The 230,686-nt window shown below is 42.4% G+C and carries 173 protein-coding genes, 1 tRNA gene, 1 other RNA gene and 1 riboswitch (2 of these 176 running past the window's edge); of the genes, 81 read left to right on the top strand and 94 right to left on the bottom strand.

The annotated features are described in order from the left end of the window. Positions 1–118, top strand: the final stretch of a protein-coding gene (locus AC570H_RS10285; RefSeq protein ID WP_497354367.1) for a pyridoxal-phosphate dependent enzyme. Its footprint begins 1,244 nt before the window's first position; the window shows 118 of its 1,362 coding nt (coding positions 1,245–1,362); the start codon falls outside the window, past its left edge; its stop codon occupies positions 116–118. A gap of 577 nt (positions 119–695) precedes the next feature. Here the strand turns inward: AC570H_RS10285 and murA are convergent. From murA to AC570H_RS10235, 10 genes are all read right to left on the bottom strand, one after another. Continuing rightward, a complete protein-coding gene (gene murA, locus AC570H_RS10280) occupies positions 696–2,021 on the bottom strand; it encodes a UDP-N-acetylglucosamine 1-carboxyvinyltransferase (protein WP_497354365.1) in 1,326 nt (441 codons plus the stop codon). Between the two features lie 78 nt (positions 2,022–2,099). Continuing rightward, positions 2,100–2,759, bottom strand: a complete 660-nt coding sequence (locus AC570H_RS10275) for a DUF4290 domain-containing protein (RefSeq protein WP_497354363.1) — start codon at positions 2,757–2,759, stop codon at positions 2,100–2,102. Between the two features lie 77 nt (positions 2,760–2,836). Then, a complete protein-coding gene (locus AC570H_RS10270; protein ID WP_497354361.1) occupies positions 2,837–5,122 on the bottom strand; it encodes an ATP-dependent helicase in 2,286 nt (761 codons plus the stop codon). A 375-nt stretch (positions 5,123–5,497) separates the two neighbouring features. Beyond that, positions 5,498–6,154: an outer membrane beta-barrel protein gene (locus AC570H_RS10265; protein ID WP_497354359.1), complete on the bottom strand. Its 657-nt coding sequence runs from the start codon at positions 6,152–6,154 to the stop codon at positions 5,498–5,500. 95 nt (positions 6,155–6,249) lie between these two features. Continuing rightward, positions 6,250–7,929: a RagB/SusD family nutrient uptake outer membrane protein gene (locus tag AC570H_RS10260; RefSeq protein WP_497354357.1), complete on the bottom strand. Its 1,680-nt coding sequence runs from the start codon at positions 7,927–7,929 to the stop codon at positions 6,250–6,252. 6 nt (positions 7,930–7,935) lie between these two features. After that, positions 7,936–10,989 (bottom strand): SusC/RagA family TonB-linked outer membrane protein, encoded by a 3,054-nt coding sequence (locus AC570H_RS10255; protein ID WP_497354355.1) that lies wholly within the window; start codon positions 10,987–10,989, stop codon positions 7,936–7,938. A 401-nt stretch (positions 10,990–11,390) separates the two neighbouring features. Next, positions 11,391–11,774, bottom strand: a complete 384-nt coding sequence (locus tag AC570H_RS10250) for a nuclear transport factor 2 family protein (RefSeq protein ID WP_497354353.1) — start codon at positions 11,772–11,774, stop codon at positions 11,391–11,393. Positions 11,775–11,824: 50 nt separating this feature from the next. Continuing rightward, complete coding sequence (locus AC570H_RS10245) at positions 11,825–13,330, bottom strand: PH domain-containing protein (RefSeq protein WP_497354351.1); 1,506 nt, start codon at positions 13,328–13,330, stop codon at positions 11,825–11,827. After that, positions 13,330–13,863 (bottom strand): PH domain-containing protein, encoded by a 534-nt coding sequence (locus AC570H_RS10240; protein WP_497354349.1) that lies wholly within the window; start codon positions 13,861–13,863, stop codon positions 13,330–13,332. Before AC570H_RS10240 ends, AC570H_RS10245 begins: the two co-directional genes overlap by 1 nt. An 80-nt stretch (positions 13,864–13,943) precedes the next feature. Beyond that, positions 13,944–14,906 carry an SGNH/GDSL hydrolase family protein gene (locus AC570H_RS10235; RefSeq protein ID WP_497354347.1) on the bottom strand — a complete coding sequence of 321 codons (963 nt, stop codon included), beginning with the start codon at positions 14,904–14,906 and terminating at the stop codon, positions 13,944–13,946. Positions 14,907–15,084: 178 nt separating this feature from the next. Between AC570H_RS10235 and AC570H_RS10230 the strand changes: the two genes are divergently transcribed. Then, positions 15,085–16,455 (top strand): dipeptidase, encoded by a 1,371-nt coding sequence (locus AC570H_RS10230; RefSeq protein ID WP_497354345.1) that lies wholly within the window; start codon positions 15,085–15,087, stop codon positions 16,453–16,455. Positions 16,456–16,521: 66 nt separating this feature from the next. On the opposite strand, the gene AC570H_RS10225 is transcribed toward AC570H_RS10230, so the two are convergent. Beyond that, a complete protein-coding gene (locus tag AC570H_RS10225; RefSeq protein ID WP_497354343.1) occupies positions 16,522–17,109 on the bottom strand; it encodes a GIN domain-containing protein in 588 nt (195 codons plus the stop codon). A 211-nt stretch (positions 17,110–17,320) separates the two neighbouring features. On the opposite strand from AC570H_RS10225, the gene AC570H_RS10220 reads away from it, so the two are divergent. After that, positions 17,321–18,163 (top strand): glycoside hydrolase family 25 protein, encoded by an 843-nt coding sequence (locus tag AC570H_RS10220; RefSeq protein WP_497354341.1) that lies wholly within the window; start codon positions 17,321–17,323, stop codon positions 18,161–18,163. A 212-nt stretch (positions 18,164–18,375) separates the two neighbouring features. Here the strand turns inward: AC570H_RS10220 and AC570H_RS10215 are convergent, their stop codons facing one another. After that, a complete protein-coding gene (locus AC570H_RS10215) occupies positions 18,376–19,473 on the bottom strand; it encodes a mandelate racemase/muconate lactonizing enzyme family protein (protein WP_497354339.1) in 1,098 nt (365 codons plus the stop codon). A gap of 126 nt (positions 19,474–19,599) precedes the next feature. On the opposite strand from AC570H_RS10215, the gene AC570H_RS10210 reads away from it, so the two are divergent. Together AC570H_RS10210 and AC570H_RS10205 are read left to right on the top strand one after the other, a co-directional pair. Then, positions 19,600–21,612 carry a thioredoxin domain-containing protein gene (locus AC570H_RS10210; RefSeq protein ID WP_497354337.1) on the top strand — a complete coding sequence of 671 codons (2,013 nt, stop codon included), beginning with the start codon at positions 19,600–19,602 and terminating at the stop codon, positions 21,610–21,612. 10 nt (positions 21,613–21,622) lie between these two features. After that, positions 21,623–22,129: an FKBP-type peptidyl-prolyl cis-trans isomerase gene (locus tag AC570H_RS10205; protein WP_497354335.1), complete on the top strand. Its 507-nt coding sequence runs from the start codon at positions 21,623–21,625 to the stop codon at positions 22,127–22,129. A 62-nt stretch (positions 22,130–22,191) separates the two neighbouring features. Here the strand turns inward: AC570H_RS10205 and AC570H_RS10200 are convergent, their stop codons facing one another. The 6 genes from AC570H_RS10200 to AC570H_RS10175 form a co-directional block, all read right to left on the bottom strand. Further along, entirely contained in the window at positions 22,192–22,623 is a 432-nt protein-coding gene (locus AC570H_RS10200; RefSeq protein WP_497354333.1) for a Fur family transcriptional regulator, read from the bottom strand. Positions 22,624–22,627: 4 nt separating this feature from the next. Next, positions 22,628–23,071: a hypothetical protein gene (locus tag AC570H_RS10195; RefSeq protein WP_497354331.1), complete on the bottom strand. Its 444-nt coding sequence runs from the start codon at positions 23,069–23,071 to the stop codon at positions 22,628–22,630. Between the two features lie 107 nt (positions 23,072–23,178). Continuing rightward, entirely contained in the window at positions 23,179–24,402 is a 1,224-nt protein-coding gene (locus tag AC570H_RS10190; protein ID WP_497354329.1) for an ABC transporter permease, read from the bottom strand. After that, positions 24,399–25,028 carry an ABC transporter ATP-binding protein gene (locus AC570H_RS10185; RefSeq protein WP_497354327.1) on the bottom strand — a complete coding sequence of 210 codons (630 nt, stop codon included), beginning with the start codon at positions 25,026–25,028 and terminating at the stop codon, positions 24,399–24,401. The genes AC570H_RS10190 and AC570H_RS10185 overlap by 4 nt, the downstream gene beginning before the upstream one ends. A 151-nt stretch (positions 25,029–25,179) precedes the next feature. Next, positions 25,180–26,802: an ABC-F family ATP-binding cassette domain-containing protein gene (locus AC570H_RS10180; RefSeq protein ID WP_497354325.1), complete on the bottom strand. Its 1,623-nt coding sequence runs from the start codon at positions 26,800–26,802 to the stop codon at positions 25,180–25,182. Between the two features lie 132 nt (positions 26,803–26,934). Beyond that, positions 26,935–27,630, bottom strand: a complete 696-nt coding sequence (locus AC570H_RS10175; RefSeq protein WP_497354323.1) for a hypothetical protein — start codon at positions 27,628–27,630, stop codon at positions 26,935–26,937. Positions 27,631–27,699: 69 nt separating this feature from the next. Here AC570H_RS10175 and AC570H_RS10170 point away from each other — a divergent pair, with 69 nt between their 5' ends. The 3 genes from AC570H_RS10170 (at position 27,700) to AC570H_RS10160 (ending at position 29,514) form a co-directional block, all read left to right on the top strand. Further along, positions 27,700–28,275, top strand: a complete 576-nt coding sequence (locus tag AC570H_RS10170; RefSeq protein ID WP_497354321.1) for a HEAT-like fold family protein — start codon at positions 27,700–27,702, stop codon at positions 28,273–28,275. Between the two features lie 138 nt (positions 28,276–28,413). Next, positions 28,414–28,992: a nitroreductase family protein gene (locus AC570H_RS10165; RefSeq protein ID WP_497354319.1), complete on the top strand. Its 579-nt coding sequence runs from the start codon at positions 28,414–28,416 to the stop codon at positions 28,990–28,992. 114 nt (positions 28,993–29,106) lie between these two features. After that, positions 29,107–29,514 carry a 3-oxoacyl-ACP synthase gene (locus AC570H_RS10160; RefSeq protein ID WP_497354317.1) on the top strand — a complete coding sequence of 136 codons (408 nt, stop codon included), beginning with the start codon at positions 29,107–29,109 and terminating at the stop codon, positions 29,512–29,514. Between the two features lie 16 nt (positions 29,515–29,530). Here AC570H_RS10160 and AC570H_RS10155 read toward each other — a convergent pair whose 3' ends face one another. Together AC570H_RS10155 and AC570H_RS10150 are read right to left on the bottom strand one after the other, a co-directional pair. Then, entirely contained in the window at positions 29,531–30,241 is a 711-nt protein-coding gene (locus tag AC570H_RS10155; protein ID WP_497354315.1) for a polysaccharide deacetylase family protein, read from the bottom strand. Between the two features lie 151 nt (positions 30,242–30,392). Beyond that, complete coding sequence (locus AC570H_RS10150; protein ID WP_497354313.1) at positions 30,393–31,277, bottom strand: polysaccharide deacetylase family protein; 885 nt, start codon at positions 31,275–31,277, stop codon at positions 30,393–30,395. Between the two features lie 281 nt (positions 31,278–31,558). On the opposite strand from AC570H_RS10150, the gene AC570H_RS10145 reads away from it, so the two are divergent. Continuing rightward, positions 31,559–34,063, top strand: coding sequence for a S9 family peptidase (locus tag AC570H_RS10145; protein WP_497354311.1), 2,505 nt, complete (start codon positions 31,559–31,561; stop codon positions 34,061–34,063). Positions 34,064–34,143: 80 nt separating this feature from the next. Further along, positions 34,144–35,805: a M28 family metallopeptidase gene (locus AC570H_RS10140; RefSeq protein WP_497354309.1), complete on the top strand. Its 1,662-nt coding sequence runs from the start codon at positions 34,144–34,146 to the stop codon at positions 35,803–35,805. 68 nt (positions 35,806–35,873) lie between these two features. On the opposite strand, the gene AC570H_RS10135 is transcribed toward AC570H_RS10140, so the two are convergent. The 5 genes from AC570H_RS10135 to AC570H_RS10115 all read right to left on the bottom strand — a co-directional run bounded on the left by AC570H_RS10135 (position 35,874) and on the right by AC570H_RS10115 (position 45,516). Further along, entirely contained in the window at positions 35,874–36,560 is a 687-nt protein-coding gene (locus AC570H_RS10135; protein WP_497354307.1) for an outer membrane beta-barrel protein, read from the bottom strand. A 159-nt stretch (positions 36,561–36,719) separates the two neighbouring features. Continuing rightward, complete coding sequence (locus tag AC570H_RS10130; protein WP_497354305.1) at positions 36,720–39,236, bottom strand: carboxypeptidase-like regulatory domain-containing protein; 2,517 nt, start codon at positions 39,234–39,236, stop codon at positions 36,720–36,722. Positions 39,237–39,343: 107 nt separating this feature from the next. Further along, on the bottom strand, positions 39,344–41,944 hold the full coding sequence (clpB, locus tag AC570H_RS10125) for an ATP-dependent chaperone ClpB (RefSeq protein ID WP_497354303.1): 2,601 nt from the start codon (positions 41,942–41,944) through the stop codon (positions 39,344–39,346). Between the two features lie 106 nt (positions 41,945–42,050). After that, positions 42,051–42,728 carry a hypothetical protein gene (locus AC570H_RS10120; protein ID WP_497354301.1) on the bottom strand — a complete coding sequence of 226 codons (678 nt, stop codon included), beginning with the start codon at positions 42,726–42,728 and terminating at the stop codon, positions 42,051–42,053. A gap of 115 nt (positions 42,729–42,843) precedes the next feature. Beyond that, entirely contained in the window at positions 42,844–45,516 is a 2,673-nt protein-coding gene (locus AC570H_RS10115; protein ID WP_497354299.1) for a glycoside hydrolase family 78 protein, read from the bottom strand. A gap of 130 nt (positions 45,517–45,646) precedes the next feature. Between AC570H_RS10115 and AC570H_RS10110 the strand changes: the two genes are divergently transcribed. Continuing rightward, positions 45,647–48,376 (top strand): carboxypeptidase-like regulatory domain-containing protein, encoded by a 2,730-nt coding sequence (locus tag AC570H_RS10110; protein WP_497354297.1) that lies wholly within the window; start codon positions 45,647–45,649, stop codon positions 48,374–48,376. A gap of 53 nt (positions 48,377–48,429) precedes the next feature. On the opposite strand, the gene AC570H_RS10105 is transcribed toward AC570H_RS10110, so the two are convergent. Both AC570H_RS10105 and pyrE read right to left on the bottom strand, forming a co-directional pair. Then, positions 48,430–48,828, bottom strand: a complete 399-nt coding sequence (locus AC570H_RS10105) for an SRPBCC family protein (RefSeq protein ID WP_497354295.1) — start codon at positions 48,826–48,828, stop codon at positions 48,430–48,432. A gap of 42 nt (positions 48,829–48,870) precedes the next feature. Next, positions 48,871–49,533: an orotate phosphoribosyltransferase gene (gene pyrE, locus AC570H_RS10100; protein ID WP_497354293.1), complete on the bottom strand. Its 663-nt coding sequence runs from the start codon at positions 49,531–49,533 to the stop codon at positions 48,871–48,873. Here pyrE and AC570H_RS10095 point away from each other — a divergent pair. Next, complete coding sequence (locus AC570H_RS10095; RefSeq protein WP_497354291.1) at positions 49,532–50,143, top strand: NUDIX hydrolase; 612 nt, start codon at positions 49,532–49,534, stop codon at positions 50,141–50,143. The two genes, pyrE and AC570H_RS10095, sit on opposite strands and share 2 nt — an antisense overlap. Positions 50,144–50,146: 3 nt before the next feature. Here AC570H_RS10095 and coaD read toward each other — a convergent pair whose 3' ends face one another. Next, complete coding sequence (gene coaD / locus AC570H_RS10090) at positions 50,147–50,608, bottom strand: pantetheine-phosphate adenylyltransferase (protein ID WP_497354289.1); 462 nt, start codon at positions 50,606–50,608, stop codon at positions 50,147–50,149. Between the two features lie 230 nt (positions 50,609–50,838). Here coaD and AC570H_RS10085 point away from each other — a divergent pair, with 230 nt between their 5' ends. After that, positions 50,839–52,254 carry a sialate O-acetylesterase gene (locus tag AC570H_RS10085; protein WP_497354287.1) on the top strand — a complete coding sequence of 472 codons (1,416 nt, stop codon included), beginning with the start codon at positions 50,839–50,841 and terminating at the stop codon, positions 52,252–52,254. Here the strand turns inward: AC570H_RS10085 and AC570H_RS10080 are convergent. After that, the gene (locus AC570H_RS10080) at positions 52,247–52,786 is read right to left on the bottom strand and encodes an RsmD family RNA methyltransferase (RefSeq protein WP_497354285.1); all 540 of its coding nucleotides are present in this window, start codon (positions 52,784–52,786) and stop codon (positions 52,247–52,249) included. The two genes, AC570H_RS10085 and AC570H_RS10080, sit on opposite strands and share 8 nt — an antisense overlap. Further along, positions 52,777–53,601 (bottom strand): DUF3822 family protein, encoded by an 825-nt coding sequence (locus AC570H_RS10075; protein WP_497354283.1) that lies wholly within the window; start codon positions 53,599–53,601, stop codon positions 52,777–52,779. Before AC570H_RS10075 ends, AC570H_RS10080 begins: the two co-directional genes overlap by 10 nt. A 54-nt stretch (positions 53,602–53,655) precedes the next feature. On the opposite strand from AC570H_RS10075, the gene AC570H_RS10070 reads away from it, so the two are divergent. After that, positions 53,656–55,104, top strand: coding sequence for an ATP-dependent DNA helicase (locus AC570H_RS10070; RefSeq protein ID WP_497354281.1), 1,449 nt, complete (start codon positions 53,656–53,658; stop codon positions 55,102–55,104). Here the strand turns inward: AC570H_RS10070 and AC570H_RS10065 are convergent. The 3 genes from AC570H_RS10065 to AC570H_RS10055 all read right to left on the bottom strand — a co-directional run bounded on the left by AC570H_RS10065 (position 55,101) and on the right by AC570H_RS10055 (position 57,843). Next, entirely contained in the window at positions 55,101–56,405 is a 1,305-nt protein-coding gene (locus AC570H_RS10065; protein ID WP_497354279.1) for a sensor histidine kinase, read from the bottom strand. The two genes, AC570H_RS10070 and AC570H_RS10065, sit on opposite strands and share 4 nt — an antisense overlap. 162 nt (positions 56,406–56,567) lie before the next feature. After that, the gene (locus AC570H_RS10060) at positions 56,568–56,771 is read right to left on the bottom strand and encodes a cold-shock protein (protein ID WP_497354277.1); all 204 of its coding nucleotides are present in this window, start codon (positions 56,769–56,771) and stop codon (positions 56,568–56,570) included. A 241-nt stretch (positions 56,772–57,012) separates the two neighbouring features. After that, the gene (locus tag AC570H_RS10055) at positions 57,013–57,843 is read right to left on the bottom strand and encodes a CvfB family protein (protein ID WP_497354275.1); all 831 of its coding nucleotides are present in this window, start codon (positions 57,841–57,843) and stop codon (positions 57,013–57,015) included. Between the two features lie 178 nt (positions 57,844–58,021). On the opposite strand from AC570H_RS10055, the gene AC570H_RS10050 reads away from it, so the two are divergent. After that, a complete protein-coding gene (locus tag AC570H_RS10050) occupies positions 58,022–58,624 on the top strand; it encodes an LURP-one-related/scramblase family protein (RefSeq protein WP_497354273.1) in 603 nt (200 codons plus the stop codon). A 264-nt stretch (positions 58,625–58,888) separates the two neighbouring features. Further along, complete coding sequence (locus AC570H_RS10045; RefSeq protein ID WP_497354271.1) at positions 58,889–59,119, top strand: hypothetical protein; 231 nt, start codon at positions 58,889–58,891, stop codon at positions 59,117–59,119. Positions 59,120–59,169: 50 nt separating this feature from the next. Here AC570H_RS10045 and AC570H_RS10040 read toward each other — a convergent pair whose 3' ends face one another. The 3 genes from AC570H_RS10040 to AC570H_RS10030 all read right to left on the bottom strand — a co-directional run bounded on the left by AC570H_RS10040 (position 59,170) and on the right by AC570H_RS10030 (position 62,080). Continuing rightward, positions 59,170–59,592 (bottom strand): DUF983 domain-containing protein, encoded by a 423-nt coding sequence (locus AC570H_RS10040; RefSeq protein ID WP_497354269.1) that lies wholly within the window; start codon positions 59,590–59,592, stop codon positions 59,170–59,172. Next, complete coding sequence (locus AC570H_RS10035; RefSeq protein ID WP_497354267.1) at positions 59,579–60,466, bottom strand: AraC family transcriptional regulator; 888 nt, start codon at positions 60,464–60,466, stop codon at positions 59,579–59,581. The genes AC570H_RS10040 and AC570H_RS10035 overlap by 14 nt, the downstream gene beginning before the upstream one ends. A 198-nt stretch (positions 60,467–60,664) precedes the next feature. Continuing rightward, a complete protein-coding gene (locus AC570H_RS10030) occupies positions 60,665–62,080 on the bottom strand; it encodes an exonuclease domain-containing protein (RefSeq protein ID WP_497354265.1) in 1,416 nt (471 codons plus the stop codon). A gap of 367 nt (positions 62,081–62,447) precedes the next feature. On the opposite strand from AC570H_RS10030, the gene AC570H_RS10025 reads away from it, so the two are divergent. Both AC570H_RS10025 and AC570H_RS10020 read left to right on the top strand, forming a co-directional pair. Continuing rightward, a complete protein-coding gene (locus tag AC570H_RS10025; protein WP_497354263.1) occupies positions 62,448–64,223 on the top strand; it encodes a glycoside hydrolase family 9 protein in 1,776 nt (591 codons plus the stop codon). 324 nt (positions 64,224–64,547) lie between these two features. Then, entirely contained in the window at positions 64,548–65,060 is a 513-nt protein-coding gene (locus AC570H_RS10020; RefSeq protein WP_497354261.1) for a hypothetical protein, read from the top strand. A gap of 90 nt (positions 65,061–65,150) precedes the next feature. Here the strand turns inward: AC570H_RS10020 and AC570H_RS10015 are convergent, their stop codons facing one another. From AC570H_RS10015 to AC570H_RS09970, 10 genes are all read right to left on the bottom strand, one after another. Then, the gene (locus AC570H_RS10015) at positions 65,151–65,783 is read right to left on the bottom strand and encodes a phosphatase PAP2 family protein (protein ID WP_497354260.1); all 633 of its coding nucleotides are present in this window, start codon (positions 65,781–65,783) and stop codon (positions 65,151–65,153) included. Positions 65,784–65,866: 83 nt separating this feature from the next. Beyond that, positions 65,867–68,056, bottom strand: a complete 2,190-nt coding sequence (locus tag AC570H_RS10010) for an alpha-galactosidase (RefSeq protein ID WP_497354258.1) — start codon at positions 68,054–68,056, stop codon at positions 65,867–65,869. Between the two features lie 12 nt (positions 68,057–68,068). Continuing rightward, positions 68,069–69,085, bottom strand: coding sequence for a zinc-binding alcohol dehydrogenase family protein (locus AC570H_RS10005; protein ID WP_497354256.1), 1,017 nt, complete (start codon positions 69,083–69,085; stop codon positions 68,069–68,071). Between the two features lie 14 nt (positions 69,086–69,099). Continuing rightward, entirely contained in the window at positions 69,100–69,549 is a 450-nt protein-coding gene (locus tag AC570H_RS10000) for an L-rhamnose mutarotase (protein WP_497354254.1), read from the bottom strand. Positions 69,550–69,575: 26 nt separating this feature from the next. Next, the gene (locus AC570H_RS09995; RefSeq protein ID WP_497354252.1) at positions 69,576–71,021 is read right to left on the bottom strand and encodes an alpha-L-fucosidase; all 1,446 of its coding nucleotides are present in this window, start codon (positions 71,019–71,021) and stop codon (positions 69,576–69,578) included. Positions 71,022–71,036: 15 nt separating this feature from the next. Next, positions 71,037–72,335 carry an alpha-L-fucosidase gene (locus tag AC570H_RS09990; RefSeq protein ID WP_497354250.1) on the bottom strand — a complete coding sequence of 433 codons (1,299 nt, stop codon included), beginning with the start codon at positions 72,333–72,335 and terminating at the stop codon, positions 71,037–71,039. 19 nt (positions 72,336–72,354) lie between these two features. Then, positions 72,355–73,845 (bottom strand): alpha-L-fucosidase, encoded by a 1,491-nt coding sequence (locus AC570H_RS09985; RefSeq protein ID WP_497354248.1) that lies wholly within the window; start codon positions 73,843–73,845, stop codon positions 72,355–72,357. A 35-nt stretch (positions 73,846–73,880) separates the two neighbouring features. Next, on the bottom strand, positions 73,881–75,530 hold the full coding sequence (locus AC570H_RS09980; RefSeq protein WP_497354246.1) for a sodium:solute symporter: 1,650 nt from the start codon (positions 75,528–75,530) through the stop codon (positions 73,881–73,883). Beyond that, positions 75,527–76,756 carry an enolase C-terminal domain-like protein gene (locus tag AC570H_RS09975; protein WP_497354244.1) on the bottom strand — a complete coding sequence of 410 codons (1,230 nt, stop codon included), beginning with the start codon at positions 76,754–76,756 and terminating at the stop codon, positions 75,527–75,529. The genes AC570H_RS09980 and AC570H_RS09975 overlap by 4 nt, the downstream gene beginning before the upstream one ends. Before the next feature lie 14 nt (positions 76,757–76,770). Continuing rightward, positions 76,771–77,553 carry an SDR family NAD(P)-dependent oxidoreductase gene (locus AC570H_RS09970; protein ID WP_497354242.1) on the bottom strand — a complete coding sequence of 261 codons (783 nt, stop codon included), beginning with the start codon at positions 77,551–77,553 and terminating at the stop codon, positions 76,771–76,773. 304 nt (positions 77,554–77,857) lie between these two features. Here AC570H_RS09970 and AC570H_RS09965 point away from each other — a divergent pair, with 304 nt between their 5' ends. Then, on the top strand, positions 77,858–78,736 hold the full coding sequence (locus tag AC570H_RS09965) for an AraC family transcriptional regulator (protein ID WP_497354240.1): 879 nt from the start codon (positions 77,858–77,860) through the stop codon (positions 78,734–78,736). A 112-nt stretch (positions 78,737–78,848) separates the two neighbouring features. Then, complete coding sequence (locus AC570H_RS09960) at positions 78,849–80,816, top strand: SGNH/GDSL hydrolase family protein (RefSeq protein ID WP_497354238.1); 1,968 nt, start codon at positions 78,849–78,851, stop codon at positions 80,814–80,816. 39 nt (positions 80,817–80,855) lie between these two features. Here AC570H_RS09960 and AC570H_RS09955 read toward each other — a convergent pair whose 3' ends face one another. The 3 genes from AC570H_RS09955 to AC570H_RS09945 form a co-directional block, all read right to left on the bottom strand. Further along, positions 80,856–81,431 (bottom strand): hypothetical protein, encoded by a 576-nt coding sequence (locus AC570H_RS09955; protein ID WP_497354236.1) that lies wholly within the window; start codon positions 81,429–81,431, stop codon positions 80,856–80,858. Then, positions 81,428–81,715, bottom strand: coding sequence for a hypothetical protein (locus tag AC570H_RS09950; RefSeq protein ID WP_497354234.1), 288 nt, complete (start codon positions 81,713–81,715; stop codon positions 81,428–81,430). Before AC570H_RS09950 ends, AC570H_RS09955 begins: the two co-directional genes overlap by 4 nt. A 175-nt stretch (positions 81,716–81,890) precedes the next feature. Further along, complete coding sequence (locus AC570H_RS09945) at positions 81,891–88,202, bottom strand: alpha-2-macroglobulin family protein (protein ID WP_497354232.1); 6,312 nt, start codon at positions 88,200–88,202, stop codon at positions 81,891–81,893. A 160-nt stretch (positions 88,203–88,362) separates the two neighbouring features. On the opposite strand from AC570H_RS09945, the gene AC570H_RS09940 reads away from it, so the two are divergent. The 5 genes from AC570H_RS09940 (at position 88,363) to AC570H_RS09920 (ending at position 95,529) form a co-directional block, all read left to right on the top strand. Continuing rightward, positions 88,363–88,947 carry an RNA polymerase sigma-70 factor gene (locus AC570H_RS09940; protein WP_497354230.1) on the top strand — a complete coding sequence of 195 codons (585 nt, stop codon included), beginning with the start codon at positions 88,363–88,365 and terminating at the stop codon, positions 88,945–88,947. 154 nt (positions 88,948–89,101) lie between these two features. Next, complete coding sequence (locus AC570H_RS09935) at positions 89,102–90,082, top strand: FecR domain-containing protein (protein ID WP_497354228.1); 981 nt, start codon at positions 89,102–89,104, stop codon at positions 90,080–90,082. 146 nt (positions 90,083–90,228) lie between these two features. Beyond that, on the top strand, positions 90,229–93,021 hold the full coding sequence (locus AC570H_RS09930) for a TonB-dependent receptor domain-containing protein (protein WP_497354226.1): 2,793 nt from the start codon (positions 90,229–90,231) through the stop codon (positions 93,019–93,021). A 568-nt stretch (positions 93,022–93,589) separates the two neighbouring features. Continuing rightward, positions 93,590–94,363: a DUF6090 family protein gene (locus tag AC570H_RS09925; protein ID WP_497354224.1), complete on the top strand. Its 774-nt coding sequence runs from the start codon at positions 93,590–93,592 to the stop codon at positions 94,361–94,363. Positions 94,364–94,473: 110 nt separating this feature from the next. Then, positions 94,474–95,529, top strand: a complete 1,056-nt coding sequence (locus AC570H_RS09920) for a patatin-like phospholipase family protein (protein WP_497354222.1) — start codon at positions 94,474–94,476, stop codon at positions 95,527–95,529. Between the two features lie 186 nt (positions 95,530–95,715). Here AC570H_RS09920 and AC570H_RS09915 read toward each other — a convergent pair whose 3' ends face one another. Together AC570H_RS09915 and AC570H_RS09910 are read right to left on the bottom strand one after the other, a co-directional pair. Continuing rightward, positions 95,716–96,048, bottom strand: a complete 333-nt coding sequence (locus tag AC570H_RS09915) for a YegP family protein (RefSeq protein WP_497354220.1) — start codon at positions 96,046–96,048, stop codon at positions 95,716–95,718. 68 nt (positions 96,049–96,116) lie between these two features. Further along, positions 96,117–97,433, bottom strand: a complete 1,317-nt coding sequence (locus tag AC570H_RS09910; RefSeq protein WP_497354218.1) for an MFS transporter — start codon at positions 97,431–97,433, stop codon at positions 96,117–96,119. Between the two features lie 122 nt (positions 97,434–97,555). Between AC570H_RS09910 and AC570H_RS09905 the strand changes: the two genes are divergently transcribed. From AC570H_RS09905 to AC570H_RS09885, 5 genes are all read left to right on the top strand, one after another. Then, positions 97,556–98,134, top strand: a complete 579-nt coding sequence (locus tag AC570H_RS09905) for a GNAT family N-acetyltransferase (protein ID WP_497354216.1) — start codon at positions 97,556–97,558, stop codon at positions 98,132–98,134. A 92-nt stretch (positions 98,135–98,226) separates the two neighbouring features. Further along, positions 98,227–100,785 (top strand): TlpA family protein disulfide reductase, encoded by a 2,559-nt coding sequence (locus AC570H_RS09900; protein WP_497354214.1) that lies wholly within the window; start codon positions 98,227–98,229, stop codon positions 100,783–100,785. Between the two features lie 23 nt (positions 100,786–100,808). After that, positions 100,809–101,159 carry a glyoxalase superfamily protein gene (locus AC570H_RS09895; protein ID WP_497354212.1) on the top strand — a complete coding sequence of 117 codons (351 nt, stop codon included), beginning with the start codon at positions 100,809–100,811 and terminating at the stop codon, positions 101,157–101,159. Between the two features lie 3 nt (positions 101,160–101,162). Further along, complete coding sequence (locus AC570H_RS09890; protein ID WP_497354210.1) at positions 101,163–101,786, top strand: hypothetical protein; 624 nt, start codon at positions 101,163–101,165, stop codon at positions 101,784–101,786. 489 nt (positions 101,787–102,275) lie between these two features. Continuing rightward, the gene (locus AC570H_RS09885) at positions 102,276–103,247 is read left to right on the top strand and encodes a ligand-gated ion channel (RefSeq protein ID WP_497354208.1); all 972 of its coding nucleotides are present in this window, start codon (positions 102,276–102,278) and stop codon (positions 103,245–103,247) included. Between the two features lie 13 nt (positions 103,248–103,260). On the opposite strand, the gene AC570H_RS09880 is transcribed toward AC570H_RS09885, so the two are convergent. Next, positions 103,261–104,121 (bottom strand): AraC family transcriptional regulator, encoded by an 861-nt coding sequence (locus AC570H_RS09880; protein ID WP_497354206.1) that lies wholly within the window; start codon positions 104,119–104,121, stop codon positions 103,261–103,263. A gap of 137 nt (positions 104,122–104,258) precedes the next feature. Here AC570H_RS09880 and AC570H_RS09875 point away from each other — a divergent pair, with 137 nt between their 5' ends. After that, the gene (locus AC570H_RS09875; RefSeq protein WP_497354204.1) at positions 104,259–105,329 is read left to right on the top strand and encodes an alkene reductase; all 1,071 of its coding nucleotides are present in this window, start codon (positions 104,259–104,261) and stop codon (positions 105,327–105,329) included. Between the two features lie 84 nt (positions 105,330–105,413). Here AC570H_RS09875 and AC570H_RS09870 read toward each other — a convergent pair whose 3' ends face one another. Next, the gene (locus AC570H_RS09870) at positions 105,414–105,965 is read right to left on the bottom strand and encodes a dihydrofolate reductase family protein (RefSeq protein ID WP_497354202.1); all 552 of its coding nucleotides are present in this window, start codon (positions 105,963–105,965) and stop codon (positions 105,414–105,416) included. A 349-nt stretch (positions 105,966–106,314) separates the two neighbouring features. Further along, positions 106,315–108,162: a glycoside hydrolase family 2 protein gene (locus AC570H_RS09865; protein WP_497354200.1), complete on the bottom strand. Its 1,848-nt coding sequence runs from the start codon at positions 108,160–108,162 to the stop codon at positions 106,315–106,317. A 393-nt stretch (positions 108,163–108,555) separates the two neighbouring features. Between AC570H_RS09865 and AC570H_RS09860 the strand changes: the two genes are divergently transcribed. The 3 genes from AC570H_RS09860 (at position 108,556) to AC570H_RS09850 (ending at position 110,633) form a co-directional block, all read left to right on the top strand. Then, positions 108,556–109,014 (top strand): hypothetical protein, encoded by a 459-nt coding sequence (locus AC570H_RS09860; protein ID WP_497354198.1) that lies wholly within the window; start codon positions 108,556–108,558, stop codon positions 109,012–109,014. Positions 109,015–109,148: 134 nt separating this feature from the next. After that, positions 109,149–109,516, top strand: a transfer-messenger RNA (tmRNA) gene (ssrA, locus tag AC570H_RS09855). Between the two features lie 250 nt (positions 109,517–109,766). Next, on the top strand, positions 109,767–110,633 hold the full coding sequence (locus AC570H_RS09850) for a hypothetical protein (RefSeq protein WP_497354196.1): 867 nt from the start codon (positions 109,767–109,769) through the stop codon (positions 110,631–110,633). A 284-nt stretch (positions 110,634–110,917) separates the two neighbouring features. On the opposite strand, the gene AC570H_RS09845 is transcribed toward AC570H_RS09850, so the two are convergent. Continuing rightward, positions 110,918–112,117: a pyridoxal phosphate-dependent aminotransferase gene (locus AC570H_RS09845; RefSeq protein WP_497354194.1), complete on the bottom strand. Its 1,200-nt coding sequence runs from the start codon at positions 112,115–112,117 to the stop codon at positions 110,918–110,920. Positions 112,118–112,179: 62 nt separating this feature from the next. Further along, a complete protein-coding gene (locus tag AC570H_RS09840; protein WP_497354192.1) occupies positions 112,180–112,572 on the bottom strand; it encodes a DUF1573 domain-containing protein in 393 nt (130 codons plus the stop codon). Positions 112,573–112,713: 141 nt separating this feature from the next. Here AC570H_RS09840 and AC570H_RS09835 point away from each other — a divergent pair, with 141 nt between their 5' ends. Then, positions 112,714–115,137 (top strand): alpha-ketoacid dehydrogenase subunit alpha/beta, encoded by a 2,424-nt coding sequence (locus AC570H_RS09835; RefSeq protein WP_497354190.1) that lies wholly within the window; start codon positions 112,714–112,716, stop codon positions 115,135–115,137. A 350-nt stretch (positions 115,138–115,487) separates the two neighbouring features. Here AC570H_RS09835 and AC570H_RS09830 read toward each other — a convergent pair whose 3' ends face one another. The 9 genes from AC570H_RS09830 to AC570H_RS09790 form a co-directional block, all read right to left on the bottom strand. Beyond that, the gene (locus AC570H_RS09830) at positions 115,488–116,090 is read right to left on the bottom strand and encodes a DUF1684 domain-containing protein (RefSeq protein WP_497354188.1); all 603 of its coding nucleotides are present in this window, start codon (positions 116,088–116,090) and stop codon (positions 115,488–115,490) included. Between the two features lie 670 nt (positions 116,091–116,760). Continuing rightward, positions 116,761–117,846, bottom strand: a complete 1,086-nt coding sequence (gene aroC, locus AC570H_RS09825) for a chorismate synthase (protein WP_497354186.1) — start codon at positions 117,844–117,846, stop codon at positions 116,761–116,763. Positions 117,847–117,938: 92 nt separating this feature from the next. Next, on the bottom strand, positions 117,939–119,231 hold the full coding sequence (aroA, locus tag AC570H_RS09820) for a 3-phosphoshikimate 1-carboxyvinyltransferase (RefSeq protein WP_497354184.1): 1,293 nt from the start codon (positions 119,229–119,231) through the stop codon (positions 117,939–117,941). A 110-nt stretch (positions 119,232–119,341) separates the two neighbouring features. After that, positions 119,342–120,481 carry a chorismate mutase gene (locus AC570H_RS09815; RefSeq protein ID WP_497354182.1) on the bottom strand — a complete coding sequence of 380 codons (1,140 nt, stop codon included), beginning with the start codon at positions 120,479–120,481 and terminating at the stop codon, positions 119,342–119,344. Between the two features lie 66 nt (positions 120,482–120,547). Further along, complete coding sequence (locus AC570H_RS09810; protein WP_497354180.1) at positions 120,548–121,384, bottom strand: prephenate dehydratase; 837 nt, start codon at positions 121,382–121,384, stop codon at positions 120,548–120,550. A 274-nt stretch (positions 121,385–121,658) separates the two neighbouring features. Continuing rightward, positions 121,659–121,901 (bottom strand): hypothetical protein, encoded by a 243-nt coding sequence (locus AC570H_RS09805; RefSeq protein ID WP_497354178.1) that lies wholly within the window; start codon positions 121,899–121,901, stop codon positions 121,659–121,661. Between the two features lie 722 nt (positions 121,902–122,623). Then, complete coding sequence (locus tag AC570H_RS09800; protein ID WP_497354176.1) at positions 122,624–123,562, bottom strand: sterol desaturase family protein; 939 nt, start codon at positions 123,560–123,562, stop codon at positions 122,624–122,626. A gap of 12 nt (positions 123,563–123,574) precedes the next feature. Next, positions 123,575–124,633 carry a 3-dehydroquinate synthase gene (gene aroB, locus AC570H_RS09795; protein ID WP_497354174.1) on the bottom strand — a complete coding sequence of 353 codons (1,059 nt, stop codon included), beginning with the start codon at positions 124,631–124,633 and terminating at the stop codon, positions 123,575–123,577. Continuing rightward, a complete protein-coding gene (locus AC570H_RS09790) occupies positions 124,633–124,839 on the bottom strand; it encodes an RNA-binding S4 domain-containing protein (RefSeq protein WP_497354172.1) in 207 nt (68 codons plus the stop codon). Before AC570H_RS09790 ends, aroB begins: the two co-directional genes overlap by 1 nt. A gap of 97 nt (positions 124,840–124,936) precedes the next feature. On the opposite strand from AC570H_RS09790, the gene AC570H_RS09785 reads away from it, so the two are divergent. After that, positions 124,937–126,121, top strand: a complete 1,185-nt coding sequence (locus AC570H_RS09785; protein WP_497354170.1) for a proline dehydrogenase family protein — start codon at positions 124,937–124,939, stop codon at positions 126,119–126,121. 110 nt (positions 126,122–126,231) lie between these two features. On the opposite strand, the gene AC570H_RS09780 is transcribed toward AC570H_RS09785, so the two are convergent. From AC570H_RS09780 to AC570H_RS09770, 3 genes are all read right to left on the bottom strand, one after another. After that, entirely contained in the window at positions 126,232–126,360 is a 129-nt protein-coding gene (locus tag AC570H_RS09780; RefSeq protein WP_497354168.1) for a hypothetical protein, read from the bottom strand. Between the two features lie 94 nt (positions 126,361–126,454). Next, entirely contained in the window at positions 126,455–128,650 is a 2,196-nt protein-coding gene (gene katG, locus AC570H_RS09775) for a catalase/peroxidase HPI (RefSeq protein ID WP_497354166.1), read from the bottom strand. 176 nt (positions 128,651–128,826) lie between these two features. Then, a complete protein-coding gene (locus AC570H_RS09770) occupies positions 128,827–129,144 on the bottom strand; it encodes an Mpo1-like protein (RefSeq protein ID WP_497354164.1) in 318 nt (105 codons plus the stop codon). 67 nt (positions 129,145–129,211) lie between these two features. On the opposite strand from AC570H_RS09770, the gene AC570H_RS09765 reads away from it, so the two are divergent. After that, the gene (locus AC570H_RS09765) at positions 129,212–130,474 is read left to right on the top strand and encodes a carboxypeptidase-like regulatory domain-containing protein (RefSeq protein WP_497354162.1); all 1,263 of its coding nucleotides are present in this window, start codon (positions 129,212–129,214) and stop codon (positions 130,472–130,474) included. Between the two features lie 110 nt (positions 130,475–130,584). Here AC570H_RS09765 and AC570H_RS09760 read toward each other — a convergent pair whose 3' ends face one another. Next, positions 130,585–131,220 (bottom strand): HAD family hydrolase, encoded by a 636-nt coding sequence (locus AC570H_RS09760; protein WP_497354160.1) that lies wholly within the window; start codon positions 131,218–131,220, stop codon positions 130,585–130,587. Between the two features lie 188 nt (positions 131,221–131,408). On the opposite strand from AC570H_RS09760, the gene AC570H_RS09755 reads away from it, so the two are divergent. Together AC570H_RS09755 and AC570H_RS09750 are read left to right on the top strand one after the other, a co-directional pair. Next, positions 131,409–131,482: transfer RNA gene (locus tag AC570H_RS09755), tRNA-Ile, on the top strand. A gap of 650 nt (positions 131,483–132,132) precedes the next feature. Next, on the top strand, positions 132,133–135,951 hold the full coding sequence (locus AC570H_RS09750) for a tetratricopeptide repeat protein (protein WP_497354158.1): 3,819 nt from the start codon (positions 132,133–132,135) through the stop codon (positions 135,949–135,951). A gap of 147 nt (positions 135,952–136,098) precedes the next feature. On the opposite strand, the gene AC570H_RS09745 is transcribed toward AC570H_RS09750, so the two are convergent. Continuing rightward, entirely contained in the window at positions 136,099–137,181 is a 1,083-nt protein-coding gene (locus AC570H_RS09745; protein WP_497354156.1) for a nucleotide-binding protein, read from the bottom strand. Positions 137,182–137,929: 748 nt separating this feature from the next. On the opposite strand from AC570H_RS09745, the gene AC570H_RS09740 reads away from it, so the two are divergent. The 5 genes from AC570H_RS09740 to AC570H_RS09720 all read left to right on the top strand — a co-directional run bounded on the left by AC570H_RS09740 (position 137,930) and on the right by AC570H_RS09720 (position 140,757). Further along, the gene (locus AC570H_RS09740) at positions 137,930–138,724 is read left to right on the top strand and encodes a helix-turn-helix domain-containing protein (RefSeq protein ID WP_497354154.1); all 795 of its coding nucleotides are present in this window, start codon (positions 137,930–137,932) and stop codon (positions 138,722–138,724) included. Positions 138,725–138,829: 105 nt separating this feature from the next. Beyond that, positions 138,830–139,375 carry an SRPBCC family protein gene (locus AC570H_RS09735; RefSeq protein WP_497354152.1) on the top strand — a complete coding sequence of 182 codons (546 nt, stop codon included), beginning with the start codon at positions 138,830–138,832 and terminating at the stop codon, positions 139,373–139,375. Positions 139,376–139,377: 2 nt separating this feature from the next. Beyond that, positions 139,378–139,590, top strand: coding sequence for a DUF4287 domain-containing protein (locus AC570H_RS09730; protein ID WP_497354150.1), 213 nt, complete (start codon positions 139,378–139,380; stop codon positions 139,588–139,590). Positions 139,591–139,617: 27 nt separating this feature from the next. Then, positions 139,618–140,304 (top strand): DUF998 domain-containing protein, encoded by a 687-nt coding sequence (locus tag AC570H_RS09725; protein ID WP_497354148.1) that lies wholly within the window; start codon positions 139,618–139,620, stop codon positions 140,302–140,304. A 42-nt stretch (positions 140,305–140,346) separates the two neighbouring features. After that, positions 140,347–140,757, top strand: coding sequence for a DUF6157 family protein (locus tag AC570H_RS09720; RefSeq protein ID WP_497354146.1), 411 nt, complete (start codon positions 140,347–140,349; stop codon positions 140,755–140,757). A 179-nt stretch (positions 140,758–140,936) separates the two neighbouring features. Here AC570H_RS09720 and AC570H_RS09715 read toward each other — a convergent pair whose 3' ends face one another. The 3 genes from AC570H_RS09715 to AC570H_RS09705 all read right to left on the bottom strand — a co-directional run bounded on the left by AC570H_RS09715 (position 140,937) and on the right by AC570H_RS09705 (position 145,940). Beyond that, entirely contained in the window at positions 140,937–143,018 is a 2,082-nt protein-coding gene (locus AC570H_RS09715) for a pectate lyase-like domain-containing protein (RefSeq protein WP_497354144.1), read from the bottom strand. A gap of 310 nt (positions 143,019–143,328) precedes the next feature. Next, positions 143,329–145,275 carry a sensor histidine kinase gene (locus tag AC570H_RS09710; RefSeq protein ID WP_497354142.1) on the bottom strand — a complete coding sequence of 649 codons (1,947 nt, stop codon included), beginning with the start codon at positions 145,273–145,275 and terminating at the stop codon, positions 143,329–143,331. Positions 145,276–145,307: 32 nt separating this feature from the next. Beyond that, a complete protein-coding gene (locus AC570H_RS09705; protein WP_497354140.1) occupies positions 145,308–145,940 on the bottom strand; it encodes a LuxR C-terminal-related transcriptional regulator in 633 nt (210 codons plus the stop codon). A gap of 438 nt (positions 145,941–146,378) precedes the next feature. On the opposite strand from AC570H_RS09705, the gene AC570H_RS09700 reads away from it, so the two are divergent. From AC570H_RS09700 to AC570H_RS09665, 8 genes are all read left to right on the top strand, one after another. Further along, positions 146,379–151,301, top strand: a complete 4,923-nt coding sequence (locus AC570H_RS09700; protein WP_497354138.1) for a phage tail-like protein — start codon at positions 146,379–146,381, stop codon at positions 151,299–151,301. A gap of 55 nt (positions 151,302–151,356) precedes the next feature. Then, a complete protein-coding gene (locus tag AC570H_RS09695) occupies positions 151,357–152,643 on the top strand; it encodes a T9SS type B sorting domain-containing protein (RefSeq protein ID WP_497354136.1) in 1,287 nt (428 codons plus the stop codon). A 152-nt stretch (positions 152,644–152,795) separates the two neighbouring features. Next, complete coding sequence (locus AC570H_RS09690) at positions 152,796–153,776, top strand: PorP/SprF family type IX secretion system membrane protein (protein ID WP_497354133.1); 981 nt, start codon at positions 152,796–152,798, stop codon at positions 153,774–153,776. 20 nt (positions 153,777–153,796) lie between these two features. Next, positions 153,797–155,761 carry an OmpA family protein gene (locus tag AC570H_RS09685; RefSeq protein ID WP_497354131.1) on the top strand — a complete coding sequence of 655 codons (1,965 nt, stop codon included), beginning with the start codon at positions 153,797–153,799 and terminating at the stop codon, positions 155,759–155,761. A gap of 115 nt (positions 155,762–155,876) precedes the next feature. Next, on the top strand, positions 155,877–156,092 hold the full coding sequence (locus AC570H_RS09680) for a hypothetical protein (protein ID WP_497354129.1): 216 nt from the start codon (positions 155,877–155,879) through the stop codon (positions 156,090–156,092). A gap of 73 nt (positions 156,093–156,165) precedes the next feature. Continuing rightward, positions 156,166–156,555 carry a gamma-glutamylcyclotransferase family protein gene (locus tag AC570H_RS09675; protein ID WP_497354127.1) on the top strand — a complete coding sequence of 130 codons (390 nt, stop codon included), beginning with the start codon at positions 156,166–156,168 and terminating at the stop codon, positions 156,553–156,555. A 93-nt stretch (positions 156,556–156,648) separates the two neighbouring features. Next, the gene (locus tag AC570H_RS09670) at positions 156,649–157,566 is read left to right on the top strand and encodes a GlxA family transcriptional regulator (RefSeq protein ID WP_497354125.1); all 918 of its coding nucleotides are present in this window, start codon (positions 156,649–156,651) and stop codon (positions 157,564–157,566) included. 89 nt (positions 157,567–157,655) lie between these two features. After that, on the top strand, positions 157,656–158,447 hold the full coding sequence (locus tag AC570H_RS09665) for a DJ-1/PfpI family protein (protein WP_497354123.1): 792 nt from the start codon (positions 157,656–157,658) through the stop codon (positions 158,445–158,447). Between the two features lie 9 nt (positions 158,448–158,456). On the opposite strand, the gene AC570H_RS09660 is transcribed toward AC570H_RS09665, so the two are convergent. Then, entirely contained in the window at positions 158,457–159,239 is a 783-nt protein-coding gene (locus tag AC570H_RS09660) for an NIPSNAP family protein (RefSeq protein WP_497354121.1), read from the bottom strand. A gap of 247 nt (positions 159,240–159,486) precedes the next feature. Between AC570H_RS09660 and AC570H_RS09655 the strand changes: the two genes are divergently transcribed. The 4 genes from AC570H_RS09655 to AC570H_RS09640 all read left to right on the top strand — a co-directional run bounded on the left by AC570H_RS09655 (position 159,487) and on the right by AC570H_RS09640 (position 162,932). Next, positions 159,487–160,548, top strand: coding sequence for a sensor histidine kinase (locus AC570H_RS09655; RefSeq protein WP_497354119.1), 1,062 nt, complete (start codon positions 159,487–159,489; stop codon positions 160,546–160,548). Next, positions 160,545–161,306, top strand: a complete 762-nt coding sequence (locus tag AC570H_RS09650; protein ID WP_497354117.1) for a LytR/AlgR family response regulator transcription factor — start codon at positions 160,545–160,547, stop codon at positions 161,304–161,306. The genes AC570H_RS09655 and AC570H_RS09650 overlap by 4 nt, the downstream gene beginning before the upstream one ends. A gap of 134 nt (positions 161,307–161,440) precedes the next feature. Beyond that, positions 161,441–162,262, top strand: a complete 822-nt coding sequence (locus AC570H_RS09645) for a hypothetical protein (RefSeq protein WP_497354115.1) — start codon at positions 161,441–161,443, stop codon at positions 162,260–162,262. Between the two features lie 100 nt (positions 162,263–162,362). Beyond that, the gene (locus tag AC570H_RS09640) at positions 162,363–162,932 is read left to right on the top strand and encodes a porin family protein (RefSeq protein ID WP_497354113.1); all 570 of its coding nucleotides are present in this window, start codon (positions 162,363–162,365) and stop codon (positions 162,930–162,932) included. An 84-nt stretch (positions 162,933–163,016) separates the two neighbouring features. Here AC570H_RS09640 and AC570H_RS09635 read toward each other — a convergent pair whose 3' ends face one another. After that, complete coding sequence (locus tag AC570H_RS09635) at positions 163,017–163,694, bottom strand: 3-keto-alpha-glucoside-1,2-lyase-like domain-containing protein (protein ID WP_497354111.1); 678 nt, start codon at positions 163,692–163,694, stop codon at positions 163,017–163,019. A gap of 120 nt (positions 163,695–163,814) precedes the next feature. Between AC570H_RS09635 and AC570H_RS09630 the strand changes: the two genes are divergently transcribed. The 7 genes from AC570H_RS09630 (at position 163,815) to AC570H_RS09600 (ending at position 170,374) form a co-directional block, all read left to right on the top strand. Further along, positions 163,815–165,083 carry a hypothetical protein gene (locus AC570H_RS09630; protein WP_497354109.1) on the top strand — a complete coding sequence of 423 codons (1,269 nt, stop codon included), beginning with the start codon at positions 163,815–163,817 and terminating at the stop codon, positions 165,081–165,083. Between the two features lie 349 nt (positions 165,084–165,432). Beyond that, positions 165,433–166,164 (top strand): hypothetical protein, encoded by a 732-nt coding sequence (locus AC570H_RS09625; RefSeq protein ID WP_497354107.1) that lies wholly within the window; start codon positions 165,433–165,435, stop codon positions 166,162–166,164. A 5-nt stretch (positions 166,165–166,169) separates the two neighbouring features. Further along, positions 166,170–167,570, top strand: a complete 1,401-nt coding sequence (locus tag AC570H_RS09620; RefSeq protein WP_497354105.1) for an RtcB family protein — start codon at positions 166,170–166,172, stop codon at positions 167,568–167,570. 2 nt (positions 167,571–167,572) lie between these two features. Continuing rightward, positions 167,573–168,190 (top strand): peptide chain release factor H, encoded by a 618-nt coding sequence (gene prfH / locus AC570H_RS09615; RefSeq protein ID WP_497354103.1) that lies wholly within the window; start codon positions 167,573–167,575, stop codon positions 168,188–168,190. Between the two features lie 93 nt (positions 168,191–168,283). Beyond that, entirely contained in the window at positions 168,284–168,697 is a 414-nt protein-coding gene (locus AC570H_RS09610; protein ID WP_497354101.1) for a hypothetical protein, read from the top strand. Between the two features lie 59 nt (positions 168,698–168,756). Further along, positions 168,757–169,167: a hypothetical protein gene (locus tag AC570H_RS09605; protein ID WP_497354099.1), complete on the top strand. Its 411-nt coding sequence runs from the start codon at positions 168,757–168,759 to the stop codon at positions 169,165–169,167. A gap of 166 nt (positions 169,168–169,333) precedes the next feature. Next, positions 169,334–170,374: an NAD(P)-dependent alcohol dehydrogenase gene (locus tag AC570H_RS09600; protein WP_497354097.1), complete on the top strand. Its 1,041-nt coding sequence runs from the start codon at positions 169,334–169,336 to the stop codon at positions 170,372–170,374. A 196-nt stretch (positions 170,375–170,570) separates the two neighbouring features. Here the strand turns inward: AC570H_RS09600 and AC570H_RS09595 are convergent, their stop codons facing one another. From AC570H_RS09595 to AC570H_RS09575, 5 genes are all read right to left on the bottom strand, one after another. Beyond that, positions 170,571–171,374 carry an AraC family transcriptional regulator gene (locus tag AC570H_RS09595; protein ID WP_497354095.1) on the bottom strand — a complete coding sequence of 268 codons (804 nt, stop codon included), beginning with the start codon at positions 171,372–171,374 and terminating at the stop codon, positions 170,571–170,573. Continuing rightward, positions 171,361–172,320: a hypothetical protein gene (locus AC570H_RS09590; protein ID WP_497354093.1), complete on the bottom strand. Its 960-nt coding sequence runs from the start codon at positions 172,318–172,320 to the stop codon at positions 171,361–171,363. The genes AC570H_RS09595 and AC570H_RS09590 overlap by 14 nt, the downstream gene beginning before the upstream one ends. After that, positions 172,302–172,817 carry a GNAT family N-acetyltransferase gene (locus AC570H_RS09585; protein WP_497354091.1) on the bottom strand — a complete coding sequence of 172 codons (516 nt, stop codon included), beginning with the start codon at positions 172,815–172,817 and terminating at the stop codon, positions 172,302–172,304. Before AC570H_RS09585 ends, AC570H_RS09590 begins: the two co-directional genes overlap by 19 nt. 88 nt (positions 172,818–172,905) lie before the next feature. Beyond that, entirely contained in the window at positions 172,906–173,412 is a 507-nt protein-coding gene (locus tag AC570H_RS09580) for a 2'-5' RNA ligase family protein (protein ID WP_497354089.1), read from the bottom strand. A gap of 493 nt (positions 173,413–173,905) precedes the next feature. Next, on the bottom strand, positions 173,906–174,421 hold the full coding sequence (locus tag AC570H_RS09575; protein WP_497354087.1) for a DinB family protein: 516 nt from the start codon (positions 174,419–174,421) through the stop codon (positions 173,906–173,908). Between the two features lie 315 nt (positions 174,422–174,736). Here AC570H_RS09575 and AC570H_RS09570 point away from each other — a divergent pair, with 315 nt between their 5' ends. The 6 genes from AC570H_RS09570 to AC570H_RS09545 all read left to right on the top strand — a co-directional run bounded on the left by AC570H_RS09570 (position 174,737) and on the right by AC570H_RS09545 (position 188,774). Beyond that, entirely contained in the window at positions 174,737–175,660 is a 924-nt protein-coding gene (locus AC570H_RS09570) for a helix-turn-helix domain-containing protein (protein ID WP_497354085.1), read from the top strand. 347 nt (positions 175,661–176,007) lie between these two features. Continuing rightward, a complete protein-coding gene (locus AC570H_RS09565) occupies positions 176,008–177,078 on the top strand; it encodes a phage tail protein (protein WP_497354083.1) in 1,071 nt (356 codons plus the stop codon). A 34-nt stretch (positions 177,079–177,112) separates the two neighbouring features. After that, positions 177,113–177,616 (top strand): phage tail protein, encoded by a 504-nt coding sequence (locus AC570H_RS09560; RefSeq protein WP_497354081.1) that lies wholly within the window; start codon positions 177,113–177,115, stop codon positions 177,614–177,616. A gap of 95 nt (positions 177,617–177,711) precedes the next feature. Beyond that, complete coding sequence (locus tag AC570H_RS09555) at positions 177,712–187,320, top strand: MBG domain-containing protein (protein WP_497354079.1); 9,609 nt, start codon at positions 177,712–177,714, stop codon at positions 187,318–187,320. A gap of 86 nt (positions 187,321–187,406) precedes the next feature. Next, positions 187,407–188,222, top strand: a complete 816-nt coding sequence (locus tag AC570H_RS09550; protein ID WP_497354077.1) for a DUF6597 domain-containing transcriptional factor — start codon at positions 187,407–187,409, stop codon at positions 188,220–188,222. Positions 188,223–188,297: 75 nt separating this feature from the next. Next, positions 188,298–188,774, top strand: coding sequence for a DUF6265 family protein (locus AC570H_RS09545; protein ID WP_497354075.1), 477 nt, complete (start codon positions 188,298–188,300; stop codon positions 188,772–188,774). A gap of 50 nt (positions 188,775–188,824) precedes the next feature. On the opposite strand, the gene AC570H_RS09540 is transcribed toward AC570H_RS09545, so the two are convergent. Next, the gene (locus AC570H_RS09540) at positions 188,825–189,202 is read right to left on the bottom strand and encodes a winged helix-turn-helix transcriptional regulator (protein ID WP_497354073.1); all 378 of its coding nucleotides are present in this window, start codon (positions 189,200–189,202) and stop codon (positions 188,825–188,827) included. Positions 189,203–189,293: 91 nt separating this feature from the next. On the opposite strand from AC570H_RS09540, the gene AC570H_RS09535 reads away from it, so the two are divergent. The 3 genes from AC570H_RS09535 (at position 189,294) to AC570H_RS09525 (ending at position 193,429) form a co-directional block, all read left to right on the top strand. Beyond that, positions 189,294–190,034, top strand: coding sequence for a 3-oxoacyl-ACP reductase family protein (locus AC570H_RS09535; protein ID WP_497354071.1), 741 nt, complete (start codon positions 189,294–189,296; stop codon positions 190,032–190,034). 287 nt (positions 190,035–190,321) lie between these two features. Further along, positions 190,322–190,522: riboswitch (cobalamin riboswitch) on the top strand. 159 nt (positions 190,523–190,681) lie between these two features. Next, positions 190,682–192,985 (top strand): 5-methyltetrahydropteroyltriglutamate--homocysteine S-methyltransferase, encoded by a 2,304-nt coding sequence (metE, locus tag AC570H_RS09530; protein ID WP_497354069.1) that lies wholly within the window; start codon positions 190,682–190,684, stop codon positions 192,983–192,985. 57 nt (positions 192,986–193,042) lie between these two features. Then, entirely contained in the window at positions 193,043–193,429 is a 387-nt protein-coding gene (locus tag AC570H_RS09525; protein WP_497354067.1) for an acyl-CoA thioesterase, read from the top strand. On the opposite strand, the gene AC570H_RS09520 is transcribed toward AC570H_RS09525, so the two are convergent. The 5 genes from AC570H_RS09520 to AC570H_RS09500 all read right to left on the bottom strand — a co-directional run bounded on the left by AC570H_RS09520 (position 193,430) and on the right by AC570H_RS09500 (position 197,653). Beyond that, entirely contained in the window at positions 193,430–193,579 is a 150-nt protein-coding gene (locus AC570H_RS09520) for a hypothetical protein (RefSeq protein ID WP_497354065.1), read from the bottom strand. It abuts the gene before it with no gap. A 4-nt stretch (positions 193,580–193,583) separates the two neighbouring features. Continuing rightward, the gene (locus AC570H_RS09515) at positions 193,584–193,973 is read right to left on the bottom strand and encodes a MerC domain-containing protein (protein ID WP_497354063.1); all 390 of its coding nucleotides are present in this window, start codon (positions 193,971–193,973) and stop codon (positions 193,584–193,586) included. A 131-nt stretch (positions 193,974–194,104) separates the two neighbouring features. Beyond that, positions 194,105–195,841: a serine hydrolase domain-containing protein gene (locus AC570H_RS09510; protein WP_497354061.1), complete on the bottom strand. Its 1,737-nt coding sequence runs from the start codon at positions 195,839–195,841 to the stop codon at positions 194,105–194,107. Between the two features lie 57 nt (positions 195,842–195,898). Further along, positions 195,899–196,705 (bottom strand): helix-turn-helix domain-containing protein, encoded by an 807-nt coding sequence (locus AC570H_RS09505; RefSeq protein WP_497354059.1) that lies wholly within the window; start codon positions 196,703–196,705, stop codon positions 195,899–195,901. A 60-nt stretch (positions 196,706–196,765) separates the two neighbouring features. After that, positions 196,766–197,653: an NmrA family NAD(P)-binding protein gene (locus AC570H_RS09500; RefSeq protein ID WP_497354057.1), complete on the bottom strand. Its 888-nt coding sequence runs from the start codon at positions 197,651–197,653 to the stop codon at positions 196,766–196,768. 79 nt (positions 197,654–197,732) lie between these two features. Between AC570H_RS09500 and AC570H_RS09495 the strand changes: the two genes are divergently transcribed. Then, entirely contained in the window at positions 197,733–198,092 is a 360-nt protein-coding gene (locus tag AC570H_RS09495) for a winged helix-turn-helix transcriptional regulator (RefSeq protein ID WP_497354055.1), read from the top strand. 468 nt (positions 198,093–198,560) lie between these two features. Then, positions 198,561–199,427, top strand: a complete 867-nt coding sequence (locus AC570H_RS09490) for an OmpA/MotB family protein (RefSeq protein ID WP_497354053.1) — start codon at positions 198,561–198,563, stop codon at positions 199,425–199,427. Positions 199,428–199,503: 76 nt separating this feature from the next. On the opposite strand, the gene AC570H_RS09485 is transcribed toward AC570H_RS09490, so the two are convergent. The 3 genes from AC570H_RS09485 to AC570H_RS09475 form a co-directional block, all read right to left on the bottom strand. Continuing rightward, entirely contained in the window at positions 199,504–199,827 is a 324-nt protein-coding gene (locus AC570H_RS09485; protein ID WP_497354051.1) for a hypothetical protein, read from the bottom strand. Positions 199,828–199,931: 104 nt separating this feature from the next. Further along, positions 199,932–200,300, bottom strand: a complete 369-nt coding sequence (locus tag AC570H_RS09480; protein WP_497354049.1) for a hypothetical protein — start codon at positions 200,298–200,300, stop codon at positions 199,932–199,934. 178 nt (positions 200,301–200,478) lie between these two features. Then, complete coding sequence (locus AC570H_RS09475; protein WP_497354047.1) at positions 200,479–203,031, bottom strand: hypothetical protein; 2,553 nt, start codon at positions 203,029–203,031, stop codon at positions 200,479–200,481. A gap of 305 nt (positions 203,032–203,336) precedes the next feature. On the opposite strand from AC570H_RS09475, the gene AC570H_RS09470 reads away from it, so the two are divergent. The 3 genes from AC570H_RS09470 to AC570H_RS09460 are packed head-to-tail and all read left to right on the top strand — an operon-like array spanning position 203,337 to position 216,537. Further along, entirely contained in the window at positions 203,337–213,482 is a 10,146-nt protein-coding gene (locus AC570H_RS09470) for an Ig-like domain-containing protein (protein ID WP_497354045.1), read from the top strand. A gap of 45 nt (positions 213,483–213,527) precedes the next feature. Next, the gene (locus tag AC570H_RS09465; protein ID WP_497354043.1) at positions 213,528–214,523 is read left to right on the top strand and encodes a PorP/SprF family type IX secretion system membrane protein; all 996 of its coding nucleotides are present in this window, start codon (positions 213,528–213,530) and stop codon (positions 214,521–214,523) included. A 10-nt stretch (positions 214,524–214,533) separates the two neighbouring features. Further along, positions 214,534–216,537, top strand: coding sequence for an OmpA family protein (locus AC570H_RS09460; RefSeq protein WP_497354041.1), 2,004 nt, complete (start codon positions 214,534–214,536; stop codon positions 216,535–216,537). A gap of 52 nt (positions 216,538–216,589) precedes the next feature. On the opposite strand, the gene AC570H_RS09455 is transcribed toward AC570H_RS09460, so the two are convergent. Then, positions 216,590–219,136 carry a hypothetical protein gene (locus AC570H_RS09455; protein WP_497354039.1) on the bottom strand — a complete coding sequence of 849 codons (2,547 nt, stop codon included), beginning with the start codon at positions 219,134–219,136 and terminating at the stop codon, positions 216,590–216,592. Positions 219,137–219,514: 378 nt separating this feature from the next. On the opposite strand from AC570H_RS09455, the gene AC570H_RS09450 reads away from it, so the two are divergent. Both AC570H_RS09450 and AC570H_RS09445 read left to right on the top strand, forming a co-directional pair. Continuing rightward, positions 219,515–219,793 carry a helix-turn-helix domain-containing protein gene (locus AC570H_RS09450; protein WP_497354037.1) on the top strand — a complete coding sequence of 93 codons (279 nt, stop codon included), beginning with the start codon at positions 219,515–219,517 and terminating at the stop codon, positions 219,791–219,793. 132 nt (positions 219,794–219,925) lie between these two features. Further along, entirely contained in the window at positions 219,926–220,660 is a 735-nt protein-coding gene (locus tag AC570H_RS09445) for a LytR/AlgR family response regulator transcription factor (RefSeq protein ID WP_497354035.1), read from the top strand. Positions 220,661–220,676: 16 nt separating this feature from the next. On the opposite strand, the gene AC570H_RS09440 is transcribed toward AC570H_RS09445, so the two are convergent. Next, positions 220,677–220,826, bottom strand: a complete 150-nt coding sequence (locus AC570H_RS09440) for a hypothetical protein (protein ID WP_497354033.1) — start codon at positions 220,824–220,826, stop codon at positions 220,677–220,679. A gap of 190 nt (positions 220,827–221,016) precedes the next feature. Here AC570H_RS09440 and AC570H_RS09435 point away from each other — a divergent pair, with 190 nt between their 5' ends. After that, positions 221,017–222,042 (top strand): sensor histidine kinase, encoded by a 1,026-nt coding sequence (locus AC570H_RS09435; protein WP_497354031.1) that lies wholly within the window; start codon positions 221,017–221,019, stop codon positions 222,040–222,042. On the opposite strand, the gene AC570H_RS09430 is transcribed toward AC570H_RS09435, so the two are convergent. After that, complete coding sequence (locus tag AC570H_RS09430) at positions 221,975–224,800, bottom strand: lantibiotic dehydratase (RefSeq protein WP_497354029.1); 2,826 nt, start codon at positions 224,798–224,800, stop codon at positions 221,975–221,977. The two genes, AC570H_RS09435 and AC570H_RS09430, sit on opposite strands and share 68 nt — an antisense overlap. Positions 224,801–224,981: 181 nt before the next feature. Between AC570H_RS09430 and AC570H_RS09425 the strand changes: the two genes are divergently transcribed. Further along, positions 224,982–226,181 carry a GAF domain-containing sensor histidine kinase gene (locus tag AC570H_RS09425; RefSeq protein WP_497354027.1) on the top strand — a complete coding sequence of 400 codons (1,200 nt, stop codon included), beginning with the start codon at positions 224,982–224,984 and terminating at the stop codon, positions 226,179–226,181. A 37-nt stretch (positions 226,182–226,218) separates the two neighbouring features. Here AC570H_RS09425 and AC570H_RS09420 read toward each other — a convergent pair whose 3' ends face one another. Further along, a complete protein-coding gene (locus AC570H_RS09420; protein ID WP_497354026.1) occupies positions 226,219–227,550 on the bottom strand; it encodes a RagB/SusD family nutrient uptake outer membrane protein in 1,332 nt (443 codons plus the stop codon). Positions 227,551–227,566: 16 nt separating this feature from the next. Further along, positions 227,567–230,686, bottom strand: the 3' portion of a protein-coding gene (locus tag AC570H_RS09415; RefSeq protein ID WP_497354024.1) for a SusC/RagA family TonB-linked outer membrane protein. 54 nt of this gene lie beyond the right edge of the window; 3,120 of the gene's 3,174 nt are visible here — the last part of the coding sequence; its start codon lies beyond the right edge, outside the window — the gene reads right to left on this strand; the stop codon is at positions 227,567–227,569.

Genomic DNA, 230,686 nt, shown 5'->3' with positions numbered 1-230,686 from the left:
TATCGACAAAATTTCGGCTATGATCAATAAAGACAATAGCGCTGTTTTGGTAGAAGATGAACAAGGCAAATTCGAAATCATCACGCAATACGATATAATAGAAGCTATTTCAGGTTAATTATCCCGTAATGGTTTACTTATGAAATGATAAATCCCCAAGCTTAGGTTTGGGGATTTTGTTTTTAGGAATATTTATAGACTGCGGTTATACAATTCCCCTCTGGAGGGGTGCCTGTAAGGTGGGGTGGTATTTTTTTTCTGCTGGTTTTGGCAATAAATTGTTTGTTTTAAAGCGCAAGTTTCTGCAAAAGCTAAAGGCAGTCCCGCTTTCCGCTGTATCTTTTTGCCTTAAGGACAAAAAGGATGCCGCTACAATCTGGGCTATTTTACCTGGGCTTGTGCAATAGTTCGAAAATTTAGTTCCCCTCCCGAGGGGGTGCCTGTAAGGCGGGGTGGTTTAATATTTAAAATTGATGGTGGTAGTAAAATAGCAGCAGAGGCAGTTATTTCATAAACCCGATTGACAGCGGTAATTGCGAACAGAGTGAGAAATTTTAGCAAAAAGCGGGACTGACAATGAATTGGAACGCTGTCCTTGCTTTTCTATAAACGATTAATATTTAGGCGGTTCGCCAATAGGCAATAAAAAAGCCCCAAAATCAATTTTGAGGCTTTTCTTTGAATATATTTCTTGATTAATGGCTCGGGCCTGAACCTTCAACACGTTTAATTTGTGCACCTAAGGCACGTAAACGAATGTCGATGTCTTGGTAGCCACGTTCAATTTGCTCAATGTTATAAATGGTTGAAGTTCCTTCGGCAGATAAGGCTGCGATTAAAAGGGAAACTCCGGCACGAATATCAGGAGACGTCATGCTGATGCCTCTTAGCTGGTATTTTTTATCGATCCCGTTAACGGTAGCGCGGTGCGGGTCGCAAAGAATGATTTGTGCGCCCATATCTATCAGTTTATCAACGAAGAACAAACGGCTTTCGAACATTTTCTGGTGGATAAGCACATTTCCTTTGGCCTGTGTAGCAACCACCAAAACTATACTCAGTAAATCTGGTGTAAAACCTGGCCATGGCGCGTCGGCTACTGTTAAGATCGAACCGTCAATGAAAGTATCAATTTCATAATGTTTTTGCGAAGGAATAAAGATATCGTCGCCTCTGCGTTCTAATTTGATGCCCAGCTTTTTGAAAACCTCAGGAATAACTCCCAGTTCATCATAACAAACGTTTTTGATGGTAATTTCTGACTCGGTCATGGCGGCCAAGCCGATAAAAGAACCGATTTCGATCATGTCTGGCAACATTCTGTGCTCTGTACCACCCAATTTGGTTACACCTTCGATGGTCAATAAATTAGAACCAATGCCAGAAATTTTGGCGCCCATGCGGTTCAGCATTTTGCACAATTGCTGCAAATAAGGTTCGCAGGCCGCATTATAAATGGTAGTGGTGCCTTTGGCCAATACGGCTGCCATTACAATATTGGCTGTTCCGGTTACCGAAGCTTCGTCCAATAGGATATAAGCGCCCCGCAGATTGGTGGCATCAACATTAAAAAATGCTTTTTTCTGGTCGTAAACGAATTTGGCACCTAATTTTTCGAAACCCAAAAAGTGGGTATCCAAACGGCGGCGGCCAATTTTATCGCCTCCCGGCTTAGGAATAGCAGCTTTGCCAAAACGGGCCAAAAGTGGACCTACAATCATGATAGAGCCACGCAAGCCTCCGCCTTTTGCCTTGAAAACATCCGACTGGAAGAAATCCAAGTTGATATTTTTCGCTTCGAAGGTATAAGTGTCTTTGTTTAAACGTTCTACAATTACGCCCAAATCGCCCAAAAGTTCGATCAGTTTATTTACATCCTTGATATCGGGAATGTTGCTGATGGTGATCTTTTGGTCGGTGAGCAAAACAGCAGATAAAATCTGAAGCGCCTCGTTTTTTGCTCCCTGCGGAGTGATTTCGCCCTTTAATTTTTTGCCACCTATAATTTCGAATGCATTCATTTTTCTTGTTTTAGCTTATCTGGAATTTACAAAACAGGCCAAAATACAATCAATGCTTTTAGCCTGTGCTGTAGTACGTTAGTGTCTTTGTTTGGAATTATTGTTGTTGCGACCTTTGTTATTGCGGTTTTTATTGTTGCGGTTGCGGTTATTGTTGTTGTTATTGTTCGACCTGTTGATTTGTGGCTTGAACTCAACTTTATTCAGGTTTACATTTTCTTCTAAGGCCAGCGCACCTCCAGAAAGGTCTTTCAGGTTTTTCAAGATGGTTTCGTCTGCCACATTATCCTTGTTCCATTGTACGTAGGCCATTTTCATGAAATTGGCAATGCCTTGTACCATAGCCGATTTACGTTCTGGATTTTCTTCTTCCATTGCTTTGGCAATCAGTATCTCTACGGTTTTGCCATAGTGCTTGTAGGCAATTTTTTGTTGAGGATAGCCGATATGTTCTGGCTTAAACTGCGAATCTTCTGGCGTTGGCTTAGGGTAAGGGCTGTCTACGTCGATTTTATAATCGGAAATGATATGCAGGTGGTCCCATAATTTATGCTTAAAATCGGCTACATCGCGCAGGTGCGGATTTAAAAAGCCCATGAGGTCTATTACGGCCTGTGCATATTTATTGCGTTCCTCTTTGGTAGGCAAATCGATAATGTACTTAACCATGTTTTGTACATTACGGCCATATTCAGCTAAGATGAGGTCGCTACGGGTGGTGTTATAATCGAAATTCATTGTTATTTTTTTAGCGCTAGCTCTTTAGTATGAGCGATTTGGCGCTTTAATGTGTAAATTTTGGATAAAGATAATTCTTATTTCACAATTCGCAATTTAGCAAATTTTAGCAATAGTTGCTTATTGCCCAAACCTTGGAAAAATACAGTTGCTTTTACATCGGGCAAAGTACCTTCTAAGTTAACAATTTTGCCGAAACCAAACTTTTCGTGTTCTACATCCATGCCGTTTTGAAATTCGTTGGCGGCATTTGGGGTAAACCCGGCGGTTGGAACGTGTGCCTTTGGCAACATTGAAGTGGTTTTTGGCCTGATTACCGTTGCACTTGGACTAGGTTTAGGTGTAAATTCGCGTTGTTGGCTCCAGCTTTTGCGCTCGGTATCAAAGCTGTTATCTCCAAAACTGCTTTTTGCAGGTTTTATTACCTCAAGCTCTAAATAAGATGGATTGATCTCATTGATAAAACGACTAGGTTCGCAAGAAGTGAGGGTGCCCCAACGGTAGCGCGAGGTTGCATAAGTAATGGTCAGTTTCTTTTCCGCACGCGTAATGGCCACATAAAACAGCCTGCGCTCTTCTTCCAGGTCGGTTCTAGAGGTGAGCGACATCTGAGAAGGGAAGAGGTTTTCTTCCAAGCCCACAATAAATACGTTTTTAAACTCCAGACCTTTGGCCGAGTGGATGGTCATTAAGGAAACGGTGTCTTTATCTTTATCGTCTTGGCGGTCGTCGTTGGTTAAAAGGGCAATATCCTGCATGAAAAAAGCCAAACTTCTGTCTTCGATGTCTTCACGCTCGGCAAATTCCTTTATACCGTTTAACAATTCCTGGATGTTTTCGTAACGGCTCCGGCCTTCAACGCTGTCGTCGCTATGCAGTTCTTTTAAAATGCCCGAATGCTGTGCAATGTACAAGGCGGTTTCGTAGGCATCCAATTTCTTCGATTCGGCCGCAAAACTTTGGATCATTATCGCAAAATCGTTCAGCTGGTTTGGCACACGGCCATCTAAATACTGATGCGGATTGCAAATAACCTGCCACATGCTGATGTCGTGCTGATCGGCCGCCACAGAGATTTTCTCTAAAGTGGTATCGCCAAGCCCACGACGCGGGTAATTGATTACGCGTTTAATCGCTTCTTCGTCTGCCGGATTAAAAGTGAGACGGAAATAAGCAATCAGATCCTTGATCTCCTTGCGTTGATAGAAGGAGAGGCCACCATATATTTTATAAGGTACATTGAGTTTACGCAAGGCCTCCTCCATGGCCCTGCTTTGGGCATTGGTACGGTATAAAATGGCAAAATCTTTATATTCAAGACCTTTCGAAGTACGATCCTGTACAATGGCTTCGGCCACTAATTTGCCTTCTTCGTTGTCGGTAAAAGCCCTCGAAACTTTAATTCTATCGCCTTTTTCATTATCGGAGAATACATTTTTCTCTAACTGGTTTTTGTTGTTGGCGATAATGCTGTTGGCAACTTCTACAATATTTTGGGTAGAACGATAATTCTGCTCTAATTTATAAACCTTTAAGTCAGGATAATCACGCTCAAAATTGAGGATGTTCTGGATGTTGGCGCCACGGAAAGCATAGATACTTTGGGCATCATCGCCTACTACGCAAATGTTCTGATGGGCAGCCGCCAGTTTTCTTACAATGGTATACTGCGAAAAGTTGGTATCCTGATACTCATCTACCATCAGGTACTTGAACTTGTGCTGGTATTTGTTTAAAACCTCTGGATGGTCCTTCAGCAGGATATTGGTTTTGAACAACAAATCGTCAAAATCCATTGCACCCGCTTTGTAGCAACGCTTGGCATAGGTTTCGTAAATCCTGCCTAGCTCTGGGCGTTTATTGCCAATGTCTTCGGCTTGGATCTGAGGGTTTTCTTGGTATTCGGTAAAAGAGACCAAGTTATTTTTAGCCGATGAGATGCGGTTATATACGATATTTGCGGCGTAAAGCTTATCATCCAGCTGCATTTCTTTCAAAATGGTACGGATCAGGCTTTTGCTGTCGTCGGTATCGTAAATGGTGAAATTAGAAGGATAACCGATTTTTTCGGCTTCTACGCGCAAAATCTTGGCAAATACCGAGTGGAAAGTACCCATCCAAATGTTTTTGGCTTCGCCACCCACCACCTTGCTGATACGCTCGCGCATATCCTTGCTGGCTTTGTTGGTAAAGGTAAGTACCAAAATATTGAAGGCATCGGTACCATTTTGTATCAGATGTGCTACTCTATAGGTAATTACACGGGTTTTTCCTGATCCCGCGCCGGCCACAATCATCACTGGTCCTTCGGTATTTTCAACTGCTGCTCTTTGCTGTGGGTTTAATCCTGCTAAGTAATCCAAATCGGCTCCTGTTTTTTAAGGCCCAAAAATAACAAATTATGCGCGCTTATAAAAAGGTGTTGGTAAGTTAAGTTCCTTTATTTTATTGGTGTCATTAGATCATTGGCTGATTGGTCAATTGCCAACAGCTAACTGTGAACTGTTTTGGAGCGCAGGGCCCATGCAATGGTTAAAGCGAGTCCGGCTTTCCGCTGTATCTTTTTTGCCTCAGCCGGCAAAAAAGGATGCCGCTTCCATCCGGACTATTCAGTGGGGCTGGTGCAATAATGGATTGGTGTAGCTTGCTGTTTCCTTAACCTGATTGTAGCGAAAAGCAGGACAGCCAATAAAATGCGGTCTCTGCTTTTCTGATGGCTCAACTGTAATGCCCTAGAATTAAAAATAGGCGTTAATGCCAAAGGTTGGCGTAAAATTTTCTAAAACCAGGCGCACATTATTGGTTTTGGGATAATTATAGCTCGAATTGGGATCGTAATGGCTTTGGTGAAAAAACGATACAACCGGAAAAGAAAACTCTATGCCCAATCGATCTGAAGAAAAGAAATAGGCAACACCCGGACTTAAGCTGGCTCCAATTCCCTTAAGCTGGATCGTGTTTCTAACCAGGTAGCCATCGTCGTTGATAAGCTTAGTACTGATGAGCTGAAATGTTAAATTAGCCTGGCCGAATACCTTCCAATGGTTTTTAATGTCGAAATACTTGCGGGCAAAGGCTGAAATGCCAAAATTGAACTCCCTTGGTCTGGAGATAGTCTCATAATAACCTTCCTCTTCATTCCACCTGGTGAAACTTACATTGCTGAGCTTGGATAGGGTTAAGGGCGATTCGAGCCCCAAAGCAAAATTATTGCTCAGGAAGTAGCCAAGTCGCGGGGTAACTGTAAAATTGTTGAGGGCGCTGCTTTCGCCTTTTGCCTTCGAGGTGCCAAAGCTTAAGCTGAGCCCGGCAAGGCCCCCTCCTTTTTCGGTTTGAGCCTGTAGGCCCAATGACATGGCGCATAATATGGCCATGATGATAAATTTAGGTTTCATTTGGTTGTGTTTTGTGTGTAACCAATTATAGCAAAAATTGCGCCTAAAAACAAAAAGGCCAAGCATTGCTTGGCCTTTAAAATCTATTAAAAATACTAGTAGCCTTTGGCGCTTTGAGCGGCTTTAAGGTTAGGGTTTTTATCTAATGCACTTTGCGGATAAGGCATGAGCACAAATTTAGACTGCCAAACACGGGCTTGTACTGGGCTATTGGTAATGTCGTAAGGGGTTTTCATTACGTTTTGGCCAATATTCCAGCGTCTGATATCCCAAAAACGTTGTCCTTCTGCAGCCAATTCAATCCTGCGTTCGTTACGGATCAGCTCTCTTAGCTTGGCCTTATCACTGTAAATGATCTGGTTAACCGCAGGCATGCCGGCACGGTCACGGATATCATCTAATGCCGCGTAGATGGTAGCATCAGGGCCACTCAGCTCATTCTTCGCCTCTGCATAAGAAAGCAGGATTTCTGCATACCTGATAATGGCAAAATCTTGCGCACCATCCCAATCGTTTGCAATAAAGGCAGGGTCTATCAATTTCTTGAAGTTATAACCGGTAACACTATTGTTGCCACCACCTTTGCCCCAAGAGAATTTATAGCCATTGTTAAAACGGCCCCATGGCGCACCTGGAAACAATACGCTGGCGTATAAACGGGTATCTCTGTTTTTAAATTCATCTACATAAGCTGCATTAGGCGTACCATTGTTGTAATTAGTAGCCCTGGTAGCCGCGTCTGGAGGCGTAAAAGTATTGCCTGTTTTATCCCAGTAAGCATTAATCAGTTCTTGGGTAGGGGTAATCGAGCTCCAGCCACCCAAATCGCCCGGAGGGAACAGGGTTCTTAAACCATTGCCATAGTCGTAAGAAGAATTGGTAATGTTTTGTGAAACTAAAATAATCTCTTTGCTGGTTAATTCGTTGGCTGTCCAAAACTGTTGTTCATAACTGGCCAAACCTTTATAGAACTTGTCTTTTTCGGCATCGTTGGCAAAAGTTATATATGGACTAAAATCATCCTTGAGGTCATCGGCGGTAAGCGTAGCTTTTCTATACAATTGATAGCCGGCACCCATCACTTTTTGTGCACTAGTTACGGCATCGCTCCATTTTTGATAGTGTAATTGGATTCTGGTTAAAAGCGCCCATGCAGCTCCACTGGTAATCCTGCCTGTTTCGGTAGTTGCTCCGCCGGCATAGCTTGGCGGAAGATCCGTTACTGCACTTTGGATTTCAGAAATGGCATAATTGATCACTTCAGCTTCTGGCGTTGGTGCAATAGCCGTAGATTGTGGATCGGTATAAGAAGTTTTAAGCAAAGGAACCGGTCCAAATGTTCTGGCCAATTCAAAATACGTAAAAGCCCTTAATACTCTTGCTTCGGCGATAAAGCGTTTTCTCAAGGCATCGCCCATTGGTGCTTTGCCAATATTGTCTAAAAAGTAATTGTACCTACGAATGTAAGTATAGCGGCTATTGTAGCCCTGATCTAAAGTAGCGTCGATATTTCCGGCCGCTATTGGCGTGGCATTGCTTTCCCAAGGGTATTGCGAATAGGCATTATCAGAACCGCCATCATCGTAGGCATAGTTGTAGGCGTTGTTTAGGTAGCCATAACATCCGTTTAAGGCTAATTGTGCATCTTTTTGCGATTTCCAAAAAGAATTGCTAGACAGCTGATCTTGTGGTACAAAATCTATCGCTGATTTCTTGCAACCGCTCAACGAGTAGGCAGCAAGGGTTAGAATTGATATATAAAATATTTTTTTCATGACTATTTACAGAGTTAGGTTGATACCAAATGAATAAGTTTTTAATGAAGGATAAGAAGCGCGAGCAGACGGTGCCTCTGGGTCAAAATCCTTCAATTTTTTATCCCCACGGATGGTGAATGGGTTATTGCTTGATGCATAAACCCTCAATCCGCCAATTTTAAGCTTGTTCAGCAAATCTTTTGGTAAGCTGTAGCCCAAAGTAATGCTCTTGATCCTGAAATAATCGGCATTGAACAACCAAAAGTCAGACTGTTTGAGGTTTTGGGTATTGTCTCCAGAAAGAAGAACCCTTGGGTAAGGTGCATTAGGATTTGGATCTTCCTTGGTCCATCTATCAAGAACATAAGATTTTGCGCCCGCGCCGTTAAAGAATGCCTGAGAAGATTCCATTTCCAGATAAACCTTCACATCGTTTACACCCTGTCCAAGCAATGAAAAATCAAAACCTTTATAACTGGCTGACAGATTAACGCCATAAATAAAGTAAGGAACATCGTTGCCTACAATTACACGGTCGTCACCATCAATTTTATTGTCGCCATTTTGGTCAACATATTTAATGTCTCCTGCTTTGGTACCATTGGCCTGGAAGGCATGCTGTGCAACCTCGTCATCAGTTGTAAATAAGCCGTCTGATTTCCACATGTAGAATGAACCAATGCCATAACCTACTCGGTTAATGTAATAGCCAGTAGGAGGCGTTTCGTTCTGACCACCCAAATCAACAATCTTGTTCCAGATCTTACTTACGTTTCCACCAACAGAATAGCTGAAATCCTTGATCTTGCCGTTATAATTAAGTGAAAGCTCAAAGCCTCTGTTTCTTACTTTGCCTAAATTGATAGAAGGATTTTGATCAGTTGGTAATCCTGCTTCGGCCGGAATACTTGGATTTAAGAGCAAGATATCTTTTGTTAAGCGATCAAATACATCAATTTGAAGCGAAAATGACTTGAATAAAGTTGCATCTAAACCAATATTGGAGGTGCTTACCTTTTCCCATGTTAAGCCAGCATTATATATTTTGGCTGGAAATACACCATCTTGCTTGCTCTCATCAAGGATAGTTCCTGTACCTGTAGATAAGCCGTCATAGAAATCATAAGAGCCTACATTATTTACGTTACCAGATTTGCCCCATGATGCACGGATTTTCAATTCGTCAATAGCTTTGATGTTCTTCATGAAATCTTCTTGAGAAATGCGCCAGGCACCCAAGAAAGATGGGTATGTACCCCAACGATGGCCAGGTGCAAACTGAGATGAAGCATCGGTCCTTATGGTCGATTCGAAAATATACTTGTCGTTATACGTATAATTTAACCTGCCGAAATACGATTCGAAGGCACGCTGATCGATACCGCCAGAAGCAGTTGTATTTAACGGATCGGCAGAACCGCCATTAATGGCATTCAAATCATTGTTTACAAAGTTTTTGCGAATGGTTCGAATGGTTCGGTTATTGGTGTTTTCATAAGAGGTACCAGCCAATACCTTAAAATAATGTTTATTGATGGTTTTTTCATAGGTTACAGTAGCTTGAGCTAATAAGCGACCAATATTTTGCCACGATTCGTCGAGCTGGTTTGTGGTTACCGCTGTACTGGCAATAGGCACCCCCGTTAAAAAGTTAGGGATGGGATTCATCGTATTGGTAAAAGTGCTATTTAAAGTATTGTAAAAGTTATAAGAGAAGAGACCAGAAACATCAAGTCCTTTTATTGGGGTGTATGTTCCTGTTAAATTACCAATAAAACGATTGGTGTAATAGGAACTTCTGCCACCTTCTTCCAATTTACGTACGGTATTTCCGGTTGCTAAAGTGGCATCGATCAATCCCCCGTTTATGCTGCCCCAGTTGCCATTGCTTTGTTTGTTTACCAAAAGAGGCACTTGTCTTGATAGCGAAGTAAAGTCGATATTTCCTTTATCGTTGTTAAATCCGTCCCTGATATAGGAGATATTGGTTCCTACCCTAAATTTTTCGCTCACTTGTGCATCTACGTTAGATCTTAGGGAATAGCGCTTCAAATCTTTACCCGGAATTAATGAATTCTGATCGAAATAGGCACCACCCAAATAATACCTGACTTTATCGCCACCTGATATGTTAATGGCATGTTCCATCATTGGAGCAGTTTTTCTCAAAGTTAAGGCATACCAGTCGTTGTTAGGATACAAGTCGGGATTAGACTGGTTTTGGATTTGGGTAAGTACTGATGAAGAAAATACCGGTGCCTTGCCTGCATTTGTAGCAGCTTCATTACGCAAAACGGCATAGTCATAAGCACCTACATAATCTGGCAAATAAGTGGCCGATTGTGTTCCGTAGTAGGCGTTATAATTGATTTTCATTGCACCACTGCCTTTTTTGGTGGTTACTAAGATTACCCCATAGGCTGCTCTCGATCCATAGATAGCGGCGGCGGCATCTTTTAACAAGGAAATATTCTCTACATCGTTTGAGTTGATACGGGCAAAGTCTCCAGAAGAAACAATTACCCCATCTACCACAAAGAGTGGTTCTGAAGTTCCAAGGTTTCCACGACCCCTAACATTGATCGATCCCAAATCGTTGCCTACATCACCTGGTGCAGATTTAATGGCTACTCCCGGTACCGCACCTTGTAGGGCATTGGTTAAAGAAGTTACTGGCCTGTTGATAATGTTCTTGGTGTTTACCGTATTAACGGCGCCGGCTAAACTTGCCTTTTTTTGCGCTCCATAGGCTACTACAACCACCTCGTTTAAATCGTTGGTTGTGGCTTGCAATACTACGTTAAGTTCGGTTTTATCTCCCACGGCTAAGTCTTGTGTGGTAAAACCTAAAAAAGAAAAGCTTAAAGTAGTGTTGGCGGGAACGCTGATGATGTACTTCCCATCAGGGTCTGTACTTACGCCAGTTGTAGTACCCTTAATTTGGACACTTGCGCCGGGAATCGGCAGTCCATCTTTGTCTTTTACTGTGCCGCTTACCTTAACCTGTGCGTAGGTTAGGAGCGAGAAAATAACGAGCAAGCCCGTTAGAATCATCCTTTTTAGTAGATTTTTTTTCATCGGATTAAATTTAGGTTAGCAGGCTACCAGAGAGAAAATAGCCTTTAAGAGATTTAAGGTATAACCTAAATTTTGGAATAGCGTTAAATAAGCCAACACAAACGATTGTCTTTGCAACTAGTTAAAAGTGTATATTTTTAATTGAAAGGATAAAAATTTAACTTTTTTAGTTAAAAGTTAAACAAAACAACTTGTACTAAATTTTTAGTTTCTCTAAACCTAGAACAGTAGGGTTAAAATTTTACGCAAACGATTGTGATGGAGTAGTTGTGAGCCAAACTGCCTATTTGAGATTACATCCATTGATCGCTGCCACTTCAATTTGATTAAGCCAATTTTGGCTAATGCCTATATGTTTGCGCTATAGTACATTATATAAGATCCGTGTATAATTACGATTTCTAAATGGTGATATTTGTAGCTATACAACTTCCGGCAATTACTTTCCAATTACCGTCAATTAATTTCCACACCCTGATGTAACTGAAATCTCCATCAATAATTTGATCTAAATAGGTGCCTTCAAGTTTTATTTTAACCGAAACAACTGCAGAATCCTGTATTAAACGAATAAGCTGTTCACTTGAAACAATAGTGCTTATTTTAAGATGTCCGGAGCGATAATTTTCTAAATCGGTCTCCTTTGTAATTGTTTGTCCAGAAGGCAGGTTGAAAAGCAGATCGTTATGCAATAAATTTTCTAATGTAGCTACGTCACTTTCTTTAATCGCCTTTAATAACTCATTTTCCTTTGCCTCGATCTGTTTTAAAATTAGTTCTTCCATAGTTTATATTTTATTTATATATGATGTTTATGTTTTGGCTGCCCGTCCAATTACATCCATTCATCGCTGCCACTTTCAATCTGGTAAAGCCAATAGTTGGCCAAGGCCTTGATTTCGGTATAATTTCCATACTTGAAACGAATGATGCCCGCTGCGGTATGCAAATGCAAATGACCTACATCTACAGCTTTATGCCAAGGAAACTGAAAAGTGGTGATGGTCTGTATTTTATGGGAGAAGATTATTTCTTGGGAGATGTCCCAAATCCCCGATTGCTTGGTCAAAAGCTCCTGGTTTACGGTTAGCCTGTGTTTGGTATAACTGATATAGATCATGAAGATGCCAATCACGGCATAAGCAATGGCAAATGGATAAAAGGGCTTTAAAGTGGGTATATTGAGGTATAAAATGATATAGATCACAACAGGCAACACAATATTGAAGAAGATGGGCAAATTGAGAAACCTGAAATTTGGGATAAAAACCTGTCCTTTGGCTGGTGCTTTGCCCAAAATCATTTTTAACAGCACTTCTTTCTCGCCAGGACTGCAACCGGGGATTTCCAAATTAGATTTACGCCTGTCTTTTTCATTATCAGCCTCTCCGGCGTGAGCCTGTTTGAGGTAAAAATTCATGAAATTGAACTTCTTTTGGAAATAGTTCTGGCTATAAGTGGTAATCTGTACCTTTTTTGGGTTCAATAAGGTATTGTTGCGTGAGAACAAGCCCGACCCAATCAGGAGGGAATCATTATGCTTGCCGATCTGGAAGTCGAAAAACCTGATGAAAGTACGGATAATATTAGTAGCCAATAAGATCACCAGCACTACAGCAATCAATAAGCCTATCGAAAAGAAAGTTGCACTTCTTTCCAATACACTTTCTACCTGTCCCTTATCCGAATCGAAGGCTTTGAGCAGTTCTTTGGCATTATGGAAAACGGCAAAGGCAAAACCAATTAATAGGGCTAAACTCCGGCCATAGTTTGAAGTCAAACCTACCTTTAGCAAGGTGCTGGGACTGATTTTTAGCCATGGGGTATCGACAACAAGCGGTTTTGGCTCTTCATTAAGGGTTTCTGCAATCGCACTCTGTCTTCTATTTAGCAGCTTTTCTTTTAAATGGTAGGCACTCTGTTCATCAATTGCCTTAATGCCCACTTCTTTCTTCTCGGTGCCTGGCGTATCGATATGCAGGCTGTAAATGCCGATTACTTTCTGCAGTAAAGATTGGTTGATGTTAACCTGCTGGATTTTGTCGAGCTTTATGGTAAGTTGCGTACGGTTAAAAATACCTTTGTTGATCACAAATTCTTGCTTGTCATCATCTAAAAAGAAAGTAAACCTGCGATAGCCCCAATAGCCAAATACAAGCGAAACGATTAAAATACCACCAATCATAAGGGCAAAATAGATCATCTGCTCATGATCGGCCTTATAGATCATGATGGCAATAGGTATGATAAATGCCCTGATCAGGTGTTGTAGCATATTGGCGGTCATGATGATAACGCCAGTTATCGATTGTCGCTGTGGTTGGCTAAAATCCTGGTTCATTATTCGCTCGGTGTTGCTGGAGTGATCAAATCCAATCGTTTAACCAATGCCTCCTTGATAATTTTGGCTTTTTCTGCCTCAATTCCGGCTATATGCATATGGCCTGTTTGTCCGCCAGCCGTAAATAGCTGTAGCGTAGCCAAGCCAAACATCCTCGAGAAAAGCCCTTCGTCTAAGGCCACATGCTGTATCCTGTTCAAAGGAACAATGGTGGTGGTTTCGGCTATGATCCCACTTTTATAGATGATGTCTTTTTCGCGCAGGGCAAAGCCTCTTTTTTTAAAGCTTGCCCTATAAAGCACAATAAGCAACAGCCAGAAAACAAGGTAAGCACTACAGATCAGTACTAAATAATTACGTACTTCCTCATTGAACACCAAAAACGTGGCTAATCCGCCACTAATGATCAAGAAACTGAGGAGCAGATTAATGAGAATGACCTTCCAGTACTTGGAATGCGGCGCAGTAAGCTTCGTTTCTTGGTATTTGGGCAGCTGATCCAGGTCGATCGTTTCATTTGTAAAATTGAGCATCGCAAAGGCCTAAATGAATTTTGTTAGGCTAATATAGCAATGAAAACGAAGATTTGAAGCAATTGGCGATTAAATGCGTACTAGCGTACCACGATCATCTTTTTAGTAGCGGCATATTGCCCAGAAGAGGAAACGATTTTGTAGATATAGATGCCTGGGGGCAGGTAATGGAGGTCTAGTTGTATGGTATGTTTGCCGGTATTAAGGTATTCGTTGATTACGGTCTGCACAATTTTCCCCTGCAGGTTGTAGATCTTGAATTCTATTTTGTCTGAAGCTGGCATAATGATGTCAACAGAAGTCAGATCCCTGGCAGGATTAGGATAGTTCTGTGTTACGGTAAACTGCAAAAAACGTTCGGCAATAATCTTGTTAATGGTGTCAAAAAGCACAAAGCTGATTAACCTGTTGCCCCTAGCGTTGGGGTGGACGGCATCCTGGTACAAGCTAAAATCCCTGCGCATTACCGCGTTAATATCCGCCAGGTAAATGCCGTATTCCTTTACCAGTCTTTTGTAGATTTCATTAATGAGCCTCACCTGTACATTTGCCCTTCGCAGGCGTGCATCTTGGCGGTCGTCGAAGTTTTGGAGCGTACAAACAATCGGAATCAGGTTTTGATTGAGCGACCTAACGATGAAAGTCCGCATATTTTCTTCGGTTTCGGCTATTTTCTGTCTGCCGGCCTCGATATCCAAGGCATCATTGGCCCCCATTAGTATAACGATGAAGCCGGTTTTGCCGATTGTGGCATTGTCTATCCTTAATAAGCCTTTACCAGTAGTTTCGCCTGGAACTCCATATTTTTGAACATTAATGGTTTTCCCGGTGTAGCAGTTTAAGAAATTGGTGGTGAGGTAAGACTGAAAATCAAGTCCGTTTACGCCAGCTACCGTGCTTGCACCAAAGGTGATCACGTTTACGCTGTCTTTAGCATAATATTTGGCAGATTCAGGACAGCTGGCTCCGGTAATTTGAGCAGTTGACCTAAAGCTTAACCCCAATAAAATTGCTAAGTAGAGCGCTAATGCCCGAAATCTCATCCCTTTTTAATGTTAGATAGCGCAAAAATAAAGCTATTCGGCCACAAATATATAATTATTACAAATGCTATTTATAAGCTTGATTTACTTTTAGTTAAAGTTGACAATCGAGTTAGCTTCCATTGTTTTTTAGCAGGCTTTGGCAAAAAGCATATATTTGTTTAAAAATATAAATGATATGCAAGAAATCAAGAATTATGTTGAGGCGAATAAGCAACGCTTTTTAGATGAGCTTTTCGAATTATTGCGTTTTCCATCGGTAAGTGCTGATCCAAAATATAAAGGCGATGTGTTAAAAACGGCCGATTTTGTAGCCCAAAAATTGAAGGATGCTGGTGCAGCTAACGTAGAAATCTGCGAAACGGCTGGCTATCCAATCGTTTACGGCGAAAAAATTATCGATCCAAGCTTGCCAACCGTGCTGATTTATGGCCACTACGATGTACAGCCACCTGATCCACTGGAGCTTTGGCACACGCCGCCTTTTGAACCTACTGTGCGCGACGGCAAAATTTATGCCCGTGGCGCCTGCGATGACAAAGGCCAGTTCTACATGCACGTAAAAGCATTTGAGCTGATGATGCAAACCAATACTTTGGCCTGCAACGTTAAATTTATGATTGAAGGCGAAGAGGAGGTAGGATCGGCCAACTTGGGTATTTTTGTGAAAGCAAATGCAGCCCGCTTAAAGGCCGATGTAGTGTTGATTTCTGATACCTCGATGATCAGCATGGAAAATCCTTCTATCGAAACCGGCCTACGTGGCTTGGCTTACATGGAAGTTGAAGTGGTTGGTCCAAATCGCGACTTGCATTCTGGTGTTTATGGTGGCGCAGTAGCTAATCCAGCTACCATTTTATGTAAGATGATTGCCTCATTGCACGACGAAAACAATCACATTACCATTCCTGCATTTTATGATAAAGTAATCGAGTTGACGGATGCTGAAAAAGAAGCATTGAATTCGGCACCATTCGATTTGGATGAATACAAACAGGATTTGGATATCAAGGCAGACTGGGGCGAAAAAGGCTACAGTACTTTAGAACGTACCGGTACCAGACCAACCTTAGAGGTAAACGGTATTTGGAGCGGCTATATTGGCGAAGGTGCCAAAACTGTATTGCCAAGCAAAGCCAATGCTAAAATTTCGATGCGTTTGGTGCCTAACCAGAGCTCAGACGAAATCAGCGAAATCTTTACCAAGCATTTCGAAAGCATTGCACCAGACTATGTAAAAGTTAAAGTTACTGCGCACCATGGTGGCGAACCTGTGGTTACTCCAACAGATAGCGTGGCTTACCGTGCAGCAGAGCAAGCAATTGAAGAGAGCTTTGGCAAAAAGCCTATCCCAACACGTGGTGGAGGCAGTATTCCAATTGTAGCTTTGTTCGAAGATGTATTGGGCATTAAATCGGTATTATTCGGTTTTGGCCTAGACAGCGATGCCTTGCACTCGCCAAACGAAAAATATGATATTTTTAATTACTACAAAGGCATTGAAACTTTGCCTCTGTTTCACAAATACTACGCTGAATTAAGCAAATAATGGATTTTGGTCCAACAAAAAAGCTCGCCAATTTTGGCGAGCTTTTTTTATGATAGGATTTTGAAATTAACCCCTCGAAACATAAGCGCTTTCGCTGATGATTTCTGTTTTAAGTGTTTTGAATTTTTCTACCCCGATCCTTGAAGTTTTATCCATGTCTACCGAATATAAGTCTGTAGAACCGTTTAAAACCAATTTAGAATTGCTTTTGATGCTGGTATATAGGTTTTCTGTTTTGGCGTTGAGCTCTACTTTGGCTGCATCGCTTAAATAAAGTTGCAGGTTTTTGAGTACTAGTGCCTCATCGGTTCTTACAGTGGCGTTCTCAGAAGCCAATATCCTAAAGATGTCGTCAATATAAACCGTAACCTTCGCATTCTTTGCATTGTTGTCTGAACTGATAAACAAAGAATTGCCTATCTTTTTAACTGTAACTTCGTCCGTGCCATCGTTAGTATACAAAACCTTTGATGTAGGATTTTGACTAAGGGTTACTTCTACGTTTCCGTTAACAATCAGTTTTTTGATTGATGAAGGAGCGATAGCGTTTGCCGAAACTGTAGTTGCTTTTAAATCATCGCTTGCATAAGCTGATGTTGATATTGCTAATGCAATTAATCCAGTAGCAAAGAATGTTTTGATTGAAGTTTTCATGACCTTGGGTTTTTTGTAATTAAGACCCCATCTGCCAAGAAACGTTTCAGCCCTTTTCCCGTTTTTATACCAACACTCCCTAACTATCGATGAACTGCCATTGAAAATATACCAAACTCGGTTACATTTTGCTGTTTGTTATTCATTTATAGGTGTTTATCCAATTTTATTTATTGCTTTACATTTGAGCAAGGTTTCGTAATTTTAGCCAATGCCTCCTGCCAAAAGAAAAACAACAAGAAAGCCACAGCAAAAGAAGAAGAAAGGATGGTCGCTCCATCTCAAATTTGCCATTGCAGGGCTGTTGCTGGTTCTTTTGTCTCCCTTTTATTATGGCTACATCCTCAAAGTGGCGAGTGCAACCTGGTATTGGCTGCGCCATCCGGGCGAAGATAAAAACTACCGTACCTACGAAAGCTACAACATCCGGATTCCCAAAAAGTACACCATTCATGGCATCGATGTATCTTACTACCAAGGGCGGATAGATTGGCAAAAAGTAAAAAACATGGAAGATGACGGCGTAAAAGTTTCTTTTGCCTTTATCAAAGCCACAGAAGGGGTGTTGATCGTAGATCCCTGTTTCCAGCGCAATTGGCGAGAAGCACCCAAGGCAGGACTTAAAGTAGGGGCCTATCATTTTTTTAGGCCTAAGAAATCGGGCTTGTGGCAAGCCAACTTCTTCCTGCAAACCGTGAGTAGCGAAAAGGGCGATTTGCCACCAGTGGTAGATATAGAAAGCCTCGACGGCGTTTCGCCAGCCCAAATGCGTAAAGAACTCAATGCCTTTATCATCCAGATAGAAAACCGGATCAAGGTAAAACCCATCATTTACACGGGCTTAAAGTTTTATCAGGATTACCTGCAGGGCTATTATAAAGATTATCCTTTTTGGGTGGCGCATTACCATCAGCCCAAGCTTAAGCTTAACCAAAAGGACTGGAAATTTTGGCAACATTCAGATAAGGCACGCATCAATGGCATTAACCATGTGGTAGATTTCAATGCCTTTAATGGAGACAGCTTGGCTTTTGATAATTTGCTGAAAAAGTAGTTGAAGCAGATTCCGTGTCTTTTGGTTTTTAGAAAAGCAAAACCTGAAGCACTGGGGCAAATGTAGCCCCGCTGTACGCTTTTACTTCGTGCCAGCTTCCATCGGGTTTAGTAAACATTGGGTATTGCTGCTATGTTCTTTGTACTAGCCCAGGTTAAATAACTGCAGTAAAATTGTGCTTCAAAAAATCGAAAAACAATTATTGACACATCTTAAATAGTCCACTTTTCGCAGGTATCCAAGAATTTTTGATCTGCATCGGCACCAATTCCTATGGCTTCTGGCACATCGAGGATAAAGCCATCATAAGTTAGGCCTCCAATTACCGGATCAACCAAATGGCCCAGCAAACAGGTGTCTAGATCGAAGAAGATTACATTTGGACTGGCCAATGCGAAATGGAGATTGGCCGTAAGGGCTATTCTGCTTTCGAGCATGCTGCCTATCATGCATTTAACGCCTTTTTGCAAGGCTTCTTCATGTATCTTTTGTGCTTCTAAAATACCGCCAGACTTGGCAAATTTAATGTTTAAGTATTCGCAAGCCTGTGCGTTGATCAGCTTTCGGGCATCGTGGTGGTTATAGCAACTTTCATCGGCCATGATTTTAATATGCGAGTTGAGGCTGAGTTCTTGCAATCGGTCGTCATACCAGGTGCGCATCGGCTGCTCGCAGAATTCTATGTTTTGCGAAGCCAATTCGCCCAAAGCCAAAAGCGCATCGTCAAAGCTCCAGCCCTGGTTGGCATCCAGGCGCAAGGTCATCTCCTTGCCAACGGCAGCCCTGATTTGTTTGACACGCTCAATATCGTCATGCACTTTTTTGCCTAATTTGATTTTTAAAATTCTGCAACCACTTTTTTGGTGCTTCAAAGCCATCAACGACATTTTTTCGGGCGTATCGATCCCAATCGTCATATCGGTTTCTATCGCACGTTTGTGCCCGCCTAAGAATTTATATAAAGGCAATCCAGCTTTCTTGGCTGCAATATCAAATAAAGCCATATCAAACGCACTCTTGATGGTGGCATTATGGTCGGCATAGGCCAAGAGGTCTTGCATGCGTTCTGGTATTTCGAGCGGGTTTTTGCCTTTCCAAATCAGTGCAAAATCCTTCGCCATCGCAATGCAGGTATCTTGGGTTTCGCCCACAATCATCGGAAATGCCGAACATTCGCCAATGCCATAAATGCCAGAATCAGTATAGATTTTGATCAGTACATTTTGTGCAAAGTGCATAGTGCCGGTTGCAATGACAAAGGGCTCCATGGGAATGCTGAAACGATAGATTTCGGTATGCGTGATTTTCATTTTGTGGGCTATAAGATTTGAGAACTAAGGTAAAAAACAAAAATTAATCTAAAGAGGCAATTAGATAATTAATAGATTTACGTGTCGAATTAAATTCCATTTTCCTTCTTCCATTTTACATTAGCCATGTCAGAACCCAACAGCCTCATCCACGCCTCATCGCCATATTTATTGCAACATGCCTACAATCCGGTACAATGGTACGAATGGGGGCAAGAAGCCTTGGAAAAGGCAAAAGCAGAAAATAAGCTGATCTTGGTTAGTATCGGTTATTCGGCCTGCCATTGGTGCCACGTAATGGAACACGAAAGTTTCGAAGACCATGAAGTTGCCGAGGTAATGAATCAGCATTTCATTTGTATTAAAGTAGACCGTGAGGAACGCCCAGATATTGACCAGATCTACATGTTGGCCGTGCAATTGATGAACGGCAACGGTGGCTGGCCCTTAAATGCCATTTGTTTGCCCGATCAGCGTCCTATTTATGGAGGTACTTATTTTAGGAAACCAGACTGGATCAATATCCTGCTCAATTTGGCTACATTATGGAAAGACGAACCGAAAAAGGCTACAAATTATGCCGAACGGTTAACCGACGGCATTAAGCAGGCAGAACAGATCATTCCTTTTAAAGGAGAAATCGATTTTTCAATGGCGCAGCTCACCGAGATTATCGAGCCCTGGAAACGCCATTTCGATATTACCGAAGGTGGCTATAACCGTGCACCCAAATTTCCTTTGCCCAATAACTGGAGCTTTTTATTGCGCTATAGCTTTTTGGCAGCCGACGAATCTGTTTTTGCTGCGGTTTGTGGCACATTGGAAGCCATGGCCATGGGCGGTATTTACGATCAGGTAGGAGGTGGCTTTGCCCGTTATTCGGTTGATGATAAATGGCATGTGCCCCATTTCGAAAAAATGCTGTATGATAATGCCCAGCTGATCAGTTTGTATGCCGAAGCTTACCAATGCCTTAAATTTCAGCCCTTTGTGCAGGTTATTGTAGATACGATTGATTGGAGTTTTAGAGAGATGAGTGCACCGAACGGCCTGTTCTATTCGGCTTTAGATGCCGATAGTGAAGGTGTAGAAGGCAAGTTTTATGTTTGGGACAAGGAAACATTCGACCGTGTAGTAGGCGAAGAAGATGCGCCATTGTTAGCAGAATATTTCAATGTAACCGGGGAAGGCAATTGGGAGGAAGAGCAAACGAATATCCTGAGAAGAACCCTTAGCGATGAAGTTATTTTGGCCAAATACAATATAACTGCGGAAACTTTATACGATAAAGTAGCTTTGGCAAAGGCTAAACTGCTCGATGAACGAAGCAAAAGAATAAGGCCGGGTTTGGACGATAAATGTCTAACGGCTTGGAATGCCATGATGATCAAGGCTTTGGCTGAAACGGCACAGGTATTGGATTACGAATTGTACCACGAACGCGCAAAAACAGCTGCCAGTTTTATACTGAGCGATCTGGTTGCACCTGATGGCGGCTTGTACCGTAACTATAAAAACGGAAAGGCAAGCATCCCAGGCTTTTTAGATGATTATGCCTTTATGATCGAGGCCTTGATTGCCCTTTATGAAGCAGATTTTAATGAAGAGTGGCTGGCCGAAGCAAAAGCTTTAACCAATTATGTGTTGGCCAATTTCAAAGATGAAGCAAACGATATGTTCTTCTATACTGCCGGTAATGGTGAAGAACTCATTGCACGTAAGCACGAGGTAATGGATAATGTAATTGCGGCCTCTAATTCGGTAATGGCCCAGAACCTGCAAAAACTAGGACTATTTTACGATGATGAAACCTATACCCAAAAAGCATCGGCCATGCTGGCTTCGGTTTTGCCTAGAATTAAGGCTTATGGTTCTGCCTATTCAAACTGGTGCATCCAATTGTTGAATGAGGTATATGGCATTAACGAAATAACCTTAACGGGTGTAGAGCTAGGAACAATTAAAAATGAATTCAATGCATTGTACATTCCGAATAAAATTATGTTGGGCGGAACAAAAAGTGAACTCCCTTTGTTAAAAGATAAGCAAAGCCAAGAAACAAAAATCTATATTTGCCGAAATAAAACTTGCCAACTGCCTGTAAGAACGGTTGCCGAGGCAGTAAAACATATAAATTAAAAAGAAAAGAATGAATATCAATTCAAACACCGTAGTGTCTATTACTTATGAATTGCACACTACTACACCAGAAGGTCAGCAAGTTTTTGTTGAAAAAGCAAATGAAGAAAACCCATTAGTGTTCTTATTTGGCGTAGGCATGATGTTGCCAAAATTTGAAGAAAACTTGCAAGGTTTACAAGCAGGCGACGAGTACAGTTTTGAGCTTTCTCCAGCAGATGGCTATGGCGAAATTGATCCAGCTGCCCATGTAGACTTGCCTATTGATATGTTTAAAGAAGCTGGAGGCGATTTGCCAAACGTTGGCGATGTAATCCCATTGCAAGATAACCAAGGAAACCATTTCCGCGCAGGTGTAACTGGTGTACACGAAGAATTCATTTCAGTTGATTTGAACCATCCGATGGCTGGTAAAAACCTGATCTTTGCTGGAAAAATCTTGACAGTTCGCGAAGCAACTGCCGATGAATTGAGCCATGGCCACGCACACGGTGCCGATGGTCATTCAGGTCACTAATCCATATAAAATTAAAAGGGGCGTTAAATTACTTAACGCCCTTTTTTTATGCTTAAAAATGATTAGTTGCCCTTGGTTTTGCTGCATTTATCACAAATGCCATAAGCAATCAGGCTAATGGTATTGGCGGTAAAGCCATCTGGGATGTTGATGGCGGGCACTTTGGTCTCTAGGCAATAGATCTTATGGCAATTGGTGCAATTGAAATGCAGGTGCTCATCATGATGGTGGTGTGCCGTACAAGCCGACGAACAGATTGCATAATTGGCCGTTCCATTAAAATCGATGATGCGGTGCAAGATGCCTTTGTCTTCATAAGTGTTGAGAATACGATATAAGGTTACCCTGTCTATCTCCTTGCCCAGCTTCTTCTCCAAATCAGGTTGCGAAATAGCTGCCTTGTCGGCTGCAATTTCTTCGAGCACACGTACGCGTTGACGCGTGTTTTTAAGCTGATTTTCCCTTAAAATATCTACAGGATTTCTCTTTTGCATTGTGTTAGAGTGCTTTGCCTGCCATTAAACTGATCGGCGGATTGTCCATGGCATTGGCTGTACTTAATTTCAATGTTCCTTTGATCTTTACCGTTTGGTAAGTGAATTTAATCGGTTCGGCCAGTTCAACCATCACCATAATCGGCACGCCGTTTTTGCCGCAAAAGAAACATTGGTTAATTGGTAGGGTAGAGAGCATAAATTTGCTTTGCTTCATCCCGTCTTTAATAGGCACGATATAGCCTTCTAGTTCAAAAGGCTTGTTGGCATGTTTTTTAATGTCGTTGCTAAAGATGGCATACATTTCGGTGTCTTTCACCGTCTTAAAATCAACGCTGCCGATAATATCCCAGTTTTCAGACATGATCTGGTCGCTTGGGTCATGTTGCGCCTTTGCTACAAATCCGAAGCCGGTTAATAATAAAAGGATGATACTTAGTTTTTTCATTAGTTAATCATTTATTTTAATGGTTATGAAGCGATCGTGTGCGACCAGATTTTATTTGTTTCGGTTAATATGTTGTTGCACACAATGCTTTCATCAATTAATTAATTTTAGTTTTTGGCAAGTATTTTAGAAATATTAGAACGATAAGCTTGCAAAGCAGGTATAATAGAAGCAAATATACCGATACCCAACCCAGCAAGCAAGAGATACACCTCTGTAGGGATGAAAACCAATCCACTCAGCTTTGCCTGGCTGCTTTCTTGGTAATGTGCAATCAATTGCAGTGCCAAATGGCCTAAACCCATGCCTACTATGGTACCAATAATGGTCAAAATCAGTCCCTCGAGAATAATGATGACAAACAATTTGGTTCTCGAAGCGCCTAAAGTACGCATAATAGCCAAGTCGTAGCTTCTTTCCTTTAATGAATTATAAAGGTTTACAAATACGCTGATGGCCGCAATGAGCATAATCAATACGGCAAACCATTGCAAAGTATCTACGCCCACCCCAATTAACGAGAATAAGCGGGTGCTTTCCATGGCAGGAGAGGCCGATTGCAGGTTGGTGCCCTGATTAACCATTCTCGGAAACATGACCACCGACATTGGGGAGCGGTACTGGATCAGCAAAGAAGTGATTTCCAGGTTTTGTATTTCTGCAGTAGGGCTTGGACCAGGTTCATCATGATGTTCATGCTCGCCAGCTTTTTCAGGCTCTTCGTGCATTTTCCAAACGCTGGCAATATTGGTTAAGATCAGGTTGTCGGTTACATTGCCTTGCGGAGCCAAAATGCCCACCACTTTATAGGCATGGTCTTTATGGATGTCGGCATTGCCGGTTAAGCCGTGTGCACCAAAGAAAGTGTCTCCTACCTTTAATTTTTCGTTTTTGGCTACGGTTGCCCCAATGGCTGCTTCCAAGTCTGCTTTCCAAAATTTTCCGTCTTGTACCTTCAGTTTGTAAAGGCTGATGAAATTAGTATCGGTTCCCACGATACGAACGCCATTGTAATTATCGCCCAAGGCCAATGGCGTTGCCCGCTTTACAAAAGGGCTATGCGCCAATTCATTGGCGTCTTTCAAAGGAATATTGCCCGTTGGAAAGTCAATGTAGTAAATGCTGCTCAAAATCAGTTGCAATGGACTGCCCTTGGCGCCAACTACCAAATCTATATCCTTGGAGTTGTTGTTCAGCTTTTCTTCAATTTGGGTCGATGCCAATAACAAAATGGTTAAAATGCCCGTACCAAAGGCAATGAGCATCACGTTTAAGGCCGATGAAAGCGGTTTAGCTGCTAAACTCTTCCAACTTATTTTAAATGGGCTCATGTCAAGTCGTAAGTATGGGTAAACGCGTCTTTCACTCTTTTGTCATGGGTGGCTACAATTAAAGTGGCCTGGTTTAGCCCCGACTGTTGCAACAACAAATCCAGTACAGCTTGGGCATTTTTATCATCCAAGCTAGAGGTGGGTTCGTCGGCTATCAAAAGGGCAGGCTTGTTGATTACGGCCCTGGCAATAGAAATACGTTGCAACTGACCTTGACTGAGCTCGTTTGGATAAGCATTTTTCTTGTGCAGCATATCCAATGATTTCAATACCTCATCAATCCGTTCGTGGCTTTCGGGCAGTTTGGCGAAACTTTGGGCCAATAATAGATTTTCGGCTATGGTTAGGCTTTTGATCAAATGAGGCCTTTGAAAAACAATGCCTATTTGTCGGCCCCTAAAGCGGTCGAGTTCTTTAGAAGACAATTTGTAGATAGAAGTTTCGCCAATGCGTACTTCGCCAGCCTTAGGCCTCAAAATTCCTGTTAGAATATGCAAAAGGGTCGTTTTTCCGCTACCAGATTGACCTAATAACAGCCATTGTTCGCCATCATTGATCTGCCAGTCTTTAAAACTGAGTTGTTGCGTACCATTATAGCTATGGGCTACCGCCTGAATTGAAATCATTTGTGCTTAAGGCCATTTAGCCTTTCGTATACAAAAATAGTATATGCAATTCAATTGCATTAAAAATTATGTAAAGTATTTGCTACTGCCCCAATAAAAAATCCCATCAAGTTTAAAGCCTGATGGGATCTATCAAAAAATAGCGATGCTATTATTTGTACATTTCTTCGCGTTGTTTCATTACATCGGCATTGTTGATGTACTCGTCATAAGTCATCAATTTATCGATAATGCCCTTAGGCGTAAGCTCGATGATCCGATTGGCAACCGATTCGGTAAGGGCGTGGTCACGAGAGGTGAAAAGCATGGTTCCTTTAAAATCGTTCATGCCGTTGTTCAAGGCAGTGATCGATTCCAAGTCCAAGTGGTTGGTCGGCTCGTCGAACATCAGGAAGTTGGCTTGTTGCAGCATCATTCTAGAGAACATACAACGCATTTTTTCGCCTCCAGATAGCACTTTTACGTTTTTAAGTACTTCTTCTCCAGAAAAGAGCATGCGGCCCAAGAAGCTTCTTACAAACTGCTCGTCGGCATCGGTGCCTGAATATTCGCGCAACCAATCTACCAGGTTCTCGTTCTTTCCTTCAAAATAGGTAGAATTGTCATTTGGGATATCAGCAGTGCTAATGGTTACACCAAATTTAAATTCACCTGTATAATCTTTATCGTAGCCTGCTAAAATATCGTAGAAAGCGCTGGTCGCTAAACTGTTTTGAGATAAAACAGCAACTTTATCGCCTTTGTTGAGCATGAAGCTGATGTTTTTGAACATTACTTCGCCGTTGGCGGTTTTTCCCAGGTTTTCTACCTGTAAAATCTGGTCTCCAGCTTCGCGGCCAACATTGTTGAACATAATGGCTGGGTATTTCCTGCTCGAAGCCTTGATTTCAGAAATATCTATCTTATCTAATGCTTTCTTACGTGAAGTAGCCTGTTTAGATTTAGAGGCATTGGCGCTAAAGCGTTGGATAAATTCCTGCAGCTCTTTAACTTTCTCTTCCAGTTTTTTGTTCTGGTCGCTGCGTTGTTTCAATGCCAATTGACTCGATTCGTACCAGAAAGTATAGTTACCAGTATAAATGCTCATTTTGCTGAAGTCGATATCCACAATGTGTGTACAAACCGCATCTAAAAAGTGCCTATCGTGAGATACCACCAAAACAATGTTCTGGTAATCGGCCAAGAAATTCTCTAGCCAGGCGATGGTATCGATGTCCAAATCGTTGGTAGGCTCATCCAGTAGCAGGATATCAGGATTTCCAAATAGGGCCTGTGCCAAAAGCACACGTACTTTTTGGTTACCATCAAGCTCTTTTAACAATTTATAATGATGTTCTTCTTTGATGCCCAAGTTGCTCAATAGGGTAGCAGCGTTGCTTTCCATGTTCCAGCCATCTTTTTCGGCAAAAAGATTTTCCAGTTCACCCGCACGTTCGCCATCTTTCTCGGTAAAATCTTCTTTAAGGTAAATGGCATCTTTTTCCTTCATGATGTCGTACAATTCCTTGTGGCCCATCATTACGGTTTCGATTACAGAAAATTCATCAAATTCGTAGTGGTTTTGCTTCAATACGGCCATGCGTTCGCCAGGAGTAAAGGCTACACTACCGGTAGTGGCACTTACATCGCCAGAAAGAATTTTGAGGAAAGTGGATTTACCTGCGCCATTGGCCCCGATTACACCATAGCAATTGCCATGTGTAAATTTAAGGTTAACTTCTTCAAAAAGAGTACGTTTGCCGTAACGTAGTGATAAATTAGATACTGAAATCATGTTGCTGAAAAATAAGCTGCAAAGGTACGCAAATTTTTTGCTTATACCTAAGCTATTTCCGCTTTGCGATAGGGTACAAAACAAAAAAGGCAACCTTTTCAGATTGCCTTTCGTATTTCTTAGTTGCTTAAACTAGTAGTTCCAAGTGAAACGTTGTCTTCTCGATGCATCTGCAGAGAAAATCAACTGTGTTGGAATCCTGAATTCTGCTTCAACCGCTTTTCCATTGTAGGTAGAAGGGATCCACTCGATATTGAATTCCAAGTTTTTAGTATTGATTTCAGTTGAGTAGTTATTGCCTCTGATGCTGTAGTTTACAAAATATTTTACATCATCGGCTGATTTTACTTTCGCAACGATTTCTACATCGGTTGGCTTATTGTAAACGATCATGTCTTTAGGATAGGCTGCTTTTGCTCTCTCGCCCAATAGCGATACAATTTGGTCGATTGAACAGATAGGCAGTGGCGCAGGCGCATTCTTTACTGCTTCTGGATCTTTGCTCAAAATGGTAAGCTCTATTTTTTTGATCGCTACCGTATCGATGTACAACAACTTTTTCAGTTCGTAATTGTACCTGATGAAAACGGTTTTGTTGTTGTTGAAACCATACCAATTTCCAGCTCTTTCGTCATTTTTATAAGATCCTCTGATCCATACATTTTTATCTGGATTCTCAATAAAATATGCGCCGTCTAACTTATTATTCTCGTTAATATTGTAAGTTAGTTTCGAATCGTCCGAAAGGGTTTTTGTTTTTTGGACTGGGTTAAATATGGCCGCAACGAGAGCGCCAGTAATGATTAATGGAAGTGTGATTGCTTTCATATTGGAAATGAGTTAGTTATTCTAAAGATAAGTAAAATGTTACACTTCTCAAAATTTTTATAGTTAGAGATGAACAATTTGGAATTAAAGGGCAGGATGATAAATGCGCTATCTAAGCAAGAAATAGATACTTATGCTGCGTTGATTATAGCCAGTGATGATTGGCAGGTAAAAGACCTGATCGACCTCACTTTCGACAATGATGATAAAGTTGCCTTCAGGGCTTCTTGGATCATGGAAAACGTTTATGAGAACAAAATAGAAAAATTCCTGCCTGCCTCAGGCTATTTTTTGGAGCGCTTTGCTACACAGGAAAATTCTTCGTGCAGGAGACATTATTGTAAAATATTGGCTCTGATGACCAAGAAAAATGCAACATCGGAAATCAAGGCTATGCTTGCAAACTACCCATTGGAAGGACTGATAGCAACCGTATTTGCCTGGCTTATTGATGAAGCGGTTCCGGTTGCCATCAAATCACATATCCTCAATATTCTGGCTAACCTTAGTACGCGGCAGGATTGGATCAGAGAGGAACTTTTGCAAACCATGGAATACCTGGTAGACAAAGAGAGCATTGCCTTTTTTGCCAAAGTAAAACAGATCAGGAAACAGTTGAAGGCTAGTCCGAAGTCTAGAGTCTGAAGTCGATAGTCAGTTTACAGTTGCCAGTTGTTAGTTAACAATTTAACAATTAACCTTAAAACATTCCAACTTTACAATCTTCTAATAATTAACAATACAAAGATAAATCACAATTGTGAAATGTCTATTTTTGACCTTATGAACAATACATACGAAATCATATCTAACGTAATCAAAAACCGCAGGAGTATTTTTCCTGCCAGTTATACCAATCAAGAAATTCCTGTTGAAGTTATCGAGCAGATTTTGGAAAGTGCAAATTATGCGCCTAGCCATAAGCTTACCCAGCCTTGGCGTTTCACCGTAATCAGAAAAGAAGGAAAGGCCAAGTTGGGCGAAACTTTAGGCCAATTATATAAGGCAAATGTGTCTGCAGAGAAATTTATGCAGAAAAAATACGACAGCTTTGGCGAGAAAACAGCTCAGGCTTCTTGTATTTTAGCGATCAACATTCAGTTTAATCCTGATAAATTACCTGCCTGGGAAGAAATAGCGGCTACAGCCTGTGCCGTTCAGAACATCGCCTTAACGGCCGAAGCTTTAAATATAGGTGCTTACTGGAGCTCGCCACCGCTAATTGACGATTTGGGTGAATTTTTAGGATTGGCGCCTAATGAAAAATGCTACGGATTGTTTTACATGGGCTATCACGAAGAAGAGCAACGCGAAGCAAACAGAACACCAATGGCTGAAAAGGTAACTTGGATCGAGGGCTAATTCAGTTGTTAGTTGCTAGTTCTCAGTTTGCAATTCAATAATTAACCGATTAACCAACTCTTAAAATAGCTAATGGACGTAAAATCTTCCTTGTATCAACTGTGTTTAACTTTCGTGGAAAAACGTATTGAAACAGCCAAAACTGCTTTGAAACAGGCAAGAGAGGCGAGTAACGACGATACCAAGAGCAGTGCCGGCGATAAGTTCGAAACAAGCCGCGAAATGGCCCAGCAGGATATCGAGCGCAATACCCGTTTGCTTGCAGATGCAGAAGAGCAGTTGAGGGGACTTGAGCTCATCAAGGAACTTCCACCGGCAACGCAGGCAAGAAATGGGGGATTGGTTTATACAGATCAAGGCAATTTTTACCTGAGCATTAGCGCAGGACAACTCTTGTTAGATGGAAAAGTTTATTTTGCCATTTCGGTGGCATCGCCCATTGGAAAATTGTTTATGGGCAAACAAAAAGGCGATGAAATAGATTTCAACGGCAAGAAATATCGAATTACAGCAGTCTTGTAAACAAAAAAGCCGGCAATCAGCCGGCTTTTTTGTTGGTTGGCTTATTAAAGCTCTTGTTTATACTGTAATATAAGTTTTTTGCGGTATAACGCCCAGGATCTATGATGCGCCTTATCGTATATAAAGGATAGTCTTCGTCTCTTTTTGTGGATAATATAAAGGCGGCCTTAAAACCATGTTCCTTTAATTTATGGAGTGTAGACGCTTTATAAACCCCATAAGGATAGGCGAAATACTCGATCTTTTTACCAGTTAGCTCAGCTAAAGTCTTTGTAGGCTTATCGATCTGTGTAGCCCAATCTTCTTCAGTAAATTGGGCAAAGTTTTTATGGTCGTACGTATGGCTGGCTATTACATTTCCATCATCAGATAATTCCTTGATCTGTGATTTGCTCATGTATCGTGGCCTTCCAATGGAAACGGTCATGATAAAATAAACAGCCTTAAACCCATACTTTTTTAGTTCTGGCGCTGCAACAGTATATTGGTCAAGGTCCGTATCGTCAAAAGTAATCATTATTGACTTTGGCGGAAGCGATGTACCATAAACCAAATAATCATAAAGCTGATCTGGCAGAACAGTATGATAGCCACTATCGGCCAACATTTTTAAATGTGCTTTAAAATTATTTGGCGGAATAATGTCGTCATGCGCCCTTTTAGAATCGGATGCTTTCCAATCTCTGATTTGATGATAGCAGAGCACAGGAATTTCCTTTCTGGACAAGATCGTTTTGCTATCAGCAGGCTTTAAACTAGTGACTATTGTTGCTGGCTTTGTAGTTGCTTTTTTTTGCTCTTTTTTAGGAGGATTTGATTGACAAGATAAAAGAAATAAATAGGGAATAAGGGCTAGGCATAAATAGGATTTCACTTCACTAGAAACTGTTTTTAATGCTGTTGCTTAATGTTTTAGGGCTCCAGTAACCACTGGCGATAATCCTTCTGATGGTAAATAAGGGATCTTTTTCATCGCGTTTGGTTGATAATTGGAATGCCATTTTGAAACCGCGTTTTTTAAGTTCCGGAATTCCTTCTGCATTCCATAAGCCAAAAGGATAAGCAAACTCGGTCATTTTTTTGCCGGTAATGTCTTCCAGTTTTTTGGTAGGCTTATCCAACTGCTCTTCCCAATCTTTGCCTGCATATTTTTTAAAGTTCTTGTGGTCGTAGGTGTGGCTTCCAATTACATTGCCTTCTGCAGCTAGTTGTTTAATCTGATCTGAACTCATGTAATCAACAAACTTTCCTTTTTTGCCAATAGAAACGGTCATGATAAAATAAACCGCTTTGTAGCCATATTTCTGTAAAGTAGGGCGAACAATAGTAAACTGATCTAAATCGGTATCGTCAAAAGTAAGCATGATGGGCTTGCTTGGCAGTTGCGCGCCGGTATTGAGGTAAGCGTAAAGCTGATCGGGCAAAATGGTATGGTAGCCGCTATCAGCCAACATTTTGATCTGGTCTTTGAAATTCTGGATTTCTACAATGTAGTCTTTACCAACTTTTCCATCTGTTGGTTTCCAGTTGCGTACCTGGTGATAGCATAAAATAGGCACTTGCTTGCGTGCCAAGATGGTTTTGGCATCGGCAACCTTGATATCGCCGATTGCTACAGGAGTTGTATTTTCAGCAGTAGTTGAAGTTTTGGCATCAGCTGTGCTATCGGTACCTGTTTTTGGGGCGTTAGACTGTGATTTTGATTGACAACCCAATGCTAAAATAAGCGAGGCTGCCACAAGTGATAAGAAAGTTTTTCTCATGGTTAATATTTATGTTACAAAACTATGAAAACAAGACAGATTTGCGCGATAATTTTTTAATGCTGTGGATAAAAACATTGTATATGCAAAGAAAAAATATGCAAATCTCAATCTTCTTATCTTTTTTACAAATAAAACTATAGCCGACAGTACATTTTAAATAAATTAGGCCTTTATTTATCAATCAACTCTGTAATGAAATCATCATGAGCACACCGCTCACAAAAGGCAATGATATGCTCATGATAGCTTCATAACCACTAAAAAACAATTATGTACTAATGAAAAAACTCTACTTCCTCTTGTTTTTTGTTTTACTGTTGGGCGTACAGGCTTTTGCGCAAACCAAAACCATTTCCCTAACAGAAACTACTCCCGCTCCAGAAAGAGCAAATTACCAGGCTGCGGCTCGTTTCTCGCCTAATAAGCTGAGAAAAATTATCTACTCTACAGCCGTAGATCCGCATTGGCTAAAACTGAGCAATAGGTTTTGGTACCAGTACGAAACCCCAAATGGCAAGCAATGGTATATTGTTGAGCCGGCAGCAAGAAGCAAAAAAACGCTTTTTGATCCTGCTAAAATGGCAGCGCAAATTACCATGATCATCCGCGATCCTTTTGATGCACAACACTTGCCTATCGAGAACCTTAAGTTTGCGAAAGACGAAAAAAGCATCACCTTCGAGGTTAAAAGTACAACTGATGAGGTAAAACCTGATCGGAAAGATAAAAAAGCGGCCGATTCGATGCAGAAAAAGATCTATTCTTTCAATTATGAGTTAGCCAGCCAAAAACTGACCGAAATTCCAAACTTCCAAAAGCCCAAAGCCAAACCATCTTGGGGCTCGGTAGCACCAGATTCATCGGCCATTATCTTCTCCCGTAATTACAACTTGTACTGGATGGACAAAGACAACTACAAAAAGGCGGTTAAGAATGAAGAAGACAGCACCATTGTAGAACATCAATTAACCAAAGACGGCGTGAAGTTCTATTCTTATGGTAGCGATGGCGATGGCGAAAACAATGAAGACAATATCAAAAACAACAAGAAAAGACGTGGTGCCTATGTATTATGGTCGCCAGATTCTAAGTATTTCGTTTTAGATAGAACGGATTCTCGTCAGGTAAAAGACCTCTGGGTCATCAACAGTGTTTCGGCCGGAAGACCAACCTTAGAAACCTACAAATACCAAATGCCAGGCGAAAAAGAAGCGCCTATCGACGAGTTTGTGTTGTTCGATTTTGCCAAGAAAACTTACAAAACCATCAATACCACGGCTTTTAAAGACCAAAGCATTGGGGCTTTTGGCAAAGAAACCCTAAATAAGGACAGAGACAACGAGTTTCGTCCCTCTATTTGGCAGGGCGATAACAGCAAGTTCTATTTTGCTCGTACCAGTAGGGATCTGAAGCGTGTTGACATTTGTACCATTGACATTAATACGGGCAAAGTAACTGCCTTGATCGAGGAGCGTTTCAATACTTATGTAGAAGTACAGCGCCCGGGCTTGATTGATGGTGGCAAGGAAATCATCCATTGGAGCGAGCGTGATGGCTGGGGCCATTTCTACCTGTTTGATGGCAATGGCAAGTTGAAAAACCAAATTACTACGGGTTCTTTCCACTGTGAAGGTATCGTTAACATTGATGAGAAAAACCGTGTACTTTACTTTACGGCCAATGGTCGCGAAGGAAAAGAAGATCCGTATTATTTGCACTTGTATCGCATCAATTTTGATGGTACAGGCATGAAACTGTTAAATAGCGGCGATTTTGACCACGCTGCCAACATGAACGACGAGAACAAGTTCTTTGTAGACAATTTCTCGCGTGTAAATACCGTTCCAAAATCTGTTTTGCTAGATAACGAAGGCAATAAAGTAATGGACTTGGAAACTGCCGATTTATCTTTATTGATGGCGACAGGCTACAAATTCCCTGAGCCCTTCAAAGTTAAAGCAGATGATGGCATTACTGATATTTATGGCGTAATGTACAAGCCGTTCAACTTCGATCCGAACAAAAAATATCCGATCATTGAGTATGTTTACCCAGGTCCGCAAACCGAGGCGGTAAACAAATCCTTCGGTCGTGCAATGGATCGTGTAGATCGTTTGGCGCAATTGGGTTATATCGTAATTACCGTGGGTAACCGCGGGGGTAATCCGGCGCGTTCTAAATGGTACCATACTTATGGCTACGGCAACTTGCGCGATTATGGTTTGGCCGATAAAAAAGCAGCCATCGAGCAATTGGCAGATAAATACTCATTTATCGATGCCAGCAGGGTAGGGATCACTGGCCACTCTGGCGGTGGCTTCATGTCGACTGCAGCTTTGTTAGTTTATCCAGATTTCTTTAAAGTGGCAGTTTCTGCAGCGGGTAACCACGATAACAGCATCTATAACCGCTGGTGGAGCGAAAAGCACCATGGTGTAAAAGAAGTGGTTTCGGCCAAAGGCGATACGACTTTCAAATATGCAATTGACAAAAACCCTGATTTGGCGAAAAACCTAAAAGGACATTTGCTATTGATGCATGGCGATATCGATAACAACGTACACCCGGCTAACTCTATCCGCGTGGCCAATGCCTTGATCAAAGCCGGAAAAAGATTTGACTTTATGATTGTTCCGGGTCAGCGTCATGGTTTTGGCGATATGACCGAATACATGTTCTGGCGTTTGGCCGATTATTTTAACAATTACCTGTTAAATGATTTTTCTCAATCTGTAAACGTAAACATTACGGAAATGGACAGGGAAATAGAACGAAAGCAATAACATTCACAATAAGCCTCGGTAATTTATCGGGGCTTATTTGTTTTAAAACACTATTTTTAAGTATCCTAACTTATTATCAGATGAAAAAACAATTATTTATCCTGTCGCTAGGTGCGTTGGCCTTGGCTTCGTGTCAATCGTCAGACCAAAAATCAGCAGGCGTAGCAGCAGATTCGGTATCCTTGAAAGCCATTAACGATTCGGCTTTTGCGAAGCACATTGCGGTATTGGCCTCAGATGAGTTTGAAGGCCGCAAGCCCTTTACTGCCGGAGAAACCAAAACCATCAATTACCTTAAAACGGAATTTGAAAAATTGGGATTAAAACCAGGCAATGGCGATAGCTATTTTCAGGAGGTGCCTATGGTCGACATTAAATCGACACCAGGAACGATGATGATTAAAAGCGCTACGGGTACGAATGGCACCACTTTAACGTATTTGGATGATTTTGTAGCTGCTACCAGACATGTAAGCAACCAAGTGAAGCTAGAAAATTCTGAAATGGTTTTTGCCGGCTATGGCATTGTAGCTCCAGAGTATAAATGGAACGATTACGAAGGCTTAGATGTAAAGGGAAAAATCGTTGTGGTGATGGTGAACGATCCAGGCTTTTCAGATACGACCTTGTTTAAGGGAAAAACCATGACTTATTATGGCCGTTGGACCTACAAATTTGAGGAAGCTGCACGTCAAGGCGCTACAGGAGTTATTATTATTCATGATACGGCCCCGGCAAGTTACCCTTGGAGCGTAGTGAGAAGCGGCTGGTCTAAATCGAAGCTGTATTTGGATGCCAAAGACAATAATAACTCGAGAGCCCTAATGGAAGGCTGGATTACCCTTGATGTAGCCAAAAACCTGTTTAAAATGGCTGGAAAATCGGAAGAACTGATGAAGCAGGCAGGGCAAAAAGGCTTTAAACCAGTTGATTTGGGGTTGAAACTATCGATCACCATTAATAACACTATCAAAAAATCGATTTCTAATAATGTGGTGGCCGTTTTGCCAGGAACCAAAAGAGCTGATGAATACCTGATTTATTCGGGCCATTGGGATCATTTGGGCAAAGGAGAAGCCATTAACGGCGATTCGATTTATAATGGTGCAGTTGATAACGCTACCGGAACCGCGGCGCTGTTGTTATTGGCCGATGCCTTTAAAAAAGCCAAAGATCAGCCAGAACGTTCTATTTTGTTTATTGCCTTGACAGGTGAGGAGCAAGGTTTGCTGGGCTCTGAATATTACGCCTCGCATCCGCTAGTGCCGGTAAACAAAACGGTTGCCGATATCAATATCGATGCCATGGAAGCTTCTGGAATGAGCAAGGATATTGTAGTAGTAGGTTATGGACAATCTGAGTTGGAAGATTATTTAACCGAAGCGGCTAAAAAACAGGAGCGCGTGGTGGCTAAGGATCCAAACCCTTCGGCCGGTTCTTATTTTAGGTCAGACCATTTCAATTTTGCCAAAGTGGGTATCCCGGCATTGTATACGGGCAATGGAATTAACAATGTAAAACATGGTGAAGCTTGGGGCAAGGCACAACAAGAAGATTATACGAAAAACCGTTACCATGCACCTGCGGATAATTTTGAGCCCGCTAAATGGGATTTCTCGGGAATGGTGGCAGATTTAAGGTTGTTGTTTGATGTGGGCTATCGCTTAAGCAACGAAAGTACTTTTCCGGGTTGGAAAGAAGGTTCTGAATTTAAAGCCATCAGAGCGAAAAGCATGAAATAAAGAAAGCGTAAAATATATAATTAACCCCTCGTTTATTGCTAAACAGAGGGGTTTTTTATTCAGAGTAATTAAAAATGAAAATTAAAACCAATGCTCGGATTAAATGAGCTGGTTGCAAAGGTAAATGATTCGGTTGTACGCGGGTTGGCATTTTCAGTTGCGTCTTTAGGCTTCGTTTTGTTATAGTTAACCAAAGGGAAGCTAAATTCTATAGCCCACTTTTTCGAAGGAAAAAAAGCAAAGCCCGGAGATAGCGCTGCACCATAAGAAGTAATTTTGTAACTTTGCTCTGAAATTGGGAGTGCTGGAATGCTGTATTCTATTTTATTTTCAGCCTTGCCGAAACCTATGCCTACATTAAATTGGCCAAAAAACTTAAACTTATCAGCTACATCAATATATTTTCTTAAAAATGGCTCGATACTGAAAGTATGTTGCTTAGCAGTTTGTGTGCCATTAATCACGGTACCTGAAGTAGCGAATATAGAGTTGTAGCTATTTTTACTCTGCGTGTAACCAATGCCCAAGCCAATAGCCAGGTTGTCTGCAACAAAATAGCCAAAACGAGGCATGATTGAAAATGATTGTGTTTTGTCGGTAGAAGTGGTATTTGAAGCAAATTCGGATTTACCATCAGCTTTGGTGGATGCAAACCCAATTGTACCATTGATCAAACTCTTGCCTTTTTCGGTTTGTGCGCTTACACTAAACCCGATGGCGCATAAGGCGGCCATGATGAGTAATTTAGATTTCATTTGTGTGTTTTTTGTGTTGATCAAGTTTAGGCATAAAAAACGAAAAACAACTATAGATGTAGTTTAAAAATAGTTAACTCGTTGTAAATGAGTTTAAAAATTTTCGAACGTTGTTCCTTGATCACATCTTCGAAGACAAAAATGAAGTTAAGCTTGGGATTATTTAATTACGATTTTGAGTACCTTGAAGCCAAAATTTCCTTGTGTATCGGTTCCCTCCAGCCATGCCGTATAAGTTCCTTTCTGGTCGCTAGAAAAGAAATGCGTATGCGCTTCTCCATTTTTATCGGTTACCAAATTTGGCGCCCAATAAATGGTCGATCTCAGGTCAGGAGTTTGATTGGTTTTGTTAGCTGCGGTATATTTTGGGTTATAAAAAATCTTATTGTCGCCATAAGACAAGGGCTTGTAGATGTACATATTGGCTGCTTTTTTAAGAAAGGGACCAGATCCGGTTTTGGTAGTTATCTCTATAAATACATACTCGGTCTCGTCCATCGGATGCAAAAACTCCATACGGTATTTGCCCGCATTACGGGGATTTTTCATGATTTCTATTCCCTGCACATCTTCGGCTGAATAATAGTCGAGGTAGAACTTAATGAAGTTGTAATGGGCATTATAAACGGGTTCTCCACTAGGCGAGTAAAAGAAATCTACATCAACGCCGTCAATTACAAGTTTAACAATGGCAAAATTCACCATAAACTCTTGGATGTTCGACTTACGCCTAACACCCATCCTAAAGCCTTTTACGTTTTCTTCGAGTACATTCAACAGGGTTTTCTTGTTCAATTTATCTAGATCTGCTTCAGATAAAGTTTGATCAGCTTCGCCAGGACCATTCAGGTTTTTAGAGCGTTTCACCACTTTTTTTCCTGTAATTTTTACTTCGCGCAAGCCAATACCGCTACCACGGTAAGTGTCGACCTTTCTTTGGTTGGCGATCAATTGCTTAGCTGTGCTATCCGTTTGTTCGGGTTCGGTAATAATTTGTTGCTTTGGTGGCGCAATGGCAATAGGAGGGCGCTTAAATTCATTCATTTCGATACCCAATGTACCCCTGTTGCCTTTTGCATTAAGCGCCTGGATCAAAAAAGACAGGCTATCCATTACTGGAAAATTTTTAAAGACAAATTCGCCTTTGTCGTTCGTAACCGTATCCATCAACATCAGGCCTTTGCGTGTACTGAGCAAGGTAATTTTTCCTTTAGCAATAGGCTTGTTGGTAATGTTGGTTACTTTGCCACTTACGGTAAATTCATTTTCAGCCTTAAAAACAGGTTTTTTATTCAAATCCCATTGGTAACTTACCCAGCCTTGCGTAAGCATCAGGGCTTCTAGTTCTTCGTGGCGCTGTGCATCGGTATGGTTAAAATAATAGCCTGGATTTTCTATTTCACCTTTTAAATCGGAGCTCATCAATAAATAGCTTAAGATATTCTCATCATTGAGGCTGTCTTTTTTTACTTGTCCATCATCCGTAACGGCTAAAGAAAAAGAACCAGAAATAGGCTTCCCGCTTTGGTCTGTTATTTTTAGATGAATAGGAATACTGTCTCTAAGTGTATAGCTTTCAGCTCCGGCATACAATTGTACCTTGAGTTCATCGTGGTGGTTGATAAAGAAATTTCGCTCATTTAGGATTTGTTGTTGCCCGTTTTGGATCAAAATCTGTGAAACACCAGTAGGGAAGATGCTCTTGGCCAAACGGATATTTTTATAAGTGGCATTTGGCTTGAGTTTGGCCAGAAAACACAATACGCCTCTCGATTGTCCTAAGATCGTTAATTCTTGATTGGGCAGGTCTGAAAGAATGGAAATACTGATAGAGTCGCTGCTGAAACTGTTGTTTATTTTTAAGGTTACGCCATTAGCTTGTATTTTGGGCAAAGCCTGACTGCCACTGCCCATTGCCGATTTAAAGTTAGCGGTATAGGTCTCACCAATTTTTGGCGTAAAATCAAGGTAGCCCATTCCTCTATTACTGGAAGTAAAAGAAGCTACTTTTTGTTGCTTTGAATTAACGATCTCGCCTTCAACACCTAAGCCCTTGCCGTTAATGTCAACTGCCTTGTAAGCCAATTTCTGTTGCCTGTCGGCTATCCAAGTACCACCTTCAGGCAAAAACTGTAAATCGACTAATGGTTTCTTGGCAATGTTTGTCTTATTAGCTTTTGGACCCTGAGCTTTGGCCACATCCACGGCTTGGGTGCTGGCTGCAGGAACGGCAATATCTAAAACCTGAATTTCTTTTTTGAACAAGAAAGCATCTCCAAAGTTCTGCATCCAATTGGTATAGGCCCTAAAAACATAAGTGCTCGGTTCGTATTTATTGGGATCTAAGGCAAAACCGCCCCAAGTTAAGCCATATTGAGTAGGCAGGCTTACGGTTTGGATAACTTGCCCATTCTTATTGATGGTTTCTACATAGACCAAGGCGCTTGTTGCCGAATAATTAAGCAGACTGGCGTTGATTAAATAGCCTTTAAACCAAATGGTATCGCCCATGGCATAAACCGATTTGTCTAGCTGCATGTATATTTTTTCTCTCGGAACAGCCTTTCGTACGCTATCGTACTGCACCATTTCCTTGTATTTGACCTCTTGGGCTTGGCTCGATAAATTAATGAAGAATAATAGGAGAGGGAGGAGGAGACGGCTAAATTTGGTCATGGTTGTTGGCTATGTACAAAACTAAAATACAAATTGTTTGGCATTTTCGGTAGCCAACAAAAAAGCCCCGATAAATTATCGAGGCTTCTTTGAATATATGGAGGATTTTAATCCGCTTTTTCGTTTATAAAAACAAACTGATGGTCGAACATATCCAATTTGATCTTACTTTCCTTATCTACAGTTCCGGCTAAAATTGATTTAGACAGTTCGTTCAAAATCCTTTTTTGGATTACACGTTTTAGCGGCCTAGCACCAAATTGCGGATCGTAACCTAATTCGGCTAGCCAATCCAAGGCTTCTTCGCTCGCTTCTATGGTAATGCCCATTTCGGCCAAGGTTTGCTGTACCTGTTTGAACTGCAGGCTTACAATATTCCTGATTTCATTTCTGTTTAACGGAGTGAACATGATCAGCTCATCAATACGGTTCAGAAATTCTGGACGAATGGTCTGCTTCAAGAGCTCGAACAACTCGTTTTTGGTTTTGGCAATTACCTCGTCTCGGTTCTCGTCGTCCAGCTTTTTAAAGTTATCTTGGATCAAGTGCGAACCAATGTTCGAAGTCATGATGATGATCGTGTTCTTAAAATTCACCACACGGCCTTTGTTGTCGGTTAAACGGCCATCATCTAGTACCTGCAACAGGATGTTGAATACATCGGGATGTGCCTTCTCAATCTCGTCTAACAACACTACCGAATAAGGTTTGCGTCTTACTGCTTCGGTTAGCTGACCGCCTTCATCGTAACCCACATAGCCCGGAGGCGCCCCAATCAATCGCGAAACGGCATGTCTTTCCTGGTATTCGCTCATGTCTATCCTTGTCATGGCGTTCTCATCGTTAAATAAGAACTCGGCCAAGGCTTTTGCCAGCTCCGTTTTACCAACGCCGGTGGTGCCCAAGAAAATGAACGATCCAATCGGCTTGCGTTTATCCTGTAAACCCGCACGAGAACGGCGAATGGCATCAGAAATGGCTTCAATAGCTTCATCCTGGCCAGCAACACGTTTGTGGAGCTCGTCTTCCAAATGCAAGAGTTTTTCGCGTTCGCTAGCTACCAGTTTGGTTACCGGAATGCCTGTCCAGCGAGCCACTACACCAGCAATATCATCGGCAGTTACTTCTTCTTTAAGCATTCTGCTATCGCTTTGCTGGCTTTCTAAATCAGATTTTAGTTTCTCAACTTTGTCTTGTGCCTCTTTGATTTTACCATAACGAATTTCGGCCACACGACCATAATCGCCTGCGCGTTCGGCTTGCTCAGCCTCTAATTTATATTGTTCAATTTGCTCCAGCTCATTGTTTACTGCATCCACCAAATCTTTTTCACCTTGCCATTTGGCTTTAAACTCATCGCGCTCGGCCGAAAGGTTCGCAATTTCTTCCGAAAGCTCTTTTACCTTTCTATCGTCTTTTTCGCGTTTAATAGCCTCGCGTTCAATCTCCAAACGCATAATCTCACGGTCTAAGGCATCTACATGCTCTGGAACGCTGTCCATTTCCATGCGAAGTTTCGAAGCGGCCTCGTCCATTAAATCGATGGCCTTGTCAGGCAAAAACCTGTCGGCAATATAGCGTTGCGACATTTCTACGGCTGCAATAATAGCTTCGTCTTTAATCCTTACTTTGTGGTGGGTTTCATAACGTTCTTTTAAGCCACGCAAAATAGAAATCGCATCCTGGGTATCAGGCTCATCTACGGTTACTTTTTGGAAACGACGCTCTAAGGCTTTGTCTTTTTCCAAATATTTTTGGTATTCATCTAAAGTAGTAGCACCAATGGCACGCAATTCGCCACGCGCCAAGGCTGGTTTTAAAATGTTGGCAGCATCCATGGCACCTTCGCCACCACCTGCGCCAACCAAAGTGTGGATCTCATCAATAAACAAGATGATATCGCCATCGCTTTGTGTTACCTCTTTTACTACGGCTTTTAAGCGTTCCTCAAATTCGCCTTTGTATTTGGCACCTGCAATCAATGCGCCCATATCTAAAGAAAATACGGTTTTCGATTTCAGGTTTTCAGGAACATCGCCTTTGATGATTCTAAAGGCAATACCTTCGGCAATGGCTGTTTTACCCACGCCAGGTTCACCAATTAAAATAGGATTGTTTTTGGTTCTGCGCGAAAGAATTTGGATTACACGTCTGATTTCTTCATCGCGGCCAATTACCGGATCAAGCTTGCCACTTTCGGCGTACTCGTTCAGGTTACGGGCGTACTTGCCCAATGCCTGATAGGTAGCTTCGGCATTTTGATCGGTTACGCGACTGTCGCCACGCAATTCGGTAATGGCTTTTTTAAGGTCTTTTTCGGTTACGCCCTGCTCTTTCAATAATTTTGACGTAGAGTCGTTAGCGGCCAATAAACCTAATAAAATATGTTCTACAGCTACAAATTCGTCCTTAAATTCTTTTAAATAAGATTGGGCTTTTTGTAGGGCTGAATTGGCGCCCGACGACAAATAGATATCGCCACCAGAAACCTTTGGTAATTTCTCTATAGCTGTGCTGAGGTTTTGCTCAACCACGTTCAGGTTTACGTTGAGTTTCTTTAAAACATAAGAAACCACGTTTTCATCAACCGATAACAGACCTTTTAACAGGTGTGCTGTTTCTATAGCCTGCTGTTGGTTGCCTTGCGCTATTTCTGAAGCCTTTTGAATGGCCTCTTGTGCTTTAATCGTAAAGTTGTTGAAGTTCATGTTTCCTTTAAATCAAAACAAATGCCATTGGCATTTTGCTTTGCCAATCGGAAATTTTGTCGGTAAGTTTTGGTTTTTGTTGACTAATTGTCTGTAAATTAGTGTTTTATGCTGAAATTTTGTCTGCTTTTTTAAGGAAAATATAAGATGCGATTAGTGCGCCGACCATGCATTGAAAGGCAATTGCTATTGTAATGCTGATGATGTGATAAAATGAAGCCCACTCTGCATCTCTATATTTAAAAAGTAGCGATGAAAAATCTAATACTTCTGAAATAAGACAGCTTATTCCAATCAATACGAACGACTTCCCAAATAAGGTTTTGATCGGTGCGATTAGGTTCGTTTTTTTGAGGTAATAATAGGCAATAAAGGCAGTTATTGTGGTAAAAACGACAAAACTGATTCCCGTATATATGATCGAAATAAATTGAACTGTGTCTGATTTTGAAGTATCTATCCAGCCAGTTGAATAAAGCCCGTTGATGAGTGCACCTAAAATTGTACCTGCAATTTGTAAGATGCAAATGGATTTAAGTACATAAAAAGTCCTAAAAGATGTGATTGTTTTGGCCTGTTTGCTTCGATAGTGAAACAGGAGAAATAAAAATGAAGTTAAGGGAATGGAAAGGGCCTGGCTATAGCTCAATCCAGCGATAAAAGAGGTACTGCCAAAAGTTTCATTAAAAAATAAAAGGGCATTGATTACTAAGCAAATGGTTGCGCATATCCATGCTATTACTTCAATAACAGTTTTTTTTGCCCAAAAATTTACAATGGCCAATACCAGGCCCAAAATGTAAATGAATAGCGGTATGATGATAATGATCAGGTAAATTCCCATAATGAAATGATTTTATAATGCCCAAAATACAGCTTTTAAATGGATTAACCGATGCTTATTTAAGCACAAGCAAATGATCGCCAGCTGGCAGCCTAATCAGGCCTGCATTAATCAGCTTGCCATTTAAATAGACCTTTTGTTCCCTTACCATCGGGATATTGATACTTGCCTCGGCATTGGCAGGGATCACAAAATGATAAGTTACCCCATGTCCGTTTTTCTTCCAGCTAGATACAATCTTCCCATAGGGACTATCGTGTGTGGCTTCGAAGCTGTCTAAGCCTTCAACCACTTGTGGCTGGAGCAGAATGTGCTTAAAGCCGGGCTGTTTTTCGTCGGGCTTGATGCCGCCTAGCGATTTGTACCACCAGGCACCAATTTCGCCAAACATGATGTGGTTGAGCGAAATATCGTTTTTAGATTGGATGTTCCAGTTTTCATACAAAGTAGTTGCGCCATTCTCAATCCACCAGCCCCAGCTCGGAAAAGTTCTTTGGCTGGCCAATTTATAGGCAAAATCCTCAAAACCATTGTCGCTTAACGCCGATAAAATAGCTTTGGTGCCCAGCAAACCCACGTCCAAGTGGAACTGATCTGCCTCTACTCTTTTGGCCAGGTTTTCGGCCACCCGATGTTTGAGGTCATCAGGAACAAGACCCCAAAACAAAGGCACGCTCTGCTCGGTTTGTATGCCCGAACCATAAATACCCGTTGTACGATTAAGGTATTTGGCATTAAAGGCATTTTTGATCTTGGTAGCAAGGACCATATATTTTTGCTCATCGGCAGTTTTGCCCAAAATTTTGGCGGTCTTGGCTAAAATCAGGGCATCGGCATAGTAATAGCAGGTAGAAGTCAATTCAACAGGCGAAGTAGATTTTACAGGCACCCAATCGCCCAATCCCCAAGAAGTCAATCCAGTAGGATAGGTTTCGTCGATATGGTTCACGTAGCGACGGATGTTATCGTAATTATCTTCCAAGATCTTTCGATCGCCATAAAACAGGTAGATATTCCAAGGAATAATAGCAATCGTACTGGTCCAATCAGGTCCGTTCCCCCATTCGTAGCCCCAGCCATCGGTAGGAATAATCGATGGCAAAACACCGTTGGGTTGTTGTTCATCGCGATGGTCGGCCAACCACTTTTCATAGATCGTAATGCCGTCAAAGCCATATAGCCCGGTTTCTATGGCAATCTGGGCATCTCCAGTCCAGCCGTTTTTCTCACGTTGTGGACAATCTGTTGGATAGCCAAAAAGATTAGACAGGTAAGAATTATTGGTGGCAAACTGTAGCTTTTCAATAAACGGATCGCTGGCTTTGATACTGCCGGCCACAGGCACGTCGCTATGCATAAAATAGCCCACCAAATCTTCTTTTGCCAACTGGATAGGGGAACTGCTGCTTACTTCTACATATTGAAAGCCCTTGTAGTTGAAATGCGGCATAAAGCTTTGTTCGCCTTTGCCGTTTAAGATAAGGATATCGGTTTGGAAGGGATCTTTATCATCAGTTGGACGATAATGTACGTCGATATTAGACAAGTCAACACGTCCATTTGGGTAAAGTCTTTCTCCATGTTTTAATTTAACTACTGTTCCGGCAGGACCAGTGAGCTTGATTTTACTGACGCCAGAAATATTGCGCCCCAAATCAAAGACATAGGTTGTGTCGTTAAATTTTTGAAGGTTTTTAGCCTTGATTTCTTCCACATTTCTTACCGGATGCATGGCTTGGGCCACAATACGCGATGAAGGCGCTGAACGGAAATTTACATTTTTCCATTTGCTATCGTCGAAGTTAACAGTGTTCCAGCCAGGCTGCTCTAAACGAGAATCATAATGCTCAGCCGTGTAAATGCTGTTGAAAATGACAGGCCCGAGATCGGTTTTCCAGTCTTTGCCCGATTTGATCGTTTCTACGGAGCCGTCAGTGTATGTAATGCGTAAATCCAAACAAAAAGTAGGCCTATTGCGCCATGGCGCACGGTCAAAATACCATACTGCGGTTGATTGATGATTGTACCAACCATTGCCCAGCAGTACCCCAATTGCATTTTTCCCATTTTGGAGCTGTTGGGTTACATCGTAGGTTACATATAAGTTACGCCTATCAAAACGTGTATACATCGGGTCGAGCCTGTGGTTGCCTATTTTTTGCCCATTAAGGTAAAGTTCGTACAAGCCTGCTGCTGCAATGTAGGCCCTGGCCGATTTGATTTGTTTTTTGGTTTCGAAAACCTTCCTGAAATAGGGGGCAGGCTTAAGCTTGATGTTTTCGTTATCGGCAATCCAAGCGCCTTGCCAATTTTTCTGGTCTATCATGCCCATTTCGAAACTGGCAATTTTTGCAGTGCCAGATTTAGATTGGTTTTGATCGGCTAACTCGATCCTCCAAAAATATTTAGTAAAAGGTTTTAGTAATGGCCCCGCATAAGATTTTAGTGATGCACTGGTCTGCAACCATCCTGTGTTCCACAAATTGGCTTTGCCCTGTACCAAGGCCAGCGAATCGGTGCCTACCAATAAACGAAAGGCAGTTTGTTTGGCACCAATCCTCGAATCGGCCATCTGCCAAGTAAAGCGAGGGTTTGGGTTGTCTAATCCGATCGGATTAACCAAGTATTCTGTTTTTAGGGCTGTGGGCGTAAAGGATTGTGCATGAGTATGGGTAAACCATCCCAAACAAATCAAAAAAGAAGTAGCGCTTAATAATTTTGATGCCATTACAATAGGTTATTTCTAACTAAGGTATTAAAATTATATGGCGAAAGAAACTGCTCTTCTATTTAACTAATGCTTAAGTTGTTTAATTCTCAGCGTAATCTTATATTTAAGAACTATTAACCAGCTTGTTATGAAAAAATCGCTTCTCTTCATCATCATTGGTGTCCTCCATTTGCTTGTTCTCGGTGCTTTTATGGCCAAAGACGATCTGCTCAATGCTTTATTGGAGAAACTGGAACGCTTTACTGCCGACAGGCCTCAGGAAAAAGTGCATTTGCATCTGGACAAGCCTTATTACAGCATTGGCGATGATCTTTGGTTCAAGGCCTACGTAGTAAACGCTGAAGAAAATAAGCTTTCGCTGCTGAGCAAAGTGCTGTATGTGGAACTGGTTGACGAAAGCGATTCGGTTAGAAAAACGCTGACATTGCCGCTAGAGAATGGACTGACCAACGGAAGCATTAGCTTGGCCGATTCGACCTTTAATGCCGGCACCTACCAGATCAGGGCTTATACCAACTGGATGCGCAATTTTGACGATTCGTTCCTGTTCAGGAAACAGGTAATGATAGGCGATGCATTAAATGAAAAACTGCTGGTAAAGGCCAAGTTTGAAATCAGTCCCAAAAGCAACGAAACTTTGCTCAAGGCGGCGGTTTCCTATACACAATTGGATAAAGAGCCTCTGCGGAACCAACAGGTCGAATACGAGCTGCGCTATAAAGCCGATAAGCTTTTCGCAGGCAAAGGCATGACAGATGATAATGGCGAATTGATTATTAATTATGCGCTTAAAAAGACCTATCCGGTTAACGAACTTTTATTACATACTTCCATTGACCGAGGCAAAGGCGATAAGATAACAAAAATATTGCCTGTGGTACAAGCTACTCAATCTATTGACCTGCAGTTCTTTCCTGAGGGCGGAAACCTGATAGAAGGCCTGCGCTCAAAAGTCGCCTTTAAGGCAATTGGCGGAAATGGATTTGGGATAGCTGTAGAAGGCTTTATAGAAGACCAGAATCACCAAAAAGTGGCAACTTTCCAGTCGGAGCATTTGGGCATGGGACTTTTTGCCCTTACTCCAGAAACCGGTAAGCAATACACGGCTGTTGTTACAAAAGACGGCCAAGAGAAGCGCTATGCCTTACCTGTTGCACAAGCCAATGGCTATGTGCTGAACCTAAGCCACCTGGACGATGAAAACCTGCTGATGCGGATCAGTGGCAGTTCGGCATTGCTCAATAAAGAAATCATTGTTGTCGCCCAATCGAACGGAGTGGCGAAGTATACGGCCAAGATCAAAGTAGACAAGGAAACTGTTTCTTCTAAACTGCCGAAGAACCTGCTGTCTGATGGTATTGTACAGTTTACCTTGTTTTCTGAGGCAATGGTTCCATTGGCAGAGCGATTGGTGTTTATCCATCAGCAAAAACCCTTGAAAGTAGATTTGGTAAGCGATAAGGAAAGTTATGGCAAAAGGTCGCCCGTAAACCTGTCGCTGAAGGTAGAAAATGAAAAGGCAGAAGGCATGGTAGGCAGTTTTTCCGTTGCCGTGGTACATCAGGACAAGGTGGGGCAGGCTGAAGACGGGGAAATGAGCATTTTATCCAACCTGCTCTTAACCTCGGACTTGAAAGGAAATATCGAAAAGCCGAACTATTACTTTACGAACATTAATACCGATAAAACAAGGCAGTTAGATATGTTGATGCTCACGCAAGGCTGGCGCAGGTTCAAGTGGAGCGAAATTCAGGAAAGCAAAAAGCCGGATATCAGGTTTTTGGCAGAGAATGGCCCAACCTTAAGAGGTACCATCACTACTTTGGGTAATAAACCGATTCCTTTTGGGAAGATCAACCTGTTTGTGCCTAGCCAGTTCCTGCTGATCGATACCGTGGCCGATGCCAATGGCCGTTTTGTTTTTGACAACCTTGATTTCCCTGACAGCACTTCGTTTATTTTGAGGGTTAAAAACGCTAAAGACCGCAACAATGCCAAGATTGTGATGGACGGCAAAGAGCCCTTGAAGCGTTTTGCATTTGCCACTGCCGATGAAAGCACATTGACTGATGTGTTTGTCAACTACCTGCAGCAAAGTGAGAAAAGATATGTAGAGATGAGCAAATATGGGCTAGTGAATAAAAAAACGATCGTGCTCAACGAAGTAGAAATCAAAGCGCAGAAACATCCGCCCATCTTTCGTTCTGAGTTTCCGAGACTAGCAGTGCCCGACTACACTTTTACACCCGAAAAGCTACAGAGCTCAGGGAATATTGCCAACCTCATGCGAGGCCTTAACCGAGTTAACATTAAATTAGATATGCAGGAGGGGTATCATTTTTATGGTTACTATAAAGGAAAAGAAGGAAAGATGTTGGTTTTGTTAGACGGACAACCTTTATACGATTTAAGCGGAATTGCACCTAGCGCATTGGCTGGCGTGCAGATCATGGCTGGAGGCGATCAAGCGGCAAGTACGGGATTGGTTTATCAAGGATTGATTATGGATCCAAAAAAACAAGGAGATCCAAAATTTGGCATCGTTTTTCTAACATTAGAAACCCGGAGAACGAAATACAATACCACACCTCCTTCAGGCCTTGGCCGTATGAAAGCGGGATACAGCCTTGTCAAAGAGTTCTATTCGCCCAATTATGAGGCCGAAGACAAAGACAAGCCGATGGCTGATTTACGATCAACTATTTATTGGAAGCCAAATTTGATAACCGACGAAAAAGGCAGTGCCAGCATGAAATTCTTTACAGCTGACGAGCCAGGAAAATATTTGGTTACCTTGGAGGGCGTAGCGTTGAGCGGACAGCTGGTAAGAAAAAGCTATAGCTTTACAGTAAAATAAAAATGCCCCTCAATTTTGAAGGGCATTTTGAAGATTATTTCTTGCTTTGGCTATTAACCAAGTATTTCTTTTAATCTTTTGGTTTGGTGATCTGCCAGTTTCTGTAAAGGGCCTGAAGCTAACATTTTCATCATCATGTTCAAATCGGCCGAAATAATGTGTGAAGCTGTAGTGCCTCCATTTGCGTTAGGGGCAACCGTCCATTTTAATTCTACATCAAAAGGTGCCTTTTCTGTAGGAATGGCAACAATCTCGCTGTTCGGAACGCGATTAGAAATTTTGATGGCCAATTTTGCCATGTTTTGGATGGTAAAACTCGCTTCATCAGCCGTAGACGACCAATTATAGATGTTATCAGGCATTAATTGTTGGTGATTGTTTAAATCCTCCAAAAAATTATAAACCTTATCTATTGGCAGATCTAGTTCAACGGTACTTTCAATAATGGTCATATTCTGTTTTTCTTTTAGGTGTCGAAAAATCGTACCAAAATTTTACTCTGCGTTAATTGCAATGTCCTTGCCCCATGCTGATGGATTTTCGCGCCACTTGTTCAATAAATTGATCTCGTTTTGGGCAATAAAACCATGTTCAGCGGCATAGTTGATCAATGTAGGGTAGTTAGACAGGGTAGAATAACGGCATTTGGCATCTGCAAAATTCTGATCAGCCTGATCAAAGCCATAGGTGAAAATAGCAACCAGGCCTGCTACTGATAAACCAGCGCCACGCAAAGCCTCTACGGCTTGCAAACTGCTTTTTCCGGTCGAAATCAAGTCTTCAATTACTACTACGCGTTGGCCTTCTATAATTTCGCCTTCAATTAAACTTCCTGTGCCATGTTCTTTGGCTTTAGAACGAACATAGATAAATGGCAAACCTAATTCTTGGGCAACCAAAACGCCTTGTGGAATACCGGCAGTGGCTACGCCTGCAATTACATCAACAGCTCCATACTCTTCCTGGATCAGTTGTGCAAGCTTTTGACGAATATAAGTTCTAACAGCAGGATGCGACAATGTAATTCTGTTATCGCAATAAATAGGGGATTTCCAACCCGATGCCCAAGTAAATGGATTATTAGGTTGTAATTTAATTGCTTTAATTTGTAATAAAAATTCAGCTACCTTTAATTCAATATCACTTTTATTATACATGGCCCAAAAATACAGAATTTATATTAACGATAACACCTTGTTTATCGCAGATACTGTGCCCAGACAAATAGATAAAATTCAACAGCTTGACTCAGAGGGCTTTGATTTTCCAACATTTTACAGAAACTTGAAAAAGAGCAAGCAGAAAAACTATATCCTGGTGAGCAAAAAGCCTAAGGAATTGTTTCAGGCGATCAAGAAAAAGCTCACCATCATTAAAGCTGCCGGTGGTTTGGTAGAGAATGCCAATGGAGAATTCTTATTTATTTTCAGAAATAAAAAGTGGGATTTGCCAAAAGGAAAGGTAGAAAAAGAAGAAAAAATAAAAACTGCTGCAGTTAGAGAGGTGGAAGAAGAATGCGGGGTTAAAATAGAGAAACGCGATGACCGGCTCTGCAAAACCTATCATGTTTACGAACTGGGCAGCAAACTGATTTTGAAACGCACCAGCTGGTATAAAATGTGGGTAAAAGGTGCTCCAAAGCTTATTCCCCAAAAAGACGAAGGAATCACTAGTGCAGTTTGGGTAAATCCATTAGGAGTGCAAAGCAAGATCAAGAATACCTACCCCTTGATTCTAGATGTGCTGAAAGCCGAAAACCTGATCTAGTATTTATAAAAATTTCAAGGCCTCATGAGGCACAAAAGGTGCTACATTGCCGTTATTACGTAAAATATCACGAACGATAGTAGAACTAATGGCCGAATATTCCGGCTTGCTCAGCAACAAGATCGTTTCCACGTCTGGATTCATGGTTTGGTTGATCTGGGCAATGGCACGTTCGTACTCAAAATCTGATGCAGAACGAATCCCCCTAATCATGTATTTGGCATTAATTTTCTGACAGAAATCTATCGTTAATCCTTCGTACAGCTGTACTTCCACGTTAGCAGAAGAAGCAAAAACAGTCTTTACGATTTCTTCTCTTTTTTGTGAAGAAAGGAAATTCTGTTTCGAACTGTTCAGACCAATGCCCACTACAATACGATCGAACAAGGGTAATGCTCTTTTCAAAATATCTACATGTGCGATAGTGATAGGGTCGAATGAGCCAGGAAATAACGCTATTTTCATATTCAAAGATAGCGATAGCATCGATTGACTCCAAAGACTAAAGGTAGAGGGCTGAGGGTGGAAGGCTAGCGAACAAGCTATCCCCTTCAGGGAGGAAGAAAATGAGTTGAGCATTTCACCTGTTCTGTCTGTATGAGTTCCAGTTGCGGAGTTTTTGAAACTTTGCAAGTATAGCCCAGCTGATAACTAAATATAATTTTCTATTTTTAAGAACCTATAATCTACTTACTATGAAAAAAATATTTTTAATCCTCTTGGCAGCCCTTATGTTCTGTCAGGAAAAAAGCCATGCAAATGTTCGCTTGCCTGCTGTAATTGCAAGCAACATGGTACTGCAGAGGCAAACTAATGTCAATTTATGGGGCTGGTCTGATCCCGACGAAAAGATTTACATTACTACTTCCTGGAACAATAAAAAAGATTCGGTAACTGCCGATGGTAATGCGCAATGGAAACTAAGCATCGCCACGCCAGCTGCTGGTGGCCCTTATACCATTACAATTAAAGGTAATAATCAAATTGTATTGTCTAATATCCTTATCGGAGAAGTTTGGGTGTGCTCGGGGCAATCCAATATGGAATGGAGCAGCTATCAAGGCGTAAAACAAATGGTAGAAGAATTGCCGAAAAGTGCCAATGACCAGATCAGGTTGTTTCATATCCCAAAAACCACGGCAATTACGCCTCAAGACGATTGCGTTGGGCAATGGAAGGTTTGTGGACCAGAAAGTCTCAAGGGATTTAGTGCCATTGGTTATTTTTATGCCAAAAAGCTACAGCAGGAACTTGGGGTGCCAGTAGGCATCATCAATGCCAGCTGGGGCGGTACACCGGCAGAAGCCTGGACAGCCGGTCATGTAATTGCCAATAGCGAACCTTTAAAAACTGCAGCTTCCAAACTAGAAAAAACGCCTTGGTGGCCCGTAGAGCCTGGTCGAGCTTATAATGCCATGATCAGCCCTTTGGCAAACTTTAATATCGCAGGAGTAATCTGGTATCAGGGCGAAAGCAATACCAAAACCTATAGCACTTATCGGCAATTATTTACAGGTATGATTGCCGATTGGCGCAAGCAGTGGCAAAAAGAATTCCCTTTCTATTTTGTACAGATCGCACCCTTTAAGTATGAGCTGACAAATATTGGTGCATTGCTTAGGGAGCAACAAAGCAAATCGCTAACAGCGCCAAATACCGGTATGGTTGTCATTACTGATCTGGTAGACAATGTTGGCGACATCCATCCCCAAAATAAACTGGATGTGGCCAACAGACTGGCTAAACTGGCATTGGCCGAAACCTATAAAAAAGATATTGGTGCGTATCAAAGTCCGGCTTTTAAGAAAATGGAGCTGAAAGACAATAAAGCAATTCTATTTTTTGATCATGCAACTACAGGCTTTATGGTTAAGGGAAACGCAAAACCAAGCGATTTTTACATTGCTGGAGCCGATAAGGTATTTCTGCCAGCCGAAGTAAAATTAGAAAAAGACAGGATAATTGTTTCCAATAAGGGTGTTGAAAAGCCTTTGGCGGTTCGTTTTGCATTTGACAATACGGCCATGGCCAATGTATTTAGCAAAGAAGGTTTTCCGATAGCTCCCTTTAGAACAGACGATTGGGAAGTAGAAACGAAGCCGATTAAATAACCGGATCAAAAAAGCTGAAAGACGAGTTGCCGTATTTTCTGGTATGTGAATAACCGGGTTGCTGCGCTAGTTTAAGTAAGGGCGGATGTTCCACGATTAATACTCCATTAGGATTAAGCAATTTGTTTTGGGCCACCAATTGGGGCAACAAAGGGATATTGGGCAGATCGTAAGGCGGATCGGCAAAAATAATGTCGTAAGTATGGTGCTCTTGGGCCAAGAATTTAAAGGCATCGGCTTTTTGTGCATCAATGGTTTCAAGCTCATATTTGCTGGCCACGTCTTTTAGCCAGGCTACACAGCCAGGATGCTTGTCTACAGATCGTACTGCTTTAATGCCGCGAGAAGCAAATTCAATGCTCACGCTTCCCGTGCCGCTAAAAAGGTCGAGCACTGTGCATTCATCAAAATCGTAGGTATTGTGCAAAATATTGAACAAGGCCTCTTTCGCCATGTCTTTAGTGGGCCTAACCGGTAGTTTGGCAGGCGCATTGAGCTGTATGCCTCTTAATTTCCCCCCAATTATTCGCATTGATCCAAAGCTAATAAACTGCTGTAGTAATGGCTTGGCATGTCGTCAAGGATATCCTGATTGAGCTCTTGCTGGTTTTCAACAAATTGGACTTGCGTAAAATATTTGGCCAAGCAATTGTATCTTTCATCGCCTTCGTGAACAATGCCACTCAAATACAATGCAACTTCTTTAGGCTGAATATTCAGTTGACTAAACATGAGCAAAAGATAGTAGTTAAACTCGTCGAGGTTATCAATTTCATAGCATTGCTGAAAAGTAGCCTGGCCCTCTTTGAGGTAAAGTACCTGAAAAGAACTGGCGGTAAAATCTATCAATAAAGCAGTTTCCTTGATGTGTTGAGCTAAAGCCAACAAACCTGCATCAAGGGTAAACAATTGGCTCAGGTTAAAGCTGTTCAGGGTATCTTCGGTAGTTTTCGACAGCGCAAAAACAGTGGTGAAACCAAAATGATAGTGGGCCTGCTGGTAAAGGTTTCCGGTATGCGAACCAATAAAATAGGGCGTATGATTGGCTAAATTCGCCTCTTCGTACAAGTCGTTCGGTACGGCAATCACGTTTGGCGTGTGCACGGCAACCTTAACTTTTTGGTAAGGCAAATTCAGGTAATGATCTGTTTTTAATCGATCGGCCAGTTTTTGAAGCCCGTTTTCACATTCCTGCTCATCAAAAACAGCATTTACCTGTTGGGTCTCCTTATTGATAATGGCATAAGAAAAACTATCCTGACCAACTTTTACCAACAAATTACAGGCAGATGCCGTAACGGGATCAAAGTTAGGGTCGATTAATAATATGCTGTTGTTGCTGCTCATGTATGGACAAAAATAATTCTTTTTTCTATAACATTACCATTGCATCTTTGCTAAATGGATAAAGCCGATTTAATTGCCCAATCATATCCTTTTGAGCCTACCGACGAACAATTGGTCTTTTGTGCCAAGGCCGCTGCTTTTTTAGCAGATGCCCGAACCGAAAAATGTTTGGTGCTGCGGGGCTATGCCGGAACGGGTAAAACTACCTCTGTAGCCGCTTTGGTAAAGGCTTTGCCCCAGTTTAGGCTCAATGTAGTGCTGTTGGCACCAACAGGTCGGGCGGCCAAGGTTATCAGCTCTTATACCAACAAGAGGGCATTAACCATCCATAAAAAGATCTACCGTAAAAAAAGTGCGGTAAGCACCGAACTGGCTTTTCAGCTGGCACCCAACTTGGCCAAAAATACCTTGTTCATTGTCGACGAAGCCTCAATGATAGCCGATGAATGGAACGTACAAAATGCTTCTTCGTTTTTAAAAGACCTCATCGAGTTCGTTTTTCAGCCAAGTCCCGATGGAAAAGACAAAAACTGCTCTTTATTGTTTGTTGGCGATACCGCCCAGTTGCCACCGGTTGGAAGTATAGATAGTCCGGCACTGAACGAAAAGTACCTCAGCGACAATTTTCACCTCAATACCACCGCAGTCGAATTGAAAGAAGTAGTGCGTCAGGAAAAGAAATCTGGCATTTTGGCCAATGCCACCATGTTACGCAAGCTGATCAACAAATTTAGCACCGAACAGAAAGTGTTGCCTAAGTTCATCACCAAAAATTACAAGGATATTTTTAGCATGACCGGCCTAAAAATGGTCGAAGGTTTAGAATATGCCTACGGTAAATTTGGCATAGAGAATGCCTTGGTGGTTTGCCGTTCCAATAAATCTGCCAATGTGTATAATAACCAGATCAGGTCGAGGCTGCTCTATCGAGATGAAGAATTGAGTGGGGGCGATCAGATTATGGTGGTACGCAACAATTATTTTTGGTTGCCAGATAACCAGGAAACTGCTTTTATTGCCAATGGCGATATGGCTAAGGTAATAAGGGTGCGTAGGGAAGAAGAACGCTACGGGCTGAGATTTGCAGAAGTACAATTGGAATTCCTCGATTTCCCTGAAATAGGTAGTGTAGACTGCAAAGTAATTTTGGATACCCTGCAGGCTGAGACTCCAAATTTGCCTTACGAACAGAACAAGTTGCTTTTTGAAGGCCTAATGATCGATTATGAGCACATCAAAACAAAGAAAGAAAAGATGGAAGCCATTAAGCAGGACCCTTACTATAATGCCTTGCAGGTTAAATTCGCCTATGCGGTAACCTGTCATAAAGCCCAAGGTGGCCAATGGGATGCCGTATTCGTAGATCAGGGCTATTTAACAGACGACATGGTTGACCTGGATTTTTTGCGTTGGCTGTATACTGCCGTTACCCGAGCCAAAAGAGAGCTCTTTTTAGTTAATTTCTCGCAAAAGCTGTTTGCTACGCAACAAGAAGTCGATTAGGCCAAAGGCAATAAGATAGTAAAGGCAGTGCCTTTGTTTTCTTCGCTTTTCATCAACAGCCTTCCTCCATGCTGCTCCACAATCCTTTTAGAAATATGTAGCCCCAAGCCTACAGATTTTTCGCCTTTTAAGCCTGTACGGCCAGCTTTAGAAAACTGTTCGAAAATATGGTGTTGCAGTTGCTGTGGAATGCCAATTCCTTGGTCGATTATTGCGATGCATACATTTTCATCGTGCGTATTGAGCTTGAGCGTTAAAGGTTTTTCTGGAGCTGAGAATTTAAAGCCATTGCTGATCAGGTTATCAATTACCCTTTCTAGTTTAGAACGGTTAATTTGGGCAAATGCGATTACATCAGCACCGACAAACTGTAAGTCTCTGTGCTGGTTAGCTGTCCATTTTTTTAAAATAGCCTGTAAAAAGGGTGCAAGAGCCAAACGTTCTGTTTTCAAAACCGGTTGATCCTGTTTAACTACTTCCATCAGGTCGTTAATGATCTCTTTGGCTTGGCTTGCGGCCGTAGCAATCAATTTTACTTCGCTGTTCTTTTCGTCTTCGGCCAGCAAGAGGCTGCTCAATACCTCTATATTGTTTAAAGGATTTCTTAAATCGTGGGCAACAAAGGCTAAGATTTCTCCTTTTTGTGCATTTAAATGCTGTATTTCATTATTCTTTTCTTCCAACTGCTTCAGCCTTACAAAATGCATCGACTTAAAATAATAGCTGTACCTTGAAAAGCCCAGCAATATGAAGCCTAAAATAAAAGCCGCAATCACATTCATTATCTTCTCTTGGAATGTAATCTTTGGCAAAACCATGCTCAGTATAAATACAATCACGATAAAAATGGCAATTCCTAAAATCTCACGGTGCTCGATGGCAAAAAACAGGCTTACGCATACAATGCCAATTAAAAACATGGTCAATGTATTTTTGGTGTTGTGCAAGGAAACCGTATAGCTCACGCCAAAGGTGATGAGAAGTATAAAAAGAATAAATAAGATGGTAAGTACCCGCCTCTGTTTGATTGTCCATTTAGTTGATCGCAAAGCAATGCTGCTCAGCAAATAAAAAACAAATGCGCCCGACAACTGTATCCAGTTTCCCAGAGAATGCTCGGCATAACTCTGTATTTGGATCACCTCCTTATAAAAAACAAGGCTGGCTACTCTTGAACAAAAACTAATAATAAATAGGATGGTGCTTAAGATCTTGATCTGCCTTAAATTGGCCAAGCTGTAGAACTGCTTAAATGCTGTGGCAAATTGTTTGGGCGTTCTATAGGTAAAGAATGTAAGCAAATGAAAAAATTAAGGTTTAAAAATACGAAAAACCTCATTCTTGTGCATGTAAATGTTCTAAATCTTTACAAAAAGGCATTCTAAAAAGCGCTAAACAAAAAATGTCACCCTGTAGGTGACATTTTTTTTCGCATCAAATAAATAAATAAAAGTCTTTACTACTTATCCGGTTACTCTAACGTTGCCTGCTTCAGGTCCTTTTTTACCTTCTTTAACTTCGAATTCAACTTGTTGGCCTTCTTTTAAAGATCTTAGTCCCGAAGATTGAATGGCAGAATGGTGGCAGAAAATATCCTTGCCGCCGTCCTCTGGCGTAATAAAACCAAAGCCTTTTGCATCGTTAAACCATTTTACTGTACCTGTCATAATTTGTTTTTATTAAAATTGAAGTAGTGAAGATAACGATTTCGATATAAAAGCCTAAAAAAAAATAACACAATTACATTTAAACTATATAATTTTTTAAGCATTGCTCCATAAAAAAGGTGCGACCTAAAAGGCCGCACCTCACAAAAAAAACTCCCTCAAGTAGATTCTACTCACTTACTTATACGTTTAATTTGTACAAAAGGTTTGCTAAACCTAAAAATACTTATAGCTATTTTGTTTAATCTGGCAAAATAAGGCTAATCTCCTGATCTCCAATACTTATGGTGCGTTCTTTATAAAGGCCGCCAATGGCTTTTTTAAAGGCACTTTTGCTGATTTGAAAACGCTCGTAGATTTCCTCAGGCGTACTTTTATCGCCCAATGGAATTTTACCGCCAGCTTCTCTCAATTCTTTTAAAATTACATCCTTGGTTTCTAAAATATGGCCATAGCCTGTCGGCTGCAAAGTCAAGTCTATTTTATTACCAATTCTAATTTTTTTGATCCAGCCCTTTCTTTGGTCGCCAGGCATTAAATTGGCAAAAAGCTCATTGTGATACAGCAGGCCAATATATCGGTTATTGATAATCGCGTTATAGCCCAGGTCTGTTTTTTCACTGATCAATAAGCTAACTTCATCGCCTTCTTCAAAATCAAAATCTTCCTCTTCAATAAATTTATCAAGCCTCGAAGAAGCGATTAAACGTCTGTCGTCATCCAGGTGAAGATAAACTACATAGCCTTCTCCCTGGTGCATTGGTCTTTTTTGTTCGCGAACAGGTACGTATATGTCTTTACCTATGCCCAAATCCAAGAAAGCACCATTCTCGCCAGAATCAACGGCTGTCAAAAAAGCAAAATCACCAACCTCGGCAAAGGCATCCTGAGTAGTTGCCATCAGCTCGCCTGTTTTATTCGCATAAATAAATACTTCTACGTTATCACCCACCTGAATATTTTTGGGTACATCGTTAAAAGGCAACAATACTTCGCTACTCCCATCCGAAAGGCTTAAACCATCAATGTTTTTGCCAACAATCCGTAGCGTATTATATTTTCCTATTTCCATTTTGTTTGATCAGTTAAGCCATTACCTTCAATGGCTATTGCTGCAAAGTTAAGGATATTAAATCGCTCTGCGGATTCTAAAATTCGTGTTGCGGCTATTAAAATTTATTCATACTTAATTTGCAGGACACAAAAAATAATTATTTTTAGCACAGAACTAGAAACTTAAAAATTAATTAATGAGCAATTCAATTCCTACTTTTTTCCTTGGCGATGAGTATTTTATCGATGAGAAGGTAAATTTTTTAAAGTTTACAAACGAGTATAAGGTGTATAACGAGCAGGGTGCGCAAATCGGCATCATTAAACAACGCATGAGCGGCTGGCATAAGTTCCTTACATTGCTCATTAATAAAGCCATGATGCCTTTTCATTTGGAAATTACAGATGTAAACGACCAATTGCAGGCAACTATTAGCAGAGGCTGGACGTTTTGGATGTCGAAAATTACGGTTACAGATCCTGCCGGCATAGAAATAGGGCTGATCAAACAAAAATTCAAGTTTTTCAAGCCTACCTTTATCATTAGCGATGCCTCAACCGGCGACAACATTGCAGAGATTACCGGCGATTGGAAAGCCTGGAATTTTACCATCAAAGATTCTAAGGGAATAGAAATGGGCAAAATCAGCAAAAAATGGGCAGGTGCTTTAAAGGAAATCTTTACTACTGCCGACAAATACAACGTATCTATCGATCCTACTTATGCTGAAAACAAGCAAAAAGTAGCTATTGTAGCTACGGCAATTACCATTGATATGGTGTTGAAAGAAAGCAAATAAACAAAAGCTCGAATAGGTGTTCAGCGCCTGTTTAAAAAAATTAATGATATTTTATTATAGCAAGGGCGGGTGGGGACACTCGCCCTTTGTAATGCTATTGTGGAGTATCCCTACCTGCCAGCATATCCAAAAACAATATTTAACAAGGATTTAATTAGGTGGTTAAATAAAAAAATGCTTTTGCAGCTTTATTTTGACGATTTTCGGAAAACATTATTCGAAAAACAATTGTTCTGAGCATAGTTTTTATTAAATAATAGAGCTATGTCTAAAAATCTATCGAAAAAATCCGAAAAAGAGGCTACAAATTTATCAAGCCCAGTTGCCCAAGAACCCCAAAGTGCACATGCTACACCAGTAGTAGAAAAATATGTAGAAAAGCGTAAAGACAAGGCCGAAGAACAGGCCCAAAAGGAGCAGAGCGAAACACCCACTGTTCCTCAAACCAAATCGGTTTGGGATGAGTGGGTGAGTTACAGGTATGCTATTCTTTAAGCTTATCTAGAGAGGCTTACGAAGTTTTTAGAACTTCGTAAGCCTTTAATTTACTTACTTGCGCTTCGAGCAGGTTCATAATGCAAACCTGGCGACAGCCAATACAGCAAGATCATTCGAGAATAGCGGTAATTAAAGGGCGAAAAAACCAAGGTAGAGCCAAACAGGAGCAGTACAAAGTACCATAGATTCTCATATTCCAATTTTAAACCCAATATGTAGGCCGCCACACTGATTGAGACCATTTCGGCAACATTCATGGCATAGCTTACAAACATGGCTACATAAAAATAACCGGGTTCGCGTTCAAATTTCAATTGGCAATGCGGGCAAAATTCATTCATTTTTTGCGACCTAAAGCCATAAGTAGCACCGGTAAATACTTTTCCTACCCTACAGCGAGGGCATTTGGCATTAGCAAAACCATGCCATTGAGAAATATATAATTCTTTTGTTGCTTTATTTTGTTCCATGGGGTGTTGTATTTAATTTCCTGAATTTTTCGGGCGTAATGCCTTCATATTTTTTAAAAAACTTGATAAAATAAGATTGGTCAGCAAAGTTGAGCTTAGTTGCAATTTCTGAAACCATCAGGTCAAGATTGATGAGCAGGCGTTTGGCTTCTAAAATAACCCGCTCTCTAATCAGGGTACCTGCAGACACGCCCAAAAAATCATTGCACAAAGCATTTAAATGGTTGGGTGTAATGTAAAGCAGGCTCGCATACTGTTTAGGCAACCTCAATTGCGCATAATTCTGGTCTATTAAACGCTGAAAATTTTTAAGCAAAGTATGGTTATATGAATTGCTTGGCGCAGTTTGCATGATATTGCTGCTTCTGGCTACTTCTATAAACAAACGGATGAGCAAGGTCTTTACCAGATCGTCGTTAATGGGTTGCTCGTTTTGGCCTTCCTTTAAAATAGCTTCAAAAATAGAGATGAGGATGTCTTGTGTTTCGCGCGGAAGCTGGATTACCTGCGAATCTGGTTGGCCATTAAAAAAGCTGAAATTTTCCAGGTAATTTGGCTGTAAAAGAAAACTGCTTAAATAATCGCTAGAAAAATTGATGATATAGCCATCTGGCGTGGTCTCAAAATCCCAGCTGTGCACTTGTCCAGGTACCATAAAATAGATCAGGCCGGGCCTTACCCCAAAACGCTTGAAATCTATCTGCTGGCTTCCGCTGCCTTCGGTAAAAAACACCAAATGAAAAAAGGAGTGGCGATGTGCCGAATGCAGGTGCTGATGTTGCTGCGCATAATGCCCAAAACGGCTTACCAGAATGCCGTCATTCTTGTAGGCTTTAAAGTTTTGGATATCATAAACAGGAATATCTGTTTTCATCTGTTTTTGTATTTTAATTCAGCGGTGATGAAGCTATCATGCTTTCCTTAACCATTCCTTTTAGGGTATTGGCAAATCATGATGATCACATACAAAGATACCCTATTTATTTGCGTTGGGAAAGGTGTTATCTCAATTTAAAATGGTACTTTTTACTGTTGATGCAAATTTTTATGTGCTATTGGCGATAAAAAATGCTTATGAAAGGGTAAAATCCATGGCTTCATGGCTTTGCTGGATAATAGCCAAGGGAATGGATTTGAATGGAAACTGGCTCTGGTGGGATAAGATCAGGTTCATGATGTAATCGTTGGAAGGATAGGGGTCTATAGCTGATCGGAGGCTTTCCAAGTTGTTGATGTCTGCATAGTTAGAAATATAGCCCATTCCGTAAAATTTGCCTTTTTCTACCCATAAACAACTTTTCTCCTCATCAGTACGGCCGTGGTCCATCAGTACAAAAGAAGGCAACAGGTCTTGCAGCTCCTTAATAGCCTGGTTTACGCGATAATTATAGTCGTCAACACTTTCTTCGCCTATGCAAGCCCCATTGCATTGCCCGCTGGCATGATGTGTACAAGCGTCTTTTAAGGTTTGGATGAAACAGAGTTTTTCGCACAGCGAATATTGGAGCACCAATTTTCTCAATAGCTCGTGTCCCTCTAACAAGTGATTAAAGCTATATAGTGCATGGCTATCTTTGCGGTATTTGTCTATGCCCAGGCGGATATAGCCCTTTTGGTCTTCGAAAGAATAGAGCGAATATTTTTGTTCAAAGCGTTTCATGGCGCGGTTGTTCGCGGGCCATAGGCGCTTGATTTCGCTGGCTTCCAAAATAAAAGCCATGAGTTCGGTGCCACAGCTTACATAATCGATATGGAAAATGCTTTTTAGGAAATTTTGCCGTTGCTGGCTGATGCTATGGCCACTAAAATGGGTACAAACCCTTTTTTTCAGCTGTTTGGCTTTGCCCACATAAACGACCTTTCCTTTTTCGTCTTTAAAATAATAGACTCCTGGCGTGTTGGGCAACTTGTCAATTTCTTCCCTGCGAAGATTGGGTGGTAAAACCTGGTCCTTAGAACCTTTTTTCAAAGTATCTTCAATCACGCCCAAACTGTCTTTAGCTATGATCATGCCCAACAATGTAGCCGTTGCTTCGGCATCGCCTCCTGCACGGTGGCGGTTATTGATCGGAATACTTAAGGCAGTACAAAGCCTTCCCAAGCTGTAAGAAGTAAACCCGGGAAATACTTTTCGGCTTAGCCTCACCGTACAAAGCTTTTTTACCTGTAATTGATGTCCGCAAGCCTCCAAATGATGCCTCACAAAAGAATGATCAAAGTTTACGTTATGGGCAACGAAGATTTTATCGTGCAGCAATTCATAGATATGATCGGCCACTTCCCTGAAATCTGGCGCCTCGGCCACCATTTCATTGCTGATGCCGGTTAAAGCCTGGATGTGGATCGGAATGTGCTGGTGCGGATTGATCAGTGTTTCGAAGCTATCGATCACTTCTTCGCCATTATGAATGTATATGGCAATTTCGGTAATGCCGTGCGCCGCCGCATAGCCTCCTGTGGTCTCGATATCTACAACTGCATATAACATCTTATTCTCTGTTGGAACAAATATATGCTAAAAAAATTAGTAAACAAAAGCTAAAATAGAAAATGTAAAAGGGGAGATGGAAGATGCTGCGATAGGCCAATCGACGAATCGTTATTGCGATGAGCGTAACGATTTGCAAAGAGCGTAAAGTGTCTCGCTCGTCATCCTGAACTTGTTTCAGAATCTGTCTCCAGTGAGATGCTGGATCGGTGTCTAGCATGACGAATCGGGTGTTCACCCAATGAACTAATCAGCTAAAAGATAAGCTTGGCATACTTAGCGTATTTCTTCCTTTCTTAATGGTTAAAGACCATAATGATAAGGAAATCAAAAAAATACCTTATTTTCCAGCTTTAATCCCTTAATTATGAAATTATTTTACCGTTCCGTTTTTTGCTGCATGTGCAGTTTGCTCTTCGTTTTTAATGTGGCTTTTGCCCAAACCATTTATGTGAACCAAGTCGGGTTCGACAGTAGGGGTGCCAAAATTGCCATCGTCGGTCTTCCATCGCAGTTGGCAAACCCGGGTTCTTTTAGCCTGATCGATGTGGCTACTCAAAAGAGTGTTTTTAAAGGTCAATTGGGTAAGGCTCAGCAGCTGCCCAGTTGGGATGCCAAACAATATTTCTATGAGGCCGATTTTTCAGCCTTTGCACAAAAGGGAAAGTATCAGGTGAGCATTTCTTTTAACAATAAAATCATTGTTTCGGCACCTTTTGAACTTGCCGATAATGCATTGGCTACCCTTACCATTCCATCTATCATTCATTATTATTTTAAACAAAGGGCCAATACGCCTCAAGAATTAGCGGTCGACAAAGCCATTCTGCTTCAGGGAAGCAACCAGGCGGTTGATCTGCGTGGTGGCTGGTGCGATGCCTCTGGTGATGTAAGCAAGTACTTCTCGCACCTGGCCTACACTAATTTTATGATGCCGCAACAGATCCCAATGGTTACCTGGTCTATGGTAGGCACGGCTGAAAAAATTCCGAACTTGTTGCAGCAGTTGGGCGTAGCGGATTCTTTGCGCAATGAAGCCCTGTGGGGCGCCGATTACCTGATGCGCTCCTTGTCAAAAGAAGGTTATTTCTACATGACGGTGTTTAGTTTTTTCAATAAGGAGAACCCTAGTGCACGCCGTGTGGTCGGCTTATTGGCCGATAGCAAAGTAACCGATCAATACCAAAGTGCATTTAGGGAAGGTGGTGGCATGGCCATTGCAGCCTTGGCGCGCATTTCGAGGTGGAAAAAAGATGGCGAATTCACTTCTTCGCAATATTTGGCCGCTGCAAAACGGGCCTTTGCGCATTTATTGGTGAATAATACGAAGTACGACGATGATGGCAAAGAAAATATCATTGATGATTACGGCGCATTAATGGCCGCTACAGAATTATGGATCAGCACGAATGAGAACAGTTACAAAGCCGAAGCCCAAAAGAGGGCTAAGAATTTGGAAAAGCGCCTATCGGCCAAGGGCTATTTTATCGCCGATGACAAAGACCGTCCATTTTGGCACGCAGCGGATGCAGGAATGCCGATTATCGCCTTGGCGCGTTATTTGGATAAGGAAAACAATACTGATTTGAGAAAATCGACCCTTGCTGTGATCAAGAGATTTTTAGATTATCAACTCAGCATTAACAACAATACGGCAAATCCTTTTGGTTATGCGCGACAAAGCTTTTTGCTAAAGGGGCAATACAGGGAAGGCTTTTTTATTCCGCACGAAAATGAAAGCGGCTGGTGGTGGCAGGGCGAAAATGCCCGTTTGGGTTCACTGGCTACCGCTGCGCTCATCGGTGGACGTTTGGTGTACCCGCAACAAGGCCAGCAGGGCGTAAAACCTGAATTGGCCAAGTTTGCTTCACAGCAGTTGGGCTGGATTTTAGGATGCAATCCTTACGAAATGTGTTTTATGTACCAATTTGGCAAACAGAATGTGCCTTACATGGCTTCTATGTTTGGGCATGGCTCAGAAAGGGGTGGCATTTCCAATGGCATTACCGGTGCCGATGGACAGGCCGATGGCAGCGGCATAGATTTTAAAATGCACGCCAATGGCAACGAGTGGCGCTGGACGGAACAATGGATACCACACGCAGCTTGGTTTTTACAGGCGGTAACGGCAATGGCCCAATAAAATATTTTAAAAAAAAATTAGACCAGATATACTAAAGCGTTTCTTAAAGCGTCTATGTATTGAGAGCGTTAATTTAGATGACGGGGATAGGGCCGAGGCCTTCTATCTCCGTCTCTTTTTTAGAGCTATTAGGAGTAAAAAAAAGATTTTGATTCTTTCGATAATTAGAAAAAATAACCGTCTATTTGTTGCGAGAGCGTTAATTTAGATAACGGGGATGGGACTTCAAGTCTTGTCCCCGTTTCTTTTTAGGTCTAAAATACACAGTATTAGGTATTTTGCAATTCGGGGCCAATTCCTACCTTCGCTACTCATCATCAGGTCATGCAACAAAAACTCACCGCTTTTTTACTTTTTACGCCTTTTCTGTTCCTCGCTTTGGTTTGGCAAGAAGTAAAAATAGACCAAAGGACGTCGATAGCCTTTCCAGAAAAACCGGAAAAAGCAATTATGGAGGGAAAGCCAACCTGGATAGCCAATGTCGACTCTACAGCCAAAGTAATGGTCATCGTAAGCGATTTTGCCAAGATGGGGGTAGATGCAAAAACCCTAGCCGAACTGCTGAAAAAGAAAAAAACTTATACCGACATTAAGAATGGCTTTTTGCTGGGCGCTGATGTTGCGGTTGCGCTGAAGGATTCCATTACTACTTTTAAGGGCAAGCCAGCTTATTTTTTAAAGATGGATATGAAAGGCGAAAAGGAAGACTTGAACAAGGCACAATTAATGAATGTTTTTGTGGGAAGCAAAATGTATACGCTCATGTTTTTGGAAAAATACAATACGCAACATGATGTAGAAAGGCTCAAATTTTGGAATTCTTTAAAAATTCAATAAAAAAATCGAAAGGCATACAATAAACTTTCTAAACGAGCGTCTATATATTCGAGAGCGTTAATTTAGATGACGGGGATGAGGCTTATGGCTTTATCCCCGTTTCTTTTTAAAATATAGCCAGCACAACGGAAAAAGGCAGATCAGCCCTAAAATAAAACCTCCCAAAGTATCTGTAAACCAATGCGCGCCCAAATAAATTCGGGAAGGGGCAATCATAATAACCAAAAAAACAGAGATACAGGTTACTATGTTACGCGTGGTTTGAGGGATATCCTTTAGGTTGCGCATCAGGATAATGAGAAAGCCGAAGAAGAGCACATAAGAAAGTACGTGTCCGCTCGGAAAGCTCTGAAACCGGTTGATTTCTACCAAACGCACATAAAATTCAGTTGGCCTCGGCCTGTTTACAAAATTTTTAATAGCTAAAATAATCAGTCCGGAAAACAGGATCTGCGCAATAAAAAAGGCCTCACGCTTATATTTGTAATAGTAGAAAATGAGTGCAACCACAATTACAGACAATAGAGAGTAGGGCAGCTCGCCAAAAAAACTGACTCCCAGCATGATCTTGTCCAATGCATCAGAATGGTATTTTTGCACCAACAAAGAAATGTTGAGATCGAATTTTGGAATGGGATTGTCAACCACATAGATGCTCAGCAGCACAAAACTGGTAATCAGGACTAATAAGAGAATTAAAAGTAAAGTTAGTTTACGCTGCATCAAGGTTGGTGTTTAATCAAAGCTAATCATTTATTCTGAGGCTGTGCAACTCAAAGCCTAAACCTTATTGTTTTAAAATTTGCCTATTCAATGGTGATCCATTGATAGCCTTCGGCATCAAGTGCAATTGGAAGAATGATTTCATAGTTTCTGTTCAGCTTATACAGTTGCTCCGGACCTCCATTCACGCTTATTTTGGCATTTTGCGTTAATCCAGTATAGTAGAGTGGTATTTTAAGGTTACGTGTTATTTTTTCCTTGAGCGGGTTAAATACCATCATCAGGCCTTTTTGCTTGAGTAGTGGATTAACATGCAGCCAGCCGTCCCAATCCCTGCCATCAGCCCTGCGCAGATGGATAAGGTCGCTGTTTAGGATTTCCCTGTATTTTTTGTACCAACTGATCACTTCGCTTACCGTATTTCGGGTTGCCTCGGTATCGTACAAGCGTGGGCCACGATAGCAGGCCTGTACGCCAGCCCCATAATATTGCATCATCAGTTGCTTATAATCGGAGAGGTGTGCCGATAGGGGCTCTAAAATGGCTTCAGGTCCGCCACCTTGATATTTTGTTAAGGGTACAAATCCCCAGCTCATGGATGGTGTCTTTTCCCAGTTTCCATCAAAAATGTTTTGGCGGTTCAGTATTTTTTGCTGTTCGCGAGGCAAAGAAAAATTAACTTCGCGATAGCCTAAGGAAACTTTATTCGTTCCATCTAACAAATACCAGTCGGGAGCATTCACATAAATGCCGTTTTCATTGCACCACCGGTACAGTTCTTTTTGGATTTCCATTTGTTTCCATTGCGAATCGTCTTTGTCTTTGTGGCCTGGATGTGTAGTGGAAGCACAAATATCCCCAGGATAGGGGCCGTCGTTTTCCCAGATGTTAAAACCTGTTTTGCTTAGAAAGTATTTGATTTTATTGCGATAGCCCAAACCCCATTTGCTGCCGAAGCAGGGTGCGTTGCCGAAGAACGAACCTCCAATCTTTCCGGTTTTTGGGTTCACCACATCATCTTCCTCGCTAATGTGGCGGGAGCTAAAAAGGGAATAGCTGCCAATCAGAATTCCCTTGCTGTGTGCAAAATCAGCGATTTTTTTCCAATGGCTGATGTTCTTGGCCGTGGTATCTTCCATATTGCAATGGCTGCCAAAACTCATGATCAAGGCTTCATAGCCTGTATTGGCGCACTGTTCGATGGCATTCCTCACTTCCTCGTCATTCTTGCTTACCAAATGCATAAAAATCGGGTTCTGTGTAGTCCATGGCACAACGGTTCGGTACATTTTCCTGATCATTAGTCCTTTTCTCTCCCGGTCATAAGTATCGATCAATAGCTCATGGGTTCGGATAGATTTAAACGTTTCTTTGGGTGCCAATACCAGGCCAGGTGCATTTTCTGGGTAAACTTCTAATAAAACCGGACTTTTATAATCGTAATTTACCTGTGAGGTATAGGTCGTGTCTTTATTCCAATGCGTGGTTTGATCGCTAATTTCGTACTGCATGGAATTGTTAAAAGCATAATTGGACTCGATGTAAATGCCATGCTGTTTTTTCATCTGCGCTTCGGTGCCCACTACGGCACTTTCTTCATCTACAACACCCAGCACTTCGTTAACTACTCTATCTATTTTAATGGCCTCATTGCTGTTGTTTTGAATAGAAAGTGATTTTACAATCAAAGGCAAGCCATCATAAAGCTCATAATGTACCGCAACCTGAATGTTTTTTAAGTCGGGATTGTTGCTCTCCAAATAGAAAGTGAGGCGTTTGCCTGTCGCTTGTTTTTTGTTTGATGTCCAGGTATTGGGTTTCCAATTGAGATAGGGGCTGATGTTTTCGATCTGGAAGTTTTTATACACAAAGTCGGCCTTGCTGCTCAGTTCGCTTGTCCATTGGGGCAGGTAATACGCATTTTCTTTTTGGCCATAAAGCCCGCCTACATGATAAGCCTTGCCATTAATGGTAATTTTGGCTTCTGGTTTGGGTGAGCGGAGCAATTGCTGCCCGTTGCTCATGTTCTTCAAATCAACGCAGGCTAAACCTGGAACCAAGGCAAATTCTCGGCGTACATAACCATTGTAAAGGATAATTCCCTTTTTATTGGCAGTATAATAAATAGCGGCTTTTTGCTTGCCGGGGGTAACCAGCCAATCTGTTGGGCTTAGCTTTTCAATAGCAGCAGTATAAAGCTGCGGTGTTTCTTGGGCATGTAAGCCCAATTGCAAAAGAAAGAAAAGCGCAAAAAAAGTTTTTATAGGTTTCATAGGTAGCAGGAATTAAAAATCGACGACAGCTTTAATTAGGTTATCCTCTTGAATATAAAGATTTTCGAACTGATCGGCTAATTGATCAAATGGAATTCGGTGGGTAATGTAACCCGAGGTATCAATCAATTTGGCTTTTAAAAGATCGATTACCTTTTTAAAATCAACCGCTCTGGCCGAACGGCTGGCTTTTAGGGTAATCTCTTTCCGGTGGAAATTGGCATCGTCAAAAACTACATCGCCAATAAAAAGTCCTACAAAAACAATCGTTCCACCTGCCGCTACATAATTAAAAGTGGCTTGCATTGATGTTTTATTGCCAGTTGCATCGAAAACTATGGTTGGCAAATCGCCAGCTAGTCTTGTTTTCAAGTCGTCAATTACCGATTCGCCTAGCAAGAGTGTTTCAATTTCAGGAAATTTCTGTTTCACAAAATCCAGTCGTTTCTGGTTGATATCCAAGGCCACAATTTTAACATCTTCCAGTCTGGCAATGGCCATTATGCCCAAGCCAATCGGTCCTGCACCAATTACCAATAACGTATCGCCTGCGCTTAATTGTGCCCTTTCTACCGCATGGCTGCCGATGGCAAAGGGTTCAACCAAACAAACCTGATCTGGCGGAAGATCGTTGGTGAGGTGGATATTTGAGGCTTTGTAGGTGATGTATTCTTGCATGGCGCCATCTTCGTGAACACCTAATACGGTCAATTGACTGCCGCAATTGGTTTTTCCTCTGCTAACGGCCTGATCGATCACCGGATTTCGGTAAGGTTCAACCGTACAGCTATCTCCAGCTTTTAAGGCTTCAACATCGTTGCCAACGGCTATTATTTCGGCGGCAATTTCATGCCCCAGTATTCTTGGATAGCTAAAAAATGGCTGATTTCCTTTAAATGCATGCAAATCGGTGCCACAAATGGATACATGCTTAATTTTTAAGAGGACTTCATCCGGCGCAGGTGCATTGGGTTTTTCTTTGGTTAAGGCAGTTAAAGTGCCTGGTTCTTTTAATATAACGGCTTTCATAAGTAGGGTATTTGTTAATTGAGGTGGAAAACTTCTTCCATTGGGCTCCAAGTCTCTTTTTTAGCTGCGGCATCGGGCAGAGGCAACTGTGTAGGCGCGGTTTCTTTCCACCAACGTTGCGTAGTGGTATCTGCGGCCATTTTCTTCATATCAGCAGTAAAATCAGTGCCTGTATATTCAAAATAGCTGAACAGGTAAAGTTTGCCTTCTATCTCTTTTAAATAAATAGAATAATTTTGAATGTTGCATGCTTTGATCTTTTCGGCCACAGCTGGCCAAATGTTGCCATGGAGCTGTTTGTAATAGGCCAGTTTTTCAGGCTTTAAGCCAGTAATTGAGCCATAGCGCACAATTTTGTTTTTTGCTATTGAGCTGATCGATGATTTTTTTTCCGACCCATTGTTGCACGATGCCAGAAAAAAGAAGATGAACAACATTGTCGATAAAAATTTTAGTTTTTTCATGTCATTTGATTTTAACAGTTGATCAATCAATTGCCTACGCCGACTTCGCTTACGGTGGCCTCATCTATAGATTCTAAGATCTGAAGCTTGATATACCTGGTTTTTACGCTTGGAAAAGTGCTTACTTTAAGATCGGCTGTTTTGTTCCAATTAGCTGTTTTGATTTTTTGAAAGTTTTGATTGTCTGTTGAAACAGCTAATTCGTATTTGGTAATAATGCCACTGTATCCTTTCAATTGGGCTGGTAAATAGTAGAATTTACTAATCGTTTCTTCAGTCCCCAAATCGAGAACAAGATAACGATCCTGATTGGCCGAAAATTTCCAATAGGTTTGGAAAGCGACAAATCCACCTCGGTCTCCAACTAAATCACTGATGCCATCAATCATCACAGTTGCTGTTTTTTGGTTAAGCAGTTCAGCTATCGGCGAACCGTCGTCTGCCGGACCTGCAGGTTCTATAAAAGTTTGGCCGTTGGAAGAGGTAATCCCTTTAGGCATGAGGTAGGTTTGTAGCATTGCAGGTTGTTTGGGCAGTGGCAATCTACCTTGTGCAGGTTTCCATAATTTGCCAATAGCTTGGAGATGTTTTACGGCTTCGTCATCAAAAAGTCCATCTCTATTTGGACCAATATTGATCATGTAGTTACAGTAGGCGGGTACCACTCTTTGCAACTTATCTAAGGTATAATCAATATTCTTTACTTGTTTTGGTGCCCCGGGATGCCAAAACCAGCCATTGGTGAGGGTAAGTGCCATTTGGGAAGGATAGCCATTGTTGCTCAGCGGATAGATACCCTTAGGACCTTCATAATACACAATATCTGTTTGTAAGGGACTGTTGCCATTGTGTTCACTTACCAGGCAGTTTGGCTGTAGTTTTTTAATGTGGTTATAAATGCGCTGATAGGAAATTGCCCTGTGTCCCATTTTCCAGTTCCAACCATCAAAAATAATCATGGGGATTTCTCCATAATTGCTTAGCAGTTCTGTTAATTGGTTGATCACAAATTCTTCTTCTTTCGGTCCGCCATTTTCTATGCCATTATGCCTGTCCCAAATAGAAAAATAAAGGCAGGGCTTGAGGCCTTGGCTACGGAAGGCTTTTACATATTCGGCTACCACATCTCTTTTTTGAGGACTATTGCCAATGTCGTAATCCGTATATTTCGAATCCCAAAGGCAAAAGCCATCATGGTGTTTGGTGGTTAATATACCATAGGTCATCCCGGCAGCCTTGCAGGCTTTGGCCCATTGGTTGCAATCGAGTTTTGTTGGGTTAAATTGCTTGGCATCATGATCCGGCCTTGCCCATTCTTCGTCGGTAAAGGTACCCATGTTAAAATGCATCATAACGCCAAATCTCAAATCGACGAAATTAGACTGGAGTTGCTGCAGATTTGTTTGGGCTAGAGCATTGCCCGTAAATAGGCCAAATAACAAACCTAAGCATATGCTGTTTTTTGTGGTCATGGCAGATTTAACGGGTTAAATTAATGGAACATCAGTAGCCAGTCCATCTAATTCAAGCTTAATAATGTAAGTCGATTCATTAGGTAAGCCTTTAGGTATTTCTATTGAAATCTGATCGCCCTGCACAAATTTAATCGCTTGGCCATTTAAGGTTGCCTTTAAAATTTTCCGGCCGGCAATAGGTTTTAATGTAAGATTGGTCAAGTTGTTGTCCAATACATGCAGGTAGATTTTATTGTCTTTTCTGGTACAGGCATAATTAGCGGTTGGCAAGTAAGGACCGCCTTTTGTGCCATATACAGCTTCTCCATTTTGCTGTAGCCATTTGCCTATCTCTTGCAGGCGCTCAATTTGCCTTGCTTCAATTCTTCCATCGGGCATCGGGCCAACGTTGAGCAGCAAATTGCCATTGCCTCCAGCAGTTTTAGAAAGGATTTCGAGGCATTGCTTTAAAGGTTTCATTTTATCATTGGGTTTCCATGCCCATTGGTTGCAAATGGTGAAACAACTTTCCCAGGGGGTTGTCATGTTTAGCTTGCCTACTACCTGCTCAGGCGTATCGTAATCGCCTATCATTTTGGAAGCATCTATGTTTTTATTTTCCATCGCTGCAAATTCTTTCCCCAATCGGTTATTGATAATTACATTTGGTTTTAATTTTTTGAGATAAGCATACAAATCTTTTCCCATTTCATCAGTCCAAGGTTTTTCCCATTGGCCATCAAACCAGAGCATGTATGGGTCGTATTTGGTAATGAGCTCTTTTAACTGGTTTTTCATGTAAGTTATATACCGGTTCATATCCGATTTTGGATCGATCTGTTGGTCTTTTGGCGAATGGATCGGATAATCGGGATGATGCCAGTCTAAAACCGAATAGTAGATACATAACTTGATGCCTTGTTTTTTGCAGGCCTTGGCCAATTCGCCTACAATGTCTTTTTGATAAGGCGCGCTCATGATGTCGTAATCAGTATAAGCCGTTGGCCACAGGCAAAAGCCATCGTGGTGCTTGGCTGTAATGGTCAGGTATTTCATGCCGGCATCTTTGGCCACCTTAACCATGGCATCGGCATTAAACAATACGGGATTAAATTCTTTATAAAGGTTGTCATAATCGTCAACTGCCACCTGATTGCCACGGCTCCAGCCAATTTCGGTTCCTCTTAACGCTACAGGTCCCCAATGGATAAAGAGGCCAAAGCGGTCGTTCATAAAGTTGTTCATCAATGTTGCATCAGCCTTTAGCTGAGCATTGGTAGTTAGCGTCCATAGCAACAACAGCCAAAGAATGCTTGTTTTTTTGTTTTTCATAGGGGTAGTTTATGTTTATTTATTTTGCGGGCATGTTAATTACGTTGATTTCATTGATAGACGGTGGTGTCGTTGCTTTTAAAACCTTGAAGCGAAGTTTGCTTGTTTTATAGTTTTGGGGCAAACGGATCACTTTGCAGTCGCCCATGGGTTCATCGCCGAGGTAAATGGTTTGCCATTGGCCTTGTTGCATCACATCTACGCTGTATTGCTGGATGCGCGGCACCCTGATTTGCGAAAAGCCATCGGGCAAATCTTTGGTGTCTTGGTATTCGAAGATGCTGATCTTATTGAAAGCTTGATTGGGATCTAAGTCCATTTCAATGCTGGCTAGCGTATCTTTTGCCAACCAACGGCTATCGAGTTTGCCATCGTTGATTGCCGATGCCTCCAAGGCCTTCCCTTTTTCCTGTCCAACGCTTGATGCGCTAACAGGTGTGTTGAAAGAAATAAACTTCCCATTGCTGGGCAGGGGCTTTTTTAAGGATAAGCCAAGTCTTTTGCCCAGACTGATCACTGCATTGGCCTCATATTCCCTAATGCGGCCAGTTTGGTCTGGAGGAACGTTGATCACCAGGCTATTGTCGTTATCGGTGCACCAGTAGAATAGTTCTTCGAGCTCGTCAAGGTCTCTGGTAGGGAGTTGGGCGGCCTTTTGAAACCAATTCCAGCGTTTGCTTAAACAAAGCGTATGCTCAAAAGGGAGGTAATAGGATTGACCTTGATGCAGGTATTGTTTCTTATCGAATTTGGTGATCAGTTTGGGGTCCCAAAGCCTAAAATCTGAAGGAAAATACTGAAAAAAGTACTTGTTGTCTTCGGTCATGTTAGATGGAACCATATAATTTCTTTTGCCTTCGGTGCTTTCTATGGTATGGTTTACGCTTACGGCACAAGCTGGATTGTATTTTTTAACGAGCCGATAAACCTGGTCAATCCCCCAGTTTTCTGGTTTCCTGTCCCAGCCACCATCTAGCCAAAGCTCGCAGATGTTGCCATAGTTGGTGAAAAGTTCTGTTAGCTGGTTCAGCATGTAGTTGATGTATTTTTGCGGATCTTTATCTTGGTACGATGGTTCATGCCTATCCCAAAGCGAATAATAGATGGCAAATTGAATTCCATACTTTTTGCAGGCATTGGCCACCGCCTTCACCACATCGGTTTTTACCGGCGATGAAGCCACATCATAATCGGTGTATTTGCTGTCCCATAAACAAAAGCCATCATGATGCTTGGTAATGAGCAGTACGTACCTGAAACCAGCTTCTTTTGCAGTTTTAACCCATTGATCAGGATCTAACTGGGTAGGATTATAGCTGCTTACGGGCAGTTTGCCATCAGACCATTCGGTTTCGTTAAAAGTATTGATGCCAAAATGGATAAACATGCCATAGCCACGCTTGATCATCGCTTTTTGGGCCAGATTGGGTTGCGTTGATGGTAATTGCACTTGTGCAAAGCAATAGTTAAATGCTAAAGTGAGGATGGAAACTATAGCTATTTTTTTCATGGCAATTTAATTAAGCTGAGTGGTTTATAAATCATTTACCTGAATGTAAAATACAAAGTAGCCATTACTAAAAGAAGCAAAAGAGACAATGTTTTGTAGTTGCCGATACCTGGCCAACCCTTGGCTTGAAGCGGTTCCCAGATAGATTTCCAATAGAGGTTTTTGCTCTGCGTAGTGTGCTGCATCGGGTAGATGTAGGAAAATAGGATTTGTAACAGCACACAGGCGCAAAACAAATAAAAAGCCATCATCATAAATGAAGTTTGGCCAATAAAGGTTGCCGGATCAAGTTTGTTCACGGCAAAAACGGTAATCCCCAGTAAAGAACCTAGCCATAAGGTAAGTTGGGCAGCTTTTGCTGAAGCTTTCTTCCAAAAAACGCCCAATAAAAAGACACAGGTAATGGGTGGTGCAATATGTGCAATAATGTCATTGATGCCTTCAAAGAGGCTTCCATAGCGGTTGAGCAATGGCAGCAAGGCCAAAGAAAACAACAGGGCAATGCCCGCCGAAAGCCTACCAACTTTGACTAGCTTGGCATCACTGGCCATAGGTCTATACCTTTTGTAAAGGTCAAAACTGCTTAAGGTGGCAATAGAGTTTAGGGCACCAGCAATTTGGCTCATCAGTCCGGAGAGCAAAGCTGCCACCAAAATGCCTACCAATCCCTTCGGAAGCAATTGAGTAATCATCAAGGTGTATATGCCCTTGGTATTTAATACTTGTTGACCATCAGCGCCCGCATGTTGCAAACTGCTCAGGTCGATGAGGTTGCTTTTGTAAAGTGCGTAGGCAAACAAACCAGGCATTACAAAAATAAAAACAGGCAGGATCTTGATAAAGCCACAGAATAAGGCCCCGGCTTTGGCATGATTTTCATCTTTCGCGCCCAAGGCTCTTTGTACAATGGTTTGATCGGCGCACCAATACCAGATACCCAATATGGGATAGCCCAGAAAAACGGCAACCCATGATAAACCGCTCTTGTCGCCAATTGGCCTTACCATGCTCAGTTTATCCATTTCGCCCTCTGTTTTCAATACAGTGGTCAAATGATCCCAGCCGCCCATTTTATTCCAGGCAAAAAAGGTAATGATAATGGCCCCGGCAATCAGCACTACACTTTGTATGGATTCGGTAACTACCACGGCCCGCAAGCCACCAATAATGGTATAGAGCCCTGTAACTGCAGCAATCACAATAATACTGGTGTACATGTTGATGCCAAAAAGTGTTTCTAATACGATGCCACCAGCCAAAAAAGAAAAGGCAATATGAATAATAATGGCAGAGATGATGGAAATGAATGCCAGCCAATCGCGACAAGCCCTGTTGTAGCGTTTTTCGAGGAAATCGGGTAGGGTAGTTACGCCAGATCGAATATAGAACGGAATAAAGAACAAGGCCAACAAAATAAGCGTAAAAGAGGCCATCCATTCAAAATTACCATTGAGCAGGCCGGTATCAAAACCGCTTTGGGCAAGGCTTACCAAATGCAAACAAGAAATATTGGTGGCAAACAAAGCCAGTCCGATCATGGGCCAACGGAGGGTTTTGCCGGCTAGAAAATAGTCTCCCGAAGAGGTGGTTTTATCTTTCTTTTTGCGCATTCCCGCCCATAAACCTATGCTTACGATAAATAAAACATAGCAAATGGTAATGATGATGTCTGTTGTACTGATCATAATGCATCAATTAAGTCGCAGCTGCTCCCTGGTTCTTGAGGGGTAACATATACGCCGTTTTCTATGTTGACAGGATTGACAAAATATTGCTTGAGGTGCGGAATGTGCTCTAAGAACAAGGCTTTATGGCTCATGGCAATATGGTTGAACAACACCAAGTGCTGATGTAGCTGACCCATGTCGCCCACATGTGGCACCACCGGAATGCCAAATTTTTTGCTGAGCAGGCTAATGGTAATAAACTCGCTCACGCCACCAACCCTTACGGCATCTGCCTGAATAAAGCCTGCACAACCCGTTTGCAGGTAATTTTTAAACAACACCCGGTTAGGCACATGTTCGCCCAGCGCTAATTTGATGGGGGCAATTTCTTTGGCCAATGTTTGGTGCGCCAATATATCATCAGGGTGGGTAGGTTCTTCTATCCAATAGGGATTCATCTGTTTAAGTTCGTTGCAAATGGCAATGGCTTTGGGCAGGGTCCATTGCTGGTTGGCATCGAGCATCACTTTCATTTCATCTCCGGCTTCTTCCCTTACAATATTTGCCCTACGGATATCATGCAATGGATCTTGCGCACCAACTTTGAGTTTCATGGCCTTAAAACCGCTTGCAATGGCCTTTTGGCAGTTGATCCTAACTTGTTCATCACTGTAATTGAACCAGCCTACAGAAGTGTCATAGCCAGGATAACCCATACTGATGATTTTTTCACGGTCTTTTCTACTGGTCATTTGCGCGGTCAGCATTTCAATGGCTTCTTCTCGGGTCAATACGTCTTCCAGGTAGGAGAGATCTAGGGTATTTACCACTTCTTCTGGACTAAGGTCAATGAGCAGCTTCCAAAGCGGAACACCTCTCTTTTTTGCCCAAAGGTCATAACAGGCATTGGTAACGCTGGCCAAGCCCAAGTGTACTACGCCTTTGTGTGGCCCCAGCCACCTGAACTGTTGCTCATTGGCCAGTTCGTAAAACACTTGTCCGAAGTTGTGCATCAGCTCTTCAATGTCTTTCCCTTTTAGTTTTTCGGCATAAAATTGGGCAGCCTTGCAAACCAGGTCATTGCCTTCTCCCAAAGAAAAAGCCAAGCCGGTACCTGTATGGCCACGCTCATCTGTAAGCTTGGTTACGGCATACGCGTATTTGGGATTTTTGTGTACAGCATCGCTGCCTGCACCATCGGCTAGGGCATATCTTGCATCTTGTAATTGAATATGGTTAATCATAGGTAGGTTTTAAACTAGAGGAGAGTTCTGTAGCCAAGCTCGGCTCCGCCACTTACAGGCAAGATGGTTCCGGTAATGAACCGAGCCGAATTACTAAGCAAAAAAACACAGGCATCGGCAATTACATCGCCTAAGGGCATATTGCCCAGAGGCTGCAAGGCATTAAGGTATTGTTGGATGTCGCTTTTATTGGCCTGCTCTTCGCACCAAACCTGTAGGGCAGGTGTGTTCACGGCCGCAGGGGCTATTGCATTTACCCTTATGCCAAATGGTGCATAATCTAAAGCCATCGCCTTGGTAAGGGCATTTACTGCGCCTTTGGTGGCTACATAGGCGGCGTGGTTGTCTTGTCCAATGCTAGCTACCAGTGAACTGGTGTTTAAAATGCATCCTTTGCTGGCCTTGAGGTGGGCAATGGCATACCTGGTCGTGTATAATATGCTTTTAAGGTTTACGTCCATCAGCAAATCCCATTCCTGGTTGCTGGTATAGTCTAAAGAGGTAGAAGGACTGGTTACGGCGGCGTTGTTGTGGACGGCATCCAAACGGCCATATTTTTCAATAATAAAGGCTATTGCCGATTTAACTTCTTCCTCGTGGCTTACATTGCAGCTTAAGGACAGGGTTTCGGTACTGGCCAAAGTGTTTAATTTGGCTTCTGCAACTAAAACCTTGTCTGCAATGCAAACAATTGCCCCTGCATTGGTGTAGGCTTTGGCACATTCCCAACCGATGCCATCGGCACCACCGGTTAAAAGAATTACTTTATGCTGCAATGTTTTCTGCTCACCCGTCATGTAAATGAATAGTTCAATTAAGCTTATCCTTCATTTGCTAAAGTTTAAGCCCTGTTAAAATTGGTTATATTTGGTTGGAGAACGTTAAACTAAAGGTAGGGCAACATGGTTGAGATTACTAAAACTAAATTTGCCAGTTATGGTGTTATATTAGCTCGATTAGTATTTTATTGATTGTTTGATGCTAATTTGCAGTTTGTTTTGTCAGGAAGCGCATAAAATTCTACTACATATTTGTTGATTTTAAGATATATTTAACTATATATTAGCATCCCCAATTACCAAATCAATAAGAATTGCTAATATGAAACCAGTTTTTGCTAAAATATTAGAAGGTTCTGAAAATGAGGTCTTCAAGACTAAAATTGTGGACAGCCCTTATTTTTCGACCACCTTCCATTTTCACCTCGAATGCCAAATGAACTATGTTGTGGAGAGCAGGGGGAGAAGAATTATAGGCGACAGCATAGATACGTTCGAGGACGATGAGCTCACCTTTATCGGATCTAACCTGCCGCACGTTTGGCATAATGATCAACAATATTTTGACGACAAGGAACCTTTGCCCCATGCGCGTTCGGTGTCTCTGTTTTTTGATTCCGACAAGCTGACCGAGGCTTTTTCTGGCATGGTAAAGCTGCAACGGCTTAAGGAGATGTTGCAAATCGCCAAGCGTGGAATGAAGTTTTTTGGAGAAACCAAAAAAAGCTTAAAAGAACTTTTATTGCAGATGGCAGCAGGGGATGACGATTTTGGAAAGATGATCTTGCTGTTAAAAATCCTCGATATCCTCTCTCGCACTAAAGAGTACGAACTATTGGCCAGCATTGGCTACGTCAATAATTATCAGCTCAAAGACAACGACAGGATGGATAAGGTATTCAAATATGTGTTTACTAATTTCTCGGCCGATATACAGCTAGATGATGTTGCTGCATTGATCAATATGAACAAACAAGCTTTTTGTCGGTATTTTAAGAGCCGTACGCAGAAAACCTTTGTAGAGTTTGTAAATGAAGTACGCATTGGTCACGCCTGTAAGCTCATGGCCGATGGGGAACACCAAATCAGTAACCTGGCCTATGCCTGTGGTTTTAATAGCTTGTCTAATTTTAACCGTTTTTTTAGGGGCGCCAAAGGCATTACTCCACGAGAATATAAAAAAATGCTGGTCGCCAAATAAACCAACCAATAAAATTTACCAATGATGATGCAATGTTGGCTTTATCGATTTTTTTTAAAGAATGATGCTAATTTGCAATTCGTTTACTTATCGAAAAACAAACTTTAAACAGATGCAAAAAATAATAGCTTGCTTGTTGCTGCTCTTCGCGAGTAGTACAGCCAATATTCACGCACAGCAAAATGCAATTAAACCTTCCTCTTTCGTAAAACAGGACAAATGGAAGGGTTTTAATCGGACCCATTTTAAGATTTCTGGCCATGATGCCTGGTACGTGGCACCGGCAAAAGCCTTAAGTGGCAAGCCTTGGGTATGGCGGGCTTCCTTTCCAGATTGGCATACAGACATGGATAGCTTGCTTTTAACAAAAGGTTTTCATGTTTTCTTTGTCAAAGTTGATGATCAATACGGCAGTCCCTATGCCATGAAGGTATGGGATAAAAGCTATTATTATTTAACGGATAGCCTGTCTTTTGCACCTAAACCAGCTTTAGAAGGAGTGAGCAGAGGCGGATTATATGTATACGGCTGGGCAAAGAGAAATCCTGATAAAGTTTCCTGCATCTACAACGAGGCACCAGTTTGCGATATCATTAGTTGGCCGGGAGGTAAAGGAAAAGGAAATGGAGATAAGGCCACATGGGCCCAATGTTTGGAAGTGCTAAAGCTCACTGAAGAAACGGCACTTTCCTACCGTGATATCCCATTGAATGATTTGGATGGCTTGGCTTCTTTTAAGGTGCCTGTGTTACACGTGATTTCAAATGCCGATCAGATCGTTCCGGTGGCGGAAAACACCTACCCATTGGTACAACGGTATACCGCTTTGGGAGGACCAGCAAGTGTTTTTCCGGTAACTAATGGTCCGCAGGATTTAAAGGCGCATCATTTTCCAATCGATAAAGCCGAAGAATGGGCCAATTTTATCCTGAACAATAGCTGGCCAATTGCTCCCAAAGTTAATCAGGATGCCTACATAAAGTCTAGAAATGGGCTTGAAAATGTACACAAGGTTATCCTAAAGAATAAACAAGCCACTGTAGCTTTTCTGGGTGGTTCTATTACTTATAATGAAGGCTGGCGCACCAAAACAAGTACTTATTTGAAAGAAAGTTTCCCTGAAGCCAATTTTAAATTCATAAAGGCAGGTATCCCATCGCTGGGCAGCTTGCCCCATGTTTTTAGAATGTCGACAGATTTGCCCGATCTTAAAAACATAGACCTGTTGTTTGTAGAAGCTGCGGTAAACGACCGTGGCAATGGTACAGATAGCCTTACACAAATAAGAGATTTGGAAGGCATTGTACTACAAGCCAAAAAGGCTAATCCTGCAATCGATATTGTGTTTTTATCCTTTGCAGATCCGGCAAAAAACGGCGATTACGACCTTAACAAAGAACCTGCCGAGGTAGCCAACCACGAAAAAGTAGCTGCTCATTATGGTTTGCCATCCATTAACTTAGCTAAACTGGTACATGATCAAATAACTGCAAAGGAATACAGCTGGACCTACGATTTTAAAGACCTGCACCCTTCGGTATTCGGACAGGAAATCTATTTTTCGGCCATTAAGCGTTTATTGTCCAGGTGTTTCGATCCAAACGGCAAAGCAACGGGCGCATACAAGCTTCCCGCTAAGCCTTTAAACAGCAAGAGTTTTTCAAATGGGACCTATTATGCGCTCGAAAATGCCAAATTGGGAAAAGGCTGGGAACACTTGGCCAAATGGGAACCGAAAGATGGATTAAGTACGAGGGAAGGTTTTGTGAAAGTACCAGTCTTGACTGCAGAAACGCCGGGATCGGAACTTAGCCTTTCTATTACCGGCAGTGCCGTGGGTTTGGCCATTGTTGCTGGTGGCGATGCTGGGATAATAGAATACGCAATTGATGGACAGCCTTTTAAAACTGTCGACTTGTTTACGCAGTGGAGCGCCAAGCTACATTTGCCCTGGTATATTTTGCTGGCTGCAGATTTGCCCAATAAAAAGCATGAACTCAAACTCAGGATAAGTGCCAATAAAAATGCAAACAGTAAGGGCAATGCCTGCAGGATTGTTCATTTTTTGGTGAATAAATAATAAAAGGCCTCAATTTGAGGCCTTTGTTTTTGATCATCCTTATTTGGTGTTGTTCCATATCGTAGTTGGAATAACATCTTCGCAAGGGCATTTGGCTTTGTTTACCACAATAAGCTTGATTGACGATGTTACTTTCTCGGCGTATTCCTTAAAGCCTTCTTCGTTCATGGTACTTCGCACATAGGCGGCGGCTGCACAAAGCGACCACAACTGGGCATCCTTTTTATCGGTTTCCATTTTGGCTTTGTAGCGCTCGGCTATGGCCGAATAGGTTTTATACTGCTCGTTGTCAGAATCCATGCTGGTACTGCTCAGCTTAATGGTATAACGGCTGTTAGACACCCCAGGCTTAAAGGTTTGAATGGTGGCAGGATCCATCACCTCAATGCGGTAATCCACCTTTGAAGTGGGATGGACGAAACTGAAGATGTTATTGTCTACCTTTTTATAAATAGAAGTACGGTTGGGTTCTATCAAGGTAAGGGTGCTGCCTTCAAAGTTGATGGTTACGGTATAATAACCGTCTGCCGTGGTGTATTGGCCAGAGGTTAGCTTAATTTGTGCCTTTGCCATTCCAAAGACACAAACTAAAGCGATAATGAAGAGCGTTCTCATGGGCATTGTGCTTTTTTGGCGTTCGCATCTTGAAAATTATCCGCATCGTTGCAACCATAAGTGCGTGCATAGTATTCCCAGTTCTTTTTGCAGGCTGCAGATAGCCTATTGGGAATTTGGATGCTGTACTTCTTTCCTGTTGGACAAGTGTAGCTGTAAGAATAGGTGGTGTTGTCTACTTTTTTGGTTTCTTCTTCTTCGGGCTCTGCCTCAAAAAGTTCACAGCTGGCTGCCAATACAGGGAGCGCCATGGCGAAGAACAATAGTTTTTTTGCTTGTTTCATTTTCCGATTGATTTGTTTGCTTAATAGTTAACCAAAACTACTCCTACAGCAGGGGCAACACAATACTTAATTCTAGGTATTTTTGATAAAAACGTCGTTTTAAGCTCGGAAATGAGTTTTTTGAAGGGATATTATTGCAAAAGCCAGCATAATTTATGCTGGCTTTTGCGCTGATCTATTTAACCGTAACCCTGATTCCTTGCGAGTGGGTGGTAAACTCTGGTGCATACATGCTCTGTAGCGATGTAATGCCATTAGAAAAATTGCCCGAATGGGTTACACGCAATGGATATTCGAATACATAAGTACCTTTAGGCAAATAACCGATGAAGAAATTGGTGCTGGCATCTTTTGTGCTTTCATAATAGCCCAAGCCATCTTGGTATTTGTACCTTGAAATTACATTTATAGGCTCAAAACCCGATGAACGCATATCCTTAAGGTGAACATATTCCATGGCACGGTCGGCATAAATTTCGATCCTTACCTTAATCAAATCGCCGGGACTGAGCACATTGGTGGAGGTTAAAGGCGTAAGGATGTTGCCGGCATTCGATTGCTTTTGCAAGAACAGCTCTTTTTTGATTTTAATACCTGTTGCAGCCGGTGTAATTTTATCCAACTGTTCAAAATATTGCCAGTAAAGTGCACCCCAGGCAATGGTTTGGTTGTTGTTTTTAATTTCAACTTTGCCCATTTCAGGCTTCACGGCCGATCCGGCAATAGTTACTTTTTGATAACCTGTTCCGGCTTCTTTAGGCGCATCGACAAAGCCTAAATCGGCCAAGCTTTTATTGCCGATTGATACAGTTGGTTCGGCAGATTCCGCCAAAAGGTTGTAGCCACGCATTAACAGGGCATAGCAGGCCGCTGCGGTAGCCTTGGTGGTTTTCCAATCGTTGGTCTGTTTATTCTTGAGCAGCCAAATCTTCATTTCTTCAACAGATTTGGTATCTGAAGCCACTTCGTCAAAAGCTTCGATTAATATGGCTTGAGTTTCAATCGGACTTTGGTACCACCACCAACCACTTTTGTTATTGGCCCAGTACATGCCCATTTCATCACTTTGCTGTGCGGTTTGTTTAAGCAGGTTGATGATTTTGAGTGCCACAGCCTGTTTGCCGTTACGGTGCAGCACTAAGGCTGCCTGTGCCAATTGGTAGCTGTCCATTTTTAGCCAGCTCTCGCCTATGCTATGGAGGTAATAATTGTAGGCTTTAACAAAATCTGGATTTGTGTTTTTAGGTATGCCATAACTTCTGCCATACAAATAATGTAGAGGAAAATAAGCAGCTCCCTTGCCTTCGAGTTCGCTTTTGTAGTCCTGTATCAGCTTTAGATCCAAATAGTTGATCGCTTTGCTCAACACATTGTTGAAATTAGGATAGCTTTTCTCGTCAACCAGCTTAAGGTGTTTCAACTGGCTCATGCCCAATACAATATGCTGGGTGATGTATCGGTCTTCGCTCATGCCGGTAAACCAAGAGAAGGAACCATTGGCCAATTGCATTTTCTCCAATTTTTCGAAGTTGCTTTTCAGTTCATAGGTCATGCGGTTAAGGTCGAACAGCACCGCTAATCTCTTTTTACGCTCGGTTTCGTTTTCGGCCTGGCGTAGCCATGGTGTTTCCTCTAGCAAAACCGATTTCAGTTCCTGGTTCTTCTCTAAATTGGAAAGAAGCGCTTCGCCGTTTTTAACCTGTTGCCATTGCTCAAATACCTGTTTGATTTTAGGTGAGCTGTTGATAATGCCGGTAGCAAAACTATTGGCATAAAAGCGACTAAAGGTTTGCTCGGCACACTCATAAGGGTATTCCATTAGATAGGGAAGTGCCTGTACGGCATACCAAACCGGATTGGAGGTAAATTCGAAAGTAAGGCTTTGGTGATGCAAAGTTTGAGAGGAGCCTGATTGTTTCAGTTTCTCTAGGTTGAACACCTTGCTTGTATTGCCACGCACGTTTAAAGGCATGCTTTCGGTTACCAGCATTGAATTAGGCAATACCGGAATGGTCATTTCTTCGCCATCGCTATAGTTGCCTGCCTGAGCCAACACCTTGTAGGTAATGGCGCCTAAACCTGCCGGAATGATCAATGGCCATTTGAGCACCTCGTTGCCTGCATTGGCTACCTCGAATGTTTGGTTCGTTTCCGTTCCCGGCGCATTAATTTGGATCACTTTTCCTGTCAAGGCATTGCGTAACTCTAAACTGGCCTTGCCTTTTAACTGGGCACCCGAAAGATTATTCAGTTTGGCGCTGAGTACAATCGTATCGCCTTCGCGGAAAAAACGTGGTGCATTTGCCGAAATGGCTAACTGCTTTTGGGTAACCAATTGATTGCTCACCGAAGCCGTTTTAAGGTCCTTGGTATGGGCAAAGCCCATCATTTGATAACGGGTAAGCGATTGCGGAATGGTAAACTCGATATTGATTTCTCCCTGCTCATTGGTATGCAGCTGCGGATAAAAGAAGGCCGTTTCGTTAAAATTGGTGCGGGGAACGATTTTAGGCGTTTCTCTAACTGGTTTACCATTTACCATACGTGTTTTGGTAACAGGATCATAAGCATCAATGCTCACAAAATTATAAACTTTGTTGTCTTCAACAGTTAATGCTGCCACCGGCGCTGCCTGAGCAAGTTCTTTTGCTTGCAGTGTGCTAACTGCTCCTGCAACCGATCTTTTTTGTCTGGCTTGGCCAGCAGCCGTAACCATTACTTCATCTAAAGCTTTCTGGTCTTCTTTCAATGCAATATCCAGCCTTTTGTTTTTGCCTACCTTTGTTTGAAAAGTGGTATAGCCAATCATAGTTGCTACGAGTTTGTCGCCTTCTTTGGCCTTGATGCTGTAAATACCCAGCTGATTGGTCACGGCACCAACTCCGTTTACGGTTACTACTGCCCCAGGCAAACCGAAACCATCATTATCGGTAACAACCCCATAAAGTAGGGTGCCTTTGGCTAAATCAGCTAGGCCTTTTTGCGTTTGTGCCGATGATTTGGCCTTTAAAGACGTGGCCAGCTTATTAATGTAATTGCGGTAGGTGTAATTATAGCCACCAAAATAATTATAGCCAAAAAAGTCAAGTTTTTCGTAATCGCGAACTGTTGGGTTGAAATAGGGAACTGCTCTTAAAAACCATAAATAATTACTCATTTGCAGGTTGCCCACGCCAAAATTCCAGTTATAGTTTTGGTAACTGTAATTGGTTTCGAGATTGGTTTGCCAATTCATTTTTTTAAGGTCGTTGAGCGAGGCATCATACAGGGTAGCCACCAATTCTGCCATTTCTTTTTCGCCTTTTTTATTGCTGATTTTCAGTTTCCAGCTTTCCTTTTCTCCAGGCTGCAGCTTGTCTCTAAAAGTGAGAAACTTGATCTCCAATTCTTTGCTTGGATCAGCAATAGTGATGTTTTGAAGCGAGTTGTACACAATTCCATCTTGAACCAGGGTAAACTGTACGGCAAAATCATTTCCATATTTTGGATTTGGCTTTATCCGAACAATGGTTTGTTGAGGAGAGAGATTAAACCACGTTCTTTGTACAATGCTGTCTTTTTGATACACCTCATAATAGCCCTTGCTGTTGGCGAATAGGGAAGCCACCCTAAAAATAGCTTCCTCATTAGGGGCAATTCTTGTTTTTTCGGCCACCAGCCACTCCGTATGGTTTTGAATGGCAACAGGCGATGTTGGATAAGCCCGAACCATTTTAACAAGGCTAACCGTATCGTTCGAGGCATTTATAGCTGTAAATTTTACCCTGTAAAAACCCTCCGGCAGGTCCTTTGCATTGAGGGGCAAGCTCTTTTTGTCGCTTGTGGTTTGCTGTTTGAAGGCGATTGTTTTGACTGGCCATTTTGCAGGGTTGCTTTCGTCGTTATAATCTTCGTTTGGAAAGGTCTTGATAAAATCTGCTCTGCTTAGGCTGTATTTTTCTGCATCAAAATAACTTTTGTTGGTTAATCGGGCAGGGGTTTGCAACAACGCCCATTCAATTTGGATGTTTCCCTTAGCCGGTTCGTTGTTGAGGTTGGTCAAGCTAAATGAAACACTGTCAGGCTTGGTGCCTAAAAATAGTTGTTCAGCTACACTGGCGTTAAGTAACAGGTCTTTTTTGCCCACATTAATGGTTTTGGTATTGGCCCTGGTTTCGCCATTAATGTCGGTAAGCTCTACATTGATCTCGTAGGTATAATTGATGCTGGCATTGTCGGCCTTGGCAAAAAAACTAAAGTCGAACTTGCCGCCATCTTTGGTAGCAGTTTGGCCTATGGCAATTTGCTTTGGTGTTACGTAGCGAGATCGATAAATGCCATCGAAAGTATTTTCTATTCTCAGTACCTTATATTTCACTTTGGCACCACTTACAGCATAGCCAGCAAAGGCTAGAGCCGTTCCCTTTACTTTTACGCTATCATTGAGTTTATATTTTTGATCAGATTTGTCAAAAACAACCTCAAATGTTGGTCTTTTGTATTCTTCAACCTGTATGCTGATGCCGCCATAATCGGTTTGCAAGCGCATTTGCCCATTGAGCTTACCCATCGGGATGGTGAACACTCCCTGAAAAGTACCATACTCATTGGTAGTGGCTTTTATTTCTTCAATATCCTTATAGTTAGCGTCTTTAAAGGCGAGTTTTACCTCCTCATTGGGCAGTATGCTACTGGTCGAATTTTCGTTTTGGATAAACAGTCCTTTGTAATATACCTGCTGGCCCGGTCTATAAATTGGCCTATCTGTAAACAGAATGATGCGTTTTCTGGCTTGTCTGTCTTTATAATTGTAATTGTTGAGGTCGATATCCAGCGAATCTTTTTTATCAACGATTACCGCTCGGTAAGTATTATAGATTTCATCGGTTGAAGCATAGCCATTTTCATTGGTTTTTAAGATATCTCCATCATAGAGCAAGCCGCCATTTCCCTGTCTTTTTTGATGTATGCTGATGTTCTTTAAAGGCTGTCCGTTAATGGCACTGCTTACCACATATTCGTGCCGGCTGTTTAAAATTCGATCTGTAACTGCAAGTGTCGATATGTTAAAACTGAGGTAAGCTGTATAAGCCTTTGTTGCGTTAAAGCGGTTTTCTCTCGATACGAGCATATATTTGCCAGCGGCGAGGCCCTCTATTTTGTCTATCAAGGTGTGCGTTTGATAGTCTGTTTGCTTGGGCAAAACGATAAACCATTCTCTAATGGTTTTTTTCTTTGCAAAATAAGCATCATACTCTTTTTGATTATAGAGATTGACGTAGGTTCTTTCTACTGCTAGCCTTTTGTAAAGCTTAAAATAAATGGTATCGAGATTTTTATAGGCAAGGTGCAACTGAAAAGGCTTGTTGGGCAAATTAACACCCCTGGTTTTCATATTCAGTTCGGGATACTCTATTTGTTTAACAAGGCTCGCCGCATTGCTGGCTCCCTGGCTTTTGGGATAGCTCTTCACGGCTATATTAGCCAGTTCTACGGCCTTAACCAGATTTAATTTGTTAGTATCTATTTGGAGTTGAGCTTCTTTATGCAATGAAGCCTGCTCGTATAAAATATCCGCATAAATTTCAGTGCCTGTATTTTCGCTCGCCAAGCGCTGCAGGGAAGTATAGTATAATTCACCCTTGTCATCGTTGTTGTTATGGAGGTAAACGAATTTCAGCCTTTTGAGCTCAAGGTCTGCCAAAGCGGCTTTGTTTTGTTGCCTAACATGAAACTGAGCAAGGTTTTTGAACAGCTGCATCGCTTGGACATAGAACAAGCTGCTATCGCTTTGTGGGATTTCGGTGGCTAAGAAGGTTTGGGTAGGAGCAGACCATATAGGATTGCTAAAATCGATGCTTTCGTCGCTTATTTGGGTAAAATTGAGTTGGGTGTTAACGAAAATGTCGATAGCGCGGTGCGCCAGCAGGTCATAAAGCGTTGGTCTGAGGCTTCTGGTGTTTTTATCGCCGTTAAGTACCTGTTCGTATTTATCGATCTTGGTCTGCTGCAACAGTTCTTTTTGCGAGACCGACAGCAATAGGCTTTTCGTTACTTCAGCAGTGATTTTAGGAATGGACCAGGTTTTGATATCATCGCCTATATTGCCCTCCACACTGGTTCTGTTCGCAATTCTATAGTTGTTTTGCTGGTAATAGTTCCAGTACATTTCGGCCAATAAAGATTGCAATATGCTTTTTTCGGGCTGTTTGGCCAGCTCGATGTCTTTTCTTAAGCCTACCAAAATTTTGTCGAAGGCCTCTTCTTCCAGGTAGCTCTGAAACAGCATGCGGTAAACCACCGATTTGATGAGCAAAGCTGCATCGCCCTTGGCACGGGCCTGCTCGTTAATTTTGCCGACCAGCTCGAGTGCCGTTTTGGGCTGGCCCTCTTTGGCTAGAGAATCGACTTTATAAAAACTGTCGAAGGTATATTTTTGTGCGTTGGCTGCATTTGCGGTTACAAGTACAAAAGCAACTAACAGCGATAGGCGTAGCGTAAACTTCATATGAATGGTTTTAAGAAAGATGAAATCGCTTTTGCAATTCCATAAGCTGCGAAAAGTTTTCTGGTTTAGTGTCCTAATTTAGCTAAAATCACGATTGGTTTACGAAACTTATAGGCCGGACTTTTAATTGAACCATAATGCTATATTTGCCAAGGACCAGATGCACATGCAATTCAATACGTTAAACGACCAGCAATTAGTTGCGCTGCTTAAAGAAGACAGCAAGGGTGCCTTTACCGAAATCTATAACCGGTATAGCAAAGACCTTACTCGTTTTACGGTAGCCAGTTCAAGGTTGCACGATTTGGATGAGGCCAGCGATATTTTGCATGATCTTTTTGTTTGGCTTTGGGAAAGAAGGCATCAGTTGGATAAGGAGCTGAACCTTAAAAGCTATCTCTATTCGGCCACTCGTTACCGGGTAATAGACCACATCAGGAAAAACAGCAACCATCAGCGTTATGCGGCATTTTTGCAGGCATTGGAAACCAGCTATGCCCAAAGCGCCGACCAGCAGCTCGAAGCCAAAGAACTGCAACAAACCCTCGAAACTTCGTTGGAGAAGCTATCTCCTCGCATACAGGAAATTTACAGGTTGAGCAGGCAAGAGCACCTCAGCGTAAAACAGATCGCCGAAAAACTGGACATTTCTGAGCAGACCGTTAAAAACCAGCTCACCACAGCACTCAAATATTTAAAAGAGGCCTTGCCGGTATTGGTTTTTTTGCTGATGAAATCACATTAGTCTTTCTGCCATAGATGAATAGGTTGAGGCTTTCGTTATAGCAATGATGAAAATCTAAATCCTTGATTAAGAGCTATCAACAGTACGCCATAATTTTTTTTCATTTTTTGATAGTACCAATGCCAGCTTTATACGCTTATAAAGAAAGGCGTTTATGAAAATCGATAAATTATTAGATAGGTACCTTAAAGGCGAGGCCAGTTTAGAGGAGCAGCAAGTGGTTGAAAACTGGTTGGCTTCACCTAACGACCCAAAAGTTTGGGACGAGCTGGATGTGCCTGCCCAAGAGGCTTGGTTGCAAAAGGTATACCATCGGGTAGAAGATACAATAGCTGCCAGGGATCAAAAAGTTGTTCAGCTCAAACCTTTCAATTGGTTAAAACTGGCCATGGCAAGCGCTGCGGCAATTGTAGGCTTTTTATTGCTTTTCTTGCTTTGGCCGAAACAAAAGGAAATTATCAATCCCAATACAAACTGGACCTCCATTAGCGCTCCGGCCAACATCAAGCAGTACGTAATGTTGAGCGATGGCAGCAGCGTATGGCTCAACGCCGGAGCTACCATCAGGTACAACACATCAGCTGCACACAAAAGCAGGGAAGTATACCTCATGGGAGAGGCGTATTTTGATGTGCAACACAATGCACAAAGACCCTTTATGGTTCATACGGGTAAAATAACCACCACCGTATTGGGTACTGCCTTTAACATCAGCTCAAACAAATCGGGCAATGAAGTAAAGGTAGTGGTAACCCGGGGCAAGGTGCAAGTGGCAGAAGAAGGAAAGGTTTTGGGCCTATTAACACCTAACCAGCAGATCGTTTATCAAGAGCAGAGCAAAAGCCATGTACAGAGCCAAACAGATGCCATGGCTGTGCTTACCTGGTTGCCCGATGACCTTTATTTCGACAATGCCACTTTCGGCGAGGCCGCCTTGGCCCTAGAAAAGCAATATAACGTACAAGTGAAGTTTAACAATGAAAAACTGAAAAACTGTCGCTTTACCGGCACCATCAAAAAGGACAAAACCCTGGCGCAGGCCATAGGCGTTATCTGCGAATTTAACCAAGCAAGCTATAAGATCAAAAATAACATCGTCACGGTTTACGGCAACGGCTGTGAGAAAACCAACTAACCAATTATGAAGAAGAAAAGAAGCTAACGATCCAGAGAGAATGGCAAGGCCATAAAAAACTATGAACCGACGGCAATCGGTCCATAGGCTTCCTGAAGATAGGAATGTTCTAAATCATTTTGACAATCATTAAAACTTTTAAAAATATGAAATTTTCTGCAAAGCAGCAGGAGGCTTTAGCAAGTAGTGGCCAAAGTTCGCCACATTTCTTTACGCCTTTTATCATACAACTTATGCGTATTAGTTTATTAGTATTTGTTTTTTCGTTCATCAGCCTGCAACTGCTTTTCGGCATTACGCTTAAAAGCCAAGACATTAAGGCTACGCCCGTAACTGTGGGTCTGAACAACGAATCGATACATACAGCTTTAAAAAGAATAGAAAAACAAACGCCTTTCAGGTTTTTTTATAGAAAGAGCGATATCAAGGAGATGCCAATCTTGAGTTTGCCACCTGCAAGCAGAACGGTAGAAGAAACCTTGCACGAGATTTTTCAGCAAAGCGATTTTACCTTTAGGCAGGTAGACGAAAGTATCCTGATCGAAAAGAAAAAAGCCAATCAGGCAGCCGAAAGAAGAGTGTCAGGTCAGGTTTTTATAGAAAACTCCAAAGATCCGGCTATGTATGTGCTGGTTGAGCTTTTAAACAAAGCCGATTCGGCATTGGTTGGCCATGGCTATACCGATACTACCGGAACCTACAATATTTCCACCGCCTATGTTTCGGCAATGATCATGCGCATTTCGGGAATGGGCTACCAGGTTTACACCAGAGAATTGCTTGATTCGGCCGAAAAAGTAGATGTAGAACCGATTTACCTCAAACCAAGCATCAACAACTTAAAGGAAGTCACCATTTCTTCATCAAAACCCTTAATTCAACGTAAATCAGACCGTTTTGTGGTTAATGTAGCCAACAGCAGCCTGAGTATTAACAATACCGTTTGGGATGTGCTTAAACAGGTGCCTTTGGTGAATGCTGATGACAATGGATCGCTATCGATAGCGGCGAAACAGGGTGCTGTGGTCTACATCAATGGACGTAAATCCAACCTTACTGGCCAGGCACTGTTCAATTACCTGAAAAGCCTGCCAAGCACTACGCTGAGCGATATTGAAATCGTTACCTCGCCCGGTAGCGAATTCGATGCCTCGGGCAATGCCGGCATCCTGAACATTGTTTTCAAAAAACGCGAAAGCGATGGCTATCAAGGCTCTTTAGCATTTACAGATAGACAGGCAAACTATAATTCACAAATCGTGAGTGGTGCATTTAACTACCGTAAAAAGAATTTAGGTATCAATATTACGCCTTACCTGAACAGAGACAGGAAACTGATTACAGAGAAGCACGATACCGACTTTAAGGGTGCTAATACTAGTCAGCTTTTGAATCCTACCGATTTGGTGAGGAACGAATACAGGAATTATTACGGAGGCAATTTGGGTGTCGAATATAATTTTAGTCCAAAACAGGTGCTTACAGCCAATATCAATTACAACCCCAACCAGCAAGCCTTAAATTGGATCAACAATAGTCTTTATTTGAATAAAATAACGCAAAAGGTGGATTCGGGATTTGTATTTACCAACGATAGCAAGATCAAAGGCCATTCTTTGGATGCAGGGCTTAATTATCAGTTCAATTTAGATACACTTGGCCAAAATATCATTGCTGCTGCCGATTATTTCGAATACATCAACAACACCAGCCAGCATACTTTTGCCACCGAAAATGGCAGTAATGCGGTGAGGCGCAACGAAATTGCTACGTTGCCACAAAAAATAAAGAACTATACCTTTGCCATCGACTATAAATTGCCCATAGGTGCAAGTACAAAACTTAAGTTGGGCGCTAGGTCATTTAACACATCTACCAATAACAATCTTCACTATGCTATAGCCAACCCCTCCGGAGAATTTATAAAGGACGACTTGAGGTCTGCAAGCTATGAGTATCGAGAACATATCAATGCGATATATGCCAGTGCCGATTTTAACTTGGGCAAGAAATGGAGCGTTACTGCGGGTTTAAGGCTCGAACAGTCGAGTACTAAGGGCAAGGAGCTGATTAAAAATGAAGTTGCCGTTGACAAGGATTACCTGAACCTGTTCCCAACATTGGCCATTAATTATACGCCTAACACAGGAAATAACTTCTCCTACACGCTTACTAAACGAATTGAACGTCCAGATTTTTGGCAACTGAACAATTTAAGGGTGTACAACAATCCTACGCAATATATAGAAGGAAACCCCTTTTTACAGTCGTCCTATATTTTAAAGAACGAGTTTAGCTATACCTTAAAAAGCGCTTATATCTTTTTGCTCAGCTATGCCCACTTAACCAATAACTTCTCCCAGTTTCTGTTGGCTAATAACAATGATAATGTAATCAGGATGGTTTGGCTCAATTACGGCAAGGGAAATATTGCCGATCTGACCTTTATTGCAAATTTTTCTATTGTAAAACCGATCACATCATCGGTAACTGTATCGGGCAACTATTCCAATTACAAAGGCAACGCTGCCGATGAGGTGATAGATAACAGCGGTTTTTCGGGTAACCTGAAAATGAACAATGCCATTTCTATTGCACCGAAAGCGGGATTTTCTGGCTTTCTTAATTTCAATTATAGAACTTCAATGGTATATGATATTGGCGAAGGCAGCAAGGGCAGGCCGAAAGGCAACCTGACCATTGGCTTTAGAAAAACAGTAGATCAATTTGTATTTACGCTTACGGGGGCCGATCTCCTCAAAACTTCTGCAGACCGGTTTGTGATCAATTCGAAATACGCCACTACCATTAACAAAAACTACTTCGATGCTCGTAGCATTTCGCTCAATATCAGGTATAATTTTGGTAACAATAAGATCAAAAAGAACAAGCCTACAGAAAATGCGGCGCAAGAGATCATTAGACGTACTGGGGGTTAATGGATAACATGCGAAGTTTAATAACTTCGCATGTTATAATTAGTTCATTAGTCATTAGTACATTGGCTTATTTGTGCATTGGAGAATTGTTAACTGATAACTGTGAACTGCTTGTTAGGCCCTTGTTGGTATTCTTCACCAACAAGCTATTATTCATTCCTGTAGAGTATTAAACTGCTGTTTTTGGAGCGCTCATTGTTTCAACGATTATAGGAAGTCCAGCTTTCCGCTATATCTTTTTTGCCTGAACAACAAAAAAGGATGCCGCTACAATCTGGGCTATTTAATCTGGGCTTATGCAACCAACAATAGGAGCAAAGACCGTTGTTCCCTAAACCCGCTCTTGTTGGTGTTCTTCACCAACAAGTTGTATCATTCCTGTAAAATATTAAACTGTTGTTTTTGGAACAGTATTTCAAATGAAATACCGGTTTTGCTTTTCTATAACAAACGGAAAACTATTGCTCTGTATCATTAGCTATTGTTTAAACACTTGTCTTTTAGCTTTGGCTTTTTGTTATTATCTTCGACCAAATCAAATTTTTAGCACCAAGCGACTTTAAATTCTATGGCAGAGCAAGAGGTAATTAAGCATACCAAAACAGTATATAAGATCTGGAACAGCAAAGAGCACGGCTTTTGGCATAAATTAAGAGAATTTTTGATCGAGATCGTGATCATTGTTTTTGCCGTTTCCCTCTCCATCTGGCTCCATGAGCGCAGCGAACATTCGCATCAGCAAAAAGAAGTGAAAGAGTTTTTGATTGGTCTAAGAAACGATTTGCAACAAGATATTTCTGAAATGGAAAACGATCGCAAATCCTTTGTAGGAAGTAAGAAAGCTTTCGATTATGTAGCCAGTTTAAAATTTAATGAAACGTTGAACAAAGACAGCGTTGAAAAGCACCGATATAAAATAGATAATGCAACTATTCTTGTACCTAATAACGGAAGGTTTGAAGGTTTTAAATCGGCCGGAAAAATTGGCCTGATCGAAAATGAAAAACTGCAAAGCGATATCATGGATCTTTATCAGGAAGATCTTCCGTTTTTGATTTTGCAGACCAACTTATATAACGATTTTAAGCAAAAGCTGAAAGAATATTGCATCAGAAATGTTAAACGTACAAGTACAGGAAACAACCTTAATGTGATACTTTCTACAGACGAAGCTCAAAATTGGGCCAAGAATCTCCTAGGCGTTGACGAAATTATTCATGGTTACGATCGTTGTATAGCGCGCAACAAAAAAATCATCAAAGCCATTGAAAAGGAATACGATATCAAGCCAGAGGTGGCAAAACCAAAAAATGCAGCTCCAAAAAATACAAAGAAGAGTTAAATCGTTTGCATGTAATGCATTAATTACCTAATAAATGACTTTTCATTAATAGAAGTGCTTCACAATAAAAAATAAGTAGGCTATATTTACCGTTAGGCCAAATATAACTTATGAAGAAGATCCTTTCTATTGATGGTGGTGGTATAAGAGGCATTATTCCGGGCATGCTGTTGGTAGCCCTCGAAGAAAAGCTGAAACAAGAAAGCAAAAATCCAGAAGCGGCCATTGTAGACTACTTCGATTTTTTTGCCGGAACGAGTACCGGAGGCATCCTTACCTGTTTGTTGCTCTGTCCATCAGAAGATCATCCTACCCGTCCAAAATTTTCGGCAAGAGCTGCCTTAGATCTTTACCTGGAACATGGCAACGAGATTTTTAAGATGGGCTTTTTCAAACGCATCAAAGCACATTTGGGTTTGGCCGGCGAACGTTACAACAGCCAGGTTTTTGAAGGGATCTTAAAACGGTATTTTGGCGAAACCAAATTGAGCCAGCTCATCAAGCCCTGCATCATCAGCGCCTATAACATTGAATTGCGCAAAACCCATTTCTTTAGGCAACAAACTGCAATTACCAGAGGTGCAAGCAGGGATTTTTACCTCAAAGACGTTTGCAGGGCCACTTCGGCAGCGCCAACCTATTTTAGCGTAGCCGAAATCTATTCGCTGGGCAACGTGCGCTATCCCTTGCTCGATGGAGGCGTTTTTGCAACCAATCCTGCATTGAGTGGCCTGATTGAGGTAACCAAAGCCTATAACCAGACCAAAATAAACGATATCCACCTGTTTTCATTAGGCACAGGCCGTTCGAGAAGGTCGTATGATTATGACCATTTTAAGAAAAGCAGCGCGATGGCCATTGTACCCGCATTGATTGATATCATGATGAGTGGCGTAGCCGAAACCAGCGATTTCTTTCTAGAGCAGCTTTTTCATTCGGTAGGCAAGGAAAAGAACTACATCCGCATCGAACCCGAAAGCCTAGAAAGCATTAAGGAAGGATTGGATGCCGCAAACCCATCAAACATTAAAAAACTCGTAGCCCTTGGTGATCGAACCGTAAGCGAAAACGATCTGCTGCTTACCCAGATTGCACGCTTCTTGATCGAAGAAGATAAAAAATCGGCCAGCAAAATGCCTTGGGATTTTTTAAAGCACCGTTATTAAGTCAATAGTCGATAGTCCATAGTCTATAGTCCAATAGTCTATAGTCCAATAGTCGTCATTGCGAGGAACGCTAGTGACAAAGCAATCTCTCTTGATAAGTTTTCAAGTTATCGGCGCGTAGCAAGCCTTTAAGTAACAAAAAAGCCCGCTAATAGCAGGCTCGTATATTTAATCAGTACAAAATATTTAAGAAGTCTGGTCGTCGACAGTAGCGTCTGGCGCATTTTTCTTAACCGATTCGATGCCATTGTCTCTGCCCGAACTGCTTTCGTACATTTGGCTGCTGCCAATCACTTCTCCATTTCCGGCCTTTAACACAAAATAATACTTGTCGTTTGTTGCGGTTTTCTTTTCGTAACGATTGTCGTCAGTGGCATTTTTCTTAACTGATTCGATGCCATTGCTGCAAGAAGACTTGCTCGAATAGCCTTGGCTGCTTAAAATGATTTCGCCATTGCCAGCTTTAAGATTAAACTGAAAATCTCCGTTTGTTCTTCTTGTGATTACAAATTTTCCCATAGCTAAGTAGTTTTTAAAAGGTAAGTTTTCCAATTAAAAATAAAAATATAAGATCTAAAATGCAAGCATTATTTGGTTTGGTCGCGGTCAAGAGCCGAGCTGGATTTGGTGTCTTTCATGGAAACATATACCAGTAGGGAAACAAAAATACAGGCCGTAATATACCAATAGTAGTAAGATTCGTGGTTCCAATCTTTAAACTTTAAGGCAATGTACTCAGCCGTACCGCCAAAAATGGCCACGGTTAGGGCATAGGGCAGGCCAACACCCAAGGCCCTGATCTCGGCGGGAAAGAGTTCTGCCTTTACAATGGCATTAATGCTGGTATAGCCGCTTACAATAATCAAGGCCGCCATTAACAGAAAAAACGCTTCCCATTGTGAGGTAGTTTGGCTCAATTCGCTGAGCAGAGGCACGGTACAAATGGTGCCCAACACCCCAAAGCCGATGAGTAGGGGCCTTCGGCCAATCTTATCAGAAAGGGCGCCGAATACAGGCTGCAGGCAAGCAAAAATAAATAGCGTTACAAAAGACATCAGCGTAGACTGTTCTTTGCTCATGTGCACCGTATTGACCAAAAACTTCTGCATGTAGGTAGTATAGGTATAAAAAGCCAAAGTGCCACCCAGGGTTAGTCCGATAACTTTCATTACCGCAACAGGATGCTTGAGCAGTTCTTTGATGGTTCCTTTTTGACTGGATTTTGAATTAGCCTGTTGTTCGAAAGCTTGGGTTTCTTCGAGGTTTTTCCTTAGGTAAAGCGCTACGAGCGAAAGGATGGCGCCAAAAACAAAGGGAATACGCCAGCCCCAGGCCGATATTTCGGCTTCGGTTAAAAAGAGTTTCTGCAAGGCCAACTGGATAGCCAAAGCCAATAACTGGCCGCCAATTAAGGTTACATACTGAAAGCTCGAATAAAAGCCACGTCGGTTCTGGCTGGCCATTTCGCTCAGGTAGGTAGCGGATACGCCGTACTCGCCACCAACGCTCAAACCCTGCATCAGCCTTGCCGTGAGCAACAAAATAGGTGCAAACAAGCCAATGGTGTTATAGGTTGGCGTCAGCGCAATCAGCAACGATCCAAGCGACATTAACAGCACCGAAAGAGTCATCGATTGCTTTCTGCCCACCCTGTCGGCAATGCGCCCAAATATATAGCCGCCCAAGGGGCGCATTAGAAAGCCCAGGGCAAAAATTCCGGCAGTATTGAGCAACTGTACGGTAGGATTGCCCTTTGGAAAAAAAGAAGCCGAAAAATAAATGGCAAATGCCGTGTAGGCATACCAATCGTACCATTCTACCAAATTCCCTATCGATCCGCCGAATATGGCCTTTAGCTTTTTGGCAGAAATCTGATCATGGTTTGCAGCAACAGGAACTTTCATTTGGCTAAGATATTAGATTATATGGATAAGCCAACCCTACGAGTGGCCAAATTGGCCAAAAGCATTTGGTAAAAAAATGGATAGGGGCAACGAAGTTCTTTTAAATCAACGATATTAGCATCATGGTAAGTGCTTCATTTCAGGATAAGGCAAGGGTGGTGGAGCTACTAAGCACTTCTTTTGATCAGAACAAAAGCGTAAATCAACTCATCAAACAAGATGGAAAGCGGCTGCGCCGTATCCAAATGCTGATGCAATATGCTTTTGAAGAGTGCATGGAATTTGGTCAGGTGCTGCTTTCTAAAGAACGCGATGCCTGTGCCTTGGTCTTGTTCAAAGAACGCAAGAGATTCACTTTCAGCTCGCTTTTTAGAGACCTTAAATTGGCTTTTTTTGTAATTGGATTGGGCAATGTCGGCAAGGTGCTGGCCAAAGAAAAACAGATCAAGCTGGCTCAACAGGAGCTTGCCAACCACAAACCCGCTTATTACCTCTGGTTTATTGGAGTAGATCCAAGCAGACAGGGCCAAGGCCTGGGCACACAGCTGCTCACCAGCCTATTGGCAGAGAGCAGAGCTTTGGGCAGGTTGCTGTTGCTGGAAACCTCTACTGAGAAAAACCTTCCCTTTTATGCCAAATCTGGATTAAAAGTATATAAAGAAATCGATGCGGGTTATCCTATCTATATGCTGTGCTATTAGATTTTATGCTTTAAGCTATTTTTAACTAACCTATTGATTTATATGGTTTAATAAATATCTTTAGGTCACATTTACCGAAAAACCATACTTCCTTGATAAAAAAATCTTCCTGTGCACTTGTGGCGCTATTTTTTCTTTTTGTATCGGTTGCGCACGCAACAGTAGATATTCCCAAAAGCCTGCAAGGTTTCTGGAGCTTTAAAAACAATAAAGATGGCAATTGGAACGGCCCTTTTATTGGCAAAGATTACGTTGAGTATGATTACGAAATTTATAACGTAGATAGTTTAAAACAGGCTACACATGGTTATGAACTCTGGCTCTCTAACGAAGCAAAAAAAAGCTTGACACTCAACATCAGTAATCTAAAAGATGGCAAGGCTAATTTAAGGTTTAGTACAGCTAAAATTATATTGGATTGTACTTGGAGCGCTACAGATCCTGATATTAAGCTATATGAAACCAATAAAATCCCGGCTCTATACTTTAATAAATGGGCAGTCACTTCGCCAGCGTTCAGCACTTTTACGGTAACTAAGACTAACCAAATGCTGTACGAAAATATGGAATGGACAATTTTATGGGCTGGCCGATATCTTGATATTGAAGACCGTTTTTTGATCAAGAACAAAGACCGTTATAAAATGGTATATGTTCGCAATATAGGCAATACCCTAAAAGTAGTTAGCAACAAAACTAAACTCATATTTTCTCCAATGGCCAAAAATGAGGCCATTTACAAATTCTTAGGCAATTGGATCAATGAGGATTCTAACCAATGGCAATACGGCTTTTTTGAGAACTTTGTCATTTACCAAGGAAAAACCTGGGCTTACAAAAATATTACCACTCAAAGAGATGGCTATAAACTCAACTTAAGCAATGCAGGCAAAAACCTAACGCTTAATGTTAAGCTTAAACAAAACAACCTGGCCGAAATTGCTGACCAAAACGGCACAACAACCTGCTACCTGTTAACCAAGAGCCTTAAACCAAACAAAACAAAAGACAGAACCCCATTTAAGGATAGCCATTTTGATAAAATAGATACCGCAATTATTACCGGCTATTTAAGAAACAGACCTGATGTCAAGCCTTTTTCTGTAGGTGTTATTGACCCGATAAAAAATGAGCAGGTAAACTATTACGCAGAGTTAGACAGCAATAATTTGTTTACTATAAAAGTGCCTTTGCTCAATACCTCCCAAGTATCTTTAGACTGGCCTAGAGGCATGATAGCTGACGTATTGGAGCCCGGCGAACATTATTTCTTTTTTCATGATTTTAATACTGAACAAAGAATTGCCATGGGCGATAATGCCCAATTTCATAGCGAGCTTCTAAATTATAACCTCAATAAACCTTTTAGTATAACTTGGGACGATTACAATGCGCGAAAAAGCCAAACCTTATTGGAGAAACTGGATATAGAAAAGCGGAATTTTAAAAGCGGACAAAGATACCTGGCTAATTACGAAATGCTCCATCCTAATCTGAGCGAGCGGTTTAGTTATTTCGTTACCGAAGCATATAAATACCGAACATTATCTGCTTTAATGCAATTGAAGTTTAATCTAAAAGAAAATGAGCAGTTACCGGCCGAAATAATGAGCTATGTAGACGATTCGCTGTTTCGTAATACGTTTTCAAAACCGGTAAGTTTGGCCTCCCAGACTTTTCGTTTTATTACAGATTACCTGGCTTATAAGTACAATAAAAGGATTTCGATTTCTTTTGACGAGGTATTGTTCAATTTGATAAATGATAAAACGATTGTAGCCAATAATAAGGAAAAAGAAATACTTAACATCAAAATAGAGTTAATCAAACTTGAAGGCAATTCGGATTCGGCTAATGCAGCACGTGCAAAATTGCAAAAAGATTATACACCCGAGATGGATCAAATGATAATAGATCTAATTGATAAGAACAAAGAAATAATTCAGAAGAAATCTGGAGAGCTGATGCATTTAAAATTTTTACATAGCGATATCATGGCCCAACAGCATTTGGCAAATAACGATTTAAATAAGGCGGTAATTGCCCAGGCTTTTTATAGATATTATGACAATAATCATATTGCCTTGCCCGATTCTGTTTTTAATCCTTGTCTTAAAATGATCAAATCGGACGCGATAAAAGCAGAAGTCACAAAAATACAGCAATACTACAAAACATTAGGTAGGGCAGGCGTAGCCTATGAAACCAGTCTTAAGCGAACCGATCATTTAAAAGAAGCTAAAAATGCCGACTCGCTTTTTGCCGAATTGATTAAACCCTACAAAGGGAAAGTAATCTATGTAGATTTTTGGGGAACCTGGTGCAGTCCTTGCAGGGGCGAGATGCCTTACGTAAAAGATGTTAAAGCTGCATTAAAAGGCAAAGAGGTAGTATTTATGTATTTTGCCAATAACTCGCCTGAAGAGCCTTGGAAGAACATCATCAAAGAGTATAACTTGACTAGTGAAAATACTGTGCATTACCGATTACCAACCGAGCAACAATCATTGATAGAAAGAAGGCTTTCGATAAACAGCTTTCCAACTTATATGTTAATTGATAAAAACGGGCAAGTAAGCACCATGAAAGCCCCAAGACCGAGCGAGAAAGAAAGCCTAATTAAAGCAGTTGATGATTTATTGAAGAGCTAGGTTTTTGTTTGTTATTTTGTGGAATGAAAGTAAAGCGCATCGTTGCCAACATCCACACATTGGAGTTGGAAAAGGCTAAAATTTTTTACCAGGAGATATTAGGCTTGGAACTGTTAATGGACCATGGCTGGATTGCCACTTATGGCAATGAAGCTAAAATGTCGGTACAGCTGAGCTTTGCACAAGAAGGCGGCTCTGGAACCCCAACTCCTGATCTTTCCATTGAAGTTGATGAGGTAGATGAAGCTTTTGAACGCATGAAAACCGCTCAATTCAACATTGAATACGGACCTGTAGACGAACCTTGGGGCGTACGCCGGTTTTTTGTGCGCGATCCCTTTGGCAAATTGATAAATATTCTGGCGCATTTGTAGGTAATGGAAGAACTCGATTTTGAAGTGAAGCATAGCGTTTTTAGCAAGAGAACGAGCAGGCTAAATATAAATGAAAGCTACATTAGGTTTACCAATGAAAAAGGGCTAGCTGTTCAGTTTGACAAATCGGCGATCAAAGATTATAGGTACGGAGTTAAATGGATTAGAGGTTTTGAATTTACCGTAGGCCGGGTTTATCAGGTGTTTGTGAGAAGCCATGATGATGAAGTCATGAAAATTAGCTTTAACAGCTTTTATGGCATTAAAAGAAAAGAGCAGCATGCACTTTACGCGAAGTTGCTTAATGCGCTTTATCACTTCTATGTTGGCGATATTATTGATGGGCTCTTGGCGAAATTCAGTAATGAAGAAGAGTTTTTCTTAGCCAATATCAAGGTAAACAATCAATATTTGGAAATCAAGGTAGCTGGACTGACCAAGGAAGAGAACTTTCAAATCCCGTGGGAGAGAGTAGCTACAAGAGACTACCAAACCTATTTTGCCATTTACGATACCGATAATGCCAGTAAAATCAATAGAACCTATAATTACCTGACCGATTGGAATACTGCAGTGGTTTATAGCGTGGTGCGTTCTATTGCTGATTATAAGCAACAAAACTCCTGATTGTAAATAAGAAGATTAGTCTTTTTATTTGAAAATTTTCGTTCAGCATTTCATGGCCAATGCAGTCCTGCTGTCCGCTTTACTGCGTGTCCGCTTCCATCAGGTTTAGTTAACTGAGTCTTGTGCCGTCTTCGAGTTGGTCGAGATATGCCATCTCGATCCAAATAGCGCTGGACTTGCAATCCAGATCCTAATTAAGCCACCTAATTTTAAACAAGAGCGGTATTTTTCTTTTGAAAATCTTCGTTCAGCATTTCATGGACAATGCAATCCTGCTGTCCGCTTTACTGCGTGTCCGCTTCCATCAGGTTTAGTTAACCAAGTTTTGTCCACGTCTTCGAGTTGGTCGAGATATGCCATCTCGACCCATAGCGCTGGATTTGCCCGACTACCGGTGGCAAAAAGATCCAGCTATGTTGAAGTTTAATTTAACGGATGTATAGTTTTCTTCATGTTAACTCTTATTTTTAGCTAGAAATTAAAAAAGCCTTGAAAAGAAATAATTTGATTGTGGCGCTTTGCACGTTGTTGCTTTCGCTGTGCTGTTCGATGGTTTTTGCCCAAAAAGCAAAGCCAGATACCGTAAAAACAGGTATCTACGTAACCAGTATACACGATATTAATTTTAAGGACAAAGAATATACCGTAGATTTCTGGCTCTGGCTCAAATACAAGAACAAGGATTTCGATTTTGTAAACAACCTCGAAATTCCACAAGCCAAATCGGTAAGCAAGTCGTTTTCGACGATAGACAGCAGCGATAACCGCATGTACCTGCTCATGAAAATCCAATGTGTGATGAAAGATTCTTGGGCCATCAACAATTTTCCCTTTGATAAACAGGCGCTCCGCCTCTCCATAGAAAATTCGCAGTTTGACAGCGAAGCCCTCGTTTTTCAGCCTGATACAATGGGCAAGCAATTCGATCCGAGGTTTACGCTCAGGGGTTGGGACATTGACAGCCTGACCTTAAAGAACGGCATCAAACAATATGAGACTGCCTTTGGCGACGAAACGATTAAGCCTGCACACACCGAATACAGCAATTTTAGGGTAAAGATCAACATCAGCAGAGATGCCTTGGGCCTTTTCCTCAAGATGTTTTTGGGCATGTACGTGGCTTTCTTTATTGCTTTTATGTGTTTCTTTATCCATGCCGATAGCATCGATTCGCGTTTTGGGCTCAGCGTGGGTTCTTTGTTTGCTGTAATTGGCAACAAGTACATCATAGATGGCTCTTTGCCTGATTCGAGCTCCTTTACCTTGGTAGACATGTTGCACGGCCTTACGCTCGTGTTTATTTTGATCGTCATTATTTGTACGGCCATTTCGCTCCAAATGATCAAGAAAGGAAAAGACGAGCAAGCCGATCGCTTAGACCGCCGTTTTGCCATTGTGCTGCTGGCTGCTTATGTATTGCTCAACGCGTTTTTGATCATTAGGGCAGGGGTGCTGCATTAATTTTATAAAAGCTCTAGTGCCTGTTTTGCTTTCTGAATTCTGCAGGTGCCATTCCTACATGTTTTTTGAACTGCCTGCTCAGGTGGCTTTCGTCGGTAAATCCAAATTCATCTGCAATCTGTGCCAGCGAATACTCGCTATACGTGAGCCTTTGCGAAATGACGTTCATTTTATATTGTGTAATATAGCAATGTAGGCTATCATTGGTTAGTTTCTTAAAATATTCGCTTACGTAATTTGGCGATAGGTTAAATTGATCTGCCAGGTGTTTGATGCGCAGCTTTTCAGGATAGTAAATCTGCTGATGAAGATAGACCAGTATTTTATTGATCAGTGGTTCGGCAAATTTTGTATTCGGAACCGTCATTTCCTTACGGGATACATTGCGCGATATGATGTTTAGCACAAGCGTAACCAGGTGCTGCAGGTTTTCATCGTAATACGACTGCTTGTCGCTGTATTCGCTGATCATGTGAGCAATGAGCGAAGAAATCAATTGACAGTCTTCGTCGCGCTTAATCATCACCTGTTCGGCATTGTTATGCTGGATGAAAATGCTTTCCAATTGCTTCAGCCGTGCGATTACGTTTTCTTTTTCCTCCTGGCTTTTATACTGCTCTAAAAATACTGGCGAAAAACGGATAGAACAGAAACGCGTGGGCGTACTGCTTTCAAATCCACGGCAGTCTAAAGGCGTAAACAAAAACAGGTTGCCTTTTTTATAGGGAAACTCATGATTGTTCACGATGCGCTTTCCTTCGCCTTCCATTATTTGTACAAGCTCGAAAAATTGGTAGATCAGCGGACGCTCGTTCCAGTGTTCCATTTCAGAAACATCCAGTTCAAACTGCTGATATAAATGTTTGCGTTTCAAATCAGTGTATTTTTAATGAGCAGGCCAGGACTATTTAAGCCAGATTGCCTACCCTCAAATTTACATAAATAACCTCTGCTTGTACATCTTTTAGCAGGCATGCAGCCTTAATTTTGTGCTATAAGAACACATAAGCGATGAAAAAAATATTGACTCCCCACCTGGCTAAACACCTCACTTTTCGTAACAGGGTAGTAATGGCGCCGATGAACAGGCGCAGGGCCAGCAAAGGCATCCCAGGCGAATCTGCAGCCATCCATTACAAGCAACGCGCCAGTGCCGGATTGCTCATTACCGATAATTTGGCTGTAGCCTCAAATGGCGGAGCTTATATGGATACGCCTGGAATTTATAACGAAGAACAAAAGCAGGCCTGGAAAAAGATTGTAGCCGAAGTACATGCGAGCGGTGGCAAAATAATTGCGCAATTGGTGCATTCGGGTCGTGTGGGGCATCCGGCTATACAAAACGGCGAAGCGCTGATTGCCCCTTCTGCCATCAGCGTAAACGAAAGCATCCGTACACCCGAAGGCTATCAGCTCATGGCCATGCCGAATGAAATTCCATTCGAAGAAATCCCTGTTTGGGTAAATGTTTTTAAGGAAGCGGCCATTAATGCCATAGCTGCGGGTTTTGATGGCGTTGAAATCCATGCGGCCCATGGTTTTTTGATCGATCAGTTTATCAATCCACATAGCAATACCCGAACCGATGCCTATGGCCTGAGCATTGCTAACCGAACCAGGTTTTTGTTTGAAGTAGTCAATTCCGTTATTGGAGCCATAGGCAAAGAAAAAACCGGGATCAGGCTTTCTCCTTTCCGGGATATCTACGATTTGCATTCTTATGCCGAAGAGGAGCAGACCCATCAGTATATCATGGATGAACTGCAGCGCCTCGATATACTTTATGTGCATTTTTCGATTGCGTTAAGCGATGGGAAACCCTCAATCCCTTTGACTTATCTTCGTGATGCGCGTAAACGTTTTAAGAACACGATCATTGTAGCTGGGGGTTTTAACATCGACAGTGCCGAAGAAATGCTGCAATCTGAAGTGGCCGATTTAGTTGCTTTTGGTAAGCTTTATATCTCTAATCCCGATTTGGTAGAGCGTATTGCGCATAAGGCGCCATTGGCCAAATGGAACGAGGAAACTTTTTACCATGGAGGAGACGTAGGCTATATCGATTATCCGCAAATTTTTTGAAGGGAACCACTGTTTTGCAACAGCAAAATATGAGCAAAAAAGGATAGCTCTTGTTGGTGTTTTTTTACCAACAAGAGCAAATGCCTAACTATTCGCTGCAGGCTCGTAAATCAATTGTACCACGCCCGATTTGAATACGTTGGTTTTGGCCAGTTTAAGGTTGATGCGCTCTTTCAGGTTTTCGAACAAAGGCTTTCCCTTTCCTAAAACGGTTGGATGAACCGATAGCCTGTAAACATCAACAAGGCCCAAATCAATAAAAGTGGTAATGAGGCTTGCCCCGCCATACAACCAAATGTCTTTGCCGTTTTGTTTTTTGATTTCGCTCACCTGTTGGGCAATATCGCTGTTGATAAAAGTTGCACGTTCATCGCTTCTGCTTTGACTGGAGAAGACAAACTTCTTTTTTGAATGGATATTATTCCAAAAGGCCTGATCTGCCTCGCTTGCATCGCTGTCTGGCCTAAAGTTGCCCCAGGCATCGTAGCTTACCCTGCCGTAAAATATGGTATCGATACTGGAAAGGAAGCCCTCAAAGTCCATGTCTTTATCCATAATGCACCAATCAATTTCTCCATTTGGGCCTTCAATAAATCCATCTAAGGTTACGGCTAAGTCTAAAATTATCTTTTTCATGTGTTGAGGTTTTTGGGCTTAAAAGCCAATAAATATCAATAGTCGAGGGCTAAAATAACTAAAAATTTTAGCAAAATAAATTGATGTTTATAAGTTTTTTCAACTCATAAATATTGTAAAAGAGGAATGGATTGATAGATATTTTAACCGGCCGACCCAAAAGCAAAAGCCCTGCAAACTAAACCCGACTGCAGCGGAAAGCCCGCAATCCTGAACTCGCTTCGGGTGAGGGCTTGGAGCAAAAGGCGGGACTATCGTAACAAAGGATGCCGGAGCCTGCTTTCTCAACCAATAAGCATTATTTTGTTCCTATCTGCCTCAAACACTAATCCATAAGACCTGCAAAGCTTTAAAACTTGGTAAGCGCCTGATTGTACAATTGCTGGTGAAGCTGATGCATTTTCTCTAAAGGCATTTTCAATACTTTTCTGTCATAGGTGAAAATGCCATTGGTTTCTACCTCCACATCGGTGGTTTGCGTGTAAATGGCAGCAGAAAGACCCAGACTTATCAACTTGGGAATTGAATTGATGTATTTGCTGTATTGTTCAAATAAATCTTCCTTGTTTTTATAGCTTTGGTAGCCCCAGTTGCCCTTGTCTAGCCAGGTGTGGCCCTCAATCGGCAGGCCTAAGCCCCCAAACTCGCCCAATACCAATGCCTGCTTGCCTCCATAAATTTGAGGGTCGGGCATTACCGGAGCCGGGTAGTTGTGGATATCGAACACTTGTCCTGCGCCCATAAAATAATTGCCTCCGCTTGCGGCGTTTACCAACCTCGAAGGATCATATTGCATGGTCCAATCTACAATTTCTTTGGTTTTGAACTGTCCCCAGGCCTCGTTAAATGGAACCCAGGAAACAATGGAAGGGTAGTTGTAACATTCGTCTATGATCGCTTTCCATTCCTTTTTATAAATGGCTTCCGATTCGGCGCTACGGTCTTTATCCAATTTGCCACCCGAAATATAGCCTGGTTTCGAATCCCATACATTGCCACCCATATCGCCACTTGGCATATCCTGCCATACCAATAGACCCAATTTATCACAATAGTAATACCAGCGTGCAGGTTCTACTTTTACGTGTTTGCGGATCATGTTAAAGCCCAAAGCCTTTGTTTTTTCGATGTCGAACTTTAAGGCTTCATCAGTTGGGGCGGTATATAAGCCATCGGGCCACCAGCCTTGGTCTAATGGACCATATTGAAACACAAATTTGTTGTTCAGCATCATTCGGTTAATGCCTTGGCTGTCTTTGGCCATCGACGATTTGCGCATGCCGAAATAAGAATTGATTTCATCAATGATTTTGCCTCTCCTGGCAATCATGATCTTTAAATCGTATAAGAAAGGCGATTCGGGCGACCAAAGCCTGGCATTGGGAATGGGCAAGGTGATGTTTTTGCCATCGGTAACCGTTTGCGAAGCAACTTCTTGCACGCCATCCCAAGCGATAACGGTTATTTTATCGTCGTTTTGCAGGTTGGCTACATCTACCGAAAGCAACAGTTGCTGTTTGTCGATATCAGGCGTTTGTTTCGTGGCAACAACATAGGTTTGCGGTACACCTTCTAGCCATACGGTTTGCCAAATACCCGTAACTGGCGTATACCAAATGCCGCTGGGCTTTTTCACCTGTTTGCCTCGAGGCTGTGGACCTTCATTGCTGGGATCCCATACGCGCAGGCTAATGGTTTGTTTGCTGCCTGCTTTAAGCAAAGCTGAAATGTCAAACGAAAAAGCATCATAGCCACCTTCATGCTCGCCCACTTTAGTGCCGTTTACAAATACTTGGCAGGCCCAATCGACCGCGCCGAAATGCAAAAGCGTTTTTTCTTTGCGCAGATTGGCAGGGAGTTCTAAGGTGCGGCTATACCAAATCACGTTGCTGTCGCCTACCATTTTGCCCACGCCACTTAACGAAGATTCTACCGGGTAAGGAACCAAGATCTGACCAGTAAATGCAGTTGGGGCAGGAGCGGCTTTAGGCTGGATGGCATATTGCCAAAGCCCATTTAAGTTCATCCAGTTTTTACGTACCAGCTGCGGGCGTGGATAATCGGGCAAGGGATTGGAAGGATCAACTTTGGCGGCCCATTCTGTAGCAATCTTTCCAGGAACGGCTTTCCATTGTGCATTGACCGATCCGATACAAATTCCAAAAACAAAGGCTAGGACAAGGAGGTATTTTGGCATGGGATTATGTGGTTAGCGATGAAATTATTTAAATATATGAAAAACATTGTTTGGCCAATATTAAATGGCAAACGAATATAGCGAAGCGCAGCTCCTTAAGCAAAGCGATAAAAAGGAATGTCCGAAAATGTCCGGAATTGTCCGCAAATGTCTGATTTAGACCAGTGTTCTTCGAGTCTTCTTCGAGGTTTGTTCGGAAAACTGCCCTTTAAAGCACGATTTTCCGAAGAAGAGTCGACCATGACTCGAACAAAGGCTACTAAAAATCGCTAATAAACTGGCTGGTCGCTAGCACTCAGGGTTAAAAATTTTGCTAACCAGGTACCGTTACGGGAAACCTGATTTTTAAATCAAAAATCAATTGTATTTTGCTAAATCTAAATTAACAATCAAATGAAACAGAAAACCATTATACAAGTTTGGGGCGCCCAGGGCGGAGGCAAATCAGGGACAATCAAGGCGCTTAAAGAAGAATTGATCATCAAATACATCAACCCCGCACATACTTACACCTTGCCTTTGCCTGCTGGCGAAATTTCTGATGTACTGGTTTGTGCAGGGCTAACTATTGGCATCGAGAGCATGGGCGATTACCTATGGGCTTGGGGTTTGCATGATAGGCTTAACGATTATGTGCTTAAACACAGTTGCGACCTCATTATCTGCGCCAGTAGAGTTTATAATGACGTTTCTAAACACATCGAACATTTGGCACATACGCATGGTTACCGATTGTTAAAAGTTACGAATTACCGAGGCGATGAACCGCCATTCAGTCAAGAAGACCTTAATCAATTGTCGGCCCAGCAGCTCCTGAATTTAATTGACCAGTTGATCATTGGCAGGATATAGCTCTATTTAAAGGCTAAAGAGGATAAAAATACCTCAAACAGAGGTATGAAGCTTTATTTGGCATTTATTTTGTATATTTGTTACCCGGTTCGGGTTACTTTATAGTTAGAGCTTCGAACCGGAAACTTACAAATGGGGCCGTTTTGGATTTGACAGGGTGGCGCTGAGTATGTAAGCATGCAGTGCGTTGTACGGAGAGCACTTAAAAGATAACGTTCAAACTATAATTGGCGAAAATAACTACGCCTTAGCTGCCTAATTTAGAATTACGCAAGCTTTTGTCCCTCTAACTGCCGCATTGTTAGGTTAGAAACCGGGGCATCGAAATAACAACGCTAGCTGTTGCAAAGGTGTGATGCGATAGCGAAACAAAGCACCTAAGGAGATAGGTAAGGTCGGTTTCCAGCTCGCCTCCTCCCTACAATTAATTGGAAAATAAGCATGTAGAAGGCATAATTTAGAACACAACTGGACAAGGGTTCGAACCCCTTCGGCTCCACATTAAAACCACACTAATTTAACCATTAGCTGTGGTTTTCTTTTTTTATCATACCTCAGCTCTTGTTTTTTTCACAGCTTTATTATTTTCAAGAAATGCCATGCTGACGAATTATCAGCAGAAAAGAGCTATAAAAACCTAAAACGAAAACCAAGTAAATTAATTACTTTGTAATAAATTTATTACATTTGTTTAGGTAACCCTCGTTGGTAAGGTATATATTCTTTAGGCAACGTGCAATGGATAAGAAACGATGCTAAAGAAGTTAAAGTATATTTATTTTCTAAATTTAAAGTCCAGCCTTAAATCAGAAAATATTTTAGGTGATAAAAACGGCAACTCCATTGATGTAGTTACCATTGCTTTTAACAACATTAAGGCAATTGAATATCAAATCAAGCTCCTTAAAAAGAATTTAACGGAAGCGCACATACACATCATTGCCGATAATTCTACAGACCTGCTCACCAAACAAGCTATTTTTGAGCTTTGCGAGAAATATGGAGTACTGTATGTCAGTGTGCCAAAAAATGGCTATAAACTCAATCATTCGCACTCCTCAGCCATGCATTGGACCTATAAAAATGTACTCAGAAAGCGCAATAATAGATACTTTGGCTTTATCGACCACGATATTTTTCCCATTAAACCATGTTCCATCGTCAATAGAATGAATAATGGTATCTATGGGAGGGTGACACCTGCTTATGGTAAAAACGAGGCGCCTGCTGAGGTAAGCATCGACCAGCCTTATTGGTCGCTGTGGGCAGGCTTCTTTTTTGTGGGGGCTAAACTGCTTTCCGATACCAACCCATACAATGTCGATTTTAGCCCCAAAACATTGCCTAATGGATTTAATCTTGATACTGGCGGATCGCTCTGGGATAGTCTGCTGAAAAACATTCCCTATCCTGGAGAATTGGCTAAATATTCTTTTGGCAGATTCCGAAAGACCTTAAATGGCAATGTACATACCGATTTTTACGAGCGGGTGGATGAATGGCTCCATATTGGCAATTTATCCAATTGGCACGATACACCTGATTTAGAAGAAAAGAACAACTATTTTGATTCTTTGCTGAACAAAGCACTGCTAGATCAAAATGAGAAGACCTTGTAGTGCTGTGATGTTTCTACCTGCTACAAAAAAAAAGCCTCCCGATTTCGGAAGGCCTTTTTGTTTTATTAGTTTTTTGATTTGTTATGCTGGACTTGATCCTGGATCTCTCGAGATAGACCTCGAATCGGTCGTCCAGGGTGACGAACGTTTGTTAAGAGATTGCTTCGTCGTTCCTCCTCGCAATGACGATTTTGGACTATGGACTATGGACTATGGACTATGGACTATGAACCATGGACTATAAACTATAAACCATCGACCATTGACTATCAACTAAAGACTAGCTAAACCGTTCTTCCAGGATACGCAACCAAAGCCGCTTCCAGGCAATCCATGGCTGCATTCAAATCGGCAGTATTCAGTACATAAGCCATCCTTACCTCGTTTTTGCCTGAGCCTGGGCTCGAATAGAAGCCTGTAGCTGGCGCCATCATTACCGTAGCATTGTTGTGTGCAAAGCTCTCCAACATCCATTGGCAGAAAGCATCGGCGTCATCAATAGGCAATTTGGCCACTACATAAAAGGCACCACCCGGATTAGGACAGAAAACACCTTCCATGCTGTTTAAGCGGTTAACCAAAGTATCCCTACGTAAGGTATATTCTTTATTTACTTCTTCAAAATAACTGTCTGGCGTATCTACCGCTGCGGTTCCGGCAATCTGCTCAACCATACCCGGACTTAAACGGGCTTGTGCAAATTTTAATCCCGAAGCAATTACCGATGCGTTTTTCGTAATCAAACAGCCCAAACGCGCGCCACAAGCACTGTAGCGTTTAGATACGGTGTCCATTACTACTACGTTTTCATCCAAGCCATCCAGGTGCATTGGCGAAATAAATTCGCGTCCATCGTAGCAGAATTCGCGATAAGCCTCGTCAGAGAACAAGAAAAGATCATATTTCAGGCACAAGGCTTTCAAAGCATCCAATTCTTCTCTCGAATACAAATAACCGGTTGGGTTGTTCGGATTGCAAATGATGATGGCCTTTGTTTTTGGCGTAATCAATTTTTCAAACTCTGCAATAGGAGGCAGGGCAAAACCATTTTCGATGTACGACAAGATCGGTTTAACCACCACGTTGCTCATACAGGCGAAACCATTGTAGTTGGCGTAAAAAGGCTCAGGGATGATGATTTCATCGCCTTCGTTTACACAGGTTTGCATGGCAATGGTGATGGCTTCAGAACCGCCAACGGTTACCAAAATGTTTTCTGGCTTAATGTTGTAGCCTAATTTGTTGTAATATTCGGTGAGTTTGGTTCTGTAGGCCAAAGTACCTTCAGACGGCGTATAGGCCCAAACATTAAAATCTATATTTTTTACGGCATTGAGCATGCCCTCTGGTGTAGCAATATCTGGCTGACCAATGTTTAAATGGTAAACTTTTTTGCCCGCTGCTTTGGCCTTATCGGCAAATGGAGTGAGTTTTCTAATAGGGGAAGCGGGCATTTGGAGCCCTTTTTCTGATATTTTTGGCATGGCACAAAAATAAAAAACCCCGTTGGATTAACGGGGTTTTTATTCAAATATCTTCAAGAATTTTACTTGCTGGTTCCATTTACCGATTCGCCTTTGATATATAAGACCTTGGTAGTGGTTCGGGCATTAGAGGTTAAGGTAATCGCTTTGTTAAAAGGAAGCGGTGAGCCTGCAGGAGTTAAAGTTACTTTTACAAAACCTTTTTCTCCTTTTTTAACCGGAGTTTGGGTGTATTCTGGAACGGTACATCCACAAGTGGTTTCTACCTTCGAAATAATCAATGGGGCATCGCCTTCATTGGTAAAATTAAAGGTATAAGTAACTGGTTTGCCCAAGGCTACTTTGCCAAAGTCGTGGGTTTCGGCTTCAAACTTAAACTCTGCCGGCTTGGTCTGTGCCTTGCTGGCAAATCCGACACCTAGCATCAACGTAAATAACAAAATTAACTTTTTCATGTTCTTTGGGTTTAAACAAATTTAATTGTTTTAAAGGTTAATGCAAAAAGTATTCCAAACTATTCCACTATTTAAATTACACAGCAGTGTGAGATGCAATTTAGAAAGAATCGTATCTTTGTGGCCTAACCAATATCGCTTATGATGTCAAATAGCAAGCTAGTGACCAATCAGATTGACGCTTCGGAAATAAGTTTCGACGACTTTAAAACCATAGTAATCAACGACTACCGGATAGCTTTGGAAAGCCGTCAGGCCAGCTTGCTAGGGCGAAAGGAAGTGTTAACTGGTAAGGCCAAGTTTGGTATTTTTGGCGACGGGAAAGAGGTGCCGCAACTGGCCATGGCCAAGGCCTTCAAAAATGGCGACTGGCGTTCGGGCTATTACCGCGACCAGACTTTTGCCTTTGCCACAGGCATTGCTACCCTTAAAGAATTTTTTGCGCAACTGTATGCAAATCCGAGCGTTGAAGCTGATCCTTCTTCGGCCGGCCGACAAATGAACTGTCACTTTGCTACACGTTCGTTAAATGAAGACGGTTCTTGGAAAGATTTGACCCAGGTAAAGAACTGTTCTTCTGATATTGCGCCAACCGGCGGACAAATGGCCCGTTTGGTAGGTTTGGCTTATGCCTCGAAACTATTCAGACAAAATCCAGAACTTGATTACCTCAAAAACTTTTCGGTAAATGGAAATGAAGTGGCTTTTGGAACCATTGGCAATGCCTCTACTTCTGAAGGCGTGTTTTTTGAAGCCATCAATGCGGCGGGTGTTTTGCAGGTGCCTATGGCCATTTCGGTTTGGGATGATGCCTATGGCATTTCCGTTCCGGCAAAGTATCAAACCACCAAAGAAGATATTTCTGAAATCCTAAAAGGGTTTCAACGCGAAGAAGGCACCAATGGCTACGAAATATTTAAGGTAAAAGGATGGGATTATCCTGCTTTATGCGAGACCTATCAAAAAGCCATCGAAGTTTGCCGTAACGAGCATGTACCAGTTCTGATCCACGTGACCGAAGTAACGCAGCCTCAAGGACATTCTACCTCGGGTTCGCACGAACGCTATAAAGATAAAGACAGGTTGGCATGGGAGAAAGAGCACGATTGTATTTTGCAAATGCGCAAATGGATGATCGAATCGGCTATTGCTACCGACGAGGAGCTGATCCAATTGGAGGAAGAAGCCAAAAAACATGTTCGCGAAGTGCAAAAAGAAGCTTGGAACGAGTTTTTGGAAAGCATTAAGCAGGAACAGGCACAAGTGATCAACATGATCAACGATTTTGCCAATGGCAATGAGGCCTTGACTAAAATAGCTGCTCAATTGGCCTCTACTCCAGATGCCTTGAGAAGAGAAGTGATGAACGCGGCCAGAAAGGCGATCCGCCAAAGCGCGAAAACACCTTCTGCCGAGCGCGACGTGTTGGTGAAATGGTACCAGGAACAAGCAGGCATCAACGAAGAAAAATACAGCTCAAAACTATTTACCGATGGGAAGGAAAGTCCTTTTGCAGTAGAAGTTGTAGACGCCATTTATACCGAAAACAGTAAAATGATTGATGGGAGGGAGGTTTTAAACGCCTGCTTCGACTCTAATTTTGCCAGAGACCCTCGTTTGGTTGCCTTTGGTGAAGATTTAGGCAATATTGGGGATGTGAACCAAGGTTTTGCCGGTTTGCAAGCCAAATATGGCGAATTGAGGGTAACTGATACCGGCATTAGGGAAATGACCATTGCTGGACAGGGCATAGGTTTGGCCATGCGTGGCTTAAGGCCAATTGCCGAAATCCAATATTTAGATTATTTATTATTTGCCCTCAACGTGTTGAGCGATGATTTGGCAAGTTTATCATACCGTACCAAAGCCGGACAAAAAGCACCCGTAATTGTGCGTACCCGTGGCCATCGTTTAGAGGGCGTTTGGCATTCTGGATCGCCAATGGGCATGATTTTGGGTTCGTTAAGAGGGATGCACATTTGTGTGCCCCGCAATATGACCCAGGCGGCAGGCATGTACAATACCTTATTCAGGTCTGATGAGCCTGCCTTGGTTATCGAATGCCTAAACGGCTATCGTTTGAAGGAAAAATTGCCTGAAAACGTAGGCAGCTTTACTGTTCCTTTTGGCAAGGCCGAAGTGTTGAAGGCAGGAACCGATTTAACCGTAGTAACTTATGGCTCAACTTTACGTATTGTAGAAGAAGCTGCAGAGGAATTGGAACAAATGGGTATTTCTATCGAAATTATCGATCCTCAAACTTTAATGCCTTTTGATACGGATCATATTTGTGCCCAATCGCTCCAAAAGACCAATAAATTGTTAGTAATCGACGAGGATGTTCCGGGAGGGGCAACCGCATTTATTATGCAACAGATTTTGGAAGAGCAAAAGGGTTATTATTTGTTGGATGCACAGCCTAAAACCTTAACGGCAAAGGCACACCGTCCGCCTTATGGTTCTGATGGTGATTATTTCAGCAAGCCATCTACTGATGATGTGATGGAAGCGGTTTATGCCATGATGCACGAAAGCAATCCAGAGAAGTTCCCGAAACTTTTTTAGTTTATCGATAAATATATCCCCCCTTTGGAGGGGGCAGGGGGAGGAATCTGTCTTATAGCTTAGTTGTTTAACCACCCCGCCCTTTGGGCACGCCTCCAAGGGAGGGGAATAGAAAATGTATTTGTCATTCCGAGTTTGCGAGGAATCTGTCTTGAGAATAGATACTTCGCTTTGCTCTGCATGACAAAGATCTTAGTTAAAACTTGTCGATAAAGCTTGCTTCTCCCGATGAAATCGGGCTCGCAATGGCGATTTTTGAACTATGAACTATAAACTATTGACTATCGACCATTGACTATAGACTATCGACCATTGACTATCAACCATAAACTACCAACTTCAACCCAAAACTAATGCTTCTTTTCACCTTTATACATTTTCTCGCCAGCTTGGATGGCAATGGCTAAATCATTTTCTTCTGGCGGAATGGGACAGCGATAGCCCGAACTGTAGGCACAATAAGGGTTATAAGCCTTGTTGAAATCGATTTCTATTTTGCCGTCTTTGATCGTTTTTAAGTCTAGATCGATATAACGGCCACCGCCATAAGTTGTTTGCTTGTTGGTTTCGTCGGTAAAAGGCAAAAACAAGAGGTCTTTATATACCGGATGAGTCATTAAGCCAATGTTTCGGTATAAAACCATGTTTAGCTCTTGGCCGTTTAGTTTGAAGCTGATCTTGGCATAACGTACATAATCGCTCCCTGTGCCTTCGAATGTGGGCATTTTGAAGGTCTTCTGATCCGTTAAAAGCGTTAAGGTGGCTGTTGTTTTATAAGTACTATCGGCCTCATAGAAATCGAGGTTCTTTAAATCGGCTTCTTTGAGAGGAGAGCGGGCTTCTTTAATGAAATCAGCTTTATAAGCTTCGCGATGTTGCGCAATCAGTTGTTTGTAGCTTTGGGCATTGGCAGTTGCAGCAATGATGAATAGTAAGAATAACAGGTATTTCATGGGTTAAAGATAAGAATCCTAGCGATAAATTTGTCTCCTTTGGAGGGGCAGGGGGAGGAAGTATGTTTTATTGCTTAGTTGTTTAACCACCCCGCCCTTTGGGCACCCCTCCAAGGGAGGGGAATAGAAATGTACTTGTCATTCCGAGTTTGCGACGAATCTATCTTGAAATAGATGCTTCGCTTTGCTCTGCATGACAAAGATCTATGCAGGACACCGATTGGGCTTTTTCGTTAGAAGAAAGCTATTGTGTAAATTCCGGTACCTGGCTGTAAATCTGTCCCCCTTTGGAGGGGCAGGGGATGAAGTATGTCTTATTGCTTAGTTGTTTAACCACCCCGCCCTTTGGGCACCCCTCCACGGGAGGGGAATAGAAATGTACTTGTCATTCCGAGTTTGCGAGGAATCTGTCTTGAGTTAGATGCTTCGCTTCGCTCTGCATGACAAAGCTTCCAAATCATATTTGTCATTCCGAGGGCAACGAGGAATCTAACTCAAGGATAGATCCTTCACTGCGTTCTGGATGACAAATGTCTTTATTAGTGAATGCTAACTGAAAACTGTCAATTGAAAACCTTCTCCTAAAGCTTACTTCTCCCGATGAAAATCGGGCTCGAAATGACGATTTTTGGACTATGGACTATGGACTATGGACTAAAAGACTAAAAAACTAAAGCCTAGCGCTTCTTTGCCTCAATAAATGATCGGCTAATACCAATGCAGCCATAGCTTCAACAATGATGACAGCTCTTGGTACAACGCAAGGATCATGACGGCCTTTGCCTTTGATTTCGGCAGCTTCGCCAGCAGCGTTAACCGTTTGCTGGTTGTGCATAATCGTAGCTACTGGTTTGAAAGCCACTGTAAAGTTGATAACCATGCCATTACTGATGCCTCCTTGGACGCCTCCAGAGAAATTGGTCAGGGTATGTGGTTTGTCGCCTGTCAGGAAGATATCGTTGTGCTCAGAGCCGCGCATCTCGCTGCCGGCAAAGCCCGAACCATATTCAAAACCATGTACGGCATTGATGCTGAGCATCGCTTTGCCCAAATCGGCATGAAGTTTATCGAAAACGGGTTCGCCTAAGCCAACCGGACAGTTTTTAATGACACAGCCTACTTTTCCGCCTACGGTATCGCCGTCTTTGCGAACTGAATCAATGAAATCTATCATTTCTTTGGCCGTTGCCGGATCGGCACAGCGAACAATATTCTCTTCGCGAACGGCTAATGCTTCGGTTAAGTTGTTCGAAGCAAAATTTGGTGCATTGATCTGTCCAACCGCAGTGACATGTCCAAAAATCTCTACCCCAAAATGTTTAAGCAACAATTTGGCAATGGCACCTGCGGCTACACGGGCAGCGGTTTCGCGGGCAGATGAACGGCCACCTCCTCGGTGATCGCGGAAGCCATATTTTGCATCGTAGGTGTAATCGGCATGTGAAGGACGATAGACATCCTTGTTGTGCTCGTAGTCTTTTGAACGCTGGTCTTCGTTCGGGATCAATAAACTGATTGGTGTTCCGGTACTTTTGCCTTCAAAAATTCCAGAAAGTACCTGTACGGTGTCGCTTTCCTTACGTTGCGTGGTAATTTTTGATTGTCCGGGCCTGCGTTTATCGAGTTCCGATTGCACAAAGTCCAAGTCTATGTTTAATCCCGCTGGACAGCCATCTATAATAACCCCAATGGCTACGCCATGTGATTCGCCAAAGGTTGTGATCTTAAATAATTGTCCGAATGAGTTTCCTGCCATTTTTCTAGTATTGAGTATTGCTTATCGAGTATTGAGCTACTCTCATCGAATACAATTTTATATTTTAATTTAAACGCATTTCGTAAATCGAATTACGCTGTACCAATATTAAAACCAGCTTTCGCCAGGTCTTCCCAAAAATAAGGATAAGATTTATCAACTACGTGCTCATCTTCGATTTCTACGGTGGCAATTTTAAGAGCCAAAGGTGCAAAAGCCATGGCCATGCGGTGGTCTTCGTAGGTGCTGATGCTGATTTTTTCAGGGAAATGCAAGCCAGAACAATCTAATTTATAGCTCAGGTTTTTCTCGATAAATTTAACGCCGATTTTAGCGAGCTCTGTTTGTAAGGCCAAAACGCGATTGGTTTCCTTGATTTTTAGGGTTTCTAATCCCGTAAAGGTAGCATCGTGGCCTAAAGCTGCGCAGATGACCACTACGGTTTGCGCCAAATCTGGGCATTCCTTCATATCGAAAATCTTGCGTTCTATTGGCTTAGGGTCTTTTTTGAGCAAAACGCCACCATTCTTAAACTGCGAGGTGATGCCAAAATTGGCCATAATTTCGGTGATTTTGCTATCTCCTTGTAGGCTGTAACCGTTTAATCCCGGTAAAAAGATTTCAGCTTCATCAGCCAATGCGGCAATGGAATACCAGTAAGAAGCGGCGCTCCAATCAGGCTCTACATATAATTTTGAAGGCTTAAATGCTTGTGGCGCTATGCTGATTACGTTATCTTCCCACTGGTGCGTAATGCCCACTTGATCTAACATGGCCAAAGTCATTTCTACATAAGGCTTAGAAGTGAGCTCGCCCTCGATTGCTAAACTGAGGCCCTGAGGCAAGCGTGGGGCAATCATCAACAAAGCAGAAATATACTGGCTACTGATGTCGCCCTTGATTTTTACGCTGGCTTGGCTTTGCTCAAAAGGACCGGAGATGTGTAGGGGTGGAAAGCCTTCGTTTTCGGCATAAGTGATTTTAGCACCAATGCTTTTCAATGCTTCCGCCAAAATTCCGATAGGCCTTTGTTTCATCCTTTCAGTTCCGGTTAACAAGAAGTTGCCTTGTTGCAAAGTTAGGTAAGCCGTTAAAAAACGCATGGCTGTACCGGCAGGGCCGATGTCTACCAGTGTGGAGTTTTGACTATGGAGTGTGGAGTTGTTGGTCTTGGCTAACTCCGCGCTCCCAGCTCCCAACTCTCTTAATACGCGTGCAAGAGTAACGGTATCAGCAGCTACAGAAAGGTTTTCTACGCCAACCGTTCCATTGCTAAGCGCCGAAATGATCAATGCCCTGTTGCATTCGCTTTTTGAGCCAGTTAACCTGATTTCGGTATTGATTTGTTTGTTTCCTTTAAAAGAAAGCAATATGTTTTTAGACATTGTTTGTTTTTGAATGTGGCTATTATTTCATAATCGTCATCCCGAAATGATTCGGGATCTATCTCTGGGATAGACCCTGAATCGGAGTTCAGTGCGATGTGCTGTTATAATTAAGCTTTCACTTCTGTGTGTGCTTCTGCTGCAATTCCTTCTTCAGCTTTGCCGGCATTCATAATTTCTGTTTGCTTGCGGATCGATTCGCCGTGGATCAGTTCCAACAATTTTTCGGTAAAGTTCAGGTCTAACTTCAACGCTTTGGCAAAAGCGGTACGTTTTTTCATGATTTCATCCCAACGGTTTACCTGCAAAATGGTTACGCCATTGTCTCTTTTGTATTCGCCAATTTTTTGGGTAATGCCCATACGCTCTGCCAATTTTTGGAAAACCAAATCGTCTATTTTGTCAATTTGAGCCCTTAGGTCTGCTAATTTATCGGTAAAGTCTTCGTTTTTCGATTCAGGTTTACGTAGGGTGAAATTAGCCACGATATCTGCCAATGCAGCTGGGGTTACTTGTTGTTTCGCATCTGTCCATGCTACAGAAGGATCGATGTGCGATTCGATCATCAAGCCCTGCATATCCAAGTCCAATGCTTTTTGTGCAACATAAGAAATCAGGTCGCGGTTACCGCAAATGTGGCTTGGATCGTTGATGATCGGCAATTCAGGACATAAGGTTTTCAATTGGATGGCCATTTCCCACATTGGTTCGTTACGGAAAGCGCTTTTCTCAAAAGAAGAGAAGCCACGGTGGATCGCACCTAATTTAGTAATGCCTGCTTTGTTGATACGCTCTAAAGCGCCAATCCATAATTGAAGATCAGGATTCACTGGGTTTTTTACCAATACCGGGATATCTACGCCTTTCAAGGCATCGGCAATTTCCTGTACGGTGAAAGGGTTCACTGTAGAACGGGCACCAATCCAAAGGATATCCACGCCTGCGGCCAAAGCCTCTTCAACGTGTTTTGCATTGGCTACCTCAACTGCTGTTGGCAATCCTGTTTCTTCTTTTGCGCGTTTCAGCCATTCTAAACCGATGCTGCCAATGCCTTCAAATTCTCCCGGACGGGTACGTGGTTTCCAAATTCCTGCTCTCAATACGCTTACTTTTCCGGTTGCTGCCAATAAGTGTGCGGTAGAAAGCAATTGCTCTTCTGTTTCTGCACTACATGGTCCAGAGATTAATAAGGGTTCGTTTTTTACGTTGATCCAGCTGTTTAACGGTTGAATGTTTAATTGTAATTTCATTTTTCGGGGGTTATTGGGGTTTTATAATTCTTTTAATTTAATGCTTAACTGATCCTTCTTCAGGATTTATACTTTATCGTTTTTTTGGTATTCGCCCATGATATTGAAGTTCACGGTATATTTTAAGGCTTTTCTAATGGCCGTATCATAATTCTCCATGTTGGTCCATTCCATGTCTACGTAAAAGTAATACTCGTTTCTTTTGCCTAAAACAGGCATAGATTGTATTTTGGTTAAGTTTACGTTGAGTTCGGCAAAGATGTTGAGTACTTTAGAAAGTGCACCGACGTGGTTGCCAACCTGAAAACAGATCGAAGCTTTATTGATTTCTTTGGTGTCCTCGGTTTTATCTTTTTGCAAAATGAGGAAACGGGTATAGTTTTTCTTGTTCGATTCGATGCGGCGCTCAATGATGTTCAAGCCGTAGAGCTCGGCTGCCAAGGTATTGGCAATGGCAACGGTGTCTTTCAATTGCTCATCCCTTATTTTCTTGGCGCAGGCCGCGGTATCATTGCTTTCAATCACCTGGATAGCAGGAAAATCGTCGAAGAAATCCACACATTGCCTAATGGCTATAGGGTGGGATGTCGCAAATTTGATGTCCTCGAATTTAACACCAGGCAGTGCCATCAAATGAAGCTGAATAGGCAGGTAAACTTCGCCGGTTACAGCAAAATTATATTCTCTGATCAAGGTATAGTTTGGTAATAAGCTACCTGCAATAGAATTTTCGATGGCCATGATCACATAGTCGGCCTCGCCTTTTTCCAAGCTGTCGCAGGTTTGCTTAAAAGAGTTGCACTCGATGGTTTCGATGTCTCTACCGAAGAATTTGAATGCGGCCTCTTCGTGAAATGATGCCTTGATGCCTTGTATGGCTACCTTTGTTTTTGGTGTTTTCATTGAACTTTTTTGCGTTAAAACAAAAAAGTCCCGGCGGTATGCCGGGACTTTCTATATACAAATATTCTTGTTATGTTTTTTGCATACTAGTCCCGGCTCTTACTAAAGTAGTAAAAGTAGCCGAACCAATATGTAGTAGTTAAATTCATTTTTTTCTTTACGGTGTCAAATGTACACTTCCGAATTTAATTTGTCAAGAGGGAATTGAAAATAATTTGAACAAAATTAAATTTTGTGCTTTAATTCGCCTCAGGCTACACTAAAAAACATAGGCTTAGGCAGGGCAGAAAGGCTGGGTGCCATTGCTGCATTGCTGATCGCATGGAATATAGGTGTGGTCGTTAAAACAGTAGCCCAATGGATCTGTGCCTCCGCCTCCATTGCCGCCCAAGCAAGGGTGGTTTGGTGGAACATGACAGGGACAACCTTCTGGGGCGATATCGCATGGCCCGCCTGGCCCGCCGCCGTTAATTTTTCTTAACGCCTCGCGGCTTAGTTTTTTGAAATCTTTAAGCATAATAGTTGTATTTAATGATCGATTGTAATCGAATCTACAAAACAATTTGTATGCTTTTTTATCAATTTTCCGTTTGTAAAATAAATGAACAAAGTGCTGGTAGATTGGGCGTTATGCGTTTGGCGGTTGTTCAATTGCTAACTGTGGACTGTAAACTGGTCTTGCTCCATAGCCCCGATAGCAGCAGCAGCCCCGAGGTACGAGGGCTTTAGCGAATAGCGGGACTGGCTTTAATAGTACTACAAATGAAGCGCTCCAAACACAGCCATCAGTAGTTGATCAGTTATTGCCTTTACGATTTTTCATTCTGATTAAGGAGGAATTTGTCTCGAGGTAGATGCCGGATCGGTGTCCGGCATGACGAATCTTTTGATTCATGGGCTATCTGGCTTGAAAAACAACGGTAATACTCATCGGCAATTCCAGCCCTTCTTTCCGCTTTACTCCACTGCATTTCGTGCCCGCTGCAATAAGGTTTATTTGATAAAGGCAGTGCTTCTTTGGGGACTTAGCTGGTTTTGTCATTCCAAGCTAATGAGGAATTTACATCGAAGACAGATCCTTCGCTTCGCTCTGGATGACAAATCTGTTTATGCCAGCTGAAAACTGAAAACTTTCTTGCTTCGTTCGCTCTCAATGACGATTTTTGGACTATGGACTATGGACTATGGACTATGGACTATGGACTATGGACTATGGACTATCGACTATAAGACTAAAAACTAGGCACTCTTTTGTTCTCGCTGTGCTGTTTTAGTATGCTGCTCAGCCATTTCGGCCTCTTTCAGTTCTCTTTGCATTATTTTGGCAATTTGGGTACTGCCATCATGGCTCCATCCGGGAGGATTGATTACGTATTTCACCTTGTCCCAAAATGTAGGCGCTTTTTTCACATCGTTGGCCAATGCTACCCATTCATGGAAAACGATATTGCTGAACCTAGAATCATCTGGCTGTTTGGTTAGGCCATATTTGATTTCTTCTTGAGGAACTTCTTCCTGAAAAGTACCAAACCACCTGTCCCATAAAATCAATACCATGCCCATGTTCTTGTCTAAATAACGTACGTTGCTGGCATGGTGTACGCGGTGGTGAGATGGGGTTACGAAAATGTATTCGATAATCGGGTGCAGTTTGCCTACGGTTTGCGTGTGTACAATATTGCCATAAATTTGGGTAATCAGATAGGCAAAAAGTACATCAAGCGCATTAAAGCCCATAAATGCCAAAGGCAAATAGAAAAATACCCTGTACAATGGTTCAAATACCGTAGAACGGAAACCCGTAGTGAGGTTAAAGTGTTCTGAAGAGTGGTGGGTAACGTGCATGGCCCAGAAAAAGCGCACATAATGCCCAACAGTATGCAAAAACCAATATAAAAAGTCTTGCGCCAAGATCAGCACGATCCAATAGATCCAAACGTTCTGGATCTGGAAAAGGCGATAGTGCTCATAGCAGTATTGCAAAAGGAAAAAAGTAGCCGTTTTCATGGTTAAATTAACCACAACTGCGGCCAACATCAGGTAGATGTTGTTTAATGTGTCTTTTTTGGTGTAAAGCTTACGGTCGTGCGCATAGCTAAAATACATTTCGACCAATGTTAATACAATTACACCTCCAAATAACGTGCCCACAGAAATATCGCTGCCGGTAAATTTCATACTTTACGCTTACTATAACGAATTATAATAGTTTAAGCTTTCCAAAATATCGTTATCGGTTACTTTGCAGTTGTACGTGCAATGCCCAATTTTTTCAATCAGAGAGAAAAGAATAAAGCCTTCTTCATTCTTCTTGTCGCTCTGCATCAGTTGGATCAATTGGCTGAAACTGGCTTCCTTGATCTTGTATTTTGGATAAATGCTTAAAATATAATTACTAATATCTTTTAATTCTTCTTTTGTTAAGTTGCAATATTTAGCCGATAGGAAAGCTTCACAGATCATGCCAATTGCAATGGCTTCGCCATGGGTAAGCGGTTTTTTGTCGTTGCTCAATGCATAACTCTCTACCGCGTGGCCAATGGTATGTCCATAATTTAATATTTTGCGCAGTCCTTTTTCAAAAGGATCGCTGCTTACCACCTCATGCTTGATTTCTACCGAACGGTAGATAGCAGCTGCCGAAATGGTTTGGTAATCGGCCGCTTTAAGCTGCTCGTAATAAGCCGCATCGGCAATCAAGCCATGTTTGATCATTTCGGCAAAGCCAGAAAGCATTTCTCTTTTCGGCAAGGTTTGCAAAAAGGCATTTTCGATAAAAACCGCCTGTGGCAAACTGAAAGTGCCTACCATGTTCTTTACATTGTCGATATCAATGCCGGTTTTGCCACCAACGGAAGCATCCACTTGCGAGAGCAGGGTAGTAGGGATATTGATAAAATCTATGCCCCTTTTATAGGTTGAGGCAATAAAACCACCCATGTCGGTAATTACACCACCACCTAGGTTGATCATCAAACATTTGCGATCGGCACCAAAATCCAATAAGGTTTTCCAAATGCCAATGCAAAAATCGATGTTCTTGTTTTCTTCGCCCGGATCGGTTTCAATGATGTCGAAATCTTCCAGTTCATCCAGGTATTCCCTAAACAAAGGCAGGCAGAGTTCGGCCGTATGGGCATCGGCAAAAACAAACACCTTGCTGTAATTGCGTTGGGCCAACAGTTCTTTTAAAGGACTTAAGCCAGATTCGAAATAGATGGAGTGACCGTCGCTGTTTATTGCTTTCATTACACTATTTCTATTGTTTTGCCCATAAATTCTACCTTGTCGCCAATGCGCACCTTTAGTCGTTTTCTACGGTCAACGGTACCATTGTATTTAACCAGGCCGTCTTCTACAACCATTTGCGCCTCGCCGCCACTTTGCACCAATGAAGTTGCCTTCAAAAGTGCAATTAATGGAATAAATTCGCCTTCTAATTTGAATTTTATCATTGCGCTGCAAATTTACAATTATTTGCAGAGTGTTTTAGCTAAAGAATCATTGTAATTTATATTTTTGCACTCGTCTGACCAAGTAAAATACATGTCAATGGAAATACACCCCCCGAAAAAAATCAATTTTGACAATACCGAAATCGCTTTTCGCAACAAATCTAATGCAGAACTCAACCAGGCTTATTGGCTTTTTAGAATTATAGGCAATAACTTTTTAACCAAAATCGGCCCTCCAATTACCAATTTCATGCTGAATATTGGCTTTCCGATTAAAGGTGCCATCAGGGCAACTATTTTTAAGCAGTTTTGTGGCGGAGAAACCATTGAAGAATGCGAACACGCGATTGAACAATTGCATTTGGGCAAAGTGGGTACCATTTTAGACTATTCTGTTGAGGGCGAAGAAGAAGAGCATGTTTTTGATTTTACCTGTGAAGAAACCATCCGTACCATTTTAAGAGCCGATGGCGATCCCCGCATCCCCATTACCGTATTTAAGGTAACTGGTATTGGCCGATTTGCCTTGCTGGAGAAATTAGATGCCAAGCAAACCTTAACTGCCGATGAAACTGCTGAGTTTGAAAGGGTAAGGCAGCGTTGCGAAAAAATCTGCCAAACGGCTTTTAACAAACAGGTGCCGGTAATGATCGATGCCGAGGAAACCTGGATCCAAGATACCATTGACGAACTGGCCTTGGAAATGATGACCAAGTTCAATAAAGAAAAACTGATCGTTTACAATACCTACCAAATGTACAGGCATGATAAATTGGCCGATTTAAAAGCCGATTACCTCATTGCCAGAGAAACAGGATTTATTTTGGGCGTAAAAATGGTGCGTGGCGCCTACATGGAAAAGGAGCGTAAACGTGCGGCCGAAATGGGTTATCCATCGCCAATTCAGCCTGACAAGGCAAGCACCGATAAGGATTATGATGAATCTTTGAGGTTTTGTGTAGAACATATCGACCAGATCGGTTTTGTTTGTGGTACGCACAACGAAGAGAGCAGCCGACTGCTCACCGAATTGATGGACGAAAAGCAAATTCCGCACAACCATCCACATGCATTTTTTGCACAATTGTTGGGCATGAGCGACAACTTGAGCTTCAACTTGTCTGATGCCGGCTATAACGTAGCTAAATATGTGCCTTATGGGCCAATCAAAGCAGTAATGCCTTATTTGTTTAGAAGGGCACAAGAAAATACCTCGGTAGCCGGACAAACGGGTAGAGAATTGGGTTTGATTAGCAAAGAGAAGGCGAGGAGAAGGCTTTAAGTAGGCTTAATGTGCTATTGTAGTTATGAGTGCTGAGTTGTGAGTTGTGAGTTTTGGATTTGGAGTGTTCCAAATCGTCATTATCTGTTGGTAATGAACTAATGGCTAATTTATAGTTTTTTCGCAGCAAAATAGAAGACAGCCAGCCAAACCAGGCCTTTAGCCAAGAAGAAAATAAAGCCCCAAAATCCAATTCTTTTGGCCCATTTTTTTATTTTTTCTACTTTTTCTGCGTTCATGGCAATGCAAATATCGCAATTATTTTTTTCTGGTTATTAAACAAAGCTGCTGGTTATTTGATCAGCAGCTTTGTTTAAAGATAGGCTAACTCAATTAAGTCAGGTCAAAACGGTCTAAGTTCATCACTTTGGTCCAAGCGGCAACAAAATCGTTTACAAATTTATGTTCAGCATCTGAGCTTCCATAAACCTCGGCAATTGCCCTCAATTCTGAACTCGAACCAAATACCAAATCGGCACGGGTAGCTGTCCATTTTACTTCGCCTGTACCGCGGTCGCGACCTTCGAACAGTTCTTTGTCTTCGCTAACGGCTTTCCAAGCAGTATTCATGTCTAAGAGGTTTGCAAAGAAGTCGTTCGTGAGCACTTGTTCGCGTTGCGTAAACACGCCATGTTTGCTGCCATCGAAATTGGTGCCCAATACACGCAGACCACCCACCAAAACAGTTAGTTCAGGGGCTGTAAGCGTTAACAGCTGAGCTTTATCGATCAATAAGGCTTCTGTTGAAACGGCATATCTTGTTTTTTTGTAATTGCGGAAACCATCTGCCGTTGGCTCTAGGAACGAAAACGAATCGATATCGGTTTGTTCTTGCGAAGCATCTACGCGACCAGGGCTAAAAGGAACCTCAATATGGTGTCCGGCAGCCGCCGCTGCTTTTTCTATGGCCGCGCTGCCAGCCAATACAATCAAATCGGCCAAGGAGATTTTTTTACCTCCAACATTAAATTCATTTTGGATTTTCTCCAATACGTCTAACACATTGGCCAATTGAGTAGAGTTATTAACCAACCAGTATTTTTGAGGCGCCAAGCGAATACGTGCCCCATTGGCACCACCCCGCTTATCTGAACCACGGAAAGTTGAAGCCGAAGCCCAGGCAGTTGACACCAATTCAGCCACAGATAGGCCTGAGTTTAGTATTTTGGCTTTTAAGGTGGCACTATCGTTGGCATCGATTAAGGCATGGTCCACTGCCGGCAACGGATCTTGCCAAATCAGTTCTTCCGTTGGTACTTCCGGACCTAAATAACGGGCAATTGGTCCCATATCCCTGTGGGTTAGTTTAAACCAGGCACGCGCAAAAGCATCGGCAAATTGATCTGGGTTTGCTAAGAAACGTCTTGAGATCTTCTCGTATGCTGGATCGAACCTTAACGAAAGGTCGGTAGTTAACATGGTAGGCAGGTGGCGTTTTGAAGAGTCAAAAGCATCTGGAATGATGCTGTCTGCATTTTTGGCTACCCATTGGTGTGCACCTGCTGGACTTTTAGAAAGCTCCCATTCAAAAGCAAATAGGTTTTCGAAAAAGTTGTTTCCCCATTGGGTAGGGGTAGTGGTCCAGGTTACTTCTAAACCGCTGGTAATGGTATCGGCACCTTTTCCAGAGCCGAAAGTACTGGCCCAACCCAAGCCTTGGCTTTCTAGACCGGCTGCTTCTGGTTCTTTGCCAACATTGGTAGCAGGACCTGCGCCATGCGTTTTGCCAAAAGTATGTCCACCGGCAATCAGGGCCACGGTTTCTTCATCGTCCATTGCCATGCGGCCAAAAGTTTCACGGATGTCTTTAGCCGCTGCGATTGGATCGGGGTTTCCTGCCGGGCCTTCGGGGTTTACATAAATCAATCCCATTTGTACGGCACCTAACGGATTTTCGAGATCACGCTCTCCGCTGTACCTGGCTTCATCGCCCAACCATTTGGTTTCGGCTCCCCAATACACTTCCTCCTGAGGTTCCCACACGTCTTCTCGGCCTCCAGCAAAGCCAAAGGTTTTGAAACCCATCGATTCGAGGGCCACATTACCGGTCAAGATCAAAAGATCCGCCCATGAAATCTTCCGTCCGTATTTCTGTTTAATTGGCCACAACAACCTTCTCGCCTTGTCTAAGCTTACATTATCAGGCCAGCTGTTTAATGGTGCAAAACGCTGTTGTCCTGCTCCGGCACCGCCCCGGCCATCGCCCACACGATAGGTACCTGCGCTATGCCAGGCCATCCGGATAAACAGGGGGCCATAATGCCCAAAATCAGCAGGCCACCAGTCTTGCGAGTCGGTCATCAATTCATGCAGGTCTTTTTTCAACGCGTCGTAATCCAGGCTTTTAAAGGCTTCCGCATAGTTAAAGTCTTTGTCCATGGGGTTAGACAATGTAGAATGCTGCCTTAAAATGTTTAGTTTAAGCTGATTTGGCCACCAGTCGCGGTTTTTTGTGCCGCCACCGCCAACATTGGATTGAAGCGCTCCGTGAAATGGGCATTTGCTGATGTCGTTAGGGTTGTTTTCCATTTTTAATGCTTTTTGTTAATGATCGAATACTATCGTGTACAAACTATTTGTCGCAAAATTTTAACAGAGACCGGAAGGAAGTACTGTTCCATATTCCAACGCTTTGTTATCAGTAAAGGTATAAGGGATAGCTTCCACTATCAAACTGCTTTTCTCTATGAGGGTATAGGCAAAAGCTATTTAACCCTAAAGGGCTGTTTGCCACTTAGCAGGTCCCAAAACAGGATGAAATCGCTCACCAAGCTGTAGCCGGGATATTGAAAAGTGGCAGGCTTGTTCTTTTCAAAAAAGAAATGCCCAACCCAGGCAAAGCCGTAGCCGATAAACGGCACCGCTACCAGGAATCGCCAATTGAGGAACAGTATGGCGGCGATGATGGCCAAGATGAGCAGTCCCGTTCCAGTAAAGTGTAAAATCCTGCTGGTTAGGTTCTGGTGTTCGCTCAGGTAGAAAGGATAGAATTCTTTTAAGGAAGTAAATCTTTTTTCGTTCATTTCTTAAAAATTAACCATTTTTTTCGATATTGAGCCTTATGGAGAACCTACAGGCTTGTCTAAATTTATGAAAAAATATTTACTCTTTTTATTCTTCTTCATTTCTGTAGCTGCTCAGGCTCAAATGCTAATTAAAGGTAGGGTTGTTGACGAAAAGGACAAAGGACCATTGCCAGGCATCAGCATTTACATTAACAGCAGCACCATAGGGACGGTAACCGATGCCGATGGCAAATTTAGCTTAACGGTCCCTTTTTCTGGAAAAGTAGAACTGGTGGCCTCGCATGTTGCCTACCAGAAAAAAATTGTGGTAGTTGCCGGCGAAAGGAATGAGGAAATTGTAATTAGCCTGGAGCAACAAAACCAAACCTTGGATGCCGTAGTGGTTCGTGCCATCAAAAACAAAGACGACAACTTTAAAAAATGGGGCGATTTCTTTACGCAGGTGCTATTCGGCAATGATCCTCATTTTAGCAATGCCTGTAGGATTAGAAATCCAAACGCAGTAGCTTTTTACTACGATAAGGAAAGCACCGAACTAAGGGCTTTTGCCAAATCGCCGATTGAAATCGAAAACAACCTGCTTGGCTATGTGGTTAAACTCGATTTGGAAGATTTTAGCTATGTTTTTAATACGGATGTACTGTTGCTGAAGTACTCTAGTTTTTTTGAAGATATGAAGAACGCAAAAAGCACACCCGAACAGCTCAAACTTAGAAGGGATCAAGTTTATTTTGGTTCGAAATTGCATTTCATGCGTGCTTTGTATGCCAATACACTCACTAATGAGGGTTTTACCCTGTATGCCTATAAATCGATCAAAAATGCAGAGAAGAAGCGGGTAGAGGCAGTTGTGCAGCGCCGTTTGGCAGAAACGTTTACGGTTAAAACAAGTGCCGATTACAACCTTAAAACGCTTTTTAAAGATAGAGATACAGCCAATTACTATCAAAAAATAATGAAGGAGGACGATGTGCTGGCATTTGATACCACTTATGTATCGGCAAGAAGATTGGCCCAGTTAGATCGGGCTTCGCATACAGTAGCTCTTGCTTTTAAAGATACGCTGATGATCAGTTATAAGCCAAAGCCTAGCACTGGCCCGAGCAAGATCTCGTTAGAGCAGGCGAAGGCTCATGGTTATGTAACGGCGAATGCACCCATCAATCCAAAGAACAAGTTTACTTTCATGTATTTTGTAAGCGAGGGCAAAATCCATGTCCAAAGCAACGGCTATTATCCTGAAGATAACCTCTTTATTTATGGCGATATGGCCGAAAGAAGAATTGCTCAACTGTTGCCATGGGATTTTGTGCCACTTGGTCCTTAGGTGTTTTTTAAGGGAGTAAAGGTCAGTTTTGAGTTGGCGGTTTTCAGGGCCTACTTTGAATTCATCTTATGATCAATCTACTAATCAGCCAATCCGCTAATAACCATTCACTAAAGTATTCCGTTTTGTTGCAGGAAGGTCCTCAGTTTTTCTGGGTGGACGTCCATTAACAAGGCATGCAAACCAGCTTTTTTGGCGCCTTCGATGTGTTGTGGACTATCGTCGATGAATAAGGTCTCGCTTGGATCAAGGTTATTGTCTTTGATTACCTGTTCAAAAATATTTACATTGGGTTTGCGCAGTTTCATGTGTTGCGAGAAATATGCCTTTTCGAAATAATCGTCGTAGTTTTCGATGTTGAATGTATTTCTCAGGTAATTGATGATCCAACCGTAATGGATTTCATTATTGTTGCTCAACAAGAAGGTGCGATATTTTTCTTTTACATCAAGCAGCACCTGGTGATTGCCTTCAGAAACGCCGATCAATAGGCTGTTCCAGGCTTCATCAATCTGAACATTGCTCAAATGAGGATTGCCTGCGGCTACGCGAATGCCGTCTCGAAACTGATCGGGCGTAATGCCTGCCACTTCAAAATCGTCGAAGAGGTTGCTGTGGGTTTGATGGGCAAAAAATTGCGTCGAATTATGGATGCCTAATTGGGCAAGTGCGGTTTGGGTACGTTCAAAGTTGATTTCGAAGATCACATTGCCGTAGTCGAAAATAATATTCTTGATGTTGTTCATGCTATACTGCTATTTGACAAATATACGCGCAAAAAGTTTTGAGCCCTTTAAAATTTGACGAATTAGCTTAAAATATTGATGGCTTGGGTATGTTTAAAACAATTTTTTTTAATTTTTCCATGTAAAGGACTTCCAAAATTCGTGGCAAATACGTAACATTGCACTCGCAAAACCCAAGTGGTTTTTCAGGGCCTATAGCTCAGTTGGTTAGAGTAGAAGACTCATAATCTTTTGGTCGCTGGTTCGAGCCCAGCTGGGCCCACAAAATTTCAAAAAAAGGGTGTTTCTGATAAAGAAACACCCTTTTTTTGTTTTCATAATTGGATTTCGTCGAAATTCTATCTCATTGCCTCAGGCAATCGTTCTGAGCTGTACCCAGCCAGTAAGGTAATGGATGCATTTTCGCTTGATATGAACTTAGAGTACTATATAGATGACCTGCTTGACAGCCATCTGTAAAAAAAGGAACAGTCAAAATTTGACAAGAAGCTCCATAAGGATATGGAAAAAGCAATTGTATACGGCATTCCAGGGGCATCATTTCAGGGTATTGGCTATAAAAGTACAATCCAGGAACTACTAGCTACGGAAAAGGTGTTGAGTTAATAAAAAACACAATTGCTAAAGACATTCTAAGGATTTAAAAAACGGAAATATTGCTTTGAATACCAATATTCCAGAACCTATTTTAAGAGATGCTGGACTTGCAAAGGATCAGTATGTTAAATCCGCCAATGCTTCATCGGTTCGTATAAAAAAGCTGGAAATTCGGTTAAAAGATAGGGCTAGACAAACCTATAAGAGCCTATAACCTTGCAGATTTTTAAAATATTCCCTTTGATTGAGCTGTAATTTTTTCTGTCAAGTTTCTTTCTTTTTTGCTATCATTGATTGACTCTCAATAAAACATATATGGCATCGGCTGATAAAAACCTTAAAGAAGTTCCAAAACGTTTAACGCCTACTAAGGAAACTTTGAATCTGTTGTTTGCACTTTCGGGCAATCAATGTGCTTTCCCGGGATGTAGCAATAGGCTTTTTAACCACAAAAACAAGCTCATAGCTAACGTATGTCATATTGAAGCAGCACTGGAAGGCGGGAAGCGTTTCAATCCAGATAGCACAAATCAGCAAAGACGCCATTTTGATAATTTGATGGCTTTGTGTCTTGAGCACCATGTGGAGACTGATGACCTGCAGGTATTTAAGGTTGAGGATATGCGCAGGATGAAGGCTGCGCATGAGAACAGTTTCAAAGGGGTATTTTCTCCGAACAGCGAGCAGATAGACAATGCCTATGATATCGAGGTAAAAAATTCGCTGACGCGGATAGAAGATAGCACAATGCGCATTGAAACTGGTTTGGAGGAGAACTCTGGCCAGCTCTTGCTGCTTCATGCCAAATTTGACCAATTTCTGAGCCTGGCTAATGAAACCGTACCTACAGGCCAGGCTGGGTATGATGCCAGACTGGATGAGATTTTTGTTTATCGTACCAATGGAAGACCATTGAGCGCAATTGAACATTTCCAGTTATTGAAAAAAAGCGACTGGAAAAAAATGGACGACCGTGAAAAATACAGGTTGCTTGCGTTGACGGGGATATGTCATATCGACCTGCTGGATCCCGAAAGCGCGGCGCATTCGTTCGTTGAAGGACTGAGCTTTCAAGCGGAAAATATCAAAGCAATCAATTTTGGGATATTGGGATATACAATCCAAGGGCAGAAAAACGAAGCAAACAAACTGGTTGAAAAAGGCTTGGCAATAGATCCGATGCACGCTGGGATTCTTTCCTCGAAGATCAGGCTGGCCTCATTGGACAAGCTTGACGAACTGGTTATGGAGCTTCCGGCGGAGGTATTGGAAAACGTAGAGGTCGTGTTCGAACTGGCTCGGAAATATAGGGAAAAGAAGGATTATAAAACAGCTTTTAAATGGCTAAGGGTAGCCTTGAAAGTTAAGGAGGGAGACAAGTATGAAATTCTTTCATTGCATGCAACATTCATTCTTGAATCGATATTCAATAGCTTCAAGATCGAGAGCCAGCAGATATCTTCCCAAACACTTGCCGAGGCGAACCAGGCCGTAAATATGTACACCCAAGCCTGGGAAGAGGTGCAAAACACCGAATTAGCAGGAACAAGAGCCTGGTACCTTTTGAATAGGGGAATTGCGAAAAAAATTCTGGGCGATAAGGAGGGATATTATGAAGATGTGCTTTACGCAGGCAATATCAGTGAGTCCTATGAGGTCCAGCATCAGCTCCTGCTTGTTGCCATTGAATTGGGCAAGACCGGCAAGGTCAGGGAGCTTTTGGACAAGCTGAAAGCAGTGGCCAGTGATGAACAGTTATTGGAACTTGAATATTTGGAAGCACACCATTTATTGATTGAAGATGAAATTGGATCTGCTGAGCAGGTGCTTAGGCAATTGATGGAGAAATCCCTGCCTAAAAAACTGCACATAAGCTCACTGCTGGATATTTATGGCATCTACGTGCATTTGGGCGAATATGATAAAGCAGAGGGGTGCGTTTCTGCCCTTGAACTACTGGCCCCTAAAGACCTGTCAACGATGACGCTTCGGGCGAGGATCGATGCTCGGTTGGGACAGGCCGAACTCAGGGAGTCATTGCTTACCGTAAAATCCAAAGTTACCTCGGAGATGCCCGAGCATGAGATCCTAGTTTTGGCACAGGATCTGGAGAAATGCGGCTGCCACCAGGAAGCCGCGGAGCTTTATGAACTCGTAGTCGACCGAAATGTGTATTCGCCAATTCTGGAAAAACTTCTGCGGTGTTATAATGTTATCGGGGAAAATGCGAGAATTTTAAGCATAGCGCACGATCTGCTAGAAAAGTATGGCCCAATCAGGCTCTGTTCAGAACTTGTTTCCTATGTTTATGAGCGTATCCGGGATGAGGAAAAGGCGATCAAAACCTGTGAAGATTACCTAAAGGTATATCCCGATGACCAGCAGATGCGGTTGAGGCTGGCCTGCATATATGATCGAGAGAGAAAGACTGACCTTTTGCGAGTGGAAATGGAAAACTTTCGGCATCTGGACAAAAACCTGTCTTTGACGCACCAGTTCATGGTGGCCAGGTTAATGCTGAAAGCAGGCTTTGTTCAACTCGCGCGATCTTTCGCTTATGAGGCCAGGAGGCAATTTTATGATGATGCCGAAGCACATGACCAGTTTTTTGCCTTTCATCTGGATGAGGAAAAGACAAATCCACCAACCAGGTCTGCTCTTGATGAGGTAATCGAAGATTGTGAGGTAACCCTGAAAATCGGTGCCAATATAGTCTCTTTTATCTTGGAAGACCGATTTGATGGTGTCGAATCCAGAGGAGAGAGGTCAATCCATTCCCATGAAGGTAAGGCTCTGATGGGAAAAAAAGTAGGTGATTTGATAGCGATCCACGCCAGCTATGCTGATCATTTTGGCGAAATCCTGTCGATCAGTCCTAAATTTGATTTTGCAATAAGGGAAAGCCTGAAACTAATAGGAACCGTATTTGCTAACCAATCCAGTATGCGGACATTCCAGTTTCCGGAATCCGGGAGCCCGCTCGAAATGAGGAACGCATTGTTCGATATCCTGGAAAAGCAGAGTGGCAGTAGCGATACCTTAAATGAATATTATCAAGCCGGGAATTTCCCTATAGCGGCCATTGCAGTATTAAAAGGCAAAAACCCCATAGAAGTCTGGATGGATTGCGCTGCAAATCCCCAAGTTGGGGTACATGCTATGGTCATGCAGGAAGATTTTGAGACCGCCCTGCAAAAATTTGAAAAGGGAAGTCCGATCGTGTTTGAAATTATAGGGTTGCTAACCCTGTTTCAACTTGGGCTCCATGAGAGAGTCAGGGACCTTTCCAACCGTAAAATTGTATTAAAGTCTACGCTTGATCTGATACAGCAGCAATTGGACGATTTTGCCAAAGTGAAAGGGAACAACATCGTTAACCTGATCAGGAATGGGGACGAACTGATTAGGGAAGTTACGACTAAGGAGGATATTGACGAACATATTAGTTTTCTGGAAGAGCTTTTTCAGTGGGTTGCCGATCATACAGAAGTCGTACCCTGCCAGGCGGCGCTTAAAATTAATTGGAACGAAAAACAGGGATATGATGATACAATAGGTGAAAGCACCATTGACACCATCTTAACCACAAAGGATGTTGATGGGGTACTTTTTGCTGAAGAATCAAGTGTAAGAAGCATTGCCAAATCAGAAACCGATGTAGAAGGTCTTTGTACTTTTCAGTTTCTATTTGGGCTCTATAGACTGAACCAGATTACATTTGACGAATACCAGGAAAATGTGTTTGCGCTAGTTCAGCTAAATGAACAGGTCATGCCAGCCACCATCGGTGTTTTGATGCAATGTGCTGCGTTTACAGGCAATCGACTTATGCCTCCGCTCACCACCGGCATTAAAGGCTTGATTGCTGGCAATCTTACACAGGAACATTCAATGAACGTTGCTGCCGGTTTTATAACGGCGATTTATAGCAGTTCGAAACCGCACGTTGCTGACCGGCAGAAACCAAAGGAAAAGATCGTTGTCTGCATATTGGACAACTTATGCAAGATATATGAAGCCGCTGTTGTAAAAGAAACCTTGACTGGCCTATTATCAGAAATACTAGTGTTATCAAAAAGCCGAAATAAAGTTTTTGGCATCCTCAATGAATATTTTAATACGAAATCTTTTTGATTAACCCTCTTTAGTATCTCAAATTGTCACCGTTGCCATATCTTGTTGCTGCTGTGGTCGTGGTTTGGCGCAACTGGTTTGCAATTACATAACCTCTTAGATACTATCTGAAACACCTCGTTAGTTTATCGCACTTATGCATAATGTCTAATGATATGAATTTCTAAAAAGCTGAGCGATCTCATCCATACCCGGTGGCGTTCCCAAAACCAAGTTGATTTTGCCGGAAATGGCTTTTCCTGATTTTGCATCCCTGATCATTTCGATGAGCTGAGGAGCTAATGTGTTGATCTGATCCATAAAAACTGCGCTCCATCCTTTCATTAGTTCCTTTATTCTTTCAAGATTCTTAGGTACTAAGATGGCATTTAATTCATATTCCCACGCCAACAGCTCACGTGCAATCTGAGCGAGCCTGTCTAATGCGTTTTTTATTTCGATAGCTTTTCCCGCTATACCTGGGGGGCCGAATGATTGGGTAAGCTCCTCAAGCGCCTTTACGAATTGCTCGGCAAGACCGATAACCGTTCCAAGCGAATTTTGTACAAAATCAGTTAGCTGATCCCGGTCTACATTGGTCTTACGTTGAATGATTTTATCCGCTTTAAGTTCAGAATAGCTTTGGTTAATAATCGACATCTTGCTCTCTAACAACTCAACCGCAAGTTCATACTCCCAAAACGCTTGTCGTTCAACTACGATCTTCTTTGCAATTGCTGTTTCGTTAGCAAAGTCCGACAAGTTTATATATATGAATTCTTTTAGTTGCTGACGTACCTGGTTGCAAAATGGACCTAAAGAGGCTTTTAAATTCCCATCCTCTCTATGATCATCGTAAACACCATAGTTATGACCCAATAGATCAGTTGGTAAATGCAGGTTCTCAGCAGATTTGGGAGTAAGGAAAAATACCCGGTTCTTGCCAAGTTTGCCAATAAAAAGCCCTAGTTCAAAAATCACATTGTCTCTCACCACGTTATGGCTGTTTCCGCGCATTTGGATCAGGTCATTCGGCTTAAAAACAAAGATTGCAAAATCGAATCTGTCAAGTGCTGTTATCAGGTCGTCCAGGGCATTGGAAGAAAGCTTAAAAATTCCTTGTGTCCACACTGTAATATTGCCATCATATTCCAGGTTTTCTTGAATTGCATAGGCCAGATCGAGATTTTCTACTGAGCTTCCTATAAAGACATTTGGTTTCATTGATTGGGTGAAAATATTTTCGTACAAACTTATGCTTTAAAAACCGAAATAAATGTCGGTGGATATTGAATTGTGAGTTTCGGGGAAAGTTTTAGTGAAATAGCCAATATACCATGGTTTCAATTTTTAACGCCGATTTACAAATAGGCAGATCAAACTATTCCCATGAAAAAATGAGGTAAAAACTTTGCTTTGTTTTTTTTGATTAGGAATTAAAAGTTAACATTGCGTCTGTAAGTCAGAAAACGATATTTTAATACAAGTTCGCATTACCAAACCCTCATAATCTCCCGGTCGCTCGTTCGAACCTGGCTATATCCGTAAAAATCCATAATCACTTAATAGTTCCTGCAATTATAAGAGAAAAGGTTGTTATACATGATAACATTTTTCCTCCGTTCTTAATTATACGCTAAAGGTGGGAAAGGGCCAGAAATAACAAACATTCAATATTTGAAAACGCCATGGCCAAATAGCATTTTGATATGTTCGTCAGCGAAACAGTATTGATGAATTAATCTTAAGTTATAAGTTTTTCAGAAAAATTTTCTAGAATTGAGTACCGAAAAGACTGCCAGGTGCAATGATTTTAAAAATGCACCCAGCACTAAGGTAAGCTTGCCGGCAATGACTATATTACAGGTAAAGAAGACAAAATAAGGCCATCCCATCAATGACAGAAAAAAAGGAATTTATACCGTTTTATAGTGATATCAACAGTTTTTTAGCTTCAATCCCAGTAATACACCAGACTTCAAATCCATTGTTCTATTGCATGAGACTGTCTGAACATATCGGCGACATCTACAAGCCACCGTTCAGAAGAGGTTTCTTTTTTCTGGCACTGCTTAGCTCCAAAGGCAAGACCAGCGTAGCTTACAATGAAACCAGTGAAGACATTAAAGATTCTTTTCTGGTGTTCCAATCACCAGACACCATCTACAGCTTTTTCAGGGATAAAGATACCGATGGATACCTGATCTATTTTAAAGAAGAATGTTTTGATTTCTTCAAACCTAAAATTACCAGCGAATTTCCGGTTTTTGATCCTTTGAGCACCAACTTATTCCAACTTGACAAAGATCAGTACGCTGAACTTGCCCCATATTTTGAAGAGGTGTTCAGCGCTTATGAAACCTCGCAGTCCAGCTACAATAGAGCTGCACATAAATTTTTGGCACTGCTCTATCAACTCAAAGAATCAGAGACCGTTCAGCACCGTAAAGAAAATATTCCGCTTTCTGCACAACAGCTGCTCACCAGCAAGTTTCTGTTACTGGTAAACATGCATTACCTGAACAAACGGACAGTTGAAGAATATTCCGAAATGCTTACCGTAAGTTCCAGTTACCTCTCAAAATCCGTTCGCTCCATAACTGCCAGGAATGCGCTTGCACATATCAATGACAGGCTGATAAAAGAAGCTAAGCTGATGATCAAGTTTACACAGCTTAGCATCTCTGAGATTGCTTTCCATCTCAATTTTACCGACGCTTCGAATTTTGGGAAGTTTTTCAGGAAGTACACCGGTTCTACGCCGCTTGCTTTCAGGGTTTCTGAAAGACCCTGAATTTACCATTGATGCCCTTTTTTGAACCAGATCATTTTTGCCCTTTCATTATACTTTTGCGCAATAAGTTTTGAGGAACTTATACGATCCGCTTAATTATTAAAAATGAAAATGATACTATTGAAAATCCTTGCAGTATTGGTTGCAATTATTGCTGTGCTATGTGTAATCGCAATATTTACCCGTAAAAATTACACCATCAAAAGAGAAATTACCATTGATGCACCAGTTGAAAAAGTGTACAGCTACGTGAGTTTTCATAAAAACCAACCACAGTTCAACCAATGGCTCAGTTATGACCCCAATGCCAGAATTCAGATAAAAGGGGTCGACGGACAGGCAGGGGCAATACTTCATTTTGAGAGTAAAAGTAAAAAGGCAGGTACGGGAGAATGGGAAAACACCCATTTTATCGAAAACAAACAGATCGACTTTAACATCAGGTTTATTGCCCCTTATGCTTTTACTGCAAACGGATCATTATTCTTTAAACCCATCGACCCAAATAAAAGCACTTTGCTGTGGGAATACCATAGCGGCATGAACTGGCCAATGAACATTACTTTGTTGTTTATCAATATGGATCAGATCATTGGTGCCGATATAGAAAGTACACTCGAAAAAATCAAACTCCATACCCAAAAACCATAACGATGTCTTTCACCACTTATATCAAAAATATCCAGGAAAAAACCGGCAAAACGCCCAAAGATTTCCAGCTCCTTGCCGAAGAAAAAGGTTTTATCAAAGATGGAACCGTAAATGTTAAAGCCACCGAAATCATCAATTGGCTAAAGCAGGATTTTAGCTTAGGACATGGCCACGCAACCGCGATGTATGCCTATCTCAAAGGCAAACGTGAATAATCAGCCTAATTTAAAATAAAAAGAAAAATGAAAGTCCAAACCCTTCAAAACACAAAACCGGTAAACGAGATATCGCTATCCTGGCTAAAAGCAACGATAGGCGCAACCCTCACCTTTATGATCTTGCTTGTTGCCTTGCATTTCATTAAAGCAGAACTCGATCCATCCTGGCGTATGATCAGCGAATATGCAATCGGTGAGCATGGCTGGATGATGGTCATTGCCTTCCTCGCATGGGCCTTGGCTTATGCCTCCTTGTTCTTTAGTATCCGGTCTCAGTTTGTAGGCGTGTTGGGTAAAATAGCTTTAGTTTTACTTTTAGTCAGTTCATTGGGTTTATTGATTGCAGGTGTTTTTGTAACCGATCCGATCACTATAAATCCAGAAGAGGCCACAATCAGTGGAATGTTACACGGCCTGGGAGGATCTCTGGGATTGGCAATGCCGTTTTCGGCTGTTCTTGGGAGCTGGTCGCTATTTAAAAACCCAAACTGGGCACCGGTAAGAAAACCAATTTTATGGTCAGCAATATTGGTAGTTTTCGGTTTTCTGATTTCCATTATTTCGATAATTGTTTTATTTTCCCAGAACAATGGGGTGGCCGGACCAAGCGTAACAGTTGGATACCCTATGCGTTTTGAAGCATTCACTTATTGCATCTGGCTAATTGTAGTGGCCAGGCAAGCAGGAATCTTGAGAAAACAGGCGAAGTAAAAGCTCATAGTTGGGCCTAAAATTCTAAATAGGAGTGGCAGTATGAAAATTCATTCAACAAACTATTTTGACACCTTTATTGAAGTGGCAGAAGATACAAAAGTTAACTGTGGAACAAGACCGCCGAGTAAAGACAAAAAAACAGTTGCAGAAATGCAGTACGGACTAATTGCCAAAAATCCTTATCAATATACTTCTGACGACATCTTGTTCCAGGTTTATGCCGACAGAAATGACCTAACTGAAGGGGAATATGAACAGGCAAGGGCGCATTTCTTCTCAAAAGGGCAGGCTTGCCTGCGAGCTTCGCCCCTAACAAAAACCTATGGTTTTGGCATTCATAGTGATGTAGATGGGAAAATTGCTCTTTATGGAATGGAAACCAGTGCGTACCAGGAATTTTTGGCAAACAAAAAAATCAAAAAAGTAAAAGCTGTGAGGTCGGCTAGATAATCACAATGAATAAATAGGGTTGGTGTATAATCCTGTGAAGGTACTTTCTGATAGAATTAGATTTCTCTATGTTGATGGGCACAAAAAAATGAAAAGCCATTTCTGTTTAAGAAATGGCTTTTTTGATTCTATACTAAATTCAAGCAGTTACTTTGGTTGCAAGATTATTCCAGCCCTGTTTATTGGTTAGCAGGGGGCGTTTTTCCTATAAATTCAACCACATAGGTACGGTTGTCTCTTCGTGTGTTATAGGTACTCTTTTGAATCTCATTGATTACAAATTCGTAGCCCCTGTTTGGCGGGCTCGACAAACTGTTGTTGCAGATGTTGTGAAGCCTGATTCCTTGTTTATCTGGAACTTCCACTGAACTTTTTATCTTGATTTCATTGTGCAATACATCATAGATGCCAAATGCCGAAGCCTCGTGGTTGTTAACGCTAGGCGCTACTTTGTAGGCCGCATAACCGGCGCGGGTGCCATTTTCGCTCATATAAGCGGCCTGATTAGGGGCATCATAGGGGCTTTCGCACTGGAAGAAATAGGTTTTGCCATATTCGCCTGTCCAATAGACCTGATATTCCTGAAAATGCTCCACAAACATCGCATACAGGGTTGCGTAGTCGCCATTAACAACCAGTCCGTTCTTTGCCGTATTGATATCCCATCCCACGCTGCCCCGTACGCCATGATCTGCTCTCCAGATCCAGAAATGGTCTCCGATAACATCGTTGCTGTTGATGATAACTGTTTGGTCAACATGTACCTTGGCCGAGCGAAAGCCTCCAATCCTGAAAAACAAATCGGCTAAAACAGTTGGGTTCTGCTTGTGTCGGGTTTCGGTTTTTTTAGTCCCAATCTGAAGCAAACTATGCGAACTGTAATGCGCATCGAACATTAGGGAGGCAATTGAAACGCCGTCTACATCGTCAACCACAATTGCCGAAGTAGAGTTTTCCTGATCAGGTATTAAAGTGGCCAAGCCCAAACCCAGTATAATGGTGTTGGGTTTGGTGATGTGCAGGGGCACTGAAAGTTTATACATGCCAGGGGTAATCAGCAAGTGCTTGCCTGCGCTGAGCTGTTTGTTCATTTCTTGTGCAGTGGTACCCGCTTTAACCACAAAGAAGCTTTTCAAAACGTCAATCACTTCGCCATCGCCCATATTGGTTCTGGTATATGAAACGCCTTTGCGGTTATGTTTTAACGCCGGACGGAATACTTTATAGCGCTGATCTTTATCTATAAATAAAAATGGTTTTTCACGGATAACCGGAGTATTTGGTATCATAGTGACGTTGCCGCCTTTATCCCAATTGTTTTGATAGGTGCCGAGCTCTACGCTCTGTCCAAAATCAACACCTTGGAAACAATAGTTGTACTTGATTTCCTGGAATTCGCCACGTCCTTTATTGAGAAAAGAGTTGCGCGTATACCATTGCTGCTGGTTTTTTGATCCTGCAGCGGCGTTGAAATAGCAGTCTGCGGTGTAACCCCCGCTTACCCACCCATTTCCCCACTGATGGCGTACTACGCGAGTAGAATATATTCTGCGGATTGGTGCGGCTTGTGAAACGGCCCATTTAAAGGTTTCTTCTTCATCGTAGGTTTCTGGACCGATAACCGAAAGGTTTTCTGCAGCCCGCCAAAAGGTTGTAGTGCCATTGCCGTCAGCATTGCGAGGCGGCGTATGCAGGTTGGATACCTGTACATCATAAGGAGTTCTCCCCAATCCTGCAATTTGTACGTAATAAGGTATTTTAAGCAAACCAGCGCCCTTGTAATCGCCAGGCTTAAAAAGGATGGCATAACGATTAGGACTGAACTCTTTTCCAAACAGCTGATCGTGGATGCCATTGATCTCGCGGCCAACGGATGCTAAGCTGTCAAATGGGCTATAGATACGTGTGTTTTCGCCAAATAATTCGATTTCCAAACCCAATTGGGCAATTTGCTGGTTATTGTCAAATACCTGGTAATAATAGTCGTACAGATTTCCTTTGGCTGTTTGATCTACAAAAGAAGTGTTTGAGGTGGTGCCTATGGTTTCGTATTTGCCAAAACGACCTTTTGCCCTCTTGACGGTATAGGTTGCTTTGGGATTTTTATCGCTTGTTTTTTTGCCAAAATTTAAAATCACCCGCCCATTCTTGATGATGGTTTCTTGGGTTTGGGCTTGCCCAGTTGAAATAAAAACGAAGAGGAGCAGCAATAAATTTAAAGCGAATTTTATCGCTCGGATGGGTTTGGTTGGTATCATCATAAAAAAATTAGGTTAAAAGCCAGATGCCTGTCAAGTATTTGTTAAATATAAATGAAATTTTAGCTTTGGCTAAATATGGAGTTGTATTTATTTTATGTTCAGCTAATTATGACTAAAGCTGGCCACTGCAGGCCCTTGCCTTTAGATGATAAAGGTGTGCAGCAATAGCCAAAAGAAGGTGATGCTGCAGACCTGTTTTTTTTGGAGGCGAGCTGTTCTGCCGAAGCAGTTTCTCGGATATCGCCGGTTAGCTCAATACTCTATAAGGGCAAGGTTGTTTATTAAGAAACATTAGACCTGAACCATGGCGTTAAATGTATACGATTGGCACGGATACCACGATTTCGGTGCCTTTTGGGCTAGAGTTGATCTTGATTGATCCGTTTAGGTATTTGGTGCGTCTGCGAATGGACTCCAGGCCCATGTTCGATTTGCTGTCGCCAGGCTTTTTTTCTGTAAGACCAATTCCATCGTCGCTCACCGTTAAGATAAGGTTATCGTTTTCTTCGTAAATCAAAATTTCTATGTTTCTGGCTTTGGCGTGCTTGATGATATTGGTAATGGCTTCTTGGATAATGCGCAGGAGTGCGATGCGGATGTCTGTTCCAACACCACTCAGCGAGTGATCGTCTATATGGATGGTCTTGTTATATTTGCCACTGGGCAGGGCGTTTGCTGTGAGCAATATGATCTGTTTTTCGAAAGAGAGCTCATGTTGCGTATCGGCAGCGCTAAACCATTCGTGGCTCTTGCTCCTTACGGTTTCATAGGTCTTTGCCATCTCGGTTCTAAGCGCAATGAATTTGTTTTTTAGGGAAGTATCTTCGATATCCATAGCCAGTACTTCAAGTTGGTTCCTAAAGGCCGCAATAGATGAAGAAAGGCCATCGTGCAGGTCTTGCCCCAGTCGCTGCTGTTCTTCCTTTACGGCTTGATGTTTAGCCTCTTCCATGGCAATAACCTGCATATTGGCCGCGCTATTAAGGGCTTCTACCTGTGCCCTTGCTTTTCGGCTGCTGTAAACCATAATCAGGTAAATGATCAGGATGAGAATTGAGGCCGAAACAGAAATCAGCACCAGCCAAAAGGTGCGCTGCTGTTTAATCTTCTCTGTTTTTTGAAGGGCGATTCCGGTATGTTCAGATTGGGTATAGGCATAAAGCAGGTCGCTTGATTCGGTAAGCAGGCTTGCCTCTAACTCCCGCTCATTTTTTAGCGCATCGCCAAGATAGGTATAGGCTCCTTTATAGTTTCCTTCGAGGGCCTGTAGTTTGGCTTTGAATTCGGCAAGGTCTGCACTTTGGCTTTTGCCAAAATTAGGAGACGATTCATATCTTGCAATATAAGTGCGGAGGCTGTCTGGATTTTTTAGGTTAAGGTAGTTTTCAATGCGAAAGCGAACCAGGTTAATATCGATAAAGTTTGTTGCCTGGTCTTTATAGGTGATTTTTAGGGCTTGCATTTTGTTTAGCAAGGCTTTGGCATCGTTATACCTGTGCTCAAAGTTGGCTACCGTATGCTCCATATCAACCATGAGCAGGTCATTGTAGAGCATCTGGCTTCTTTTAATCGGATACTTGTGCTGTATTGCCGTACCGATCTGCTTAGCCAAAAGTGCAGCTTGGCGTACCCCTGTAGTGTCGTTCATCCTCATGTAGCCCATTAGGGTTGGCGAAAGGATATACATAGCGTTTAAGGCCACCGCCTCGTCGGTTTTTTTTTGGCGCAAGAGCTCGGGCAGGGTTTCAAGGTATTTTCGCTCGCCTTTAAAAATGTCGATTACCTTGGCGTAAAGCTTTTGCTCCTGATAGATCCTGCATTTTTGCAACTGCTCTATCAAGGGATGCTCCTCACCGAGTTTTTTATATGCTGCAGTAATCTTTTCGGCATAATACATCGAAGCGCCTTTCTTTTTAAAGAGACGTGCATTGTTAAAAAAAAGGAAGTAATAGCTTACACGGGCACGGAGATAGGTCTCTTTGCTCCAGGCAATTTCTTCGTAAAGGTCTAGCAGGTCTACCAGTTCCTTGGTTTCAAAATGCTTTCCTTCAGAAAAGAGCTGGTGTGTGAGCGAATCGGCTTTGAGAAAATACTGTTCTGCCGATAGCCGGCCCATTTGGTAGGCCTTGTCTAGCTTGTAAAATTCATTTTGTGCATTTGTTTTGGTCTGGCCAATCGCTGTTTGATTGGCAAGGAGGAGGAAAAATACGGACAGGAAATAAAAAATCCTTGGGTAAGGGCAAAATCTGATGTTCATGGAATATAGGGAATCAATAGTTACAGATGGTGTCAGATCAGCTCCTGCTCGCGTGCATAAGACAACAGTTCTGTAATGGAATTGACGCTCACTTTGGCCATCATTTTGCGGCGGTGGGCCACAATGGTATGCTTGCTTAAGTGTGTCTGTTCAGCGGTTTGGGCAATAGATAATCCACGTGCAAAATAATGCAAAACCTCCAGTTCACGCGCTGTAAACGGTATCTTTTTGGATAGGTTGGTGCTCGAAGCAATCTCGCTGATTGCAGGAGAAACGTACTGGCCACCCTGGCTGATGATGGTGAGGCATTCGAGGATAGCATTAAAACCCGATGATTTGCTCACAAAGCCCTGAGGGCTGTAGCTTAGGATATTTGTAATGGCGGTTGGACTGATTACCGAGCTCATTACAATGATGGTAATGTGCTTGTTTAGCCTCCTGGCTTCGTTAATGAGGGGCAGGCCGTTTTTGTTTTTGAGGTAATAGTCTAAAAAGAGGTAAATGGGCAACTGGGAATGCTTGATCAGAAAATGAATTAACTCCCGTTCTTCGCTAAGGGTATGAACAGAACGGAAAAGCTCCAGTCTTTCGATAAGTGCCGAAAAAGAATCCGCAAATAGGAGATGGTCATCAAAAACAATTGCAATAGCTTCACTTTTTTTCATAAACAGGCTGAATATAGCAAAAGTACAGCCTTAGTTTCATGGGCAAGAGATCGGTAAAGTCATGAATAGCTAATTAATGCTATTGATATGGCCTACAATGACAATTTTTTGTTAGTTAACTTTTTTGTTGCTTAAGCTAAATCGATTTTTTAAGTAATAAATCTTTCTTCTTTTCTTTTATGCAATCGATAACAAAATAAGATCTTGCTGCCACTTTCCTCTTTTTTAAAGAAGTGAATAGCAAAATTGCTTCAATTTATGCTATTGTTTTTGCTAATGGATAGCAAATTTTTGTTATTCGCTTCAATAGCGTAGCATGATGTTGTTATAATGCGTATGTGCCTGACTCACTTAAGGATAGCAATGCTAATTTTAGGTAATTGGTAGGATCAGCATGATCACGGCTAAGAAAAAATAACGCACATCATCCCCAATTTTATGAACATACAATTACGATCTCAGCTGAGTGCGAAAAAAGCACCTGCTCATCAGCAACAACTAATTGGTTTAACATCAGGAAACGTCTTAGAAACAGGGACAGCAACGAGAACCAGAAATTTAAACAAAGAGCTTTTGTATCACCGTATAGCCAATGCCATGAAAAAAGCCATGTGCATTGGTTTGATGCTTGGCTTCCATACCTTGGTTTCGGCCCAACAAAAGGTAAAAGATGGTTCAGTTAGCGGTACTAATTTGCCAAACAAAGACGCCTTACTCGAATTAGAAAGCGCCAACAAAGGCATATTACATGCACGGGTTGCTTTAAGGCTTACTACAGATGCCTTCCCCTTGAGCGCACACGTAGCGGGTATGATGGTTTACAATACCGCCACGCAAAATGATGTGGCGCCGGGCATTTATTACAATGACGGTACCAAATGGGTACTTGCCAAAAGCACCGCAGGTACTTTGCATACGGCAAATATGTCGGGCACAACTGGCATACCGGGGATTCCTGGTCAGCCCGGAGGTCCTGGGGAAGGTGTTGTTATCGTAACGAACGACAGTGGAACTTATGTGTATCATGCATCAACCCAAACTTGGGTAAACATCAATGGGATAGCAGGCAAGGATGGAACTTCTGTTAGCAATGGAACTGGAGCACCTGGAGCCGGAATTGGAGCTAACGGAGATACCTATGTAGATAATAGTTCGGGTGACATTTATAGTAAACAAGGAAATACCTGGGTAAAAACAGGTAATATCAAAGGCCCGAAGGGAGATGCTGGAGTAGCCGGTTCCCAAGGCCCAGTTGGGCCGGCAGGCTCTAGCGGTGTAGCCGGTGCGACAGGCCCTGCGGGTCCAATCGGTCCGGCAGGTGCACAAGGAGTAGCAGGAGCAGTAGGAGCGACAGGTGCCGATGGCAAATCTGCCTATGAGGTTTGGCTAGTTACACATCCTGGAAAGACAGAAGCGGAATACTTGGCTTCACTAAAGGGCGATACAGGTGCGCAAGGAGTGGCAGGAGCAGTGGGAGCGACTGGTGCAGATGGTAAGTCGGCCTACGAGGTTTGGCTGGTTACGCACCCGGGAAAGACAGAAGCGGAATACTTGGCTTCGCTAAAGGGTGATACGGGTGCGCAAGGTCCGGCGGGTGTTGCGGGGGCACAAGGTCCAGCAGGACCAGCTGGTGCTACAGGTTCAACAGGTGCACAAGGCCCAGCAGGAGCAGTAGGAGCGACAGGTGCAGATGGCAAATCTGCCTACGAGGTTTGGCTGGTTACGCATCCGGGAAAGACAGAAGCGGAATACTTGGCTTCGCTAAAGGGCGATACGGGTGCGCAAGGCCCGGCAGGTGTTGCGGGCACACAAGGTCCAGCAGGACCAGCTGGTGCAACGGGTCCAATCGGTTCAACAGGTGCACAAGGCCCAGCAGGAGCAGTAGGAGCGACAGGTGCAGATGGCAAATCTGCCTACGAGCTTTGGCTGGTTACGCATCCTGGAGAGACAGAAACAGATTTTTTAGCTTCACTAAAAGGTGATAAAGGCGATATTGGTGCGCAAGGTGTGGTAGGAGCAACAGGACCAGCGGGTGTAACAGGTGCACAAGGCCCAGCAGGAGCAGTAGGAGCGACAGGTGCCGATGGCAAATCTGCCTACGAGGTTTGGCTGGTTACGCATCCGGGAAAAACAGAAGCAGAATACTTGGCCTCGCTAAAAGGCGATACGGGTGCACAAGGTCCGGCGGGAGCAACAGGTCCAATCGGCCCAATCGGTCCAACTGGTGCACAAGGAGCAGTAGGACCAGCTGGTGCTACAGGTTCAACAGGTGCACAAGGCCCAGCAGGAGCGACAGGGGCTGATGGCAAATCTTCCTACGAGCTTTGGCTGGTTACCCATCCTGGACAGACAGAAACAGATTTTTTAGCTTCACTAAAAGGTGATAAAGGCGATACGGGTGCACAAGGTCCGGCGGGAGCAGTGGGAGCACCAGGTGCAACGGGTCCAATCGGTCCCACAGGTGCGCAAGGTCCGGCAGGACCAGCGGGTCCCGCAGGGGCAGATGGTATAGATGGCGCTCCTGGTGCGCAAGGCGGGATAGGCCTGATTGTAGATGGTACCAATACTACTGTTACAGGTTCGGGCACAACAATTAATCCTTATAAGATCAATACACCAAGTGTAAATATCTACAACTCCAATGGTACCATAGGCACCGCAAACAGAACCTTAACCATGGGTGTTGGTGCTTCCCTTAAATTTGCCGATGGCGCTACAGGCGATGGCATCACCTTTCAAAAGGGAACGCAGATTTTGAAGGCATCGGCAGGAGGCAGGTCTTACGTACAATTGAATACCGGTACAGCACCCTTTAATTTAATTCTTGAAGACAACAGCAATGGCGCCCAGGTTAAGTCAGGATCTTTAACTATGGCTACACCTTTAGACGTTGGTACAATGGGTGCCGGTGCCTTAAAATTTACTACAAACGGCCTTCAAAGGGCGGCTATTACAGCTACGGGCAATATGGGCATTGGTACAGGTACACCCACCAATACTTTAGAAATAACCTCAACCGTTGCAAACACTTCTGGTTTAACCTTTACTAATTTAAAAAATACATCGCCGGTTACGGCAGGCGCTGCACCGTTGGGTATAGACGCCAGTGGCAAGGTAGTAACCATAGCAGCAGCAAGCGCTGCGGCAGAACCGTGGTATGTACAAGGCGGAACAACGCCTGCCAGTACCAATGCACAAAATATTTACCAGACCGGGAGCGTAGCCATTGGCAAAAATGCGGTGCAAACAGGGGCCTCATTAGATGTAGAAGGTGCAGTGCGCGGAGGTACTAATTTAGTTTTAGGCACACCTGCGGGCGCTGTTGGCGCTAATTCGGTAGCATTTGGAGAAGGAAATACCGCTTCGGGGCAGTCTTCTGGATCATGGGGGGCAAACAACAAGGCAACAGAGCTATATGCCACTGCCTTTGGATGGTTTAATAATGCCACCGGATATACTTCAACAGCATTTGGGGATAGTAATACAGCAGCAGGTCCTAATTCAACAGTATGGGGTTCATATAATACAACAAATTCAGCTGCTAGTTTTGCTACGGTTTTTGGAAACACTAATACTGCTTTGGCACCTAACACTACGGCATTCGGAGTAAATAATATCGCAGCTTCACAAAATGAAGTTGTTTTCGGACGCAACGCTGCCATCACACTGGGCACAATCAATACATTTGTTGATACTGATCCCTTGTTGCAAATCGGAAATGGGCTTAGTAGCGCCAACAGAAACAATGCATTAACCCTGCTTAAAAATGGATACATGGGTATTGGTGTTGATGGTATTGGCGCTATTGCCAAACCTACAGAACGATTAGATATAGGCAACGGAAACCTCAGGATCCGTGCAATCAATCTCAACTCAGGATCTGCTACCGACAAATTGGTCGTAGCTGATGCTGACGGCATTTTAAAAACGATTGATCAGTCTACTCTGGCTGGAAATGATTGGAAGCTTACAGGTAATGCAGGAACCGTAGACGGCACCAGCTTTTTGGGTACCACAGATGATATCCCACTTAATTTTAGGGTAAATGATGTTCAAGCTGGACGTATAGACCACCTCAAATCTAACGTTTATCTTGGTCAAAATACCCCTTCTGCAACTGGAACAGGGCAAGGAAATGTTGCCGTGGGGCAAGATGCACTGAAAGGCGGAGGTAATGTATCAAATAATCTCGCCATAGGAAGAAATACATTATCAGCAGCCTTGGATAACGGCGCAGATGCAAATATAGCAATTGGTAACTCGGTACTAAGTAATAATAAAGCAGGTACTGACAATACTGCAGTTGGTTTCTTGGCGATGACTAACAATACATCTGGTGTTTTTAATAGCGCCTTTGGAAGCAGTGCTTTAAATGGAAATACTACAGGAATGCGTAATGTTGCAGTAGGCTCTAATGCACTAACGGATAATACAACTGGTAATTTTAACAATGCATTTGGTCGCGATGCTTTAAACCATAATACAACTGGATCTAGGAACGTTGGCATCGGTTACCTTGTTTTGTCAGAAGTTACTTCAGGTAGCAATAATGTAGGCATTGGATATACTGCTGGAACAGGGATTAAAACAGGCTCGGATAACACCTTTTTAGGCAATTCTACAAGCGCAAATGGAGATTATAGTTATTCGACGGCAATTGGAGCAAATGCAGTAGTTGGAGCCAGTAACAGCATGGTGTTAGGCGCTGCTGCGGATAATTCAGGCGCTGTTAATGTTGGTATAGGTGTTAATGCACCAACCAATACCTTACATGTTAAGCCAGGTGCCGGTAGTAACCCTGCACGTTTTGAAGACCTACAGCCTGGTAGCCCTACAGATTTTTTTGTCGTAGCAGATGCCAATGGTGTTTTAAAAATTTTAAGTTCAACATCTTTTGCTGCTGCTTCATCAGCTGTAGTACCTGAGCCTTGGAAAGAGGTAGGTACCGGAAATGTAGCAACTTCAAATTCCCATAATATTTATCAAATGGGAAGTCTAGGTATTCAAACAGCTAGTCCCAACTCAACCTTAATGGTTCAAGGTTCGGTAAGCACGGCTATCAGGGTGATTACTGCGAATGACGAAGCAAAAAATGATGATTTTACCATTGTTAACAGGGCAACTGGACCTATAAATTTAATATTGCCCGACCCAACAACCTGCAAGGGGCGTATGTATAACATCATTAATAATGGAGCGGATGCAATTACCACTACTCGTTCATTTGAAGTATCAACTGGCCAGACTCAAAATTTTATTCCTAAATCAACTCAGGGCGTAAACGGCCCCAATCCAAACTTTGGTAATAAATACCTGATTCAAAGTGATGGTACAGTTTGGGTGTTGTTGCAATTAGGTTAACTGTTGTGAAGTAACGGGACAAGTTTAATATTGAAAGTGCCTTTAAAGACAAAGAATGAATAGATATTTGAAAAGCATATTGTTGCTGTGTTTGATAGCAGGCGCAAAAGCCAAAGCACAAACGGGTACGGGGAGCACCACGGTCGACAATTCGGCCGTTGCCGTAGCTGCAGGTACCACAGAACAGCGCTTTGCCGAGGGAAGCTATTTTGGCCCAAAGGCGAATTGGGTGATTGATGGGACGCTAGAAATCTACAGCAAAAATATTTGGATTGCTCCGGGGGCAACCTTTAGCGGTTCGGGCAAAATTGTGATCTACAATCCCGGCGACAACCCATTTTACTTGGACATGCCAGCGAGCGCGACAACGATAGACGGAAACAATAGTGCCTTTATCAATCTGCTGATCGAGCATCGAAATGCCGGCAATGCAATATTGACAGATGTTGAGGATCCGGGGTATGGAACGACGAATCCCTCTGGTGCTGCTTCGGCCTCGCTGAACATGGGAAAGGAACTTAGCCTGGCGGTTGATGGTGCAAATATGATACTTAACGGCCATAACCTTGTTTTTGACAGCAATGGCAAGATTACAGGCTACAGCGCCGATAGGATGGTGGTAACCGGCAACAGCATAACTGGCCATATGGTAAAAGAATATGCGGGAGCGAGCGCTTTTGTATTTCCCGTTGGTATAGCAGAAAGAGATTATACACCGGCCACCTTAACTACAAAATCGGCAGGCAAGCTATTCGTAAGCGTACAAGACTATGCCGCTGCAGCGCTTGGAGGCATCAAACCCAACACCGGAATGAACCGCAATTGGCATATCTATGCCGATGCACCACTACAGGCAGACGTTACTTTGCAACATAACCAGGGCACAAACGGATCGCTGTTTAAAGATGCTGTTGCAGGCATTGCACAGTATGTTGCTGTAAATAAATGGGACGTTGCCAAGAGCCTCCATCCGAATATTGGCATCCATACCCGTCTTAATATGGCAATGGCCACCAACCTAACAGACAAAAGCGTATGGTTCACCAAGTTTTCGGTTTCTGGCAACACATTGGCTATCCCCAACCTCTATACGCCTAATGGCGATGGTACCAATGATGCCTTTGAAATCCGTGGATTGGAACTGTTCGCAGAGAATGATATCACCATCGTTAACCGTTGGGGCAACGAGGTGTACAAGGCCAGCAATTACAAGAACAACTGGACCGGCGAAGGCCTAAACGAGGGCACCTATTTCTATGTGCTGAGAGTGAAGGAAGTTGCTGGTGGCGAGTGGCAGGTATTTAAGGGCTATATCACTTTGGTGAGGGCTTTTAAGAAGTAGAAGGAAAAAGGAAAAAGGTAAAAGGGAAGATGTAAGATGGAAAAGGGAAGAGGGGGCAGTAGTGGGGGCGTCTGGAGACGGGTGTTAAGCGTTGGGCATGGCTCGACTGTATAATTAACAGTTTTTTGAGCTTCACAAAAACAACCAATAAAATGAAACGATCAATCATAAAAAAGATATTAACGGCTGGCCTATTGCAGCTCGTGTTCGGTTTGGCCTATGGCCAACAGGATGCACAGTTTAGCCAGTACATGTTCAACGGCATTTACATCAATCCGGCCTATGCCGGCTACCGCGAGCAATTGAATGTGCATGCATTTTACCGGAGCCAATGGACGGGCATCAATGGTGCGCCACAAACCATGTCGGTAGCAGTTGATGCCATTGCCAACGACGGCAATGTAGGGCTTGCCTTGCAGCTATCGAGCGACAGGCTTGGTGCGCAACGTAACGAATCTGCCTATGCCAGCTATGCCTACCGTATTCGTACCAATGCAGATGGAAGCTCGAGATTAGCCTTTGGCATAGGTGTAGGTGCCGTGCAATTGGGTATCAATGGGGCGTTGCTGAACCCCAACGACCCTGAAATTTCCCAACCCTTGGGCATGCAGAGTACTATAGTTCCCGATGCCAGGGCCGGGGTCTACTATTCAAACGATCGATTTTATGCTGGCTTGAGTGCTGATAACCTTATTTCGCAATACATCGATATTGATAGGTACGCCTTTATACCCAAGCCAAAACCACATTATTACCTCACGGCTGGCGCATTATTCCCCATGTCGCAACATGTATTGCTCAAACCTTCTTTTTTGTTGAAGGATGACAGGGGTGGACCTACCAGTTTAGATATAAATGCTTTTCTGATCATGGCTGATAGGATATGGGTTGGCGGTTCATATCGCACGGGTGTAAAACTCTACAACAAAGACTATCTGCAGAATGACTTGAGCAGCCTTAACTCTGCAGTGGCTGCAATACAGGTATTTGCAACCAACAATCTTAGGATTGGCTATGCCTACGATTTCTCCATCGGACCCCTGCAGAGCTATAGCGGAGGTACGCACGAGATTTCGATCAGCTATTTTTTTAATAAACGAAACGCAAGGATGCTAAGTCCAAGATATTTTTAAAAGAAATGGAATTTACCCAGATGAAAAAAACGCTATTTATAGGTATCATTTTATGGAGTTTATCTACAAGCGTAATGGCGCAATACGTAGTGAACGAGGCGGATAAGCAATTCGAGCTGTTCAACTATGTAAAAGCAATAGATCTTTATGAACAGGCATGGAAGAAAAAGGAGGCTTTGCATACGGCCGAGCGTTTGGCCATGGCTTATCAGGCTATACAAAACTATAAAGAAGCCGAGAGTTGGGGTGCCATGGCTGCCAATATGCCAGGGAGTTCGCCTGCTGATAGGCTGAGCTATGCAAAAGCGTTGCTGGCCAATGGAAAATATAGCGAAGCCAAACAACAGTACCGTCAATATGCTGCCTTAGCAACAAACACCATCAGTGCAAAGCAGCTGGATACCTGGATACTTTCTTGTGATTCGGCCATGCAATGGATGCGCTCGCCAAAAGCTGTAAACATCGAAAACAGCAAGGCATTGAACAGCGCACAATCAGATTGGGGAATAACAGCAAATACTGGCGGTATGGTATTCAGTTCAGATCGCCTAACCAAGCTCGAAGAAAATAGAACCTCGGGCAACAGGCCTTTTCTTAAATTCGATGGCTCTAATCTTCCTAACAAAAATAGTTATGGCTGGACAGGCAATGGCTACTTTCGCCTTTATTTTAAAGACAAGGCACAAGATAGCGTTAGGCTGTTTCCGTTACCGGCACGAACAGATTACCATATCGGAGCGGTTAGTTTCAGTGCCGATGGCAACGAGGCTTATTTTACTTTAACGCAGATTCCGAAATTCAAAGGAGAAAGAAGCAAACTGGCAACCATTAATGTAGAAATTTATAGCAGCAGCAAAGATTCAAAAGGAGAATGGAGCAACCCAATACCTTTTGCCTATAACAAAGTAGAAGAATATTCGGTTGGTGATCCTTTTTTGTCTAAAGATGGAAACACATTGTACTTCTCTTCCAATATGCCTGGTGGTGCGGGAGGTACAGACCTTTATGCCTGTTTCCGTACAAATGGGGGAGCTTGGGGCAAGCCAATTAACCTAAAAGAAGTGAATACAGAGGGCAATGAACGCACACCAGCCTTTGATAATGATAACAACCTTTACTTTAGTAGCGATGGCCGTGTGGGCATGGGCGGCTTGGACATTTACCGGGCAAGCAAAAGCGAAAAAGATACAGGCATTGGTACAATAGAGAATTTGGGCTACCCAATCAATTCGCCACAAGATGATTTTGCCTTTAACCCTAACATGGACGACGGCAGGCTTTATTTTGCATCTAACCGGATAGGTGGCTTGGGAAGTGATGATCTATACAGCTATACCCAACAACAGGCACCAATAACACTACAGCTTCAAGGCATTGTTTACCACAAGCAAACGAAGATGCCTTTGGCAAATGCCATGGTTAGCTTGGCTAAAATAAACGGTAGCGACCTGAAGGTAGAAACAGACAGTTTGGGCAGGTTCAGCTTTGGTTTGCAAGAGGAATCAACTTATAAACTGACTGCGGATAAAACAAGTTTTAGGAGCGCTGAAGAGGAAATTTCTACCGTAGGCCTAAAAAAATCGGCCATACTCGAAAAACAGCTTTACCTAGAGCCAGTAGAAATCAATAAAGCAATCAGGTTAGAAAACATCTATTATGATTTTGATAAGGCCAACATTAGGCCCGATGCAGCCATTGAGTTAGATAAATTGGTGAAAATTATGAAAGAGAACCCTACCATTTGGATAGAGCTGGGCTCGCATACCGATAGCCGCGGCAACGATAAATACAACCAGTGGCTGTCGCAGCGCAGGGCCAATTCGGCGGTGCAATACATCATTGATAAGGGCATAGCCAAGAACAGGATTACGGCCAAGGGCTATGGAGAGAGCCAGTTGCTAAACAATTGTGCCACTGGGGTGAAATGTACCGAGGCCGAGCATCAGCTTAACCGAAGAACCGAATTTAAGATAACCAAACAGTAAAAAGAGAACAATATTGGCCATGTTAGACAGAGCATAACAAATAGGGATGTTTTTTATTTTTGTCTGCATGGCCCTTTAAAAAAAATCAAAGCTAAAACCTACTGAAGAGACGAATATGGGCTATACCTTAAGAAAAGCCGAGCCAAGTTGTGTTGGTTTAGCTTTAATGTTGCAAGAGTTTAATGGCTTTGAAACAGCAAGCGATGGTTTGCTTGCTCGTGTCGATATCGTTGTCGCAATTAACTATTATGGCGTAACGGAGCTGTTGGATACGATTGGAGAAGAAAGCCTGAGGGCTCACCTAGCATGCCTGAATGATGAGCGGAAGTAATCTGATTCATTAAGGTAGAGAAGCCTTTGGGGACACTGGCTAGGCAGGCTGTACAAAATTAGGGAGAAATGATTTGGATAGCTATATTCGCAAAGCCCTTGATTTGAAAAACAAGCCTCGCCATATGCATGCTGAAAACCTATTTTCCTACGGAACCCTGCAACACAAAAATGTGCAAATAGAGAATTACGGCAGAACGCTGGAAGGAAAATCAGATCGGCTAATTGGATATGAGCTGTCGATGATTGAAATTACCGATGCACAGGTTGTGGCCATAAGTGGTGCTTCGCGTCATCCTATCATTAAACATACAGGCATGGCTACCGATGCAGTTGAGGGCATGGTTTTTGAAATTTCGGCCGATGAACTGCAACGAACAGACGAGTACGAAGTTGAAGATTACAAAAGGGTAGAAGTTACATTAGAATCAGGGAAGAAAGCCTGGGTATACATCAATGCCTAGATTCGCCGTTACACCTATGGATAGGAGCTGAATGCCAAAAAGGTATTACTTAATTTAAAACCGAATTAAGGTCAAATCTTCTAATTTTGTGGTATGGCATCCAATCGTGTAGTGTTTTTAATCTTCAATAGCGTACACCTGCTTGACCTGGCTGGTGCTGTAACGGTTTTCTATGAATCAGGTTGCTGCGGAGAACAGTATGAAATGCTTTATGTGTCTCCCTATCCCAATCCGAACACTTCATCTGGCTTAGGTTTTACCAATATTGAACCATTGAATGCCGTAACCATTAATGCAGGTGACCTGGTTATTGTAGCCGGTATGGAGATTGCAAAATGGAACAGGGCCGACGATGCCTTGTGGATACCTTGGTTACAGGCTGCGGCAGCAACAGGGGCAACAATTTGTTCGGTCTGTACGGCTGCTTTTGCGCTCGCAGCAACTGGTTTGCTCGATCATCAGGATTGTACTACGCATTGGGCATGGACTTCGGCTCTTCAAAAAGCGTTTCCCCGTTTAAATGTAATCGAAAATAAGTTATTTGTACAAAGCGGTCGGATTTTTACCAGTGCGGGCATTACCACCGGAATAGACCTGGCGCTTTACCTGCTGGAAGAACGTCATGGCGCGGCTTTTGCCTGCCTGGTGGCTAAAGATATGGTTGTTTATATCCGCAGAGACGGTAAGGAGTCTCAAAACAGTATTTACCTTCAAAACAGGCATCATATTAATTACCAGGTGCACAAGGTACAGGATTATATTACCGGGCACCTCGATCATAAGTTGAGCATTGATGAGCTGGCAGCACAGGCATGCATGAGTCCAAGAAGCCTGACCAGAATTTTTAAATCGGCCACAGGGGTTACCGTCGGACAGTATATTCAAGGTTTGCGCATGGAGAAAGCCCGGCACCTGATGAAAGCCGCCTATAAGCCAGATTGGATAGCGAAAGCATGTGGCTATCAAAATGCCGCTCAATTGCGAAGAATAGCGAAAAAGTACCAAGTCTAGCTACTCAGGTATAAAATGGCCGGATTGGTACGGTATCTGTCCTGATTTGCATCTGCTGTTCTCTTAAATTTGCCTCAAATGATCTATTTATGAAACAGTTATTATTGTTGTTATTGCTTTTGCCAAACCTGTTGTTGGCACAACCAAAAGAATCTTTATACGCTTGTCCGCCTTGTAACAATACATGCGATACATTGACATTTGAAAAAGAAGGCATATGTCCGCATTGCGGGATGAAGCTAATCAAAAAAGATAAAGCGGAGGTAAAGGACCAACAAATTACCGTTTGCTTTTATTTATATGACGGGGTAGAGGTGCTTGATTTTGCAGGCCCGATGGAGGTTTTTTCGTATGCAGGATTTAAAGTAATTACGGTGGCAAAAACAAAAGCCCCCCTATTATCGCAAAGGGTATTAAAAATTCTTCCGGATTATAGCCTAGCAGATGCCCCACAAACAGATATTTTCGCTGTGTTTGGTGGCGATGATGAGGTAGCTGCGAATGATCCAGAAGTGATTTCATGGATCAAGTCGAGAGACAAATCTACGAAAAGCTATTTCTCTGTATGTACGGGTGCATTCATTCTTGGAGAAGCGGGCCTGCTTGATGGACTTACAGTAACTACCTTTCATAACAGCATTGAAAATCTGCAAAAGGCGGTGCCCAGTGCCAAGGTATTGAAGGATGTACGTTATGTAGACAATGGCAGGGTGATCACAACTGCAGGAATCTCGGCGGGAATTGATGGCGCGCTACACTTGGTGGCTAAACTCAAAGGCAAAGAAGCTGCGGCAAACATCGCCCGGCACATGGAATACGACAAATATGTAGCTGAGCAGGGAATGGACCTTTCTACACAGACAGATACCAAAAAGCAATAACATCAATGGCTACACCTGCGAATAGGAAGTAGGGGCCAAAAAGGTATTGCTAATTTTAGAGATCGTATGGGCATATTGGGGATCTGAAACCAATCTTTTCCATTCGGGATCAGCTACAAAGGCTCCCCAACCCTTGTCGCGTTCTTCCATGCTGTTGCAGCTGATGAGGTAAGTGAGGCGAGGAAGCTTGTCGCCGGCGATTACCTCTCCACAGAACACGGGATTCAGCTTTGCCCTTTTAAAAATAGGAAACTCCCCATCATGGAACATCTTGATCTTTCTTCTCACGGCGTCTTCGCTGTAGCCTTCATAGGTTCTTAATTCAAATATCCTCGATTTGCCCGTAGGAACAACCATTGCAGGCCAGCCGTCAAAAGCAATGAGCAGGGAAGAGGTAAAGCGGCTATATAAGGCATTCTCTACAGCTAGGCTGTGATAAGCTGCGCTGTTTTTGATATAGGCTGCATCTGCCTTTACCTTTGTGTCTACAGCAAGATAATTTTCAAGAGACGAATAGGGCGTGAGCAAATAAAACTTGGCTGGTTCCGAAGGATTTAAATCCCTGAATACGCCCACTGTTTTTACCCCATATTTATTTAAGGCGGGAATAAGCGCTGTCTTAAAGTAGTTTTCGAGTTGCGCCTGATCGGCACCGAAACGCATCTCATATTCGCGCCATTCGTATACTTCCTTTTGTGCCGGATACTTTTCGGTAGCTGTTACCGAGTTGGTGGCTACTGCTAAACCTGCGGCAGCTGTAAGCGATGATTGGAGGAATTTTCTGCGTTGCATATGGATGATGATTAAGGTGAATGTTCTTTTCGGAGCTAACGGTCATAAAAATAAGGCTACTCAATTGCTAATGAAATACTTGTTTTCCTGTATTTTTTATAGAAATGCTCCAACAGAAAACTGCTGGCTCAAATTATAAAATGCCCTAACTTTGTGGCTAGGATTTCGATGCGTTACAGCTAATAGCTTCACAATTTTCAGGTCTTTGCTGTAACAAAACCAAAACCACTTCATCGAAAATAGCAAAATGAAAAGACTATTACTGATTTTATTCACTTCCATTGTCTCTTATGTAACTGGATTCGTCGTCTTTTCATTTGCCTACTGGAAGGATTATTTTAACATGCCTGCTTCCAAAATCATTGCCGATATACTGATCAACCTGTTGTTTTATGCAGCCATCGTAGAGTTGAGCCTCTTCATCAGCAAAAGATTGAACAAAAAGATTTCGTGGATGGTAAGTCCCGTTAAACGCCTGTTCATCGAAGCGCTGTACCAGGTGCTAGGCGTATTGTTCATTATCATTTGCCTGGCATCCGTTTACCAGGTCTTTGCCGGTTTTTTAAGTAAGTTCTCCCCAGCAGTTGGTTTGCGGGAAGGATTTTATACACTTATTTTAGTCATATTTTGGGCTTTGATGATCAGTGCACTAAACACGGGCGATTACCTGTTGAAAAATTGGCGGACCGAAGCTTTAAAATCGGCCGAATTTGAGATCAAGGCTGCACAAGACAAACAATTGCGCTCTGAAATAGAATTGCAGGCCTTAAAGCTCCAGCTCGACCCTCATTTTGTATTCAATAACCTGAGCGTGCTTTCTGAACTGATATTAAAAGATCAGCAATTGGGCTATGAATACACCATCAATTTGACGAAAGTTTACAGGTACCTGTTGGTCAATTCAAAAAAGAAGCTGGTTACCCTGCAAGAAGAGCTCAAATTTTTGGAGGCCTATCTTTTTTTAATCAAGAACCGAATGGGGGAAGGCTGCGTATTTCAGGTCAATATTGAGAAAGCAAAGCTCAACATGCTCATTCCACCGATTACGCTTCAATTGTTTATTGAAAATGCGCTGAAATATAACCGTACAGAAGCCGAAGATCCCTTGGTGGTGAAGATCTTTTCAAGCCACGACGACGAATTGGTGGTGAGCAATAACTTGTTGCCTTTGATCAAAAAGCCAGATTCTACAGGGATTGGACTGCAAAATATCATAGATCGCTATGCTTTGTTAAGCGATAAAGCCCCTGTGATAACAAAAAACGAAGAAAGCTTCACCATAAAAATACCGCTTATCCCTTATATATGATCAAGAAACTATTGATTTTGGAAGACGAAAAACCGAACTCGGATCGGATAGAACGGTTGCTGTTGGAACTCAGGCCAACCGCAGTGGTTGCAGGCGTATTAACGAGCGTGAAGAAAACGGTAGATTGGCTTGCGAAGAATGAGTGTCCTGATTTGATCATCATGGATATCCAACTGGCAGATGGGCTGAGCTTTGAGGTTTTTAACCTGGCAGATGTGAAATGTCCGGTGATTTTTACGACTGCCTATGATGAATATGCGGTAAAGGCCTTTAAATACAACAGCGTAGACTATTTGCTTAAGCCCATAGAAAAGGAGGAACTGGAAGCCGCTATTCTAAAGCTGGAGCATGGCATGCAACAGGCTTATCAGCAGGCTCCCCTCATCGAAGAGCTGCTCAGCTATATGCAGCCAAAGGAATACCGCAGGCGTTTCTTTTTGCCCTATCGGGATGGCTATCGCAAAATCAATGTAGAAGATATTGCCTTCTTTTATTCTCATCTCAATATCACCTATGCACAACTGACGAGTGCGGAAAAAATAGTGGTGCCACAAACGATGGAAACCTTGGAACGCGAATTGGAACCCAAAAACTTCTTTAGGGTTAACCGTCAGTATATCGTGCACGCCAATGCCATTGAAAAGGTACATAATTTCTTTAATGGCAAACTGAAGCTCAAGCTGCAAAATCATGAAGAAGAAGAAGTGATGGTGAGCAGAACAAAAGCGCCCCTGTTTAAAGCCTGGCTAGATTATTAAGCGCCAAATCATTTCAGCACCTCTTATCGGCAATTCACTCGGCATTTTTGCTGTTTCACTCAGGAAGTCAAAATAAGCAGCCTGGGTCCAATCTAATTTTGTGCCATCAAATTCATAATAAACAAGATTGAAAAATGAAAAACACAAACACAATGGCATTGGCAAACGCAAGGATTGGAGCAGAAACTCAAGGTACAGGCCTATTTGCCGATCAAAAAATCGAAGTTCCCAATCATCAAAAAAAGAAGTTTGAACTAGAAGGCCGTATGATAAAGATCCTCCTGGCTCTTTTTGTGCTGTTGGCATTCGCCCATAATGTTTCGGCCCAAAAAACAGCGGTGCTGAATGCCTTTGCTAAACACGGTATTGATGCTGGTATCCTCAATCCGGACAATGTTCAGGAGCCTGAAGATTACGCCTTCGACTTCAAACAAACAACCATAACTGCAGGCAAAACAAATGTAATTGTAGCCAAATTTGATCCAGCCAATCCAAAAGCAGAACAGTGGACGGTAATTGCCGTGGATGGGAAATCGCCGTCAAAAGGGGATATCAATTCCTTTCGGAAAAACCAAACGAAATCGCAGGCTTCCAATCAAGCTGATGATGCGAGCTACAAGATTGAAAAAGAGTCTGCAGACTTTCTGGTTATCAGTTATAAGCCAGCTATCGCCAGCGTTCCAAAAGATGCTGCTTTTATGAAAGACTGCAAAATGTTCATGACCATCAACCTTAAAACCAAGAAAATGGAACAGGTACAGGCGGTAAACGAAAAGCCCTTAAAAATTAAGATCCTTACTGCCGATAAGTTCGATTTGACCATCAAATACACGAGAAACGAACAGGCGAAACGTTATTTTCCGGTAGCGCAAGACTTGAATATGCAGGCTAAATTTATGGGTCAGGCGGTTAACGTACAAACGCTTACCGAATATTCAAACTATACCAAGAAGTAATAAAAATCATTAAATCATATTTTTTTGTGGAGACCCGTAGGGGTAACAGCATCAGTTGTTGTCATATTCTCAAATCACACAAAAACACAAATTAAAAATTATGAAAACTAACAAGTTTTATTTAATGATTGCCTTGATGGTATTGGCAACTCTTGCGGTTAAAGCGCAAAACCCTGAAACAAGCTTTGGCTTAAAGGCTGGCTTAAGCTATACTAAATTGCCAACCAGCTTCAATGCCATTACCGACAAAAAAGGAAAAGTAGGCTATAATTTCGGCGCATTTGCCAGGGTTGGAAATGCCTTGTATTTTCAGCCGGAGCTTAACTATGTAACTTTTAAAAGTTCATATAATTATGCTTCACAGGTGTATACGCCAAAATTCCATCAGCTCAATTTGCCGTTGATGGTAGGCTATAAGCTCATCAATACCGATGCCTTGAACCTGAGGGTTTCGGCCGGCCCCGACCTCAACTATACGCTGAACAAGGCCGCTGGTCCAGCAGGTTTTGATTATAAAAAGCTGAATGTGGGTGGCGTAATGAACGCTGGGGTTGATATTGGCAATTTAACTATAGATGCACGCTACAGCAGAGGCTTTACCAAAATAAACAAGCAGCTGCAAGAAAAAACGAACATCTATAATCTGTCTCTCGGATTAAAGGTTTTTTAACCAGTATCAAGCTACAGAAAAGGGAAATAGAAATATTTCCCTTTTTTATTGACTAAAATTCCTTTTCCCTAAAATCAAGTACAGCTATTCGTTGGTAATTTTCAAGTTTTTCCAATGGCCTCCAGAGCCGTTTCCCGCCCAATAACCAATCATTTTTCCGGCTGGTTGTACCAAAGTTTGTACCTCAAGGGCTGCTTGGCTATTCCCGTTTACATATACGCTTATTCGATCTCCATTTACCTTTATTTTTACATGAAACCATGCATTGGGATCAGGTGCAGGCGAAATAGGTTGTTCGTATTTGTTAGGGAATTTTTCCCGAAGTAGGGGCCAATCGTATTTGGGCAGGGCAATGTACTGTACAGCATGCGATTTCCTCACCGGATCGTTGGCACGAAAATTAAAGGGCCTGAAATAGATACATTGATAAGTCGTATCGTTGAGCCCATGAAAGGCGATGCCCACAAAGCTGCGTTGAAGCATATCCTTTCCTTTTACATCAAATTCAATCGTACCATTGGTAAATGCTTTATTTTTTAGCCAGGCGATGCCCGTGCCTTCTACTTCATTGAGGTAGAGTGCACCCGATTGCTGATCAATGTTCAAGATGCGGTTAACTACCTTCAGCTGGTTGCTTACATCTTGGGCTCGAACGCTTTCCCTGCCTGCGATGTTGGCCAGCAGCAAGAAGACAATTCTTAAAAAGGTTCTTTTGGTTAGGGCTTGAAAAAAAACCAGGAGATCATTTGCTGTTTTTGTCATAATTGTTTTGATTTAAATGAATTAGTTTCGGCAAATTTGGATATTAGTTAAACCAAGACCTATGCAATGCCACGCCAAACGCGTGCAAACACGTGCAAGTCTATAAATGGTTGATAGAGAATGAATAACAGTTCGGAATTGCAACAACTTCAGCAATGCTTGGAATTAATAGCAAATAAATTCAATCGGGGCAATAGCGCCGAATGGACAGGCTATGATTTTGAAAAACTGAGCATCGAAATCCTGGAAGCTACTGGAGTTGTTCTGAGCGTAACCACTTTGAAGCGTCTCTGGGGCAGATTGAAATACACCAATATGCCTACGGTTACCACTTTAAATACCTTGGCAAAATTTGCGGGATTTAATGATTGGAGTGATTTTAAGCAAAGCCTAAATTCCGAAAGAAAGGTCAAAGCTGCTGAAAATCCTACAAACGGAAAAAAGGCCTGGAAATGGCAAAACTGGCTTGTAGCTGTAGTGCTGTTGCTAGTGGTTGCTTGTACATTGCTCTTATCAAAAATAGATACAGAGGCCCAAGTGGACAATTCAAGCTATCAATTCAGCAGCAATAAGGTTAAAACAGAAGGTGTGCCCAATTCAGTCGTCTTTAATTATGATGCAACGGCAAGTGACGCCGATTCTGTATTTATTGCCCAATCGTGGGATGTAAGCCGTAAAGTATCGGTCAGTAAAAACGAGCACACTTATTCTACCATCTATTACAATCCGGGTTATTTCAGGGCGAAGCTAATGATAGGGAAGAAGATTGTTAAAGAACACGATTTGATGATCTCTTCGGATGGTTGGTTGGCCATGGTTTATAAGAACGGAGCCGTACCGCTCTACTTTAAAAAAGATGAAGTGCAAAAAGACGAGAAGGTAGAAGTGGGGCAAGATTTGTTGTTGAAATACAATGTTACCTTGCAGCCTTCTTTGCCTTCAGTGCGTTTTTTTAACGTAAAGGACCTTGGTGGACTGAAAAACGACAATTTTGTTCTTGAAACCACCCTAAAAAGCGATTTTAATCAGGGTACAGGAGCCTGCCAGCAGGTAAACGTTATGATATTGTGCAAAGGCGATATGATTTCGATCCCACTTTCTTCTAAAGGTTGCATAGGCGATTTGGCTTTGCGGGCTGTGGGCCGAGACATAGAAAGTAAAAATGCCGACCTTTCTAAATTTGGCTGCGACCTGAACCAATGGGTAAAAATAAGGGTAGAAAGCAAAAACAGACAAATGCGCTTTTTTGTAAATGATGTAGAAGCCTACTCATTGAGCTTTGCCCGCGAAAGCAGCGAGATTGTTGGCCTGCAGTATCGTTTTAATGGCACAGGTGCAGTTAAAGACACCAGATTTATAGAAAATGGAAAGCCAATTGATCTTAAATAACAGGTGGAAATAAACCAATAGTGCTATCAAAAAAAAGTCTCGTATCGACTGGTTTGTATAATTTTTTTGAGGAGATTAATTTAATTTTTTATCTTTGCCCCAATTCCTGATTGGTTTAACGTATTAAATATCAAGGAAAAATGACAGCGCAAACTTACATATCGCCCCTTTCGCTCATTGCCTAATTAGGCAGCTGTTCTCCTATCAATATATTTTATTGGAATAAATTGCACTGCATAGTGCCGCTGCCGCTATTTTATTTTTTTGTCGAGCGTATCAAAAGGGTATATCCTTACTCAAGGACGAATAGTGATCCAAAATTAATTTATCAAATTTTGATTGAAGTCCAATGGACCCACATGAATGCTTGTGCCGTATCAGATCGGCAAGGCAAAAGAAAAGACTGGTCAAAAAAGACCATGATAAGCAACTCATTTATTTAAGCAGGCGCAGAGATGAGCTTTGGCAACAAAAAGTAAAGCTGCCACTGGTACCACTCGAGCAACCATACCAACGTGGATGGAAGCGTTTTTTTGTACTGAGAGATGATGTAAAGCATAGCCCAAGGGCTGAGTTTTATGCCAATTTACTTGTTAAAATCAACACTGTTCAATACGATAAGGATAAAGCTTTTAAACGCAAGAAACGTCGCAGAGGGCGCTACGGATATGAATCGAGAAGGCAAATGCTTCGCGATTTCGATCCTTATGCTTGGGAAAGGAATAGAATGGAACTGGTTGAACAGGAAAGAGCCTGTTTTGTATGCATAGAGAATTTCAATTCCAGAAATGGCCGTGGTGATTCGAGGTATGTATTTGCAGAACCTTGGCGCTTTGTGCTCAAGGTAGAAGCGCATATGGTTACGCACCAAAAAATGATTGATGTTGCGATCGAAAAAGAACTGGCAGGTATTGATGTGCATATCCAAAACCATTGTTTGGCACCACGGATGAATTTATTAACCCATGGCCGACACTACAGGTGGAGAGGCTGGCATGAAGAACCTGTCAAACACATTAACAAAATTAAAAACATAACCAGGTACGTCGGTAACGATGGCTACCTGGAATTATACACATAAGCCATATGGGCAATTTAAGAACAAAAGATTTAAGTAAAATAGGCTATCATAACGACCAATTAAGAAGTTTGGTGATTATGGTAGCTGCAAAGAATTTCAAGCACCATAGCAAGCAGGAATTGCTGGCTTTGCTGGTTGAGATTAAAAATGATCCAGCAGCATTTCTGGATAACGAATTAACAGCTAAGATAGCAGAGAAGATTATAGGCAAAACAGACAAGCCTACTTTTAAAGCCTATGAGCTTAACGAAGAACCTGTGGCCTGCAAAGCCTATGGGGGTAAAGGCATAGAAACCTCGGCAAAAAAGCAGATGGAACTGGCCAATCTCTTGCCCATAAGCGTTCAGGGTGCTTTAATGCCCGACGCACACATGGGCTTTGGCTTGCCTATTGGCGGTGTTTTGGCTACAGATAATGCGATTATTCCTTATGCCGTTGGGATGGATATTGGCTGTAGGATGGCGCTATCGATCATTGATGAAAGCGAAAGTTTTTTTAAGCGCTATGGCTATCAGGCTAAGGTAGCTTTAAAGCAACATACGCATTTCGGTATGGAAGGCGGATTGGAACGAAGACAAGAACATGAAGTATTGGATAACAGCTTGTTTAATGAGCTTGCATTTTTAAAACCTTTGCATGGAAAGGCAGCAAGGCAGCTGGGCTCATCGGGCAATGGAAACCATTTCGTAGAATTTGGCGAAATTGAGCTTTTAGACCATAACTCGTTGGGTTTGCCAGCTAAAAAATACCTGGCTTTATTGTCGCATTCGGGCAGCAGGGGATTGGGATCGGCCATTGCCAAGCAATACACCCAAATTGCCATGAACACCTGTAAGCTACCGAGAACGGCACAGCAATTGGCTTGGCTCGGCCTGAACAGCGAGGCTGGGCAAGAATACTGGCTAGCTATGACATTGGCCGGCGATTACGCCAAAGCCTGTCATGATTTGATCCATGCCAATGTGCTCAAATCCTTGGGATTAACGGCTTTGCAGCTGGTAGAAAACCATCACAATTTTGCTTGGAAAGAGCAGTTGGCCGATGGCAGACAGGTTATTGTGCATCGTAAAGGAGCCACGCCCGCACATGAGGGCGAGTTGGGCATTATTCCGGGCAGCATGGCCACGCCAGCTTATTTGGTAGCAGGCAAGGGCTGTAGCGATGCCTTGTATTCGGCTTCGCATGGGGCAGGAAGGGCCATGAGTAGGCAAAAGGCAAAAGATAGCATGACCAATTCGGCCATGAAAAAAATGTTGGCCCAGGCTGGTGTCACTTTAATTGGTGGTACGGTAGAGGAAAATCCGCTGGCTTACAAGAACATTGAAAGCGTAATGGCTGCCCAACAAGAACTGGTTTCAGTACAGGGTCGGTTTTTTCCAAAAATTGTGAGGATGAATAAGGAGTAGGTATGAAAAAGACAATGATACAAATTACGGCAGGCAATGGACCGGCAGAATGCTGTCGGGTAGTAGCTTGCGTGCAAAGCCTGCTCATTAAACAAGCCAAACAGCTGGGAATCCAATTGGGAGTATTAGAAAAAGAGGCTGGAGAACTGAAAGGTACCTTGTCATCAACCGTTATGTTGGCTACCGGCGAGAAGCTGGATGCCTTTGTGAAGGAATGGACGGGCACCATCCAATGGATAGCCCAAAGTCCTTACCGCAAATTCCATAAACGCAAAAACTGGTTTGTGGGCGTCAGTTCATTTCAGGTGCCTGAAGTAATGAATTGGGATGCGAAAGACGTGAAGTTTGAAACTTGTCGTTCATCTGGCCTTGGCGGACAAAACGTTAACAAGGTAGAAACAGCAGTAAGGGGAGTGCATTTGCCCTCAGGTATTCAGGTAATGGCGATGGATAGCCGATCGCAGTTGGCGAATAAAAAGCTTTGTCTGGCTAGGCTTCAACAAAAGATAATGCTTTGGCAAACCGAGCAGTTATTGGTCCAGCAGCAAAGCCAATGGTTGGCACATCATGGCTTGATCAGGGGAAATCCTGTTAAAACCATTAAACAGGATCTTTTTTAATCTAGACTTGGTGATCTATTTTTTTACATCTGCTTTGGTTAGGCTATTTATGGTTATTTTAACTATTAATTAACTTATTTAATCAATTAAATCATGAAAAAGCTATTTACTGTATTTACAATGGTTGCTGTTTTGGCACTAGGTATGAGTCAAGCTGCAAATGCTGCCGATGGACTGATCAAGAAAAAAGGAGAGGCAGTTTCAAAAAACTTATCCTCTTTTTATTCGTCAGGAGTTTTAATTGGACCAGGTACAGATTATTATTCATCAACAGGCACCGTATTTTTGGCTTGGGGTGGAGATCCGCTACCTGCCGGTGCTTATTATTATATTGATGATTATAATGTGGAATATCAAAGTGCTGGATTTCCCGGTAGCGAAGGCAATACCATTAATATTCCCATGTCTGCTTTTGGTGGACCGGGTACTTATCAGGTAGGCATTGTTTATTGGGACGGAGGAATTATCTATAATTACGTAGTGCCCATTACGGTTACTTTGCTTTAAACCGAAGTTTAGCTTAAGCAATTATCCATTTGAAATTTAACTCTTTAAACTTTAAAATCATGAAAAAGCTATTTACTGTACTAATGGTTGCTGTTTTAGCCTTAGGAATAGGTGAAACCGCAAATGCAACTGATGGATTAATGAAAAGAAAAGCCGAGGCGGTTGCAAAAAAGACTTTTCTTTTTGACCCCGAGGGGACGTTGTCGGGGCCAGCCCCACAAGCTTACTCCTCAACTGGAAGTATAGCTCTTTATTGGCTAGGAGATCCACTTCCGGCAGGTGCTTATTATTACATTGATGACTATAATGTAGAGTATCAAAGTGCTGGAAGGGCAGGTAACGAAGTTGGAGGAACCAGTATTCCCATGTCTGCTTTTGGTGGTCCGGGCACTTATCAGGTAGGCATTGTTTACTGGGCTGGTGGCATACTGCTCGCTTATACCTTGCCTATTTCGGTTACTTTTTACTAACAAGCAATTTAAAATCGAAAAGCAAAAAAACATCCACAATTGTGGATGTTTTTTTAATGCCTTTTTTAGAATTGTTTGAAATGTATAATTATTGCTTTGAATCTTATAGTCGAAGTTTAGCCGATAGGTTGTAGCTTTGTTTATAACAAAACTTAATTAATAATTTATGATACAAGCCAAAGGTTATGCAGCACAAACTGCAACAACAGATTTAGCTCCCTGGGATTTCGACCGTAGGGAAGTAGGACCTCATGATGTTCAACTAGAAATATTGTACTGCGGGGTTTGTCACTCAGATCTTCACCAAATCAAAAATGACTGGTTTCCGGGTATTTTCCCAATGGTGCCAGGCCATGAGATTGTGGGTAAGGTAATTAAAGTGGGCGACCATGTTAAAAAGTTCAAATTAGATGATTTGGCCGGCGTAGGCTGTATGGTTGATTCTTGCCAGGTTTGCGAAAACTGTAAGGATGGATTGGAGCAATATTGCCTAGAAGGAAATACACAAACTTACAATAACAAAGACAGACAAGGCGTACCAACTTATGGCGGTTATTCAAATACCATCGTAGTACGTGAAGAATTTGTATTGCACATTTCTGATAAATTGCCATTGGCTGCTACGGCGCCATTGTTGTGTGCAGGTATTACCACTTATTCGCCTTTGCGCCACTGGAAAGTAGGAAAAGGCCATAAATTGGCAGTGCTGGGCTTAGGTGGTTTAGGCCACATGGGTGTGAAGTTTGGCGTAGCATTTGGTGCCGACGTTACCGTATTGAGTACTTCTCCATCAAAAGAAGCTGCTGCTAAAGAACTAGGTGCCCATCACTTTGTAGTAACCTCAGATCCTGCACAATTGGAAGCGGTTAAAGGCTCGTTCGATTTTATTTTGGATACGGTTTCTGCAGAGCATGATATGAACATGTACCTGTCGCTTTTAAAAACCAATGGAACGCATATTTGCGTAGGTGTGCCATCTGAACCTTATGCCGTACAGCCGTTTGCGCTGTTGGGTGGTCGTAAAAGTTTGGCAGGTTCTGGAATTGGAGGCATTCCTGAAACTCAGGAAATGCTTGATTTCTGTGCCGAACACAATATCGTTTCTGATATCGAACTGATCGACATTAAAGACATCACTGCATCTTATGAAAGAATGCTAAAAGGCGATGTGCGTTACCGTTTCGTAATTGATATGGCAACGCTTTAAGCTGAACTACACTGAAGGCCTCTCATGCAAATGGGGGGCTTTTTTTGTTTAGCTAGGGGAAGTGAAATGTAAGAGGTGAAACGGAAGATGGAAATGACTAGTTGTATTGAATTTTTTCAACATTCAAACTTTCCAACATTTAACAATTGCAATAATTCAGGAATAAATCCAACAGTAAAATCGCTTGTTTTGATATTCAAAGCTTTGCGGGTGTTTCGTGCGTTAGGCTTTTGGCATCTTTCACAAAATGGGAGAAATCGGTATAGCCTAAATCGGTATAATTGCCCGAACTGCCTTGTGCGCGGTAATGTTTAAGTCCCGTTTTGAGGCGTAGGATTTTAACACATTGCTTAGGCGATAAGCCCAGTACTTCTTTAAAATAGCGGTTGAGCGTAGGTACTGAAAGGCCTATTTGTTGGCCAATTGCTGTAGCTTTTAGTACATGTGCCGTATTGTCCATCAAATCCAAAGCCTTTTGTACAAAATCTAGCTTTACAGAATTTGAGTGTTGGGTTTTAGGGCACAAGTAGGCTTCCATCACAGCTGTTCTGCTAGCAAAATCTGGTGCTTTGCAAAGATCTTCTAGTAGCGATGCCGGCAAATGATGGCTTACATCCAATTGCTTATCGATAAGTAGTTCGGGCTTAATGTTCCATAACTGTTGCAGCATGCCAGGCTTGAATTTAACTGCAAATTCCTTGGCACCGGCAGGATAAATACAGCTGATGGCTTCCGTTAAATTACCCAATATTTTTGGTTCGCTTAAGGAGTATGGTATCGAGCCTGAGTGATTGTAGATTTGTTTTTCGAAGGCGGTAATTGGAACAGCAATGAGCGTATTCAAACTAGGCAATGCCACAATAGAAAAATCTCCGGGATGTTTCGGTGGAACGGCTATTTCAATGTAATATGCCACCAAATGCGACAGCTCTTTTGCAGGATAGCGTAACTGTACACAACTGGAGGTTTCCTGCTCAAAAATTACTTTAGCCTTTTTCATGCTTAAAGCTTAAATAATGCAATAGCTGTACGCCAATAGCACTCGTAAAAAGGCGTTCTTTGGTGTTTCCCAACAATTGCTGCGTCCAGTCTACCAAGCCTCCATCGCCAATTTCAATCGTTTCGTTATCCATGCTGATATAGGTTTTGAATTGCAGGCCCTTGTAATAGCTTTGAGTCTCGTTTCTTTCTTCCACACTTACTGGAAAGCTAAAATTTTGTTGCTGCAGGTATTCGCTGCAAGCCTTAATCAGGTTTTCTCCATTTTTATAGCCGTTTAAAGGAATAATCGAGAAACGGATCGCCTCAATGCCATAGTTCTCGATCAATAATTTAGCATGGGCATTAAAGTGCTGCAACGGTGCTTTTTGTTCGAATTCAAAATTTCCCTTGTCGCTTCCGGCGCTTACCAGGCATCCCATGGAAAAATGTGGGGTATGTGCCGGACTTTTTAAGGCACCTGTTCTCAGCAGGCGGATTATACTTGTATATTGATAGGGCTCTTGGAGCTGTTTTGTCTTTTTAAGGTGAGCGTAATGCAAGGCCAATGCATTGGTAGGATCGGCTTGTACCTCGCTGTTTCTTAAGGCCGAAAGTATTTTCTGCTGTGCTACGGTAGCCACTACCGAACAAGAACCTAGTTGGGCCACTGGTGCCAGTTCTACAGGTTCAAAACCTAAACTAGCCCATAATTTCAGAACATTGAGCTCTTGTTCCTTAAGCCTAATTACATTGACTTGAGCCGGTTTTACCAATCGGTTGGCTTCATATTGCTTTAACAAGATTGGTGCTGCTATCTGTTTGAGCCTTTGGTCAAAAACCTCCAATAACAAAGAGTTGAGATCGGCACCATTCAGGTTTTCGGCCAATAGCCTGATCAAATCTGGATACCCAAGCTTTGCTGCAATATGTGTGGCTATGCTTTTGCTCATTGCTGTTTTTCCCATTCGGGCCTCAAAATGCGATAGAGGTAATCGTCTATCGTTTTGCCGTTTTTGAGTACGGACGATTTCTGGATGGCTTCTAAAGTAAAGCCACTTTTCTCCAGCACTTTCATGGAAGCTTTATTGTGTTCAAAAACTCCTGCAAATACCCTAAACAGGTTTAATTGGGTAAAGGCATAATCGATGAGCAGCTTTACGGTTTCCGTAGCAAATCCCTTGCCCCAAAAAGGCTGGCCCAGCCAATAGCCAATTTCGGCATTATTTCTATAAACGTCGCTCTGCGGAACTACACGCGCAATGCCGATGAACTGCTCATCCGAGTAAATGGCGAAAACATGTCCCAGCAAGCCTTGTTTATCCAATTCGAGAAATTGCTTGGCATTGTCAATCGAATAGGGCGAAGGAAAAACGTCTCTCAGGTTTTGGGCAATTAATGGGTTGTTGGCCAAAACCTGGATTTCTTCTGGACTTGCGTTCTGTATGTGCTGTAAAGTTACCATGCAACAAAAATCGGAAATTGTCTTTCAAAATCTGGTGTAAAAATCGCTCAATTTTCAATTGGAGGTTTTTCGGTTCTCAATTAACAGTTCAACAATCGAAAGTTGCCAAAACTTGCCATGGATGATCACCCTCTTGAGCAATAAGGCTAATTTTGTCAAAACTTAAAAACCTGGGCAGTTCTACTTGTCTAATTTCTTCAAATAGGGTATCGGTACAGGTAGAATTTCTTGGATGCATCAAAGTAAGGTGTGCTTCGTGCAATCGTGGCTGCGCAATGGCTCCTTTTAAGACAAGTCTTCTCAGTTCCTGAAACGCTGTGTTGGGACCAATAGCCGGTAGTAAAACACCCTTATCTGCTGCAAACCTGACTGCTTGGCCAAAGGTAATACCAATTGAAGCTGTTTTCAGTTGGGCCAAATTTGTTTTGATCAGGTCGATTTCGTGCAACTCGTCTTCCCGGCATAGGGTAACATGACTTTTAATAATTGCAAATTGTTGTGGATTATGCCTGCTCCGGATGCTTTCAATAGCCTTATTATATTCCTCATCCACAAAAAGTGTAAGCTGTATCCGTCTTTTGCCTGTTTGGTCCATGTGGGTAAATAGTCGTCAATTTACAATTTTCTTCCCATATAATTTCTAAGCGCAAAGGACACAAAGTAAGAGAAGGTGTAATGTAAGAGGTAAAATGGAAGATGGAAGCCTGTACGCGAGCTTGCTGGAAGTTATAACCGTATAGGACACAAAGTTTCGCAAAGAAATAAGCTTTGGTCTTTGCTTAGTTCTTATTTTCTTTACCAATTACTAATGAACCAATGACTAATGAACAACAAAAGAACCTTGCCTTTAACAGCTAAACCTTATTGAAGCGTACACGAAATGCAATGGAGTAAAGCGGAAAGAAGGGCGACAATTGCCGATAAGCAGTGACATTGTTTTCCAAGCAAGGCAAAACTTATGGTTTTCAGGCGGTACGCAAATAGTTTATCCATTTGTCATCCAGAGCGAAGTGAAAGATCTATTTCTAAGCAGATTCCTAGCTACACTCGGAATGACAAATTGGTTTGAATAAACTACAGCTGTGGTATTAGTCTCTGTTCCAGAAGGCAGGTGGCTCTACGCCCAGGCTGCGCAGGTAAACGGTGCCTTGTGCACGGTGGTGGATTTCGTTATCGATGAAATAGAGGAGGGATGAAAAAACCACTCCTTCGTACATGCCAAATGCCACTACGGTTTCCTGAAATCTTTCTTCGGAAATTTGTGCAAAAAAGGTCTTGATTTCTTCTGTGCCTGCATCAAAAAGCCTTAACAAACCCTCCTTGTTTTGATCTGCTTCTTCAATGACATGGCCGTTAATGTTGCCGGTGTGCTCCCAGCTGTCGGTAGCAATGCCACGAACGCCCGGACCTGAAATATCGATAATTTCTTTCATCATTTCGGCAAAAGTGCGCATGCCTCCAATGCGATAAGTAAATAGTTGATCGGCTGGAAAAGCTTCGATTACGCGTCTGGTTAACCGGCGATGGCCTAGCCATTGATTTAAGATGTCGTTGTTCGAAGCAAATGTTGAAGCAGCTGCGGCAGTTAAGTTTTGTGTTTCCATGATTAAAGTTTTAATTGTTGAGTATTTGATGTTTTGTTGAGACAAAGAAACTACCCGCTACTGACAACCCTATGTCAGTCTGTTTTTGCACTTTTTGATTTTTTTGAAATTATTTTTGGGTACCTAACCAGAAGCGGATTTGGTGGATTTGTTTGAATAGAGCTGCATGCTCTAAATCAGCGATTTAATTGCAGAAATATGCTTTAACAAGTATTTTTTTAATATTTTTGAGTTATTAATCATCCTTAATCGTTCATACAATTGTCTACTATTCAAGCATCTCCTCAAAAGGCGACAAAACCGGATTCTGATCTGGTGATCAACCTTTTAAATCGAGTTTATCCCTTAAGCGATGAACTCAAAAAAGAAACATATGCCAATATGGTTACTTTCGAATATCCGAAGGGCCATGTACTGGTAAAGGAATACACCATTTGCCATTATGTGTATTTCATCAAAAAGGGCGCCCTGATGGGCTGTACTACACACAAGAAAAAACATATCGTAACTTATATCTCGGTAGAGAACGAATTTGTAAGCTCTATCTCTGGCCTGTATGGTAATGGTGCCTCTAAAGAAGCCATTATCGCCGTTGAAGATGTAAGCTTGGTTGCTATACCTACCGACGTGCTGAAACGCCTGTTTTTGCACCACTTCGACATCAATTTTATTTTTAGGGTGATGCTGGAGCAATATTACATGGATGCACAGGAACGTGCGCACATTGTACGCGTAGGCAGCGCCAAAGAACGCTATCTCTATTTTATCCAAACCAAGCCAGGCTACATGGAGCGCCTGCCTTCAGAATTTGTGGCTTCGCTATTGGACATGAAGCCCCTAACGCTGGTAAAAATCCAGAAGCAATATGCCCTTTCGCTCAAAAAGGACAGGGAGATGGAAAATATATGCAAACAGATAACGCAGCAGATGATAGAAAAGCAAGCGTTTAAAGACAAAAACCTGAGCCTTAAATCGCTTTCGGAGGCTTTGGGCTTGTCGCCCCATAAGCTTTCGTCTGTTTTAAACAACCATTACCAGCAAAACTTTATGGATTTCGTAAATACCTATCGCATTGCCAATTTGAAAGAACAGATTGCAAAGCCTGGATTTATGCAAAGCTATACCATCGAAACCCTGGCGCATGACGCTGGTTTTGCTTCCCGGAGCGCTTTCTACAATTCCTTTAAAAAACTGGTAGGACAAAGCCCTTCTGCATACTTGAAAAGCCTTGGCTATTAGTCTTCTAGACCATTTGTTTTCAAAAATTTGTACTGATTTATAATTATGGACAAATTAAGCCTCTCTTCCTTGCCGAGATAAATATAGGTTAGCTAACTTCGTCTTGTTATTCGCGCTCAACGCTCTATCTCCTTGAAAGCGAATTAGAAAGATTATCCTATAAAATAATTCATAATGTCTCTCATCAATTAACCAGCTATTGTTTGCAATAGCTGGTTGTTACTTCCTGCCAAGCCGGGTGCTGTTCAGCGCCGCAAACAAAGCTGATTATCCTGAGTAAGCTTTATCTGTTGTTTTTTAGCCTTGAAACTAATTTTTATTTAAAAATAAACCAAACTAAAAAGAAAATGAACGGAAACAGTTTTGTTGGAGAAGTGAGGTTGTACGCTGGCGATAATGCCCCGAGTGGGTGGGTGATATGCGATGGCAGAGGCCTGGACATCAACGAGTACATGAATTTGTACGTGGTGATACAAGAGACTTTTGGTGGCGATGGGCAACATTTTAACGTGCCTGATTTAAGGGGCCGTATTCCTGTAAACACAGGCACTAAAGATAACACGGTTAAGCTGTACCTTGGGCAACAAGCTGGCGCTGAAAAAGTTGAGCTCACTGCCGATCACTTGCCCCCGCATAACCACTTGGTTTATGTTACCGGAGATGATGCGAATTCTGTTACGCCTGTAGGTTCTTTTATCTCTAGAACATTAACGAAGGCTAAAGAAGGATTTTCTACTTATGGGCCTTACAATAAGGACAAAAAAGTGAAAATGAATACAGGTTCGATAGCCAGCTCTGGAACTGCCACCAGTGTGCCAACCGTACAATCGTTTGTAGCCATGAACTACATTATCTGTTACGAAGGTGTGATGGCTATAGTAGAGAACTATATTGGCGAAGTTAAAATGTTTCCTTGTTGGAACGACCGCTTGGCCAAAGATTGGACGCTATGTAACGGCAGCTTATTGCCGATCAATAACAACACCAAAACTTTATTCTCGATTTTGAAAACCCAATATGGCGGTGATGGACAAACCAATTTTGGTGTGCCTGACTTGAATGGCAGGGCAGCTGTAGGGGGCGTTCCAGGCGATACGGTATATGGTTTTGGAAAGAAGTTAGGTGCTATGGAAACAGCACTGGTGTACAATAACATGCCTCCGCACAGACATGATGTGATGGTTGCAGATGGACGTGGTACTTCGCCTACGCCTGCTGATAATTTTTTGGCAACTACAGATGATAAGCAAGAGATGGGAGCGCATTACCTTACGGGAAACCCATCTGGAAACCTTTCTACGATGGACATGAATTCATTGGGTGTTACGGGTATAGCAAAGCCTATCAGTAACATACAACCGGTAATCGGTCTAGTTTTCGCAATTGCTTTAACAGGAATTTTTCCGCAAAAATCATAACCTCAACCTTTAACCAGAACAAATTAAACAGACCATGGACTCATTTTTAGGAGAAATAAGAATTTTTGGCGGAGACTACACCCCAATAGGCTGGATGTATTGTGCCGGACAAGAAATGCCCGTTAGCGGGCAGTTTAATAGACTTTACCAAATTCTCGGAAATAAATATGGCGGTACGCCCGGCCAAACCTTCAGGTTGCCCGATTTGAGGGCGAGGGTAGCTTTAGGTTCCGGACAGGCGCCTGGCTTAACAAATTATACGGTTGGGCAAAGTGGTGGAGGCGATTACAAATTGGCTACAGTACCTGCACACGGCCATGATCTTTGGGCCAGCAACGATGTTCCAGCTGATGCTAGTCCAAAAGGCAATGTATTTTCAGTTATGCCAAGAGGCGTGTTGAAATATGGCACAGCAGTAACCAAGCCATCTACGCTACACGCGGCTACCATAGAACCAGACCCGCGCAATGTGGAGGCAGTAACTAACATCCAGCCCTCGCTAGCAGTGAATTACATTATGTGTGTTGTTCCCATTTAACTAAATAAAGAATTACTAACGCTCAAACCATAAATAGGCTATCTCTTTAAATAGGGGTAGCCTTTATGCCATCTATTAATGCTAAACCAACGCTCATGAAACTGAAACTCTACTTCTTGTTGCCATTGCTTTTTATTGCCGTTTGGGCTTGTGGCCAAAACTCGATAGTTTATAAGGATGCTTATCAAACCACTCCGGTTACCTTAAACAAAAGCGGGGGTTTATACAATGGCAAAGTGTTTTTTTCGGCTCAAGGAACTGATAGTTTTGGTACGACCTACACCTACAATATCCGTTGGTGCATCAATTACAATAACCAGAATTTTAATGCCTGGGTGATGGATTCGAGCCAAGATCATCCAACCTGCCAAACAGGCAACGCCTATTATTACAACAGAGCTGATACAGAACTGCCTCCGCCAATTGGGGTAGGTACTTGGAACGTAGTAAATGGGACTGGGTTGCAGCTAAGTGGAGATGGTCTCTTTGGTGCCCCTGCACTAACTACCAATTTGGCAAGTTCAATAGGTATAAATAATGCCACCATGGGGGGCTTTGTAACCTTTAACGGTGGTGCAACAATTACTGAACATGGCGTAGTGTATGCAACAAGCCCAGCAACGCCAACGGTAACCGATAGCAAAGTAGCAATGGGTAGTGGTATGGGTGGTTTTTCGGGAACGCCTAATGGTTTGGCTCCGGGTACTACGTATAATGTAAGGGCTTATGCCATCAACTCGTTTACCGATGCAAGCAATGGTCAGGTTTACACTTTTATAGGCTATGGCAATCAGCAGAGTTTTACCACTTTAATCCCTACCATTACGTCAACTGCGGTTTCGGCCATTCCCAATGGTACTTATGGAACGGCATCTGCTCCAGGCAGCTTTACCGTTTCTGGCGCAAATATGTTAGCGGGTATTTTGGTTGCGGCACCTCCCAATTTTGAAGTGAGCTTAAGCGCAGGCAGTGGCTTTGGTCCGAATGTTACAGTAGGCGCAGCAGGTACGATTAGTGCAACAACAGTATATGTAAGGCTGGCAGCCAGTAACAATGCCGGAAACTACAGCGGTACAATTAACCTTAGCAGTACTTCGGCTGTTGCCAAAACCTCGGCAATAGGTACAAGTACCGTAAATCAAATTCCAATAACGGTAAGAGTCTTAACCATTGCAAAAAATTATGGGAATGCAACAGATTTATCAGGTAACATGGTTTCTTTGGTGCGTGTTTCTGCAGGATCTTTGCTTGTCGGTTCGAATATACTCCAGGCTGGTTTAAGCAGCGCCGGTGCAATCGGCTCGGCAAATGTAGGCAATTACGACGTGGTCATTACGAACGGCTCTATAGTTATTTTAAATGCTTCTAGTGTTGATGTTACTGCCAATTATGCGATTACTTTAGTTAATGGCTTACTAATGGTTAGTCCTGCTTTGCTAATCTACACCGCAAATTCTGCCACAAGAGTTTATGGAGCAACCAATCCTGCCTTTTCGGGTACGGTAACGGGTTTTGTGTTGGGGCAGACCGAAGCTACGGCTACCACTGGAAGCATGGTTTTTGGCAGCACTGCAAACAGTGCCAGCAATGCAGGATCTTATGCCATCAACGGAAGTGGTTTGGTAGCCAATAATGGCAATTACATTTTTTTGCAGGCAGGTGCTAACACTACCGCATTGACGGTTACAGCTGCTACCTTGACCTATGTGGCTAGTAATGCTTCAAGAAACTATGGCGCTACAAATCCTACTTTTACAGGTACGTTAACAGGCTTTGCCAATGGCCAAACCCAAGCTACCGCAACCACAGGAACCTTGGCTTTTTCGAGTACGGCTGGTGCAAGCAGTAATGTGGGCACATATTTGGTTACTGGAAGTGGCTTAACAGCCAACAATGGCAATTATACATTTGCGCAGGCTGCTGCAAATAGTACCGCTTTGACCATTAATCCAGCTACGCTAACTTATACGGCCAATACCGCTTCAAGGGCATACGGTAGTGTCAATCCGACTTTATCGGGTACATTAGCGGGTTTTGCCAATGGCGAAACCCAGGCTACGGCAACCACAGGAACCTTAGCATTTAATACTTCAGCAACTACGAACAGCAATGTAGGTTCTTACGCGATTATCGGAAGTGGCTTAACCGCTAATAATGGCAACTATAATTTTGTACAAACAACTGGAAACAGTACTGCCTTAACCATTACGCCAGCCACCTTAACTTATACGGCGAATAGCGCTTCAAAAACATACGGTGCATCAAATCCTGTTTTTTCGGGCACGGTAACAGGTTTTGCCAATGGCGAAACTTTGGCAACGGCAACCACAGGGACTTTGGCTTTTGGTAGCACAGCAACTACAGCCAGCAATGTTGGTTTGTATGGGATCAACGGAAGCGGTTTGACGGCCAACAATGGCAATTATGTTTTTGTGCAGGCATCGGCCAATGGCACGGCCTTTACTGTCAATCCTGCAACGTTAACTTACTCAGCTTCTTTAGCTTCGAGATCATATGGTTTGCCTAATCCTATACTTTCTGGTACGGTAACCGGTTTTATTAATGGCGAAACTTTGGCCACGGCAACAACTGGGACCTTGGCTTTTGGCACAACGGCAACTACCGCCAGCAGCGTAGGTGCCTATCCGGTTATTGGGAGTGGCTTAACAGCGAATAACGGCAACTATAATTTTGTGCAAACAGCTGGAAACAGTACTGCCTTAACCATTACGCCAGCCATCTTAACTTATACGGCCAACAGTGCTTCCAAAACTTATGGTGCATCCAATCCAACTTTTTCGGGTACGGTAACTGGCTTTGCCAATGGCGAAACTTTGGCTACGGCCACTACCGGAACTTTGGCGTTTGCCAGTACAGCAGTTGCAAACAGCAATGTGGGTTTGTATCCTATTGATGGAAGTGGCTTAACCGCTAACAATGGTAATTATACCCTTACACAGGCAGCTGGAAATAGTACTGCACTGACCATTAGTCCGGCTGCTTTAACTTATACGGCCAATCCGGCTTCGAGAACATACGGTACGCCAAATCCTGCATTTTCAGGTACAGTAACCGGTTTTGTATTGGGGCAGACCCAGGCCACCGCTACTTCGGGAACCTTGGCTTTTGGTAGCACAGCAACTACAGCCAGCAATGTGGGTTTGTACGCTATCGATGGAAGCGGTCTAACGGCTAACAACGGCAATTATAACTTTGTACAGGCTAGTGGAAATAATACGGCATTGACCATTACACCTGCTACTTTGACCTATACGGCCAATAATGCTTCAAAAACCTACGGTACAGTTAATCCTGCATTTTCTGGTACGGTAACCGGCTTTGCCAATGGCGAAACTTTGGCCACAACAACTGCAGGAACCTTGGCTTTTACAAGCACTGCCACTACAAGCAGCAATGTGGGTGTTTATCCAATTGCCGGAAGCGGCTTAACAGCGAATAATGGCAATTACGTTTTTGCCCAGGATGCAGCCAATGGCACTGCCTTTACTATCAATCCTGCAACGTTAACTTACTCGGCATCTTTAGCTTCGAGGTCTTATGGTTTGCCTAATCCTATCTTTTCTGGTACGGTAACTGGTTTTATAAATGGCGAAACAGAAGCTACAGCCACCACAGGCACCTTGGCTTTTGCAAGTACGGCTACACAAAGCAGCAATGTAGGTATCTATCCGGTTACTGGAAGTGGCTTAACCGCTAATAATGGCAACTATAATTTTGTGCAAACAGCTGGAAACAGTACTGCCTTAACTATTACGCCAGCTGCTTTAACTTATACGGCCAATAGTGCCTCGAGAACATACGGCACGCCAAATCCGGCCTTTTCGGGTACGGTAACCGGTTTTGCCAATGGCGAAACTTTGGCTACAGCTACTACCGGAACCTTGGTTTTTGCCAGTACGGCTGTTGCAAACAGTAATGTGGGCTCTTATGCTGTTAACGGAAATGGATTAACCGCAAATAACGGCAATTACACTTTTACGCAAACAGCTGGAAATAACACTGCATTAACCATTGGTCCGGCTACTTTAACTTATGTAGCCAATAGTGCTTCAAAAATATACGGCTCTTCAAACCCTGCTTTTTCTGGTACGGTAACCGGTTTTGCCAATGGCGAAACTTTGGCCACGGCCACCACTGGAACCTTGGCTTTTGGCACAACGGCAACTACGGCTAGCAATGTAGGTTTGTATGCTATTAATGGATCTGGCTTAACTGCTAACAACGGAAACTATGTATTGGCACAGGCATCGGCTAACAATTCGGCATTTGCCATCAATCCAGCTAGCCTAACCTATGTAGCCAATCCGGCTTCGAGGATTTATGGAGATCCCAATCCGGCATTTTCGGGCATGGTAACGGGTTTCTTGTTGGGACAAGATTTGACTTCGGCCACTACTGGAACCTTGAGTTTTACTTCTCCTGCCAATGCGGTTAGTCCAGTTGGACAATACAGCATTAACGGCACTGGCCTAACAGCGAACAATGGAAATTATGATTTTGCACAGGCTACTGGCAATGCCGTTGCACTTACCATTAACCCTGCACCACCAGTTCTAGCTGGCACAAGTGTTTTAAACTATAACGAAAAAGATCCCGCAAGTACGGTTAATACAACTATTTTGCTAAGCGATGCTGATAATGGTACTTTGGCCAACGCGCAAGTAAGCATCAGTGCAAACTTTATTTCGGGCCAGGACATACTTTCATTAAGCAGTAATCCGGCCACCATGGGCAATATTATCGGCGTCTTTGATCCGGCAACGGGAATATTGAGTTTAAACTCGACAGGAGGAGCAAGCTTAGCGCAGTTTCAGCAAGCCTTGCGTGCGGTTAAATACACGAACAGTTCTGCTAGCCCTTCAACGGCGCCAAGGACTATTAGTTTTATAATAAACGATGGCTCGTTGAACAGCAACGTAGTTACCAGTACCATTAACATCACTGCGGTTAACGATGCACCGGTTTTAGCTGGAACAAGCATTTTAAACTACACTGAAAAAGATCCTGCCAGCATCATTAACGGAACAATTACAATAAATGATGTAGACAATACGACCCTGACTAAGGCTACGGTTATCATCGGTACAAACTATGTAGCAGGGCAGGATGAACTTTCGCTAACAAATGTGCCTGCTACAATGGGCGATATTACAAGTGTTTTCGATCCAATTACAGGTACAATTACACTCACCACAGCAACAACGGCTAGCTTGGCCCAATTTAGAGAGGCCTTAAGCGCGGTAAAATATGTGAACAATTCTTTTAATCCGTCAATAGCGCCGAGAACCATCAATTTTATGGTAAATGATGGAATAGCCAATAGTAATGTAATTTCGAGCACCATTAACATCACGCCAGTTAATGATGCGCCAGTTTTAGCGGGTACAAGCATCTTGAACTATACTGAAAAAGATCCAGCCAGTGTAATAAATGCGGGCATTAGCTTAAATGATGTAGACCATACAACTTTAGGCTCGGCAACGGTAGCCATCAGTACAAATTATGCATCAGGACAAGATGTACTTTCATTTGTAAATGCTCCATCTACCATGGGAGATGTTACGGGTATGTTTGATCCTGCTACTGGAATATTGAGTTTAAATTCTACAAGCGGTGCTACTTTAGCCCAATTTCAAGAGGCTTTGCGCTCGGTAAAATATGAAAATAGCTCTACACATCCCTCAACAGCGGTTAGAACAATCAGCTTTACCGTTAGTGATGGTGCTTTGCCTAGCAATATCATCAACAGTACAGTCAATGTAGCATCAGTTAATGATGCGCCAACGGTAGCGAATGCCATACCGACGCAAAACGGGGTAGAAGATTCTCCTTTTGCCTTTACTTTTGCCAATAATACTTTTCAGGATATCGAAGGCGATGCATTAACCTACACCGCCAGGTTAACGGGCGGTGCGGCTTTGCCTAGCTGGCTAAGCTTTGATGCGGTTTCCAGAACTTTAAGCGGAACGCCAGTTCATAGTTCGATAGGTACTTTAGCCGTAGAGATTATAGCTAACGATGGCAATGGGGGAACTGTTGTAGCGCCTTTCAACATTGTGGTTGCGCCAATTCCTTTAGCCAATATCACTTACGTTACGCCACAAAATCTGTCCATAGATGTAGCGATAACGCCAATAGTACCAATAAATACTGGCGGATTGGCAACTTATAGCATTAATCCGGCATTGCCTATGGGGTTGAATTTAGATCCAATCACAGGCATCATTAGTGGTACGCCAACAGTTGTTTCTTCATCGGCAACCTATCAGGTAAGCGCTACAAATGCCAGTGGAACAAACCATTTTAATTTAATAATCCATGTAATAGGCAATCAGGCTATTGTATTTAGTGCATTGCCGAATCAAACTTACGGAGATGCTGCCTTCGATTTAACGGCAATAGGTGGCAATTCGGGAAATCCGGTAACTTATAGCAGTTCTGTTGCCAGTGTAGCTACCGTTACTGGCAATAAAGTAACCATAGTTGGTGCAGGAACAACGATTATTACGGCTAATCAGGCAGGAAACGCAGATTATACGGCGGCAACGGCTGTGCAGCAATCGCTAACCATTGATAAAAAAGACCAAACCATCAGCTTTGCGCCTTTGGCAAACAAAACCTATGGCGATGCCCCATTTGATTTAGCTGCGACCGGTGGAAACTCGGGTATTCCGATTACTTACGTGAGCTCCAATACCAACGTAGCCACTATTAATGGTGATAAGGTAACGATTGTTGGATCGGGCACGACAAATATTACCGCATCGCAGGCAGGGAATGCCAATTTCAACGCAGCTGTTGATGTAGCACAACAATTAACGGTGGTTCAACAAGAGCAAGTCATCAGCTTTGCCCCATTAGCGAACAAAACCTATGGTGATTTGCCTTTCAATTTAATGGCAACAGGTGGCGGATCAGGAAATCCAATCGTCTACACAAGTTCAAACACCAATGTAGCTACCATTACTAATAATGTGTTGACCATCGTAGGCGCTGGTTCAACAGAGATTACCGCATCGCAATTAGGCAATGCCAATTATAATGCAGCAACAGTTGTACCTCAAATCCTAACGGTTGATAAGGCCCTTGCGGTTTTAAGCTTGACTAATTTGGTGCAGGGCTATGATGGCTCGGCAAAAACGCCAACTGTAAATGTTGTTCCGAATGGAATTACCGGAATAAGCTTAAGCTATGATGGACAGGCAATAGCTCCAACAAATGCAGGTACTTACGAGATAGTGGCACAATTAAGCAATGCGAATTATACGGCTGTAGTTGCCATTGGCAATTTAGTGATCAATCCTTTGGTTGTGACTGCAACAGCTGATACAAAAAGCAAAACCTATGGCGATGCTGATCCAGCTTTGACCTACACTTTCAGTCCTGCTTTGGTAAGTGGCGACAGCTTTTTAGGCTCGCTTTCAAGAACAACTGGAGAGAATGTAGGTGCTTATGCCATCAATCAAAACAGCTTGGCGCTGAACGGCAACTATACCTTGAACTATACTGGTGCGGATTTGACCATCGGCAAGAAAACGGTTGATGTCATCGCTGATACTAAAAATAAAATCTATGGCGATGCTGATCCAGCCTTGACCTATACTTTCAGTCCAGCTTTGGTAAGCGGAGATAGCTTCTCAGGTTCGCTTTCAAGAAGAACTGGAGAGAATGTGGGTGCTTATGCCATTAATCAAAACAGCTTGGCGTTGAACAACAACTATACCTTGAACTATAGCAGTGCTGACCTGACAATCGGCAAGAAAACAATAGCTGTCATCGCTGATGCAAAAAGCAAAACCTATGGTGATTCAGATCCAGCTTTAACTTATACCTTCAGCCCGGCTTTAATAACCGGCGACAGCTTTACAGGCTCGCTTTTAAGAACAACGGGCGAGAATGTGGGTGCCTATGCCATCAATCAAAATAGCTTGTCTTTAAGTGGCAACTATACCTTGAACTATACTGGAGCCGATTTGACTATCGGCAAGAAAACGGTTGATGTCATCGCTGATGCAAAAAGCAAAACCTATGGCGATTCAGATCCAGCTTTAACTTATACCTTCAGTCCGGCTTTAATAACAGGCGACAGCTTTACAGGCTCGCTTTTAAGAACAACGGGCGAGAATATAGGTTCATATGCCATCAATCAAAATAGCTTGTCTTTAAGTGGCAACTATACCTTGAACTATACTGGTGCTGATCTGACTATCGGCAAGAAAACGATTAATGTCATCGCTGATGCGAAAAGCAAAACCTATGGCGATTCAGATCCAGCTTTGACTTATACTTTCAGTCCGGCTTTAATAACAGGCGACAGCTTTACAGGTTCATTGTTAAGAGCAACGGGCGAGAATATAGGTTCGTATGCCATCAATCAAAACAGCTTGGCGCTGAATAGCAACTATATCGTGAACTATACTGGAGCAGATTTGACTATCGGCAAGAAAACGATTAATGTCATCGCTGATGCGAAAAGCAAAACCTATGGCGATTCAGATCCAGCCTTGACTTACACTTTCAGTCCAGCTTTAGTAACCGGTGATAGCTTCTCAGGTTCACTTTCAAGAACAACAGGCGAGAACGTTGGCACCTATGCCATCAATCAAAATAGCTTGGCACTGAACGGTAATTATACGCTAAACTTTACAGGTGCAGGCTTTGCTATTGGCAAAAAAGCCTTGGTCATTACTGCCGATAACAAAACCAAATTATTCAATCAGGCCAATCCTGTTTTAACGGCAAGCTATTCGGGTTTCGTAGGTACAGAAAATGCTACTGTATTCACCACCCCGGTTAATTTAAGTACTCCGGCTACGCTGTCTTCGCTGGCTGGTACTTATCCGATTACGGCTAGTGGAGCAGTGACGCAAAATTATGCGATCACTTATGTTGCTGGTACTTTAACCATTAATGGCACCACACAGACCATCAGCTTTGCAGCTTTGCCAGATAAGCTCTCTACCGATACGCCATTTCAGCTTACGGCAACAGCCAGTTCAGGTTTGACGGTGAGTTACACCAGTAGCGATGTAAGCATTGCCCGGATCATTAATGGCAATCAGGTTGAGATCCTCAAAGCAGGTACGGTAAACATTACGGCAAGCCAAGCCGGAAACGCCAATTACATAGCCGCTGATCCGGTTATTCAAAGTTTGAAAATTGCGGATAATCCGGCGCCAATCATTGCCATTACCAGCAACCTTGGCAATAGCATTAGCAAAGGCGAAACAGCTTTGTTAACGGCAATGGGAGCAGTAACCTACCAATGGGCTACGGCAAATGGAATTGTAGCCGGACAAAACAGCGCGACTTTAACCGTTCGTCCTTCGCTAACTACAACTTATACGGTTACCGGAAGCAACATTTATGGAAGAAGCAGTACCCAGCGCATCACCATAGAAGTAAAAGAGGATTTTAAAACCTTAAATGCCACTAATATTATTTCGCCGAATGGTGATGGCGTAAATGATTATTGGACTGTAGAAAATATCGATCTGTATCCAAACAACTCGGTCACCATTTTTGACCGTGCCGGAAAAACCATTTTTAAGGTAAAAGGCTATAAAAACAATTGGGATGCCACGCTCAATGGTTCGCCATTGGCTGAAGGTACCTATTATTACATTATTGATTTTGGAACTGGTTTTGGTACTAAGAAGGGCTTTATAACCTTGTTGAGGTAAGATTCTTCAACAGCAACAAATAAAAAGGGCATTCAAAGCAATTGATGCCCCTTTTTATTTCCTTATATTTGGGTAATAGGAGCAACATGGATTATCAAACTTTTCAAATCAGTCCCGAACTCAACGCCTTTGTCAAATGTGCCTGGACTCTAGAAAGTCCTGCTTTGGCGAGCGAACAGAAGCAAAGAATTGTGCCCGATGGCTGTATGGAAATGATTTTCCATTACGGCGACCTGTACAAGCAATATCAAAGCGAAGAGACCTATGTCATTCAGTCCCGCTGTTTTGTTTTTGGTCAAATTACCTCAGCGTTAGACATTGCACCAACTGGAGCAACCGGGATTTTCGCAGTCCGTTTTAATCCAGATGGTTTTTTGCCCTTTACAAAGCTCGATGCACAACAACTAGAAAATAGAGCCGTTCCTTTGGCCGAGTTGTTTGGCGATGCCGGACTTCGGTTAGAAAAAGCAGTGTTGGCTGCAAAAACTACTGCCGAAAGGATTAAAATCGCTGAAACATTTCTGCTCCATAAACTTGAGGAAACTGAAGTTGCGAATAATTTGGTCAAATCCTGCGTAAGCGCCATGCTTGCCCTCAACGGACAGCTTTCTGTAGGTGAATTGAGCGAACAGCTCAAGATAAACCGTAGACAATTGGAACGTAAGTTTGCCACAAACGTGGGATTAAGTCCAAAGCAATTGAATAAGATTATAAGACTACAGACGGCTTTAAAAATGCTGTTGGAAAAACGTTTTGATAATTTAACGGATGTGGCTCATGAGGCTTCTTATTACGATCAGGCTCATTTTATCAAGGATTTTAAAGAATTTACGGGCATCAGTCCGAAGAAGTTCTATGCCGCTAACCTGCAACTTTCGGCTTTACTGGTTAGCTCGGAATAAGCTGTCGTGTTTTTACAATTTTTTGTATTTGCTGATGCGCAAATTTGTCTTATAAATTTAAAACAGAGGATACTTATGAAAAAAATGATGTGTGGCCTTGCATTGGCCTTCGTGGCAATTGTTGCCCTTGCTTTTAAAGCAGCATTTACAGATTTAGACAAAACCAAATGGCTGATTGGCACCTGGGAGCAAAAAACGGCCCGTGGCACGATGTACGAAAGTTGGGTAAAGGCATCGTCTACCGAATTTCATGGTAAAAGCTACGTGATCAAAGAGAAAGATACCATGGTTTTTGAAAACATCAAATTGGCACAGCAAGCCGATGGTCTTTTTTATATTCCAACGGTGAAGAACCAGAATGGTGGCAAACCAGTTAGTTTTAAAGCTAAAACTGTTTCAGCAACCGAAATGGTATTTGAAAACCCTGCCCACGACTTTCCGCAACAGATCAGCTATAAACAGATCAACAAAGATTCGCTGGTAGCCGAAATCTCAGGCACGATCAACGGCAAATTCAAATCGCAAAAATTCAAGATGCGCAGAAAAGATTAACAAATGCATCTTCAAGCATAAGTCAAAGCCTCTTTAAGGGGCTTTTTTGTTTATACCAATTCCTCAATTTCGGTAGGATTTACCGTTTCTCGGTGCATATTGCCCCAGTCAGACATAGCCTTAAGCATGGGTTTCATGGTTTCGCCCAAGGCAGTTAAACGATACTCTACACGTGGTGGTACTTCTGGGTAAACCAGGCGTTCAATCACCCTGTCGTTTTCCAATTCGCGTAGCTGTGCCACCAGCATCCGCTCAGAAATGCCATCAATGCTCTTTCTCAGCTCACCAAAACGCCAGGTACCATAGGTTAGTCTGCATAAAATGGCTGGTTTCCAACGGCCACCTAATACATGCAGCGAATAGGCCATGCCACAGCTGTCGTTAATCTGCTTTTCGTTAATGGCGTTGGTTGAAGTCTCTTTTCTCATTACTTACTTTTTTGTTAGTACCTAACAATTTATCGTGTACAATCAAATATAGAAGAAAGCTGTTTAATTTTGAAGAAAAAATAGAAAAATCATGAAAAAATTAGCAAATAAAATTGCCCTAGTAACCGGAGGCAGCCGTGGCATTGGTGCCGCCATCGTTAAAAGATTAGCAGCCGAAGGCGCTATTGTAGCCTTTACTTATCACAGCTCTCCAGAGAAAGCAGAAGCCTTGGTGCAAGAAGTTAATGCCAATGGTGGCCAAGCCCAAGCCATTGCAGCCAATAGTGCCGATCCTGTTGCCGTAACAGCAGCGGTTGAACAAACCGTTGCGCAATTTGGTGCACTTGATATTTTGGTAAGCAACGCCGGAATTTATATCGGAAGTGCATTTGAAGAGCATACCCTACAAGATTATGAAGATATAATGGCGGTAAATGTAAGAGCGGTTTATGCGGCGGCATTGGCTGCGGTAAAACACTTGCCTACAGGTGGCCGTATCATTACTATTGGCAGCAATATGGCCGATAATGCAGGTGGTCCAGGTGGCACATTATACGTAATGAGCAAAGCTGCGGTTCAAGGCTTTACACGTGGCTTGGCTAGAGATTTAGGCAAGAAAGGCATTACTGTAAATGTGGTACAACCAGGTCCAATTGATACCGATATGAACCCGGCAAATAGCGAACTGGCCGATTTCTTAAGAACCCGCATGGCCTTGCCAGAATATGGCACTGGGGCCGATGTTGCTGGCTTGGTGGCTTTTTTGGCCAGCGAAGAAGGAAAATACATTACCGGCAGTGCCTTGACTATTGATGGTGGATTGAACGCTTAGTTGGTTCATTGGTTCATTAGTTCATTGGCTGACTGGTTTGACCGCAAAGCATACAAGAACCGTGCAAAGATCGGTGCTTGTATGCTTTGCGGTTTAATTGCAAGCCGAGAACTGCAAACTAGCGCTTACAACTCATTGATAAAAGATTGCTTCGCTCGCTCGCAATGACGATACGCCGATTTGACATGAACTATTAACCAAAACTGATAACTGAAAACTGTCAACTGAAAAGCAAAAATTACCTTTCTATTCCCTACCTTTACCCCGATGTAAGTTCTTCACTTTATTTTTCATCAACCGGTATCGGTCCTCGGTGTAATATCGAGGTTAATAGGGAATCGTGTGCAAATCACGAGCTGTCGCGCAACTGTAAATCCTGCCTGTAAAGGCAACGATCTTATCATAAAGCCACTGTTTCGAGCAATCAAAATGGGAAGGCGATAAGATGGGGGATAAGTCAGGAGACCTGCCGTTTATCGAATTGACGATGCTTTCGCGTAATAAAGCCATTGGTCTGGTATGATGCAATTTGAGCCTTTTCCTAATGGGATTGGCATGTCTGCATTGTTTCCCTTCCATTTTATTATTGCCAAAGTACGGATAAGGCGTAGGGCTTTTAATGATTTTATTCACTTAATCTTTAAAAGATGCAAACGCAAAATTTGGGCTATCCGCGTATAGGTAGCCAGCGCGAACTTAAAAAGGTCTGCGAAAACTATTGGGCAGGCAAAACCACCTTCAAAAGTGTGCTTCAGGTAGGTAAAAACCTGAGGCAAGCCAACTGGGAACTGCAAAAACAAGCAGGTATTGATGTAATCCCATCTAACGACTTTTCATTCTACGATCAGGTACTAGACCATTCATTCTGTTTTGGAGCGATTCCGAAACGCTACAACGAAGTAATCCTAAAGAGTGGCAATGTAGAACTCGACCTGTATTTTGCCATGGCCAGGGGCTATCAAAAAGACGGACTGGATGTGGTAGCCATGGAAATGACCAAATGGTTCGATACCAATTACCATTACATCGTACCCGAATTTTATAAAAACCAACAATTCAAGCTTTTCTCTACCAAGATTATCGACGAGTTTTATGAAGCCAAACAATTGGGTATCACCACTAAACCCGTATTGATCGGTCCGGTTTCTTATTTGTTGCTGGGCAAGGAAAAAGAGGCTGGTTTTGATAAGCTATCGCTACTGAACAATCTATTGCCAGTTTATTTCGAAATCTTACGTCGCCTAGAAGCTTTAAACGTGGAATATATACAGTTTGATGAGCCCTTTCTTTGCCTCGATCTTTCTGCAAAAGAACAGCAGGCCTTCAGCAATGCCTATAAGGAGATCAGGAAGGCATTTCCACGCCTAAAAATCGTGTTGGCTACCTATTTTGAAGACCTCAATACCAATTTCCCTTTGGTGGCCTCTTTGCCATTTAATGTGCTGCATGTTGATTTGGTGCGTGCGCCTGTACAATTGGACAAGGTATTGGAGGTTTTCCCTCCAAATGCCATCCTTTCTTTAGGTGTGGTTGATGGACGCAATATTTGGAAGAATGATTTCGATGCCTCTTTGCAACTCATTGAAAAAGCGGTAAGCATATTGGGCAAAGACAGGGTTTGGATAGCGCCATCTTGTTCATTGGTGCATTCTCCATGCGATTTGGACCTCGAAACCGATGAGAAAAACCTGTCGGCAGAAATTAAGCAGTGGCTGGCCTTTGCCAAACAAAAAATAGCAGAGGTAGTGGCTTTGAAAAAATTGGCCAATGGCGAAGAAACTCCTGCCTTGAACAAACAGCTGGCTGATAACCAATTGGCACAGCACAACCGTAGGCATGCCAAAATTATCCATAACCAAACGGTTCAAAAACGGGTAGCGGCAATTACGGCACAGGATTCTGAAAGAACCAGTGTTTTTGCCGATCGCAGGACGAAGCAAAGAAATTCCTTAAAACTGCCAAGTTATGCCACCACTACCATTGGTTCGTTTCCACAAACTCCCGAAGTGAGAAGCTGGCGCGCGAAACTCAAAAATGGATCGATCTCTTTAGAAGAATACAACATATTGATAGCCGAAGAAACCGCAAAAGCCGTAAAATGGCAAGAAGAAATTGACCTAGACGTGCTTGTTCATGGCGAGTTTGAGCGCAATGACATGGTAGAATATTTTGGCGAGCAATTGGCTGGTTTTGCCTTTTCTAAAAATGGTTGGGTACAGAGCTATGGCTCTCGTTGTGTAAAGCCACCTATAATTTATGGGGAAGTGTACAGGCCAAATGCCATGACAGTAAAATGGACCACTTATGCACAATCGTTAACCACCAGGTTTATGAAAGGTATGCTTACAGGGCCGGTTACCATTTTGCAGTGGTCTTTTGTGCGCAATGATCAGCCACGCGCTGTTACCTGTGCGCAAATAGCCTTAGCCATACGTGATGAGGTTATGGATTTAGAGCAGGCTGGCATCAAGATTATCCAGATAGACGAGCCAGCCATTAGGGAAGGCTTGCCATTGCAAACAGCAAAGCATCAGGAATACTTAGACTGGGCGGTAAATGCCTTTAAAATTGCGGCGAGTGGAGTGCAAGACGATACCCAGATCCATACACACATGTGCTATTCAGAATTTAACGATATCATCGCGCACATTGCCCATATGGATGCCGATGTGATCACTATTGAAACTTCGCGCTCGCAAATGGAGCTTTTGGATGCCTTTGCCGATTTTAAATATCCAAATGAAATTGGACCCGGAGTTTACGATATCCATTCGCCAAGGGTGCCCAAACGTGAAGAAATGATCAGCCTGCTCAACAAAGCTAAATCGGTAATTGCGCCTGAGCAACTTTGGGTAAATCCAGATTGTGGTCTTAAAACTAGGGGCTGGGACGAAACCAAAAGCGCCCTGATCGAAATGGTAGAAGCCGCCAAAGAAATGCGAAAAAATTAATAAATCATCACCTATACCCAAGTAACCATTAAGGTTGCTTGGGTTAATTTTTAAATTATGACCTTAGCAGAAAGAATAAACGCTTCTCAAACCAGCATTTTCAAAGCGGTTTTTCCAAACACCACCAATCACTACGATACCCTTTTTGGCGGAACGGCCATGCACATGATGGACGAAGTGGCTTTTATTACGGCTACCCGTTTCAGTAGGCAGATGATGGTAACCGTAAGCAGCGACCGCATCGATTTTAAAAAATCAATTCCTGCCGGAACCATTGTAGAGCTTATAGGCAAAGTGGTTCATGTAGGCAATACCAGCCTGAAAGTAAATGTAGAAATCTACATTGAACAGATGTATGCCGAGGGTAGGGAATTGGCCGTTCACGGCGACTTTACCTTTGTTTCGATCAATCAGGAGAAAAAGCCGGTACCTATCCTTAAATAATTACCGAACGGGATCGGCTGTTTTTCGAATATGGCTTTTCAGGTATTTTAAGTAGAGCTTTCTGGTATCCATTTGCTCATGCTTGCAGGCAGGTTGTACCGTAGTCATCAGCAATAAAAGGGTCACAAATAAGAGTTTCTTTTTATGCATGATTTTAAGGTTTAGGGCCATTATGACTACATGATTTGGTGAGTTTAAGGTTGATAAAGTGCGCAATGGCAATCAGCAAACCACCCAAAGGAATCAGGTAGCTTTCTATAGCGTGTATCAAATGGCCGAAGGCAATAAAAGCAAAGCCCAGCATCAGCATAACAAATGGCAATGCTTTTCGGTGCTTTTTATAGGCACTGGATAAGGCGATACAGGCAAGGCCTAAGGAAAGGATGATCATACTCAGTTCTATAGCCGGATTGGCCAGGAACTCTAAGCCTACGATAGGTAGTAATGTAAGTACAATGGGAAGCAATGCACAATGTATGGCGCAGGCTACCGAGGCTGACATGCCGACCTTGTCGAACAGTTGGGAATTTAAACGAGATTTCATGTTACAAATATAAATGCAATTTTGTTGCATTTATAAAATAATGTATATATATTTGAACCTCATCATTATTAATAGTTAAGTTAAGCAATGCAACAGGGAATAGGCTGTTGCATTTGCTTTTTAAAAAGGGCCTAATTGTTAATGAAAGCAGGTAAAATATAATTTTCTACTATCTTTTCTGGTTGCCATACCCTGCCGTTCCTAAAATTGCCAGAAGTAATGACCACCACCATATCTAATGCCGGAAGAATGAAGATATACTGGCCACCGGCACCACGCGCTTCAATGGATTCGATATTTCTGTTGCCGATTTTGTAGCTGTAGTGCCACCACAAAAAGCCATAACCATTTTTTTCAGGATGATTTTCCAACATCAGGTAATTTTTGAATGAAGCATTTATCCAATCTTTGCTAATGAGCTGTTTGCCCTTCCATTGGCCTTTATTCGCATATAACAATCCAAATTTGAGCATATCGCGAGAGCGCATGAAAACACCGCCACCAAAATAGGGGTTGGCCTTTTCATCCTGTTGAATAATGTAATTGTCTATCCCTAAAGGCTTAAACAGGTTTTGATCCATAAAACCCAGCGTTTGTGGTCCCAATTGATTGGCCAATGCAAAACCCAGCAAATAGGGGTTGGCCGAGCCATAATTGGCATGGATACCCGGATAATTGATCATCGGTGCTTCTAACACTGTTTTAGCCCAGTTGCTGGTAGGTTGATAATTGTCTTCGGCCGCTACAGATTTTCGGTCTATCCCAAAATCTACCGCATCAAGCCCCGAACTCATGGTGAGCAGGCTGCCCAAACTGATGGCCTGTTTACGCGGGGCCGTCATCAAGTTTTGGTAGGATGGAGGTAACAAATCGACTAATTTTTGAGCTGTATCAAGTAAAATATGCTGGTCAATGGCAATACCGATCAATGCCGAAGAAATACTTTTCGAAGCCGAACGCATGTCGTGGGGTGAAGCTGCATCATTGCCTCCAAAATAGGCTTCGTAAAGCAATTGGCTGTTTTTGGCAATCAATACGCTGTGTGTATTGGTGATTTTGTTGGCGTTAATGCTATCTACCATTTTTTGGAGGTAGCTTTCATTGATTTTAAATCCGCTTTGCTTTAAGCTGAGGGTCTTTAAGTCATCATTAAGCTGTTGAGGTTGCTGGCTGGAGTATGGTGTTGGTGGAGCACTAGATTTTAAATTCCATTCGTTTACAGAGGATTTGAGCATTAATTTGGCCAATAAGAGTTTGCCGATTTTAATTTCCAAAGGGAGTTGCTTGTCTTCCAGCTTTCCATTAAAAGTTAAACCAGTTCTAAAATCGCGGAAAGAGATAAGGTCGTCCTTCTTTTTGAAATCATAACAAAAAAAGCCTGGATAGCGCGCTTCCGAACTAAAGGCATAAGCTTCATATTGCTCGCCATTGGCATTTTCTATGCTTAAGTAAAATGGTGAATTGAATTTTTGGGTCAATAAAATATTCCAGGTAGCCTCAAATTCATGCTTTGCATTTTTGGCAAGCTGGAGGTGATAAAACCACTGGCCAGATTTGATAAATCCTGTGACACACTGTTTCTTTTGATCCCAAGATCCCTTGAAAATGAAGTCATCGCTTAGTTTTACCTCAAATTCTTTGTCGGGAGTAAACGAAAATTGTTGTCGGATGGAACCATTCAGGCTGGTTAGGATGAATATTGCTTCATGCGCATTAATCGGACTGATGGTAACCTTTGGACTAAAAGCCTGTTGGTTAGGCAAGGTACTTTCCCAATGTCCCTCATAGGCTTTCATGTCTTGCGCACGGCTTTGCCAGAAAGTTGATAGGGCCAAGAAAAAGGTAATTATTGATGTTTTGATTGTCATATCGCTATTTTATGGGGGCAATAGTAGGGAGTTAATTCGCCAAAAAATAGAATATTTTTAACGTTGCATCATTTTTTTATAGCTCAATGGATTGAGGCCTGTCTCTTTTTTAAACCGCCGGATAAAGTGGCTCTGGTCTGCAAATCCACAGCTATAGGCAATTTCTGTTAAAGAAGCATCTGTTAGCAACAAATGACTAGCCTTTTGGTGCTGCAACTGACGCAGATATTGACCAATGGAGGCCTTGAAATATTTAGGAAAATCTCTTGAAAGGTGCGCGGGATGCACATCGGCTATTAGGGCCAATTTGCTGAGATTCAAGTCTGAATGCGTGTACTCATGCAAGGCATCTTTTACCTTCTTTACCCATTTGGGATGGCTATTGTTGGTCAATTGCTGTTCTTTGCCAAGCAGTTCGAAAGCCCTTAGCAGCTGTGCTTCGATGGCAATGGGCGTAATGGAATCGTTGATTTTGCTTTCAAGGTAAAGCTGCTGGAAAATAGATTTGAGCATCGGATGATGCAGTTGCAGACTTCCTTCGATAGGGCTGTGGCTGAGCTCGAACCTTTCTGCAAAAAAGGGACTTAATTCAACATGCAATCCTTGTACAAATCCGGGTCCTTTAACATTGTAATGGGCGTCTTGCCAGTGATGGTAAAGCAGGGTGCCAGGCAGGCATTCATAACTTTCCTTTTTGTTGGCTTCGAGCATGCTTCCCTGCAATAGGAAAGTAAAATAAGGGTTCTGGTGGTAATGCCAATCTACTTTGTCTTTGGTGTATTGGGTATCTGTGATCACCAATCCAGGTAGGTTGATCACTTTATGGTGTGCGCCAAAAAAAGTTCCTGTTTGTAGCTCTAGCATATCAATTAGATAAATATAGGCTTTGTTGGTTACAAACAGGAACAAGTTTAAGCATTAAGATTAGGCTTGATTGAATTTGGCAGCAAACTGGCTTCCAAAATCCTTCAGGCTTCTTTTTCCTGTAATTTGGCCATTGGTTTTTTCGTAATCTGCCCTTAATAAGCCTGTGCGCAAGGCAACGCCCATTTCTACATAGTTTCTAGAGATTTCGGCAGGCAATCCCGCTTGAAGCATCCCATCAAGTGCCTGTTCATCGGTAAATTCTGTCCACTGTAAATCGGGTTTACCTATTGCTTCGCCTAAAATCTGCCCGGCTTGTGCAGCAGTGATGTCTTCGCCAACTATATAGCGATAGCTTTTTCCGGTAAATCCTTGTTCAATTTCTTGTGCAATGGTATCGGCAATATCTTCTGGCTGTACCAAAAGCATTTTTGTATCTGGGCCGTAATTGGCACCAATGGTATTCAAATGCTTAATCAAAGGGATGTCGTTGTAATAATTGGTGAAAAAATAAGCTGCCCTTACATGTCGCACATTTACATTGGCCAATTGATTAAAGGTGTTTTCCACGTCGTGCAAGCCCGCAATAGGACCGGTACCGCCAGTTTGATCGGCACCAATGCTGCTCAGGTTAACGACTTGTTTCACTCCCGATTTTTCTATTGCAATGGCATAATTTCGGCCAATGCCAGCAATGTAAGCTCTATAATCTGTAGCTGCGAAGTTGTTGGGAACCATGGTGTAGATAAGGTCTGCACCACTAAAGGCAACTGTAAGAAAATCGATGTCGTCAATTGAGCCGATCAGTGCTTCGGCACCCAATGCGGCGATAGCTGCTTTATTTTCGGCATTGCTGCTGATTACTTTTACTTCATGCCCTGCTTTTGTCAATTGTGCCACTAAGGGTTTGCTGATATTTCCGATTGATCCGGTTACTGTAATTTTCATGATGTTTATTTTTTTAATTGTGATACAAAGCTATATTTGTACTTACTTTTTTACAAGTACTTACCCCAAAGTATGTATCATGACCGAGGTTAAAGAGAGCTCTACGCGTAATTTTAATAAAGAACTGGCGCAAGATTATTGTCCGGTTAGCTATGTGATGAATAAAATTGGCGGCTATTGGAAGCCTATTATCCTTTATCAGCTCATGAGCGGACCAAAAAGATACAGCGAACTGAAACGCGCCATTCCCCCGATCACCGAAAAAATGCTCATCCAACACCTGAAGCAGTTACAGGCCGACAACTTGGTTAATCGTAAGGCGGAGCCTGTAGTACCCCCGTTTGTTGTTTATGACCTTACAGAGGCAGGAAATGAACTTACACCGGTATTGGTAGCCATGGCAGATTGGGCAAGGAAAGACCAAGGCAAAACGGTTTGAGTTGCCACTGAACAACCCACCTGTTAAAATGAATAAACTGAATGCTCGATTAAGGCCGTTTTAGGCGGTTGGCATTACTACAGGCCACTTTTTTTCGGTATTTTTAATTGGTTGATGCCATGTTTTAACATCTCAACCGAGAGAGCTATTTTCTTTTAAGACAACACGTATTACAAAATGACGGTGCACAGGTTATTGTTTGGCTTTAGGGTTTCTAAATCGTTGCTTTCGCTTATTGCAATTTTATTGGCGTTTGTAATTATTTTTATTTCCGTATGGTTATGGTTCGACTATAAAATCAAACAACTAGAAGAACCAAAAGAACAGTCTACCTTTAAAGAGAAACCCAATTTTTAGGTTTTCGATGCGCTAAAATCCTTTTCTTGTTAGCAGGCATTTTTCGTTGGGCAAACTTTCTTAGCACTTATTTGTTTATACAGATAATTATTTAATCAAAAGTTAAGGAATATGAGATTAAAAAACATGGTGCCGCTACTAATGCTTACGGGCTTATTGGCACAAGGTTGTGTGAGCAACAAAAAATATGCTGAACTTCAAACTAACAATACCAAGCTCCAACAGAGCAACCAGGAATTGAACCAGCGTTTGCAAGACAGTGAAAAAGATTTATCAGGGTCAAAAATTAGAATAAAAAGTCTGGAAGAGCAACTTACTGCCGAAAAATCGAATGCAGCGGCCTTGCAGGCAGCACTCAACAAATGTTTAACATCAAGCAGCCAGGGCAATGTAAACATCTCTAAACTGGTTGATGAGATCAACAGCTCGAATAAATACATCCAGCAATTGGTTAATGCAAAAAACAAAAGCGATTCGCTTAACATGGTCCTCACCAATAACCTAACCCGTTCATTGAGTAGGGAAGAGATGACTGATGTAGATGTACAGGTATTGAAAGGAGTGGTTTATATTTCGCTTTCAGATAATATGCTTTACAAATCGGGCAGTTATGAGATTTCTGACAAAGCGGGTGAAACCTTATCTAAAATTGCTAAAATCATTAAAGATTACCAAGGTTACGATGTGCTGATAGAGGGTAATACCGATAATGTACCGATTGCAAAACCAAATATCAGAAACAACTGGGATTTAAGTGCGTTAAGAGCTTCGTCTGTGGTACAATCGCTACAGAACAATTATGGGGTAGATCCTAAGCGTTTAACTGCTGGCGGCAGGGGCGAATATAATCCTTTGGCCGCAAATGATACCGAAGCGGGCAAAACCAGAAACAGGCGCACGCAGATTATCATTACACCAAAACTGGATCAATTTATGGAATTAATAGGCAAAGCACCAGAAACGCCTAACAAGCCATAATCGATTAATAGTTAGTTAATTAATAGTTAAAAACCTCAGCTACATTCGTAGCTGAGGCTTTCTTTTATCTATTCGATTAAGATTCTACTGGAGCTTCTTTTGGCGCTTTGCTTTTGGCAGGTTTTGCGCTTGCTGGCTTTTCGCCTGCAGTTTTTTTAGCTTTTGTGGCTATTATTGCTTCGCTAGCCTCTTCAACAGCTTCTGGCTTTAGGTTAAGCTCTTTGGCCAATTCCTTAGCCAGTTTATCGGCGCTTCTTTTTACTACTTTATCTAGCTTTTTAGAGCTTTTTCCGAATTTGCTGATTACTTCTTGTAAAGCTTTGGTTAAATCTGCCTGAATATCTTTTTTCGCGTTCTTTCTGGAAATTTTTAAGAGCGTTTTTACTTTTTGCTTTTTCATGAAATTAATTAGGAGTTTTTGCAAAATTAGGCTATGGAGGCCTTAAATTCATATTATGTTTATGTTAAGCGAGCTTTTTCGACTTAACATAGAGTTCGTTTGGCTTAAATTAATCCCTTTCTTTTGATGAGGTAAACGCCCAGCGCACTGGCGCCAAGGAGCAAGGCCCAGGTATGTTCGTCGAGGTCGCATTCCATGATAAATGTTCCTTCCGACCCTCCTTGTGTAAGCGTACCTAGACAAAGTCCCGCCAAAATACCGCCAGAACATACACTACAAGGAACTGCTGTTGAGCTTGGTGTCCAATAGCATTGTGAGCCAGCTAAGACAGCATTAGGCGAATCATAGTATAAGGATTGTCCACCTAATAAGGCAGCAAGAACAGCACCAATTAGCCCAGGATTTACTTTTGAAGTATAAAGCGTATTATTAGGTAAAAGACAACCAGTTTGGGCATTTGAATTCAAGCTCAAACAAATTAAAAAAAGTCCTAATATGTACCTTAAATGTCGCATCAGCATTAATCTTATGCTTACAAATAACCATAGATAAGACCGAATTGTGTACGTTCTTTTTGTTCAAGTTAGGGCTGTTTTTGAGGTGCTGAACAAGGCTGTTCATTGCTTTAAATCGCTGTTCAAACGATTGTATTTAAGGATTTATAATGCTGTTGGAAGTATTGGCCTGCAGGCTGAACAGACTAGAGCTGATTCCCTTTTCATCCAATAGGCAAAGCACGATGTAACGGTACTCGTTGGCCTTGTCTATGTCTTTGGTTTCGAGGTAGGTTCTGATCAAAATCTGGTAGGCAACCATTTGCAATGCGAAGCAATGGTTCTTTTTGTAGCGTTCCACACTTTCGTGCCCGTGCACAAGCGCCTGTTCATAATTGTTTCTGTTCAGGTTTTGCTGGGCCAATACCAATTGTTGCAGGTCTTTGGCGCATGGGCTTGCATCCGGCCTTAAGGGGTGCTCGTGGATATGGTTTAAAATCCGCTCCAACTGGTTGGCTTTTTTGGTTTTTCCGCTTTGCGAATAGGCGAGGGCCAATAAATGGAGCATGTAGATGGAATAATAATCAGAAATCGAACCCGCGTGCTTAAAGTTTTTGATCGAGTTGATCGTGTTCACCACCTGATCTAAGTCGCCGTGCAGCCATTGGATAATGATGAGGAATATGCTCGAAACAAATTGTTGCGCTCCAGACATTTTCTCGAGTAGGATTGGGCTGTTATGATCTAGGCCAAGTTTTATAAAATCAGGATCTTCGTTAATGTTATTGCCTTTAAGCAGTTGAATTAACAATGAAGCGAATGTTGCGGGATGTACCGGCCAATTTTTTAATGGATGATTTGCAGTATTAAACTCTTCGATATGGGCTTGCAGCTTGTTTATCTGGAGCGAGAGGCAATCAAAAATGAACAACATGGAGTAATAGGTTGCTTTTACCTCTTCATCTTGGCTGATTTCGCTAAAAATTTTAAGCAGGTTGCAATAGCTTGGATCGATAAAATCTACTTCCGTGAACTTTCTGAGTAGTTCTTTATGGATGCTGTGTTTTTTTAATCCGTTCAGGCTATCTGGCTCATTTTGTAACTGATAGTTAAATTGTTCAGCCATGAACAGCATGAGCTGATTGCTTTCCCAACGGCCCAGTTTGAGGTTGAGCAGGAGCATAATCGGATCGAAATCGGCATTTTTGATCGTAAAGAAAGTGGCCCATTTTAAGAGTGGCAATGCCAGTTTATTGGTGCTGTGCTCTGCAATAACCGAATCGAAGAAAACGCTGTTCATTTGATCCTGATGTTGCTCCAATGTTTCTTTGAACAGGAAATACTCGAAAATATGCGGATGAATAAAACGAACAAGCTCGATAGGGAAGCCGTGTTCATGGTGCTGTTCTTCGATGAGGATGCCATCGAGCAAAAGCTCCATATAGGCATCCCTAAACACCGTAAACTCGTCCATTAATAGGCTTTTATCGATCCGATTGCCCTTTTTTCCATAATTGCTCAACTGGATAAGCTGTTTACACAAGATTAGTTTCTCGACAGCATGCTTGGAATTGTATATTTTTTTAGAAAGATACTTGAGTGTCATCTCATAAAAAATGAGATTGGTCCGGTATTCATTCTCTGGATATTGCGGTTTGAGCTCGTAGTAATAAGAAATATGGAAAGGATACTTGAGCTGGTATTTGAGTTCTGGGTTAAGCCTTTTCGCAGGAAACGAGCTTATCTTGCCAAATAATATATCTACCTCGGCTTCTGTGAGCGTTGGTACATTCGATTGTTCAATAGCCCTGAAATAGCTGCCGGCAAACCATTTGCTTTTTAAGTAATGAGAATGGCGAATATTTTGGTAAAATCTTCTCCAGGCGTAAGAGCGCATGCTCAATACCAGTTTAATGGCCGGACTGCCTTCTAAATCGCAGAGCAATTTAACGATACTGTCGAATATTTTTGGCTTTAAGCCACTCCTTCTTAATATATCGTGGAAGCCGTCAAAAATTAAGACCAGCTTTTTGCCGTTTTTGGCGTGCTGTTCATTAAAATAAGTAATGATATCCTTCTCGGTAGAAAGGCCAAGCAGTTGTTGCAGGTCGTTTTCAAGATTTTGGGTATCGCTTTCTACATTGAACACGCGTTCAGCATGCAGGAACAAAACCACATCTTGTGCATATTTGGCGCCCGGTTTAAGAAACAGGTTTTGTACCAAATGACTGAGCAAAATGCTCTTTCCGTAGCCTGCCTGTGCAATAAATGCACTAAATATATAATTAGAGGAATAGAAATAGTTGAAGTCGTGTTCGGCAAACTTTCTGTTTATAGTAAGGTGGTAGGGGATTTCACTCTGTGTGATGATCCGCTTAATGGTACTTTCTGAAAGCGTTCTGGCTTTTGCAATCAGGTAATCCCAGTCTTTGTCGCCAGTATAAGGATTGCCGTTAATGGCCGCATCTGTAACGGCATTGGTATCGTCGTTTTCAACGTACTCTAAAAGGGTATTGATGGTAAACTTCGAAAATTGGTGATGAATGGCCGCAAAACCAAATAATCTTTTAATCGTGGTTTCGCTGATACTCTTGTTTACCTTTTTGCTGATTGCCAATGCAATAACCTGGCAGTCTGAAGGACAGACTACGCGAATTCCAACTTTTTTTAGAATTAAATGCCTGAGTTCATCTAAAATAAATTGAGTCATCTTTTTAGCGTGTTGCAATCGATTTCACGCGAAGATAAGACTTAACTTAAAAGAAAATCAATGTTCAGAATTATGTCTGTGTTCATAAATTGATCGTCATTTTTAGGTAAAAAGGCCTCTAAATAGGCAAGGAGAAAGAAATATGCTCATGTTCAAGCACTTTTAAGCCTGTAGTGAACAATATAAAATGAATAAAATGAACAATAGGGGTGCGTAGGCTGATTCTAATGAACAAGTCGAATGGCAAAGCGTAGCGGTTTGCTGCTTAAAATTGCGTCAGAATAACGCATAATAATCCCTATTTTATGAAATCGATATCTACTTTTAACCTTCGGTCTATTAGATGGATCGCTTTTCTGCTACTACAAATTACTTTATTAACGCTGCTTTTTTCTAAATCGTATGCGCAAACAAGAATTTATGCCACAACCGCTGCTGTAAAGTCTCCACAGGTTGAGGATGCAACAAATGCAACAAACGGAAATAATACTTTCGCCACCGTAAAATCTTATGGTGGAGCTGCGTTGGGGCTTGGCAAGTATAGCGGAGAATTGGAACTCCAATTTGCAAGCACAGTTCCGGCAAATACCACCACATATTTGCGGATAGATGGAGATCCGACATTGCTTAATGTATTGCTGGGCGGAAATCTTGGCGGGGCCCTCGCTGCGCTGGTCGGGAACATCGCGTTGGGCGACCATTATTTTGAGGTCGGGGCGAGAAATTCACTTGGTGAAACGAAAGTATCCGGTTTAAGTAGTTCTGGATTTACAAATGCCAATCTGCGTCTGATTAAGGATGCGAGTGGCTTTTTTTATATAGCGATCACGCCAAATGAAGCTTATGATAGGGTGTACCTCAAAGACAGGACAGATGCTTTGTTGTTAAGTGCGCCTTATAATACAAAGGTTTATTATGCTTTTTATACCTCGGGTACCGAAACCTGTGCCAATGCATTTGCTACCAGTTATGAGGGCAGCGGACTTACCGTTGACCTGTTGGGTTTAGGCAAGGCGGGAGTAACCAATCCTGAACGCGCCATCGATGCTGACCAGACTAATTTTTCCGAAATCAGTTTAGGTGCATTAGGAGTTGCAGGCTCGATTAGCCAAACCATCTACTTCGCTACTCCATCTAAGGTTGGCGATGAATTTAATATTCGCATGCGTGTTAATCCTGCCTTGCTAAGTGCGGGCTTATTGAATAATACGCAGGTTACAGCTTACAATGGTAATGTTCAGGTATATACCACTAACCTCAATAATTTATTAAGCCTAGATCTATTAGGGCTGTTAAATGCCGGACAAACAACCAGTATTCCATTTTCGCCAGGTTTGTCTTTTGATCGCGTAAAAATAACACTCAACTCCTTGCTCAATGCAGGTTTAACACAAACCGTAAGCCTATACAGTATCACCAGTACGGCACCAAGACCAACTTTTACCTCACCATTATCTAATGCGGTTAATGCCTGTTACAACAGTACAGCTGTATTAGGGGCAACTACGGGAGCCGACAACGAGCTTCGCTGGTATGATGTAGTTGATGGGGGTACAGCATTGGCTACTACTCCAAACAATGGAACCTACACTACTGTGGCTTTAACGGCCAATAAAACTTATTATGTAGCAGCCAGAAGAATTGGTTGTACTGCTGAATCGGGTAGGGTACCGATCACGGTTACCGTTAATCCGCAAATTACTTTTGCCACCACTACTTTGCCTAATGCAACTGTTGGTTCTGCTTATTCTAAACAGATTACTGCTGCTACAGGAGGCACGCCAACCTTTACTTATGCTTTGGCGGCCGGAAGTTCATTGCCTGCAGGCTTGATTTTATCGGCCAGCGGACAAATAGGAGGTACACCAACAGTGGCTGGCGATTTTCCTTTTAGCATAACCGCAACCGATAGCAAAGGCTGTACGGCTACGGTAGCCTATACGATAAAGGTAACGCCTACCTTAGTATTGCCAACAGCAAGTTTGCCAAACGGCACGGTAGGAACTTTATATCCGCCACAAACTATTCCGGTGGCAACCGGTGGCACTATACCTTATACTTATGTAGCGACCAATTTGCCTCCGGGATTAACGTTTGATCCTGCAACAAGAGTAATTACAGGTACACCAACCCAATCGGGTACTTTTGTGGTAACCATTAACGTTACTGATGCCGATGGCAATACAGCCGCCAATAATTACACTGTTGTTGTAAAAGATCCTTTGGTATTGGCCACTACACCGCTTTCTGATGGAACGGTAGGTACGCAATATCCGACACAAACTTTATTGCCTGCTACCGGCGGTACCACACCTTATACCTATTCGGCTACTGGTTTGCCTCCGGGATTGACATTTGATCCTGCAAGCAGACAAATTACAGGTACGCCAACTACGGCCGGTGATTATACTGTTGTTTTAAATGCCAGCGATGCGGATGGAAAAACAGCCACGGCTAACTATACGATTAAAGTAATTGCTCCTTTGGTATTGCCTTCCAAAGCGCTGGCAGATGGAAATGTTGGAGTTGCTTATCCAACAGAAACTATCCCAGCAGCTACAGGCGGTACAGGTCCATATACTTATGCTGCTACTAATTTGCCTCCGGGATTGACCTTCGATCCTGCAACAAGGCAGATTACAGGTACACCAACTCAATCTGGTAACTACAACGTTGGAGTAACCGTAACCGATGGCACTGGCAAAACAGCAAGCAATACTTATCCTGTTAAGGTAATAGGTGCGCTGTCATTGCCTACTGCAACTTTGGCTAACGGCACAGTTGGGATACCTTATCCAACCGAAACTTTGCCAGCGGTAACTGGAGGAACTGCTCCTTATACTTATGTAGCTACGAACTTGCCTCCAGGTTTAAGCTTTAACACCACAACCAGAGAAATTACAGGTACACCTACGTTAGGTGGAGCTTATACTTTATCGCTTACAGCAACAGATGCCAACGGCAATAAAGTAAATACAGATTATACGATTACTGTTGGGGTAACCGCTCCATTGGCTGCGAATGCTACAATCTGTAGCGGAAGTTTTGCTACCTTGAGCGTAACCAACCTGCAGGCAGGTGTTACCTATAATTGGTACGGCCCTACAGGAAATACACCACTGGTAACCAACAATGCCGGCGTATTTAATACACAAGCATTAACCAGCACGACTACGTTTTATGTTGAGGCGGTGTCTGGAACAGCGGTGAGTACACGTACTGCCGTAACGGTTACTATCAATCCGGCACCAGCTCTTCCGGTAATTACAACGAATAGCCAAGTGATCAACAGTGGTCAAACTACTGTATTGCAGGCCACTGCTACTAACGGCGATGTGATTAAATGGTACGGCGCTGCTGCAGGAGGTACTGCTTTGGGCACAGGTCCGAGCTTTACTACACCAGCTTTAACTACAACAACAACTTTTTATGCAGAAACAAGTAATGGAACCGGTTGCGTAAGTGCAAGCCGCGTACCTGTAGTGGTAACTGTACTGAATGGTCCGGTTAACCCTAATTGTAATGCAGCCACCAGCCAAAACAGTGGTATATTGGGTATTTGTTTATTGTGTGGCATTAATGGTCCAGGTAACTCTACCGATGCCGATTTAAACAACTTTACCAGAATTACATTGGCTGTAGGCGTAGGTGCTACAGGTTATCAAAGGTTAATTTTCCCTAATGTTGGCCTAGCTACCGATAGTATTCGTTTAGACTTGGCTACACCAACAGGTTTATTGGATCTATCGGTATTAGGTGGAATTACGGTTAACGTAATGAATGGTTCGAACGTAGTAACCAGCTACCAATTGAACTCTGCTTTGTTAGACTTAAGGTTGTTGAGTGCCAATCGCTTTAAAGCAACCTTGGTTGCTGGTCAGCCTTACGACAGGGTAGAAGTTAGGTTTGGAGCCACAGTGGCCGCTTTAAGCAGTCTTGATATTTATGGTGCAGAAATTATCTATCCTAAACCAACGGTTTCAACCGCAGGTTTAAGCATCTGTTCGGGCAGTACAACCACCTTAACAGCTACGCCAAATGGTGGCACTACCTTAACTTGGTACAATGCTGCAACAGGTGGAAGCGTAGTTGGCAATGGCAATAGCTTTACTACACCAAACTTAACTACTACTACCACTTATTATATTGAAATAAGCAAAGCAGGTTGTGCAAATGCAGAGCGTGTTCCGGTAACCGTTACCGTAGTACCGGTATTGGCAGCACCAACTGTGGCTGCCGTTTCGGCAAGCTGCGAAGGTTCAACCGTAGCGCTGGCTGTGAGCAATCCTGATCCAACCCTTACTTATAACTGGTATGAAACCGCTGCTGGTGGTACTCCAGTATTTACAGGAGCTAATTTCACTACCCCGGCATTAACTGCCACCAAAACCTATTATGTAGAAGCGGCCTTGTCAGGATGCGTAAGCGCAACCCGCGGTTCGGTAACCATTACCGTTAACCCACGTCCGGTAGCGCCACAAGTACAGGTTTCTTCTTCAACCATCAATCCTGGACAAACTGCTGTATTAACCGCAAGTTCTTCAGAAACCAATGTGGTGTTTAACTGGTACACATCTGCCAATTCTACAACTCCTATTTATACCGGCGAAACCTTTGTAACGCCACCGTTAACTGCTACTACTTCTTATTACGTAGAAGCAACCAGTACAGTAACGGGTTGTAGCTCTGCTACCCGTATTCAGGCTACAGTGACCGTAAATTCAGGTGGATCTCCTAATCCGGTACCTTGCGAGGCTGCCGTAACCCAAACCAATGGTGTTACAGGTATCGCTTTATTGGCAGGTGTATCTAACGCGAATTTAGCTGTAGACAACGATACACAAACTGGTTCTACCTTATTAATGCCGGTTGGCTTATTAGGTGCTTCGGTTTACCAAAGACTAGATTTTGGAAGTGTTTCTAATGTTGGCGATACCGTTCGTGTATTGATCAACTCGCCAGGCAAATTATTAGCGGCAAGCGTTTTGGGTTCGGTTCAAATCTCTACCTACAATGCAGGCGTAAGCAATAACGATGTATTGGCTGTTAACAATCCGCTAATTAGCCTCGAATTATTAAGTGGCAATACTCAGGCCTTGCTCACCTTTGTGCCTACAGCGCAGTTTGATGCGGTAGAGGTAAGGTTAAACTCGGGTCTTGTTGGTGCATTAACTTCGTTGAACGTAAATTATGCACAGCGCATTGTAGCCGCTCCAGAAGTAATGGCTTCGAACGTTACCGCATGTGTTGGTCAAACGGCCGTACTCACTGTAAAAAATCCGAAAGCTGGCCTAACCTATAAATGGTATGATGCTGCTGGTGTTTACCAAACAGGCAAAGATGGCATCAGCTTTACTACTCCAGCCTTAACCGCAGATACCAGGTATTTCGTAGCGGCTACTGTTGCATCAGGTTGCGTAAGCTACAGAACGGCTGTTAATGTAACTGCAACACCGGCTCCAGCTGTGCCAGAATTATTGGCCGCTGCCGTAAATACTTGTGCCGGAAACGATGTTTTATTACAAGTTAAAAATCCAATCGCTGGCCTAACCTATAAATGGTATGATGCTGGTGGAACCTATCAGGCAGGCAAAGATGGCGTAACCTTTACGGCTACTGCTGTTGTTGCAAATACTTCTTACTCGGTTGAAGCCGTAAATAGCTGTGGTTTGGCTTCGGCTACCAGGGCAACGGCTACCATTACTGTTGGTTCTGTAGATTTGCCAATCGTTACTCCTCCGGCAGTAACAGTGGCTCAAAACAGTCCAGCAATTTTAACTGCAAGTTCAAGTACCGCCGGTGCTACATTCAGATGGTATGACGCACCAACCAACGGTAACCTATTGGCCAATACTGCTACCTATGTAACAGGGCCTTTAGCCACTACTACAACTTTCTATGTAGAAGCTACTGTGCCTGGTCCATGTCCAGCTTCTGGCCGTGCATCGGTTGTAGTAACTGTTATCCCTAATGGCACAGAACCTACGCCTTGTGGTGCAGCTACTGTAGCATTAGCCGATGGTGTTACTGGTGTGGCGATATTGGCCGGTGTTGCAAATCCAGGTTTGGCAGTTGATAACAACATTCAAACAGGTTCTTCATTGCTGATGCCAGTTGGTCTGTTAGGTGCTTCGGTTTACCAACGCGTAGGTTTTACTGGTGGCTTGTCTAAAGTAGGCGATACCTTAAAAGTGGTATTGACCTCACCAGGCAAACTATTATCGTTAGCTGTATTGCCAAGCTTAACGGTAACTACTTACAATGGCGCTACCAGCAACGGCGACGAAATGGTGGTGAACAATCCATTGATCCACTTAGAACTATTGAGCGATAACAGTGCAGTTATTTTAACCTATGTTCCTACTGCCGCATTTGATGGAGTAGAAGTAAGGTTAAATTCAGGTTTGATCGGTGCTTTGACATCAGTTAACTTCAACTACGCACAAAGAATAAATGTAGCACCACAAGTTACAGTGGCTACAGCAAGTGCCTGTCAAGGTACTGTAGCTACATTGAGCGTTAAAAATCCTCAGGCCGGCGTAACTTACAGGTGGTATTTAGAAACTGCTTACCAAGCTGATGGCACAACTTTCAACACGCCTACAACATTGGTAGCAGGTACTTATAACTATTATGTAAAAGCTTTTGTAAATGGTTGCGAAAGCGCCCCTACAAAAGTGGTGGTTACCATATTGCCTCCACCAGCTCCACCAGTTCCGGTTTCAGGAAATCCAGCTACTACTTGTATCAATTCGCCAGTAACCTTGGCTGTACAAGCAGTAAGTGGCGTAACCTTTAACTGGTACGATGCAAATGGCAACGTATTGGTATTGAACAATGCCAACTACACCACCCCAGCTAATTTGGCAGCCGGTACTTACGATTTCTTTGTAGAGGCCGTAAACGGAAATGCTTGTGCCAATGGAAGCCGTACTAAAATTACACTTATCGTTAAGCCATCATCTACTGCTGCCGATATCCAAGTGGCTGGTGTAAATAACGTATGTACTAATGGTACAACTACTTTAACAGCTAGTTCTACTACAGTTACCGATCCAGTATTTACTTGGTACAGCGATGCAGCCTTAACCAATGTGGTTGCTAATCAAGCTGCATTTACGCCGACAGGTCTTACAGCTACTACTACTTTTTATGTAACGGTAAGCGGTACAAACAAATGTGCCAATTCGCCTGCCGATGCCAAAGCGGTAACGATAACGATTAATCCTTCTGCTACTGCTGCCGATATCAGCTTGGCAGGTATCAGTACCATTTGTGCCGGTTCTACTGTAAGCTTAACTGCAAGCTCTACTACGGTAACCAATCCGGTATTTACTTGGTACAGAGATGCAGCCTTAACAGATGTAGCTCATATTGGTGCTAATTTCTTAAGTCCGCCATTAAATGGCAATACCACTTATTATGTAACCGTAAAAGGCGATAATAAATGCGAAAACAAACCTGGAGATGCAGAAGTGATCACCATTACGGTTAATCCGTTGGCCACTGCTGCCGATATCCTGGTAAGCGGACCGACTAAAATCTGTGCAGGTGGCCAAACTACCTTAAATGCAAGTTCTACTACGGTTACCAATCCGGTGTTTACTTGGTACAGCGATGCTGCCTTAACCAATGTAGCTCATGTAGGTGCCGATTTTACAACAGGTCCTCTTAATACCACAACTACTTATTATGTGGCAATTAAAGGCGATAACAAATGTACCAACGGTGCAGCCGATGCAAAAGCAGTAACCATTACGGTTAATGAATATGCTACTGCAGCCGATGTAAACTTAAGCAATGCAACCATTTGCGCAGGCAGCTCGGTAAGCTTAATGGCTTCGAGCTTTACCGTAACCAACCCTGTGTTTACTTGGTACAGCGATGCTTCGTTAACCGCGGTGGTATTTGTAGGTCCAACCTATCTGATCCCATCATTAAGCACCACTACTACCTTCTACGTAACTGTAAAAGGCGATAACAAATGCGAAAACAAAGCAATTGATGCTAAAGTGGTTACTGTAACGGTAAATCCATTGTCGGCAATGACCGATATCATCTTAACAGGAAACACTACGGTTTGTAATGGAGCTCCAGCTGTATTGGCTGCAAGCAGTCCAACAGTAACCAATCCGGTATTCACTTGGTATGCTGATGCGGCATTGACCAACTTGGTACACGTTGGCCCAACATTTACAAGTCAGCCGTTAAGTGCGACCACTACTTTCTACGTAACTGTAAAAGGCGATAACAGGTGTGCCAATAGTCCGGCAGATGCCAAAGCCATTACCATTACCGTAAAACCAGTGGCCACTGCTGCAGACATTACTGCCAACGATGCTACCATTTGTGAAAACACCAAAGCCACCTTGGTAGCCAGCACCACAACGGTAACCAATCCGGTATTTACCTGGTACAATGATGCCGCCTTAACCTCGGTAGCATTTGTAGGTGCCTCGTTTACTACACCAACACCACTTACGGCAACCAGGACTTACTATGTAACCGTAAAAGGCGATAACAAGTGTGAAAACAGTACCTCGACAGCTAAAATTGTAACGGTAACCGTTAACAATGGAGCAACTGCCGCCGATATCAATATTGTGCCACCAAGTGCCAACATTTGCGGTACGGGCAGTGTAACCTTAACGGCCAGCAGCTTAACCGTAACCAGTCCGGTATTTACATGGTATAGCGATGCTTCGTTAACCAATGTGGCTCATATCGGAGCCTCATTCCCAACACCGGTACTTAATGCAACCACTACTTATTATGTAACCGTAAAAGGAAGCAACAGATGTGAAAACAGTCCGGCAAATGCCAAAACTGTAACCATCACCGTGAGGCCAAATGCTACGCCAAGCGATATTTCGGTAACGGGTACCACTACCATCTGCGAAAGCAATACCACTACGCTTACCGCAAGTACAACTACGGTAACCAATCCGGTATTTACCTGGTACAGCGATGCCGCCTTAACCAATGTGGTTTCTAACCAGGCTACATTTACCACTACAGCACTTACAGCCGATGCTACCTATTACGTAACCGTAAAAGGCGACAACAGGTGCGAGAACGTTACTGGAAGCAGCAAAGTGGTAGTGATTACCGTAAACCCTCGTCCTGTTAACCCAATTGTAGCCAATACTGGAACCAGCATCTGCGCTGGCGACGGAACTAGCCTAACTGTACAAAATGCACAGCCTGGTGTTACTTACGAATGGTATGATGCAGCTGTTGGTGGCAATCAGGTAGGTACAGGTTCTACATTGAATATCTCTATTCTAAATGCCACTAAAGATTACTATGTACAGGCCGTAAGCGCCAATGGTTGTGGTAATGCAAGTGGCAGGGTTAAGGTAACCGTAACGGTTACGATAAGGCCAACAACACCAGTAGTAGCTACCAATAATGTGAATGTTTGTATCGGCAATACTACGGTATTAAGCGTAAGCAATCCTCAAAGCGGCGTAACTTATACTTGGTACGATGCAGCTAATGGTGGCACCGTTGTAGGTACTGGAGCTACCTTTACTACACCTCCGGTTACCGCAAATGTAACATACCATGTAGAGGCAAGTACCGGTTCGTGTTTGTCTCCTTCAAGGGCGCCTGCATCGATCATTGCTATGCCAGTGCCAGCCGCACCAACAAGTGTAACTGCCAATAACAATCCGATTTGTGCAGGTAGCACTGCCATATTGAGCGTAAGCAATCCAGATGCAAACTTGATTTACAGATGGTACGCCAACAGTTCTAGCGGTACAATGCTGGCCGAAGGAAATACCTTTACCACCCCGGCTTTAACCATCACTACTACTTATTATGTAGAAAGCGTTTCTAAATCAGGAGGCTGTCCAAGCAACTCGCGTACCGCAATAACGGTAACTGTACTGCCAATTATCGCTACACCAGTAGTGAGGGTTGAAAGCACTACGGCGAACAGCATCACTTTTGCATGGAACGCAGTAGCAGGAGCAACAGCTTATGAAGTGTCGTTAAACAACGGCAATACATGGGTTGCACCAGCAGGCGGACCAACCGGAACAACTTATCAGGTAGTAGGTTTACAGCCTGGTCAGAGTGCAACCATCATTGTGAGAGCCAAAGGACAAATAGACTGTCAAACCAGTGCCAACTCTGCACCAGTAACCGGCAGTGCAAATAATCCTTTTGCCAATGAGCTTTATATCCCTAACACCTTTACGCCTAATGCCGATGGTAAGAACGATATCTTCTTCGCCTATGGTAACCTGGTAAGTAAATTCAATATGAAGATTTACAACCAGTGGGGGCAGTTCTTGTTCGAATCGACATCGATTAATACCGGATGGGACGGAAGATTTAGTGGAAACATACAGCCAAATGGAGTTTACGTGTACTTGATCCAGGTAACCTTCGCCGATGGTACCACCAAATCGTATAAAGGAACAGTAACATTGCTCAGATAGCATTAAAAACATAATTGTGAAATGGTTTTACCTAAAAAGGAACACATGAAATACTTAAGAATATTAATGCTGGCATTCGGACTAAGTTTTGGTGCACAGCAAGTACAAGCACAGATAGATCCGCATTTTTCGCAATATTATGCTAACCCGTTATGGCTTAACCCGGCCTTAACAGGTGTTACCGATGGCGATTATCGCGTAAACGTAAATGCCAAGCAACAATGGGATGCGCTGAGAAACGGTTATTTAACCGCAGGTGCCTCTTTTGATATGGCGCCTTTCAAAAACCTGTCTTTGGGTGGTCTCATTATAAACCAAAGGGCGGGTGATATTGGCTACAATCAGCTCAGTGCATTGGCTTCGGCCTCTTATCGCATTCGCTTTGGACAAAGTGGCGAGCAGATCATCAATTTTGGTATGCAGGCTGGGATCATCAGCAAGAGCATCGATCTTTCTAAAATTACCACGGGCAGCCAATACAATCCGGTAACCGGGTATGATCCGACTATGGGAACGTCTGATGACATTTCATCGTCAAGCTATGTTGCGCCAGATATCAATGCCGGTGTGATGTTTTTTGATGGTGGCAGCAACAAAAGAGTAAATGTGTTTGCCGGTGCAGCCGTATCGCACTTAACCAGGCCAAAAGATAAATTTATTGCCGGAAATAATCCACGCCTGCCTATGCGCTTTACCGGACATGGTGGCGCAAGGATCAAGGTAAACAACATGTTGGATATCACCCCGAACTTCATCTACCTTAAACAAGGCGATGCCAGGGAGATTGCAGCCGGAGCTTATGCACAGATGATGCTCAATACCGAATCAGACATTCTTTTTGGCTCCAACTATCGTGTAGACGACTCGGCGATTGCCTTTTTAGGCCTCCACTTTAAAAGCATGGTGTTTGGTGTAAGCTATGATTTTAATACCTCGAGCTTGAACAAGGCAACAGGTTCTAGGGGAGGTTTAGAGCTCTCGGTATCATTTACCAGCAGAAAAGGTATTGTTGGTCCTAATTTCTTCTGTCCACGACTTTAATTTTTAAGATATGCGCTATTTAAAAACAATTTTGATCCTGTGGTGCTGTAGCCTTTCGTTTGCTCAGGCCCAGATGACAGCAGATAACAAGAGGGTAGCAGATGTCTACTTCATTAACAAAGAATATTATGCCGCCTCCGAATACTATAAGCGGGCATTGCAGATATCGCCAGATAGTACAGGCTTCGTGGTGCCTTACGGCTTTGAAAAGCGAATTAAGGAGGAAAGCCCTCGTAGAGACGATTACGAATATGCCGTGTTTCAATTGGCTACTTCATTAAGGCTCTATAAAAACTTTCAAGATGCCGAAAAATGGTATGTCATTGCCAATGGTTTCAGTAATCCGAAATATGCCCTAAGTGGCTACTGGTATGCCGAATGTTTACGTGCCAACTTTAAGTTTGATGAGGCGATTGCCGCGTTCGGAACTTTTGTAAGCAAGTACGATGTAAATGATGGCTATAAAGAAAAGGCAAAGGCGGAAATCGAGTCGTGCAGGTTTGCATTGAACGAAATCAAATATCCCAGGCTCTTCAAATTAAACAGGCTTCCGGCCGAAGTAAATACCGCTGGTTCAAATTATGCCCCCGCAGTAGGCAACCAGACTTTTTATTTTACTTCGTCGAGACCGGTAAAAACCAATGGAAAGAACGAAGTTTTGTCTGGCGGTACCAGCACGGTAGTAAGAAAAGACAATCCTTACATCAATGCCATTTATGCAACCTCATCTAAACCAGAAACGCCAAATGCCCAAGTAAGCAGAGTGGCGGTTAATGTAAAACAGATGGAAGCTGCTGCGCCAACCTTGCATCCGAATGGAACCTTCATGTATTTTACGGCATGGATCAATAAGGAAGAGAAAAAAAGAAGCATTTATGTATCAAGCCGTTTGGCCAATAGCCAGTGGTCTGAGCCGGTTGCTTTAGGTGGCGAGATCAATGTAAACGGCTTTAACTCTATGCAACCTTACATTACCAAGGATGGTAAATACCTCATTTTTGCATCTGACAGACCAGGAGGCTTGGGCAAATACGATTTATGGTATGCGATTATCAGACCCGATGGCACTACAGGCAATGCCATGAACATGGGCGATAAAATCAATACCAAAGAAGACGACGAAGCCCCATACTATAATCCTAAAACCCGTAAATTGCTTTTTAGCAGTACCGGACGTACAGGTATCGGTGGTTTCGATTTTTATGAATCAGAGGGTGATTTTACCAACTGGACCGCACCAAGAAATATGGGCTATCCATTTAACTCGGCCAAAGACGATATGTATTTTACGCCTACCGACGACGAAGATAAGGCAGGTTACATCAGTTCAGATCGCGAATCGCTGTGCTGTTTAGAGATTTTTAACATCCGCAAGGAAACATTAAGCATTAGTGGTAAACTGATCGATTGTGCGACCCTAAAACCTTTAGAGGGCGCTACCGTTACCATTACAGGTGCCGATTTTACAGAGCAGACCACCATATCCGACAAAGACGGAATATATAGGTTTGGCATAGGCTCTAATCGTGGCTTCCAGATCAATGCGGTAAAAGACAGTTATTTTGCCAAAAACATCAGCTACAATTATGAGCAGCTGGCCAGTGTAGATACCTTGAAAAGTGCCGAACTTTGCCTAACACCGTTTAAAGTTAACAAGCCAATTGTATTGAACAATATCCTATACGAGTTTAACAGCGCTGAGTTGACTGATTCATCAAAGGTTACGCTCAATTATTTATATGATTTGATGGTAGATAACAAAAACATCGAAATCGAATTGGGTGCGCATACCGATAATATCGGAACCGAAGCTTATAACCTTGATCTATCTAACCGCAGGGCAAAATCTTGCGTAGATTACTTGGTAGGCAAAGGCATAGCAGCAGAGCGGATGACGAGTAAGGGCTATGGTTTTAGCGTACCAGTGGCGCCAAACAAACTGCCTGATGGAAAGGACAATCCAGAAGGAAGGGCGCTCAATAGACGAACAGAATTTAAGGTGACAAAAAAATAGATAAATTAATGCAATAAAAAAAGGAGACGAAAGTCTCCTTTTTTTATTTAGGCTAAATGAAAGAGGTAGATTTGAACGCGGGCACATTTACCTGTTTGCTGTCTAGCAAATTCAATTTGTGGTAGCTGTATTCTTCTACTTTCTCATAGTCTTTTAGTTCTTTGTAAATACCTATAATAAGATTGTAGGTGAACAGTTCATTAATCGCCAGGTCGTTGCGCTTGTATATTTTGATGCACTCGTGCGCATATTGCAGGGCGGCTGCATAATCCTTTCTGTTTTTGCTTTGCTCGGCCTTTAGCGATAAAAAAACCGACTGCGCATACAGGGTTGGATTTACCCTCGTTTCGTCTGCATAGAGCTGGGTTAATATTTTCTCCATTTGGTCTGTCTTTTTGCTAGGATTTGTTCGCGCGCAAGCTTGGGCCATGAGGTTCAGTAGGTAAATAGAGAAAAATTTGCGGGTTTTCATCAATTTGGGATGCTCTCGTATAATGGCCGAAATTACTTTGGTAGCCTCCAAAGGAGACCCGTAAAACAGATTAACCAAAAAGATCAGCAGGTAGCTGATCACCTGTTTCATATCCGGTAGCTCTTTCTGCTTCAAACCGTTGATTTTGCTTCCGTACTTAAAATCCTCGATCTTTTGCAGGGTGTAGTTTTGGGTAATGGCTACGTCCTTAATCCGCAAATAGATCAGCTTAATGGCTTCGTATGGATTGACGTCCCAGTTTTTGGCCTCGCATTTTAGGCCTTCCATTTTATCTAGGCGCTTCAGTATCTTAGATTGGTTTAGGCTAAGGCAATCAAAAATAGAGAGGATGGCGTGGTAATAAAGTTCCGTTTCTGCGCTATCGGCTACTTCAATCAAACATTTAACAGCATCCTTATAGTAAGAATCGATAAAATCGAAATGGATAAACTGTTTCATCAACAGTTTGTGTAGCTGCTGTTCTTTGATCTGCACCATGAGGTTTGGATCCTTTTTGTTCCGATAGTTCAGGTTTTCTGCAATGAAATAAATCAGGTAGTTTTTTTCGTAATTGTTGAGCTTAAGGCTCAGCACAGCATTGATTTCCTTGAGCTTATTGAGCCTTACCAAAAGCCTTACCGACCATTGCAACAGCTGAAAACGCACGTGGTTGCCCAAATATTCCTGGTGCACCAGTTCAAAGAAACGTTCGTCCATTTGCTGGTTAAAGAGCTCGTACAGCTCTGTAAACAAGAAATATTCAAATACATGGGGTTGTACAAAACGTACAAATTCCGACGGAAATCCACTTTTCACATGCTTTTCTTCCATCAGTATGCCATCGGTAAGCAGTTCCATGTAGGCATTCTTAAAAACCGGCATCTCTTTAATGAGGTCGGTTTTGGTTACCGAATAGCCCCTGCGACCGTAATTGGTCAGGTGGATGATCTTTTTGCAGAATAGCACCTTTTCGGTAGCATAGGTAGAATTGTAGATCTTTTCTTGAATAAAGCGGGCAATGATCTCGTAATGGATGATATTGGTGTACGAATCAAATGTGGGATATTCTTCCTTCAGTTGGTAATACCATTGGATTTGGAAGGGGAATTTGAGCTGGGCCTTTAAGCTGTCGCTGATCTTGGTAAAATCGAGCGGACTCATCTTCTGGAAAATCTGTTCTACTTCGATTTCTGTTAGCGGCGGTACATTTGAGCTATCGTTCAGGTTAAAGTAATTGCCCGGAAACCACTTGCTCTTTAAGAAATAAGAATAGCGCATTTTATCGTAAAAACGGTTCCAAGTGGTTGAACGCATGCCCAAGATCAGCTTTACGCTTTCTTGCTGCTCGATATTGTTGACGAGGCTAATGATGCTTTCAAATACTTTTTGCTTGGTGCTTTTATTGATCACCAGTTCAGAAAAGCCATCCAAGATAATAATGAACTTATGGCCATGGCTTAGCCATTGGTCGTTGAAATAGGCAATAAGGTCTGTGTGCTGGTGGAGGCCAATTTTACTTTTAATGCGGTCTTCGAGGCTTAATTCTTCTAATTCTTTGTTAAACAGGTAGTCCGCATTTAAAAAAAGGACGATGTCTTTTTTAAAGGGAGCATCGTCATCTATAAACATCTGTTGTACCAAATGGCTCAGCAGAATGCTCTTTCCATATCCGGGTTGCGAAATAAAGGAGGTAAAACTGTATTTGCTGGAATGGAAAAACATGAGGTCGTGCCTGGCAAATTTGCGGCCTATGGTCATTTCGTAAGGCACGCTGCAGCGATTGCGGATATTTTGCAAAGTAAAATAGGTAATCCGCTGTGCCCGGGCCCGCAACTGTTCAAAGGCGTCTTCGGGTTCTTGTTCAATATTGGGCGCTTTTTTGCCAATGGTCTGTTCATTGGCCATGCCCACATATTCCATCAGCGTATTGATGGTGAACTTTGAAAATTCATGTTTGATTTCTGCGAACCCGAACAAACGCTTAATTGTGGTTTCGCTGATGTTCTTTTTGAGTTCTTTCTGAACGGAACTGGAAATAATCCTACAATCTGAAGGACTGATGACCTTAATGTTCGCTTTAATTAAAATGAGCCGTTTTAATTCTTGCAAGAATAGGGGATTTGGCATAAGGAGATACGTTATTTTTGAGCTTTTACCACTAATATACCATTAAAAAAATAAAAAATAAACGCGAAAATGAACAAGAAAAATGGCCTTTTTAAACGATGGGTGAGCAATGAACAGATATACAGTGCTTTAATGGCCCTACAGAACGATTTTTTAGTTCTGAATTAAATATTTGGTGTAAAAAAAATGAACACTGTGAATAAAAAGAATATAAATACGCTATAAAAAGCGACTTTTCACTAATAATGTTACCTAAAATAGTTTCATCCCGAGAAATAACCTTTCTATCCTGAAATTGATCCTGTTCGTATAAGAAAGTAATAAAAATGAACTCGATTTACAATATTGACAACAAGTTTAATTCAAAATCACCGCGTTATGACTATTCAACTTGGCCAGATCTTAAAGAAATTGAGAAAAGAGCAGAATCTCAACCAGCAGGAAGTTGCAAATTATTTGTTTGTGAGTAGGCCAACCTACATCAGATATGAAAGAAATCTAGTGGAAACGCCCTTATCAAAGCTGTTTGCGCTTTCTTCTCTTTATAATTTCGATATGGTAGATTTGGTTAAGCTGATCGATTCGTGCAGGCCCATAGACGACCTGGATAATATGCTGGCCGATATCGAACCCGAAATCAGCTTTAAAAGGTCTTAAGCAAAAGCTCCGTACACATTCCTTTCGGGTTGTTTGTTTGCTTAAGCCAGCACGTTGTTTTAACGGATAAGAAAAGAAAATCTTGCAGAATACAGCTATTTTGCACATATTTAGTGGCGTTATAAACTAAATATGTATAAGTGTATTATAATTGACGATGAGCAACATGCAATAGAAGGATTGAAAAAATATATCGATTCTGTGCCTGAACTTACGTTGGTTCAAAGTTACACTGATCCACTAGTTGCCTTAAAAGCGATTACCGAAGGGGATGCCGTAGACCTTATACTTTTAGATGTAGACATGCCGAAAATAACCGGCATTGAGCTGTCAAAGGCAATCAGAAGCAAAACGAACAAACTGATTTTTACTACTGCGCATACCAAATATGCCTATGATGCATTCGAAGCTGATGCAGATGCCTATCTGCTCAAGCCATATACATTGGGCAAATTTGTAATCACAATTAACAAGCTGTTTCCGGCAAAGCAACAAACCGACAACAATTTGGAAAAGGAGGACTTCTTTTTTGTGAAAAGCAAGGAAGAAAGCCCTAAGATCATCAAGATCAAATACAAGGATGTGATCGCTGTAGAAAGCAAGCTCAACTATGTAATGATCCATACACCTGCCAAAAACATATTAACTTATATGTCGCTGACAGAGATGGCCAAAATATTAAATAATGGCGATGATTTTATACAGCTGCACCGGAGCTTTATTATTAGAAAAGACCAAATGGAAAGCATAGACGGCAATACCATTAAAATGATAAATGGAATCCAAATTACCGTTGGCGACCATTACCGCAAGGAATTTGCCGACTTTATCAATGCTAGGCTAATTAAGGCGGGAAAGAAAAACTAATCCCGCCCGATATGTTTTACTTATGGAAGATGCCACCCGTAAGTGAACTAGTAGTAACGGTCATGGTTGTAGCTTCGGTATCGGTTGAGAATTTTCCGTTTGAAGCTTTAACAGATTTATAAACAAATAAGGTATTTGAACTGATTTTTAATGCTTTGCGTTTCATAATTTTTATTTTTTTTATGAAACTAGCTTGATATTCAGTGTGCTAGAAAAATCTTATACAGAAAGGCAATAATTCTATACGTAAAGGTAGGTTGATGAAAAATTTTATATTAAACTGGTTCTCTAAAAATAGGATACATATTCTGGTATGGGTCATATTTATTTTGTACGAAACGATAGTTGTTAGGTTAATGTCTACGCGTTTTTCGCACCCCTTGACCTATATTCTTCATTACATCGTTATTTTGGTTTTTTTCTATGTACATGCCGATATTGTAATGGGCTGGGCAACCAAAGATAAGATCAAGGCCATTTGGAAACTTCCTGTTTTCATTACGTTAGAAATTGGACTTTATATTTTGCTCCATTATTGGACAGATCTTTTGCTCATTTTTATTAATATAATTAAATGGAACGGACCTTATAAGCTTGATTCTACTTTCTTTCTGAAAAACTTGTATCGAGGGATTTATTTTCTGGGTTTCTCCACAGGTTATTATTACATCAAGACTTTTTTAAAGGAGCGCAAAAAAAATGAGGAACTGGAAAGGGAACGATTGAACAATATCATTTTGCAACAGAATATCGAGCAAGAGTTGATACACGCACAAAATGCTTTTTTAAAGGCCCAAATCAATCCTCATTTCTTATTCAATACACTCGATTTCGTTTATCACCATGTAAACGCACATTCTCCGGTAGCTGGCGATGCCATTATCAGGCTGGCACAGATGATGCGCTATGCGATCGACTCGGAGCAGGTAAACGTAAAACTGGGAGATGAAATAGAACAGGTAGAAAACCTGCTCTACCTCAACCAGATCAGAAAGGATAAAAAACTCAACCTCGAATTTGATTATACCGAAGATGTAAAAGCATTGCACCTCATCCCGCTGGTATTGCTCACTTTGGTAGAAAACATTTTTAAACATGGCGATTTGAGTGATCCGATGCATGTAGCGCAGGTTAATATTGCAGTAGTAGAGGATACTTTTTACCTAGAAACCGATAACCTCATCAATTCCAAGGCCAGCAACATCAGCAATAATTCTGGCCTGCTCAATATTAAAAAGCGCTTGCAGTATAGCTATGGAGCTGAAACCGATTTTACTTACGGAACAGAAGACAATCATTTTGCGGTACGTTTGTTTATCCCACTGGTAAAGCTGAAAGCGCCCGTTTCGTCTGCAATATCTTCAACAGATAATGATAAATAATGGTTTCATGTATCCGTTGATCGCTAATAAACAACCTGTTGATGTGCATATGGATGAGATCGCCGAGTAGCCTTTTTTTTTCGGCTTCGTCCCTGCATAGCTGCATTAACAACTGAAATTGCTTATAGAGTGGTTGCAACACATTTTTAGGCAGGGGAAGGCTGGTTTGATCGCTTTTTTTGAACTCGTTAAATTCACTATTGATCCGCTTAAAATGATCGTGGTCTATATTCATTTCCAGTGCAAAACTGTGGGCAATATCTTTTACAAATTGCAACTGATCGCCAATAAAAGGCAATGTCTCTTCGCAAAGTGTCTGTACCAAGGCTAGCGTAGCTTGATAAAGCTGTTCATTACTGCTGGTTCTGCCTAATAAATTCAAGGCATATTGACTATCTGCATGGAAGAACTGTTCAATCCAGTCGATTTTTGAAGCGCCATAACGCTCTATTTCCTTATAATAGGTGCGTACCTTGAAATCTTGGATAAAGCCCAACTGCACATCGCTGAAGATCAATTGCCTAAAGGCATCCAACAAGTAAAAACCATCGGTTTTATTATTTAAATGTATGCGAAAGCGAATGTGGGCGCTGGGTTCGTTATACCTGATGAAAAACCATTTTCTGATTTTTTTGTGATGGGTTTTTAAAAATGGTCGGATGACATGCTGAAGGATGGAATTGCTCCGACTGGGATGTAGGTAAAGCTCAAAATAGATCCACTCGCCACCTGGCAGTTCTAAGGCAGGCTTTTGGCTTTGCACCAAATAGCTTCTGCCAATATTGGCGTATGGCCTATAAATGGGTTCCTTATGACAATAGTTTGCAATGTATTGCGACAGGTGTTTAGTTCCTTTCTCATCGATTATGCAACCAGAATCATCAACCAAGCCTTCGCTAATGTAAATTTCCTGGGCACAACATTGCTTGCCATAGGAAATAAATGCCTGTAGGTCTTCGTCTTTAGCTGGGTCAAAACATAAGATGTGATCGGCGTGCCCAGCTTTAAAAATGGCTGTAACCTGATTTTCGGCAAGCCAGGTTTTCAGGTTTTTTAAGGCTTCATTTGGTTCTTTTTCTTTAAAAAGCTTTGCAGGTACCAGCCAACTTGCTGGCGAAACAATAATGTGCTTAAAGCTGACCCGCGGATAATAGGCAAGGTGCGGAAAATAGTTTTGCAACTTAAAGCCAAGGCTGGTATGTAAACCCTGATGCTGCAAATCGCATAAAAAACGATAAGCAGACAAGTCTGAACGACTGTAGTTGTAAGCCGACGGTATTCTTGGGATAAGTCGCTTGTTAAGACGTTTGGAACGAAGTACAATCTCTTGCCCGCAAATAGAAACCAAGATATCGTTAAAATCCAAAGGTTGTGATGAAGAAGGCCAAGTAAGGATAGGCAACTCGTGGCCGTAAAGCCTTTTTCGCCGGTTTACATTATCAGCCCTTTGCTCTGCCTGATAGGCGATATCAAAAAAAAGTATATCAGGGTTGGCCTCCTTTTCAAATTGTACCATTTCCTTGCAGTAAGCCTCTATTTCGCTATTTGCAAGGGTGAAGCGACCAAGCAAGGCATTTGCGGTACATCCGCCTATTTGATGGATAACCGGATGCTGATTAAAAAGATGGAAGACAACGCTAAACGTATTGGAAAGCTGGGGCTGATTGGACAACGCTTCTCCCTTAAAATCTTCGAGCTGTATGGTTTGTCTGGCCATCATTTTATTGAGCAAGAAATATTGCAGGGGGCCATAGTCCAATTGTCCAACCTCGTTTTTTCTTTGCCGGCCAGCTTTAATGTCAACAATAAGGCTGTCTTGTCCGTTTTGTTGCTCCAGTTTGCTGTAGCCAATACCAATTTCAGGATCCATGGCAACGGCTAAGCTCACTTCTTTTTGTTCGAATTTTTTTAAAAATGCAAGCTTGAAATCGGCAAGGTCACAATTGATGGGCGATTGCAGGTGCTGTGTAAGGAAATTGATCAGTTCTGGCACTTCCTTAAGGTATTGTTGGTTGAAATTGCCATTAATCAGTTTCCGCTCCGAAATAATGTAATCACTGGGCAGGCATTTTGTTTCTTCGCCAATTCTTGTAAAATAATCTTCGCCTGTAATGTTCGGAAAAGCATCTGTATGGAGTAATTGCAATTCAATGAGTTGTGTTAAAAGCTGATTGGTGTCGGCCACATTCATTTCAAAGTCGTTTTGCATCAGGCCGTGGAGCGAAGTAAGGCTGCTTGGAGTTTTGCAATGGTTAAGCAAGGCTTCCAATTCTGGAATACGCGCAACTGCAGCCAGTTCGAAATCCTGGTTTTTAAAACAGATGTATCGAATCTCTTCGCCTATAAAATAAATCGACGAATTGCTTAAAAAATGTTTCGAACTCTTGAAAACCTTTTTAACAGACTTAATATGGTCTTCCTTACGGCTCCAGTCTATAAAGTAATGAGAATAGATTTGGTTGCTAATTTGGATAAGCTGCGTTGGGTGCTTTGCCAAGGAAAGAGGCACTACAGCCGCAAATGACCCGAAAGGAGTAGAGCGGAACTTGGCCCTGTTAAAATATTTCCACAAGGTAAAGCGTGTTTTTTCTGGCAGCTGGTCAATATCGTTTGCTTCGAGATTCTCAATGGTCTCAAAAAAAGGCATCGACGATTCTTTGATTTTTTCTTTCAGGTCAGCCCACTTGTTTTCAAGCATGTCTGACACTCCAAATGCCGGAACGCGGCAGAGGATAAACTCAAAAGGATTGATTTTCATGATTGCTAAGTCATTTAATATTTAACAAAATTACTATAGTTGTCCCAAGTAAAACCAATAGAAGGCCTTAACGGGGATCACAACAGACGATAAAAAGTAAATTATGGGGATTGTAAAGTAGTTGAGACAATATTAATGTTAAATTTAAATGATTACCTTGCATCCTATTAATTTTTAATTCTTGCAACAGATTCCCGTAGACTTTTTGGCTGACATAGAAGCGATTAATCGCATTGCAGCTGTAGCCAATATTCTAGAAGTAGTTTGTAAAAGTACAGGGATGGGCTTCTCGGCGGTGGCCAGAGTTACCGAAACAAAATGGATCGCCTGCGCCGTAAAAGACGATATTCAGTTTGGCCTCGTTCCAGGTGGCGAACTCAAGCTCGAAACCACCATCTGCAATGAAATCAGGCAGCACCATCAGGCCGTCATCATCGATCATGTAGCGACTGACGAACGTTTTGCACAACACCATACACCTTTAATGTATGGTTTTCAGAGTTATATCTCTATTCCGATTATTCTTAAGTCCGGCTTTTTCTTTGGCACTTTGTGTGCGATAGACCCTCGGCCGGCAAAGCTCAATACCCCGGAAGTAGTGGGGATGTTTAGGCTGTTTGCAGAGTTGATCGCTTTCCACTTAGATGCGATTAACGAGTTGATTCTTGCAGAAGAAAAATTGAAGGAAGAACAAGAAACGGCAAAATTGAGAGAACAGTTTATCGCCATTTTAGGGCATGACTTGCGCAATCCATTGGGTGCTTCGCTCAATGCTGCACAAGTGTTGCAACGTTTGCCTCTTGATGATAAAGCCAAGCGTTTGGCCAATGTTGTTCAAAAATCATCTTTAAGGATCAGGGGGTTGATAGATAATATCCTCGACTTTGCACGTGGCAAGTTGGGTGATGGTATCAAAATAGAAAAGAGAGCCCATGCTTGCCTAAAGGATACCATTAATCAGGTAATTACAGAACTTGATATGATTTGGCCGGGGCAGGTTATCGATGTAACTTTCGATTTAACCGATACCGTTTATTGCGACGAGCAGCGAATTGCACAGCTTTTTTCTAACCTATTGGGCAATGCGATTTTGCATGGTGAAAAAAACATGCCAATTAAAGTAGAAGTGACAGGTAGTGGGGGGGATTTAAATCTTTCAGTTAGCAATAAAGGAAATAAAATTGCTCAGGAATCAATGGCTCAGCTTTTTAACCCCTTTGTAAGAGGCGAAAACACAGCAACTCAAAAGCCAGGCTTAGGGCTGGGTTTATACATTGCCAATGAAATTGCACTTGCCCATAATGGTAGGCTCGAAGTAAGCTCAACCGATGAAACAACTTGTTTTACGCTGAGGCTGTTTGGAGATCAAACTCAAGATTAAGCGCATCAGTAGGTACCGATACGCTTAATTTCCAAAATCAGTTTTGTTCGATTACACCATACTGTATTTCTTTATCAGGGATAGGAAAAATATATTTTTTATCGTTTGGTGGTAAAACGAAGGTCTTTCCGCCATAGGTTCTGCTTAAGCTGACAGCAAATTTTGGATCTTGGTTTAAACGCCTTAAGTCAGCCCATCGCAGGCCTCTTCCAACCAGTTCTTTGCGCCTTTCGATAAGAACAAGGTTAAGCGCTGCGCTTGCATCGCTAGCTGTTAGGTTGACGTAGGTGCCGGTTTTCCAGCGTTTTTGCAATAGGCTGTTTAACAATGCCAAAGCTTCATCGGTGCTGTTTCTTCTGGCCTTGCATTCGGCACTGATCAGGTACATCTCATCGGTAGTAAGTCCCTCATAGCCGGTAAAGGAAACGGAACCACCAGAGCCATCCCTAAAATAGAATTTGCGTCTTAAATCATTGCTATGGTATTGGCTAGCCAAGCTGGGCTCTATCTTGATGATACCCGAAGTAAAAAAAGCATAAGATAGTTTTTTGTTATAGAAGATCACCTCGTCTATGCCATTGGGTAAAACCTGTCCAAAAGGAGTAGTGGTAGCCACAGCAGTATTATAATCAATGAGCGCTCTATTGATAGCTAATGCCTTTTCTGCATAGTCTTCTGCCTGTGCATAGTTTTGCATAGTCAGGTGAACCCTGGCCAATAGGGCATAAGCGGCATGTTGGCTAGGCCTGTTTTTGGTACTTGGTTTTAAGGGCAAAAGCAGGACTGCCTCTTCAAGGTAACGGAGCAATGATGTATAAGTGTAATCTAGCGTTTTGCGTTCAGGTCTTTCGTTTACATCTGAAGTTAAGGGAACAGGAAGACCCGGATTAAGGTTTGCTTGTTCATTATAAGGCTTTGCAAACAATTGCAACAGGTTATGCAAGGCTAGCGCTTTGTAAAAATAGGCACTTCCCTTAATCGAATTATAGGTGTTTGCTGTGGAGGTTGTCATTTTGATTTTCTCCAATTCATCCAATACCACATTGCTATAGAAGATCTGTTGATAGGGCGTATTCCAATCGCCAACCGAATTCCCTTGGTAAGCATCATCCGCCCAAAAATAGGCTCCGTTTTGTACGGCATCTATCTTTAAAGCCCCGCCCTCTAGCAAACTATAGTCGTCGGCAGCCACGCTAGGCAAGGCAGGAGCGCTGTTCATTACATTGATATTGTCTAGCAAGGCCTGCAGGTCTGTTAATGTGCTTGGCACCAATAAGGCTTTTGAAGGCCTTTCGTCCAAAAAATCTTTGGTACAGCTGCAGACAAAAGTTAGGCAACAAGAGAGGAATAATAAATTTATGGTTTTCATGGTTGTAGGGTTAAGGTTAAAAATTGCTGCTCAATCCAAAAGAGATGTTAAAGGGCTGAGGGCCGTTGTTGGTGTAATAAGGATCTTCGGTAGTTTTGTTGGCTTTGTAAATGAGGCCAAGGTTACGTGCATAGCTATAGATGCGGAGGCTTTTAATAGGGATCCGTTTTAAAAGGCAAGCCGGAAATTCATAACTGAGGTTAATGTCTTCCAAGCGGATATGATCGCCCTTGGCTACCAATATGCTTGAACCGCTGTAAAAACTGTCTCTACGGTCATTGGCCACTAGCGGTACCGATGGCACAGCGGTAAGAAGTTCATCTCCGGGTTTTTGCCAACGCTGGTTATAATCGCCATGGCTGTTGGCTAAGCCCGAATCCCTGCCGTAGATAATGCTGTTTCTTCTGATGTAATAGCCAAGCTTAAAGCTGATGGTAGCCGAAAGTTCAAATCCCAAATAACTAAAAGTGTTTCTCAGTGCTCCAAACTGAGTGGGACGTGCACTGCCGTGAAAAACCAGTTGCGCTGGGGTATAGCTGTTTAGAATATTGAGGTAGTTGTTGCTTGGCAAACCGTTCAAATAACCTTGCGGATCACCCGTTAAAGGATCCAATCCTGCCCATGCATAACTGTAAACCGCATATAAGGGCTTGCCCACCATAGGGGTTCCGTATAGCAAATAGCTGCCTGCCGAGGTTACTGCGCTGTATTTCGTTACTTTTTCTTGGATGAAGCTAAAGTTGATGTCGCTTTGCCAACTGAACTTGCCTTTGATGATTTCGGTATGCAGGTCGATATCGATGCCCTTGCTTTTGGTTTGTGCATAATTGCCCTTAAAGTTGGATATGCCACTTGATGGAGGAAAAGAAACATTCGAGATGAGATCAAGACCTTGTTTGTGATAGGCGTCGATGTTGCCGCTTATCCTGTTATCAAGCATTTTAAAGTCTATACCGAAGTTGACGATCTTTACCTTTTCCCAGCGCAGTTCGGGATTGGGCGGATTAACAATTTGGGCATAAGCCTGCTTGGTAAAGTTGTTGCTGGCGAAAGCACTTGCCGGAAAATAACGCGCTGTAGTATAGGCCGAGAGGCTTTTGTCGATATTGCCATTGTAGCCATAGCTAAGCCTTAGTTTAAGATAGGGCAATGGCTTTAAGGTGTAAAAGCTTTCGTCGGATATGATCCATCCTGCACCAATCGAATAAAGTGGTACGCCTTTCTGATTGGTTGCCACACCAAAAAGATTGCTGCGGTCTAACCTGGCGCTGGCAGTTAAAAAATAGCGGTTTTGATAGCTGTAACTCGCATTGCCATAATAAGACACGAATCGGTCTGTGAAACTGTTTTGGCTATCCCTATTTTCGATGTTGAGAGTATTGGCCGGCACGTTGTAGGTTGGGAAAAGACTGAGATAATCCACAATCGCACTGCTGGCATGCTCATCATCATAGCCGTACAAGCGATACTGGTTATCCTCACGCTGGAGATCTTTGAGCTCATATCCTGCCAATGCCATTAGCTGGTGCTTTTGCCATTGTTGCTGCACATTAACTTGGCCCCTTAGGCTATGGCTCTCGCTTTGATCAAATCCCTGGTCTAAAATGCCACCTAATGGAATAGGCCTCGTTAGGCTTCCATCGGCATTAACCTTGGTGTAGGTATTGATGAGGTTGCGGGTATAATAACTTTCCAATGGCGAATAAAACTTGCTTTTACCATGGCTTAAACCATATTGATACAACATTTCGGCATTGAGCCAATCCAGTACCCTGTAGTTGAGGCCTAGGTTAAAACGGTAATCCCTCAAATGCTGCCTATTGTCTCTCAACTTTAATTCATCAATAGGCCTGTTTTCCCAGTCGAGGAGGCCTTTGCCCAATGTCGCATTTAAAAAGCCCTGTCTTTGGGTAGGAACGGGAATAGGTGCTCCATTTTCATCGGCCAATAGGGCATAAGGCTGTTTGTGCACATAAGTGCTTCCATTGTTTTCGCGAAGGCTTTGCGCTATAAAGATATCGGTACGCAGCTGCAGCTTATCCTTTAAAAAATTCCAGCTTTCGTTGGCTTTTAAGGTCAACCTGTTTTGTTCATCGCCTTTTAAGCTGCCAGATTGCCGGTCATAACCCAAGCTCAGTGCATAGCGATGCTGCGCACCTCCACCGCGCCAATTGAGGTAATATTGCTGGCTGATGGCCTGTTGCTGTAGGTATTTATTGATGTCGTTTCGAACATCCTTGGTAGCTAATCGATTGAGTTGTAGCTCCAAATCATTGGCACTTATTTTTCCATCGCGCTGTGCAATTAGCCATTCAACTGCTTCGGGGAAGGCCGTGTGCGAAATATTGTTCAGGTCGTTCAGCTCATCGTTTTTGTAATAGCCTGCCTTAAAGAGCTGTCTTTGGATATCTATATAAGTAGCCGTGTTGATCTTACTGGCATAAAATATATCAGGCTTTTGTGCGATGCCAATATTGCTGCTGAAACTGATTTGTGCTTTTTGGTTGTATTGGCCTTTTTTGGTGCTGATCACAATCACGCCGTTGCCCGCTCTTGCACCCCAAATGGATGCCGCGGCGGCATCCTTGAGCACGGTAATGCTTTCTACATCATTTGGATTAATCGCACTCAAGTCGCCGTCATAAGGAAAATTGTCCACCACTACCAAAGGATCAGTATTGGCGCTGAGCGTGCTTTGCCCCCTGATACTGATATTCATTTTGTTAGGCGCATTGCCCACCTGCGTAAAGATGAGGCCTGGTACTATGTTCTCCAAGCGTTCTAAAATGGTAGCGCCGGTTCTCCTGTTGAGTAGCTTTTGGTTCAGCTGCACGGTTGATCCGGTACTGTGCTTAGGCTTTAACTGCTGATATCCGGTATGGATGGTTACTTCTTGCAGTTGTTCGGTGGTAATTTCAAGTTTGATCCATGCTTCTTGGGCTGAAGGAAGTTTAAAACTTTGTTGCTGGGACTGATAACCGATAGAACTAAAGTCGAACAGGTATTCTCCTTGAGCCAACTTGATTTCAAATCGGCCGTTTGCATCAGTAAGCGTACGAAAATCGCCATTTTGCTGTTGAATAGTAACGCCACTCAAAGGTTGTCCATCAGTGTTGGTTACCTTGCCTTTTAATTG

Source organism: Pedobacter sp. B4419 (assembly GCF_059693725.1).
This window is presented reverse-complemented; position numbering and strand designations above follow the sequence as displayed.

Bases quoted from the DNA above. Each gene is read 5' to 3' on its own strand.
- AC570H_RS09710 (WP_497354142.1), bottom strand. From the start codon at position 145,275: ATGAACATCAGATTTTGCCCTTACCCAAGGATTTTTTATTTCCTGTCC.
- AC570H_RS10020 (WP_497354261.1), top strand. From the start codon at position 64,548: ATGCAACAAAAACTCACCGCTTTTTTACTTTTTACGCCTTTTCTGTTC.
- AC570H_RS10195 (WP_497354331.1), bottom strand. From the start codon at position 23,071: ATGAAAAAACTAAGTATCATCCTTTTATTATTAACCGGCTTCGGATTT.
- AC570H_RS09590 (WP_497354093.1), bottom strand. From the start codon at position 172,320: ATGGGAAAAACAGCAATGAGCAAAAGCATAGCCACACATATTGCAGCA.
- AC570H_RS09495 (WP_497354055.1), top strand. From the start codon at position 197,733: ATGACCGAGGTTAAAGAGAGCTCTACGCGTAATTTTAATAAAGAACTG.
- AC570H_RS10025 (WP_497354263.1), top strand. From the start codon at position 62,448: ATGAAATTATTTTACCGTTCCGTTTTTTGCTGCATGTGCAGTTTGCTC.
- AC570H_RS10035 (WP_497354267.1), bottom strand. From the start codon at position 60,466: ATGAAAACAGATATTCCTGTTTATGATATCCAAAACTTTAAAGCCTAC.
- AC570H_RS09555 (WP_497354079.1), top strand. From the start codon at position 177,712: ATGAAACTGAAACTCTACTTCTTGTTGCCATTGCTTTTTATTGCCGTT.
- AC570H_RS09815 (WP_497354182.1), bottom strand. From the start codon at position 120,481: ATGAAATTACAATTAAACATTCAACCGTTAAACAGCTGGATCAACGTA.
- AC570H_RS10175 (WP_497354323.1), bottom strand. From the start codon at position 27,630: ATGAAAGCAATCACACTTCCATTAATCATTACTGGCGCTCTCGTTGCG.
- AC570H_RS10180 (WP_497354325.1), bottom strand. From the start codon at position 26,802: ATGATTTCAGTATCTAATTTATCACTACGTTACGGCAAACGTACTCTT.
- AC570H_RS09810 (WP_497354180.1), bottom strand. From the start codon at position 121,384: ATGAAAACACCAAAAACAAAGGTAGCCATACAAGGCATCAAGGCATCA.
- AC570H_RS09960 (WP_497354238.1), top strand. From the start codon at position 78,849: ATGCAAAAAATAATAGCTTGCTTGTTGCTGCTCTTCGCGAGTAGTACA.
- AC570H_RS10040 (WP_497354269.1), bottom strand. From the start codon at position 59,592: ATGGAACAAAATAAAGCAACAAAAGAATTATATATTTCTCAATGGCAT.
- AC570H_RS10070 (WP_497354281.1), top strand. From the start codon at position 53,656: ATGGATAAAGCCGATTTAATTGCCCAATCATATCCTTTTGAGCCTACC.
- AC570H_RS10275 (WP_497354363.1), bottom strand. From the start codon at position 2,759: ATGAATTTCGATTATAACACCACCCGTAGCGACCTCATCTTAGCTGAA.
- AC570H_RS09535 (WP_497354071.1), top strand. From the start codon at position 189,294: ATGAAAAAATTAGCAAATAAAATTGCCCTAGTAACCGGAGGCAGCCGT.
- AC570H_RS09685 (WP_497354131.1), top strand. From the start codon at position 153,797: ATGAAAAAAACGCTATTTATAGGTATCATTTTATGGAGTTTATCTACA.
- AC570H_RS10250 (WP_497354353.1), bottom strand. From the start codon at position 11,774: ATGGAAGAACTAATTTTAAAACAGATCGAGGCAAAGGAAAATGAGTTA.
- aroC (WP_497354186.1), bottom strand. From the start codon at position 117,846: ATGGCAGGAAACTCATTCGGACAATTATTTAAGATCACAACCTTTGGC.
- AC570H_RS09690 (WP_497354133.1), top strand. From the start codon at position 152,796: ATGAAACGATCAATCATAAAAAAGATATTAACGGCTGGCCTATTGCAG.
- AC570H_RS09430 (WP_497354029.1), bottom strand. From the start codon at position 224,800: ATGAAAATCAATCCTTTTGAGTTTATCCTCTGCCGCGTTCCGGCATTT.
- AC570H_RS10085 (WP_497354287.1), top strand. From the start codon at position 50,839: ATGAAAAAAATATTTTTAATCCTCTTGGCAGCCCTTATGTTCTGTCAG.
- AC570H_RS09925 (WP_497354224.1), top strand. From the start codon at position 93,590: ATGGCAGAGCAAGAGGTAATTAAGCATACCAAAACAGTATATAAGATC.
- AC570H_RS09485 (WP_497354051.1), bottom strand. From the start codon at position 199,827: ATGAAAAAGCAAAAAGTAAAAACGCTCTTAAAAATTTCCAGAAAGAAC.
- AC570H_RS09420 (WP_497354026.1), bottom strand. From the start codon at position 227,550: ATGAAAACCATAAATTTATTATTCCTCTCTTGTTGCCTAACTTTTGTC.
- AC570H_RS09700 (WP_497354138.1), top strand. From the start codon at position 146,379: ATGAACATACAATTACGATCTCAGCTGAGTGCGAAAAAAGCACCTGCT.
- AC570H_RS10115 (WP_497354299.1), bottom strand. From the start codon at position 45,516: ATGGCATCAAAATTATTAAGCGCTACTTCTTTTTTGATTTGTTTGGGA.
- AC570H_RS09760 (WP_497354160.1), bottom strand. From the start codon at position 131,220: ATGAACAACATCAAGAATATTATTTTCGACTACGGCAATGTGATCTTC.
- AC570H_RS09970 (WP_497354242.1), bottom strand. From the start codon at position 77,553: ATGACGGGTGAGCAGAAAACATTGCAGCATAAAGTAATTCTTTTAACC.
- AC570H_RS09890 (WP_497354210.1), top strand. From the start codon at position 101,163: ATGGAAGAACTCGATTTTGAAGTGAAGCATAGCGTTTTTAGCAAGAGA.
- AC570H_RS09965 (WP_497354240.1), top strand. From the start codon at position 77,858: ATGAAACCAGTTTTTGCTAAAATATTAGAAGGTTCTGAAAATGAGGTC.
- AC570H_RS10205 (WP_497354335.1), top strand. From the start codon at position 21,623: ATGAATATCAATTCAAACACCGTAGTGTCTATTACTTATGAATTGCAC.
- AC570H_RS09910 (WP_497354218.1), bottom strand. From the start codon at position 97,433: ATGAAAGTTCCTGTTGCTGCAAACCATGATCAGATTTCTGCCAAAAAG.
- AC570H_RS09440 (WP_497354033.1), bottom strand. From the start codon at position 220,826: ATGAAACGCAAAGCATTAAAAATCAGTTCAAATACCTTATTTGTTTAT.
- AC570H_RS09950 (WP_497354234.1), bottom strand. From the start codon at position 81,715: ATGAAACAAGCAAAAAAACTATTGTTCTTCGCCATGGCGCTCCCTGTA.
- AC570H_RS10145 (WP_497354311.1), top strand. From the start codon at position 31,559: ATGAAAAAACTCTACTTCCTCTTGTTTTTTGTTTTACTGTTGGGCGTA.
- AC570H_RS09550 (WP_497354077.1), top strand. From the start codon at position 187,407: ATGGATTATCAAACTTTTCAAATCAGTCCCGAACTCAACGCCTTTGTC.
- AC570H_RS09765 (WP_497354162.1), top strand. From the start codon at position 129,212: ATGAAAAAATATTTACTCTTTTTATTCTTCTTCATTTCTGTAGCTGCT.
- AC570H_RS09635 (WP_497354111.1), bottom strand. From the start codon at position 163,694: ATGACAAAAACAGCAAATGATCTCCTGGTTTTTTTTCAAGCCCTAACC.
- AC570H_RS09955 (WP_497354236.1), bottom strand. From the start codon at position 81,431: ATGAGAACGCTCTTCATTATCGCTTTAGTTTGTGTCTTTGGAATGGCA.
- AC570H_RS09660 (WP_497354121.1), bottom strand. From the start codon at position 159,239: ATGCAACGCAGAAAATTCCTCCAATCATCGCTTACAGCTGCCGCAGGT.
- AC570H_RS09840 (WP_497354192.1), bottom strand. From the start codon at position 112,572: ATGAAAAAGTTAATTTTGTTATTTACGTTGATGCTAGGTGTCGGATTT.
- AC570H_RS10140 (WP_497354309.1), top strand. From the start codon at position 34,144: ATGAAAAAACAATTATTTATCCTGTCGCTAGGTGCGTTGGCCTTGGCT.
- AC570H_RS09750 (WP_497354158.1), top strand. From the start codon at position 132,133: ATGGCATCGGCTGATAAAAACCTTAAAGAAGTTCCAAAACGTTTAACG.
- AC570H_RS09845 (WP_497354194.1), bottom strand. From the start codon at position 112,117: ATGCCAAAAATATCAGAAAAAGGGCTCCAAATGCCCGCTTCCCCTATT.
- AC570H_RS09800 (WP_497354176.1), bottom strand. From the start codon at position 123,562: ATGAAATTTACCGGCAGCGATATTTCTGTGGGCACGTTATTTGGAGGT.
- AC570H_RS09520 (WP_497354065.1), bottom strand. From the start codon at position 193,579: ATGCATAAAAAGAAACTCTTATTTGTGACCCTTTTATTGCTGATGACT.
- AC570H_RS10080 (WP_497354285.1), bottom strand. From the start codon at position 52,786: ATGCGAATAATTGGGGGGAAATTAAGAGGCATACAGCTCAATGCGCCT.
- AC570H_RS09510 (WP_497354061.1), bottom strand. From the start codon at position 195,841: ATGACAATCAAAACATCAATAATTACCTTTTTCTTGGCCCTATCAACT.
- metE (WP_497354069.1), top strand. From the start codon at position 190,682: ATGCAAACGCAAAATTTGGGCTATCCGCGTATAGGTAGCCAGCGCGAA.
- AC570H_RS09705 (WP_497354140.1), bottom strand. From the start codon at position 145,940: ATGAAAAAAAGTGAAGCTATTGCAATTGTTTTTGATGACCATCTCCTA.
- AC570H_RS09610 (WP_497354101.1), top strand. From the start codon at position 168,284: ATGAAAAAGCTATTTACTGTATTTACAATGGTTGCTGTTTTGGCACTA.
- AC570H_RS09735 (WP_497354152.1), top strand. From the start codon at position 138,830: ATGAAAATGATACTATTGAAAATCCTTGCAGTATTGGTTGCAATTATT.
- AC570H_RS09985 (WP_497354248.1), bottom strand. From the start codon at position 73,845: ATGAAAAAAATAGCTATAGTTTCCATCCTCACTTTAGCATTTAACTAT.
- AC570H_RS09450 (WP_497354037.1), top strand. From the start codon at position 219,515: ATGACTATTCAACTTGGCCAGATCTTAAAGAAATTGAGAAAAGAGCAG.
- AC570H_RS09940 (WP_497354230.1), top strand. From the start codon at position 88,363: ATGCACATGCAATTCAATACGTTAAACGACCAGCAATTAGTTGCGCTG.
- AC570H_RS09860 (WP_497354198.1), top strand. From the start codon at position 108,556: ATGAAACAGAAAACCATTATACAAGTTTGGGGCGCCCAGGGCGGAGGC.
- AC570H_RS09995 (WP_497354252.1), bottom strand. From the start codon at position 71,021: ATGACCACAAAAAACAGCATATGCTTAGGTTTGTTATTTGGCCTATTT.
- AC570H_RS09600 (WP_497354097.1), top strand. From the start codon at position 169,334: ATGATACAAGCCAAAGGTTATGCAGCACAAACTGCAACAACAGATTTA.
- AC570H_RS09915 (WP_497354220.1), bottom strand. From the start codon at position 96,048: ATGGGAAAATTTGTAATCACAAGAAGAACAAACGGAGATTTTCAGTTT.
- AC570H_RS10165 (WP_497354319.1), top strand. From the start codon at position 28,414: ATGAACAATACATACGAAATCATATCTAACGTAATCAAAAACCGCAGG.
- AC570H_RS09930 (WP_497354226.1), top strand. From the start codon at position 90,229: ATGAAATTTTCTGCAAAGCAGCAGGAGGCTTTAGCAAGTAGTGGCCAA.
- AC570H_RS09905 (WP_497354216.1), top strand. From the start codon at position 97,556: ATGGTAAGTGCTTCATTTCAGGATAAGGCAAGGGTGGTGGAGCTACTA.
- clpB (WP_497354303.1), bottom strand. From the start codon at position 41,944: ATGAACTTCAACAACTTTACGATTAAAGCACAAGAGGCCATTCAAAAG.
- AC570H_RS10010 (WP_497354258.1), bottom strand. From the start codon at position 68,056: ATGAAACCTATAAAAACTTTTTTTGCGCTTTTCTTTCTTTTGCAATTG.
- AC570H_RS10015 (WP_497354260.1), bottom strand. From the start codon at position 65,783: ATGCAGCGTAAACTAACTTTACTTTTAATTCTCTTATTAGTCCTGATT.
- AC570H_RS09665 (WP_497354123.1), top strand. From the start codon at position 157,656: ATGAAACAGTTATTATTGTTGTTATTGCTTTTGCCAAACCTGTTGTTG.
- AC570H_RS10055 (WP_497354275.1), bottom strand. From the start codon at position 57,843: ATGGAAATAGGAAAATATAATACGCTACGGATTGTTGGCAAAAACATT.
- AC570H_RS09975 (WP_497354244.1), bottom strand. From the start codon at position 76,756: ATGATTAACCATATTCAATTACAAGATGCAAGATATGCCCTAGCCGAT.
- AC570H_RS09655 (WP_497354119.1), top strand. From the start codon at position 159,487: ATGAAAAGACTATTACTGATTTTATTCACTTCCATTGTCTCTTATGTA.
- pyrE (WP_497354293.1), bottom strand. From the start codon at position 49,533: ATGTATAATAAAAGTGATATTGAATTAAAGGTAGCTGAATTTTTATTA.
- AC570H_RS10225 (WP_497354343.1), bottom strand. From the start codon at position 17,109: ATGAAAACTTCAATCAAAACATTCTTTGCTACTGGATTAATTGCATTA.
- AC570H_RS09580 (WP_497354089.1), bottom strand. From the start codon at position 173,412: ATGGACCAAACAGGCAAAAGACGGATACAGCTTACACTTTTTGTGGAT.
- AC570H_RS10030 (WP_497354265.1), bottom strand. From the start codon at position 62,080: ATGTTATATGCAGTTGTAGATATCGAGACCACAGGAGGCTATGCGGCG.
- AC570H_RS10200 (WP_497354333.1), bottom strand. From the start codon at position 22,623: ATGCAAAAGAGAAATCCTGTAGATATTTTAAGGGAAAATCAGCTTAAA.
- AC570H_RS09540 (WP_497354073.1), bottom strand. From the start codon at position 189,202: ATGAGAAAAGAGACTTCAACCAACGCCATTAACGAAAAGCAGATTAAC.
- AC570H_RS09875 (WP_497354204.1), top strand. From the start codon at position 104,259: ATGAAAAAAATATTGACTCCCCACCTGGCTAAACACCTCACTTTTCGT.
- AC570H_RS09790 (WP_497354172.1), bottom strand. From the start codon at position 124,839: ATGATAAAATTCAAATTAGAAGGCGAATTTATTCCATTAATTGCACTT.
- AC570H_RS10185 (WP_497354327.1), bottom strand. From the start codon at position 25,028: ATGATTTCAATTCAGGCGGTAGCCCATAGCTATAATGGTACGCAACAA.
- AC570H_RS10150 (WP_497354313.1), bottom strand. From the start codon at position 31,277: ATGAGAAAAACTTTCTTATCACTTGTGGCAGCCTCGCTTATTTTAGCA.
- AC570H_RS09945 (WP_497354232.1), bottom strand. From the start codon at position 88,202: ATGAAGTTTACGCTACGCCTATCGCTGTTAGTTGCTTTTGTACTTGTA.
- AC570H_RS09670 (WP_497354125.1), top strand. From the start codon at position 156,649: ATGGCATCCAATCGTGTAGTGTTTTTAATCTTCAATAGCGTACACCTG.
- AC570H_RS10190 (WP_497354329.1), bottom strand. From the start codon at position 24,402: ATGAGCCCATTTAAAATAAGTTGGAAGAGTTTAGCAGCTAAACCGCTT.
- AC570H_RS09445 (WP_497354035.1), top strand. From the start codon at position 219,926: ATGTATAAGTGTATTATAATTGACGATGAGCAACATGCAATAGAAGGA.
- AC570H_RS10170 (WP_497354321.1), top strand. From the start codon at position 27,700: ATGAACAATTTGGAATTAAAGGGCAGGATGATAAATGCGCTATCTAAG.
- AC570H_RS09475 (WP_497354047.1), bottom strand. From the start codon at position 203,031: ATGACTCAATTTATTTTAGATGAACTCAGGCATTTAATTCTAAAAAAA.
- AC570H_RS10260 (WP_497354357.1), bottom strand. From the start codon at position 7,929: ATGAAAAAAATATTTTATATATCAATTCTAACCCTTGCTGCCTACTCG.
- AC570H_RS10105 (WP_497354295.1), bottom strand. From the start codon at position 48,828: ATGACCATTATTGAAAGTACCGTTGAACTAGATCTGCCAATAGATAAG.
- AC570H_RS09850 (WP_497354196.1), top strand. From the start codon at position 109,767: ATGCTAAAGAAGTTAAAGTATATTTATTTTCTAAATTTAAAGTCCAGC.
- coaD (WP_497354289.1), bottom strand. From the start codon at position 50,608: ATGAAAATAGCGTTATTTCCTGGCTCATTCGACCCTATCACTATCGCA.
- AC570H_RS10050 (WP_497354273.1), top strand. From the start codon at position 58,022: ATGAGCAATTCAATTCCTACTTTTTTCCTTGGCGATGAGTATTTTATC.
- AC570H_RS10235 (WP_497354347.1), bottom strand. From the start codon at position 14,906: ATGAGATTTCGGGCATTAGCGCTCTACTTAGCAATTTTATTGGGGTTA.
- AC570H_RS10045 (WP_497354271.1), top strand. From the start codon at position 58,889: ATGTCTAAAAATCTATCGAAAAAATCCGAAAAAGAGGCTACAAATTTA.
- AC570H_RS09695 (WP_497354136.1), top strand. From the start codon at position 151,357: ATGAATAGATATTTGAAAAGCATATTGTTGCTGTGTTTGATAGCAGGC.
- AC570H_RS09575 (WP_497354087.1), bottom strand. From the start codon at position 174,421: ATGGAAACACAAAACTTAACTGCCGCAGCTGCTTCAACATTTGCTTCG.
- AC570H_RS09730 (WP_497354150.1), top strand. From the start codon at position 139,378: ATGTCTTTCACCACTTATATCAAAAATATCCAGGAAAAAACCGGCAAA.
- AC570H_RS09980 (WP_497354246.1), bottom strand. From the start codon at position 75,530: ATGATCAGTACAACAGACATCATCATTACCATTTGCTATGTTTTATTT.
- aroA (WP_497354184.1), bottom strand. From the start codon at position 119,231: ATGTCTAAAAACATATTGCTTTCTTTTAAAGGAAACAAACAAATCAAT.
- AC570H_RS09990 (WP_497354250.1), bottom strand. From the start codon at position 72,335: ATGAAAAACAAAAAAACAAGCATTCTTTGGCTGTTGTTGCTATGGACG.
- AC570H_RS09465 (WP_497354043.1), top strand. From the start codon at position 213,528: ATGAAATACTTAAGAATATTAATGCTGGCATTCGGACTAAGTTTTGGT.
- AC570H_RS10240 (WP_497354349.1), bottom strand. From the start codon at position 13,863: ATGCTCAATTTTACAAATGAAACGATCGACCTGGATCAGCTGCCCAAA.
- AC570H_RS09640 (WP_497354113.1), top strand. From the start codon at position 162,363: ATGAAAACTAACAAGTTTTATTTAATGATTGCCTTGATGGTATTGGCA.
- AC570H_RS09595 (WP_497354095.1), bottom strand. From the start codon at position 171,374: ATGAAAAAGGCTAAAGTAATTTTTGAGCAGGAAACCTCCAGTTGTGTA.
- AC570H_RS09920 (WP_497354222.1), top strand. From the start codon at position 94,474: ATGAAGAAGATCCTTTCTATTGATGGTGGTGGTATAAGAGGCATTATT.
- AC570H_RS09725 (WP_497354148.1), top strand. From the start codon at position 139,618: ATGAAAGTCCAAACCCTTCAAAACACAAAACCGGTAAACGAGATATCG.
- AC570H_RS10230 (WP_497354345.1), top strand. From the start codon at position 15,085: ATGCAAGAAATCAAGAATTATGTTGAGGCGAATAAGCAACGCTTTTTA.
- AC570H_RS10255 (WP_497354355.1), bottom strand. From the start codon at position 10,989: ATGAAAAAAAATCTACTAAAAAGGATGATTCTAACGGGCTTGCTCGTT.
- AC570H_RS09830 (WP_497354188.1), bottom strand. From the start codon at position 116,090: ATGAAATACCTGTTATTCTTACTATTCATCATTGCTGCAACTGCCAAT.
- AC570H_RS09490 (WP_497354053.1), top strand. From the start codon at position 198,561: ATGAGATTAAAAAACATGGTGCCGCTACTAATGCTTACGGGCTTATTG.
- AC570H_RS09470 (WP_497354045.1), top strand. From the start codon at position 203,337: ATGAAATCGATATCTACTTTTAACCTTCGGTCTATTAGATGGATCGCT.
- katG (WP_497354166.1), bottom strand. From the start codon at position 128,650: ATGGAAAACAACCCTAACGACATCAGCAAATGCCCATTTCACGGAGCG.
- AC570H_RS09620 (WP_497354105.1), top strand. From the start codon at position 166,170: ATGGGCAATTTAAGAACAAAAGATTTAAGTAAAATAGGCTATCATAAC.
- AC570H_RS09455 (WP_497354039.1), bottom strand. From the start codon at position 219,136: ATGCCAAATCCCCTATTCTTGCAAGAATTAAAACGGCTCATTTTAATT.
- AC570H_RS10135 (WP_497354307.1), bottom strand. From the start codon at position 36,560: ATGAAATCTAAATTACTCATCATGGCCGCCTTATGCGCCATCGGGTTT.
- AC570H_RS09460 (WP_497354041.1), top strand. From the start codon at position 214,534: ATGCGCTATTTAAAAACAATTTTGATCCTGTGGTGCTGTAGCCTTTCG.
- AC570H_RS09870 (WP_497354202.1), bottom strand. From the start codon at position 105,965: ATGAAAAAGATAATTTTAGACTTAGCCGTAACCTTAGATGGATTTATT.
- AC570H_RS09500 (WP_497354057.1), bottom strand. From the start codon at position 197,653: ATGAAAATTACAGTAACCGGATCAATCGGAAATATCAGCAAACCCTTA.
- AC570H_RS09605 (WP_497354099.1), top strand. From the start codon at position 168,757: ATGAAAAAGCTATTTACTGTACTAATGGTTGCTGTTTTAGCCTTAGGA.
- AC570H_RS10220 (WP_497354341.1), top strand. From the start codon at position 17,321: ATGCCTCCTGCCAAAAGAAAAACAACAAGAAAGCCACAGCAAAAGAAG.
- AC570H_RS09740 (WP_497354154.1), top strand. From the start codon at position 137,930: ATGAGACTGTCTGAACATATCGGCGACATCTACAAGCCACCGTTCAGA.
- AC570H_RS09895 (WP_497354212.1), top strand. From the start codon at position 100,809: ATGAAAGTAAAGCGCATCGTTGCCAACATCCACACATTGGAGTTGGAA.
- AC570H_RS09650 (WP_497354117.1), top strand. From the start codon at position 160,545: ATGATCAAGAAACTATTGATTTTGGAAGACGAAAAACCGAACTCGGAT.
- AC570H_RS10005 (WP_497354256.1), bottom strand. From the start codon at position 69,085: ATGAAAGCCGTTATATTAAAAGAACCAGGCACTTTAACTGCCTTAACC.
- AC570H_RS09625 (WP_497354107.1), top strand. From the start codon at position 165,433: ATGGACCCACATGAATGCTTGTGCCGTATCAGATCGGCAAGGCAAAAG.
- AC570H_RS09680 (WP_497354129.1), top strand. From the start codon at position 155,877: ATGGGCTATACCTTAAGAAAAGCCGAGCCAAGTTGTGTTGGTTTAGCT.
- AC570H_RS10075 (WP_497354283.1), bottom strand. From the start codon at position 53,601: ATGAGCAGCAACAACAGCATATTATTAATCGACCCTAACTTTGATCCC.
- AC570H_RS10215 (WP_497354339.1), bottom strand. From the start codon at position 19,473: ATGAAAATCACGCATACCGAAATCTATCGTTTCAGCATTCCCATGGAG.
- AC570H_RS09435 (WP_497354031.1), top strand. From the start codon at position 221,017: ATGTCTACGCGTTTTTCGCACCCCTTGACCTATATTCTTCATTACATC.
- AC570H_RS10210 (WP_497354337.1), top strand. From the start codon at position 19,600: ATGTCAGAACCCAACAGCCTCATCCACGCCTCATCGCCATATTTATTG.
- AC570H_RS09780 (WP_497354168.1), bottom strand. From the start codon at position 126,360: ATGAACGCAGAAAAAGTAGAAAAAATAAAAAAATGGGCCAAAAGAATT.
- AC570H_RS09545 (WP_497354075.1), top strand. From the start codon at position 188,298: ATGAAAAAAATGATGTGTGGCCTTGCATTGGCCTTCGTGGCAATTGTT.
- AC570H_RS09935 (WP_497354228.1), top strand. From the start codon at position 89,102: ATGAAAATCGATAAATTATTAGATAGGTACCTTAAAGGCGAGGCCAGT.
- prfH (WP_497354103.1), top strand. From the start codon at position 167,573: ATGAAAAAGACAATGATACAAATTACGGCAGGCAATGGACCGGCAGAA.
- AC570H_RS09785 (WP_497354170.1), top strand. From the start codon at position 124,937: ATGGAAATACACCCCCCGAAAAAAATCAATTTTGACAATACCGAAATC.
- AC570H_RS09865 (WP_497354200.1), bottom strand. From the start codon at position 108,162: ATGCCAAAATACCTCCTTGTCCTAGCCTTTGTTTTTGGAATTTGTATC.
- AC570H_RS10000 (WP_497354254.1), bottom strand. From the start codon at position 69,549: ATGAAAAAACTAAAATTTTTATCGACAATGTTGTTCATCTTCTTTTTT.
- murA (WP_497354365.1), bottom strand. From the start codon at position 2,021: ATGAATGCATTCGAAATTATAGGTGGCAAAAAATTAAAGGGCGAAATC.
- AC570H_RS09770 (WP_497354164.1), bottom strand. From the start codon at position 129,144: ATGAACGAAAAAAGATTTACTTCCTTAAAAGAATTCTATCCTTTCTAC.
- AC570H_RS09715 (WP_497354144.1), bottom strand. From the start codon at position 143,018: ATGATGATACCAACCAAACCCATCCGAGCGATAAAATTCGCTTTAAAT.
- AC570H_RS09835 (WP_497354190.1), top strand. From the start codon at position 112,714: ATGATGTCAAATAGCAAGCTAGTGACCAATCAGATTGACGCTTCGGAA.
- AC570H_RS09630 (WP_497354109.1), top strand. From the start codon at position 163,815: ATGAATAACAGTTCGGAATTGCAACAACTTCAGCAATGCTTGGAATTA.
- AC570H_RS10245 (WP_497354351.1), bottom strand. From the start codon at position 13,330: ATGAACCAGGATTTTAGCCAACCACAGCGACAATCGATAACTGGCGTT.
- AC570H_RS09805 (WP_497354178.1), bottom strand. From the start codon at position 121,901: ATGCTTAAAGATTTCAAAAAACTAAGCCGCGAGGCGTTAAGAAAAATT.
- AC570H_RS10130 (WP_497354305.1), bottom strand. From the start codon at position 39,236: ATGACCAAATTTAGCCGTCTCCTCCTCCCTCTCCTATTATTCTTCATT.
- AC570H_RS09585 (WP_497354091.1), bottom strand. From the start codon at position 172,817: ATGGTAACTTTACAGCACATACAGAACGCAAGTCCAGAAGAAATCCAG.
- AC570H_RS09515 (WP_497354063.1), bottom strand. From the start codon at position 193,973: ATGAAATCTCGTTTAAATTCCCAACTGTTCGACAAGGTCGGCATGTCA.
- AC570H_RS09565 (WP_497354083.1), top strand. From the start codon at position 176,008: ATGAACGGAAACAGTTTTGTTGGAGAAGTGAGGTTGTACGCTGGCGAT.
- AC570H_RS10095 (WP_497354291.1), top strand. From the start codon at position 49,532: ATGGCCCAAAAATACAGAATTTATATTAACGATAACACCTTGTTTATC.
- aroB (WP_497354174.1), bottom strand. From the start codon at position 124,633: ATGAAAGCAATAAACAGCGACGGTCACTCCATCTATTTCGAATCTGGC.
- AC570H_RS10110 (WP_497354297.1), top strand. From the start codon at position 45,647: ATGAAAAAATCGCTTCTCTTCATCATCATTGGTGTCCTCCATTTGCTT.
- AC570H_RS09505 (WP_497354059.1), bottom strand. From the start codon at position 196,705: ATGCTAGAGCTACAAACAGGAACTTTTTTTGGCGCACACCATAAAGTG.
- AC570H_RS09645 (WP_497354115.1), top strand. From the start codon at position 161,441: ATGAAAAACACAAACACAATGGCATTGGCAAACGCAAGGATTGGAGCA.
- AC570H_RS10060 (WP_497354277.1), bottom strand. From the start codon at position 56,771: ATGACAGGTACAGTAAAATGGTTTAACGATGCAAAAGGCTTTGGTTTT.
- AC570H_RS10265 (WP_497354359.1), bottom strand. From the start codon at position 6,154: ATGAAACCTAAATTTATCATCATGGCCATATTATGCGCCATGTCATTG.
- AC570H_RS09525 (WP_497354067.1), top strand. From the start codon at position 193,043: ATGACCTTAGCAGAAAGAATAAACGCTTCTCAAACCAGCATTTTCAAA.
- AC570H_RS09720 (WP_497354146.1), top strand. From the start codon at position 140,347: ATGAAAATTCATTCAACAAACTATTTTGACACCTTTATTGAAGTGGCA.
- AC570H_RS09560 (WP_497354081.1), top strand. From the start codon at position 177,113: ATGGACTCATTTTTAGGAGAAATAAGAATTTTTGGCGGAGACTACACC.